The following is a 206,296-nucleotide window of genomic DNA, read 5'->3' as shown; positions in this document are numbered from 1 at the left end:
CTTACTCGGATTGGACTTTCACCAACTAGCAATTAACGGCTTGCTGGGCACGCAACAAAAAAAGGCAACGCCCCGGAGGGGTAGTTGCCTTTCTTTAAAATGTCTTCTGAAATAGTCGATAAGAATTCAACAATTAGCGGGGAGTGACAGGCACTGGCCATCATATATTATGAGAGACGTTCTTGGTACCTTGTTTTACTAATTCTTGAGGATTTCTAACCACTTTCCCTTCAGAGCCCTCATATTCGCGGCCCCATCCCGTTATGACCGAGGACAATAGAACCAAAAACAGTACCATACAATAAATCATACCGCTTGAGACCTGTGTTAGTAAAAGCGGTTCAACAAAATCATACCCTTTCGACAGCAACGCGCCGAGGAATACAAAAACACTTAAAAAAGGTATAACCAGCACAATAGCATTAGCAAAACCATCCAGTAGATAGGCACGTCGGTATGGATGCAATCCTACACGTTTGCCAATCTCATTCTGTACTTTTCCAAATGTTGTCATCGAAGCACTGGTTACACCACCGAAGAGCAAAGTTGTAAACGAAATACCTAACATCATCGCGATTTCAGCACCGCGGACTGTCTTACCCATTTTGCTGTTAAGGATGCCATTTGTCACTTTTTCTAGCACTCCCGCACCGTTAAGCACACCCATTATGCCATAGACAGAAATAACCAGCGTGACCGTTGCCATCATACTGCTGATGCCGCCCGTTAGGAAACCTTTCGGAGCACCATCCTTAACTGAGATTACATTGTCGAACGTTAGAAGGTGAAACGCCAGACCTGTTATTGTTCCTAAAATGATCCCTATCGTTATCGCTTTATAGATATTGCGGGTTTTGATTGCGATAATTAACATGACGACTACCGGAACCAGCATAACCAGTGAGTTTGGATTCATGTTCTTGACAAGGATATCCGAAGCGCCATCACCTGCCGTGCCGCCGCCGCCGAAGATCCAGAACAGAACAAAAGAGATCGTACCTGCGACCAAGGAATATTTCAACCGGCTGGCAACACAGCCGCCCACTTCAGCAAAACCTTTTTTCTTTGTATATTCTTGAGTACCTGCAGAGATGATGGTGGTATCTGATATCGGTGCTAAGTTATCACCAAAAATAGAAGCACTGACGAGTGCACCCGCAAGAATGGCAGGATCACTGCCCAGCAATACCCCAGCCGGGTAGAAAATTGGGAAACAGGTAAACATTGTTCCAATCGATGACCCGGTGGCAGTCGAAATCACACAAACTGCCAGGAATGTAAACGCCGTGAATAATCCCCCATCTACGCCCAAGAGGTTGGCAAGCCATACGAATCCTGACGAAATGTTAGTAGATTTAATCAATTCCGAGAACATCCCAATGACGAACAGAAGGACTAAAATTGGGACGGCTTCCTTTACACCTGCATAGACTGAATCCCAGTACCAATCGTAGTTGCCCTTTTTGACAAAAATAGCACCCACCATAAGAGCTACAAAAGCGCCCATTGCAAGAGCATACATTTCAAATGCTTTAAAAACGATAAAAAACAATACACAGAAGAACAGAAAAACTACGACTGGAATAAACGCAACCCCCCAGCCACCTCTAAATTCAAGTTTTTTATCCATATAAAAACCCCCTTTTTATAAGTAAACTTTTACTCTGGTAATTTAGGAAAGCTGGAATATTTATTCTTCATTTAAATTCATTTTCATAATATTACGATATTTAGAGCCAATTGTCCGCTCTAACTCAAAAGGTTCACCCTCTATTATTGGATACTTGTCTAAGAATTGTTTGATCTCATCCATATCAGACTTGTCGAGTTCGAATGTAAATATTTGAGAATTTGACTCAACGTGCCTGCTATTTCGAACTCCAATAATGGAAGCCCCGACACCTTGCTGATTTAATATATATTTTGTTGCAATTTGAGAAACCTTGACAGAATGCTTATTAGCGATTCTTTGCAGCAATAACAATAATTCCTGATAGTCATCCCAACCTAAGGTATCTTCAATCACCTGAAAATATTTAACATGCGAGCGCGTTTCTGGTTGAATTGAAGCTTGTCCAAGCCATTTTTCTGATAACAAACCTCCTGATAATGTACCATAGCACAGCAAGGAAATTCCTTTGCTTTTACAGTAATCTAATAACTCTTTTTCTGGACGTCTATCAAAAACCGAGTATTGACTTTGACAGGACACAACAGGGATACCGGCATCAACGAGTTCAGATAAATGCTTCGTATCAAAGTTGGTAACGCCGATATTACGGATCTTTCCTTTTTCTTTAAGTTTCAACAGATCTCCTGCTGTCTCAACAAAGCCAGGCACATTGTAATCCCACCAATGAAACTGTACGAGATCCAATACATCACGTTTTTGACGTTTAAGGCTTCTGTCTATTATTTTTTCGGTGTAACTGTAATCGACCTCACGAAGCAAATTGATATCCGGTACATACTTGGTATGAATTTGAATATCATGCGGTGAAAGGGTACTCCCTGTTTTTAGTTCCGTTAAAAATTCCCCTAGAAATTCTTCAGTGCCTGTATAGATATCTGCACAATCAAATGTCGTAAATCCTTTATCAGCAAGCATATAGAAGGCCTTCATGACATCGTTCATGTCTAATTTAGATTCTAAACTATGACCTTCCGATAATTGCCAACAGCCGTTGATCACTCTATTGATTGTATAATCTTTTGCTAATTCAAATCGTTCTGCCATTATTGTTGATCTCCTTTTTGAATGGGTTCTATTGTGCATTCAGCATGACTAAATTCCTGAGTTCCGATACGAGTTATTTTAAATCTGGCACCACAGTTTGGATCTGGGCAGGCAATGAGACTATCAGATAACATCCAGTCATTAGCGTGTAATGGCCGCTGCTTTGCAGGCAGTAGCGGCAAAATAGCGCTTAATGCATACATGGAAAATGTATTAGTTTCCGGAAAAACCAGGTTTTCCCCTATAACCAAGAAATAGTCACCTTCCTTATGACTGCACACCATTGGTTGATCAGCAGCCACCACCTCTACTTTTAAGTTAAATAGCGTAAATCTATCATCCATCACACCTTCTCCTTTACAGTTGTTTGGGCTTATAAAATAAAAAACACCTATCCTTAAATATAATTCAAGGACAAGTGTTAACTTGCGGTACCACCTTGTTTGATATGTATAATACATACCCACTCTGCAGGGTGTTTTCACACCCTTAGCCCCATAACGCTGGCTATACGTCTAAGCTACTAAAAAATTCTTTCACTTCGCCCTCTGAGGCCCACTTGCTGTGACTGCATCTGTCCGGCTTACACCATCCCGGATTCGCTAAGAGACCGTTTAACAGTTTAACTCCCTCGTCTTTGGTTTATAAGAATGTTAGCACCCTATTTTTCTATTGTCAATAATATTTTTAATATTGTGATAACTCAAAACGCTACGCCTTAGATTACGAGCTAATTTACCATGCCATCAAATTCATATATCCTTTCCCAGAACTCAGTGACAATTTTTTCGTCTTTAGCTAAGTTATCAGCTTTTGGCTTTTTTTTTGTGGAAGAGCATTTATGAAAATTCTATTAAAAAACGTCTTCGAAGGTTTATCCATTATTGATAGGGTTACTAGATATATAAAACCAAATTAATAGGAAGGCGGGAGGGAATGAACAGGTTACATAATATTTTTAACAGTATTATGGAAGACTCTGACAAGATTATAAAGGAAAGTCAGTATGCAGAAAATCCATTGGCAATTCTATTTAGAACGGTATTGGAAGAACAAAAGGATACTTGCGGGAACCTAATTGAAATTTTACAAAGGAAGGAACAGGATTTTAAAACGTATAAAAAGGATCTCTCTATTTTATACCATGACGATTCGGTTGCCGATTCAACCTTTCGGGCTTGGGGAAGAGCGATCACATGGCAGGATGAAAACAATGCGCAACATGTTAATGATTTGGATTTACTATTCCAGAGGATTAAAAAAAGCCTCAAAGAAGGTGCCAAAGAGCTGGAAGTTCAATTCGGTCCTGAGAAAATTAAATATGTTGTACCAGAGTTGTATTTGCCTAAGACACAAAGAGAGGGTGGAAAATAATGGCTTGGGATACGGAGCGGACAGATATAAATGTATATAGTCAGGGAGAGGTCGATAAATGGGTATACAGTACTTGTAATATCTGTTCTGTCGGCTGCGGATGCCACATAGCCGTTAAAGATAAGAAGGTTGTGGGGATAAAGGGCAATTCGAAGCATCCTATAAACAGAGGAAGATTAGGGCCAAAAGGTGAAAACCAATGGCATGCAAACAACAGTCCGGACAGGCTTTTGACCCCAATGGTCCGGGATGCGTTTGGACAGCTTGTTCCATCCACCTGGGACGTGGCGATGGAACTAATTGTTAAAAAGGCACAGGAAACCATAAAAAATAAGGGCAGAAATGGAATCGCTATCTATTCAACGGGACAAGGATTTCTAGAAGACTATTATACGATAGCTAAAATTGGCAGAGCGGGAATAGGAACTCATTTGTTAGATGCCAATACAAGGCTTTGTACAGCTACTACTGAATTTTGCCTGCTTCAGTCCTTCGGTGCAGATGGTGTTCCTGCATCATTTGACGATGTTGATGAAGCAGATACACTTTTCTTGTTCGGTCATAATCCTGCGGAAACGGGAACTGTTTTATTTGAAAGAATTATGGAAAGAAAAAAGAGAACAGGAAAGCCGTATATTATCGTTGTAGACCCAAGGAAAACAGCTACGGCCCGTATGGCCGATATGCATCTTCAATTATATCCGGGAACGAACGTTGCATTATTAAATGGACTGCAGCGCCTTATAATAGAGGAAGGAAGACTGGATGAGCAATTCATAGAAAACAATACTGTTGGTTTTGAAAAAATGGCAGAAGCTCTTGGTGAGTGGGATGTAGAACACACCAGTGAAGTTACCGGAATACCAGCAGGATTGATTAAAGAAGCTGCAGAAATTCTAGGGTATACTGAGTCTCTTGTAACCACTACTCTCCAAGGTACGTACCAAAGTGCGGATGCAACAACAGCATGCGTTGCTATTAATAATATTCACTTAATTAGAGGGCTGATTGGCAAGCCTGGCTGCGGTCCGCTCCATATGGCTGGCCAGCCTAGTTCATCAGCTAACCGTACAGCTGGCGGTGTTGGAACTTATCCGGCAAATAGAAATCCAAATAATCCAGACCACATTCGTGAAATGGCAGAGCTATGGAACGTGGAAGAAAAGGACCTTCCAGTAGGTCCAGAAAAAGGGATAGAAGAACAGATTGATATGATCGAAAATGGAGAAATCAGCTTTTTTTGGAACATTGGAACAAATCCTATGGTATCTCTTCCTAATCGGGCAAGAGCCAGGAAGGCTCTGGAAGAGGTTTTTGTAGTAGTGCAGGACCCATTTTTAACAGAAACAGCAGTGGTTGCAGATGTTGTCCTTCCAGCAGCTTTATGGGGAGAAAAAGAAGGGACTATGGAAAATGCCGACAGAACCATTAATTTATTAATAAAGGCAGTAGACCCTCCTGAGGGAGTTAAATCTGACTTAGAGATACTGCTCGATTTTGCAAAAAGGATGGATTTTCGTGACAAGGATGGAAATCCATTGATTCAATATTCAACTCCAGAAGAATGTTTTGAGGAATGGAAAAAAGTATCAAAAGGAAGACCTTCTGACATGACCGGCATTACTTATGAAAAACTTGAAAAATATAATGGGTTAAGATGGCCGGTCAATGATACATCACCGGAAGGGACTACCCGGCTTTATTCGAATGGCCGTTTTGCAACAGAAACAAACTATACTCAATCGTTTATGAAGGACCAGTTTACTGGAAGACCGCTATCTAAGGAAGAGTTTGAAGAATTAAATTTAAATGGGAGAGCGATGCTCCATCCAACAAGATATCTGCCACCTGTGGAACAGCCAAACAAGGAATATCCTTTATGGGTTACTACTGGAAGACTGGTTTGGCATTGGCATACAAGGACCAAAACCGCACGTTCGCCATACCTTCAGGCGGCTGCTCCTAATGGGTATGCGGAAATAAATACCTCAGATGCATTGGAACTAGGGCTGATAGAGGGCGAGAAGGTGAGAATTATTTCGGCAAGAGGGGAAATTGAAGTCCCAGTGAGAATTGGTGAATCCGTACAAAAAGGATTAATTTTTGTGCCATTTCATTATGGAAGCTGGCATAAAAAGGAGGCTGCAAATGATTTGACTGCAGATTTTACCGATCCTTTATCCAAGCAGCCAACCTTTAAGCAGTCCGCATGCAGAATCGAGAAATTGAGAAAAACCCATATAGTAGGAGAGATGGATACACTCGGTACAATTGCTGAACAATTTGGTACAAGTATCGAGGCCCTTCAAAAAGTGAATGGGCTTGTATCTCCTTATGACCTTCAAATGGGAATCAAGCTGGAAATACCTCTTTCGGTAACCAATGTACCGCTGCCAGAATATCTGCCATATAAATAAAAATCAAATGCAAGAAACTGTTAGTCTTTACAAATACAAGATCCCTTTCCTGTAATAGAAAAGGGGTCTTGTATTTTAACCTTTTAAATAGGGAGTCAATTTAACAAACTTTGCTGCGTTTCTCTACACCAAGTCAAATAACCCTTAAAGAAAATAATAAGTCTCCCTGAAAATCAGAGAGACTTTTTTACACACGGCCACATTCATTATTTGTCTTTCAATACTAGTAGTGAACAGCACTCGACATGTGCGGTATGCGGGAACATGTCTACAGGTTGAATATATTTTACATCATATTTTGAACCTAAGGTTTGAATGTCTTTTGCCAAGGTAGAAGGATTACAAGACACATAAATAAGCTTTTCTGGTTCCACCTGCAAAATGGTTTGAAGTAACTGGTTGTCTAGCCCCGTCCTTGGTGGATCAACGACGATTACATCCGGCTTCCAGCCTTTTTTCACCCATTTTGGCAATACCTCTTCCGCTTTACCCGGAACATATTTTGTATTAGTAAACCCGTGACGTTTGGCATTTTTCTTGGCATCATCAATGGATTCAGGGATAACGTCCATACCGCGAACCTCTGCTGCTTTGTCAGCAAGCCATAATCCAATCGTCCCTACCCCACAGTAAGCATCAAGGACCTTCTCTTTTCCTGTCAGGTCAGCCGCTTTTTTCACCTCATCATAAAGCTTGACGGTTTGAATCGGATTCAGCTGAAAGAACGTTCGTGCTGAAAGTTCAAATTGAAGATCTCCTAGTGTTTCCTGAATGAATTCTTCACCGGCCATCGCGAGAGTTTCCTCTCCAAAAATTAATGAGGTTTTTTCACCATTTATGTTTTGAACAATAGATTTCACTTTAGGGAGCCTTTTTTGTATTTCCTCAATAATAGAATCCTTTTTAGGCAATTCTTTTTGGGTAGTAATCAGGACTACCTGCAGCTCGCCTGTTTCCACACCTACACGTGCAACAATGGTTCTAACGATCCCTTTTCTAGTTTTTTCATTATATATAGGGATTTGCAGGTCCTGAAGTATTGATTTTACAGTTGTTACGGCTTCATTTGTTTGTGAATGCTGGACCGCACAATGTTCGATATCAATAAGCTGGTGTGAATTCATGCCATATAATCCAGCTAAGACCTTGCCATTTTTCTGTTCTACCTGGAAGCTGCTTTTATTCCGGTAACCCCAAGGATTTTCCATTCCAATCGTTTCGCGAATATCAAGTTTATCCACATTCTGCTTCGTGTGCCGTTCAAGCGATTGAATAATGATATCGCGCTTTTCTTTTAACTGCTGTCCGTATTGCAAATGCTGAAGCTGACAGCCGCCGCATTGCTCGTAAAACGGACAAGGCGGCTGGACACGATGCGGTGATTTTACACGAATTTTTTTAATTTGTGCCTCGGCAAATTTGGGATTAATTTTGGTTGCCTCTACGACCACTTCTTCACCAGGAAGAGCCCCAGGTACGAAGACGACTTGCCTTTTAAAATAACCCACGCCCTCTCCATTGATCCCGAGCCTTTTGATGGTTAAAGGAAAGGTTTGTTTTAATTGTATTTTAATACCTTGATCGGTTTTCATTTTTCTCACTCCAAATTTTAAAAAAAGCTTGAGTTGTATTATAGCATGTTTTATATTGAAAAGCCGAATTCTGGGGAATCCGGCTTGGTAGTGTTTAATAAGGTATAAATAACATAAAAGGCAACGCCCAAAGGGGTGTTGCCTTTCTTTAATCTTTACAAGATATTCCTTTATCTTCCAATCACTTTATTCAGAAATTGAACCAATCTTGGGTTTTCATTACTTGTAAATACTTCTTCAGGTGTCCCTTTTTCTACAACGACCCCTTGGTCCATAAAAATGACCTGATCCGCAACATTTTTGGCAAATGACATCTCATGTGTTACCACAACCATCGTCATGCCCTCATCAGCTAGGTCCTTCATTACCTTTAGCACCTCACCAACCAATTCAGGATCAAGTGCAGAGGTAGGTTCATCAAATAACAACACAGCCGGATCCAGCCCCATTGCACGGGCAATCCCCACCCGTTGTTGTTGTCCACCCGATAATTGATGCGGATACATATCAGCTTTATCCCGTAAACCAACCCTGTCCAGTAAAGTCAAAGCTTTCTCACGGGCTGCTGTTTTTTCCCGATTTAAGACATGAACCTGCCCTTCCATTACGTTCTCTATCGCAGTTAAATGAGGAAAAAGATTATAATTTTGAAATACCATTCCTGTTTGCTGGCGAAATGACGTGATCGTAGAAGATGACAATTTTGTTTTCCCTGTAAAATCAATGGATTTTTCGCCTAAAGTTATTCTTCCTGACTCAGGCATTTCTAGTAAATTTAAGCAGCGCAAAAATGTAGTCTTGCCTGAACCGGAAGGACCGATAATAACGGCTGTCTTACCTTTCTCGATGGATAAATCAATGCCCCGAAGAACCTCCAATTCTCCAAATCGCTTAGACACTTTTTCAACTGAAATCATATTTCTCCCTCCATTATCTAGCAACGCCTTTTTCATATCGCAGTTCAAGCTTCGATTGCAGATGGGATAGGAAGGTACAAAAAATTAAATAAATGATAGCTACTTCAATATATAACCATAGAGGTTCATACGTAACTGAAGCAATTTGTTGACCTTTTTGAAACATTTCTGTGACCGTAATCGTCGCTGCTAAGGAAGTATCTTTTACAAGACTGATAAAGGAATTTCCAAGCGGCGGGAGAGATACTCTTACTGCTTGCGGCAGGATAATTCTCCTCATCGCCTTCGACTTTGTCATTCCTATTGAATAGGCAGCCTCCCATTGTCCCTTTGGAATGGATTGGATGGCGGCACGAATAATTTCAGAGCTATACGCACCTACATTTAAGGTAAAGCCAATCACTGCTGCTGGAAAAGGATTTAATGTAATTCCCATGCTCGGTAATCCATAAAAGAGTATAAAAAGCTGCACTAATAATGGTGTGCCGCGAAAAATCCACAAATAAAATCTCGCAATAGCATTCAACTGCTTTATACTCGATAGGCGTGCTAAAGCGGTCAAGAAAGCAAGAATAATTCCCAGTGCAAAAGAAATCAATGTTAAAGGGATTGTAAAATACAATCCCGCTTTTAAAAGTGGAAAAAAGGAATCACTTAGGATTCCTATTATCCGATGTAAACGATCATCTGCCATCAATTTAAATCAATCCTTTACTTAGAAACATCTTCCCCAAAGTATTTCTTGGAGATTTTCAAGTAGGTTCCGTCTTTTTGCATATCTGCCAATGCCTTATTTACAGCCTTAACTAATTCAGGGTTGTCTTTACGGAAAAGAAAAGCATTTTGTGTTGCATTTGGCTCTGTATAAACAACCTTAATTGGTAAATCAGGACGTTGTTTCTTTAGGTCTAAATAAGAAAGACTATCATTAATGGTTGCATCAATTCGTTTAGAAGTAATCAAATCAATTGCTTGGTTAAAACCTTCGACCACTGTATTGGTTGCCCCATGTTTTTCAGCAACAACACGGTAATTACTATCTAATGACTGTCCCACTTTTTTACCTTTCAAATCATCAAGCGATTTAATGGTATTATTATCTGACCCAACGATTAATACTGCCTTTGAAGTGATATAAGAATCTGACATATCATATTTTTCAAGGCGCTCAGGGCGAACCGCAACCTCGTTCGCAACCATATCATAACGTTTCGCATCAAGGCCGGCGATCATTCCGTCCCATTTGGTTTCAATAAATTTAGGCTTAATGTTTAGACGCTTAAATACTTCTGTCGCAATTTCAATATCAAAACCGGTTAATTTATCATTATCATCATGATAGGTAAACGGAGCATAAGTACCTTCAGTACCTATCGTTATTTCACCTTTAGCTTTAATTTGATCATAAAGTGATTTATTAGCATTTGATGCTGAATCATTCTTTTTGTCTGTATTGTTACAAGCAGCTAGTGCAAACAATAAAAGTATGCTTAAAAAAGATAGTAAATATTTCCTCATGATTAATCCCCCATATTCTTATCGGTATTATTTCATTTTTTTACATTAATCCATAATATTTATTATGTCAATAAAAATAATTTAGCTATATTAAAAAACTATTGTTCAGAAGATTAAGGCCGAATATGGTAAATTCGGCCTCTCTGCTTTATTTCGGTTTTGGAAAATCATCCAGGCTTTTGAATTTATAGCCCCTCTTTTTCAAATCTTTAATTGCTTGTTCTAATGCATCAGCATTGTCCTTTGAAACAGAATGAAGCAGGAGAACACAGCCTGGATGAATTTGCTTCATAATATTATCGTAAGAATACTGCCAGCCTCTTTGCTGATTGATATTCCAGTCCACAAAAGCTAGTGACCAAAAGACATGTGTGTATCCCTCTTCTTTTGCAATTTTCATGGTCCGCTCACTAAAAACGCCACGCGGCGGGCGAAGATACTTCATTCCCTTTTGTCCTGTTACTTCCTGTGTTTTGACCTTAACCTTTTTTAGTTCTTCACGAATTCTTTCATCACTAACGGCTGTAAAGTCAGGATGACTAAAGGAATGGTTGCCGATAATATGTCCTTCCTTCACCATTTGTTTGGCCAAATCCGGTTGAGAGTTTAAAAAGTGGCCGGTTACAAAGAAGGTGGCAGGGACTTTTTCTTTTTTCAAGACTTCGAGTATTTTGGGCATATAGCCATTTTCGTAGCCGCTGTCAAAGGTAAGATATAAAAACTTTGAGTTAGGATCGCCTTTGTAAAAAGCCCCGTATTTGGCAAGTAGCTGATCGTATTGGGCTCCAGCTTCCGGCGGAATCTCGTTTACAGCTTTTTTAAATCCCCAGTTAATCGGCTGATTGGATACTGCTGCATATGTACTTGTTGGAAGAAATAAGCAGATAACAGCAAGGATAGTAATAATTCGTTTCATCCGTAATCCCCCTAGTTTATTTTTATTAGTGTTTGTTGAAAACGGGGAAAGGATAATTAGCATTTATAGGAAATCCTTAGGTTGGTTATAAACACGGCGTTTTTTTGTTCCTGTGGAGGGTAAATTTAATAATTCTAATTGATAAGAGGCGGCCCTTCTTGTGGGTAATCGAAGAAATTCTCGTAGTTCAGAATTGGTTATTGAGGTGTTAATAAGAAGAAAGAAATCATTAATTGCTTCATGGCAACCTTCTTTTGAACTTTGACAAACGGGGCAAATCCACTTGTTTCTTTGGTATTCCATCGGCATGGAGAAACAATTTGAACAGCAAACACCTGGTAAAATATCACTTTTATTTATACCTAATGTGTTTAAGAAATCAGATCTATATGGAGTGTGTTTACTCAAAAGCAGTCTTTTTATCTTTCCAATTGTTTTTTGATCTACTCTATCTTTAGCGTAGTATTTCTCAAGTTCTTCAATTTTCTTCAAAAGGTTGCTGGCTTTACAGATTTTTTTGTCTGCCTCATGATACCCTTGCACAATTTTGACTTCTGCTGATGAATTTGTGAAAACTACTACTGTTTCAATTGGGATAGGTGGGATTTGATATTTTTGAAAAAAATACTGTAAAAGGATTTTATGCCTATTTACTTGTGAAATTGGATTATCATAGATCATTTTCGTATTATTGACCTCTTGAATTAACTGATGTTTTTCTAATGTAATTGTTCCGGAATAGTTTTTTGACTCTAAGAGGATGATTAATTTTGGAGAAAGAAGGTGAGCATCCATTTGAAAGAAGGAATTCCTTACTGGAAGCCTTAGGCCATGAAAAATATGATAGTTTCTTTCCGGGAGTAATCCAAGAAAATAGGTTAACGTCTTCTCTCCTTTATACCCTGAAGCTAAAATTCTGATTTTCAACTGTAATTCAGCCATCATGGGATGGTTACTAGGTAGTCTTCTTTGTGCAGCTTCTGCCTGTTGTAATGTAATGGGCTTAATAAGGGGTAAATTGAACAAATTCTTCCCTCCTTTAGCTAATTTATTATCTATTTCGACATCCTTTTGAGAATTCCTCCTTATAATTTTATGCTTTACTTTAGCGCTTTAAAGCTTTATTAACAAATTTTGGGGTGTTATTAACAAAAATTAGAGGCGTATTAACAAATTTCTTATAGATATTAACAAAATGAGCGGCGTTATTAACAAATTTCCGGATTTATTAACAAATCCCCCACAAACACCAAAAAAAGGATAGGCGCACTACCACTCACGCCTATCCTCAAACCCCATTCAATTACTTAAAAACCGGCTCCTTAAACTGAGCTAACTTTTCCAAAGAAGACTTATCAACATCCGCATGCAAACTGTTGCCATGTGAATCCATCGTAACAACAGCAGTAAAACCTTCAACGCGCAAATGCCACATCGCTTCCGGAATGCCAAACTGCATTAAATCAACGCCTTCAACGCCCTTAATGCAATCCGCATAATATTGAGCAGCACCGCCGATGGCATTCAGATAAACGCCGCCATGTTCCTCCAACGCCGCCAAAGTTTTTGGCCCCATACCGCCCTTACCGATCACAGCACGGATACCGAACTTCTTCATAATATCACCCTGATAAGGCTCCTCACGAATACTAGTCGTCGGGCCGGCAGCCTTCACATGCCATTCGCCCTTCTCATCCTTCAACATAACCGGACCGCAATGATAAATGATCTGGCCATTCAAATCAACTGGTGCCTCATGGTCACTTAAATATTTATGAATCGCATCACGGCCAGTGTACATTAATCCATTAATTTTAACAACGTCGCCAACCTTCAAGGAACGAATCTTTTCCTCGGTAATTGGCGCTTCAAGAACAATCACATCGTCAGAAGAAGCAGCCGCCGTCTCCTTCTCCGCCTGACTTTCCTCAGCAAAATCAATGAACTCGCCATCCTGGTACGCCCACTCGTTAATTTCACCAGTCACAGCATCGACACTCACACCTAAGCGGCGGAAGGCCCAGCAATTATAGGCAACAGATACATAAAAGCTCGCTGGAATACGGTTCATGACGCCAATTTTACAACCTAAAAGGGTTGCTTCCCCGCCAAAGCCCATTGTTCCGATACCTAATTTATTTGCATTTTCCACTACATACTCTTCAAGCGCACGAAGATCCTCATTTGGATTCACATCTTCAACAGAGCGGAATAATTGCTCTTTGGCTAAATCATAGCCGGAAGAACGGTCGCCGCCGATACCAACGCCGATAAATCCGGCGCTGCAGCCTTGTCCTTGTGCCTGATACACCGAATGCATGATACATTTGCGGATACCATCTAGGTCACGGCCGGCACGGCCCAATCCTTCTAACTCACACGGAAGACTGTATTGGATATTCTTATTCTCACAGCCGCCGCCTTTTAAAATTAAACGTACATCAATATAGTCTTTTTCCCATTGATCAAACTTAATAACTGGGAGACCCGCCCCAAGGTTGTCACCGCTGTTTTTACCAGTTAAAGAATCAACCGAGTTCGGACGCAGCTTCCCTTCTTTCGTAGCAAGAACAATGGCATTACGGATTGCCTCTTTCAGCTCCAGCTGATTTACGCCTACAGGTGTCTTAATTTTAAAAGTTGGCAGACCAGTATCCTGACAAATTGGTGAAACTTGTTCGTCGGCCATTTTAATATTTTCCGTAATAGTGGCAAGACTCAATGCAGCTCTTGTGCCCGCATTTTCCTTTTGCTTAGCAGCTAGCACAGCGCGGCGAACATCTTTCGGAAGCTTGGTGGATGTTTCGACGATCAGTTCATACATGCTTTCTTGAAATTTATCAATATTCAATTCGAGTACCCCTTTCCCTTTGTTCCCCAATTTTATCTATTTTCAATTTTACAACTATTTTGCACGCTTACATTATACTCCTGTCATCACTAGAATTAAAGGAAAAGCAGCAATATGAAAATTTTTCATATTGGCTGTGTTACAATCATGTGTTGATTTCCGCTCCAGGCGGCTTCGCTCCAATCGACATGCTAAATATCAACAATTCCCTTTAACACAGCCTTCATAAAAAAAAGAGTCTGCATTATACAGACTCGCTTCCTTCACGATTATTAAATTCACGACACTTTGATTCCATCTCATCCAGCATCGCGATCAAACGATCAATATCCTCTAAATCAGTATCCTCGGGTTCAATAGCATCTAAAACATCGATAAACATGTTTAATCGGTGTTTCAGGAAATCTACTTGTGTATTTTTATTTTGAATGGGGCTGCCCAAATAAAACACTCCTTTCATTACCGTTTCATCCTATCGAAATATAGGTACTTTGGCAATGGGTTAGTCCTATTTTGCCCATTTTTCTAAAAAAAAGAACCCCCTAAGCAACGAGGGAGCCCTAAAATAATCATTATCTTGGCCGTTCAGAGGCAGCAAAGCCAAATGAAACATAATCCTGAACAGGGATCCAAGCACCGATACCTTGGGAAGTTACGTTCTTAATCACAATAAACTTTTTACTTCCTTTAAGCATTAAGTAAACTTCCCCGTAAGTGACCTTCCCTTTTTCATTTACGCCTGGTGCATAGGCATATAAGTAACCTAAACGATTCGGCGGGATATTATAGATATGGTCATTTTTTGTACCTGCACCTATGATGGTCTCAAAGGCAAGCGGCAGGTTGGTCTTTTCCATTGCCTTTAAAAGCATCATCTTTTTAACTTCTTCGGCATTCTGTATTTTTGACGTCAGTCCGCCTCTGATCATTTTTTGTGCTTCTTGTACATATTTTATTCGATACGGAACCTTTCCGCCGCGATTGTCGAAATAATTGGTGTTTATCTTTTGATACTCCCAATTAGGGGAGGTTTCGGATGATTCGTAGTTTAATGGCCACTGTCCGAGATAGACAATTGCCCTATATCCAATCGCAAATGGAGTGCTATTGATGCTTGTCTCATTAAGCATCCGGATAAGATCAGGGTTTTCGATTTTCACCTTTGAAGAATTAATGAGCTTCTTGGTTAAATCACTTGGCTGCAGGAATGGTAAATCCTGTGTTGAATTCGGATACGTATTTTCTTTTGAAATATTTCGTACCGATGATGGAACTTGATATTTTACTGCAGATTGTTTTACCGGAGCTTTTTGAGCCAAAGCAGACGGTATAAAGGATAACATTAATAGCAGGGTCATAAGTAAAGAAATATTTTTCTTCACGGCTGGTACTCCTTTCACTAGAACATTAAATCAGTCTGCTAGTAGTTTTTTCGGAGTGCCTCCATATTATCCGTTTCACCCTATGAATATTTCCTTTGTAATCGCTGCATAAATTTCTCAAAGTAGGGAAAGAACAGTTGAATGGCTGGCCCTACTGTAAACGTGATAATCAATGTTCCATAGGAAATCGGTCCATGAAGGAAATAGGCAGGAATCAACGCAGTAATTTCCCCGATTGTTTTTGCAGCCATAAGGTTCAAAGAAAAACGTTCACTTATCGCCAGCATAAAATTATCAATCGGACTTTGCGGGAACTTTGCCTGCAAATAGATAGACGCACCAAATCCTATAATTAAAATTCCTACTACTAACATCACCAGCTTCGCCAGCAGCCCTTCTACCGTAAATAAATCGAAAACCATATCCAGCCAAAAGTCAACGAGAGAACCAATGACAATAATCGTTAGAAGGGATAAAAGGTCAGGCCGCCTTTTAACAAGCAAGGCATTGACAAGGACTAAAATGGCCCCGTCAATCATGACCCATTTTCCTACGGATAGGCCAATCTTTTCTGTCAATGCAACATTCAAGGCATCCCATGCTCCTACTCCAATCTCAGCAACCTTGATCGTCATACACACGCCAAAGGTCATGATTGCCAGCCCGAAAATAAAAAACAATAATCGTATAGTAAATCTCATTTTTCGCTCCTTATGTATTGGTACATTAGTAACAAATTTGTAATAATCTGATTATTTACAAAGTTCAAACTAGCGATTATAATTAACTTAACTTAAAAAAAGGAGGGAAGTAATCAATCGGCTCACGTATTACTTTATACTTAAGGAGGTTGGGAATTCCGTCTTATATGAAATTCAACACTCGTGTTTTTCTAGTAGTCTTAACTAAACATGAAGGTTGGTGATTGATGGTACCCAAAATTGAAAACGATTGATTTTAAACCCTAAACGTTTGATGTTCCATTATAGCACACTTAAAAGATTTACCTCGTACATTGAAAAAAGTTAAATGAAAAAAGAAAAGACTCTATACCATTATGGCATAGAGTCTTTTCTTTTTATAATAGATAAAAACCAATCCCCATAATGACATAGGAAGCTAGTAAGGTCAATCCCTCAAACCAGTTAGTTTCTCCATCGTTTGAAATAACCACCATTAATAAAACGGACGATACCATGGCAATCAGCTCTGGCCAGCTAAAAATGAGCGGCATCGACGTTTCAAAGAAAAGCGAGATAAGTACTAGTACAGGTAATACAAACATAGCTATTTGCAATGTAGAACCGATCGCAATTTCAACCGCAATATCCATCTTATTTTTATAAGCCATTAAGACGGCAGATGCATGCTCGGCAGCATTTCCGACAATGGCAACAATGATGACCCCTATAAATAATTCTGACCAGCCAAACGTCTCTCCAACATATTCAAAAGTATGAACCAAATGTTCGGATATGTAAGCGACGGCAATTGTTGCTAATAGGAGTACTGCGACAGCCTTCCCCTTGCCCCATTCAGGAGTCTCTTCCTCATGCGCCTCTTTCTGAGTAGCCGATTGATAAACACCGCGATGGGTAACCAGTTTGAAAAATAGAGCAGCAAGATAAAGGAGAATTAGAATAACAGAGATCCCAATGCTTAACGTAAACGTACGGGTCTCATCCATATTCATTGAAAACACTTCTGGGATAACAAAGGCAATAATCACAGCAAACATCAATAAGCCTGAATTATGCCTTGCATCATATACATTGAACTCTTGGCGCTTGAATTTCAGTCCGCCCACAAAAAAAGACAGCCCCGCAACAAGCAGCAGGTTCCCTAAAACAGAACCCGTTAAGGAAGCAAGAACCACTCCGACAAGCCCAGCCTTTAAGGAAAAGATCGAGATGATTAGCTCAACTGCATTTCCGAAGGTGGCATTTAATAAGCCTCCAATCCTCGGTCCGGCAACAATTGCCAGGCTTTCTGTCGCTCTTCCCATAAAACTTGATAGGGCAACAATGGTTAAACAATATAAGATAAATAAAACTATATTTGACCAATGCATCATCGTTCCAATGACAGAGAGAGGAACCCCAATGAATGTCATTAGCATAAAAACTTTATTCGCCAATACATTCCCTCCAATTTTTATAAATTTTCCACTTGACCCTTAATTTACCTAAAAATAAGTCAAATGTCTAGGCGCCAATTTTCTTGCATCCACCTCATTTTCTAGATACCATCATTGAGGGGCTATTAAACATAATAACAATCGTAAGGATAATTTATGAATAAAACTAATTTCCGCTTTTGGACCCCCATCCTAATGACTGTCTGCTTAACTATTTTTACGTTGGGAAAGTAAACGGCAGTAAGCAAAATCATATCTTATAGCATAAGATGTATGGTAAAATAAAGAAAACAATGATTATAAGATTTGCGCTGTCATCACTTGGTGACAGCTTTCGTGTTTTTTAAGGGTAATGAATATGATTATTTTTCTCATTTAGACTCAAGAAGAGGGCAGGTCTGAAACTTAAAGTAATAAAAAGGGAAGTAAATAAGGGGGGGATACGATGAGTTCCGAAGCAAAAGTTCTTTCTAAAGGGATGCAAGATGTTAGTTTTTTTAAAAAAATAAAACCATATGTCGAATTGATTGCTGCTGGGTTAAGCGGGGTCTTAATTTTGGCAGGCTGGCTGTTCGATAAGTATGATTATGGAGCCGAATCCATCATATCTTATCTATTAGCTTTTGTGATTGGCGGCTTTGCCAAAGCAAAAGAAGGTATTGAAGCCACTTACGAAAATAAGGAACTAAACGTGGAGATGCTCATGATTTTTGCGGCAGTTGGTTCAGCCATCATTGGCTACTGGACAGAAGGTGCCATATTAATCTTTATCTTTGCTGTCAGCGGTGCATTGGAAACATACACGATGAATAAAAGCCATAAGGAAATTTCCTCCTTAATGGAACTTCAGCCGCAGGAGGCCTTGCGGGTAACCAACGGGTATGAAAAGCGAGTGGCTGTTTCCGAACTTATTGTCGGAGATCATATCCTAATTAAACCGGGTGAACGGGTTCCTTCAGATGGGCTTATCATCAAGGGGCACACAAATATTGACGAAGCCGCGATCACTGGGGAGTCGATGCCTGTTTCAAAGAGTGAAAAAGCAGAGGTTTTTGCTGGAACAGTTAATATGACGGGTGCTATTACGGTACAAGTAACGAAGGAAAGCTCAGATACTCTCTTTCAAAAGATTATCCTGCTTGTTCAATCTGCACAAAGCGAAAAATCACCTTCACAGTTATTTATTGAACGTTTTGAAGGAACCTATGTGAAAGTCGTTTTACTTGTTGTAATCAGTATGTTCTTTTTACCATATTTCCTGCTCGGTTGGAGCTGGCATGAATCTTTTTACCGCGCGATGATTTTACTGGTTGTCGCATCACCTTGTGCTCTCGTAGCTTCCATCATGCCTGCTACCCTTTCAGCAATCTCCAACGGAGCTAAGCATGGAATCCTAGTTAAAGGTGGTGTCCACCTGGAAAATTTAGGACACCTGGAAGCCATTGCCTTTGATAAGACCGGTACACTGACAAAAGGAAAACCTGAAGTTACAGAGGTATTTGTGAAAGAAGGGCTGAATAAACAAGAAGTGCTCCTTAAAGCCGCTTCGATTGAGAACCATTCGAATCATCCGCTGGCACAAGCAATCGTCAAATATGCGAAACAAACGTTAGAAAAAGAACTAATTCAGCCTGACAATTTAGAAGATATTCCTGGCTGGGGTGTAAAAGCCTCTATTAATGGGGGACAATGGAAAATTGGTAAGGCGTCGTTTGTTGGATTAGAGAAATCCGAGCAGTTTGCTGAAGGTAAAGCCAAAAAACTAGCCAGTCTAGGTAATACAATTGTTTATATTGAAATTGACGGCAATCTAAGTGCCATGATCGCCATGAAAGACGTCGTTCGAGAAGAAACCAAGCATGCGATTGAAGATTTAAAGAAACAAAAGATAAAGACGATTATGCTGACAGGCGATAGTGAAAAAACGGCCCGTACTATTGCTGCTGAGAGCCATGTAGACGAATTTTATGCAGAATGTCTTCCAGAAGAAAAGGTCAACCAATTGAAACAGCTCAAAGAGAAATATAAAACGGTGGCGATGGTTGGGGACGGTATAAATGATGCTCCCGCATTAGCGATTGCAAACGTAGGGATTGCCATGGGCGAAGGAACAGATGTTGCCCTTGAGACCGCGGATATTGTCCTTATGAAGAATGATCTTCCTAAGATTGCTGAAGCCGTCCGTCTTTCTCAGCGGATGAACAAAATTATCAAGCAAAATGTTGTATTTTCCATATCGGTCATTATGTTGTTAATTTGCTCCAACTTCTTTCAAATACTTGATCTGCCATTTGGAGTTATCGGACATGAGGGAAGCACAATTCTTGTTATTTTAAACAGCCTGCGGTTATTGAAATCATAATGTAAAGAAGGACCGGGTGATAGTATCACCTGGTCCTTTTATATTATTGATTAGTGATAGCCATTAGATCCATTCGCAGAACCTGAAGTCTTGTTGCCTTTGCTGCCTTTGCCCTTTTGTTTGGTGCTGCCATCTTTTTTCGTATGCTTTGTCATTCTTGTCATCCTCCCTAGATCATTCGGGGACTAATGCCCTCGCTATTAGTTTGGACGAAATCGTTATTTTAAAGTAAGGTAAGTGTTAGCAATTTGATTTATATTTCTCACTATAGAAGGCATTTACTTCGCCTCCAAGTATGATGATAAAAGCAGATAGGTATAACCAAATCATTAAGACAATAATGGCACCGATTCCTCCGTAAGTAAGGGAATAGTTACTAATATTTCCAACGTAAAATGATAACCCAAACGATGCAATAACCCAGCCTATGGTAGCAAAGAGTGCCCCTGGAAAAGCACTTCTGCATTTTATCTTTACATTCGGAGCAATCCAATATAAGCCAGTAAAAATTAAGAATAAAATAATCCCGCTAACCAGCCAGCTTAGTGCATTCCACACTTTAATAAATTCAGAGGTATAACCAAATTGGGAAAATAAAAAAAGCCCTATCTCCTTTCCAAAAATCGGGACGATCATAGCGAGCAAAAAGACAAAAATCATCCCAAAGGTTAATAAGACCGCCATTCCCCTTGCAACAATGAAGGAGCGGCTCTCTTTCACATTATAGGCCTTATTAAAAGCCCTGACGATGGCATTGATTCCGTTTGAGGCGGACCAAATGGTACCGATAATCCCAAATGAGAGTAGGCCGCCCTTATGGTGACTCATGATTTCCTCAACATTTTTTTCAATCAGTTCCATTGCCTCATCAGGTGCGAAATCACGAATCATCCCGAGCATATCTTGGTGGGGAATCGGGATATACGGAAGTAGTGAAAATAACACAATAAGGAGTGGAAATAAAGATAGAAGAAAGAAATAGGCTAATTGCGCACTTAAGCCGGGAAGGTCATCTTCTTCAATCCGGTGCCAAAGTAATCTGAGCAATGATGAGCGTACATTTACTCCCTTGTCCATTTTTATCCCCCCTTTTAATTGTAATTCTTTACTTCCTTTCCCAAAACATCATCCACCAAAGCATCTTCTTCATTAAGTACAAAGGTCTCCTTTGTTTCTTTGAGCATTTCGGTTACTTGCGGTGTAAGCTCCCTCAACTCTTCCACTTTCTCTGTTATGTAGGAAATATCTTCACTTACTGTTTCAAAAGTGGATTTAAACCTTTCGACAGTGTCCTTTACTCTGTCAGTTACCTCCCCAGGGTGACGAACGATATAACGCACCTTACTAGAGGTCTTTATGGCATTTTCTTTCATTGCCTCACGTGTATCTTTATCTAATAAACTTAGCAGTCCCCCTGCTGCTGCCCCTAAAAGCACGCCCTTCCAAAACTGATTGTTCTTAGTCATCTTAACCTCTCCTTCCTATTTCATAATTATCTATGACTCATCCTAAAAGAAAATAATACCATTGTATATCTTACCATTTATTTTGCGATATCAAACCTTTCTGTGCAAATCTAGGCTTTGCCCATTTTGACTTTCTTGGATAAACTACTAGTAAGGTTTGTATTGACAGAAGCTTTTTAACATGAAAAGATGAGATTAAAAATTAGCGTAAAGGATGACCCTAATGAACTTATCAGAAAAGTCAGTTGAGAACGTTGAATTTATGATTGAACAAATAAAAGAAAAATTAAAGGTACTTAATCTAGGCGCAATTAAGCCCTCCCACTTTGATGAAGAAATGTACGAAGAGTTAAAAGAAATTTATGAAATGGTCCTTAAAAAGAAATCCTTCAGCCCCAATGAAATGCAGGCGTTAGTTGAGGAACTAGGGAACCTAAGAAAGAAATAAGAATCACGTACAGTGCATTAACGGTGACAGGCACCATGTGAAATTTTCACATGGTGCCTGTCACTGTTTTTACTATTTTTACTATTTCTGTTCAGTTAATATGATTGGGCCGTCTTTTGTGACCGCCAAGGTGTGTTCGTATTGGGCAGAATATTTCCCATCTATGGTCCTAGCTGTCCAGCCGTTCAGATCCATTTTTGTTTGGTAGCGGCCAATGTTGACCATGGGCTCAATGGTGAATACCATCCCCTCTTTAATTCTTGCACCTTTACCTGGGAGTCCGTAGTGTGGAACATCCGGTTTTTCATGTATGACCGTTCCGATACCGTGACCAATAAAGTCACGTACAACAGAAAAACCTTCACTCTCTACATAGGTTTGAATGGCATGGCCGATATCTCCGATTCGATTACCAACTACTGCCTGCTCTATCCCTTTGTACAAAGCTTCTTTGGTCACGTGTAATAAACGAGTGGTTTCCTCTGAAAGCTGACCAACTCCGTATGACCATGCTGAATCGGCTAAGGCCCCATTATAATTAACCACCATATCAATAGTCACAATATCACCATCTTTTAGTGGTTCTTTCCTAGGGAATCCGTGGCATATCTCATCATTGATACTTGCACAGGTTGCATACTCGTACCCTTTATACCCTTTTTGTTCAGGTGCAGCACCATTTTTCCGGAGAAATTGGTCGACAAATTCTTCTATTTCCCACGTAGTGATACCCGGCTTAATAAGTTTAGCAATTTCCTTATGACAGGCTGCAAGTATTTCTCCTGCCATTTTCATTGCTTCGATTTCCCGTTGTGATTTTAGTACAATCATCTGTTTCCCTGCCTTTTTGATTATATTTATGTCCATTTATTTATAGTGTTCGTAATAGTGTGATTAAAATAATTATACTTGAGTAATTTAGGCTGCTACACTTTAATATTAACTCTAACCACTCTTTTTTTCAAAATATACTTCCCCGTTAATGAATTTAGGAACAATTTCTCATTGTTCATGATATCGTAATAATAGTTCGTTCTTAATATGGTACTTCCTCATGCTTTTTGATAGAATGTATTTATAAAGAAATCGTCCGATTTCGACATTTGCTAAAATAAATATTTAGGTGTGTGAATTCAATGATTGGTGACCGCGTTAAAAAATATCGTCTTGAAAAGAAAATGTCACTATCCGAGCTTGCTGAACAAGCGGGAGTTGCAAAATCTTATTTAAGTTCATTAGAAAGAAATTTGCAAAAGAATCCTTCCATACAATTCCTTGAAAAAATCGCAGGAGTATTAAATCTTCCTGTCGAACATTTAATTCACGAACAAATTAATAAGGATGAATTAGACACTGACTGGATGAATCTCGTAAAAGAAGCGATGAATTCAGGGGTATCAAAAGAGCAATTCAAGGATTTTCTCGAGTTTAACAAGTGGCGGATAAATCAAAAATAAGCTTTAAAAAAGGCATTCGGTAAAAATGTCATCCATTTTTACCGAATGCCTTTTTTATTATGTACCCGTAATTCTAACCATTTTGACTAAGAAAAGCTCGTACTTCCTCTATAGAAAGTCCAAGATTTCTTGCCTCAAAAATAAGTGCCTGCCATTCCTGATCTAGTACATCCACATTTTTTTCTGTTATCACCACAATACTCACTCCCAAAATACATCTGTATTTCAGGCAGCCCGGCCATCATAGCAATTTGTATTTCACCTTAGACCCTCGGCTTTGCGTCCCTGCTTTTCAACAGGTTTGCCCTTTTCTGATCTCCCTGCACTTTCGTCTGCCTTCCTTTTACCTACTACCTTCTATCTAGGTCTTTTTACTTAATTGTTTTTGATATGTTCATTATATCGATTACAAAATTTGTAATGTGTTGAATTTTGTCTAATTTAACTAATTTTCTTAACACTTTTTTTAACAATTTGTTCCAAATTTCTACAATAATCTACCTTTATTTTACAAATCTTCCCCCATACTTTGTATGACTAAAAAGTTTGTCTATAATGTGACAAATAGCATATAATATAAACAACATATAAATAGTATAAATATTCAAAAAGGGATGTGTCATTTAAAATTGTCTATAATCCATATTTTGAATTTTTCTATACCGATTGCCTTTATCGTATTCGCTGGATTTTTAATGGATCGGATATGCAAACCAGTTGAACAGGAGAAAAAGGCTGATGATGAATAACCTTCCCGTACCACCACCAGCTTTATTTGTTCATTTTACGTTGTACTTTTAGTTCATAGTTTTTAAAAACAGATGAATTCGTTCTAACTCCTCGTTTTGACATTAACTGATTAAACCTTAACAGTTTTTCGTTTAATTTTCTCTGAAGGTTTTCCCTTTCGTTGTCATCACATTTTTTTAGTAAATCTTCAATGCCCACCATTTCCTGACGCAATTGCCCTTCTTCTTCGGTATAACCCGCATTTTTCATTATTTTATAAGCCATCCGCAGCTCTTCAGGTATTTCGGATAAATCTTCAAGCGGCATCGGTTTTCCAAAACCGGGCAAGGCATCAAATTCTCCATCTTCATATGCCTTTTTAATTCGTTCCTCGGAGAGAATTTGAAAAAAATCCATGGTGCTTCCTCCTTTTTACTGACTATTTTAATGTAATTATACCAATCGCTGGACTATAGATAAATTGGAAAAATCATTCCAATTTATTTTCACGATTGTTCGGAGAAACTACAAGTGAAGATGAAAGGAGTGGTGTTACTTTGGCACGTGGAGAACATTTTGAACACAAAAAGAAGAATCATCCTGGTGAATTCCCAAACGATAGCCTAACAGAAAAGCATGTAAAGGAAGCCATTGGAGATGAAGAATTGATTGTTACCCAGGAAGCTTTTAAAAATAGAGTGGAGGATGATGAAGAACGCCGCCCTGATACAGGCCGCTGGCTTCCAAATCATATGAAGTAGTAAGAGGCGTGAGCATTTCACGCCTTTTTTGAATGCTTTCTAATAAATGACTGAAATTCGAACGTCTTTAACCAGTCTGCAGCCTTTTCAATGTCCTTTGAAAATATTCGATCAGCCTTTATGGAAGGAATAAGTTCTCTCCCTTTTTGAAATAAAGCATGAGTACAGGTAGACATTTTGTCAATTCCGCGGATTTCGACGGCCTGCATAGCACAGATCAATTCAATGGCAAGGACTCTTCTTACATTTTGAATAATCTGATAGGCATGTCTGGATGCAATGGTGCCCATACTGACATGGTCTTCTTGGTTGGCGGAGGATGGAATGGAATCCACACTCGCAGGATGAGCTAGTGTTTTATTTTCAGATACGAGTGCCGCGGCTGTATATTGCATGATCATGGCCCCGGATTCAAGACCTGGGGCAGGACTTAAGAATGGTGGTAAATCATTTAATTGTGGATTAACCAGCCGTTCAATGCGTCTTTCAGAAATATTAGCCAGTTCAGCAGCTGCTATTTTCATGAAATCCATGGCAAAGGCTATTGGCTGCCCGTGAAAGTTTCCACCGGAGATTACCTTACCTCCTTCCTCAAAAATTAATGGGTTGTCGGTTGCTGCATTCATCTCAATTTCTAATTTTTCTTTTACATAATCGAGCGCCTGCCATGTGGCACCATGTACCTGAGGGATACATCGAAGTGAATAGGCATCCTGCACTCTTAACTCTCCCTGCTTTGTGGTTAAAAGGCTGTCATTTAAATACTGACGTATTCTGGCGGCAGTTTCTATTTGCTGTTTGTAGCCTCTAGCCATGTGAACTTCTTCAGCAAAGGCATCGATAATACCATTCAAACCTTCGATTGTCATCGAAGCAATCAGTTCACTTCCATAGGCAAGCTGCTCTGCCTCTAAATAACCAACCACTCCCATGGCTGTCATTGCTTGAGTACCATTTATAAGAGCCAAACCTTCTTTCGCTTCCAGGGTGATGGGAAACAATCCGGTTTGCTGAAGAGCTTCTATTGAATTCATCTGTTTACCTTTATAAAAAACCTCACCCTCACCGATTAACACAAGGGCAAGATGTGCAAGCGGAGCAAGATCACCACTGGCCCCAAGGGAACCTTGCTGCGGGATAATAGGTATAATGCCGGCATTTACTAAAGCTAATAATCTTTCAATTACAAGCGGTCTAATACCCGAATACCCTTTTAACAGGGCGTTGGCCCGAAGTATGACCATGGCCTTGGCGACCACTTCCGGGAAGGGTTCGCCTACTCCGCATGCATGTGAACGGATTAAATTTAACTGGAGATCTTGAACATGTGCTTTCTCAATTAGTACATCACTAAATTTCCCAAAGCCTGTTGTGATTCCATAAACGATTCTAGATTCTGAAACAATTTTTTCGACTGCCTCCCTGCTTTTTTGGGCAGCTTCCAAACTCTTTGTTGAGGCGGTCACCTTTTGATTACAATATAAGACCTCTTTTATTTGCTCTAAGTTAAGATCGTTACCCGTTAACATAATCATATGTCTCTCTCCTCTACCAATTTAGTAGAATAAAGAAAGAGGCTGGATTCCTCACCGTTTTAGATTAGGGATCCAGCCTCTCTTATTATTAAAAGTTTATCTTTTAGGGAATGCCGCATCATTTATCATTCCATTCTATAACTACTCTGATAATTTTATTGTATGAGAGGAAAACCTAAGCTGTCAACGAAGGCAGAAAAGAGATTATCGACGAAATTAGGGTTAAATTTCAGCTAGATGCCTTTTTTGGCGATGGAGTTCTATGTACTGAACGGGCTTTTCTGCAAATTCGGGTGAGAATTCTACAAAATCCAATCGAATTCAACCAAATTCAGTGGCTTTTCTACAAATCCAATAAACAATTCTACAAACATCTAACTATTACTAAAAACATGTAAGATTTAACCAAAAGATTATTCAGGCTGTTCCAAATTACAAAATCCTTTCGTTTTCCGCTATACTATATAAAGGCAAAATTCTGCCAGCGTTGAAAGGAGTAACTATGAAATCACTTGTACTTGCAGAAAAGCCGAGTGTTGCGCGCGAAATAGCACGTGTCCTAGGCTGCAATCAAAAACATAAAAGCTATATCGAAGGTAATCAATATATTGTTACATGGGCACTTGGACACTTAATCGAACTAAAAATGCCTGAGCATTATGATACCAAATATAAACAATGGAACCTGGAGGATTTACCGATTATTCCTCAAAAAATGGGACTTAAGGTAATGAAACAAACCAACCACCAATTCCGGGCCATCGAAGCTCTAGCCAAGCGGAAAGACATTAAAGAATGTATTATCGCTACCGATGCCGGCCGAGAGGGAGAACTCGTTGCCCGCTGGATTTTAGAAAAACTTCATTGGAACAAACCATTAAAAAGACTGTGGATTTCCTCGCAAACAGACAAAGCCATAAAAGATGGCTTTAAGCAATTGCGGCCAGGCAGCCAGTTTGATGACCTATACCATTCTGCGGTTTGCCGGGCGGAAGCCGATTGGCTCATCGGTCTAAATGTCACACGTGCCTTGACCACGAAATACAAAGATCCCCTTTCAGCGGGACGTGTCCAAACGCCTACATTAGCGTTGATTTTGGAACGCGAGCAGCAGATTCAAAAATTTATTCCAAAAGAATACTGGACCATTCGTGCGGAAATAGGTCCGCTCACAACCGATTGGGAAAAAACAAATGAAAAGCGCATCTTTGATAAACCGAAAGCCGACGCAATCCTATCCAAGATTGAGGGCAAAAAAGCCACGTTAGAAAAAATAGAACGCAAGAAAAAGTCAGACCAACAGCCGCTGCCATACGATCTGACCGAGCTTCAGCGGGATGCCAATAAGCGCTTTGGTTTTTCTGCGAAAAAAACATTAACCGTCCTGCAGCGGCTTTACGAGCAATACAAATTAGTTACCTATCCAAGAACGGATTCGCGGTACTTAACCACGGACATGATTGGTACCATGGCTGACCGGCTTCATGGCATGTCCTCAGGTTACAAGGAAGAAGTCCGGCCGCTGCTTGCCAACAAAGGCAAAGTACTTGCCAAACGAGTCTTTAATAATGAAAAGGTAACTGACCACCACGCGATTATCCCTACCGAGCAGAGGCTTAATCTTGGTGAACTCGACAATGATGAGCGAAAACTTTATGACCTCATTGCCCGCCGATTCCTTGCCTTATTTTTACCGGCTTATGAATATGAAACTATACATGCCGTTTTCAAGGTTGAAGGAGAAACTTTTACAGCAAAAGAAACAAATGTCCTCGATTTGGGATATAAAAAAGTATTAGGTAAAGATGACAATGACACATCCACTGCCGGTGTCCAAAACATGGTACAAGGAAAAGAGTACACCGTTAAAAATAGCAGTTTAAACCAGAAGTGGACAGAGCCGCCGTTAAGATTTTCTGAAGCCGATGTCCTAGCCCACATGGAGAAATTTGGATTAGGTACACCTGCGACACGAGCGGAAATAATCGAAAGACTCGTCGAAACAGAGGTGGTTGAACGGCAAAACGGCCGCTTCACTCAAACGAAAAAAGGTCGTCAGCTCATTGACCTTGTGAATAATGAACTTAAATCACCTGAATTAACGGCAAAATGGGAAAAAGAACTAGAAATGATTTCGAAAGGCAAAGCCGACCCGAAAGCATTTTTACAAAAAATCCGCCGGCAGACAGAACAGCTGGTTGCTGAGATAAAGGCAAGCGACAAATCCTATCGTGCCCACAACTTAACCGGATCGAGATGTCCGGAATGTAATGAGTTCTTAAAGGAAAGAAACACGAAGGAAGGAAAAATCCTTGTTTGTTCCAGCCCGGACTGTTCATTCAGAAAACGGAAGGATCCGAAACTATCTAACCGCCGCTGCCCGCAATGCCATAAGAAAATGGAACTCCATGAAGGCAAAGCAGGTGTATATTTCCAATGCAGGCGCTGTAATGTGGTCGAAAAAGCAGAGGAGCGGAAAAAGGCAGTTAATAAGCGCGAAGAACGTAAATTAGTCCAAAAATATTCCCAGAAAGATGATTTTGGAACCAGCCTTGGCGATTTGCTAAAACAAGCATTACAAAATGACGAATAATTTCCCAAAGCAGGTACGTCCTTGTACCTGCTTTTTTTCTTGAAATCCCTTCCATCGGGAAGTATGATGGAGTGGCACAACAAAAGAGAAATGAGGATTTTTTCATCATGAGAATTAGGGATTGGGATGCCAATTTAAAGGTGAGATTATTTGCAGAATCCATGGTAAATATCACCTATTGGATGTTTTTTCCGTTTTTATCCATCTATTTTTCCGAGGAATTCGGGAAAAATAAGGCGGGTTTATTATTAGTATTTTCACAGATTTTTTCAGTAGCAGCTAACCTAATGGGCGGATATTGTGCCGACAGGTTTGGCCGGAAACGGATGATGGTCATAGCCTCTATCGGACAGGGTCTTTCTTTTCTATGTTTTGCCTTAGCAAGTTCCCCCTGGCTTCAGTCTCCATGGTTAGGTTTTGCTGCTTTTACGGTGGCAGGTGTGTTTGGTTCCTTCTACTGGCCAGCCAGTCAGGCAATGGTTGCAGATGTGGTGAAGGAAAAAGACCGCAGCGATGTATTTGCTATTTTTTATACCTCTATTAATATAGCAGTTGTAGTCGGTCCCATTTTAGGATCTATTTTTTATGTTTCCTACCGCTTCGAACTGCTGCTTATTGCCGGGTTTGTATGTATATTGGTAGGATTTATCTTAGCAAAATGGACCAGAGAAACCGTGCCGAAAAATTTAAAGACTTCCCTGCCCGAAGGAGGCAAATGGTATTATTTTTTACAAAACCAAATCAGGGACTATGCACTGATTGTAAAGGACAAAGCCTTCCTCTTATTCATTATTGCCGGGGTCTTGGCAGGCCAGACTTTTATGCAATTAGATTTATTAATCCCTGTCTATATTAAAGATTTTGTTACCGATCAGGACCTGCTGTCGATTGGAGATTGGACAGTTGGTGTCAAGGGTGAGCAGGCTTTTGGTATCGTCCTTGCTGAGAATGGACTTCTCGTTGCCCTATTGACGGTTTATGTTACAAGATGGATGGGCAGTTATTCTGAAAGAAATGTCTTTGTTCTTTCTTCCATTGTCTATGCCTTATCGATTGTGATTTTCAGCCAGACCAGCTGGATTTGGGGATTAATCGCGGCGATGGCTGTATTTACGTTCGCCGAATTAATGGGCGCCGGCCTGCAGCAAAGTTTTGTTTCCAAACTGGCACCGGATCATATGAGAGGCCAATATTTCGCAGCGGCAAGTCTGCGCTTTACCATCAGCCGCACCATTGCCCCTCTAGCGATACCGATGACTGTATGGCTGGGTTATGGCTGGACCTTTTTTATTCTTTGCCTGCTTGCACTAGCTAGTGCGGGATTTTATTGGCTAATGTTTTTTGTGTTTGAAAAGCAGAGAACGCGGCTTACCACTTAACCTTATATTTTAGCATACGGTTTATTTTTCCAATTAAACACGCTACAATAAAAGAAGAATCTGATAAAAGGAGCTACATAACATGAGTGAATTCCTGAAGAATCTAGAAAAATATGCAGAGCTTGCCGTCAAGGTGGGAGTAAATATTCAGAAGGGCCAAACCTTGGTGGTTAACGCTACTTTAGATGCAGCAGAATTTGTTCGTCTTGTTGCTAAAAAAGCGTACGAAACGGGAGCTTTTAATGTGGTCGTGAACTGGAACGATGACATCATTTCAAGGACAAAATATGATTTAGCACCTGGCGAGGCCTTCTTAGAGTACCCAGAGTGGCGTGCCAAAGAAGTGGAGGATCTTGCAGAAAAAGGGGCTGCTTTTATGTCAGTCATTTCCTCAAGCCCTGACCTGTTAAAAGGGGTCAATCCGGAACGAATTGCTAATTTCCAAAAATCAGCTGGTAAGGCACTATCCCAGTATCGAAAGGCAATCCAATCTGATAAGGTCAGCTGGACAGTCGTTGCTGCAGCATCTAAGGATTGGGCTGCAAAAGTATTCCCTAATGAGCCTGCCGACAATCAGGTGAATAAGCTGTGGGAAGCCATTTTCAAATCTGTCCGTGTTGATGCGGAAAATCCAGTTGAGGCTTGGAAAAAACATGACGAAACTCTTCATGAGAAGGTTCATTATTTAAATGAAAAAAGATACAAAAAACTTCATTATACCGCTCCGGGAACGGATTTAACGATTGAACTTCCAGAAAAACACCTATGGGTAGGTGCGGGAAGTGTAAACGAAAAAGGATTTGAGTTCATGGCCAATATGCCGACCGAAGAGGTATTCACTGTACCTTTGAAAACGGGTGTCAACGGCACCGTTGCCAGCACGAAGCCTTTAAGCTACGGAGGCAATATTATTGACCGCTTCTCAGTGACATTTGAAAATGGAAGAATTGTTGGCGTCAAGGCGGAAGAGGGCGAAGAAATCTTAAAGCATCTTGTTGAGACAGATGAAGGTTCCCATTATCTTGGAGAAGTTGCACTCGTCCCTTATAACTCTCCTATTTCACAATCTAATGTTCTATTCTTTAATACGCTATTTGATGAAAATGCATCCAATCATTTAGCAATCGGCAGCGCTTATGCTTTCTGTATCGAAGGCGGAAAGAAAATGTCTTCTGAAGAGTTAGCACAGAACGGACTTAATGAGAGTATTACCCATGTTGATTTCATGATTGGCTCAGCGGAAATGGACATTGATGGAATTACAGCAGATGGAAAAGCAGAACCTGTCTTTAGAGCGGGTAACTGGGCATTTTAATTATCGTGAAAAAGAGCAGATAATCTGCTCTTTTTTTTCGCTGACTAAAAATAGATGATTATGTATGAGGGTTCTGAATTCGGCCAATATCTACCATAAATAATATTGTTGCCTTTCCTTACAGTTAAAGATAAAATGAACAATTAAAGAAAAAATAAGGGGAGGTGTCTTTTATGTGGAATGAATTTAAGCAATTTGCCATGAAAGGCAATGTCATGGATTTAGCGGTTGGGGTGATCATTGGCGGAGCGTTTGGAAAAATTGTTTCATCACTGGTTGCCGATATCATCATGCCATTAGTTGGATTATTAACTGGGAAAGTAAATTCTTTTGCAGAACTTTCCTATCACAGCTTAGCCTATGGAAAATTCATTCAAGCTGTAATTGATTTCTTTATTATTTCATTTTCGGTTTTCTTATTTGTAAAATTTATTAACCGTTTCAAAAGGAAAGAAGCACCTCCAGAGGTTGTCGTAAAAGTAGAGACCCAGGAAGAGCTATTAACACAAATTCGTGATTTATTAAAAGAAAATCAAGATTTTTCAAGAAAAAATGAAACATCTTGACCACTTTTACGTATATCTTAATAAGAAAGTCATAGTACATGGGGCTTTCTATTAAAATTCATTATGAGGTGAAGAGTTTTGTATACACAAACATCGACTGAATTGATGCCTTCCGTTTTAAGGACATTTGCTCTCTCATTAGCAATCGCCTTCTTAGGAACAATGGCAGGGGCATTCGTCGTACCGCCCGGATTGTTTATGCCATTAATGATTTTAGAATTTGTCATGTTAATTTCCGCCTTTTTCTTTAGAAGAAGAAAAGCTGTTTCATATGCCTTTTTATACATTTTTACTTTTATCTCAGGGATCACCCTTTATCCAATCGTAGCTTACTATTTATCAACAGCTGGTGCGAATGTGGTTGGAATGGCGTTTGCCAGCACAACCGTGGTCTTTACTGGGATTGCCATTTACGCTGCAAAATCCAAACGTAATTTCTCTTTCCTCGGCGGATTTTTGCTAGCAGCGATTTTAGCCTTAGTAGCAATTTATATTTATAATATCTTCCTTCCATTAAGCTCAACAGGAATGCTTGCTTATTCCTTTATTGGTGTCTTAGTCTTCAGTGGTTATGTTCTATTCGATATCAGCCGCATGAAGCATTATGGTGTAAGACCAGAAGATGTACCTTTAATGGCCTTAAACTTGTATCTCGATTTTGTTAACTTATTTATCAGTATCCTTCGTATCCTCGGAATTCTTTCTAGCAAAGACTAATAAAACAGGAGCTTGGCTTATGTCAGGCTCCTTTCTTTATGACCCTCACTGTTCGTTAGTCACTAATCCTTTCATAAATATAGACACGCCAATCTTCTTACATATGGTTAAGTAGTGCATCAAAGCTAAAAGAACAGCCCCTGTATTCATGCCGATAATGACACCGTTCATCTGCCACTCGTGGGAGGAGCCGAGCCAAAGGATAATCCCGAATGAGATGATCGTCGACCAAATAATATGAAAAAATAATTCTTTTAACATATCGAGACCAATTAAAAAAGCCTGCATTGGCATAATAAAGTAATGAAACAGGAAGAACGGCCAAAGTAACTGCAGATAAACAGCAGACGTATCGGATTTAAAAAATAAAGAGGTTAATTCTGGTGCAAAAAAGTAAAAAATAGCTACTGCTGGAATCCCATATAATAATGTAATGGTCATCACCTGCTGAAGCATTTTTTGTAAGGTTGCGTAATCCTTCTGTGCATTCGTCTTTGAAACAGCCGGAATCAGGACAATCATTAATGAATGAGCAATGAAGGCCGGGAAAAATCCGATGGAAGCAGCGACCCCCATCAGCATGCCAAAATGCTGAGTTGCCATCGTACTCGATAATCCTGAGTAAACTAACGCTCCCTTTATAGCAAATGGCTGCACGGCATTCATGATCGCGGAAAACAGCCTCAGTCCTGTCGTAGGAATCGAGACGGCAATTAAGTTTCTCCTTACCCCTTTCCGATTCATATTAGAAAAAGGCTTCCGTTTTAATTGCTGAAACTGAATCACAAACAAGTAAAACAGGTATAAAAAAACAACGACTTCACTGCCAATTAAAGCGCAGATGGCAATAAGCAAGGCTGCCTCTGCATCATATTCGAAAAAGCGGAACAGGAAAAACAGTCCGATGAGTTGAACCGTCTTACGCAGAAAATTGGAGACGGCTATTTTCCCCATTTCCTGCACACCCATAAAATAGCCTCTAGCTACCGAGGTCAAGGAAATCACAGGGACGAGAATGAGAATAAGCCACCTGACATATGGATGGTAATTATTAAATACAGGAATAAATGGAAGGAGGGCGGCGGCGGCTATAAAAAGAATACTAGTAAATGTGATCGTAATTGTCATGGCATGATAAAGGATATTGCGGTGAAACCTCTGCTCTCGTTCGGCAATGAACTTGGAAATCGATACCTGTAATTCAAAGCTTGATAATAAGACTAGTAAAAAAATCGATGGAAGAATCGTCATATAAAGTCCCAGCCCGTGAGACCCCAGTTCTCGTGCCAAAATCATATTGATCAGAACCTCAATCATTTCACCTAAGAAAGCCGAAGCAGCTAGAAAAAAGATCCCTTTATAGTAGATGTTCAATTTGCAAATCTCCCTTACTTTCGTCTCTTTTAATAACTTATGAGACAAGTCCCATGAATAGTAGGAGAAATTTTCAAAAAAAAAAGGACTGATCGTCAGCCCTTTTACACATTTGTTGATATGATTTGTTTACTGTCACCTTTTTTAACTAAGTAAGAGGTGATGAAAATGATGACTAATAATAGCAGTTGAGTCAAAGTAGTTTCATACGTTGGGTATAGTCCCAGCCAATCAATAAACGGCAGCCTTTCCACTGTGGTTGTAGAAAGTATGTTAGAAATCTGCAAAGCATGAATGCTGATTCCAAGAATTTTAAACGCCAAAAAGTAAATTAAGATGGTCGCTGTTCTAAAGAACAAGCGGACTGGAATTTTCACACTGTAATGAATGATGGCAAATCCAGCGATTACCAACAGGACCAGTGCCAAACAGATTCCGATTACCAACTCTGCTAAACTGATATAAGGGGTAATTCCCGTATAAAAAATAATGGTCTCTGCCCCTTCACGGAAGACTGATAGAAAACTTATTAAGGCAAATGAGATCAAGCTGCCTTTGGCAATTGCCTGCTGCATTTGCTGATTGATATATTTATTCCAGTTTCCGATGCTTGACTTATTATGCAGCCATGCACCAACTGTCAGCATCATGACTACAGCAACCACACCTGTTATTCCTTCAATATATTCCCTGCTTGAGGCAGCAACAAATTTGGAGAAAACAATATTAATAATTACAGCTAAGATGGCACTGGCTAAAATACCTGCAACCACTCCAGACCAAATCCACTTTTGCTTGGCTGATTGCCCCATTTTTTTCAAAAAGGCTATAAGTGTAGCAACAACTAATAATCCTTCTAACCCTTCACGGAGTAAAATGAGGGCTGCATCCCATAGTGAGTAACTTGTTTTACTTAATAACGGTTCAAGGCGATTTTCTAAGTCTTTCACGATTTCAGAAGCTTTATCGGCCTTTACATGTTGTGAATTTAATTGACTAATAGCGGTAGGGATCTTCGTTTCAATATCACTGTATAATCCGCTGTCCCTTGTTTGGACGTCTCCTTCGACCATTGGCCATATCGTCAGGATTTCATTTAAATGCTCACTGGCACCTTTGTAGTCCTTTTCCGAAATTGCCTTTTCTGCATCACTTAACAATCCAGCTAAATCAGTTAAAGAATAGTCCCCTTCTACCTGCTTTGAGCCTTTACCTGCAAGGAAGTTTTCTACTTCCACCTTTAATTCATCCAAGTTATGCTTGGCTTTGTTTAAATCGGCCGGTTCCTGTGTGATGGCAATTCGTACAAGTGCTGTGTATTTTTCAATATTTCCATATGATGCAATACTCTCATCATGGACAATCTTTTCCGAAGCAGTCCAGCCATTCATTATTTTCTGATATTGCGCTTTTAATTGAGCGGTATCCCCTTTTTCAATCGATTCCTTCATACTAGCAATCAATGGGAGTAACTGTTTCACCTTTTCTTTGCCCTTTTCATTGTCCTGTGGATTTTGCTCCTGGTCATATTGGACTAACGCACTTGAGAGGGCTGAAAGATTGGTCGAAAGTATCTCTTGACCATCACTATCATTTGCTAGTAAGCTTTGAATCTCTTTTAATTCTTGGTCAACCTTTTTCGCCTGCTTGCTGTCGGCTATTTTAATGGAATTCCACTCAGCTGCAAATTGCTTCATGTTTTTTTCAACAACTGCCTGTTCCCCATCTTTTGCCTTCATTAGACTATCACCTATCAGCACAAACAAATCATCATGATTTTCTGCCGCAATAACGGGAAGGCCTATTTGAAAAAGACTGAACAGCAAAATTACTATTAATAACGTCTTCCTTTTTAAATGCTGCATCCTATCCGCTCCTCTGTAAAAAAAGAACCACTAATTAAATAGTGTTTCTCCAATAAAACCACCCTGTTTGGCTCCCGGTAAACAAGCAAAAATGGCACTTCCACGATGGGAGGTATATTCGTTTAATTTATCCATCTTTGCTAACCTGTTTTGAATCGGAATAAACTGTTTACTTGGTGTACGCTGAAAACATAGAAACAACAAACCTGCATCAAAGCTTCCTGTTTTCAAATCCATCCCATCTGCATAGGAATAGGCCCGGCGGAGAATTTGCTCGGAGCCATCCCCGCGGGACAAGCGTACATGGGAATTGACAGGGATATAATCATCACCATTTTCTTTCTTTTGAGTAAAATCCGGTTCATCAAATTCATCTTTTTGACCTAACGGGGCACCGCTGTCCCGATAGCGGCCAAATGTATTTTCTTGTTCACGTAAATTGGTACGGTCCCAAACCTCTATAAACATTTGAATCCTGCGAACCACTAGATAGCTTCCGTTCACGAGCCAATCCGGACCATCCCCAGGCTGAACCCAGATATGATTCTTCATCTGTTTGTCACTTTCAACATCCGGGTTTACCGTACCATCCTTAAAGCCAAACAGGTTTCTAGGTGTTTCATTTTTCGGATCTGCTTGCTTAGTTCTCTGAAATCCTGTTTGAGCCCATCGTAGGGCTGCTTTTCCTCTTGCAATCCGAATTAAATTTCTAACCGCATGGAAGGCCACTTGAAGGTCATCGGCACAGGCCTGGATACAAAGATCTCCGCCAGTCCATTCCTCTTCTAAGGCATCGAGCGGGAAGGCGGGAAGATCCACTAATTCCTTCGGCTGTTTTGTCTTTAATCCGAATCTGTCTTCACTGTCTTTGACAAACAGACTCGGACCAACCCCAAACGTTATTGTTAAATTGGATGGCGAAAGCCCTGCCGCTTCCCCTGTATCTTTTGGAGGTAAAAATTCATTACTCGATAATTCACCGACTGACTTTCCTTCTGTCATCAGCGCAGCCGCCTTGGTCCAATCCTTGAATAGTTTCACCAAGTTTTGTTTGTTAGAAGTGGTTACATCTAAGGAAACAAAATAGACATGATTTTGTGTTTTAGTGGTAATCCCACTCTGGTGTTCACCGTAGAAAGGTACGATTTCTTTACTCGCTTCCGGGCCTGCGGCTTTGCTTTCCTTCAGCGAAAGGACACCTCCAAGACCGGATGCTCCTAAAATAACTCCAACGCCTCCGATTCCGGCCGTTTTCAGAATATCCCGCCTTGAAACCTTTTTTTCAGTTAAGGCTTCTAGAGAGTTTGGATTTTTAGTCAATTAAGACGCCTCCGTTATGATACCAATTTGAGAAAGTGGTTCGGCCAGAGCATCAATCGCTTGGCTGAGTTCTTTCACTTGTGCTTCCGTCAACTCTGTATATAACTTGTATCCATCACCGTTTTTATGCTGGTTAAGCAGGGTATATACATCATTAAAGCGAGCTTGGATTTCTTCTGATACTTCCGTGTCCTTCTCCTCTAATGCAGGCTGAAGGAGCTTATAAATTTTCTCTGCGCCTTCAACGTTCGCTGCAAAGTCGTATAAATCGGTATGAGAGTAGCGATCTTCTTCCCCGGTCACCTTTGATGTCGATACTTCATTTAAAAGGTCAACAGCCCCAGTAATTAATAAATCAGGCGTCACTTCAACGGTATCTGCCTTTGCACGTAATAGATTCACATCTTTCATCAGCTGGTCAGCCATTTGTTCATAGCCTTTTGTTGTGTTTTCAATCCATAATCCCTTCTCAATCCGATGGTAGCCTCCCCACTCAGCCTCCGGGACATCTCCTTCACGAGCATCAATTTTAGGGTCGAGATCACCAAAGCTTTCTGCGATTGGCTCGGCACGTTCATAGTGCATGCGTGCTGGTCCATAAAGCTGTTTCGCTTTCTCGATATCACCGTTTTTCACGGCCGTAGTAAATGCCTCTGTGGCCTTAACAAATTCTTCAATCTCAGTGATGGCATATTTTCTATATTCAGCCGTTACCCCACTTAACGTGTCAGACGAAGTGGTTTTTGTTTCCTTTTCTTTTTCTGAAGCAGTGGTTTGTTCGAAATTAGAACAGCCAAATAAAAGACTGCTAGATAGTAAAAAAACCCCAGAAAGTTTAACTAGTTTCATATTTAAAATTCCCCCACGAATATTTTAGTAGTGATAATGATTTTCATTATTATTATAATACCAGTAAATGAGAAGAGTTTTCAATTATTATTTTTTTCTAATAAAGAAACCTCCCAAAATAAATTGGAAGGCTTCTTTGGTTATTTTATTAAAGAATGCTTAAAAGCATAGATAACTGCTTGGGTGCGGTCCTGTACGTTAAGCTTACTTAAAATATTACTAACATGGGTTTTTACTGTTTTTAGGGCAATAAACAATTCATCCGCAATATCTTGATTGGCTTTTCCTTCAGCCATTAATAGTAAGATCTCCAGTTCCCTGCTTGTAAGATCTTCGTGTAGAAAATGTGTAGGTTTTTGCCGCATTTTAACCATCATTTTTCCGGTTACTTCCGGTTCGAGAATAGATTGGCCTTGATAGGTAGCACGAACGGCCCCTGCGATTTCACTGGCTTTTGAAGTCTTCAGCATATAGCTTGTAGCACCGGCTTCAAGCGCAGGATACACCTTTTCATCATCTAAAAAGCTTGTTACGATTATGATCTTTGCTTCAGGCCATTGCTCAATAATTTGCCGGGTCGCTTCGATTCCGTCCATTTCCTTCATCACTAAGTCCATTAAAATAATGTCAGGACGCAGCGATAAGGCGAGTTCCACTCCTTTTTTTCCATTATCGGCTTCACCGACCACCTCAATGTCCGGCTGAGCTGAAAGGTAAGAGGATACCCCGATTCTTACCATTTCGTGATCATCGACAAACACTACTCTAATCATTCACACCATCTCCATTTATCATTACCGGAACCTTTACTTCAAGCCGTGTTCCCTTATTTTTAACACTTACTACCTTTAAAGAACCGCCAATCTCTACGGCTCGTTCGTGCATATTTTGCATTCCATAGGAGCCCGCCTTCATTTCGTTCACTTCAAAGCCGATTCCGTCATCGACAATCCGAAGAATAACAAGGTCATCCCGTTTCACCAATAACACCTCAAATTTTCCAGCCTTTGAATGCCTGAGGGTATTCGAGATCGATTCCTGGAGAATTCGGAACAGGTGGTCCTCTATCCCTTTATCTAATGGAAACTCCTCTATCTTCCATTTAATATCCATTGTCACTTTTTGAGATAATTCGATCAGCAGCTCCTCAATTCCTTCTTGGAGCGATTTATTCTTTAAGGCCACCGGGCGCAAATGTAAAAGGAGGGCCCGCATTTCTAACTGTGATTGATGAATCATTTCTTCAACGAGTTTTAATTGTTTGGATTCACGATCATCCTCCATCTGGACTTTCGTTTCATTGATAGCAGACATCATCATCGAAGCAGCAAATAATTGCTGGCTCACCGAATCATGCAATTCCCTTGCCAGACGATTCCGTTCTTGCTCAATGATTTGTTGAATCCTTTCCTCTTGATCTTCTACCTTTTCAGTAGCCAGACGCTGTGATAATTTAGCCTGTTCTGACATTTGCCTGCCGATATTCTCAATCCGTTTAGCAATGGTCTGTATTTCACTAACAGCAGGTTTCTCCTTCTCTTCCACTTGTCTGCCTTCCTCTAGCTGATGCAAAGACTGTTCAATGGACATCAGCTGGTTTCGCCAAAAAAGGCCGGAAACTCCACCTAACACTATTCCCATTGCAATACTAAAAACAGGAACAAAAATCACAACCGGAATATTCATGAAATGCCTTGTCCATAATTCAGACCAGTTTCCTAATGGAAAGACATAGATTAATATTGCTCCAATGCCTATTGCTAAAATAAAAGAAAGGGAAAGATTCCAGATGATTTGCCGCTGGGTTGAACTCATATCCGGCTCACCTCTATATTCCCGGCCACTAGCGATGTGACAATTTTCACCTTTGTTTCCGAGGCATCATAGCCAGGGGTTTTCAGATGAAATACTTGATTAAAGATTTTTCCGCCGTGATTTCCAAATACCTTGGCCGAACCCATGAAACCTGAATGATGGATACTTACTTCCGTTTCATAAGGGATCAGGATATGGATATTCCCGACGATATTCCGAATAAATATCACTGCTTCCCCTTTTGGAAGCATGGTATAGCTAAGGTCGATCACGGTATCCCCTATTCCGGTCTGAATGTTTACATCATTCCACTCATAAATTCCTTGAGGTGTTTTTTGTTGTCCAATAAGAACATTACTAAACAATGGTTCAATACTAACCACTGTTTCTTCTGATTGTGTTGATTCAGCTGAGACAATCTCAGGAATAATTTTCGCAGGCTGTTTTTTTGACTGGATAAACTGAATGAAAAAATGCAAGATAATCGCTAATAATAAAAATTTAAAGGTCATCATATTAAGGATACTTAAGACAAAAAAGATGGTCCCAGCAATTAACAGGACTTTACCCAGCTTTTTCCCGGATTTCTTTCTGCCTAGATAAATCATACCGCCCGCTATAAAAAGAGAGAAAATGAGCCCTCTGTTAAAAAATAATATCTCTAAGAGCAGGATTACCACTACAAAAATAACCAGCCAGCTTAGATAATCATTTTTGGTATATTTAAACATTAGCCACCCTCCCTTTTTTTTTGTTTCCTTCATCATACCCTTTTTCCCACGCTCCCGTCACCTGCGCCTTAGCTTGATTTTCTTATCAGTCTTAAGACGTAGAAAGGGTCAGCCCCCATGAGAACTGACCCTGATCATTCTTATTTAGATATAAACATTTGGACCCAGTAATGACCGTATGAGCCGCCCTTAGCGTAGCCAACCCCAATTCTTGTGTTGGAGCTCAGGATATTGGCACGGTGGCCTGAGCTATTCATCCATGACTGTACGACCGATTGTGGTGTGGTTTGGCCGGCAGCAATGTTCTCTGCAGCGGAACGATAGCTAATACCAAAGTTCTTCATCATGGTAAATGGGCTGCCATACGTGGGACTAGTATGGCTAAAGTAGTTTTTGTCTCTCATGTCCATCGCTTTATATCTGGCCACACGTGAAAGTTCCCAATCTGCCGTCATTGGTTGTAATCCATTTTTTGCACGCTCCTGATTGGTCAGCTGAATCACTTGATTTTCAATGGATTTTACTCCGCCTAAATCAGGAATGGTGACCTTTTGGCCAGGATAGATTAAGCTAGGATTTTTAAACTGTGGGTTTGCTGAAATCAGCTCACTAATCCCTACTTGATACCTGACAGCAATTTTCCAAAGAGAGTCTCCCGGCTGAACCGTGTATATCTGCTGGGCAAAAGAGACACTTGGAATACAGAATAGAGATAGGAAGAACAGCAAACTAAACCAAAAAGATTTTTTCATTTTATTCGCCTCCTCGATATATAATCTTGATTTCCAGTTCAAAATATACAGGCAACGATAAAAATTTTGATCCACTTTCACACTAAATTTGGAGGACTTTACGTGGCAGACATTTCCTGGATGACTTATATCATGTTAATTTTAGCGAGTTACCGATTAACCCATTTAATCGTTTTTGATAAGATCACTGAATTTATCCGCAGACCGTTTGTTAAGAAGGTCAAGGTGGAAACGGCTGAAGGAATTACAACAAAGGAAGTTCCTACCTCAATGTTTGGTTACCTGTTGAAATGCTACTGGTGTGCCGGGGTTTGGAGTGCCATTCTCTTAGGCGGAGGCTACCTGCTTTTTCCTAAAGCTATCTTTGTGATTATATTAATTCTCTCTATTGCTGGGGGCCAATCCATTATCGAGACCTTTGTCGGAGTAAATATAAAAAAGGTCGATTATTATGCAGAACTTCAAAAGAAGGAAACACACAAACTTAAGACAAAGTGGAAAAATTGACCTCCCCTTCGCATATAGTTAGATAGGCTTTAGAGTTAGAGCCTATCTAAAGGGGGATTGCCAATGACGATTTGGTGGGTTACAACCATCGCTTTTGTTCTCTGTCTTGGTTTTGCAGGTGGGACTTTTATTCATTTCTTACGTCAAGGGCTGGATGAAGAAGACGCGTATCAGATTGATAAAGTCGAAACTGAGCAAGAATCTATGTAACATCCCTCTTGCCAATTATTTATCTAATTCTCCAAACTCGCTGTTTTGGCGAGTTTTCTTTATTTTTTCTCTAAAATATGTTCCCCCTTTATCACATGATTTTTGTAATTTAGGAAAAATTAAACATGTGGTAATTTCAAAGTGGAGGAATACATATGAGTACACCTGATAACGAAAAAAAATACCCTCGAACGTACTGGCGTGAAATCGAATTGCCTGCATTTAAGTCATTAGATCAGGATATTAGCGTAGATGTGGCCATTGTTGGAGCTGGAATTACCGGGATTACTGCTGCCTACCTGCTTACAAAAGAAGGTCTAAAAGTGGCCCTCCTTGAAGCTGGAGGGATTCTGAACGGTACGACCGGACACACAACAGCAAAATTAACTGCGCAGCATGGGTTGATTTACGATGAGTTTATTAATCATTTTGGTAAAGAAAAGGCAAGAATGTATTATGACTCTATGATGACGGCCGTTCAGTTTGTAGAAAATACAACAAAAGAAAAAGGAATCGATTGTGATTTTAGCAAGCAGGATGCTTACGTGTATGCGACAACGGAAGAGTATGCGGACAAGCTGCAAACCGAATGGGAAGCTTACAAATCTCTCGGGATTGACGGAGCCCTAAAAGACAGTATTCCGTTTAATATTCCAGCAAAAAAGGCATTAATGATGAGTAATCAAGCTCAGTTTCACCCGTTAAAGTTTTTAAGAGCGCTGTTGGATGAGGCTGTTCAAGCAGGCTGTGCCGTTTACGAGAATACGGTTGCTGAGGATATTGAAGATGACTATCATGATCCGATTGTAGTTACAAGGGATGGAAAAAGAATCAACACCAAGCATGTGATTATTGCTTCTCATTTTCCTTTTTATGATAAACCAGGTCTTTATTTTGCGAGAATGTATGCCGATCGATCTTACGCCATTGGCGTGCAAACCAACCAGGAATACCCAGGAGGCATGTATATAAGTGCCGACAGCCCGTCACGTTCCATACGCTACACGCCGCTTGAAAATGGGGAAAACTTACTGATTATTGGCGGAGAAAACCATAAAACAGGTCAGGGTGTTGACACGTTAAAGCACTATGAAGAACTTCAAGCCTTTACAGCAGAGGTATTTGGCATAAATGAATACCAATATCGCTGGTCTGCCCAGGATAATGTTACCTTAGATAAAATGCCTTATATCGGTCCATACACTTCAGAGCGAAAGAATGTCTTAGTGGCGACCGGCTATAAAAAGTGGGGGATGTCCACCGGTATTTTGGCAGGTCATATTTTAAAGGAATATATTGTCAGAGGCACGAGTCGTTATGCAGAGTTATATTCGCCATCGCGTTTTCAGGCGGATCCTGATTTAAAAGAAGTCATTTCAACTAATGCGGATGTGGCCAAACACTTACTAAAGGGCAAACTTGAATTGGTTGAAAAGGTTCCGGGTGACCTGCAGGATGGGGAAGGCTCTGTTGTCATGTACCATGGTAAGCGAGCCGGTGCCTATAAGGACGAAAATGGCAAGCTCTATGTCGTTGATACGACCTGTACCCATCTGGGTTGTGAATGTGAATGGAATCGTGCGGAAAAGTCCTGGGACTGCCCTTGCCACGGCTCACGGTATTCTTATGCAGGGGAAGTAATTGAGGGGCCAACTAATAAGCCGCTGAAATTACTGCAGGAAGAATAGTTGTATGTGAAGAGTTGAAGTTAAAGATAACGATTGTTAGTAATAAAAACGCCTCCTTCCATGGGAAGGAGGCTGTCATATATTTATTTGCTATTCGGCCGGTTTAGTTTTAATTCTTCACCAGTTGTGAATTCCACTAATTCCGCACTGTCTTTCATGCCCTTTTTACGATTATTATTACGCTGCGCATTGGCATTACCTAGTTTCTGTTTACCCACACTACCATCTCCTTTTCAAGAAAATCATTTATAGTATGGATGAAACAGATGTCCCCTATTCCTTAACAGTAACCAAGTACTTTTCACGAAACCCCTCGTGAAATAGACCCAAAGAAATTATCGTTTTAGCTTTTGACTTCTTTCTTCTTCAGCCACAATTTCCCCTTGATAGAAGACCCGTTTATGGAGCGGGATTTGTAATTCACGGCAAAAACGTTTGAGTTCTCTTTCTTCCCGTTCAGTTACCAATGAAATTATGGTACCGTCAGCACCCATTCTCCCTGTTCTGCCGGCTCTATGCACGTATTGGCTAATATCCTTTGGAAAGTCGATCTGAACGACATGGCTTACTCCCTGAATATCTAGCCCTCGCGCAGCAATATCCGTAGCAATCAGCATTTTCATTTTTCCATCACGAAAATCTTTCAAGGCTGCTTGACGCTCTAACTTTTTCATATCACTATGGAGGATACCAATCGATAACTCTTTAAACAATAACTTTTCTTTAAACACTTGAATCTCACCAATATCATTAATAAAAGCAAGCGATTTACTTTTCTCTAGACGAACAATTTTCTCTAATAGCTTAATTTTATCTCTTTGTTCTGCTAAGAAATAAATATGTTCCACTTCTCCGGAGGAAGCAATTTCGTCTTTTTCAACTTTTAAGATTTCAGGTTCTTTGGCTATGTCTTTAGCCAGCTTTTCTGTTGCCTGCTTCATGGTAGCCGAAAATAAGACAACTTGGCGGTCGCCCATGGTCGATTTTACAATCTGCTGTACAGTCTGCAGATGCTCAGGAATCAACAACTGATCTCCCTCATCCAGTACGACCATTTTAACTTCATGCATTTTTACTTTTTTTTGTTTAATTAATTCCAATAAACGGCCAGGTGTAGCAAAAATAACATGAGGCCGCTTCTTTAATTTTTCAAGCTGCCTTTTTACGTTTGCACCACCAATAATAGATGTGCCTCTAATGCCGCTTCCTTCCGACCACTTTTGGAATTCTTGATACACCTGCATGACAAGCTCTTGTGAAGATGCTAAGACAACTGCCTGTAAGGATGGTGTATTAGTTTCGATTTTATTTAATAAAGGGAGTAAGTAAGCTAGTGTTTTTCCAGTACCGGTTGGGGATTCCGCAATGACGTCCCTTCCATTAAGAATAAGCGGAATAGCTGTTTCTTGGATGGTTGTTGGTTCTTGAAACCCAGCCTTATTCCATGCTTCCTGTAAAAAAGGTTGTAAAGTGTTTAACATTTTATACTCCTTCTATATCTACATCATTTTTTCCTTATTATTTGTTAATCGATATCGTATTGATACTATCTGATTTTTGTTAAGGTGTCTAGTTTGGATTAGGTAATGTATAGAATCATCCAAAACATGTGGTAGACAAGGACTGATAAATAGAGGATGCAGGTCGAAATAAGCAGCGTTCGGATCCTTCCCTTAAAGGGTCTTAGATAAAATAACCCTAGCAGCACAAGCGGGAGAACTATCTTAATTACATAAAAATAAGACCAGCCTTTGTCAATGACCTCTCTCATGAGCGGGTTCGCTTCTTCAATCGCACCCGATGAGATTCCAAAGTGTGTTAATACAGCATCTAATAATCCAGCAGTAAACAAAAAAATACAGGGGTTCATAGGGCTCCTTTCCATAAGACCAATTGGTTTGTATACATATCTATCGGTGTATTCTTAATTAAGAACAAATATCCCCAAAAACAGCTGCTTAGGAAAAGCAGCCTAAAGAATGAACTTAATTTACATATTCCCCACTTTCAGGTTTTGCAATCTCATCAAAATGATCGACTAAGTAGCGAAGATTCTCAGTGAGTTCGTCTCCGCTCATCGGGATCCCATGCCCTGTTACAGCTGCTTGCGGCTTCAATGCCTCTAACTTTTTCACTGACTCAAAGGCCGCATCCCAATCAGTTGTATAATATCTAGGAGGTCCGCTGATTTCCTGGGCCTGTGTCATAACTTTATAAAGAGATTCCTGTTTCACAGTAACAAAGGCATCACCAGCGATTAGTGTTCTGTCTTGTTCGCGGAATAAAGAAATATGGCCTGGTGTATGACCGGGAGTATGTATCCATTTCCACCCATTCATATTAGGAACCGTTCCATCACTCGGAAGTGCCTGGATATGCTTACTAATATCAATTCCATGGTTAGGAAACATTGGCGACATTTTAGCCACAAGACCGCTGTCCACATTTGGATCGCCTGGTGGATAATCTTTTTTCCCTGTTAAATAAGGGAGTTCTTTTTCATGTGCATAAACAGGTGTATTCCAATCCTCTAATAAAGCAGCGATTGAACCTACGTGATCGAAATGTCCGTGTGTTAAAATAATTGCCTTTGGAATGGCATTTTCCCCAAACCTCTCTTTTATCATATCTTGTATTTGATCTGCGGACTTAGGCATACCTGTATCGATCAATACAAATTCATTTGTTTCACTAGGATTTCCAGCTACGACAAGATTGACGATTTGATCGGTATAACAATAAACATCTGATCTTACTGCAACACCCATCCCGTTCCCAATAGAAGTCATCGGCAGGAATGTTTCTTCAAATTTGTTATCTTGAGTCTGATCCATCATATCCCCCCTTTTCTGATTTATTATTTAACCCAGAAAGTAAATTTATGTCAGCAAGAACACAAACACATTATAACAGATTTTATCCTTCTTAATAAAGAACTAAACGGCTGGCTGGATCCAAACAAACCCCTTCACATACAAGTGGTTTAAATTCGAAAGGTTTGTGAACATTGCTGGTGATTCGATTTAATTAAAGGCAATTGATGATAGAATGAATCCTAGATAAACAATATATTGGAGTTGAATATGATGTTTAGCAAGATTGCAATGTTTGCTTCAACCTTGTTCTTCTTTTTTGGAACAAGTTGCTTCGCTTACTCAAACCCGGTAACTTCTACTCCTAAATTTACATCTAATCAGATTGAAAATTTTCATAATAATTCAACAACATTAACTTTAGTGTCGGCCTCAAATAATCATACAAATTTACAAGCAGCCGACACAAGAAACACCAATCATGAGACAGAAAATGCTGCATTGCTTATGAAAAAAGACCAGAGTATGGAACCATCATTTAAAAATTATGTTGTTCCGATTACAGTATGTCTTTTCCTCCTTATCGGTCTTAGCAGCTACTGGTTTGTGTTTAGGAAGAAGCATGTTTAGATTTTATATCTGCAAAAAAAGCGTGAATTCTCATTCATGCTTTTTTTGTAAAATAAAAACAGTACACGGAAAGTATACTGTTTTGTTCTATTATTATTAAAAAGGTTCTTTTATATTTACTCCTCCTTATTTTTAATGACCAATAGAATGAGCTTCCGGGATTAGTTGTTTCCATTCATCATAAGTAATAATGGTATCCCAATGCCCTGTCATTTTTGCGAAACCAACTACAATGAAAAATAAAACAAAGAATGTAACAGGAACCAACCATTTATTTACCTTCTTCTTTGCAACTGTCATGTTTAAAGTATCCTTAATCGGACAGGCCTCAACACAAGACATACAGGCCGAGCAATTCAAAGAGGTTACCTTTTCCATTTTATGAACCTTTAAACGCTGAGGACAGACCTTTGTACACATTTCGCAATCGGTACATGTATCGGTATTCCTCTCTACTTTTGTCATTCTAAGGATAGAACCCAGCCCTATCAATGCCCCGTATGGACAAAGAAACCGGCACCAGAAATTGCGGAAGAATAAAGATAGGAAGAAAATAACGATAATAAACTTCAATGTAAATCCACTAATGTTTAAGAATAAAAGCAGCATTTTAACATCTGAAACTTTATTATAATGATCAACTAGAAAGCTTTTGGCAGTAAAAATATCCATTTGGAGAACCATACCTATAAATAATAACATCAGGACATATTTTAATGGGGTTAACAGCCAAACCAGCCACTGTGGAAGATCAAAGTTCTTTTTAAATATCTTTCTGCCCAGCCAGGCAATTAACTCGTTTGCTGTACCAATTGGGCAAATCCAGCTGCAGAAAGATTTACGGAGAAGAATGCCTGCCCCAACAAAAAACGAGAGCAGAACGAGACCAGCTGGGTGAATGACATCAAAATCCCCACTCGTCAGCCAAACCTTAAGTGCAACAAGAGCACTTATTGGTAAAAATCCCTCTACCGCGGATGGACGTTCGACAAATGGGGTTTTACCATTCGTAAGAAAATGTTCATAAAACTTAAAAAAACGTAGACCTATGTATAGCGAAAATAGCAAAAACATAGCTTGTACGGCATATCTGGTGATTTGTACAGGCTTACGTTTCAACTGTTTTCTATACCAAGCTTTTGACTTCATAAAGGTTCCTCCATTCATTGTTAACCTAACTATAATGAACGCCCAAAAGCTGGTAAGTGACTAAAATCATCGGCAGATTTTATTTCAAAAAAACTTCACAAGTATATTCTTAAATTTGTCAAAAAGTTAATTGTAAAAGTAAAGAAACCAGCGGAATACTGTTCCGCTGGTTTCTTCCTATTATTTCTCCACCGCAAAGACAATGTTATTTTGCTGCCTTGCTTCTTCAGTGATACGAAGCACGATTCTGCTCCAATCCTTCAATTGCTCATATTCTACTCTATTATTGGTTTCAATAATATCCGCGATATTGATACATTCATAAACCATGTTTTGATCTTCTAGGTTCACACTTAGGATTTGGCTTTCCTTGGTCCGTGTATCATGGAACTTAATTTCTGAGATAGGGGCAGCATCTTCAAGGATAAATGTCCCCTTCTCCCCGTGTATTTCACATGGAATAATGGAGTCTACTATTTTAGAACATAGAACCGTGCAAACAAAGCCCTCATAATCTAACAGTAATGTGCCGCCTCCATCAACACCGCTTCGCAAAACAACTGGGTGATAAGAGACCTTCTTAGGTTTTCCAAATAGACAGACAGCCAGATATAGTGGATAGACTCCCAAATCCACCAGCGCCCCGCCAGAATAGGCTGCGGAAAATATATTTGGCTCCTCCCCTTCTAAAAATAAATCATAGCGGGAGGAATATTTCATATAAGGAAGAATGGCACTTCTCAGAGTGCCCGCCATCTTCAGCTTTTCCTTAAGAATTTTAAAATTAGGAGTGTGGATATTACGGATGGCCTCAAATAAATAGACGCCATGTTCTTCAGCCGTTTTATAGGCTGTTTCCAATTCAGCTAAATTAGAAAAAATCGGTTTCTCGCAGATCACATGTTTTCTATTTTTTAAAAACGTAAGTGTTTGCTCAAAGTGAAGCGAATTGGGTGATGCAATGTAAACGGCTTGAATTTCTTCACTTCTAGCCATTTCTTCTAAATCCGTGTAATAGTGAGGTGCGTTATGTTGACTGGCAAGCTTCATCGCATTTTCCTCAGTCCGTGAATGCACCCCAACTAATTGGTATTGTTTACTTAGCTTGGCCGCTTGGATAAAAGATTCGGTAATCCATCCGGTACCTACTGTGGCAAAGTTGATCATTGAGTTACCCTCTTCCTGTTTAATTCTCTAAGATAGATACCATTTTATCCTTTTTAAACCTTGCATGCCATTTAAAACAAGTATTTTTTCATATTCTTCCTGTTTTGAACATGAATTGTTGGGAAGAATGGAAAAATATCAGATTTTATGTTATTTATATGTAATAGATATTTAGAAAAGTGTAGAGCTTTAATCCGAATAGGAGCAAGACACTAAAGAGAAAGAGGGTTGAAAAGGTGGAAAATCATAATTCAAATTTCATAAAAGATATTATGATAAAAGATTTGGAATCCGGTAAACACCAAAAGGTTATCACACGATTCCCACCAGAGCCAAACGGTTATTTGCATATTGGTCATGCTAAATCAATTATCATCAACTTCGGATTAGCTGATGATTTTAATGGACAAACCAACTTACGTTTTGATGATACTAATCCATTAAAGGAAGATATTGAATTTGTAAACTCGATTAAAGAGGATGTTAAATGGCTTGGCTTCGAATGGGATAACTTATACTTTGCATCCGATTATTTCGAGGAAATGTACAACCGCGCTGTTCTTCTAATAGAAAAAGGTCTCGCCTATGTTGATGATCTATCAGCAGAAGAAATCCGTGAATACCGTGGTACATTGACCGAACCCGGAAAGAATAGTCCTTACCGTGACCGTTCCATTGAAGAGAATCTTGATTTATTTAAAAGGATGCGTGCCGGTGAATTTGAAAATGGTCAAAAAGTTCTCCGTGCAAAAATTGATATGAGTTCACCTAACATTAATCTGCGTGATCCGGTTATTTACCGAATCGCCCATGCAACACACCATAATACAGGGGATAAATGGTGCATCTATCCAATGTACGCTTTCGCTCATCCGCTCGAGGATGCAATCGAAGGGGTAACCCATTCGATCTGTACAATTGAATTCGAAGATCAACGGCCATTATATAATTGGATTGTCGAACAATGTGAAATGCAGAGCACACCGCAGCAAATCGAATTTGGCCGTTTAAATGTGACCAATACCGTAATGAGTAAGCGGAAGCTTAAACAATTAGTGGAAGAAGGATTTGTGGATGGCTGGGATGACCCGCGCATGCCGACGATTTCCGGTATGAGAAGAAGAGGCTTTACTCCGGAATCCATTCGTGCCTTCGTAAAAGAAACAGGCGTTCATAAGGGTTCTGGTGCCGTTGATTCACAAATGCTCGAACACTATGTCCGTGAGGATTTAAAATTAAAAGTACCGCGGACCATGGGGGTCATTAACCCGTTAAAAGTGGTGATTACCAATTATCCTGAAGGACAAATAGAATTATTGGATGCCGAAATTAATCCGGAAAATCCTGATATGGGTATGAGGAAGATTCCTTTTTCCCGCGAACTATATATTGAAAAAGATGATTTCATGGAGGATCCGCCAAAGAAATATTTCCGTCTCTTCCCTGGCAACGAAGTTCGCTTAAAACATGCGTACTTCATTAAGTGTGAAGAGGTTGTCAAGGATGCAAATGGTGAAGTCGTAGAACTTCGTTGTACCTATGATCCTGAGACAAAAAGCGGCACAGGCTTTACCGGAAGAAAGGTCAAAGGAACGATTCATTGGGTAGAAGCAACCCATGCGGTTCCAGCTGAGTTCCGTCTATATGAGCCGCTTATTTTGGATGAGACAGAAGACAACGATTCGGAAGAAAAAACGTCTTTCCTTGATCATGTGAATCCAAACTCATTAGAAATATTGCAAGGCTTTGTTGAGCCAAATATGAGGGAAAGCAGACCACAGGATAAATTTCAATTCTTCCGCCATGGCTATTTCAATGTGGACCCGAAAGATACAACAGTCGATAAGCTTGTCTTTAACCGAATTGTATCCTTAAAGAGTTCTTTTAAATTATAATCAAAAAAATGCTCAGGAATAAAACCCTGAGCATTTTTCTATTTATTTGGCGTTTTGACCAAAAAAGCACCGTTTGTTTAATAAATTTCTCCTTTCAAACGAACAATAATAAAACTAAATGTCAAAAGTAAACTGGTGTAAAGAATGGGAAAAAAGATAAAGCCTTTCAATAAAAACACAGCTCCTTTTTTGGCGCTAGCATTCATTCACTTAGGTTTGTTTTTGTTATTGTTAAAACGTAAAAGACAGAAGGATATTTGGATATTACTATTATCAAACATTGGTTTTGCTTATTTATTTGAATATCCGACCCTCAATTTATTTAATGGTTATAAATACAAACCGTCAATTATGAAAAAGCGTGTTTTTGATTCCATTTTAGGAGCCATCTTCTCTCAAGCATTTTATGTGCCAATTGCAGCTACTTTTCTAACTCTGCTTAACAAAAACTGGAAGTGGAAAATTAATTTCAGCATTTTCTATTATTTTATTGAGAAATTATTTTTACGATTACATATTTACAAAGTGAATTGGTGGAAGCCTATATACACTCTGGTTTTATTGAATGTATATTTTTATATCAGTGATGGATTTTATAAGGCACTTTCAACACAAAAAAAATGGGCAATGGCAATTGCCCATTACTTTTCTATTGAAGTAGTGTGGGTTACTTTAATGTATATTTCTGCAATGAAACGTTATATTCGTTTCGGGCGGGGATCTTTCCATACGTGGACGGAACATTTTAAAATAATACCTTTATACAGTTTGATACTCTCTTTTATTGCTGCCTTTACTTCTTCAAAGACTGGGTTGTTTTATAGGAGCCTGCCGACATTAAGCCAGATTATCATTGATATAATTTTGGTGAAGATGAATATTTTAAAAGTGAATACCAAACCATTTTTAGTTACTTGTTTTCGATACTTAGTAATGACATTTATCTCAAGATTTTTTTATAAAACCATTTACAAAAAGTAAGGTAACCATTTTCTTGAATGGTTACTTTTTTTTCTCAACTAATCCCAAGGGTATTTTAGTGAAGGCTTGGTTCATTATGATCAGATATTGGTATTTCTAAAATTACTTTTGTCCCTTTTCCAGGTAAAGAGATAATAGACAGCTCACCACCAACAGACCGTGCCCGTTCATCCATACTAAATAAGCCAACTCCCAGGGTCTGCCTCCCTATATCAAAGCCTACTCCCTTATCTTCCACCATGACCCTTACCAGATCATCCATTTCCCTAATCGTAACGGCTGCTTCGGTAATTCCGGCATATTTTCGTATATTGGTTAAGGCTTCTTGAATAATACGATAAATCGTCAATTCAATACTGATCGATAGACGCTGGTTTAATACACAATCAAAAAAGACATCTATATTGTAATGGTCTGAATAACGGGATAGAAAGGATCGAATGGCTGGGACTAAACCAAGATCATCTAGAACGGATGGACGCAGTTCCCACGAGATTTCCCGTATCTCTTCAATCAATTGTGCTGCTTCCTCATGCATTTGCTGTAATAATGGATGGTCGAGTTCTGACATCAACCGATTAATTGTGATCAAATGACTATAAAGATTTTGGCCAATCCCATCATGTAAATTACGTGATAAACGTTTCCGTTCTTCTTCCTGAACATCAATAATGGAGCCCATCATTTTTTGAAGCTCCTGTTCCACACGCTTTCTTTCTGTAATTTCATAACGAATCGCGACATATTGATAGGGCTTACCTTTTTCATTTAAAAACGGAACGATGGTTGTATCAACCCAATAGTATGTACCATCTTTTGCTTTGTTTAGAATCTCGCCCTTCCACACCTTCCCACCACCAATTGTTCTCCACATCTCTTTGAAAAAACCCCGGGTATGGTAACTTGAATTGACAATTCGATGGTCATTGCCAATTAGCTCTTCTCGGGAATATTTCGAGATATGGCAGAATTGGTCATTTACATATGTAATCGTTCCTTTCGAATCAGTTATCGCGACAATGGAAGATTCATCAAGGGCAAACTTATAATCCATCAGTTCATTTCTCGTTTGCTTACTATCCATGATTCATTAACCCCCTGATCTAATCCATATAATCCTTTACTATTACTTCTAAAGCCTGGGCCGATTCTTTCACACATTCTTGATCCGTATCGCGAAAAATACGTGAATCACGGTTTCCAACCAGTAATACTCCCTTTGGTACACCATTAAAAAATAAAGGAACGGCATAGCATGTATTCAGCTTTTCGGCAAGAGCGATTGGATAGTCTGTCACTTTTCCTGTAACTTGCTCAGGAAAATTAACCATTTCCATCGGTGATCCTGTTGAAATGATCTTTCCAGCTATCCCCTTCCCAAAACGGACGGAAATTCGTTTATACTTATCGTTTAAATTGCCAACAGCATAATGCCATCTTACGTCTGGACCTAGTTTATTTTGGATGGCAAGGCTGACAAAATCACAAGACACCTGAATCTTTAATTGATCACAAATCTTAATAACCTCTGGTAATTCCTTGATTTCCGTCATTTAAGGGCACTCCTTATATCCCATAACCTAAGAGCCCTTTTTTGACCGCATACTCCACCAGCTCAGGACGGGTTTTCATTTGCAGCTTCTCCATCACTTTTCCCTTATGAGATTCAACCGTTTTTACACTGATCACTAACTGCTCTGCTATTTCCTTGTTTGAATACCCTTTTGCAATAAGGGTAAGTACTTCTTGTTCTCTGTCTGATAACAGATGATATGAATCATTACTATCCTGCTTAGCTCCAGCCAAATACTCTTCCATTAATCGTCTTTGCGCTGCAGGATGAAGATAAGCATCCCCTTTTGCCACTGATTCAATTGCAGACATTAACTCAGAGTGCGGTGCACTTTTTAGAATACATCCAGACGCTCCGCCTTCAATCGCACGGAATAAATATTCCTCATCATCATGCATAGTTAATATTAGTATATTTACCTCAGGCATTTGTTTTTTGAGCTCTGTTGTTGCTGTAAGGCCGTCTTTTCCATGCGGCATGCTTAAATCCATAACTACAACATTCGGCTTCAACTTTAAGGCCTTTTTAATTCCTTCATTTCCTTCTGACGCTTCCCCGACAACTTCCATTTCAGGATTGGTGTTTAATAACATCTTTAGACCGCTTCTGACTACTGCATGATCATCAACTAATAGAATTTTTATCAATGATTCAATCTCCTTTATTTCTTTAAGGGCACTATTAATTCTATTGATGTCCCTTCTCCTATTTTAGAAGATATCGAACACTTGCCGCCAGTTAGATGCATCCTCTCTTTCATTATAGCTATTCCTGATGATTGAGGAGACTCTTCATGTTCATCCAGTTGAAATCCTTTACCATAGTCATGGATAGTAATTTTTAATTCTGCTTGTGTCCATAGGATGTTGATTTTGATTTGCGATGTATCCGCATACTTCGCAATATTCGCCAGCGCTTCTTGACATACGCGAAAAACAGCAATATTGGAGCGCTCTGGCAGGGAGACCTCTTTTCCAACTGACTCTACATCCACCAAAATTCCAAACGTCGATGTATATAACTTCAGATAACTTTTTATTGCCGGAAGTAAACCAAAAGTAGTCAGGGTTGGCGGATGTAATTCCACAGATAAAAGCCGAATCTCCTGGATTGTCTTTTCGATGAGCTGAGACATCTCCCGCACATAGCTTTTCATATTCTGCTCGGTTACTCCTGATTCAATAAACTGCAATCCTGTCAAAATACTATATAAATTTTGGCCGACACCTTCATGCAGCTCCATAGCGATCCGTTTAATCTCTTCTTCCTGTGAATCAATAATATAAGAATTGATCTTTTGTTGGATTCCATCCATTAAGGTTCCCCCTTTCTCTTTATATATTAAATACGTAGGCTCTGTTAAACTTGGCTGTTGATTTCCGCTCCAGGCGTTCGCTTTCCGCGGGCGTGCCGGGGAGCCTCCTCGACGCTGAAAGCGTCTACGGGGTCTCCCCAGCCCCGTACTCCCGCAGGAGTCGAGCGCCTTCCGCTCCAATCAACAGTGTTAAAGTACAACAATGTCGTTTAACAGATCCAATAAGCAAAAAAGTCAGGTTCTTATTAAAAGACCTGAACCCTTTTTATCTTATAGGTTAACCCGCTGTCCGCATCAATTGCGGACCACCATTCGTCAGACTCATTGACTTTACTTGTAAGCGGCACGGCAAGAAAGTAAAAATCATCAAAATAAAAACGGATATGTGTTTGATCAGGACAATATTCTACCTTTTTGATGGTTTTATTTACACTAGCAGCCTGATCGCCGCCTTGTTCATCTTGGATGACAATTTCTACAGGATCCCCTGCAAACTTTTTTACTTCTTCAAGATTAATGAGTTCCACAGCTATTACATCCTTTCAGAACAGGATAGATAAACATTTTGTATCCCTGCAGATACTCCCAGAATTTCTCATCTGCATGATCTTCGATAAATTCAATCGTTTCTTCTTCTGACTGCCAATTGCTCATCCCTTTAATCTCTGCTACAACCATTTCAATGCCATCACTCGTTTTTTCTTCTAAAAACCAATTTAAACGCTTCTTTGCAAAGGTTTGTTTTAATAGTTCATCGATTTCCACTGAAAAACCGCCTGATGCGGCTCTTACAAAACAAAAATCAATATATGTTTCACTAGTCATGGATATTCACACCTTTTTTGTAGATAAGAAAGGCAGCCGCAAACAAAACGACGTTAATGACAGCAGCAATAATGGTGTTCGTATAGTTTTGATAGAAATATTGATGAACCATCCATTGTGTAAAAATAATATTTAGCATAAGCACAACTAAAAGGAGCCCTACCGGTACGTAACTACGCTTCATAACGTTTCACCCCCACGGCATACACCGCGCCGTTTTCTACTTTGACATAGATTTCTGGAAGCGGACGTCTTGGCGGTCCCGCAATCGGCTCACCTGTTTTTACATCGAATTTCCCATGGTGGCATGGGCACAACATTTCACCCTCATCTTTTTTCCAAAAAACAGGGCAGCGGAGATGGGTACAGGCATTTTGATAGGCCACATATTTATTTTCAGACAGCCTGATCAAAATCGCACTGTCATGTTCACCTGGAAAGGCGAAGTCAACCGCATCACCAACGGGAATTTTACTTACATCGGTAATTTTGTGCTTTGGATATTTTTTATCACTAAGTCCAGATAGCTCCTTCGCCGCCAAGGCTCCCCATGGAAGAGAGGAAACCGCGAATACCCCGGCTGCACCTACCAGGGTTTTCATGAAACCGCGGCGGTCCAGCTTTCGTTCATTATTTCGATTGATATTGTGTGTATAGTTATCTTCATTGAACGGGATTTTATTATTTTTCTCTGTCATAGCCACTCCCTCCTAAAACAATTTAGTGACGCCCTGAAGGATACCAGGAAGATTCACTTTCACATTCGTTTCGCCTTCTAAGAAAGGCATACTTGTAACCCACTTGCCATTATCAAGATTAAATTGTTTTTGCTTTGCTTCGATTTCCTCATCAGTCAGCCATTGTAAGGTATTAGATGGGCAAACACTCGCACACATTGGCGGTATGCCATCCTTTGAACGGTCAATGCACAAATCGCACTTATACATTAGATTTTGCTCCGTATCAAACTTCGGTATTCCATATGGACAGGCGATCGTACAGTTTTGGCAGCCGATACACTTTTCAACAAGAGCTGATAAAACAGCTCCTGTTTCGTGAATTTGGATGGCTTGTGCCGGACAGCTTCTTGCACATGCCGGATTCACACAGTGAAGGCACATTAAAGGCATGGTTTGGCGGTTAACAAGCGGATTCACATCATACACATAGTTACGATTGCGCTCTTCGTGCCCGCCGCATTGCGTACAGGCAGCCAAACAAGAACGGCACCCAATACAGTTTTCAAGTTCCAAATATAATCTCTTTTTCATTACTGAACCGCCTTTCTTGCAAGTTTTTCTATCTGCGCTGCACAAGCTTTGAATTCCGGCATTCTTGACATTGGATCAAGTGCGGCAATCGTTAATAGATTAATAGATTGATCGTGACCAAAATGGTAAGGAACAAATACAGTATCCTTCCGGATGGCTTCGGTAATTTTAACTTTATATTCCGCTTCGCCTCTGCGAGTATATAGGCGGACATATTCTTCATGTTCAATGTTGTATTTAGCTGCTGTTTCAGGATGCACCTCTACGTAAGGCTCAGGGCACATATCACGTAAAAACTGAATACGTCTAGTTTGGTTACCAGATAGGTAATGGAAAACCACACGTCCAGTTGTTAATCGTAATGGATATTTTTCATCTGGTTCCTCCGCTGGCGGACGGTATGGAAGTGCACAAATTTTTGCCTTTCCATCTGGATGATAAAATTGTTTATCTAAGAACATATGTGGTGTTCCTGGATCATTTTCGTCACGGCAAGGCCAGAAGACGCCGTCTTGCTTGTCAATTTTATCCCATGTTGCACCATAGTAGTCAGCATAACCGCCCTTAGATGCTAAACGGAATTCATCCGCCACATCTCTAGCTGTTTTTAAGTGAGAGAAGTATTTCCCTCTTCCTAAACGTTCAGAAAGCTCCACTTGGATCTGCCAGTCTGGCTTTGATTCACCTATCGGCTCTTGAGCTTTATTGATTTTAATAATACGGCCTTCAAGGTTTGTAACCGTTCCTTCGTCCTCAGACCATGTAACAGTTGGAAGGATAACATCAGCGAACTCTGCAGATTCGGATAGATAGAAATCAGCACAAACCATAAAGTCTAAGCCTTTTAAAGCTTTACGAACAAAGTTTAAGTTTGGTGCAGATACCGCTGGGTTTGAGCAAAGTAAATATAAACCGCGAATTGTTTTCTGCTCCATTAGTTCAAACATCTCATAAGCAGATACGCCCGGCTGCGGCATTTCTTCGGGAGTAATTCCCCAAACCTTGCAGACTTCTTCTACATGCTTAGGATTGGTGATTTTACGGTAGCCTGGCAGTAAGTCTGATTTCTGACCATGCTCACGGCCGCCTTGACCATTTCCTTGCCCAGTGAATGTTGCTACGCCTGATTTAGGGCGTCCAATTTTTCCTGTTACTAAGGCCATGTTCGTGTATCCAGAAACATTATCAACACCCTTGTGCTGCTGCTCAATTCCACGTGCAAACATAACAATTGCATTTGGGGCCTTACCATAAATTTCTGCCGCACGGATAATTTTTTCTGGGGCAACCCCAGTTAGTTCACTTGTATATTCCGGAGTAAATTGCTCTACTAATTCCTTTGTTTCTTCAAAACCATTTGTATGATTATTTACAAAATCCTCATCAGCATAACCGTTCTGGATTAATAAGTTTAGAATTCCGTTCGCAAGGGCAAGGTCTGTTCCTGGACGTAAATCTAAATGAACATCTGCTCTTCTAGCGATTGGCGTTTCACGCGGGTCAGCTACAATTAAGTAACCGCCTCTTTCTTGGACATTCCATATACGGAACATCGAAGTTGGATGACATTCTGCCGTATTGCTTCCTGCAATAAATAAGCAATCTGTTTCATGAATATCTGTCCAAGGTAATGTTGATCCGCGGTCGACTCCAAAAGAACGCAGGAAGCCGCCGGCAGCACTTGACATACAGAAGCGTCCATTATAGTCAATATAGCGTGTTTGTAATGCTACACGGGCAAATTTGCCTGTTAAATAACACTTCTCATTCGTCATGGAAACACCGCTAAAAACAGATAAGGTATCTTTTCCATAATTCGTTTGTAATTCGGTAAATTTCTTTGCTATTAAATCAAATGCTTCATCCCATGTCGCTTCACGGAAGCCCTCTTTCGTTCCCTTTAATGAAGCATCATCACGGATTAGCGGTTTTAAGATACGATCGGTGTGGTTGGTTTGCTGGTAAGCCGTAACCCCTTTAGGGCACATTTTTCCGACGTTTACTGGCCAATCATAGCGTGGTTCAACACCAATGATTTTATTGCTTCTTGTATCAACACGCAAGTTCATGCCGCACTGCATACCGCAATAGGCGCAATGGGTTTTAACAAGCGTTTCATTTGGGTGGCGCAGATTTTCGATTTCTTTAAAAAATTTGTCTCTTGGACCTTTTTCATTAACCCTTTGCATTCTGGTTTGCCTCCTTGACCTTTACTTGGTGTGTCGGGAATCCTGAGAATTGTGCGATGCGATATTTTCTGCGGCATGGCAGGCATAATTCAGCAAGATTAAAACCGTCTTTCATATTAAATTCCATCTGGTTTACACCTAAAACATTGATAACATCGTTAGATTGTTCGACAGATACAAAGTGATCTCCGCACACTTTACATTTTTTCATTTCTTGTTCACCGTAGTGTTCACGGTAGTTTCTAGCAAACACACTCATTGGACGGAATGGGATATGTGCTAACTTTCCGAATGGAAGATAAATTAAAGTGATGATGACGGAAAATTGGTGGATCAACGACATTTGCGGCTGCATCCATCCATGTAAAAACACGTTTTGGACAGTTAATAAAAGTCCTGTAACAGAAATAAACAGTAATAGATATAGCGGTAAAAAGTCGTACATAAATTTTTGCTCTGCTCTGGCTTGCATATTTTTTAAGCGGCGGCGCAATGCCATACATACCCCGGCAGTAACCATAATGGCTGCGATATTTAAGGCATTATAGGACATCCAGGCAATGATTCCATCTGCTTTTACATGCATGATGTTCAAGCCGAATAGTACGATGGTATAATATCCGTTCTCTTCCATCGTAAAGTACATCCAGCTGAATACGAGCGGAAAGGTAACTGCACATGCTAAAAGGCAGCCCCAGCCGATTAAGATGTGCTGAACCCATCGGTAAATTCCCCGATTTCGGATAAAATCGTAAATTGCTAAGTGATTGACCGCTATCTTAGGGGTGCTTTTTCTAAATAACAGCTTTATGCCCTTTTTGATAATAATTTTGGTTGGCGGTCTTTCTCCCCATGCGATGAAACGGTAGAAGAACCCGCCGATAAAGACGATCGTTCCGACCATATATCCGTATAGGTTCAAGTCAATATGTGTAAACATTCTTGTTCCGATAAATGTTAAAATAGCAAGGCCGACAATGGATAAAAACATGGATTTAGCAAAGTGGGAAGCAAAGGCATTATTTAAAGACTTTCCCTCTTTTGGCGTTGCAATAGTAGTAGATTGCATTTTCTTGATCCTCCTCAAAAAAAATAACACTTCCGTTTTTCTTATCCTTATTGTAAGAAAAACGGAAGTGTTATCTATATAGGGGAACTCCCCTATTGTGCGGGGGAAAAACCCTTAAAAAAGTTATTTTAGACAAATCTTTGTCACATTATCTTTGTACGTACTTTTTCCGCCAAGAGTATAGAAGAAGGGCTAATCCAATTATGATTTGTAATGAAAAAGCAAATGCATCCCAAAATGCATACGAACTTATCTCATAAGTAAACCCTGGGAGAACCTTTTTCCAAGCAAACAAAATTTGGGGGATATAAAAAGTAAAATAAAGAGCCACCGTTAGTACCACTCCAATACTATAGAATATAGAATAGAGGATTACGATTTTTCTTTCCCCTGCAAAAAATGGATCTTTATTTATATTTTTATGGACAAAAGGAAGTTTTGTACTTATGAGGTGTTGGGCATTTTCCATTAAATTATAACAGCCTGAAACATTTTCAAACACATAATATAAATCGGTTTTCATGTAAATACATAGTTGATAGACTATGCGAATAAAGGTGTCTAATACAATCATTTTCATAATACTATTGGAAATTCCCGCTCCATCACCCAAAACAAGTTGAGTAATCAAAGCACCAGAGAGGATTACAGTATCAAAACAAATACCAGAGAAGTATAAAATATTCCGATCTTTAGATGGTAATTTCCATACAGAAGACATGTCGGTTTCTAAGACAACTAAAAATAGTCGGTGCCCTACTTCTAACTTAGCAGGCAGATTGTATGCCCTCATAGCTAGTACATGTCCGAATTCATGGATTAAAACTAAAAAGAAAGTTAAAAAAAGCCATACAGGAATATTTATGGTCATGTATTCGGTTAGAAATAGATCTTTATAGTGGGGAAATAAGGCAGGTTTTTTAATACAAAGGGTAACGCTAATAACAAATAAAGCTATATATACGAAAAAAGAGAGATTATTAAAAAAGAATTGTCCCAGTTGAGGTGTAATCCATGTAAAGCCTTGTAGTTTATTAATTGGTTTTAGTTTTGGTTTTGGTTTTTGCTTTTGTTCAAAAGGTATACCATCTATATTTGCAATAAGTTTCATGTCTAATAGCTGTTCTGCAAAATCAAGTATGTCAACATCCTCTTCAGGATATTTTGAGGTTAGTTTAATCTGAATTTTCCCTAATGGTAATCCATCACAAATCAGATTAAGGGCATCAATACAAATTTTAGGCATCTCATAAAATTCCCCATAGATTTTATCTTCAACAATATAATTTTTTGTATCTTTGCGGATTTCTAAAGGAACTAACGATACTTTTGAATTTAGTGTAAGGTTCATATTAACACCCTTTTAAATTAATAAAAAAGAGAGATGCCTAATCTTTGCAGCATCCCTACTTTCTTCTGTTACTTTCCTAAAAAAGGACACCACCAGCAAGTTGTTTTAATCTTTTTTAACTTACGAATTTTCATATCTCCATCTCCTTAGGTAATTCCCATTGTTTAGTCCATTGATAGTTACTATGAAATTTAACCCAAGCAGGAAAAACTTTTTGAAATTCCTCCACTAATCCCGGATCAAATTGAGAACCTTTACCATTTAAAATACGGTTATATGCTTCTTCAACCGGTAATGCTGCCCGATACGATCTAGAAGAGGTCATAGCATCAAAGGCATCAGCTATAGATGTAATCCTTGCAAGCAACGGAATATCCTCGCCTTTTAATTGGTCAGGGTACCCTCTACCATCCCAACGTTCATGATGGGAACGAATTACACAAATACTGCCCTGTATTCCCTCAACATCTTTAACAGCTTCAGCACCTACACTTGGATGTGATTTTATAATTTCAAATTCTTCATCTGTTAACTTCCCGGGTTTCATTAAAATATGATCAGGTATATGAACTTTCCCAATATCATGTAATAAACTCGCGTAGTAAAATGACTTTAATTCGTCTCCTGAGAATTTACCTATCTTTTGTGCTAGTAACAATCCATAGCTTGCAACTCGTTCACTATGTCCTCTTGTATATGGATCTTTCAACTCTAAGGTAGCAATTACACCCTTGACGATTCCTTCCAACTGCTTATCGTAGGATACCTTAACAGCTCGAACATAACCTTGAAAGCGAACTAATAAGAAAAATGACAGTATAGATAGAGTAGCAAATATTATTACTACAAAGGCAAGGTAGGAAGCATCTAGTATTATTGCAGTTAGAATGTATTTCCCAATAATCCCTAAACTCACCAACCAAAAATACCGTGTACTTAGGAAAATTGGTAATGAAAAAACCAGAAACACTTCTACCATATTCCCACTGTTATATTCTTTTCCACTAATAGAATAGGATACAATATCAACAATAAAAACAGTTATAAGGTAACTTATAAAAAATACGTATTTAATTAAAGATTGTTTGTTTTTTTTATACAGATACACCATAATCGGAATCAATAATGTAAGTACTATATAGTTTAAGTACCAAAAGTTGCTAGGAAATCCACCTTTCACATGATCAATATGGACAGGTTGTATATAGTAGTAGAAAATGTCATATCCCAACATAATAATATAGAAAAATATTAGAAACCATTTGATGGTACGCTGTTCTTCATGTGGCAACATATCGATCCCCCAAGTATGTCTTTACACACTGTTTTGTTTAATAAATATAAATTATTCAGAGTGACGTAATACTTACAAAAACATTTATAGTATCCTATTACTCTACATTATATAACACTTAAAAATTTCATAGCATACATTATTTTGCGATTTTTTGTAGAATTAATAACTATTTTTTTGCATTATTGGTAGGCTAACCTTTACTTTTGTACCCTTACCTAATTCACTCTCAATTTTAATCTCTCCATTATGATCCTTAATGATTTGGCTAGTAACCATTAACCCCAGCCCTGTTCCATCGCTTTTGGTAGTAAAAAAAGGTTCACCTATATTAAGAATGTTACTATCAGCAATTCCACATCCCTCATCTAAAATGGAGATAAACATTTTTTGTGACTCGATTATTTTTACATTAATTTTTATCTTTCCACCTTCAGTCATCGATTCAATTGCATTTTTAACCAAATTAAGAAATACTTGCTTCAATTGAGTTCCATTACATTCAATAGGCGGCAGGGGACCTTCCATAAATATTTCACTCTTAATTCCCTGACTCTCAGCTTGTTGTTGAGTAATGGATAGCGTATAGGCAATAATTTCCTCAATTCGTTCTTTTTTAAAATTCTTTTCTTTCGGTTTTCCTAAGTACATTAAGTCATTGACGATCGAGTTAATTCGGTCGATTTCTTGAATCATTATTGAATAATGATCATTGGTATTTGGATACCGTTCTTGTTGCAATTGAGTAAAACCTTTTAATGATGAAAGGGGATTACGAATTTCATGGGCTATTCCAGTAGCCATTTGACCAATAACAGCTAACTTTTCTTTATGGCGCAATTCTTCATGAACATCTGTTAAAGATTTGATAAAGGAATTAAAACGAATAAGCAAAGTATAAGCAATTAGGGAAAGGATAATATAAATAATTATCGGCATAAATACATGCATACTCTGTAAAATCAGGCCAAGTATCAATTCTTTGCCGATTAGACCCAGCGAAATCACCAAAAAATATTTCATATTCACAAAAATAGGGCTGAAAAGAATGAATAATACCTCTACAATATTGCCTGATGTATATGGTTCATTAATTCCCCAATAACTCACAATGGAATCAACAGTATCAATACCTAGATAAGCAAAGATATAGATATATTTCACAATAAAAGGATTACCCTTTTTTAAAAAATAAACTCCAAAAGTCAAGATCCCTAAAATCAAAACGTAACTTCCAAAATTCGATGAGATTAGGTTTTTATCCTTATATATGGTTGATTTACTCAATTGATAAAAAGCCTCAAAGGAGAAATACACTATATAAAACAACCACATAAATAATACAACTGCCTTCTTTTCTTCGAATACCAACTTGGGATTTATATTTCCCTCTTTCATATCTTCTTCTCCTAAAACACTATTAATGAATAATTAGTTACAACTACCCACTTCTATTCTATCATCAATCACGATTAAATTAATGACATATATTTACGTAAACCTTATTTTTTCGACATTATTCGATATAATCTTATCAAAAAAAAGAACTTGCTTAAAGCAAGTTCTTTTTCCAATTGACTAGCTGACCTTTTCCATCTGCTCAGCCTTATTATTAAGTGTGGAGTGCCTCCGGCCATAACCGAAGTAAACGAATAATCCGATGACTAACCAAACACCAAAGCTTAACCATGATACAACCGGAAGCTGCAATGCAAGATATCCACAGAACAAGAACGCTAAAATCGGGATATACGGTACAAATGGTACACGGAAGCCTGTTTTTGGTGCCTGCTTATTTTTACGTAGATATAAAATTCCGACTGACACTGTCATAAAGGCGAATAATGTACCGATATTAACCAATTCTGCAAGCCGGCCCAATGGAACTAAACCTGCAAAGATTGATACTAATATACAAGTGATCCATGAGTTAACCATCGGTGTCTGCTTCTCCTTATCAATTTTGGAGAACACTTTCGGCAGTAATCCATCACGGCTGATTGCGTAGAATAAACGTGTTTGTCCATAAATCATAACTAGCAAAACCGTTGTAATACCAGCAATAGCGCCTAGCGATATGAAACCTGCAACCCAGTCCTGGTGAATATAGTTCAGCGCAAACGCTACAGGGTTTTTAACATCAAGCTGCTGATAAGGAACAATCCCTGTCAAAATGGCTGAAACAATAATATATAAAACCGTACAAACTAGAAGCGATGCTATAATTCCGATAGGCATATTCTTCTGCGGGTTTTTCACTTCTTCAGCAGCTGTAGATACAGCATCAAATCCGATATAGGCAAAAAATACAGTAGCCGCACCAGTTGCCACACCAGAGAAACCAAACGGCATAAACGGAGTCCAATTTCCTGGTTTTACATACCAAGCACCTACAGCGATAAACAATACAACAACTGCCAGCTTAATAATAACCATAATTGTATTTAATCGAGCCGACTTCTTAACACCTTGTGTAAGTAACATGGTGATTATAAAAACGATTAAGATTGCCGGTAAATCAATAAAAGTTCCATTTGCAGGATTGTAAGCACTTGTCAGAGCTTTAGGAAAATGAATTCCAAACCCTGCTAATAATCCTTGGAAATAACCAGACCATCCGCTTGCAACCGCTGATGAAGCAAGCCCATATTCAAGGATTAAATCCCAGCCAAGTATCCAGGCTACGATTTCACCAAAAGTAGCATAGCTATACGTATAAGCACTTCCGGAAACCGGAACAGTCGAGGCAAACTCTGCATAACAAAGGGCAGCAAAGACACAAGCTAATCCTGATAACACAAAGGAAAGAATTAAAGCTGGGCCTGCATGTTCTGCAGCGGCAACACCGGTTAGGACAAAGATACCTGTTCCGATGATTGCCCCAATTCCAAGCATTGATAAATCAAACGCTCCTAACTCTTTCTTCAATCTTACATCTTTTTGACCCGCATCTTGGATCAGTTGTTGTATTGACTTCTTTCTAAATAAATTCATATCGAAATCCCCCTAGGGTTAACTTTTCTAAAATTTCTGAATAAGATTAAAAACTTATATTTTGAATAATATAATCATTTTTCAGAAAAAGCAATATTTTTTCAAAAAATAAATTATTTCAAAATAGTTCCAAGGGACAAATTCCCATAACCCCCTCTATATGAACCTTATTTTTCCCCATAACAAACATTCATACGTAATAAACTTATTATCTTGAGAAAGTATTGCATCACTCTCTAGATAATAAAAATGACTAACCACCAAAGAATTTCCCCCAATTCACTTGACATAAATAAAAAAACAACGTAATATTAACGTTTGTGCTTCATTTATATAGTAACTTGTAATAAATAAGAATATGCAATGTAAAGATTTTTCTGGCATTCTGCTTATGTTTAATATAAAAACTTATTCACACTGGATCGGCTTCGGAGCCGTTAGGATGTAAGAGAGGTAGGGCTTACGTCGTTTAGGTATAACCATCAGGTGGGAGAATAACCGCGGCAAACTTGTTTTTATTAACAATTACAATAAATTAAATTTTTACCTTGCAATGGCTAAAGAGTAGGACAACAACCATTCACAAGTTACAATAGATTCTGTTTATGAATCAGCTTCAAAGAAGGCAGAGGGATCATCCCTCTGCCTTCGTCCAATTTTAGGGCATAAAAAAATCCTGTATGAGATCATACAGGACCAATTATTTTTTTATAACAATAGCTTGCTTTCCCATTTGTTCCCATGCCTTAATGAAACTGTCTCGATTTAGTTTCTGATTTTTACCGCCATATGGGTTATTAATATAGATATAATCCTTATCATATCCTGTTATTGCTACACTGTGTTCGCTAAAAGTAATTTTAATTTTCCCTTGTGGAGTATCCCAAGTTTGAAAAACGGAGATGGGAGCAAAGCTGGACGTGGTAATAATCCATACAGGATTGCCCTGGCCTACCTCTTTTAGAATCTCAGAAAATGGCTTTCCAGTAAGATTAACGGCCCGATCACCAACATATTTTTTGGTTAATTCAAAAACAGGTCCATTATAAACACCCAGTCCCGGCCCATGTGCCATATCCCCTACAAACCCAACATTAGGATTCCCTTTCTTACCGTTACTATATGTTAATGGAACGGTTTTAATATTGTCAGCTAATTCGTTCTTTGTTACCTTAACTCCTTGATAATTAAGAATCATTGCAAGGCTGGTTACCTCGCAGCCATTATAAAGCAAAGGCTGGTCCATTTGCCGGATTAACGGCACATCTAGTACGATGCTGTCTGGCAGGCTTGGTGCTTTTTTCGCTTGCAGTTCCAATTTTCTTGTACTTAGGGGAAGTGCTTTACTCACCTTTACAGCAGCCTGACGGTCAGACATAACGGCGAAGATTGTTTTCGTGCTAAAAAATGAGAACAAGAGCAAAACAATTATGATTAGGAACTTTTTCATATAATATAACCATTCCTTGTTAGTTTCTATGATGTACTATTAAATTACTATAATACTACTTTATAACAATAACAAAATCTAATTAAGGTAGAAAGATAAAGAATCACCAATTTTAAGAATATTTACCTTTTCTTAATTTTTCTTAAAAAAATCCCTCATTCGGAAAAGGGAAATAGGGATTTTAAGCATTCATTTTTGAGTGTTTGATTTTTTTAACGATCTGGTTGATCACCTCAGAAAAAACTAAACCAAAGGCAATGGAACCAGCAAGCATAAGCACTTCCGCAGCCAAAGCAATAGCCGCATTATAATCATTTTCTACAATATTTCTCATCGCATCATATGCCAGACCACCGGGAACAAGCGGAATAATACCAGCGACACTAAAGATAATGATTGGCATTTTATAAATTTTTGCCATCTCCTGACTAAGTAATGCAATAAAGATAGCTGCCGTCACTGTTGCAAGGATGGCATTATCTGAATAATCTTCGAGCAAGAAATAAATTAACCAGCCTCCCATTCCAATTAAACCGCATTTTATTAAAGATTCTTTAGGAGCATTAAACAATATCCCAAAAGCTGCGGTTGCTAAAAAGCTGGTTATTGCTTGTGAAAAGATCACCATTCCTATTCACCTCACTTAATTTAAGAATGATAAAACAAAGGCAATACCGGCACCGATGGCAAAAGCCGTTAAAAAGGCCTCAGCACCTTTTGACAATCCTGAAACCAAATGGCCAGCCATTAAATCACGGATGGCGTTCGTCACTAAAAGTCCTGGAACGAGCGTCATAACAGAGCCAATAATAATGGTATCTAATTTGTTTCCTAAGCCTGTTTTAACAAAGAATAAGGAAATTAACCCGATAATGAAGGAGGCTAAAAACTCCGAAAAAAACTTTATAGGCACAAAGCGATGGAATGTAATAAAGCTTATATATCCGGCTCCCCCAGAGATCATTGCTGGGATGAAATCATTCCAGCCTCCGTTAAACATAATCATAAAACAGCCGCTGGCTAATGAAGCTGCTGCAACTTGGCAGGCGACTGGAAAAGATTCATTTAATTCTTCAAGCTCTCTTAACTTGATTAGCGCTTCCGTTAGATCCAATTCCCCGCTGCTAATACTGCGCGAGATGCTATTCACCATGGCGACCTTTTTTAAATCAGTCGACCGTTCAGAGATACGGATTAATTTTGTTTTCGTTGGTTCCGAGCCCTCCGCAGAGAAAATGATCCCTGTTGGAGTAACATAACTATGTGATTTTTCTATCCCAAAGGAAGCAGCCATTCGCATCATTGTATCCTCTACACGGTAAGTCTCACCGCCGCTTTGCAGCATAATTTTACCTGCCAGTAAGCACACTTCCATTATTTCATACGTCTTCTCAATCATTTTATCCATTAAGATATCTCCACATGTTTTAACTTTTAATACTTAGTTTAAATCAAATGCAGGGATTGAAGCAATTAGGCTAACCCTTTTTAACGGTATGACTTTCTTCTTTATCTATTAATGCTATATATCATAAAACACCAAATGAAAAATTACTAACAGCCCACCCGGGGTAAGGAGTGTTGAATTTTCGGGCGAAAAGCTGCTTTCTACATATAATATCACTTTCAAACAAAAAATGATGAGTGTGGGTGAATGAAGCTGTATCGTATAATTTTTTTGCAAAATAGTTTTAAATAAGTGATCATTTCAGGTACAATTATTATATAAGAAATATTTTTTCATATCATATAATATTAGAAGAATTTTTTTTCGCCTCACTAAAAAGTCTTCTAATCCAAATTGAAGGAGATTTGTCTAATGGATAACGTATCTTACTATCTTGGCGTTGATATCGGAACAACAAGTACAAAAGCAGTCCTTTTTAAAGACAAGGGAACAGTCATTAGTATGCATCATGTGGAATATCCACTCTATAGTCCAACCCCATCGATCGCTGAACAAGACCCTGAAGAAATTTTCCGTGCAGTGCTTGAAACGATCAAAACTGCGATTACCAAGGGAGAAATCGATACTAGTAAGATTAAATTAGTTTCTTTCAGCTCCGCTATGCATAGTGTAATCGCAATGAGCGCCCAAGATAAACCGCTTACTCGCTGTATAACTTGGGCTGACAGCCGTGCCACTTCATGGGCTGAAACCATAAAAAATGAACTAAATGGGCTTGCGATTTATAGAAGAACGGGAACTCCTGTGCATCCCATGTCACCCCTTTGTAAAATTGCCTGGCTGCAGCACGACGAACCGGAACTCTTTAATATGACCAGTAAATTTATCGGGATAAAAGAGTACATCTTCTTCAAATTATTTGGAGAATATGTGATTGACTACTCAATTGCGTCCGCCACTGGTATGTTTAACCTTGAGCAGCTCACTTGGGATGCAGAAGCCTTACAAGTTGCTGGAATTACTGGTGATAAACTGTCCGAACCGGTTCCGACTACACATTATTTAACAGGCTTAAAAGAAGAATATATCACAGAGCTTGGTTTATCTGCTGAAACACCATTTGTCGTTGGGGCAAGTGATGGAGTTCTTTCCAATTTAGGCGTGAATGCTATTGACCCTGGTGTAGTTGCTGTAACCATTGGGACAAGTGGTGCGATTCGGACCGTCACAGACCGGCCGGTTACAGATCCTAAAGGAAGAATCTTTTGCTATGCACTGACGGAGAATCATTGGGTAGTTGGCGGCCCTGTTAACAATGGCGGTATGACTTTCCGCTGGGTTCGTGATCAATTGGCCTCCTCTGAGGTGGAAACTGCCAAGCGTCTAGGGATTGATCCATATGAAGTATTAACCAAGATTGCCTCAAGAGTAAAACCAGGTGCGGATGGCCTTATTTTCCACCCTTATCTGGCCGGCGAACGGGCGCCGCTTTGGAATGCCCATGCAAGAGGCTCCTTCTTTGGTCTTGGACTTCATCACAAAAAAGAACATATGATTCGGGCCGTTCTTGAAGGGGTAATTCTCAATTTATATTCCGTCTTACTAGCCCTTCAGGAAGTTATTGGTGTTCCAACAAAGATTCAAGCTACCGGCGGTTTCGCCCGTTCTGAATTATGGCGTCAAATGATGGCTGATATTTTCAACCAGGAGGTTGTAGTCCCGGAAAGCTTTGAAAGCTCTTGTTTGGGTGCAATTGTACTTGGGATGTATGCCTTAGGGGAAATTGAGGATTTCTCAATCATGTCAGAATTGGTTGGTTCTACACATGCCCATCAGCCGATAGAAGAAAATGTAAAAATATATGAGGATCTAACACCAATCTACATCCGCGTCTCACGCCGATTAGAGGAAGAATATACGTTTATTACGCAGTTCCAGGAAAAATGGGTTAAATAATGAGAGAAAAAAGCATCCGCAATCTATCGGATGCTTTTTCTCATTATTATTTACCTTCTACTGCATGCCCGCCGAATTCATTTCTTAACGCAGCAACTACCTTACCTGTGAATGTATCTTCTTCAAGTGAGCGATATCGCATCATAAGAGATAAAGCTGTTACAGGCATCGCTGTTTGAAGTTCGAGTGCTGTTTCCACCGTCCATTTACCTTCTCCGGAAGAATGCATAATGCCTTTAATCGAATCCAGTTTAGGATCCTTCGAAAAGGCGTTTTCTGTCAATTCCATCAGCCAAGAGCGGATAACAGAACCATTATTCCAAACCCGGGCAACTTTTTCATAATCAAAATCAAAATGACTTTTTTCTAGCACTTCAAATCCTTCAGCGATTGCCTGCATCATCCCATACTCTATTCCATTGTGGATCATTTTCAAGAAATGGCCGCTGCCGATCTGACCTGTATACAGATAACCTTTTTCCACATTTATATCACAAAAAATGGGTTCTATCGTTTGGAAAGCTTCTGGATCGCCGCCAACCATCATGCAGGCACCTTCCCTTGCACCAGCCATACCACCGCTCGTACCAGCATCAAAGAAATAAATTCCCTTCTCAGCAAGTTCCTTACCTCTTCGAATGGAGTCTTTATAGTGTGAATTTCCTCCATCAATAACAATATCGCCCTCTGACAACAGCTCCTTGAGATCCTCAACTACTTGTTCAGTGATAGGTCCTGATGGAACCATGACCCACACGACTTTGGGAGCTGATAGCCTGTTAACAAGTTCTGAAATGGATCCCGCGCCAACTGCCCCTTCCCCACTAATTTTATTAACAGCTTCTTTATTTACATCAAACGCAATTACATTATGTTTATTATCCATTAAGTTCAGTGCTAGATTATACCCCATTTTACCTAATCCAATTAAGCCGATTTCCATGAGAAAAAACCTCCGAAATAAATTTTATTGCTTATGTATATTATATGAAAAATTTTTTCTTAAATCAAATAATCTTTGAAAAAATATTTTTTCAGATAATTTCGTGTTATACTAAAGATGGATATTTTATAGAGAGGACATCATTCATATGGCGCAAAACTGTTTAGGAAAAATCCGATCTTATTATGCACGGCTTAGCGAAAAAGAAAGAAAAGTCGCGGATTATATATTGAAGAATCCTGAAAAAATTATTCATAACACCATTAATGAAGTAGCAGAGGATCTGCAAGTAGCAGATGCAACTGTTTTTCGCTTTTGTAAGCGGATTGGCTTTAAAGGCTATCAAGCGATGAAAATTGCCTTGGCTTCGGAGATTATTGAACCCATTCAACAGATTCATGAGGAAATTAGTGTAAATGATAATGAAAAAACTGTTGCCGACAAGATTTTTCATTCAAATATCAGAACCTTAGAAAACACCTTGCAAATACTTGATGGCGCTTCCATTGAAAAAGCGGTAGGATTACTAATGAAGGCCAATCGAGTAGAGTTTTATGGAACAGGCGGCTCTAGTGTGGTAGCTATGGATGCTTTCCATAAATTTGTACGCACAGGAATTAAAGCGTTTGCATTTATTGACTCCCATTTTCAGCTAATGTCGGCTTCACAATTAGGAGAAAATGATGTTGCCATTGTTATTTCTCATTCTGGGACGAATAAAGACACAATTAATATTTTAAAAACGGCTAAGAAAAATGGGGCGAAAACAATTGGAATCACCAGCTATCCAAAATCTCCAATCTGTCAACACTCTGATGTAGCGCTATATACAAGTTCAGAAGAGACGGAATACCGTTCCGAGGCTCTTTCTTCTAGAATTGCACAATTAAGCATAATTGACGCACTTTATGTCAATATAATGGTCCTTAATAACGAGAAAGCAAAACGCTCACTTGGTAAAGTGAGAGAAGCAATCGCACAAACAAGAATATAACTTGTTGGTAATTTCTTAAACGACAAAAAGGGGATGACCTATAGATTTAGGCCATCCCTTTTTTTATACAAAAATATTAAGAATAAGTGCACCTGCAAACGCAACGAAGGAAAGAATCGTTTCTAGTACAGTCCATGTTTTAAATGTTTCCTGAATGGACAATCCTAAATATTCTTTTACCATCCAGAAACCGGCATCGTTAACATGGGAGAACATTAATGAACCTGCTCCAGTAGCAATAACAAGTAACTCTAAGTTTACCCCCGACATATTAGCCACGATTGGCGCAACAATACCAGCGGCAGTCGTTAAAGCTACAGTTGCTGAACCAGTTGCAATACGGATTAAGCCAGCAATCAAGAAAGCTAGTACTAATGGAGATAAAGACATCCCTTCAGACATAGACGCAATGACCTTCGCCACCCCGCTATCAATCAGGATCTGCTTAAATCCACCGCCTGCACCGATAATTAAAAGAATAGATCCAACCGGTAAAATACATTCCTCTGTAAACTTCTTAATTTTGTTCTTATCAATCCCTTGACGGAATCCTAAGAAATAAAAGGCAAAGAAACAAGAAATTAATAATGCAATGATCGGACTGCCAATAAACACTAGAAGCTTTTCAAATCCTGCTGGAACAGGTAAATATGGTGCCGCTGTCCCTAAGACCATTAAAATGACTGGCATTAAGATCGTTAGGAATGAGATTCCTGCTCCTGGCAATGACTTATTTTTCATTTCGTCATCAATTCGTACTAGTTCTGGTTCGCCAACTGGTACGACACGCTTGTTAATAAATTTGGCAAATAACGGTCCGCCAAGAATACCGGCAGGAATGGCAATGATTAAAGAATAAAGTAAAACCTTTCCAAGATTAGCGCCATAAAGTCCAATCGCAGCGATTGCACCTGGATGCGGGGGAACTAATCCGTGAACAATGGATAAACCTGCAATCCCCGGCAGACCAATTAGTAAAATATTTTGTTTAGAAGCTTTTTGAATCGAAATAACCAGTGGTAATAAAATTAGGATTCCAACTTCAAAGAAGACTGGGATTCCAATAACAAACCCTGATAAGAACATAGCCCAAGGCAGTCCCTTTTCTCCAATGACTTTGATAAAGAAATTAGCGATCTGTAACCCTGCACCTGATTCAGATAGCATTTTCCCTAAAATGGTCCCTAATGCTAAAATACCGACTAAGTGTCCTAATGTACCGCCGACACCCGTTTCGTAAGCGGAAACAATTTTATCTAAACTTAATCCTGACATAACAGCCAAGAACAAACCGGCAACTGTTAAACTAATAAACGCATGCCACTTAAACAATGAAACTCCTAATATAACAATAACAATAGAAACAAGTGTAACTAGTAATAAATAGGCATCCATTAAACTGCCACCCCTCTGTGTAGTAAACATTTTTTGAAATTACTATGAAAGCACTTCCAACAAATATGATTATACGAAAAAATATTTCTTTTTTCAATATCTTTGTTTAAAAAATTTTTATTTTTTAATAGCTAGTGAAAATTTATTTCAAATTTTAGGGATCTTTAAAGATATAAGCCATGACAATGTTCCAAAATGATAGACGGGCGCGAGGCCCCGTCTATCTATTCTCCAATATTGTTTTCAAACCATTCCTGAAGTTCCTGCAAAGAGGTAAAGGTAAAGATCTCTTCACCATTCTGCCCATTGTCGATTCCTGCATTTCCTCTTAAAGTAATTTGTCCCTCATCCTCGGATACAAGGATTGCATAGGGATGATTGACATTGATATATCTTGAATCAAAATCCGTATCGAGCCAGTTTTTACTTTTTAAAAAGGTATCAATATAATCCATTTCTTTCCCTCCTGTCTTCTTTATTGTTCCAATCTGCAAAAAAAAGAGACATATGATTGCCTCTTAAAATTTTTTATTAATCCTATTTTTAAGTGTGCTAAAATCTACTTCTTGATAATAACTGTTTTTTACTAATATATTTGGACCTAAACATGACACTGCCGGGCAATGACAACTTAATTCTTTTGCTAAAGAGGAAGAACTCCATGTTTCATAGGCAGTTGATAAGTCGGTCGTTTGGATATTACCTAACGGCGGCGTATCCCCAAAGTCCGTTACGATAATGTCTCCAGTAAATATGTTTACATTTAAGCGGGAACGGCCATCAGGATCGTTTCTAACGGTCACATTTTTACTATCATATAATCTTTGTAAGAGATCTAGATCCTCCCGGTGACTGTTGCAGGCATAAAAAGGTAAAGTCCCAAACAGCATCCACACCTTTTCATCACGAATATCCAATAAACGATGAATCGCTTTTCTTAACTCATCTAGGGAAAGTGTCTCCAGATTGCTTGCGAAATCACTCGGGTACATAGGATGTACCTCATGCCGCTGACATAACATTTCATCAACAATTTGGCGATGGATGGTTTCTAAGTGCGGCAGTGTCCGCTTGTTTAACATGGTTTCCGCCGAAACCATAATTCCTGCTTTCACCAGTTCACGGCTGTTTTCTATCATTCTCGTAAAATAGGCTTCCCGTTGTTGGACATCAGGCTTTTTTTCCATCCTCGCAAATCCGCCCTCGACGAAATCATCCACAGTGCCCCAGTTATGTGAAATATGTAAGACATCTAAATAAGGGACAATTAATTCATAACGTCCTAATTCTAAGGTTAAATTAGAATTAATTTGGGTGCGGACCCCGCGCTCGTGTGCGTACTTTAAAAGCGGAATAACATAATTTTTCACAGAGGATAAGGAAAGCATTGGTTCCCCGCCTGTAATACTTAATGAACGAAGGGATGGAATTTCATCTAATCTCTTTAATAACAGCTCAAGCGGCAGTCCTGCCGGATCCTTTGTCTGTAGTGTATATCCCACCGCACAGTGTTCACAGCGCATATTACAAAGCGTAGTGGTAGTGAATTCAATATTTGATAGCAGCGGTTTCCCATACTCCTCGATGTCTAAATAAGCTTCCCATGGATCGTATTGGGGGGTGATTCTTTTTCTAGTTATCATAAAAACTCCTTAATAAATCAGTCTTTAAACCTTTTTATTATAGCTGATTTTTAGACAAATGGGTTGTTTTAACTGTTACAAAAGTTTATGTAGGGCAATATGTGTATATTCAAGGAATATAGTCCAAAATTATACATATCTCGACCCTTTTCGTTTACAATATACAGATAATATTAAACGTGAGAATGGTGGTTATTTTTATGGAGATGCAACCTTTAAGAGAGGCGGAAAAGCTCGCTTTAAAAAAAATTAAGATTTTTCGCCAAAGTATCCTTCGCTATCTGCTTCGGGCCATGCTGGCAAGTATGTTTATCGGCTTTGGTGTTATTGTAGCCTTTAAGACTGGAAATTTCTTCTACGCTGAAGAATCACCGTTTACCTATCCAATGGCAGCTCTTACTTTTGGTGCAGCGATTATTTTAATCGCATATGGCGGGGGCGACTTATTTACTGGAAATACATTCTATTATACCTATGCTGCAATACGTAAGAAAATGGCCTGGATAGATGTGGTAAAACTATGGATTTGCAGCTATTTCGGTAATATCCTCGGAGCAGCCGTGTTTGCATTTATTATCTTTACTACTGGGCTATTCGAATCCTCGACTGTTAACGGCTTTCTACTGCATGTTGTAGAATTAAAAATGCAGGTTCCGACAACGCAATTATTTTTCCGTGCCATCCTTTGTAACTGGCTTGTTTGTATGGCCTTTTTCCTCCCAATGGGGTTAAAAGGGGACGGACCAAAAATGTTTGCAATGATGCTATTTGTATTTTGTTTCTTCATTTCCGGATATGAACATAGTATCGCAAATATGTGTACGTTTGCTATCGCCTTGGTATTAAACCATCCGGGCACCATTTCATGGGGCGGGGTCATCCATAATTTAGTTCCTGTCACGATTGGAAACTTAATTGGCGGTGCTGTTTTTATGGCAATGATGTATTACTACGCTAATAAGCCATTCTTAGCCGAGTATGATCAAGAACAAGGGGAATAATAAGTCTCCTGTTTGACGTTCGACAAATTCCCGGGAAATATCGCAAGAAAAGTTGGCTATCGACAATTGAATCAATTTCCAATTAAAAAGGCTGGCAGCAGGAGAAATTTCCTTTGCCAGCCTTTCTTTTATTTATTTTTACTCAAAAAATAAACGTACGCCTTAATCATAAAATAGCTTACCTCTTCTGGTAAAAGTTCCTTAATCGGTTTTAATCGGCTTCTTCCCGCTTCTGCTACAGCTTGTTCTAATAAAGACAGATATTCTTCTTGAATCAATTCGGTAAACTTCACCTCTAACCCTTGCTGTGCACATTGGATGATATGTTCCTCCACTGTATTAAGAGATAGCTCCCGTTTTTCAGCGATGTCCTCTAGCGAATGATTCTGTTTATAAAGTGCATATGTTTCTAAATGGGAATCACGTAACGCCTTTTTGGCTGCCTTTTTTGGTGGTTCCGATACGGGTGTAACTTCACTCTTGTATTCTGGATGTTCCACAAGAAATGCCCGAATGGCTTGGATAAACTCCAAGCCATATTTTTGAAGTTTGTGCTCGCCTACTCCGCTCACCTGGATAAATTCTTCATTTGATTTCGGTTGTTTGGCACACATATCTTTTAGGGCAGCATCTGAAAAAATGACAAATGGCGGCACCTGTTCCGATTCTGCAATCCGCCTGCGAACTTCCCGCAAAGCTTCAAACATCGGGTCGTTTTTCGATACCTGTTTGACTTGGACCCCTTCTCTTCGATACACCTGCTGTTTCCCTAGGAGGACATCTTTGCCCTTCGGTGCAACAAAAATGGTCGGAAATTGTCCCTGCTCAATCGCTATTAATTCTTGTGAGATGAGGAATTCTATAAAATCCCCTACTTCTTTTACGCTCTGATTTTTCAAGATTCCATACGTGGACAGCTGATCAAAGTGCAGCTCTGTGACTTTTTTATTCCTTGATCCAGTTAGAACTTGAGCGGTCAAATTTTTCCCAAATCGCTGACCCATTCGAATGATACAAGACATCACCATTTGTGCCTCTTGGGTCACATCGATTCTAGTCCTCGAATCGAGGCAGTTCCCGCATCTCCCACAATTCTCTGTTTCGGTTTCACCAAAATATCTTAAGGTGAATTCCTGAAGACAGCTCTCCGTATGACAATAATCCGCCATTTGCTGCAGCTTTTCTAACTCTTGAGTCATTCTGCTTCGATCACTGGATTGATCAATAAGGAAACGCTGAACTTGGACATCATGCGGGGAGTATAGCAAAATACATTCGCTTTTTAATCCATCCCGTCCGGCACGCCCTGCTTCTTGATAATAGCTTTCCATATTTTTTGGCATTTGAAAGTGAACAACATAGCGGATATTGGATTTATCGATACCCATGCCAAACGCGGAGGTTGCAACCATCACAGATGCCTTATCTTCTAAAAACCGTTCCTGTTCCCGGGCACGGTCAACATCACCCATTCCGGCATGATAACGGGCCACGTTAATTTTTTCCTTGCGGAGTCTTTCGTAAAGCTGATCGACATTTTTTCTTGTCGCCGCGTAAATAATTCCTGCTTCTTGGTCATTCTCTTTAAGATAATGAAGAAGAAATTTAAGACGGTCCTGGCCTTTTATCACAGAAAAGGAGAGGTTTTCACGTTCAAATCCAGTAATGATACTATTCGTTTCGTCAATTTGAAGAGAAAGACAAATGTCCTCACGAACCCTTGGTGTGGCTGTTGCGGTCAAGGCAAGCACAATCGGCTTCTTTGTCAGACTATTAACCATCTGCCGAATATGACGATAGCTTGGGCGAAAATCATGTCCCCACTGGGAAATACAATGCGCTTCATCTACCGCCACTAATGGAATTTCCATCTGTTTTAGGTCCTCAATAAACTCAAACGATTCCAGCCTTTCAGGCGCTATGTACAATAGCTTGTATTTCCCCTCTTTAGCTTCGTTGATTCTCTTATTTGCTTCTGAGTAAGTCAATGAGCTATTTATGAATGCAGCTGGGATTCCTGCTTGGATGAGGGTGTCTACTTGGTCCTTCATTAAGGAAATCAATGGGGATATAACAATCGTGGTACCTGGAAGAACGAGGGCTGGAATCTGATAACAAATTGATTTACCACCGCCTGTTGGCATGACACAAATAGTATTCTGGCTGGATAATACAGACCGGATGGCCTGTTCCTGCCCATTTCTGAAGGAACTGTAGCCGAAATGGATTTTTAACAGGGAAAGTGCTTGTTCAAACAAAATAAAACTTCCTCTCTATTAATTAGTTTGGGTACTGATTATATTATACTGCTTAAAGTTGAGTATCGCTTTATCTATTTAATTGCCAGAGAATGAATTTAATAGGTTCCCTGGCAATTAAATACAGAACAGTAAAAAAGCATATTTGTCAACCTATAGTTGACAAATATGCTTTCTTTAGGCACCTCTCCTTTGGGGTTCTACTAGCTTATGTTCTTTTATTTCCTTATTCAGCTCTTTAACCAAACTTATTGTCATTAATGCCATTATGAATGAAAATGGAAGGGCAGCAATAATCATTGTGTTTTGCAGAGCTTGTAGTCCACCTGAATATAATAGGACGAGAGCTATGGCTGTAAGCAGCACACCCCAAATTATTTTTATGCGGCTGCTTGGGTTTGGGGATCCATTGGTTGTCATCATCCCCAGGACATACGTACCTGAATCAGCTGATGTAATAAAGAAAGTACCAATAAGAATGATTGCTAGAATCGAAACAAACGTACTCATTGGATAATTTTCAAACACACCAAAAAGTGATTCTTCGGTCGCTAACTTCGAAATAGTGGCAATCCCTTCGTGTTCAAGCCACATGGCGGAGCCTCCAAAAACGGAGAACCAGATAAATCCGATGAGGGAAGGAGCGAGTAAAACATATGTCACAAATTCGCGGATGGTTCGGCCTTTTGATACTCGGGCAATAAAAATTCCTACAAATGGAGACCAGGCAATCCACCATGCCCAATAAAATATGGTCCATCCATTGATCCAGCTACGATTTGCTTCACTAAGTGGAGCAATGCGGAAACTCATTCTAACTAGGTTTTGTAGATAAGTTCCCAGTGTATCTGTAAATAAATTTAACGTAAACAGTGTTGGACCAAATAGGAACATTAATAGAAAAAGTACAAAAGCAAGAATCATGTTAGCATTGCTAAGGATTTTGATCCCTTTTCCTAATCCTGATAATGCTGAAATCATAAATAAGACCGTAACAACAAGTATAATAAGGAATTGACTGATAATATTGGAAGGTATATCAAATAAATATGATAATCCCCCATTAATTTGTACCGCACCAAATCCTAGTGTAGTCGCGACACCAATAACAGTTGCAATAACAGCAATTACATCAATGGCTTTCCCAACAAGCCCATTTGCCTTTTTTCCAATTATCGGCTTTAATGTCGCACTAATTAATCCCCTCTCACCTTTTCTAAAGGTAAAGTATGCTAAACATAGAGCTACGATTCCATAGATTGCCCATGCGTGAATGCCCCAATGAAAGAAGGTAAATCTCATTGCATCCTTTATCCCTTGATCCGTACCCGTTTCACCTGTTGGCGAACTGATTACATAGTGGCTTATTGGTTCAGCCGTACCATAGAACACCAGTCCGATTCCCATTCCCGCACTAAAGAGCATCGCAAGCCAGGTTGGTCGTGAAAACTCAGGCTTGTCCTCCTGTTTCCCAAGTTTTATTCGACCAATCGGGCTTACTAATAAATACAAACAAACACCAACAAACATCGTCACAACAATTAAGTAGTACCAGCCAAATGTATCTGTAATATAAGCTTGCAAACTACTAGTCACACTTTCAAGTTTTGTAGGTATAACAATTCCTACAAGAACAAGAAGTAGTAGTATAGCTAAAGAAACGTAAAAAACACCTGAATTCTTTCTCATAATAAATTTAAAACTCCCATCTTTGAATTATTCGCAGAGGGCTTTTACTTCGATTGGAGAACATATTAGAACATGCAAAACCAATTAAATGGAGTATTTTTTTTCTGAAGTAATAGTAACTAACCCTTAAAGAATCGCGTTAATAAAATACCTTAACTAAAATTATTATCACTTAGTTATTATTCCTCATCAAAACTAAGCAGATTTGAACTATCTTCCTCTGCTGACCTAACAAAGGAAGGTTTATGTATAGTTCTTTTCAAGCTTTTGTGGGATATTGTTGTTTGTGTTCATTGTCTATTTTGTTGTGTTGACGTGCTTTACAGATGCATACTTATAGCGGATTTTATTAGAGGGTACTATATATAGTATATCTAAATATGTATTCACTGTAAAATCATACACCTATTTAAAGTGGTGTTACATAAGATTGATTATTAGAAAAAAGTTCGGTTTGGTTGTTCCGAACTTTTTTCCCCGCTAACTAGATTAATTATTAAGATACTTAGAATTTATTTTCTGATCCTAATTCTGTTAGAGTCGTTCAATGATGGTCGCATTGGCCATTCCATGTCCTTCACACATAGTTTGCAGTCCGTATCTTCCGCCTGTCCGCTCAAGCTCGTGCATCATCGTCACCATTAATCTCGCTCCGCTCGCTCCTAGTGGATGGCCTAGCGCAATCGCACCGCCATTCGGATTTAGCTTGGCTGGATCCGCTCCTGTTTCCTTCAGCCACGCTAGTGTTACCGAAGCAAAAGCCTCATTAACCTCGAATACATCAATATCTTCGATGGAGAGACCAGATTTTTCTAAGGCCTTTGCAGTTGCAGGAATTGGTCCTGTAAGCATCAAGGTTGGATCCGACCCGACGACTACACGTGTATGGACTCGAAAGCGCGGTTTCAAACCAAGCTCCTCCGCTTTTTCCCGAGCCATCAGTAAAACGGCCGCAGCGCCGTCACTTATCTGGCTGGAATTCCCGGCATGAATGACGCCATCCTCCTTAAAAGAAGGACGGAGACCGGCCAATGTTTGGAGAGTTGATCCTTTTCTAGGGCCAGAATCATCATTCATCACTGCTTTTGATCCGTCTGGCAGGGTGACTTCAATCGAAAAAATCTCTCTTGCAAAATATCCTTCTCCCTGCGCTTTTAGAGCTTTTTGATGGCTCTCTAAAGAAAATTGGTCAAGCTCAGTGCGGGTAAATCCATATTTTTCAGCAATCCGCTCTGCAGAAAGTCCCTGATGAATCATTTCATACTTTGACCGTAAAGCCGCACTAAATGGCTCTTCAGCGCCTTTGTAGTTAGACCCCATTGGCACGCGTGACATGCTTTCAACTCCCCCGGCAATCACCACATCCATGTCGCCGGAAAGGATTGCTTGGGACGCAAAATGAACAGCTTGCTGACTGGAACCACATTGCCGGTCGATGGTTGTTCCTGGTACCTCGATTGGAAATCCAGCGATTAATGCAGCTACCCGCGCTATATCGCCAGCCTGTTCTCCTGATTGTGTCACACATCCCAAAATGACATCATCAATTATAGCTGGGTTGATACCCGCCCTGTTAACGAGCTCTTTTAGGGTCAGCCCTGCCAAATCATCCGGCCTGATATCCTTTAACACCCCATTTTTCCTTCCTACAGGTGTACGAACGCCTTCTACAATGACAACTTCACGCATCAGCAATTCCCCCAGATCCTAAAATTTTAACAAGAATTATTGGTAAATGACTTCCAACCTTCTCCAAATTATTTATCTGTGAATTCAAGATTTACTAGTGGAATTTTATTACAGATTTTATACATTCATTTTATCAAAGAAACCAATAATTCAGAATACTTTAACGGTTTTTATATAACTTTATTCATTTGAACACCTAGATACGTTATGATTACTTTATATCAACTAAAAGGCGGGAGAGTTATATGAGCAATCGAAAAATAGTTATTACACAAAACCTTAAGCAAGAATACATAGAAAAAATTAAAAATATTGTCCCTGAGTGGGATGTCATCGCCAGCAAAGATCAGGCCGTCTGGCAGAAGCACGCTAAAGATGCTGAAATCGTCGCCGGGTGGAAATCACTTCTAGAAGATTATTGCCTTGGTGATGAGTCCAGCCTTAAATGGCTGCAAACCTGGAGTGCCGGAGTAGATTCACTCCCGCTGGAGCGATTACAAGCTAAAGGGACGATTTTAACAAGCGCCAATGGAGTACATGCCTACCCGATCTCTGAAACTATTTTCGCATTAATGCTGGGACTAACAAGAAAAATTCATACCTATGTAAAAAATCAACAAACAAAGACATGGGACCATGCCCACCTCAGCCTAGAGATCCACGAAAAGACCATCGGAGTGATTGGCGTTGGAGAAATCGGTAAAGAAACAGCTAAGATTGCCAAGGCATTTGGTATGACGGTTCTTGGGGTCAGACACTCTGGAAGAACTACTGAATTTGTCGACGAGATGTATACCCCAGATCAGTTAGACCAGGTCCTCCCTAAATGTGATTATGTCGTGGTAACACTGCCGCATACAAAAGATACGCACCACTTATTTGGTAAAGAACAATTTAAATTAATGAAGACAACCGCCTTTTTTATTAATATTGGCCGGGGAGAAGTGGTTGTGGAAGAAGAACTTATTAAAGCTCTGCAAGAAGGCACAATTGCCGGTGCAGGTCTGGACGTCTTCGAAATAGAACCGCTCAGCAGCGAGAGTCCCCTGTGGGAAATGGAAAATGTCATTATTACCCCGCACACCTCAGGAGCAACCGAGCAATATAATAAACGGGTGATTGAAAACATCCTAATCCCTAATTTAAAGACATATACAGCAGGAAAGACACCGGACATTAATCTAGTTAATTATGAAAAAGGATATTAATGGATGGCTCCTCTTCAACTAGCAAGAATTTGCAGATTAGACCCAATGAACTTGTGTCAAAACTTTGAAACTATATTCCACGTTCATTAATTCTTCACACCGGTTTTCTCCTTATAGTTAAGTTATTTATTATATTTAACTTAACCCTATACTAGGAGGAAGACGTATGAAGAAGTTATGGACAGCTTTTCTCTTGACGGCCTTAATTACGAGTGGATGCGCTTCAAACGCCGCCAAAGAAAAGGAAAATACAAAGGCTGAAAAAATAGAGACTGCAGCAAGTTTTGACGAAAAACTCGCTGGAGGACAGCTAGGCAGTGAAACCATTGCCTTTGTTGGTGCCGGAACAGCAAACAAATTATGGGTTATTGATGGTAAATTCCATAAACTTGTTTCAACTATTGATGCAGGCGGCCCCTTTAACGAAAGAACCAATAAAGATTATTATCCAAATTTAAATGACACCCATGCAATTGCTTTTACCAAAGATTTTAAAACTCTCTTCACTGGTGATTGGTATAATTACGATGAACCATCTTATGTAATTGCCCTTGACCCGATTACAATGAGAGAGAAATGGAGACTTCCTGCAGGAAAAGGTGCACACCATATTGCCCTTTCGCCTGATGACAAGTATCTATATGTCGCAAACCAGCATGATGGGACTCTTTCGATCATTGATATAGCTGCTAGAAAGAAAATCAAAGACCTGCAAACAGGAAAAGGTACCTGCTACTTGAGCCCTACCATGTATTGGGATGGCAAAGCAATTGATACCCAATATATGTTTCTAAGTATCGAGAGCGAAAACAAGATTGAAGCAATAGATATGAAGACAAATGAAATTGTGAAAAACATTCCGGTTGGCGGCATGGTGCATGGAACCAACCTGACTCCAGATGGCAAATATGTTTGGGCTGCAGTAATGGGCGCTAAAAAAGTAGCCGTTATTGATCCGAAGACTCTTGAAGTTACCGGCGAAATTAAATTTAAGGAGGGCCCTATTCATATCGCTTTTAGCCCGGACAGCAAATATGGTTACGTAACAACAGGCGGAAATCAAATTTATAAAATTAATGTAAAAACTCATAAAATCGAATGGAGTTCAACAGGTACAACCGTTCCTGCGCATGTGGGAGTAACTCCTGATGGGAAAGAGCTTTGGACGCTAAACCATGGTATGGATGAGCGTTATCCATATACACTTGGCGGCGCAGCTGTTAGCGGCGTTCAGGTCTGGGATGCAGAAACAGGCAAATTAATTACAGAAATTGTGGCCGATGGTGTTCCACATGAAATTCAATTTGTTCCTTACAGCGTGTTCACACCAGAAAGTTCAGCAACAGAAGATTCATCACATGGAAATCATGATACCATATCAGCGGCAGAAGAGATTTTCAACAATACATGTATGAGCTGCCATGGCAGTGACCTAAAAGGTGGAGCGGGTCCAGATATTTCAGCTGTTGGCAGTAAATACAGTGAGGAAGACATTCTTAAGATTGTGAAAGACGGCAAAGGTATGATGCCAAGTAATCTGCTTTCTGAAGAAGATTCAGAGAAAATCGCCAAATGGCTATCTGAGAAGAAGTAATATCTTAACAAAAAAACATTCCGGTTCAAAAGACCGGAATGTTTTTTTGTACCTATTTAATAGACAGTTTCCATCCCTTTTCCTGCTACGGTCATCCATTCAAATTGACGGAGTCTTACCCCGAATAATGTTAATGGGTCGCGGAACATTTCCGGATTGGTATTCATCTTGTTAAGCAGTTCCTGATTTGACTCAATTCCTGACTTAGCCTCATCAACTGCAGTGGTTAAATTCCTTAATGGACTCTTGAAGAATAAGGTTACATCCCGCTCTAGAGATTTTTCAAACAACTCAAACGGCTGGAAAAATTGCTTACTAACTTCTTCAATCGTTTCAGCGTAATCCTCATTCTCTACAAAAGCTTTATACTTGTTATAAAGCATTGCTTTATTTTGTGATATGGCGCCAAACAGTTTTCCGGCGCTCTTTAATAAAAATTGCGACGGAGTCCGGCGAAGCAGAATATTGACATTTTCCAGCTGGAATCTAGTCGTCATCCGGTCTATATCACGAAGCCAATCATCGAGCACCTTGAAATCACAAACAAGTGCAAGATGTTCTTCCCCATACATTTGGTTAAAACCGTCACCCATTTCAGTTAAAAATTCCTGTGCCTGGTCAAACTCTTCTTTGCTATAACCTATCCACTCCTGCAGTGAACTATAAAACTTAGGCAAAACCGTTTGTTCCAAGTAATCTTGTAATTTCCGATTCATTGCATCGTTGAGTTCAAGATGAATTTTACTAAAATCACTATTTTCATTGATAAGCGCGGAGCATTCTTTTAACATGGCAGGAACCTTTTCATTGATATCCTTTTGGATGGTTCCCCTAATTGCTCGGTAGGATTTAAGAATGGCTTTTGTCTTTTGTACTTCTGTATCCTTTAGCTGATTTACAGCACCATTTAGTTTCGTATGCATTTCTTCATTCCAGCGGATCGATTCTACCAATTGGTTTTCCACATCAATCCGTTTTTGCAGAAGGCTTGCAATCGTTGTTCTAATAAAGTACAACAACTTAGCCAGCCGTTTATCCTCTAGGTTTCTCTTAATTTTTATGGATTGGATGAGCTCCTCTATCTCTTTCAACTGTTGACCGCTCTCGTATTGAGATGAGAAGGCAAATACGTTTGCATCCGGTAATAGATCATGGATTCTGGATTTAGTTTCCTGATATATTCTAACCGCTTCCTGCTCACCGGCAATTGTATCCATTTTGCTCAACAGAAAATGTACAGGCATATCAGGTGCTAACTCCTGAAGTTGTACTAAAATTCCTCGTTCTTTATCTGTAAACGGAGCATTCCCATCAAGCACAAAAAGAACAGCGTCGGCAACTTGAAGGTTTTTCAACACTTCATAACGGTCATTGTGATTTCCCTTTAACCCAGGAGTGTCAATAAAGGCCACTTTATTTTTTTGCAGGAACCCGTTTGGCAAACGGTATTCAATAATGGTTTCTAACGCATGACGGCGTCGGTCCATCCGCTCCTGAAACTCAGAAAACCCATCTAAACTAGTGATTTCTCGATCATTGATTTCAGTAATTTCCTCTTCTTCCGCGTCTTTAAACATAACGATTGAAGAAGTTGGGCTGTCCTGGAGTTCTTCGCCAAGAAGCGTGTTGACAAAAGTAGATTTTCCACTTCCAGTTAAACCAGTAATTAGCAGGTTCTGTCTATCAAAATCCACTAATTGTTCTACCAGCCATTTATAGCGGTTGCTCGATCCCATATCATGATCTTCTGCCCATTCGATAATGGTGTCAAATAATGCCAAGCTCTCCTCGAGTTCGTCCATGTCAGTCCCTGTGAAACTAATCAACTTTTCCGCATCAGATACGATGGATTGACTCATGGTTGCCGGAAACAGTTCGTTCCAAGAAAGTACAGCAGCAGATGCCAACACGACGTTTCGGTTATCCGCAAGGCAAAGCCAATTGGTCAACAAGTCCGGGATAAATTCTTGCAGCATCTTAATAAAATATCTGCCTTCAATTAAACTAAAATAGGCATTTTTATGTAGCCTTGAAAGCTCCTGCCAATCGTCTTCTCTCTCCAATTCTAGGTGTAATAAGAGATGATTGATTTCTCTTATCCAAGTAAAATAGGATTCCTCATGTTCGTAACTTTTCCACAAGGATGAAACAAGCTGCTCAAACCTTTTCTTGTCTAAGGTAAACAATAAGGTTAAAGCATTGGTAAAATAACTTGGTGAATGGCCCTTGGTAACTCCCTTGTCTATATACGTGTTCAGCACCTCAAACCAGTTTAAATCCTCAGACCTTATAGCTTCAGAAACAGCTAATTCAACTGCATGATTCCAATCTTGTTCCTCTTCAAAAAAGGTGCGAGCGATTTGAGTAACATTCGGATATTCTGGATTAATCGCGATTGTTTTTTTAATTGTAGAAATGGCTGCATCCTTTTTACCGCGCTCAATATACAATGAGAATAATCTTAAAGCAACTTCCGTATTTAATGTGGAGTTATCAGTTAAGATAGCGGTATAAATATCCTCTGCTGTTGACAGCAGACCTAGTTCATAATAGGCATCGGCTGTATTTTTCTTTGCCCAAGGCTCAAGTTCATCGGTGATGTTTTCCCATTTAAAGATGGCCGCCTCATAATCTTTATGATGGAAATAAACTTCCCCTTGAGAAAAGCGTATGGATGATAGGTTTGGGAGATCCTTGTTTGCCTCTTCCTGAAACGCTTCGCCGAGAACGCGAATCGGATGAATATTTTCATGCTCATTGATGAACATTTTATAATACGTCTTTTCTTTTAGCTGTTCTTCCAGCGTCATATTCTTCCCCTCCAATTACAGCACTCTATGTCATAGATATGGAAAAAGATCATAATTATTCCATATACTATTCGACGGTTGTATGGATTTTAAGTCCCAATTATATCGATTCTAACAAAGGAACTTTTTAAAATGATGTCAGTTGTATTTCATTTTGGAGACAAAAGCCTACTTATTATTCAGAATTGTTTACAGACAAATTATAGCACCATTCCAACCAGTAAAGAATAGATATGAACCATCTTACTCCCTTCTCAGAATAATAAAGTATAATGGACTATAAAAAGCCTAAAGGGGAAAGTAGATTTGGATAAGGATCAATCCGATTTTTTAATAGGTAAAATAGAACAAGCTACTTCCATTGCCTATGAGATCCATAAACTAGACATCGTAGATGGTATGCTTCCCAAATTCCATCAATGGACTAATGGCAAACGAACGTTGGCCGCTTATGAGGTGTTCCGTCCAGACAGTGAAACTGGTTATTTTTTTATATTTATTGACTGGCATCGTAATGACAACTTTTATTTAGTTATTTATGCACATAATAAGTCTACGACCTGCGCGGAAATACGACAAATAGAAGAGCTAGAGGATGGACCACATTTTGTCTGGTCATACAAACCATTAAAGCGCGACGGGAAAAATGATCAAAGAAAGGCTTATTTTAAGCAGATATTTGGGTCTAACACTATTCATATTAAACTGCCTTCAGCTCCAGCAGAAGTGGAACGCTTTCTTACACAGTTGTTTAAGTTATGCCAAAACCGGATTAGAGCAGATAAAATTACGGAAGTTTTTGATTTTCAAAATGGAAGAGAGGTATAGTTATGAGAACCTAAAAAGCTGTCAAAGCTGTGGAATGCCTTTAGCCAAAGATGAATTGGGCGGGGGAACAGAAAAGAATGGGACAAAAAGCATTACATATTGCAGTCATTGTTACAAAGATGGTGAGTTTACTCTTCCCGAATTAACTATGGAAGAAATGAAGGATAGAGTAAAAGAGAAAATAGTTGAATTTGGAATGCTTAAATTTATTGCTGGAATGTTTACAAGAAATATTCATAAGCTCGAAAGATGGAAGAGATGACTTTATATCGCTCTTCCTATCTTTTAAATTTGATGTTTTTCCGAAAACCTCATCATTTGACAAAAAAATAGGAGGCCCTTTGTCAGCCCCCCCCATTCTTACCTATAACACTTTACTTAAAAACGCCTTCGTCCGTTCCTCTTGTGGGTTATCAAACAGTTCACTTGGTACCTTCTCTTCCACAACCAAGCCGCCGTCCATAAAAATGACCCGGTCGCCTACCTCTCTTGCAAATCCCATCTCATGGGTAACGACCACCATCGTCATGCCCTCTTTAGCAAGCTCCTTCATAACTTCTAAAACCTCGCCAACCATTTCTGGATCAAGGGCGGAGGTTGGCTCATCAAAAAGCATGATTTTTGGTTCCATTGCCAATGCCCTCGCGATGGCTACCCGCTGCTTTTGCCCGCCTGACAAAGAATCCGGATAAGCATCTGCTTTATCAGCTAATCCTACTTTTCTTAAAAGCTCCAGTCCTTTTGCTTTTGCCTTTTCAGCAGGAATTTTCCTTACCTTCATTGGTGCCATTACGATATTCTCAATCACCGTTTTGTGTGGAAAAAGGTTGAATTGTTGGAACACCATGCCTACTTCCGTACGAATTTTATTAATATCCGTCTTTTTATCCGTTAGATCAACGCCTTCGATCAGAATATGGCCGCCTGTGATGGTTTCCAGCATATTAATGCAGCGAAGAAACGTTGACTTTCCAGACCCGGAAGGCCCAATTACAACTACCACCTCTTGTGGTTTTACCGTTACATTAATGTCCTTAAGGACCTCATTTGTTCCAAATGACTTTTTTAAATTCTTTACCTCGATCATTCAGTTGCAAACCTCCTTTCAAGCTTTCCTAATAGGAAGTTAAGAGTTAAAGTCAATACAAGATAGATAGCTGCTGCAGATAGATATGGTTCCCATGGACGCATATATTCGCCCTGCATAGCTCGTCCCCAATACATTAACTCTGGTGCGGCGACCAAGGCTGCAAGAGAGGAATCTTTAATTAAGACGATAAATTCATTCCCTAATGGCGGAATCATTCGCTTAAAGGCTTGGGGCAGAATGACAAATCGCATAGCTTGACCATGCGTCATCCCCAGTGAGCGAGCAGCTTCCATTTGCCCCTTATCAATCGACTGAATCCCGGCACGGAAGATTTCTGCGACATAGGCTGCGGAGTTTAAAGATAAAGCTAAGATCGCAGCAACAATTGCATTGGTTGTCCCAAGAAATGCTGGTACAACAGCAAAGTGTATTAATAAGATTTGCACCATTAATGGTGTACCGCGGAAAAAGTTAATATACCATCTAAACGGCAGAGAATACAGCTTGTTACGCATCATTTTTCCTAATCCAATGAATAAACCAAGGATGGTACCAAGTATAATACTTGCCAGTGAAAAGCCTATTGTTAATAACGTCCCTTTTAAAAGGAGCGGTGCATACTGTATAATAATATCCCACCTAAAATCCATTCCGATCCCCCGCCTAGTATGTGAGTTGTATAAAACTAAAAATTGCGTAACTGCCTATTATTATAGAAGTTACGCAATTTAAATCGTGATTATTGTTGGTCTTTTAATGTTTGAATGTCAGGTTCAGCACCAAACCACTTCTTATAGATCTTTGCATATGTTCCATTGTCAATAACTGCCTTAACTGCCTTGTCTAGGTCACCTTTTAACTTACTGCCTTTTGGTAACAATAAACCATAAAATTCACTTTCAAATGCGCCATCGTCTTCGATGAATTCAAAATTGTCTTTTGGATTATTCTTAACATACAATTCAACAACAGAGTTGTCCGCTACAACTGCGTCTACTCCTCCATTTTTTAATTCAAGGATTGCTAGGTTGTTATTTTCAAATTTTTTAAGGTTTGGATTATTTTTTCCAAATAACTTTTCTACTGCGGCCTGACCTGTCGTGCCATTCTGTACAGCAATCTTTTTACCTTCTAAATCTTTTGCACTCTTAATCGTGCTGCCTTTTGGTACTAGAATTTCATTTTGTGATTTGAAATAAGGTACGGTAAAGTCATAAGATTCTTGACGTTCTGGTGTGATGGTAATGGAAGATACTGCGAAATCAGCCGTCTTCTTTTCAATCTCAACAAAAATCGGATCCCAGCCAACATGCTCAATGTTTACATTGTAACCAGCTTCCTCGGCCACTGCGTTAACAAAATCCACATCGAAACCAACAATTTTACCTTTCTCTTGGTATTCGAATGGTGCATAGGCTGCATCGGTCACGACTCTAAGTGTTTTCTTCCCGCTGCCTTCCGTACTAGACTTACTACTTCCACAAGCTGATAGCAGAAGGAGTAACCCTACAACCATAAGGGTTGTAACTAGTTTAAATTTTTTCATGTTTCAGACCTCCTATTATTTATATATATAAGATAATTTTACAAGATTTATAATTTTTAAACTATAAATGATTATAACTTGTTTTGTGTTTTTATTCAATATTTTATTTTCTTACTATATTAATACGTTAATAGACTAAAATAAACTATATAATATAGATGTTTTATCTTTAATAACCAGATAAATAGGGCTTTATTTAATAATAATCACTAGAACATCCTTCCAGCTCTAATAGGATAAAAGCAAGTGGAAACGTTATTTTTACGCCCACATAATTTCCAATATTATGTAAAGTATAAGTTTTTTATAGATGTTTCTAAGACAGACACAGATCATTTTTCCCAGGCACACTCTCCTCAATAGGCATTCGCCGTTACACGCCATATGAGTCTACATATTCTATAGCGTACTATCACATAAGGAGAGATGCCTAAATGAATCCCTACGGTTATTATCAAGTTCCACAAGTTCCTGTGGAGTATTCTGCCCAAGTTCCACAAATTCCAACGGAGTATCATACCTATGCTCCAGTAGATGAATATCATTCATATGTTCCAACAGAACCAGTTCATTCCCATGGACTGTATGACCAATACGACCCATATGACCCGGACAGACAACCACAGCAGCTAGAACGCCGAGTGAATCAGCTTGAAAGGCAAAATGAGCGGCAAGAAAGAGAAATCAACCAGCTCCAGCGGGATGTAAACCAATTGCAACGACGGCTCCAACGAGTGAATCAACGGCTTAGAGCAGTTGAAAATCGTTTTAACTTTCCATTTACACCATTTGATGGTGGATACTAAATCTCGAATTCAAGAACCGGTCTTTGGCCGGTTTTTTTCATTGGTTAGAAATTCTTTCAAACACAATCCCCGCTTAAGAAAATATCCTGTCAGCCTTTCTAACAACTTCACTGACAAGAACAGAAAAATCAGTTAATTTTTGTATATAAACTTATTATCGAAGGGGAGAAGTCAAATGAATCAAAAATACGAAATTAAATTAGCGATGCAAATCTTACAATTAGATAAATTACGTGATGAATTATATGAAGAACTCATGAAAACAATGGGTTCTAAAGGTCACGAGTTATTGAGAAAATTACAAAATACCTAGATTTTAAAGGAGGGAAAGACGTTGACAACCCACTTACGAAGAGGTCTGGAACGACTTAGACTATTTTATATTAATAAATTAGAAAAGTCTGATTTTAATTATTCCTCTGCGGAGCTTCAATCACTCACAATCAGCGATTTGGAGATTCTTTATAAGAAGTCAATGCCCTCTAAAAAATAATATCCTTCTACTCCACAAACTTTAATTCATTAAATTAGTTAAGCATAATAGTTCAATTATCCATTTTCATGTGAGAAAATATAACGTACAATATTTATAATATTCTAACTCTTGGCAATAATGGGGTGTGGTGAGCGACTAAAATGGCAAAAGATCTGTCTTATAAAGATAAAAAGGTTATTACCATTGGGATAGTGAGAGATTTAACAGGACTCTCCGAGCGGCAAATCCGCTATTACGAAGAAAGAAAACTAATATTCCCTGAGAGATCGGCTGGCGGAAGCCGAAAATTTTCTTTTTCTGATGTTGAATTATTAATGGATATCGCCAATAAAATTGAAGATGGAATCCAAACACATGAAATCAGAAAGGAAATGCTGCGTGAACAAAAGAAACAAAATCAAGAAGAAATCCGCCGGAAAATGATCCAGGGACAACTCAATGCACAGTTTGGTATACGGAGAAATTCATAAAAGATAAAGCCTTGTTTCTTAAAAGAAACGAGGCTTTATCTTTTTTACAATGAACATAAGGAAGATTTCTTCCCAGTTTCTAAAAACCATGTTAGAAAATCTCCCACGATTATAGATACAATTACTTAATTAATGTAAAGTTACAACTACAGAGGATGTTATATAAATTAACATCATTTAAAAAGGGGGAGAATAAATGGATACTACATTCTTAATGAACAGTATTTGGGTTATGTTAGGAGCAGTACTAGTTATTTTAATGATCGGTGGCTTCATCCTTTTAGAAACAGGATCAACCCGTATGAAAAACGCCGGACATATCGCTGGAAAAACCATATTAACATTTAGTATCAGTTCTATTATCTTTTGGGCGGTTGGTTTTGGATTAATTTTTGGGGAAGGCAACCCGTTGATTGGGTTCTCCAATTTCTTTTATTCAGGTTATGACATCGATAGTTTATCACTTTCTGGCGCAGTATTCTTCTTATTCCAATTAGCTTTTGCTGGTATATCTCTAACCATTGCGTTTGGCGGGTTTGCTGAACGTGCTAAATTAAGTGCCTATCTTGTATTTGCAGTCCTTTTCTCAGTCATTGTTTACCCTCCTATCGCTCACTGGATTTGGGGCGGCGGCTGGTTAGCCGAGCATGGGAAACAAGACTTCGCAGGCTCTACGGTTGTTCACTTAACAGGTGCAATGGCAGCACTGGCAGCTACTATTCTATTAAAACCCCGAATTGGGAAATATAACAAAGACGGCTCAGCTAATAATCTTGCAGGGCATAACCAAGTATTCACAGCTTTAAGTGTTTTACTATTATGGGTCGGCTGGTTTGGATTCAATGCAGGTTCTACATTATCCGTTGACAAAGGATTCTTTGGTTTTGTTGCAGTAAATACTAACCTTGCAGCAGCTGCCGGTACTGTCGCAGCAATGATTATCTCGTGGATGGTTTTAGGCAAGGCAGATGTACCAATGATGTTAAATGGTGCACTGGCAGGTCTTGTAGCTATTACCGCATCTTGTGCCTTCGTTGAGACCTGGGCAGCTGTACTAATTGGCTTTATTGCCGGAATATTAGTGTTTTACAGTATTCGATTCTTTGAGAAAGTTAAAATTGATGATCCAATCGCTGCCCTATCCGTTCATGGAGCAGCTGGGATTTGGGGAACTTTATCGACTGGATTCTTCGCTACAAAAGAATTAGCCACAGTTGGTAAACCGGGGCTGTTCTACGGCGGCGGCTTCCATCAGCTAGGTGTTCAAGCATTAGGAGTTTTCACTTGTGCAGCTTTCGCTTTTATTGTTTCCTTCATCCTTCTAGCTGTGATGAAAAAAGTAATGAATGGATTACGTGTGACTGAAGAGGAAGAAATCATCGGTCTTGATATCAGCGAACACGGCAGCTATGGCTATCCTGAATTAGTTAAGGCAGAGCAGCAATTTAAAGTACAATCATAGTAATCATTCGGCGGTCAAACTCTTTAATAAGTGTTTGACTGCTATTTCACTTTAGGGGGGTTACATGTGAGTCATGACCCATATTTAGAAATCATTCAGTATCGAAAGGATCACCTGAAAAGTGCAAGCTTAGATCATTTTAAACTTAACGAACTGCATGACGAAATGATTAAGAGAACTGCAGCCATCGCCCTGACTCAAGTTTCCAGCCATATCGGACCTCCTCCCTCCCCATTTACCTTCTTCGTCATGGGAAGTGCAGGCAGAATGGAACAATCGATATGGAGTGACCAGGATCATGGAATCATTTATCTCGATTCCACCGACGAAGCCAAATCGTACTTTTTAACATTAGGCAAGGAGATCTCAAAAGGACTCTACCAAGCTGGTTATCGATATTGCGACGGGGGCGTAATGGCCAGTAATCCTTTCTGGTGTAAATCCCTTTTAGAATGGGAACAGCAAATATCAAATTGGATGATTAGTTCGACATGGGAATCCATCCGCTACCTGCTGATCTTCCTGGATGGTAGAGGAATTTATGGTGAGGATGCCTATATTAAAAAATTAAAAGACAAGATTTATCAAAACATGCTAAAGCATCACATTCTTGCGAAATCATTAAGCAATACCCTGCACCTAAAAAAAGGAATCAATGTATTAGGTCAGCTTTTGGTAGAAACTCATGGTCCGCATGCAGGAAAACTTAATATCAAAGAAATCGGCTTGTTCCCATATGTAAATGCCATTCGTCTTCTATCGATAAAAGAGAAATTGCACGAGACCCCTTCCCTTTCACGTATCGAAAAAATACCAGAGATATGGTTTCCTGCGCGAGACAAATCTTTTTTCAAGCAGCAATTCTTAAAGCTGCTAAACTATCGGTTACGATATTCCGACCAAAGCGACTATGATTCAGGGCACTATTTAACCATTAACCAGCTGACCAAAGAACAGATAAAGGAAGTAAAAGACATCATAAGGAACGGAGCAATTCTCTTTCATAATGTAAAAAGGTTACTAGAAAAGGATGGTTTAGATGAGGATGAATGAAATGATCCAATTTTTCCGGCAATTATCCGGTAAAGTAAACTCAAATCTATATGCAAGCCTGCCAAATCAATCCTCCATGCAGCAAATGGCTTTCCTCAGAGAAATTCAAAGAGAAATGAAACAAAAGAACAGCTTAGACGTTCCATTAAAAGAATTAAAGGTAGTTGTTTTTGATTTAGAAACGACTGGCTTTTATCCCGAAAAGGGTGATCAAATCATTTCAATTGGCGCAGTCAAAATGACAGGAGACCAGCTCTTGGAACAAGAAACGTTTTATACATTAGTCCAATCAAATCTTCCATTATCACAAGAAATTTCTGCATTAACGAATATTACTGATGAAGACCTAATAAATGCCCCAACGGCAGCGGAAGCGCTAATGAAATTTTTCCAATTTACAAAGAGCGATCTTCTGGTTGCACACCATGCCAGCCATGAGCAAGCCTTTATGAAAAAAATCACCAGCGACGTATTACGTTCAAGATTTGACCACCGTATTGTAGATACATCTTTTCTCATCCGTCTATCTAATCCTTATATGAAATCAGCCCCGCTCGAAGAAGTGTGTGAGGAATGCGGCATAGTTATTAAGGACCGCCACCACGCTCTAAGTGATGCTATTATGACAGCAAAGATATGGAGTCACTATTTGCAGTTAGCAGAAGAAAAAGGGTTTATCTATTTAAGGCAGGTTTATGAGTATTTAGCAAAAATTGGTTGATAAACTACTATACTAATCTAACATTTTCCACTATCAACCTAGTAGTTTTTAAAGGGACATGAATCCTCTTCTACCCTAGTTACTACTGAAAATTCTCCGAATAATCTGTCCACCTCTTAAAAGAATAAAAAATTTTTTAAAAATTTTTTATTTAAAAATTCCTTATTAGACCAATGATGAAAACGCTATCAGTTTTTCCGATTTGTTTGAATTGTCAGATTTTTATGTTGACCATGTTCCCGATTGGTTGTATGATAATCGAAAATAAATCATTAATCTTTACCAATGGCTTTATTCCTACTTTTGGGGATGGAGTGATTGGAAAAGAATTGTCATAATCGACGGTATGGCTTGTTACCCAAAAAGGGCAAACCATCCCATTGTCAGTAAGGAGCTAATAAAATGCGAAGCGATATGATTAAAAAGGGAATTGATCGTGCTCCCCACCGTAGTCTTTTATATGCAACAGGGGTAAAAACGAGTGACTTAGAGAAGCCATTTATCGGGGTTTGCAACTCGTATATAGACATTATCCCAGGACATAAACACCTTAATCGTTTCGGTGAAATCGTGAAAGAAGCGATCCGGGAAGCCGGAGGTATTCCATTTGAATTTAATACAATCGGTGTTGATGACGGTATTGCCATGGGGCATATTGGCATGCGTTACTCCCTTCCAAGCCGTGAAATTATTGCCGACAGTGCTGAAACAGTAATTAACGCACACTGGTTTGATGGAGTTTTTTACATTCCAAACTGTGACAAAATCACACCAGGGATGTTAATGGCTGCCGCAAGAACCAATGTACCATCCGTATTTGTATCAGGCGGTCCAATGGAGGCAGGTGTTTCACCAACGACAGGAAAAAATCTTTCCCTGACTTCAGTTTTTGAAGGTGTTGGTGCATACCACAACGGTACCATCAGCCAACAGCAGCTGCTTGAAATCGAAACCAATGCCTGCCCTACCTGCGGCTCATGTTCAGGAATGTTCACAGCAAACTCAATGAACTGTTTAATGGAAGTTTTGGGAATGACCGTTCCTGGCAACGGTACAATGGTTGCTACTTCTGAAGAGAGACATGAACTAATTAGGCAAGCAGCAAGACATTTAATTGATTTAATCAAAAAAGATATTAAACCTCGCGACATCATTACCAGAGAAGCGATTGATAATGCTTTTGCACTCGATATGGCAATGGGCGGTTCCACTAATACTGTGTTACACACATTAGCGATTGCCCATGAAGCAGGTATCGATTATGATCTTCGTGAAGTCAATAAAATTGCTGAAAGAGTTCCTTACCTTTCTAAGATTATGCCAGCATCTGATTATTCGATGGACGATGTTCATCGCGCTGGCGGTGTAAGTGCCATCATCAATGAACTTTATAAAGTAGAAGGTGCCTTACACGATAACCGCCTAACGATTACGGGAAAAACTCTTCGAGAGAATGTGAAGGACGCAACAATCACAAATGAAGCAGTCATCCGGACAAAAGACAATCCATATAGCCCAGTTGGTGGACTATCCATCCTATATGGAAACATTGCTCCAGATGGTGCAGTAATTAAAGTTGGTGCTGTAGATCCTTCCATTAAAACATTCTTAGGTGAAGCAATTGTTTTTGAATCTCAGGATGAGGCACTAGAAAGCATTAATAACGGAACGGTTAAAGCCGGCCATGTAGTCGTTATTCGCTACGAAGGTCCTAAAGGCGGTCCCGGAATGCCAGAAATGCTAGCTCCTACCTCCGCTATTATGGGCCGAGGTTTAGGAAAAGAAGTTGCCCTGATCACTGACGGCCGTTTCTCAGGTGCAAGCCGCGGAATTTCCATCGGTCATATCTCACCTGAAGCAGCAGAAGGCGGACCAATCGGTCTCGTTGAAAATGGTGACAAAATCGTAATTGACCTCGAAGCACGTTCCATTGAACTGATTGTGGATGATGAAGTGTTAGCTGAACGACGTCAGAACTGGGTAAAACCAGAGCCAAAAATTAAATCAGGTTATCTTGCAAAGTATGCAAAACTTGTAACTTCTGCCAATACTGGCGGGGTAATGAAAATATAGATTTATCTAAAATGGGAATTCCTAGTACTCCTCCCCTTCCCTAAGGAAGCTAAGGTACTAAAATTTGTTTTTGATCATTTGACAAAGAAATATATAAAATCGAAGACGGGAATAAAGGAATAAGACATTGTATTTTCAGAGAGCTGGGGTTGCTGGAAGCCCAGTAATACAACTTATTCTGACATCATCCCTGAGTGTTGGGCTGAAATTGTTTGCGAAAGTAGGCTCAATCAGGTGTTTCTTTTAAGCACCTGTTATCAAAAGAAGCGCATCTTTTAAGTTTCGCTTCATAAGGCAGTATTTGTAAGGATACTGTAAAAAACGGGTGGTACCGAGAAAATGAAAAGGCCTTTTCTCCCCGATTATTCTGCTTATTTTGTGATTGCAGTTAATTCGTGGAGATTAGGCCTTTTTGACTGCGTATAAAGATTTATTGTCAAATTTCGACGTTTTTCCAAAAAAATATTCTGTATATTTACAAATTTCTATATTATAATACAAAAATAACAAATCACTATTTTCCGACATCTACATTCAATTATTACCCTTAAGGAGGGATTACGACGTGAAAGTAGAAGCAAAAAACCTTGAGGTCCAAACAACTACAGAACCGAGAACCGGTGCAGACCTTCTCATCGACTTACTGAAAAAAGAAGGTGTAGAAACACTGTTTGGATATCCTGGTGGTGCTGTTCTGCCAATATACGATGCGATTTATCGGGCCCAGGGTACCATCGAGCATGTTCTCTTCCGACATGAACAAGGAATGATCCATGCAGCTGAAGGATATGCCCGTGTCACTGGCAAACCTGGCGTTGTTATTGCAACCTCAGGACCCGGCGCAACCAACCTTGTTACTGGTATCACTGATGCTATGATGGATTCCCTGCCGCTTGTCGTTTTCACAGGACAGGTTGCAAGAAACATCATCGGAACAGACGCATTCCAAGAAGCGGATATTATGGCGATCACAACACCGATTACCAAACATAACTATCAGGTACAGTCCATTGAGGATCTGCCAAGAATCGTCAAGGAAGCTTTCCACATTGCTTCTACCGGACGACCGGGACCAGTCTTAGTCGATATCCCTAAAGATATCTCCGCAGGAGTATTAACCGAAGAGCCTGAAGAAGCGAGCATTAATTTACCTGGATACCAGCCAACTCTAAAGCCAAATCCATTACAAATTAAAAAACTCGCTGAATCCATTTCAAAGGCAGCGAAGCCTCTTATTCTTTCAGGTGCCGGTGTTCTTCATGGAAAGGCATCAGCCGAGTTAACTGCATTTGCGGAAAAATACCAAATCCCTGTAGTCACCACTTTACTTGGACTTGGAACATTTCCTGCAGATAATCCCCTTTCATTAGGAATGGGTGGAATGCATGGAACCTATGCAGCAAACATGGCCATTTATGAATGTGATTTGCTTATCAACTTTGGTGCCCGTTTCGATGACAGGCTGACAGGAAACCTGAAACACTTCGCACCTTTTGCGAAAGTTGCCCATATTGACATCGACCCAGCAGAAATTGGTAAAAATGTTCCAACACATATTCCAATTGTTTCTGATTCTAAAGAAGCATTAACTCAACTGCTAGAGCAGGAAATCACTTCACCTGAAGCTGCTGAGTGGCGCCAAAAACTGACTGATAACAAGCAGGAATATCCGCTTTGGTATAAACATGATCCAAATGGTATGTGTCCTCAATGGGTGATTGAAGCAGTTCACAAAGTAACAAACGGTGACGCCATCGTCTCCACTGATGTAGGTCAGCATCAAATGTGGGCAGCACAGTATTACACCTTTAAACAGCCGCACCGCTGGATTACTTCTGGTGGACTTGGCACCATGGGCTTTGGCTTCCCTGCTGCAATTGGCGCTCAAATTGCTGAACCTGAAAGTACAGTAGTCGCGATTGTTGGCGATGGCGGCTTCCAGATGACACTTCAGGAATTAGGGATTATTTATGAAAGAAATCTTCCAGTGAAGATCATCATTGTCAACAATGGCGCTCTAGGTATGGTTCGACAATGGCAGGAACTCTTACACGGAAACCGGATTTCAGAATCGATCCTTCATACACAGCCTGATTTTGTCAAACTGGCTGACAGCTATTCAATCAAGGGCTATCAGGTTAACAATCAGGAAGAACTAATCACGGTATTACCGGAAGTATTTGCTCATAACGGTCCAGTACTAGTTGATTGCCGTGTACTTCAACAAGAGAAAGTATTCCCGATGATTGCCCCTGGTAAAGGAATTCATGAAATGTTAGGGGTGAAACCATGAAACGGATCATAACAGCAACTGTACAAGACCGAAGCGGTGTTCTAAACCGAGTCACAGGTCTCTTGCAAAGACGCCAATTCAATATTGAAAGTATCTCCGTCGGTCCATCCGAAACGGAAGGTATTTCAAAAATGACCCTGGTAGTTGAAGTGGAAGACGAACAGCGTCTTGAACAGGTAACAAAACAATTAAACAAGCAGATTGATGTATTAAAAGTTTCCGATATTACTGATAAAGCAATTGTTGCCCGCGAACTAGCCTTAATTAAAGTAGCTTCTAACAGCCAATTGCGCAGTGAAATCAACGGAATTATTGATCCGTTCCGTGCCTTAATTATTGATGTAAGTAAAGATAGTCTCGCCGTCCAAATTACAGGACGTCCTGATAAAATTGATGCTTTGATCGAAATGCTCCGGCCTTACGGCATTAAAGAAATTGCCAGAACCGGTCTGACTGCCCTCCAGCGCGGGCACCAGCCACAAGTAAACGATCTAGCAACCTATTCACTATTAAAATAACAATATATTTGAAGGGATGATTCATAATGGTAAAAGTACTTTATAACGGAGATATTCAAGAGGAAGTTTTACAAGGAAAGAAAATCGCAGTAATCGGATATGGCTCTCAAGGTCATGCTCATGCTTTAAACTTAAAAGAAAGCGGCTTTGATGTAGTTGTTGGTTTACGTGAAGGGAAATCATGGGATAAGGCAGTTGAAGATGGTTTAGAAGTTACTTCTGTTGCAGAAGCAACTGCAGCTGCTGAAGTAGTTATGGTTCTTCTTCCAGATGAAATGCAGCCAAAAGTATATGAAGAAAGCATCAAAGATAACCTTGAAGCAGGTAATGCTTTAGTATTTGCACATGGTTTTAATGTTCACTTCAGCCAAATCGTTCCTCCTGCTGATGTTGACGTATTCTTAGTAGCACCAAAAGGCCCAGGACATTTAGTTCGCCGTACTTATACTGAAGGTGCCGGAGTACCTGCTCTATATGCGGTATACCAAGACTACACTGGTCAAGCACGTGATGTTGCACTTGCTTATGCAAAAGGAATCGGCTCTGCTCGTGCCGGAGTATTAGAAACTTCTTTCCAAGAAGAAACAGAAACAGATTTATTCGGAGAGCAAGCAGTTCTTTGCGGTGGTGCTACTGCCCTTATCAAAGCAGGCTTCGAAACATTAGTTGAAGCTGGTTATCAGCCTGAAGTTGCTTACTTCGAGTGTTTACACGAATTAAAATTAATCGTTGACCTTTTATATGAAGGTGGATTAGAAAACATGCGTTATTCTATCTCTGACACTGCTCAATGGGGAGATTTCGTATCTGGACCACGCGTTGTCAACGAAGATACAAAAGCACGCATGAAAGAAGTTTTAAAAGATATCCAAACTGGTAAGTTTGCTCAAGGCTGGATCTTAGAGAACCAAACGAACCGCCCGCAATTCAACGCGATTAACCGTGCTGAAAACAATCACCAAATCGAGGTTGTCGGCCGCGAGCTTCGTGCGTTAATGCCGTTTATAAAGAACAAGCCAGTAAACGCTAAGAAAGAAGTGGTGGTAAATGGTTCACGTTAACATCTTTGATACAACCTTACGTGATGGTGAACAGTCCCCTGGTGTAAATTTAAACCAGCTTGAGAAATTAGAGATTGCCAGACAGCTAGAACGGTTTGGAGTTAATATTATGGAGGCCGGCTTTCCGGCTTCCTCTCAAGGTGATTTTGAAGCAGTAAGAGCCATTGCCCGGACGATAAAAAACTCCTCCGTTACTGGTCTTGCACGTGCAACTAAATCGGACATCGACATTGCGTGGGATGCTTTAAAAGATGCAGCAGAACCAAGATTGCATGTATTCATTGCTACCTCCCCTATTCATATGAAATATAAGTTAATGAAAACTCCTGAGGAGGTCATTAACACTGCAGTAGATATGGTTCGATATGCGAAACAGAGATTTCCGCATATCGAATGGTCTGCAGAAGATGCATCGCGATCAGATTTAGATTTTCTAGTAAAAATCATTACAAAAGTCATTGATGCAGGTGCAACTGTCATCAATCTTCCGGATACCGTCGGCTATACAACTCCTGAAGAATATGGCCGGATGTTCCGTTACATTCGAGATAATGTTCCGAATATCCATAAAGCTGCTCTCTCTTGTCATTGTCACGATGATTTAGGAATGGCTGTTGCCAATACATTAGCTGCAATCGAAAATGGGGTCACTCAAGTCGAAGGTACCATTAACGGGATTGGTGAACGTGCCGGCAATGCCTCTTTGGAAGAAGTTGCCGTTGCCCTGAATATTCGTAAAGATAAGTATCCTTATACGACGAATCTAGTTTTAAAAGAAATTAAACGCACCAGTGATTTGGTCAGCCGTTTAACTGGTATGATTGTTCCTCCTAATAAAGCGGTGGTTGGAAGAAATGCCTTCGCTCATGAATCTGGTATCCATCAGGACGGCGTTTTAAAGAATGCACAAACCTATGAGATCATCACACCAGAATTGGTTGGAGTTACGTCCAATGACTTAGTTCTTGGGAAACATTCCGGCCGTCATGCCTTTAAGGATAAAATCGATCAATTGGGTTATACCCTCTCGCCTGAAAAACTTGCTGAAGCTTTTACTGCATTTAAACTTTTAACCGATCGTAAAAAAGAAGTAACCGATGAAGACTTATATACCATCCTAACGGATATTCAAACAGCAACAATTGATGTAAAAAAATACGAATTGGTTGCTTTCCAAGTACAGTATGGTTCAGCAAACCTTCCTACTGCGACTGTAGCATTGACCACTCCAGAAGGTAACAAGGTTGAAACAGCACGTACGGGCTCAGGAAGCGTCGAAGCACTGATGAATACCCTTGAAGCACTAATTGAAGAAGAGATTCATTTGACTGATTTTAGATTGAGTTCTGTCGGTCAAGGGCGCGATGCACTTGCTGAGGCCCATGTAAAAATGACTGTGAATGGAAGCTCCTTCAGCGGCCGCGCATCTGCTCAAGACGTTTTAGAAGCTTCAGCAAAATCATTCTTAAATGCAGTCAATCGAGTATATTACAACCAAAAAGCAGTGGTTCAAGAACCAGCGCTTTAATAATGTTCTTTTAGATCGGGCTCTGTTGATTGGAGCGGAAGGCACTCGACTCCTGCGGGAGTGAGGGGCTGGGGAGACCCCACAGGCGCTTTGCGCCGAGGAGGCTCCCCGGCACGCCCGCGGAAAGCGAGTGCCTGGAGCGGAAATCAGCAGCCTAATCTAAAAGGACTTTTTAAAAAACAAGAAAATGAGGAGGTTGCTTCTAGTGAAAAAACATATTGTCTTACTTCCCGGGGATGGGATCGGCAAGGAAGTTATTAATTCCGCAAAAGATGTGTTACAAGCAATTGCGGAAGAATTTAACCATAGTTTTAACTTTGAAACCCATGAAATCGGAGGAGCAGCCATTGATCAGTATGGCACTCCCCTTCCAGATTCAACAGTGGAGGCCTGTAAACAAGCAGACGCTGTCTTACTTGGTGCTGTAGGCGGGCCAAAATGGGATCAAAACCCTTCCCACCTTCGCCCAGAGCGCGGCTTGCTTGGTATCCGAAAAGCATTGGATTTATATGCAAATTTAAGGCCGATTAAGGGATTTAAAAACCTGCTCCATGCCTCCCCGCTAAAGGAAGAAGTAGTTGCAGGAAGCGACCTCCTCATTGTACGTGAATTAACGGGCGGACTTTACTTTGGTACACCAAGTGAACGGCGTGATGATGGAAACTCTGTAGTCGATACACTTACTTATACTCGTAAGGAAATTGAGAGAATTGTAGATAAAGGCTTCCAGGCTGCTCAGCAGCGTTCGGGGCACCTTACTTCCGTTGACAAAGCCAATGTCCTTGAATCTAGCAAGATGTGGCGTGAAGTTGTGGAAGAGAAAAAAGCTCAATATCCAGATGTTGTCGTTGAACATGTATTGGTTGATGCGGCAGCTATGAAGTTAATTACAAATCCTACACAGTTTGATGTTGTTGTTACCGAAAACCTCTTTGGCGATATTTTAAGTGATGAAGCATCCGTTTTAACAGGCTCGATCGGCATGCTCCCTTCTGCAAGCTTGCGTGAAGACGGCGTAGGCCTTTACGAACCAGTACACGGTTCCGCGCCGGACATTGCCGGCAAAGGAATCGCCAACCCATGCGCAATGATTTTATCTGCAGCGATGATGCTCAGATATTCATTTGATTTTAATAACGAAGCAAAAGTAATTGAAGATGCCGTGCAATCAGTCCTTGATGCCGGATACCATACGGGCGACCTTCAAATCAAAGAAGGACGTCAAGTTGGAACATCTGAAATGACAAAATTAATCGTCGACTATATTAAGTCTCAGCATGCATCTAAATGCATTGCCAGCTGTTATTATTAATTCATTTGCAGGGTAAACCGTTTGGTTAAATGGTTTACCCGCAATTTTTCTATCCATAAAAACTATAAATCTCTTATAGTGAGGAAGTGTACTATGAAAACACCAAAAACGATTATTGAAAAAATTTGGGAACAACATATTGTCCATCAAGAAGAAGGAAAACCAGATTTACTATATATTGATTTACACCTTGTTCATGAAGTAACCTCTCCTCAAGCATTCGAAGGCCTACGAATGAACGGGCGCAAAGTACGCCGCCCTGATTTGACTTTTGCAACCATGGATCATAATGTGCCGACCCGCCAGAGGCTGACTATTGACGATCCTGTTTCGAAGAATCAAATCGATACCTTACAGAAGAACTGTCAAGAATTCGGGGTAACTCTTGCCGACATTCATCATCCAGACAACGGAATCGTCCACGTCATTGGTCCTGAGCTAGGGCTTACCCAGCCTGGTAAAACAATTGTCTGCGGTGACAGCCATACTTCTACACATGGTGCATTTGGTGCCCTTGCCTTTGGTATTGGTACAAGTGAAGTAGAACACGTTCTTGCTACTCAAACACTTTGGCAGGCAAAACCAAAGACCCTTAATGTCAAAGTAAATGGCAAACTTGGGACAGGCGTTACTGCGAAAGATTTAATCCTTGCGATTATTGGTAAATTCGGTGTTCAATTTGGTACTGGTTACGTTATTGAATACACTGGTGAAGCCATCCGTGCCCTTTCTATGGATGAGCGCATGACTGTCTGCAACATGTCGATTGAGGCTGGTGCCAGAGCTGGATTAATTACTCCTGATGAAACGACTTTTGAATACTTACGCGGCCGAAGACATGCTCCTCAAGGGGAAGAGTTTGAAAAAGCTGTAGAAAAATGGCGTGCTCTTGCAACGGATGAAGGTGCAGTCTATGATACAGTCGTTGAAATTGAGGCAGCAGAAGTTGAACCGCAGGTAACATGGGGAACAAACCCTGGTATGTGTATCCCTGTCACTGCAAACGTGCCAAGCCCTGATCATACGGACAAGGCTAGTGAAAAAGACGAAATCAAGCGTGCCCTTGAATATATGGGACTTGAAGCTGGACAGCCTCTTTCAAGTGTGGCAATTGATCATGTATTTATTGGTTCTTGTACAAACTCAAGATTGAGCGATTTACGTAATGCTGCTGAAGTGGTTCGCGGCCGCAAAGTAAATCCTGGTGTCAAAGCGATTGTCGTTCCAGGTTCTTTCAGCATTAAACTTGCCGCTGAAAAAGAAGGAATTGATCAAGTGTTTATCGATGCTGGATTTGAATGGCGTGAAGCAGGCTGCAGTATGTGTCTTGCGATGAATGATGATATTGTTCCTCCAGGCGGACGCTGTGCTTCTACATCTAACCGTAACTTTGAAGGACGCCAAGGCAATGGTGCCCGTACACATCTAGTAAGCCCTGAAATGGCTGCAGCGGCAGCAGTAGCCGGCCATTTTGTGGATGTCCGTCAATTTACGGCACAGGAGGTAATTTAATATGGAACCATTACGCGTACACCAAGGCCTTGTTTATCCAATAAACCGGACGAATATTGATACTGACCAAATTATCCCTAAGCAATTTTTGAAGCGGATTGAACGCAGTGGATTCGGCCAATTCCTATTTTATAACTGGCGGTTTGATGATAACGGAAATCCCCGCCCTGATTTTTCACTTAATGATGCAAAGTATCAAGGGGCATCGATCTTAGTTGCCGGTGAAAACTTCGGATGCGGATCGTCCCGTGAGCATGCTCCATGGGCGGTTCAGGATTATGGATTCAAAATCATCATCGCTCCAAGCTATGCCGATATTTTTAAAAACAACTGTGTGAAAAATGGGATTCTTGCGATTGTAGCAAGTGAGGAACAAGTTCAGACGATTATTAAAAAGGCTGAAACCACTGAATACACATTAACAGTTGACCTTGAGGCACAAAAAGTATACGACAATGAAGGCTTTGAACTTACATTCGATATTGCCCCATACCCTAAACAAATGCTGTTAAATGGCTGGGATGAAATTGGCGTAACGTTAACTTACGAAGATAAAATCGAGCAATATGAAGCATTGAGCAAATAAAATGCGCAGGGCCACGCCCTAGCGCATTTTTTCTTTTAAAATTCAGGCAGCTGCCCAAGATTGTTCTCCTTGATGCCGTCAGGCTCACTGCGGATAATATCTCGTCCATATTTATGAAAGACATCAACATGTGCAAGCTTCCCTGCCTTTGCATCACTTAACGCAGTTAAATAATCTAACTCCCTGCCCGTACTTGTTTTAAAAGCAATGATATCACCGTCATCATTTTTTCTAACAGCAACAAATTCCTCTTTACCAGTGCTATTTTCATGGGCACCTTCCAATTGTGCCTGCTGCTCACTTTGAGCTTTGTACTCTTCGTAAATTTTTTCATAATCCTTCTGTTCCATCACTTCCACCTCCGAACATTTGTTAGTATTTTTCTTTTAGTTGTAATTTATCCTTTTCCTTAAATTCTGTCTTTCATAAAGGTAATAAATTCTCTTACTACGGAAAGCTCTACCGTAGATTCCCGGTAATTCATCCAGCTCTCCATCCTATATTCTTCTTTTGAGATATCGGAAAGTTCGAGGATATGTAAGGGATCATTCGGTTCTAAACTAAAAGCAGGTACAAAGGCAACACCTAATCCATTGATCACCATACGTTTACAGGTCTCCACATAATCTGTTTCCATCGTAATACTTGGGACCCTCTTAAACATACTTGGCCACCAGTTTGTGAATACTTTTTTAATCGAGGGGGTCGCAATAGAGATCATGTTTTGCGACGGCAGATCGTTCCAAGTGATTTTCTCCTTTGAAATTAGGCAAATTTTACTCCTATCTATCAGCACCTTCTTCTCTGACCATTTATGGCCGGCACTTTCGATACCAATATGTATCTCCCCTTCTTCCAATAGCTTCATAATTTCAATTCCCAGCCCCGTTTTTAGTTGAATTTTAACCTTGGGAAAGGCTTTGTTAAAACTTGCTATGATCGGTGGAAACTTGGAGATCGCGAAATTATTTGAAACTCCAAGTCTTAAAGTTCCTTGGACATCATCGGCCATATTTTGAACCTGCTCAATCATCGTGTCCCTCTCGTCTAAGAGCCTCTTTGTACTCTCTACTAAAAATTCACCTTGCAGCGTAAATTGAACTCCCTTATTCCCCCTAATCAGGATCGGTATGTCTAAATCCTTTTCCAATTGGTGAATGCGATATGTTACCGCCGGCTGCGAAAGAAATAACCGATCGGCCGCTTTTTTTATATTTTTTTCCTCAAATAAAACTTGCAGGATTTCAAAATCTCGAAAATCCATACTAGCACCCACTTTGTTATAAAAATCTTTTTGTATTTTTAATAAAAAACCAATATTTTCCTTGATAGCGATTTCACATTAAAATGATTGTATAACAAACAGTTTGTTAATCAACCGTTTTAGATGTATTTTTATAAATTTGTAAAATTTCAGAAGGAGCGTGGCCGCAATGATGAAGATTTCAATGACTTCTTATACGACAGACCTAACAGATGGAGATTTACGCCAGTTATGTCAGTTAGGGGTCGACTGCATTGATTTTGGTAAAGGTTCGGCTTTTGCCGGGGTAAAGGAACAAGGCTATCCAGATTTGGACGAGCTATTGAAATTGAAACGGAGAATTCGTTCTTTTGGCATGGATATTAACCGGGTAACACTTCCTGATTTCACCAGCCGCTTTGTACATAACCAGGCTGGCAGTGAGAAAGAATTAGAAAACTCGATTAATGCCATTAAGACCTTTGGTGAGGCAGGCATTACATTGGTCAGGCAGCGGTTTGAAGGCGATACCTTTCCACATTTAACAACGAAATATCGATCCATCCAACGAGGCGGTATGGTTGCCCGCGGAGAAAGCCTTGGTTTTACAACAGAAACCTTCCCACACCCCACTGTAGATGAACATGCAGGATTATGGCAGCGTTTCTGTGATGCCTACAGTGAAATGGTTCCGGTGGCCGAAGATGCGAATGTGCTGTTAGGGATGCACCCTTCTGATGCACCACATCCAGAAACATTGTTTGGCGGGCTTGGTTACCATCGATTAATGGATGCTTTTCCAAGCAAAAACGTTGGTTATATTTACTGCATTGGCACACGTGCAGAAGAAGGCGGCAGTCCGCTAGTACTTAATGAAATCAATCATTATGGAAGAAAGGGCAAAATTTTCTTAGTGCATTTCCGCAATGTGAGGGGCAGTCTCCCTACAACGAAGGCATTTGAAGAAGCATTACTGGATGATGGCGATTTAAATATGTTTAAGATTTTGCTTGAGTTAGATAAAGTCGGTTATGACGGCTGTTTAAATCCAGACCATGTTCCGATCTTAGAAGGAGTTCAAATCAACGAGAACCTAAGCTGGCCTAACACTTGCATCAAATGGAACTATAACAACATCGGTTACGCCTACTCTGTCGGCTACATCAAAGCACTCCTTGCTGCTCTTGTTGAATTTAAAGGGTAAGGCAGGATTGCTAGAGATCTAAGTTAATTGAATGATAGCTAGATACTAGAGGAGGAAAAAATGATGAGTAATAAGGGACCATCCGTAAATTCTTTTCCTGGTAAAACCAATATTCGTTATATCATGCTTGGAATGTTATTTATTGTTACAGCAGTCAATTATATTGATCGTTCCGCACTGGGTGTAGCAGCACCAGTCATGAAAGAAGATTTATATTTGGATGCAGTAAAACTCGGACTAGCCTTTTCAGCCTTTAACTGGGCCTATACAATGTTTAACATTCCAGGCGGCTGGCTGCTCGACCGTTTTGGCGCACGTAAAGTATATGGTACCGCCTTATTATTATGGTCTACCTTTACTTTATTTCAAGGTTTTATCAGCACTCTATTAGCGTTATTCATTCTACGATTCTTAGTGGGGATTATGGAGGCACCATCCTTCCCTGGCAACAGCCGGTTAACAACGATGTGGTTTCCACAGCATGAACGCGGCCGGGCCGTATCCATTTATAACTCTGCTCAGTATTTTGGTCTTGCCCTTTTCACACCAGTAATGGCTTGGATCTTACAAACATTTGGATGGAATCATGTGTTTATTGTTGCCGGTTCAGCTGGAATCTTCATGGCAATTCTATGGTTTATTGTTGTCCGTGAACCTTCTAACCATCCTCGTGTGAATCAGGCCGAACTCGATTATATTAATTCTGGCGGCGGCTTAGCAAATATAGAGACTCATAAAACAAAAGTAAAGTGGTCCCATGTCCGCCTTCTATTAACTAATAGACAAATGATTGGAATATATATTGGTCAATATGCTTTAAACACGATTGTTTGGTTTTTCCTAACCTGGTTTCCTAGTTATCTAGTAGATGAAAAAGGCTTGACCCTTATGGAGACTGGCTTTGCTGCATCAATCCCATACATTGGGGCTTTCTTTGGATGCATTTTAGGTGGATTCCTTTCCGATACCCTCTTGAAGAGAGGAAAATCACTGGCTGTGGCCCGTAAAACGCCGATTATTGCCGGGTTCCTTTTATCAAGTACGATCGTTCTAGCAAACTATACTCAGTCTACCTTTGCTATCATTCTAATCATGTCGATTGCCTTCTTTGCAAAAGGAATGGCTGGTCTAACTTGGACACTTGTAGGAGATATGGCACCAAAAGAATTAGTTGGATTAAGTGCAGGTATTTTTAATACGATCGGAAATACAGCAGGGATTGTTACACCACTTGTTATCGGCTTTATATTAAACAAAACCAACTCCTTTAGCGGTGCCTTAGTCTTTGTAGCCAGCATTCTCTTTATCGGGGCATTATCATACATCTTTATCGTAAATAAACCCCAGCGTATCGAGATCCCAACCGACAACACACCACACAGAAAAGCAGTTTAATAAGCAAAAAGCCAAGTTACAATATTACTAACTTGGCTTTTTACTATTTTAATTGGTGCCTGTCACCTCTTTTACGTTTTTCAAGATGAGTACCATGGTATAGAGAAAAATGAGGTTGATGAGGAGGATGATAGGGATGGTGATTAGGCTGATTCTCACTCCGGCAAGGACCTGCATGATGGCCATGGCGGAAAGGGCCGTTACTAAGGTGACTTCTTTGAAGGTAATTACTGCTGCAAGCAGGAAGCCAAATGGTTTCCGTTTAATCAGCAGGGTTGCGGCCAAGAATCCAACTGGGATTACAAATCCAAGATCTAGTGCCTGGATGGTAAGTGTTGTGTAATGTCCCAAACCATCTGGCGGGGTATGCTGAATCATTGGAGGTACGACCTTCCCAAGCCACATAACCCCAAACATAAATGACACAACAAATAAAAAACCACTAATGAATTTTACAGGGAGCTCTTTCCTGAATAAGTTTGGCATCTCTGAAATATCAAAGGACATCATCGCAAGGGTAAAAGCAAAGAAGCTCGCTGACATGATGATGACATACACAAGGAACATGGAGCTGTACATGGATAGAAAGGAATAAGAGGTGTAGGTGTATAGGAAATATCCCAGCGCTCCAGTAAGAAGAAGCCTCCCCTTGACTAACCCTTTTTTGGTTAACGTAAGTGAAATAATGAGCAAGGGTATCCCTATAAATAAGGTCACGTAATCTTGGGCTATGGCCTGCAAGGCAATGGAGACAGAATCATGCTGATAGAGACCTTTTCCATAGATTGCTACGTTTTCACCAAATATTGACTTGTAATCATATCGGCCCTGACCATGATTTGAAAGAATCGCATAGACAGTTGCAATAAAAGACATGATAGAAATTAATGCTGTCAAAAAGCTAATCGTTCTTTGATTCCTCATGTTTTTTCCTCTCCCTTCTTAAAACATATTAGTATCCCTCTTCATCGTAAACCAAATAAATTGAATTACCAAAAAATCGCTAAAATTTCACAAAAGATTTAGAAATCAGATAACGATTATGTGAAACTACGCACTTTTTCACATTACCTGAAAAGGGTATACTACTTTTAATATGCCATTACGGAGTGATGATAATGCCGAATTTTGATAAGAACCATGATCCGCGCCAGAATAAAGTTCTGCTGAATCAAATCACCGGAAACAAACTACATATCAAAGAACTAATCCGAGAAACAGAATCCTTATTTCAACAAACACTTGGATTTACAAGTGTACCGCAGCCCACGTCTGCCACATCATTGTCTATTATAAAAAAACTAGAAGGCTCTATTTTTCATCTTACCGCTAGGAAGTCTCAAATTATAAAACCTGATAGAATTTTACTGGACCATGATGGAAATATCGTTCCCGATTGGAAAGACCTGCTAGATAACGAATACAAGCGATTACTAGATAACATCACTAAAGAAATAAATGTCGTAGATTTTGGTGCTGTTGGGGATGGAAAAACCGATTGTACCACTGCTTTTAGAAAGGCTTTCGGAAGCGGCAGGGTGAAAGTAATTGTTCCACCTGGTATTTATGTGACGAAGGGAATCACGATGCCGTCTTGGTCATGGCTTGCTGGTTCAGGCGTGGGTACGACAACAATTAAGCTTCATGATGAGTCCCCAAAGGGCACCCGATTAATCACAAACGCCAACCATTGGAGAGGTAATCATCACCTTTTTGTCGAGGGCTTAAGTTTGGACTGGAATGTTGAAAGACTTGGCAGTGTTCCAAAAACCAGTACATGGGGTAACCATTCAAGCTGTTTAACCTATGCCAATGTTACTTACGGCTGGGTGAAAAACGTCGAAGGAATTAATCCTGGTCTTCATTGTTTTGATGTCTCTTCTACCCTGTACAATTATGCCGGTGACGGCTACCGGGCACGCGGGGGCAGCAAATATGTCTGGCTTGATCAGTTGACAGGTTACGGGTTTGGTGATGACGGAATTACAACCCACCACAGTGATTATATTTTTATCTCGAATTCCCATATGTGTGACCCAAGCGGCCGTGCCCATCAAAAGGGTTACTCCAATTCAAATGGAATTGAAATTGATGATGGTTCAAGGAATATTTTATTAGTGAATAATTCAAGTGCAAGATGTTTTGGCGGGGTCGAAATAAAAGCGCATCAAAATTCTTCTGCCGCTTCCAACGTGCAAATTTATGGCCATATTTCCGTTAACGATAACCGTGCCTATAACTTCCGCCATATCGGTCACCATAAACTGACAGATGCAGAATCCAAATCTGCTTATAATATTATTGCTGCTAATCTCGCTGCCATTGGACCTGTCTATAGTAATTTATATAAGGATTCGGCACCAAGAGCCATGGTTATCTCTGCCTATAAAAATGTAGTGATTAATCGGTTCACTGTGATAGGCGATCCTGATTATGACTTTAAACACAACCCAGTGATTGCCGTTCAATATCGGGCAAGGAATGTGATTATGAACAGAATAACAGTAAGGGATTTTACTAATCGCGGGGCATGTATAAAAGTTTACGGGGGAGATAATCATGCAGACTCTATAAAAATTAAAGATTGCTCTCCGGATGAAATTGAGGTCGGGTCTGGCGTGCTTGATGTGAAAATAGAAACTAAAGCTGGTACTTATTGACCTGATTAGAACTATATGAAAAAAGCGTCAAACATTATTTTTGACGCTTTCCTTCTTTTTCAACAACGATTTCATCTACTAGCTTTTCAGCTGCTTTTCGATATAAATTACTCATATGAACAAGTGAAGAAATCATCATAACCTTCTCTAAATATGAAGCATCTTCCTGTGTGTCCTCATGAATTTCTTCTTTTACATCCTTCACTCTCTCATCAATGGCTGTTTTAAAATCTGCTGTATTCTGTCGTGTAAGATGCAGATAGCTCTTATAAAACGAATCTAAATCGATATCCCCTAGAATGATCTTTTTATTTATTCCGTTAAGGGTCACCTTAATATCATTAATAGAGAGTGCCCCCTTTAACTGGTAAATTAAGCTTATTAAGATCAGGTGCTCTTTTGAATACTTTTTATTCTGAATCGGGAAAATCAATTTCCCTTTTGCATAGTTATTAATCATTGTTTTTGTAAGAATCTTATCCTCTTCATTCCGCTTCGATTCACTAAACTTATTTTCAAATAATTGGATGACTTGGTCCATATATAAATCAATCTTGGGAATCTCTTCCAAATTTAAACTTGTTTCGATTCCTAATGAATCAATGATTTGTTTAATATTCTCCATATAAAAAAACCCCACTTATTTAAAAAGCACTGAAAAAGTCAATTTTATTAAAATTTAGCCTGTGTAAAAGAACACTGTTGATTGAAGTGGAAGGCGGCGAAGACTCCTGCGGGAGTACGGGGCAGGGGAGACCCCACAGGCGCCAAAGCGCCGAGGAGGCTCCCCGGCACGCCCGTGGAAAGCGAAGCCGCCTGGAGCGGAAATCAACAGCCCAATTTAGACACACACCCTAAGATAAGGGACCTTTTCAGTGCCCTCCATATTTAATAGATAATATTTATTATACATAAAGAGATATCAATTGACTAGTTGTTGTTTTATGAGTATTATTATAAGTAGTTATTAAAACTACATGACGTGTTAGGAGGCAATAAAATGCAAAATTACATTCGGGAACCCATTAATGGTTTAACTCATTTAGCGGGCGCGATTTTATCGTTTGTTGGATTGCTGGCAATGGTCATTAAGGCGTCCATGACTACCCCGACCCCGCTTGCTATTACCGCGGTTATTATTTTTGGCGTCAGTATGATTCTGCTCTATGCTGCATCAGCAACTTACCATATGGTCATTGCACGGGATAAGGTGATTGCTTTCCTACGACGGCTCGACCATTCAATGATTTTTATTCTAATTGCTGGCACATATACGCCTTTTTGTTTTATTAGTCTAAGCGGAAAAACCGGCGCCCTTTTATTTTCGATAATTTCAGCTGTTGCGATTAGCGGAGTTGTTTTTAAAATGGTCTGGTTTACATGTCCACGCTGGATTTCAACGGCCTTGTATATTGCAATGGGCTGGATGATTGTATTTGTCTTCTCACCATTGACCGGAAGTTTAAATCCTGCTGGGTTGTTCTTGCTCATTCTTGGAGGAGTCTTCTACACGATTGGCGGAGTGATTTACGGGGCAAAACCGAAGTTTCTTGAATCAAAGTATTTAGGGTTTCACGAGATTTTTCATATTTTTATTTTATTGGGGACCTTGGCACATTTCTTATCGGTATATTTATATGTGATTTAAACGCCTTATAATTTAAGGCGTTTTTTTGTTTAGTGGTAGTTAGTGCTGGATTGTTATTATACGGTCCCGATGTATATTGAAGACTGATTTCTTCGTTCGATTCTGAGTTTTATCCTTAAGCACATTCTATTGAAGATACTTTTCTGTGGTCACCTTTGAATTTTGTCCTCAAGCACGTCTATTGAAGACACTTTCTGTGGTCACCTTTGAAATTTTGTCCTTAAACACACCTATTGAGGACACTTTTCTGTGGCCACCTTTGAATTTTGTCCTCAAGCATGCCTATTGAAGACACTACTCCGAGTTCATCTCTGAGTTTTGTCTTCAAGAAGGCTGATAATTAATCACGTTGGTTGTCCTCATGAGGACAGATTAGCTCTCCGCCCCCGATTCACATCTTCTAAGCTCTTCCATTAACACTTGCGCATGATTATAAACAGGCTCCTTTGCACCATATAAAAGAGTTACCCGATCTTCCTCAGCAAGCTCCAATATCTGCCGGATCAAATCACGTTTTACCTCATCACTGTCAAGTTCCTCAAGATACTTAACACGAAACTCTTCAAAAAGCTCAGGCACATGACAAAACGACTTCCGCAGCTCATTACTGGGCGCAACCTCTTTAAACCAAAAAGACAATTTAGCGGCATCCTTCGAAATCCCCCGAGGCCATAACCGGTCCACTAATATCCTTATGCCATCCATCTCATCACAAGGTTCATAGATCCTTTTAAGAAAAAGATTAGACATATTAATCACCTCACTGCAGCTGTGTTGCAAATGGTGACAGGCACCATTTACAACACCAGCAGCATTTAATCCTCGTCCTTTACGTCGATACTTTCTGGGATTGGTTCATTCAGGTATTCTTCGATGAGTTCTTTGTATTTTTCCACTTGTTTAAGATGGGTGGCAAATTGTTCTTTATAGATGAGGTATTGTTCCCCGTCAAACAACGCACGAATTTTCTTTTGCTGGATGAGGCTCTTAACGGTCTCCTCTGGAACTGACAAATATTCTGCTGTCTCTTTAATAGTTAAATACACTGAAATAACTCCTTTTCATACGAATTAACACGGACGTCCAAGCCCTGGCCGGTGGTTAAGGAAGTTTTCGCTGGCAAAGCCTCTTACTTCTTCCTCTTTAAAATGTTTAAGTAATTCATTGATGAGGTTTTGACTTTTAGAGGAATCCTCCAAATCTTTAACAAAGGTAGTGATCCCATCAAAATCTGAACCAAGCCCAATTTGCTTCACGCCGCCTAAACCACAAAAATGGTCAATATGCCTCACTAAATCTGATATCGACGCTTCCCCACGCTCCTTAATGAACGGAGGATGATAAACGACATGAATCAAGCCGCCTTTTGCAAACATCCCTCTCGCCTGTTCATCGGTTAAATTGCGGGGATGGTTACAGAGGGCTCTGGCATTCGAATGACTTGCAATCGGGTACTTTGCTAATTCTAAGACATCCCAAACTCCTTTATCACTCAAATGTGAAACATCCGTCAGGACCTGATGCTCATTATTAAACGCCACAATCTCTTTACCGAATAAAGTCAGCCCGCCGCCGCGCGGTTCTCCTGCACCATCGGCAGCAAGATTTGCTTGATTCCATGTCAGCCCCACCGAGCGAACTCCTAGCTGATAGAGAATATGCAGCTTCGCTAAATCATTGCCAATCGCATCTACACCCTCAAGCGTTAACAATGCTCCAATCTGTCCTAGCTTCAGACGGTCAAAATCCGACCATTCTTTGATATGGACCATGTCTGGATTTTTCCCGAGTACTTCCTTGTAAAAATAATCGATTTGCTCTAGAGCCACTTGGAACTTCTGATCTCCTTTAACCTCTGGCTCGATAAATATGGCAAAACACTGTACCCTGACACCGCCTGCCTGTAAACGTTTCTTATTGGCATGGAGTTCCTTCGCATCAGCAAACCGTAATGCGCCATTAGCTTCTTGGAGTTTCATTAAGGCATCACAATGCAGATCGATAATATTCATATTCTCCAAAACTCCTTTTTTATAAAATTTTACCACAACCAAAAAAGGCCAGATATAAAAATATCTAACCTGGTTCCTCCGCATTAAAGGCAGACTCCGATTCTTTCATTAATTACGCCCTCTTGACGATCATAAATAACCTTGCCGCGCAGCATGGTCTTCTTAACCTGAGTGGAAAAAACCCTGCCTTCATATGGTGAAAAGGCATTTCGAAAACCAAACGTCTCTTTCCCGGCAACCGTAGTTTCATCTAAACGAATAAAGACTAAATCCGCATCTAATCCTGGGCTGATTCTTCCTTTTCTGCTCCCTATCCCAAATCGGTCTGCAACATTGGACGTCCCTAACGGGAGAATCTGTTTAAGCGGTATGCCGCGCTTTAAAGCCTCATCCATCATTGCCAGCCATGTAAATTGAACCCCCTGGATACCGCCCCATGCATCCCAAATCGAATCCGTTAATTTCATTGAAAGAAGGCATGGGGAATGATCAGAACCGATCGTGTCAATCAGACCGTTGGCAATACACTCCCATAATCCCTCTACCTCCTCGCGCGGCCTTAACGGCGGGGCACATTTAAGGATCGCTCCCTCACGAAGAAAATCTTCTTCATCAAAAATTAAATAATGCGGACAAGTCTCCACCGTTACGTTTACACCACTTTTTTTCGCTTGTTCAATCAAACCAACCACTTTTGGTGAACTGATATGAACAAAATGAACAGCAGTGCCATATTTTGCAGCTTGCTCTAATGCAAAGCTAACAGCCTTCTCTTCTGCAGAAATGGGCCTGCTTGCCAAAAACGCTCTCCGTTCATTCATTGAAGGATGGTTTTTATTAATATCTGTAAATCTAACGATATCTTTTTCCCATTCAGCGTGCAGGGCAAGTATTTGATCATGCTCCTTGGCTGCCTGCATCGCTTGCTTCACCTCTTGAGGTGATAGATACTTAAAATCATCAATCCCGCTTTCACTCATAAAGGACTTCCAGCCAATGACCTCCTGGCTCATTTGGGCCAATTCCTGTTTATTGTTGAGATTCGTTCCTGTCATCCCGCCCCAGAGAGCATAATCAATATAAGATAAAGAAGTTAAATAATCCCGCTTTTTACGTAAATTTTGTGAATTGATAATCGATGGGGAACAATTCAGCGGCATATCAAAAATAGTGGTCGTCCCTCCCATTGCCGCCGCACGGCTGCCTGTCTCCATTCCTTCCCAATCCGTTCTCCCCGGATCATTAAAATGAACATGAGCATCAATAAAACCTGGAACGACAAGACATCCACTAGCATCAATCATATTTTCTGAGGTTTCCATATTCGGACCGACAACATTAACGTCAATAGAAACAATCTTCTCACCAACAATTTTTATTGTCGCATCTTGAAACCCTTCCTCGGTAAAAACAAGCCCATTCGTCACTAATAACTCTGTTGTCTTTGTCCCTTCCTTCACTCCTTGGGTCAGTACGTCAGCCATTTGGTACGTCACTCCTCGATGTTAGTAAACTCTTTAACTTTTAAACTTGCGATTACACTCTCAACGGCACGAATAATTCCGCCATAGCCGGTACAACGGCATAAATTCCCAGCGAGTGCCTCCTGTATTTGTTGTTTGTCCGGGTCCGGATTAGACTCCATCAGTGATTTAACAGCCATGATCATCCCTGGGGTACAATACCCGCATTGAAACCCTCCCTCTTCCAAGAACGCCCTTTGAATCGGATCGAATTCGGCATTGTTCAATCCTTCTATCGTTTGTACAGAGGTATCAATTGCCTGGTAAGCCATCACCAAACATGAATTAACTAATCTGCCATCCAAATGAACCGCACACGCTCCGCACCGGCCAATCTCACAGGACACTTTTGTCCCCGGTAAACCCAAGTCCTCTCGTAAAATATCTAACAATCTTGCAGATGGTGCCGTACTTAGGTGATGAACAACACCATTTACGGTCAAGGTAAGATCCATTTTAGGAAATTCTACCTGATTATCGCTTTGTGTGGTATGTTTCATATCCATTGTTTCCTCTCCCCTAAATGAATAGAGTTTAATAAAAATTCAGGAGAAACAGGCAATTTATTCACCCAGCAGCCCGTCGCATCATAAATCGCCCGTACAATTGCAGGAGCGACGGCTACCGTTCCAATTTCCCCTACCCCTCTCGGCCCAAATGGGTCATCTTCTACCAGTGTTTCTATTGCCTCAACATTCGTCTTATAGGGAACATCACAAATGGTAGGAATAAAATACGTATCAAAATTGTCAGTCAGATAGATTCCCTTCTCCATGATGGCATCCTCCATCAAGGTAAACCCTAAGGCCATCACGCCCCCGCCTTCAATTTGACCTAGATACCCTAAAGAGCTCACTACAGGGCCGGCTGCTACCGACTGGTCGATGGCATCCACCTTCACCCTGCCCGTTAATAAATCTACTTCCACCTGAGCCATCACAGCTGCAAAGGCATAGAGAAAATGACTTCCTCCTACTGTTGCATCAGGACTCGCCGGAAAGTTAAAGGAGGTATGAACATTAATCGCACGGCCGCTTGGCATTTGGTCTGCCAAATCGGAAAAAGTAATTAAAGGCTCCAAGGAATCCTTGTCTTGCCCCATCCATATTCCGCCAGGTCCCATATGAAGCTGCTCTGCAGAAATCCCTGTAATCAGCTCTGCTAGTTCTAGAATTTGCTTCCGAAATGAATCCTTCATTCGCTGCAAGGCCTGCCATACCATACTCGTTGATCTAGAGGCGGTCGATGAACCGCTGACAGGCACCAAAGCGGTATCTCCGATAACAATGCGGATATCTTCTTCAGTACAATCGAATTCCTCAATTAATAACGTTTCAATTACTGCCAAAAGACCTTGGCCACACTCTTCAAAGCCAAAAGCAGCTTCAATTTTTCCTGCCTTAGTAAAAGACAGCCTGCCTCCCGAAGCATCCATACGGTCGATACCCAGTCCGCCTCCATGCATGGTAAGGGCAATGCCCGTCCCTCTTGCCTTCCATTTATCGGCCTTCTCCTGCTTCCACTCCTTACCTTTTTCGTTATAAGAACGTTCAATTGCTCGAAGTACCTCAAATGCCCCATTTGTCGGTGCTATTTTTTGACCTAATGGACCAGGGTCCTCGGTTTTTCTTAAATTTTTCAAACGGAATTCGACTGGATCCATTTGCAGTTTCTCTGCCAAACGGTCCATCTGCCCTTCTAAGGCAAAGGTAATCTGATTGCCGCCAAAGCCCCGAAATTCACCTGCCACTCCGTTATTAGTAAAAACAGATAATCCCTCTATTTCCAAATGAGGGATGATATAAGGACCTGGTGCATGTTCAACGGCAAAATCCAACACAGCCGGGCCCAATGTGGCATAGGCCCCCGTATCAGCGATAATTCTCACTTGGTGTGCAACAAGGTTCCCCTCCGTATCCACTCCCGTTTTCATTGTAATTTTCATAGGATGGCGTTTGAGACCCGCTCTTACCGACTCCTGTCTGCTGTTATGAATCTTTACTGGGCAGTTCGTGGCTAAAGCAAGCAGCCCCCCGTAAGGCTGGACATTCAATTCATCCTTCCCGCCAAATGACCCGCCCATAGGACTGGAAACCACTCGGATATCTGTCTCTGCCATATCCAGGATTCTTGCTAATTGATAACGGTCTTTAAAACCATGCTGGGTACCTGCATAAATCGTTAATTTCCCATCTGGTTCTGGGACAATCACACCACCCTCGGTTTCCATATAGGCGTGCATTTGTCTTGGAGATTCATAGGTTTCCTCGACAACTGTCGTGCAAAACCGAAAAGCCGTGTCCACATTTCCTCTTTTAAAATGGGGATGATGAAGAATGTTTCCTCCTGGATGCAGGAGCGGGGCATCTGGCTGCAGGGCTTTTTCAGGACTATCCACCACGGGAAGCTTCTTGTATTCCACCTGAATTAATCGTAAAGCCTTTTCGGCGATCTCTTCTGTCTCTGCGGCGACAGCAGCAAGAGCATCCCCTACATACCGGACTCGGTCTTCACAAAGGACTGGCTGGTCGGGAAATATAAGCCCAAAACCGTTCAAACCGGGGACATCCTTGTAAGTCACAACAGCCCTTACACCTGGAAGACTTTTCGCTTCATCAACCGAAATAGAGACAATTTCAGCATGAGGCTCTTTGCTTCTTAACACTTTTCCGTATAGCATGTTAGGAAAAGATAAATCAGTAAGGTATTTCATTCGGCCGGTCACTTTATCGGGACCATCAGGACGCACCCTCCTTTTCATCTCTGAAAGGTTAGTTTTTATTTCCATAAGATCCCCTCCTTTTCTAACCAGCAAGACCGGCAATCTTTGAAACAATCATATTGGCAGCGATCGTTTTTTTATAATCTGCTGATGTAAATGCATCATCCGCGGTTGTAAATTCTTCTCTTATCGCATGAAAAAGATCTTCTAATAATTGATTGGATAAAGTAAAACCTTCTAGTAATTTTTCGCACCCCGACAGTCGTTGGTATGGTGTTGTACTGCCTCCTGCAGCAAGTCGAGTTATTAAAACTTCCTTTTGGGAATTTAGCTGACAACAGCCGGAGATTGTTACAATACTGGGGGTAAATGCCTCTCTGAATCCTAGCTTTTTATAAAAAAAGCTCTTTTGGTCAAGATACTGATTTTCAGGAATAAAAATGGCGGTAAGAATAGATCGGTTTATTTCGCCTGACCAAGCTAATAATCTTTTAAGTTTTAGATGGTCCCCATCATAAAATGAAAGATACGCATCCAGCGCCATAAGGGCAGGAATTAAATCACCAAATTTGCCCATCAGATTGCCGCCTACCGTTGCCCGATTGCGAACAGCCGGTGCCGCGACTTGTTTCACTGCCTCTTGCAAAAGGGGAATATTACTAAAAAGTGAAGGTTCCTCCTTGCATGCAGCCAGGGTGGTTAAAGCACCAATACGGATGCCAGCTTCTCCGTTAACATTAGTCTTCTCATAGCCTGTCATTTCTTTAATCTTTTCCAAGCTGATTAAATGGCGTGGACACTCCACACTTTTTTGCCACTGTGTCTGAAGGAGAGTACCTCCTGCGATATAACAAGACTCAGAACCCAGCTGTTGTTTTAATTCCCAAGCTGCATCAAGCTTATCTGGAAGCCACACCGTTGGTGAGTTCAACCGTTCTGTTCCCTGCTTAATCATCACTCGGGTCAGCTCCCTTCCATTACAAATACTTTTTCAGGCTTCTTTTGACGCTGCAGCTGGATTAATTCCGCTGCAATACTAACAGCAATCTCCATCGGACCTTCCGCCCCGATTGGCAATCCAACTGGGCTCGAGATCTCTGGTGGAACTTCTCTGCCATCAAGCAGCCGCTGTGTCCTTGCTCTTGATCCAAGCACACCTAGATACCTTAACGTTTTTCCTTTTAAAAGCTGTAACCATTCCCGATCCCTTTGAAAATGATGGGTAAGAATGATCACAGAGTCTAAGCTGGTAAGATTCAGCAGAGGCATCACCTCATTTGGAAAGCCCACGATAAACTGGTCAGCATTCGGGAAAAATTCCTCCCTGCATAATGCCGGCCGCCAATCAGATACAAGAACAAAAAAGCCTGCTTTAGAGGCGATTTTAACCAATGGAACGGCATCGCTGCCAGCTCCAAGCACTAATAAACGCGGCTTTGGCTCAAAACAATGAATATATAAATCAGCCGATAATTCTAAGGAATTAGTAATCCCGCTTTTTGGAGAGATTTGCTGCAGATTCATTAAATATCTTTTTAATTGCGAGGGTACTTTACCGTGCCATTTCCCAAACAGCTGTTGATCATCAGATAAAAATAAATACTCAGAAACCGAGTAATCCTTTGGTAATTTCTTGATCATCAATACTCGGCTCCCGCTATCAAGAAGAAACTTTAATTTACAGAGATGCTCTCGAAGGCAAGCATCAATCGGTTCTAAAAGCACAGTGATTACACCATTGCAGCCTGCCCCTTGCCCCCATGAACTATCATCTTCGTCCCTTAAATCATAAATGACGGTTTTTGCTCTTCTTTGGTTGATCACTTCTTGTGCTTGGCAGGACAAATCTGTCTCAAGGCACCCGGCACTTAATAGACCAATCTGGGTTCCATCTCCTCGAAACAGCATCGAAGTTCCCTCTTTTCGATAAGCTGACCCTCTCACACGAATGATGGTGGCAAGAACATCATCCTTAACAGACCCATCAATAGCATTCAAAATCTCATGTATCCCGTCCATGCAGCGCCCCCCTTTATGTTTTACCTGTATTTATTGATAGACCTCCCTAAAAAAACATCCATATACTCTCTCTCTACATTTGGGCCCTGCTGGCTCGGTCGAGAATATGCACGAAGGATCATGTTAAAGTTTCTATCATCAGCTTTTCACTAATAATATCCAAAAGGAGAAATAGGTTCTACATTGGTGTCATAAAATCTAACAAAGAAATTTATCCTTACTTATCAAAGGGAAGAACCTCTTTAGATGGCTGGGATATAACAAAGAACCCATATAAAAAAGTTTGTTAGAAATACTCACAATAAAGGAGAAATTAAAAGTGAGTTATAGAATAATTAACTTCAAGTTCATGAGGTAAGATTGTTACAAAAATTCACACCCAGCCATAAAAACAAACATTTAATATAGAACAGATTGGAGAGAATAAGATGTCAACAGAGAAATTCATGAAAGAAGCGATTGAGGAAGCACTAACAAATGTAATGACCAGTCATGGAGGTCCATTCGGGGCCATTGTGGTAAAAAATGGCCAGATTATCGGCAGAGGACGGAATGAAGTCACTGCCTCAAATGACCCCACCGCCCATGCCGAAGTACAGGCCATCCGGGAAGCCTGCCAAACCCTAAAAAGCTTTCAGCTGGAGGACTGTGACATCTATACAAGCTGCGAGCCTTGCCCCATGTGTATTGGTGCCATCTATTGGGCTCGCCCAAAAGCTGTTTATTATGCCTGTACCAAAAAAGATGCTGCAAAAATTGGTTTTGATGATCAATTTATCTATGATCAACTCGAGCTGCCAATGGAATATCGTAAAATCCCCATGAAGCAAATATTTCCTGAACATGCCGATCTTCCGTTTAGAACTTGGGAGAAATCCAATAATAAAGTTGAATATTAATCTGATTAAAGAGGATGTTGAAGATGGAGAGAAATCAATTAGAAAGAAGAATCTCTGTTGCATCTAAAAAAGAACCAGCAGATACGGTCATTAAAAATGGCAAAATTATCGATGTCTTTAACGGCGAAATAATGCAAGGTGACATCGCCATTGTAGATGGATATTTTGCCGGAATAGGAGAATATGAAGGAAAAAACAATATTGATGTAAACGGCCAATATGTATGCCCTGCTTTTATTGATGGCCATGTTCATATTGAATCATCTACAGTAACAGCGAAGGAATTCGCCAAGGTCAGTCTTTTGCATGGGGTCACGTCGGTGATTGCGGATCCCCACGAAATTGCCAATGTATCAGGGGCGGCCGGCATACAATATATGCTCGATTCCACAGAAAACCTCCCCTTTGACTTTTACTTTATGCTCCCCTCGTGCGTGCCGGCAACAGCATTTGAACATGCGGGTGCCATTCTTTTAGCTGAAGATTTAAAGCCCTTTTATCAACATCCAAGAGTGCTGGGATTAGCTGAGGTCATGAATTTCCCTGCCGTTTTAAATGCTGAAAAAGACATGCTGAATAAATTAATCGATAGCAAATCTGCAGGTAAAAGAATTGATGGACATGCGGCAGGTCTCAAAGCTGACGATTTAAACGTGTATATGAGTGCCGGCATCCGAACAGACCATGAGAGTACAACGGCGGCAGAAGCAAAAGAGCGGCTTCGTAAAGGGATGTACTTGATGATTCGGCAAGGAACGGTTGCTAAAGATTTACACCAGCTGCTTCCTGTCGTTAACGACCGCAACTCACGCCGCTGCCTATTTGTTACCGATGATAAGCATTTGGATGACCTAGTGCATGAAGGAAGCATTGATCATAATGTTCGTCTGGCGATCGCCGCTGGGCTTTCCCCTTTTACAGCCATTCAAATGGCATCGATAAACACTGCGGAATGCTTTGGTTTAGAAACTAAAGGGGCCATTGCCCCAGGCTACAAGGCAGATTTTATTCTCTTTGATAACATGGAAACCATTCAGGTCACAGATGTTTTTAAAGATGGGCTGGCTGTTGTCAAGAAGGGGGAGCTTTTGAAGGATGAACAATGGAACCAGGAACCCAGTATCTTAGAATCCATTAAAGACTCTGTCCGCTTTCATGAGCTTGAAGAAGATAGTTTTCAGATCCTTTTAGAGGAAACAAAAGCAAATATTATTGAAATTATCCCCAACAGTCTTGTAACCATCCATCAAATGGAACAGGTGGATACATGTGAATTAGGATTATTCCGACCATCTATTGCAGCTGATCAGCTAATCTTATCAGTGATTGAACGTCATCATATGACAGGTTCGATCGGCTTAGGGATTGTGAAAGGCTTAGGTCTAAAATCCGGGGCGATTGCGACCACCATTGCCCATGATTCTCACAACTTAATTATTGCAGGCACTAATAATCATGATATGGTGGCTGCGGCAAATGCGATAAAAGAGATAAAGGGTGGTATGGTTGTCGTTAATCAAGGGGAAGTAATTGCCTCCTTGGAGCTTTCCATAGGAGGTTTAATGTCTGATCGTCCTTATCTGGAGGTATATAACAAGCTAAATGAGATAAATCTCGCTCTTAAAATTCTTGGAGCAAATGACCACTTTAATCCATTTTTAACCTTATCATTTTTATCCCTGCCGGTCATTCCGGAATTGAAACTGACGGACCAAGGCTTATTTCAGGTTTCCACGTTTAAACATATCAAGATTGATGCATAGGGAAAATAGAAAAAACCAGTTTGTTATTTCAAACTGGCTTTTTTCTCTATAAGGCAATTGATTTCTGATGATCGACTTCATTTTTACTGTAATAGCGCTCAACAAAATGTCCATTTAACGAAGCAAGTACCTGCTGGAATAACATGGCAACGACAACAGGGACAGCCACTGCTGCTGGAAAAAAGGAAACGGCTAAAACAGCACCGGCACTGATATTTCTCATCCCGCCTGTAAATGTCAGCGTGATGACGGTGCCTTGCTCCCGTTTCATCAATCGGCCAATGAAGAAGGAAAACAAATAACCGGTTAACGAAATAAAAAAGACAATGAGGATAATACTAACAAGTTTAAGGTTAAAATTCTTCAAATACGGCGCGACAACCGCCCCATTCAACATCACAACAATCCCTAAACAAATTTTTGAAAAAGGAGCAAGGTTTGGCCCCCATTGCTGTTTCACTTTCCCCTTTGTGAGCTGGTTTAAGGTCATTCCAATCAATGAAGGGATAACAACCATCCCTAACAGACCATGCATGATCCCCCATATATCCATCTGGACTTTTTGACCAATAAACAATGAAAGTGTCAAGGGAACAATGAACGGGGACAAAAGAGTGTCTATTAATATAATCGATAATACTAATGGGATATTCCCTTTATAAATTGATACCCAAATGAAGCTCGTCACACCGGTAGGAATGAGCATACCCAACACAAGTCCAGTGATGGTGAAGGGATCATTCGAAAAAGCAGCATGTCCAATCCCCCAAGCCCACAGCGGCATAAGAACGTGTAAAATCAGCATCGCCAGGAATATAGGAAACGGATGTGTGATGACATCCTTTAATGAACGGAAATTTGAACTTAAACTGCCTTCAAATGTCATAAAGGCAAAGAACCATGGAATTAAATAAGAAAAATCCTTTACATAAGTGCTTAACAAAACGCCTAATATGACACTAACTGGAGTGATAAGCGGCATAATCTTAACAAGTCGTTTATTTAAACTTTGCAGCATGTAAAACTCTCCTTCCTTAAAAAGCATACCACAATTTCTTTGCAGGGAATAAGAAAACTTCGTTAATCGAAAAAATAGTGAAGTCCTAGATAAATCACCAAAGCCCTTCTTTATTCATACCGTATAATGCCTTGTGTTTTTTGATTATGGAAGGAGAGAAAGTATGTACTACAACCCTTTTCAACAACCATTTATTCCTCCCTATCCGTATTATCTAACCCATACGATCACCACCCCAGCTATCCGCGCCTATCCGCCTGTCGATATAAATATTTTTGAAAAGTCCGTTAAGACCTTTCGGCAATTAATGAGTCAAGGGAGCAGATTATTAGATCGCCTCGGGGATGCCCAATTTGCCCGCAGAGTGATGAGTGCTGCGCAGCAAGGAAAGCAGACAGAAGTAAACCAATTAATTCATTCGATTGGCTTAAGTGTCCCGGTTGTCACCAAGTTTACCCCCAGCGGTGTCATCTTCACCCTTGCCACCCATCCTCCCCAGTTACAAGCCATAGACTGCTGCACATTAACCATTGCAATGAAGTGGGGTCATTAACCATCACTCTCCAATAAGATTTTCAAAACCAGCTGACACATTAGTAGAGTCAGCTATTTTTTCTCAGCGACTTAGACAAGCCTAAGCTGAATATCCTAAAGATACGCCTATAGTTTCCTACTATTTTTTTCTTACCTTCAGGTGTACAATGAAAGTTATGTTTTAATAAGTATGAAAAAAGGAGTTTAAAAGTTTGGAAGAAAAATCTTATCAATATCAAGAACAATCACTGTTCAGTATCTCATGGCCGCTTTTTATTGAGCTCTTGCTTCATATGGGAATCGGGATCATTGCCACTTTCATGTTGGGGCATTACTCAGATTCAGCGGCTGCCGGTGTAGGAGTTGCTAATCAGTTACTGAATATATTTATTTTGGTGTTTAACGTGACTGCAATTGGAGGAACCGTTTTAATCAGTCAAAATCTCGGTGCCGGCCGTTTGAAACAAGCTAGACAGTTATCGCGGACAGTCTTTGGGTTAAATGTGTGGTGCGGCATATTCGTGTCAGCCATTGTCTTCTTCTTCGGCGGACAGCTTCTGCAACTATTTGATATTTATGGAAAGGTCTTTGAATACGGATTAACCTTTCTCCGGATTTGCGGAATTTCCCTCTTCTTTGAATCCATCTCCCTTGCGCTGAGCGCTGTTTTGCGGAGCCATGGGTATACAAAGGAATCCATGCTTGTTACAATGATGACCGACTTTATCAGTATTTTTGGAAATATTATTGCGATCATGGGGATATTTGGTTTACCGATTACAGGTGTTACAGGGGTAGCTTGGGCAATTGTCATTGCACGGGCCTTTGCAGTTATCGCCTTAATTTACCTGGTCTATAACCGTTTGGCTTTAAATCTATCAATAAAGGATATTATTAGTGCTAAAAAAGAGGATATTAAGGGACTGATGGGAATTGGGATTCCTTCTGCAGGTGAAAATCTGTCCTATCAATTCTCCCAGTTGATCATTACCAGCTTTGTTGTCTCGATGGGTACAGAATCCCTTGCAGCACGTGTGTATGTTTTAAATATAAACTATATCTGTTTTCTATTTACGGTTGCAATTGCCCAAGGAACACAGTTGCTAGTCGCCCGCTATATCGGCGGCAGGCAGTATGACAGAGCGTTAAAGCGCGGGATCCAAACGTTAAAAATAGCCATGGCTGCTTCTGCCTTAACATCCCTTGTGATTGCATTGATTGGATCACCAATTCTAGAAGCCTTTACAAAAAATCCGGAAATTATTGCAGTGGGGCTGCCTGTCTTATGGGCCATTGTCTTTGTGGAGCCAGGCAGGGCCATGAATATCGTATTAATGGGTTCTCTTAAATCGGCTGGAGATGTTCGTTTTCCAGTGATCATTGGTATCCTGTCGATGTGGGGCATTGCCGTTTCACTAAGCTACCTTCTTGGAGTCCATTATGGCTTAGGACTATTAGGAGTTTGGCTTGCCCAAGGTGCAGACGAATGGCTGCGCGGCTGTTTTGCTTTAAAGCGCTGGCTGATTAAACCATGGGAGCGCCGGCAATCAGCAAAGGCAGAGATATCTATATAAAAAGTGGCAGTCAGTTAAACTGGCTGTCACTTTTTTTATTACCTGCCAGAATGGGCTCGGATCCGTAACATAAACATTCATTATCTCTAAAGGTTTGAGTTGTTCAAATTTCTGTAAAAACATTTCGAACAAAATTTGAACTTATCCCTATTGCCATGTTTTTTAAGTAGAAAAGGAATATAGTAGAACCATAAAGAGAAAACAAAATTTGAAAGGCGGAGTCAATTATGTTTAACAATTTTTTAAGAGAAAATAAAATCGCTTCTTATATTCTAACGGTCTTACGTTTATATCTTGGTTACTCTTGGTTTACTGCAGGTTTAGGGAAATTAACCAGCGGAGGATTTGATGCTTCTGGATTTTTAAATGGAGCAATCGCTAATCCTGTAAAAGGGCCAGACGGGGCAGTCGTATTTGGCTGGTACGTTGATTTCTTAAAGCACATTGCCTTACCAAACGTTGATGTATTCAATACAATTGTTCCTTGGGGTGAAACATTAATCGGTTTAGGTTTACTCCTTGGCTGCTTAACAACTACTGCGATGTTCTTTGGTCTAGTAATGAACTTCTCTTTCTTCCTAGCTGGGACAGTATCTCACAACCCTAGAGACATTTTCTTAGGTTTTATCATCTTAACTGCCGGCTATAACGCTGGTAGAATTGGTTTAGACCATTGGGTGGTTCCTTTCTTCAGAAAACTAGGAAACAAAAATACTGAAGTGGAAAAAGCAAAAGCACGGGCCTAATAATAGACAGCAAAAAGACGATTCGATTAGGAATCGTCTTTTTTTCTTCATTATTTTAAGAAATATACCCTTGTTTCATAAGGCTTTAGGGTAAATTCTCTTCTTAATTTCTTATCTGCTTGATCATAGTTATTTAAAACAAGTTCAGAAGCAGTATATGTGACATTTGTTGGAACTTTGAATCGAGTCGATTTCTCACTGAAATTATTAATCACAATAACTCTGCGGCCGGCAAGGCGGCGCGTATAAACGAATAAACGCTTATGATTCGGTAATAGTAAGTCATACGTTCCGTATACAAACAACGGATTATCCTTCCTTAACCGAATCAACTTTTTATAAAAAGATAGGATTGAGTCGGGATCATTGATTTGTGACTCGACATTAATTTCTTTGAAATTTGGATTTACCCCTAACCATGTTCGATTAGCTGCGGTGAATCCGCCCTTATTTGAGGCATCCCACTGCATTGGAGTCCGAGCATTGTCCCGGCACTGTTTCCAAATAATCTCCATAATCTCATCATGGGAACGTCCTTTTTCCGTTTCGACTCTGTAATAGTTAACCATTCCAACATCATCGTAATCATCAATAGAATGGAACTTGACATTTGTCATCCCAATTTCCTGGCCTTGGTAAATAAATGGTGTTCCCTGCATGAGGAAATAGAGCGCGCCCAGCATTTTGGCACTTTCTTTCCATAATTCACGGTCATTTCCCCAGCTGGAAACCCGGCGGGGCTGGTCATGGTTTTCAATAAATAAAGCGTTCCAGCCCCTGCCTTCTAATCCTTTTTGCCATTTTGTCAGATTCTTCTTTAATGCACGTACATCCACACGATCATCTGCATCCTTATCCCAGAGACCTAAAAATTCAAATTGGAAGATCATATTAAAATAGCCGTTATCTTCACCGACCCATTTATCGGCATCATCCAGCCCGACACCATTTGCTTCTCCGACGGTCATAATGTCGTAGTTTTTAATTGTTTTTTGCGAGAAATCAGTTAGGAATTCATCAATTCCGTCCACGTTCATCATTTTTGGAAAGCAAGGCACATAATCCAGATTCTCAGGGTTTGGCATGTCAGGGAATCCTGGTTCTTTTTTGATATGCGAAATTGCATCAACACGGAATCCATCGATTCCCTTATCAAGCCACCAATTCACCATATCGTAAAGGGCATCCCTCACCTCTGGGTTTTCCCAGTTTAAATCAGGCTGGCGGGTTGAGAATATATGCATGAAATATTGGTCTGTCGACTCGTCATATTTCCAAGCAGGGCCGCTGAAAATGGACTCCCAGTTATTTGGTTCTTTTCCATCCTTTCCGTCGCTCCAAATGTACCAATCCCGTTTCGGGTTATCTTTTGAGGAGCGCGATTCGATGAACCAAGGATGAGCGTCACTTGTGTGGTTAATAACCAAATCCAATATCAATTTCATTCCGCGTTGATGAACGCCCTCAAGAAGCTCATCAAAATCAGCCATTGTGCCAAACTCGGTCATAATATCCTGATAATCGGAAATATCATAGCCATTATCATCGTTGGGAGATTTAAACATGGGTGATAACCAAATAACGTCAATTCCGAGGTCTTTTAAGTAATCCAATTTGGAAGTAACACCTTTTAGATCCCCTATTCCGTCGCCATTGCTATCCATAAAGCTTCTTGGATACACCTGATAGGCAATACTTTCTTTCCACCACTTTTTATTCATATGGCACCTCTGATTCTTAGATGTTGTTCTTAGTTGTTATACCCACCACATTTGAGAGACAGGCTGCTGAATTAAGACAGATTTTAAATTGGCCACCGCTCTTGAGAAACCTTCATCAATCGACATGATTGGATCTTCATGCTCAATGCTTACCACATAATCATATCCATATGTGCGAAGGGCGCTCATCATGTCAGACCATTCTTTTAACCCATGTCCACATCCAACTGAACGGAAGGTCCATGCCCGTGTCTGTACTTCTCCGTATGGCTGCATGTCTGTTAATCCATACATATTCACATTTTCTTGATCAATGTATGTGTCTTTTGCATGGAAATGGTGGATCGCATTTTCTTTTGCTAGGATTTTTATCGCAGCGACCGGATCAATCCCCTGCCACCATAAGTGACTTGGATCTAGATTGGCTCCAATTGCATCACAGGTTTCTTCACGTAATTTCAACAAGGTATATGGGGTATGAACTAAAAAGCCGCCATGAAGTTCCAGACCGATTTTTACATTATTGTCTTTTGCAAATTGGCCGACTTCCTTCCAATAAGGAATCAGCTTTTCTTCCCATTGCCACTTTAATACATCGCCATATTCATTTGGCCAAGGGGTAACAGGCCAGTTAGGATACTTTGCCTCTTCATGGTCGCCAGCTGTACCTGAAAAGCAGTTAACAACTGGTACATTCAGTAACGATGCCAATTTAATCGTTTTAATAAGAGTTTCATGTGAGTTTTGGGCAAATTCTTTTTCGGGAGAAATCGGATTTCCATGACAGCTGAATGCACTGATCGTTAATCCGCGTTCTTCCACTTTTTGTGCATATTCTCTTCTTGCAGCTTCATCTTCCAACAATAAATCTAAATCGCAGTGACTGTTTCCAGGGTAGCAGCCGGTTCCGATTTCAACTGCATTTAATCCCGCCTTTTGAACAGTATCTAACATTTCCTCGAATGTTTTTTCAGCAAATAATACAGTAAAGACTCCTAGTTTCATATCATAATCTCCTCACTTTTATAAACTGCTAAACAGCACAGAGTTGACCGCTAATATGCTGCCAACTCTATTATTTAAAAATTAATTATCTTACTTTAACAATTTGTTTCGTTTCGTTTGATTTAAGGGCAGCAAGAATGACATCTAGTGATTTCATTCCTTCTTCACCAGGTACGACAGGCTCTTGATCTAGAATGATGGCATTAACGAAATGCTCGATCACGTGGGTGTTGTTTTGCCCTCCGGACTCATTCGATTGAATTTTTCCTAATTCATACTTAACCACTTCACCATTGCTGTATTGAACAACCAGTGAATTAACTGGATCATCTTCTAAACGAAGGATGGCCTTCTCTCCGTAAATAATGGTAGAGTTATCTTCCTTACTGGTATAAGCCCAGCTGGCAGCCAGTGTACCAATGATGCCGCTTTCTGTTTTTAATACACAAACGGCATTGTCATCCACATCAGCAAAGTCTTTTGCATTCGTTTCAACAAAAGCCCCCACTTCAACAATTTCTTCGCCTAATACATATCGCATTAAATCTGTCTTATGGACACCTAAGTCACCCATCGCACCGACAAACGCTTTTTCCTTTTCGAAAAACCAGCTTTCTTTTCCGTCTGCGCTCCAGCCTTCTGGACCGCCATGGCCAAACGCTGTCCGGAAGCTGTAAATCTTGCCAACTTCTCCGTTTGCAATTAACTGGCGGGCCTTTTGGTGAGAAGGAACGAAGCGCTGATTATGGCCAATCATTAATTTCTTTCCGTTTTTCTCGGCTGCTGCAATCATTGCTTCGGCTTCTTCTTTAGAGGTTGCCATTGGTTTCTCGCAAAGGACATGCAGACCTGCCTCTAAGGCATCAATAGTGATCGGGGCATGGAGATAGTTTGGTGTACAAACACTTACTGCATCCACCTTCCCACTTTTCAGCAGCTCTTTATAATCTGTATAGAAAAGAACTCCATATTTTTCAGCTGTTTCGATTGCCCGCTCTTGATTGATATCGCAAACGGCTGTAAGTTCTACATTTGGATTTACTTGATATTCAGGTAAATGACGATATTTGGCGATACTTCCGCAGCCGATAACGCCTACTCTGATTTTTGTCATATTAGTTTCCTCCCTTAAGTACTTCAAGTGGTTTAGAATTCCCGTAAACCGGGCGCTCTCGTTTAACAGGCTCGGCCCATTTCACTGCGTTCGTAATGACACGCTGAATCTGCTTGTTATGATAAGTTGGATAGGTTTCATGGCCAGGTCTGAAATAAAATACTTTTCCGTTTCCGCGCTTGTATGTACAGCCGCTGCGGAAAACTTCGCCGCCCTCAAACCAGCTGGTGAATATCAGTTCATCTGGCTGCGGGATATCAAAATGTTCCCCATACATTTCCTCATGTTCTAATTCGATATATTCAGGGAGCCCTTCTGTAATTGGATGGCTTGGGCTTACGACCCAAAGCCGTTCCTTTTCACCGGCTTCGCGCCATTTTAAATCACAGCTTGTTCCCATTAAGGTCTTAAAGATTTTTGAAAAATGACCGGAGTGAAGAACAATTAGCCCCATTCCTTGAAGAACTCGGTCTCTAACCTTTAGCACAATTTCATCATTTACTTCATGATGAGCAACGTGCCCCCACCAAATTAAGACATCGGTGCTGCTTAGAACTTCATCTGTCAGACCATGCTCTGGTTCTTCAAGAGTAGCCGTTCTTGTATCAAATCCTTCCGATTGAAGGAATTCTGAAATGGCACCATGGATTCCATTAGGATAGATATCCCTTACGACTGGATCTGTCTGCTCATGACGATTTTCATTCCATACCGTTACCTTTACCATATTGGGTCACTCCTTTTCGTTGTCACCTATTATTTTAAAGAATACTAGAATAATTGAAACTGCTTACATTGACAAATAGGGTGAAAAATATTGAACTATTTTATTTATCTATTAGATGCGGGAGCTTTGTTTTTAAATAATTGATACTCATTTCAATACTTTCAAGAGGTGTACGCCTGCTTGCATCCTGCTCTACGACCCACCACTGAATATTGGCTTGATCCCCCATCTCAAGTACAGCTTCAAGGTCAACACCGCCAGTGCCAAGTTCTGCAAAGAATTTTTCCTCATCTGTTGTCATGTCTTTCAAATGAACGAGCGGTGTCCGATTTTGATATCGTTCAATCCACTCTGCCGGTTTCTGACCTGCTTTAGTCAGCCAGTAAATATCAAGCTCTGCCTTGACCACGTCTGGGCTTGTTCCATCAAAGATCGCTTCAAGTGCCATCTTGCCGTCAGATAAGCGTTCAAGTTCAAAATCGTGATTATGGTAGCAAAGAGAAATTCCTTCCTGACGGCAGCTTTCTCCAATTTGTTCTAATAACGATATTATTGCTATGTAATCACTTTCACTGCGTCGGTCTGGCATTAAGTAGGGACAGACAAGATATTTACTTCCTAATATTTTCTGATCCTCTATTACTTGAGCCAGATTCGTTTCCAACTGTTCAAGCGGCACATGACAGGCGGCTGTTTTTAGACCATATTCGTCCAATAATGCTTTTACCTCTATAGCCGATAATCCATGAAATCCAGCAAGCTCAACACCATCAAAGCCAAGCTCTGCTACCCTTTTTAGGGTACCTGCAAAGTCTTGTGCACTCTCTTCTCGTAAGGTAAACATTTGTACTGCAACAGGAATGTTTCTCATCTTAACCCCTCCACTTAGACAAAAGCTTATTTGGTAATATCTTATATTTTATTTCTGATAATAAACATAGATGATATAATTAAAACATCTACTATTCTGCTACTTTTTTATAACGAGGAAAAATTATGAACACCAACATACTTTTTTGCGGCTATTCCTATCATACAAAAGGATATCACTCCCAGCATAAAGCCGGTTATCCCTCCTATCTTTTCCGTCTGCAAACAGAAGGGAGTTGCGAGGTAGTCGTTAAAGGAACAAAACTAGAACAAGAGAAAGGTGATCTCCTTCTTATTAAACCTGGCGATCATTATGAAATACTAGTCAAAGAAGGACAAATCAGCGGCGACTATCACATCGGCTGTGAGGGAGCCTGGCTCGACGAATGGTGGAATCGTTCCACTAAACCTCCCATTTCTCGGATTGACATGGATGAAAAACTGCTTCTCTTATGGCGTCAGATTATTATTGAAAAAAGGCGTCCTGATTCAAGCCAAAATGAGGAACTTGCCGACTATTTAGTCCGAGCCCTTTGTTTAACGCTCGAACGTGCTGTCAGTGAAACGGTCCCCTCATACCATTATCCGTATCCAGTAACACGGATGATGCGGTACATTGAAGAACATGCAACAATAGTATTTAAAGTGGAGGATGTGGCTCGTCATGCCGGGCTTAGTGTCTCGAGGTCTGTTCATCTTTTTAAAAGCAGTGTAGGGAAAACCATCATGGAATACACGCAGGAGATCCGCTTATCCGCTGCCCTTGAACGGATGAAGTACACTACGCATACACTTGAGCAGATCGCTGAAGACTGCGGGTTTGGCACCTATCCTTATTTCCATAGAGTGTTCAAAAAGAAGTATGGTGTGGCCCCGGGTATGTACCGCCGGCTTGAATGATGAACCTCTAATAGATAGAGCTAGAAAAGCATTGACGACCGGCTTCCATGAATATCAACCATCTGGGTCGTCAATGGAGCTTATTGGCGACCCGCTTCCATTATAATAATCCATCTCGGTCGTCTATAGAGCTTATTGGCGACCCGCTTCCATTAAAATAATCCACCTCGGTCTTCAATAGACCTTATTGTCGACCCACTTCCATCAAAATAATCCATCTCGGTCGGCAATAGACCTTATTGTCGATCCACATCCATTAAAATAATCCATCTCGGTCGGCAATAGACCTTATTGTCGACCCGCTTACATCAAAATAATCCATCTCGGTCGGCAATAGAGCTTGATATGCAGTAAAAATGACTATCAAGCTATATTAATAGTCATTTTTTTGTTTGTGATATTTAACCGACCCTGCTCTTCTAGCTTTTTCTTAATTTACGTTGGATGGAACCAAATCAAAGTCCTTAATAACCTCATTGATTTCAGCTGACTTAAAAATCGTTTCCATTAAGCGCAGAACTCGCAACACTTCCCCATTCTTAACAATTGGTTCTGCCTTGCCCTCCACTACCGAAATGACATTTTCATAAAAGCTTTCCTCTAATTTTACTGCTGCAGGCAAACTTGAAGTGCTAATGGCTTTTTCAGATGGTGGAGCCATCGTTTTCGTTAATCCCTGACCTGCTTTAATTGGCTTAGGTGCTTCTACTTCGCCAAAATTCTGTGTTACGATTTTACCGTTTAGTTCCCAATCATGAACAACGGCAGTGCCTTTTGTCCCTTTTACATACCAGCGCGGTAATTGAACAAAGTTTGTGGTTCCAACTTCGATTAACGAGGTAATCCCGTTTTCAAAGGTGATAAATACCTGAAATCCATCGTCAACATCGTCTCCTAAAATATAGCTTAGGTTAGCATAGACACTCGTAATCTTGCTATCAACCATAAATAATAACTGATCTAATAAATGAACGCCCCAGTCAAGCAGCATTCCCCCGCCATACTCTTTCAGGTGGCGCCAATCCCCAGGGATTCCATTTGCTCCTTGAACTCTTGATTCGATATGAAAGACTTCTCCGATAATCTGGTCATCGTAAACCTTTTTCATCGTTAGGAAGTCTTCATCCCACCTGCGGTTTTGATGCACAATAAAGGCACGGTCATTGATTTTCGCTGCTTCCATAATCTCAAGCAGCTCTTGACTATAAATGGTCACTGGCTTTTCGCAAATCACATGCTTTTTTGCATTTAAGGCAGCAATTGCTAATTCTTTATGAACATCATTCGGAGTAGCAATCAGAACAATATCAACCGCTTCATCTAATAAGACAGCTTCTAAGCTTTCATACACTGCGTATCCATCAGCAAGGGATGCTGTTTTTCTTTCTTCTAAAAGATCATAGGTTCCTGCTACATCTATGTTTTTGCTGTCTTTTATTAGCTTGGCATGGTAACTTCCCATTCCTCCATAACCAACAATCACTAATTGATAGTTTCGGCTTGCCATAATTATTCTCTCCTTTATTACTTATTAAAATAAATCGCTTCACCTGTTTGCGCTGATTTATAAATGGCCTCCAGAATTTCTGTAACCACTAAGGCTTCCTCTGGTTTCACGACCGGCTCTGTATCATTTAAGATGCTTTCAATCCACAATCTTGCCTCTAATTCGGCTGCATCTTCCGTTTCTCCGTCATAAAAATCAACACCTTTGGCATCCAAATTGATGTGATTTGTGTATAACTTACTGAAATCTTCACCATTGATGCGAAGACCATCCCACATATCCGCTCCGCCTTCTGTCCCGCACAGCGTACATTTGGCTTCTCCTGTCTGCAGCATATTAATCGCCCAGCTGGATTCAAGCATAATGGTTGCACCATTTTCCATCGTGATATAACCGAAAGCTGAATCTTCGACCTTAAATTTGTCTGGATCCCATGATCCCCAAGCATTGGCCGCATTCTTCTTTTGCCCCAGCTTATGGAATGTACTTCCTAACACCGCTTTTGGCTTGTAATTGTTCATCATCCAAAGGGTTAAATCCAGCGCATGTGTTCCAATATCAATTAACGGACCTCCGCCTTGCTTCTCTTCATCTAGGAATACACCCCAAGTTGGAACCGCTCGGCGGCGAATCGCATGAGCTTTCGCATAATAGATCTCTCCTAGATCTCCTCGTTCGCATACCTTTTGCAGATACTGACTGTCCGTCCGGAAGCGATTTTGGTAACCAATCGTTAATTTCTTCCCAGTCCGCTTGGCTACCTCAACCATTCTTCTGGCATCTGCTGCTGTTTTGGCCATCGGCTTTTCACACATGACATGTTTTTCCGCTTCCAATGCCGCAACAGTGATATCGGCATGAGAATCATTAGGCGTACATACATGGACGACATCGATGGTCTTGTCCTTTAATAGTTCTTGATAATCCACATAAATTGCGGCATCTTCTGTGCCATATTTTGAAGCAGCTTCCACAGCACGCTCTTCTTCAATATCACAAAAAGCCACCATTTCGATTTGTGAAAGTTTTGAAAGACTTGGCATGTGCTTTCCCTTCGCAATTCCACCGCATCCGATGATGGCTACACGTAATTTTGTCATAATCTATTCCTCCCAACCTCATACATATCCCTATTTAGTAAGCGCTTAAAATTATAAATTTATCTTATATTGAATAAAGAAAATAAAACATAGACCATCTAATGAAAACATATACTATTTTGCTATTTTTCCATTATGCATGAAGAAAATATAATATATAAAAACACAGTCAGCTTACATACTATGTAAGCCAACTGTCACTTCAATCAAGATTTTAAAAGGATATTTGAGATTTATTTAGCATTTTTGAGATTTTTTTGGTATCTATCAAAAGCTTTTTTCTGGATTTTCAAATAATCATCCAAACCCATTTGTTTTAATTGAGAAATATAGGAATCCCATTCTTTTGTAGCTCCACCCTCAACAACCCATTTGGATTGCATAGAGTTTACATAAGAAGTAAGGTCTGTATTTAATGCACTTAAACGGTTCATCTCTTCTTCTGTATAAGAAACATTTGGGAATTGTTCCCTGACATACTGATTAATTTGTTTATCCAATTGAAGCTTCAACCCATCGCCGCCATTAGATGGAAGGCTAACCTTTTCATTAAATCCTTCACCGATAAATTTAGGACCAAAATCACGGAATGAGTTTGTCCATGCAAATATATCCGCTGATTGACCTTCAGGAGCATCTAACACTTTGTATGTTCCGTCATTTTTCTTTTCAACCCCAATGCCGAAAGAACCGTAGAAAGTTTGAATACTTGCATCTTCAGTGTAGAATTGATCTGCCCATTTCAATAATTTAGCAGGGTCCTTTGCTTTTGTAGTGATCATGAACTCATCTCTTGAATAAATTGGTGCATCTGTCATAACATATCTTTCTCCATCTGGACCTTTAAGTGCAGGTAATTGCACATAATCACTTGCATTTGGTCCAAAAGTGGCGTCCGGAGTCCAGCCAGAAGATACTCCTACCAAGGAGCCTTTTTCATCTTTTCGTTTTGCTTCAGCCATTGATGTATCCTGTGTAAATAACTCTTTATCAATTAGCCCGTCCTTATACGCTTTATGCATCCATTCAATTCCTTCTTTATATGCGTCTTCAGTTGGCATGAAGATTGGCTCTCCATCTTTCACTGTCATGGATGTTGAATAACTTCCTTTAGGCAATCCAAATGGTAAAATAAAACCTAAAACATCACCCTGATATCCGATTTCATCATTAGGATCTCCATTCCCATTTGCATCTTTTTCTTTGAAAGCTTTTAAAACGTTATAAAATTCTTCATACGTTTCAGGCATTTTCAAGCCCAAATTATCCAACCATTTTTTATTGATAAACAAGGAATTTCCTGCAATTGGTCTTAATGGAAGTTTCTTGGGTAAACTGTAAATGTGTCCATCAGGAGATGTTGCCATAGCACGTAATGTAGGATCTTCTTTAAATGCCGCAGTTAAATTTGGCATGTTTTTTTCAATCAAATCCTCTAAGGGAATAAACATACTTTTGTTATTGGTTATATCTGAATCTGTCAGTGTAATAGAACCCCAAAATGCATCAGGTAAATCTCCTCCAGCCAATAATACCGATTTTTTGTCTCCCCAATCAGAATTCAAATATGTGTCCCAATCCACTGATATCCCGGCCTTTTTTTCTGATTCCTCAACAAACCCTTTTAAAAAGTCTTCTCCCCAATCGGCCCAACGAACTGTCGCAATTTTATACGATCCATCTTCATTAGATTTCGAACTTGATTTTGAACTGGATGAAGTGTTACTGCAGCCAACAATTAAACTAGCTGCTAACGTTAAATTCATTACGATCCCCAAATTTCTCTTAAGCATCATTATTTCCCCCAATATACTATTCTTTAACTGAACCAACCATAACACCTTGATTGAAATACTTTTGTAAAAATGGATATAAACACATAATGGGAACAGTGGAAACGACAATTGCTGCGTATTTCATCATTTCTGATAATCTCCTTAATTCCGAAGCTAGTTCTCCTGTAGTAGTACCAAGCAGTGACTGATTGGATATCAAAATTCTTCGAAGTATCAGTTGAAGCGGTTGCAAATTTTCATTGTTAAGATAAATTAATGCATTAAACCAAGAATTCCATATCCCAACTGCCGTCCAAAGACCAATAACAGCAAGTATCGCTTTAGACAAAGGCAGCACCATAGTTAGAAAGTATCGAATCGTCCCACACCCATCAATCTGTGCGGCCTCCCAAAGGGTCTCAGGTATACTCTCTTTAAAGAACGTTCTAGCAATAATAATATTGAATGATGACACAGCAAACGGTAACACCATTACCCAAAAGGTATCCAATAAACCAAATGCTTTAACGACTAAATATGTGGGTACTAAACCTCCACTAATGAACATCGGAATAATAATAAATATAGATATCCATTTTCTTCCGAATAAATCTTTTCTTGATAAGGCATAGCCTGCCGGAATATTTACCACTAATGCAATTAACGTACCGACAGCGGTGTAGATGATTGTATTTAGATATCCTCTCCAGATGATATCTTGTTTAAGTAATTCTATATACCCGTCCAACTTCCACTCTTTGGGCCAAAACCAAACATTTCCGTTTGCCACATCAGCAGGATTACTAAATGAAGCAATGATAATAAACCAAAGCGGGTAGACAATACTCAATATCATTAGGATTGCTATCCCATATACTGCAACATCAAATACTCGATCTTTCCAACTCTTTTGAGCTCTAGTCTTTTGAATAAACTTATTTTTAATTGATAGCTCCATGCCCTTACCTCCTTTCTATAGTAAGCTTGTTTTGGTAAGTTTCTTTGACATATAATTCACTAAAAGTAAGACAATGATATTGACTACTGTGTTGAATAACCCAATGGCTGTCGATAAACTGTATTGGAAATTCTGTATCCCTACCTTATAAACATACGTGGATATGATTTCACTTCCAGGCAAGTTTAATTGATTTTGTAGTAAAAAGACTTTTTCAAACCCTACTCCCAATAAACTCCCTGCACGTAATATCAATAAGATCATTGCGGTAGGCAAAAGCAAAGGTAAATCAATATGAAGAATTTTTTGCATTTTGCTTGCTCCATCCATAGTAGCAGCTTCATAGTAAGTGGGATCAATGGCAGATAGAGCTGCCAAGAAAATAATACTGTCCCAGCCTAAATGCTGCCATACATCACTCCAGACATAGACACTGGCAAATAATGATGGATCTGATAATACATTGGGCATTTCAATTCCAATTAACCCTAACAAATTAACAATCAACCCATGGCTTGGTGACAAGAAAATCAAAATCATTCCACACATAACCATCGTAGATATGAAATGCGGTAAATAAGTTGTTACCTGGAACACCTTTTTAAACATACCTATACGTATTTGATTACATAGTATAGCTAACGCAATTGGTAATGGAAACCCTACTAAAATGCTGTATAAACTAATATACAATGTATTTTTTAACGTCAGGTCAAATTGGTAGGAATTAAAATATTGAATAAAGTGTTTGAATCCTACCCACGGGCTTTCCCATATCCCTAAAGCTGGTGAATAATCTTTAAATGCCATTACGATTCCGTACATGGGAATATACGTAAAACAAATTAGTAAAATGATTGAAGGTAATAGCAAAACATATAAAGGGCCGCTTTTCTTAAACTGCTTCATTCTTTTGGATGTTTTGCTTTCTTTCAAAAGAACTGCGGGATTCGTAACCTTTTGTGAAGCAATTGTACTTTTCACATTTTCCCCTCCTTAAGCTGCTGATATATCTCATTATAGGAAAGCGCATTCAAGACAAATAGATTAAACCGGACCATAAATAATACTATTTAGTGGAAGATGTACTATTTTTCAAAAACTAAATTTAAAAAAATAGCACTATTCAGTCCTTATTCGGTTATCCAACCGCTTTCTTACGTTTTTTTGCTAGAAACTGCAAGTTTATCCTATATATAATGAAAATAAGTATTGGAGGTGACATAAATTGCGTTTACCAATTAAAAATAATCCTTCACATTCTATTAATTATTATTCGAAAGTGCTATTTATCATTTTAATCATTATATTTCTAATCAATATCTTTGTTAGCTTTCTAACTATTTCTATTACTAGACAACAAAGTATCGATTCCATTACGAATACAGTTAATCTCTACTTAAAAGACACACAAAAAAGATTTAATGCGATTGACCATTTTATGATTTGGACTGTAATGCATGAACCATTAATTAAGAACATTGAGGAAGCTCAAGACATGGCTGAATTACCCAAAAGTTTAGAGGACTTCAGAACAAGAGTGAACGATTTTCAATACTCAAATGGGAAAAAATATCAATTTTTCTTAGCATTAAAAAAAGAGAACTACTTTTTTAATAGCTCTCCCATTCAAATGGAATATTCGGATTACCTTTATATTAAAAATTATTTCATGTCAGGAACAAAAACGTTAAATAACTATGAGAATATCAATACATGGCAATCACTTAAGCTAAATAATAAATACTATTTATATCATTTAATCGCATACCAAAATAGAGTATTTATTTGTTTAGTTTCTGTTGATGCTATTCTTGCGCCCTTACAGGACATCAACTTAGGCAAAAATGGAAAGTTAATGATGGAGAATGATCAACATGTTTTTCTTTCCAGTTCAGAACAAGTAAATTTATTTAAACAAGGAGAAACCAATTCCCTTTTCAGTAATCACTTGATCTTTGAAGGAAAAAACACTTCTCTGCCATTTTCCCTGCATGTTTCTTTAGATCATTTTGGTGCATTTGAAAAGGTTATTATCGCTCAATTTTCTCTTATATTGGCAACTATAATCATTAGCTTGATTTTATTACTAATGCTGCTTTTTATAAAAAATAAAGTGATATCCCCGATTCAAATGTTTTCTAAGAACCTTTCTGATCTAAATAAAAATAATGAAACCATTGATTTTGAGACTAGTCGTATTATAGAGCTTGAACAAGCAAATGAACAATTCAGAGAAATGATTGGTGAAATAAAAAAGCTAAAAGTAAATATTTACGAGCAAGAACTTGAAAAGAAAAAAACACAAATGAATTTTATGAAATTACAGATTAAACCTCATTTTTACCTAAATTGTTTAACAACTATATATAGCATGGCACAAATGAATATGTTTAAAGAAATACAAGAAATGGCATTATCCACATCCAAATATTTCAGATACTTATTTCAAACCAATCAAAACTTTGTAAAATTAGAAAAGGAATTAAATCATATTAAGGATTACCTGGCCATTCAAAAAATTGTTCATGGACCTGCTTTTCTTTTTGATAGTTTTATTGAACCAGATATTGAAAAAGCTAAAATTCCACCTTTAGTCATCCAAACATTTATTGAAAATACAGTTAAATATTCCGTTTCTTTAGATGATCAAATGAGAATTTTATTAAGTATTTACTCTTTTAATATGGAAAATCAAAAATACATAAAAATCACGATAAAAGATACTGGCCCTGGATTTCCGCCTGATATATTGGATCAACTTCAAAACAATATTCCATTGACGGATAAAGAGGGAAACCATATCGGAATCCACAATGTCGTTCAAAGACTTCGACTATTGTATGGCGATGAATTTTCAATAGTATTTTCAAATGGTTCTGATAGTGGCGCGGCCATTGTGCTAATGATACCTTACCTTGTTTTCTAGGAGTGAATAGTATGAATGTGTTAATAGTTGACGATGATCGATTTGTCGTTTCTGCATTAGAACAAAAAATGGATTGGACTTCTTTAGGCATTGAACAAATTTATACTGCCTCCAATATTCGGCAGGCAAGGAAGATATTCGAGAATAACTCAATCCATATCCTAATAAGCGATATAGAAATGCCACAAGGCAGTGGTCTTGAGTTATTGGCGTGGATACGATCAGAGGGATTCAATGTACAAGCGATTTTTTTAACTAATTTTGCGGACTTTAATTATGCCCAAAAAGCAATTGAACTTCAAAGTTTTGATTATTATTTAAAACCTATCGAATTTGATAAACTTGAATTAATCATAAAAAAAGCTGTCAAAAAAGTGAATTCAGGTCAAATCAATGAAGATGCGATTCGAGTTGGGCATTACTGGAATAATAATAAAGAAAAACTGATTGAACACTTTTGGTTCACCTATTTAAAAGACAATCACTCCTTATCAAGCGAAGAACTGCTGGAACAACTGAAAATTAATAAGATAGATTATTCGATGGAAGATTGTTTTTTACCACTGTTACTTGACTTTTTTCCATATCGGTTAGTTGAGAATAAGGAAATAATTTCAGTATTTGGTAACGATATTGATCTTAAAATAAGGTTGAAAACGATAATTAATGAAACATTCAAGGACTTTCCGATCCATTTGGAAGGTTTTTTGGAAGTAAGCACAAATAATGATGAGTATCTTGCCATTTTTAAAATAGTAGAGAGTACTTCAGAAACATATTTAAGGGACATTATTTCTTCCTGTAAAAAGTTTATTACAGCCGTTAATACTCAATTACATTGTGATGTTCAATGTAGTTTAGGTACTTTAAGCCCTTTATACCAAATTCAATCTTTAATTAAAGAACTTCAAGTGATGAGTGAAGAAACGATAGATTGTAGAAACAAAGTTTTTTGTCTGGATACGTACGAGATAGGTGATAAAAAATATGTTGAACCAAATTTGCCACTTTTAGAGCATTATCTTCAAACAGGCAACCGATTAAGCTTTATTAATAAATGCCATCAATATCTCACAAATTTGGCAGGTAAAAATGCTATAAATCATAATGTGTTATTTAGTTTTAGAATTGATATTACACAGTTAATCTATACTCATCTAAAGAAAAATGAGATTCTTGCTCATAAATTATTTCAAGGGAAGAGTAGTGAATTTTTACTAGAGCAATCCTCGAAATCCATAGAAGATATAATGAATTACATTACTTTTTTAATTGATGTTTCGCTGGACTATATGGCATTTACTAACTCACAGAAATCTGTCGTCAATACTATTCGTAATTATATCGATCAAAATTATCATGAAAATATCACGAGAACCAGTTTAGCCCAGATTGTCTATCTTAGCCCGGATTATATTGCGAGATTTTTTAAAAAGGAAACTGGAGTATCGCTTGTAAATTACATTATTAAAAAAAGAGTTGATATTGCGAAAGATTTACTTACAAATACAGATCTTCCCGTTCATACTATTTCAGATAAAGTTGGTTATGATAATTATTCATATTTTACGAAACTTTTTAAGAAAGCAACCAATTATACTCCTGTGGATTATCGTAAAATAGCAAATTCAAAAGCAAAGACATTTTAAAACCATTATTAAATAAAGAAAGCAACCTGTTATGGTTGCTTTTACTTCACTTATACATCATCGGGTTCCACACAATTTATTATTTTTACAAATTATATTTTATTTGTTTACCATCGTTATTAATATACTCAATTACCGCTTTATTCGTATTAAGATCAATAAACAGCTTACAGTATATATTATTTTTCTCCCAAGATAGTCGAACTTCATTATTAGTGGAATCTAAAACTTTAAACTCTCCGTTAAAAGCATCATATTCATTTCTAAAACGAATCAACTTTATCAGTCGCTCGACGACTTCTTTTCCAAGAGACTGTTCGATTTCCTCAACGCTGTAATTATGACGATTTTCAGCATCATCTTCAGAAGGTTTAACTATATCAACTTTACTGATAATAGATTTGACCTCCAAGTATGGTCTTATTACTAAAAAAAAACTGGTCCATACAGAAAAGCGATGAACAACAAATACTGTTGTTCATCACTTTTATCTTAATTACTCCACTCTTTTAGGTGCCAAACGTAACTTTGGAAATCGCCATGAATGTTAGCAGGTATACTTAGACCTACATAGGACAGCTCATCCCCGCCAAATACTTTGTCTGTTCCGATAACTTGGTATTGTTTCGTATCATCAATTCCCTTTAACCTTAATACAGTTGTTGGTGCAGCTGGTTCTGCTAATACCCGGAAATAGTAGACGATAGCTTCAGACTTATCCGTAGTTGTAAAGAGCCAGGCTGTTTCATTTCCCTCGAATGGGCTCTGCAGCCGGTAAAAATCACCAAATTGGATTAGTTTACGAATTTCTTTATAGTGGGCAACCTGCTGTTTAACGATTTCTTTTTCTTCGTCAGATAGCTTTGTTAAGTCTAGTTCATATCCCAAATTACCTGACATGGCGACATCACCGCGCATCTCCATGGAAGTGCTCCGATGCACCTGATGATTAGGCACTGCTGATACATGGGAACCCATGGAAACAATCGGGTAAACAAGACTCGTACCATATTGAATTTTCAAACGTGAAACTGCTTCGGTATTATCCGAAGTCCACACCTGTGGCATATAGTAGAGCATGCCTGGATCAAATCTGCCTCCGCCGCCAGAGCAGCTTTCAAATAGAATATGCGGGAACGAAGTCGTGATCCTTTCCATCACTTTATACAAACCGAGCATATATCGATGCGCTGTTTCCCTTTGTCTGTCGGCAGGCAGGGCTGCTGAGCCAATTTCCGTCATGTGGCGGTTCATGTCCCATTTCACATAAGAAATAGGTACAGTTGCTAAAATATCGATAACCCGTTTGGTAATTTCATTGCAGACATCTTCTCTTGAAAAATCGAGAATAAGCTGGTTACGGCTTTCTGAACGAAGGCGTTCAGGAACATGTAAGCACCAATCTGGATGCTCCCGATAAAGGTCACTATCAGCCGAAACCATTTCCGGTTCAAACCAGATGCCAAACTCCATTCCCATATCCTTCACATTTAACGCAAGATTATCTAACCCTTCAGGGAGCTTTTTCCGATTAACGAACCAATCCCCTAATGAAGAATTATCATTATCTCGTTTTCCAAACCATCCATCATCCAAGACGAATAATTCAATCCCTAATTCGCTTCCTGTTTTGGCAATCTCGAGGATCTTATCCGCATTGAAATTAAAATACGTTGCTTCCCAGTTGTTCACTAAAATCGGCCGCTCTTGATCGCGGTATGTTCCTCGTACCAAACGTGTACGATAAAGCTCATGGAATGTCCTTGACATACTGCCGAGACCTTCTGAGGAATAGACCATCACTACTTCCGGTGTTTGGAATACCTCACCCGCTTCCAGCTTCCAGCTGAAATCAAATGGATTAATTCCCATCGTGACACGGGTATTACTAAACTGATCTACCTCCGCTTGTGCCAAGAAATTACCGCTATAAACAAAGTTGAAGGCATAAACTTCACCAGTATCTTCAGTGGTACCTTTTCTTAACAATGCAATAAACGGATTATGCTGATGAGAGCTTGCTCCCCGCGTACTTTCAATTGACTGAACTCCATGGCGAAGCGGCTGGCGCTCGATATGTCTTTCCTTAACATGTGCACCATGAAGATGTAAAAATTCAAAATCCGCATCTCGGAAATCGACGCACACACTTAATGCACTTAACAGCTTTAAAGTTTGTTCTCCATCATTTACGAAACGGACTGAACGGGTAATCGCATTTAATTTTTCGAATACAGTATAACTTAAGATAACTTTTAAGCCGATAAGCGAATCAAAGAGAGTAATTTCGAGCGTTTCTGCCTCATCATCGCTTTCCACATACGTTGCAGGGAGCCCTTCCAAAGGAGCTTTTCCTTTAAATATGGTATGAGATTGGTACCTCAAGTCTGTAATCGTTGAACCATTTTCGAGCTGAATTTGATAGGCAGGCTTCCGAAAATCCGTATTTCCGTACTGTGGATACTCTTGCGGAAGGGTATCCAGGGAGAATGTCCGATCCTCTTTATGCTGATAAGGATTTCCAGAAAAGCCACGGTCTAGAGATTGCAGAAAATTGGAATGACGGTACTCCCTTATTTTTCTGCCCCAATAATGGTGGACTAGATAGCCATCACGGACAATTTCCATGACATAACTAGTACCTTTTGTTTGTAAATGAAAGGTTTTATTTTTTGAATCAAATTGAATTCCCACGAACACGTCAACTCCTAATACTATTTAATTGCCCCTTTTACAACCCCGCCAATGATCCACTTTTGGGCAAAGATATACACAATAACCATTGGTGATAAGGCGAGCAAGTAAGACGCAAATGCTAAGTTAAAGTCAGTACCAAACTGAGATTGGAAGATATACTGAGCTAATGGTAAGGTAGCGGATGATGGGTCATTTAAGATAATTAACGGAAGCATAAAGTCATTCCAAGCCCATAAGCATGTTAAAATTCCAACTGTTGCATTTATGGGAGTCAACAACGGAAAAATCACCTTCCAAAATACTCCCCACGTACTGCACCCATCCACAATCGCTGCTTCTTCCAATTCTTTTGGAATGGAGCGTATATAGCCTGTATAAATGAAAATATTTAAAGCTGCACCATAAACAATATACAAGAAAATAAGTCCACCTTGATTATCCATACCAAAAGCAGAAGTTTGTTTTACAAGTGGTAACATGATAATCGGAAATGGGATAAACATAGCACTAACAAAATAGTAGTATAATCCTTTAAAGAATTTACGGTGTAAATTCCTTGCTATTGCGTAAGCAACCATCGAATTCGTCAAGATCGTAAAAACAACGGTTACAACTGTAATAATTGCACTGTTTTTAAATGCCGAAAAAAAGTTCGTGGCCTCAATAGCCTTTGTGAAGTTTTCAAAATGCAGGCTGGTCGGTAGAGACAAAACCGATTCAGCTAACTCGGATGGTGATTTTAAAGCTATTGAGACAGTAATATACAAAGGGAAAAGTATAAATAATGAACCTAACGCCACTAAAATAGTAATGGTCCAATTTGTCTTCTGTCTTAACATTACATATCCAACTCCCTTTTTTGTAGTACTTTAATTTGGAATACCGAGATTACAACAATCACGATAAAATAAATAACTGAGTTCGCAGATTGATAAGCAAATTCTCCACCTGCGAATCCACTTTTAAAGATTAATAGCGAAATCGATTCAGTAGCCCGCCCGGGTCCACCATTTGTGAGGGCCACGACTTGGTCAAAAACCATTAGGAAGTTTTTCATTGAAAGAACCATATTAATGGTAAAGAAAGGAGCAATCATCGGAAATGTAATCTTCCAAAATTCTTGCCATTTATTCGCTCCATCAAGACTTGACGCTTCATATAATTCAGTCGGAACAGTCTGCAAACCTGATAGGTACAAAATGACATTGAAGGCACATGCCTGCCAAACAGCCACAATGACAATTCCCAACCAGGCAAATTCTTCACTGCCCAAAATATTCGCTGAAAGAAAACCAATATCTAGTTTTGTCCCTAATTGTGGAATGACATTAGAAAAAATAAAATTAAAGATAAATCCAACAATTAATACGCCGAGGACATTGGGCAAGAAATATACAGCACGGAAGAAGTTCTTTCCTTTAATCTTGGCGTTTAATCCCATTGCAATAATTAGACTTAATACATTTACGATGATGGTGGAGATAATAGCAAATTTAAAAGTAAAGAGATATGAGTTTAATATATTTCCATCTTTAAATAAATTAAGATAATTTTTTAATCCAACAAAATTGTAGTCTAAACTTAATCCGTCCCAGTTTGTAAAAGAATAAAAAATGCCTTGTAATGCCGGGTATGTGTGGAAAACAAGAAAAAGAAGAAAAGCAGGCACTGTCATCAGATAGAATGGGAGGTTTTTACTCTTCATTTTTTTCCTCTTTTCACCCGATTCAACAGAAGTATTTTTAGCAACCTTTTTTAAGGCAAGTTCGTTTTTACTCATCTTTACACTCCCTTATTGAAAACGGAGAAACTGGGATTCCCCAATTTCCCCCTCAAAATTATTTTCTGTTTGCTACCTTTTCCCATTCCTGATCTAGCGTTGATAAATATTTCTTTTTATCTTTGTTTTGTACTAATGTTTGTAATTGTTTATCAAGAGCAACTGCTGACGGTACATAGTGATCTGGGAAATCAACTAGAGCACCACTTGCAATACTTTCTTTTAACCCTTCTAACTCAGGCGCTTCTTGTACAATTCCTTTCTTTGCTGCAAAAGCATTTTGCTCGCTAAGGTATTGTTTCATATTATCGTCGCGTAAAAGGAATTCAATAAACTTTTTAGCTTCCTTTGGATGCTTCGTTTGTGATGATTGTGTAAGGACTACATCAACCCCAGATACAACTTTGGAATCACCTACAGGATATGGGAATACACCTAGGTCAATGTTTGGATTCGCCTTTTTAATTTCCGGAATCGCCCAAATCCCTTGAAGATACATAGCTGATTCACCTTTTGCAAAAGCGACGTTTCCGTCATTGTAGGCTTTACCTGTTTGATCTTTATTACCATACTTAATTAGTTCTACAAACTTATCAACAGCCTCTGAATGACCTTTCACAAATGTGGTTTTCTTATTATCCAACTTTTTGAAAAAGTCATTTCCTTGTGTGTTAGCAGCTAATACATTATAGGCAGGCAGTGCAGTCCATGCATCCTTAAATGTAAAGTAGAATGGATTTTTACCAGCAGCTTTTACTTTTTCTGCGACCGCAATAAAGTCATCCCAGGTTTTTGGGACTTCCAAGCCTAACTCTTTAAAAATAGCTTTATTGTAGATAACAGCATCCGCATTTGCTGCATAAGGAATTCCGTAAACTTTATCCTGTTTTGAGATATCCTTTAACATATCCACATAAGCCGGCTGTATGTCATTTAATAATTTGTCGTTTGTAACTTCCTTAAAGGCACCCGCCTTTGCAATGTCAGAATAGGAAATGTCTCCGCCTGTTCCCATTACGTCAGGAATGTCACGTTTTGCTACACGTGTTTTTAAAACGGTTGTTGCATCAGGTGGATTGGATTGAACGACATCAATTTTTGGATTTTCTTTTTCAAACTTTTTTATCAGCTCATCATAAGTGGCTCTTGCTTCTGTTTTATATTGCAGGAACTCAATCTTTACTTTACCATTTGCTGAAGCCTCGTCCTTACTTCCGCAGCCTGCTAGAACAGAAAGCGCGATCATACCAGTGGCTACTAACGAAATTGATTTTTTCATAGAGAACCCTCCATTTTTAAATAGTTTAATAGTTTAATATTTAAAACTAACAAAAGGATTGGCGAGCGGTTCAACAACCGCCCGCGAGCACTTTTATTATTTTTTAACGCTTACACTTTCTCGTAAAACAAGGTCCGTTGGAATGGTCACCTTCAATGGAATCGTTCTTCCTTTCAAACGATCATAAAGCAGTTTTACTGCCGTTTTCCCCATTTCATCCCCATAAACTTTTACGGTTGAAAGGGGGGGATTCATAAAGGCTGCTGCTTCGATATCATCAAAGCTGAAAACTGATACATCCTCCGGTACTTTTATGTTGGCTTCATGCAAAGCGCGAAGTACACCTAATGCCATCGGATCACTTCCGACCACAATTGCACTAGGCATCTGGCCGTTATCTATTAATTGTCTTGTTAAAGCGTATCCGCTTGTTGGTCCCCATTCGTCTAATAAGACATTGACGGGGTTGTACAATCCCTTTTCTTTCATAACCTTTTCAAAGGTAATTTTTCTTGTGTCTTCTTTTTCCTTTGTCTTTTGACGACTTACCCCAAACACCATTCCTCTTCCGCCTAAATAAGCGATGTCAGTATGACCTAGCTCAACCAAATGCTCGAGAACTTGTTGTGTTGCTCCTTCAAAATCTGAAGTGACAACATCCACTTGTGAATCCTGGGGTAAATAATCTACTGCAACAATATTATTATTTTCGTAGTAGATTTCTTTTAAATCTCCAATATCGACATCTCCAAGAACAATTAGTCCATCTAGTCCGCTCAAGGCTTCTGCAGTAATGCTGCTCCTGCCAACCATTAAGGTCGTGGCGATATTTAAAGAATATTGACTGCAGGTACTCTCTACTCCAAGTCGAATGGATTGGAAATATGGGTCAATCGTTTCATCATTTAACATGATGAGACCAATATTATAAATTTCATTCAATTTTTCTGTTTTCAAGCTCTTTTTTCGCAATGGTTTATAATTTAACTCATTGACGATTTCAATAACCCGCTTTCTCGTTTCCTCAGTTACGGAAAGTGTAGGATCATTGTTTAGAATTCTAGAAACTGTTGCTGTCGATACACTCGCCTGATCGGCAATATCTTTTATCGTTGCCATTCTATCACCATCAATCGTTTAGTTAACTTAACTAAATTTTATATTTTCAATATATCAGAGGATACGCTTTCACACAACCTTTTTTTATAAATTCATTTAATTTCATTCAATACTCTTCAATTTTTTAATGTTTTTTGCTTATTATTTATATTTATGTTAATTACTTCGTAAAAAAACAGAGTAAACATAACTAAATCATTAGTTATGTTTACTCTGTTTTACTAGTTGTTACCTGCTCATTTCTGAATAATATGTAACTCTCGATACTCATTAGGTGTTACACCTTCTACCTTTTTAAATACCTTTCGGAAATACTTGTCATCCTGATAACCGACCATATTGGCGATTTCGTAAATTTTCAATTCACTGTTTTTCAATAGTGCTTTCGCACGTTCTATTCGGACTTTGACAATGTAATCAGATATATTAACATTAAACTCCTGCTTAAATTTCCGCGAAATATATTCCCTGCTTAGATAAAAATGATCTGATATCTCCTGCAGTTTTACATCCCGATCATAATTTGCCTGCAGAAATTTCTCTATATCATATAAAACATTACTGCTCTTCTGCGCAGTCTTTCGCTTCACTTTTCTTAAAAAGATAGAAATTTCACGGATCGTTCGTCCAAGATAATACTGTAATTGGAACGTACCGCTTTGATTGAAAAATTGATCCACTCTGTATTCAATTTGATCTGAAATCTTACCTGTGATTTGAAAATGTTCAAACCAATGATTACTAATAACCAGATATTCATTTTCAAGCTGTAGCAGCTGACCCCATGATAAGTAATCGCCTTCTGTGTAATCTTTTGCAATTTTACTAATCAAATCTTCAAAAGCCTTAATTCCCCCCGTTTGAATAGCTAATTCAATTTCAGAAGAATACACGAATAGATTTTTTAATACCTGTGACTGAAAAACATCTTGATGGTATACCTTGTTTTTTGCATCATCTAATATATTACTGTTTAATAGAACTTCCTTTGCATGCTGATAAGAATTCATTAACTTGTTTCTTTTATCTACCTTTACTCCAACGGCGATATGACAAGAAACATTAATGACGTTCAAAATCGTTTGATAGATGCTGCCCAGCAGTTCTTCAATTTGGGCAAACTGATTCCAAAACACAATCACGATTTCACCTTTATTCGCAAGGTTGCGAAAGGCTATTCCACATTCCTTTTCTTGTAAAATCTCATTAATAACGTTTAAGAGTGTAAAATAGGTTAAATCCCGGTCTCCTTGAAAAGCCTCAATTGCCTTTCTATTGATCCGAACTAGTGCAGCAAGGTATGTTTGTGAGCGATGAAAGCCGAATTCCTCATACAATTCTTCCTTCAGATTATCATTATTCAATAATTGGGTTAGTTTCCGGTCCCGGTAAATGGGCTTCATTTCATTAATTAATTGATAGCTGGTTGTTTTACTGTTCCTCTCATTTTCGTCTCTCTTCCACTCTTTTACCACTTTATCCAAGGTCTGATTCAATATCTCCGGGTCAACTGGTTTTAATAAATAATCCGAACTTCCGGAATGAATCGCTTTACGCATATAGTGATAATCATCATACCCAGTCACTACTATTGTTTTGCTAAGCGGCTGATTTTCTTTGATCCACTCTAACAGCTGTGTACCATCCATTTTAGGCATTTTCATATCTGAAAAGATAATTTCCGGACGAAGAGTCTGTATTAGCTGAATCGCTTCTTCACCATTACACGCTTCATAAATTTCAGTTATTCCATTCTGTTCCCATTCACCTAAGAGTTTAATTCCCTCTCGAACGTGTTTTTCATCATCGACAATTAAGACTTTCATGGATGTATCACCTCATTTTGAATATCTCTAGGAATGATGATTGTTACAGTAAATCCGCCTTCTTTCCCGCTCGAAACATCCATTTCTACCTGATTACTATAATAAATTTTTAAACGGTCATAAATATTTTTCAGACCAATACCTGCTTTTTTCTGATAGTCGTCATCCCTATCAGACAATTCACGGCGAAGTTGTACAAGGGCCTCTTCGGAAACACCCATTCCATTATCTTTAATAGAGATGTATAAATAATGGTCATGCTCACCTTTAGCTGTAATCGTAATCATTGCTTTTTCTAACTGCTGATCAAAGCCATGCTTAAAGCAATTTTCAACAATGGGCTGAAGGATCATTTTAGGAACAAGTATTTCTTCTATACCAGTTTCAATCTCTAGTTCAAACTCAAACATCTCATCAAATCTTTGTTTTTGTAAATTCAAATAAGATTTCACATGGTTTACTTCTGCTAAAAATGGAACGATATCGTCTTTCATATTCATGCTGTAACGCATGATATTAGATAATGAATTCAATAACGAGTAAACAGGTACCGCTTTTAATTTCAAGGCAAGTGTACCTATCGATTGAAAAGCGTTATAAAGGAAATGAGGATTTATTTGTGACTGAAGAACCCTTAACTGAGAAGATTTATTTTCAATCTCCAATTTATACTCCCGTTCAATTAATTCATTTATTTTCGCAATCATGAGTTTAAAATGCCTGCCGAGCATACCAATTTCATCATTTCCTAATGACTCAAAGTCTGCTTCAAACACACCTTTTTCTACTTTTTTCATATTGGCTATTAATACTTTGATTGGAGCTGTCAGCCGGAAAGATATGAACATAGTAGCAAATAATACTATAACTAGTGTAATCATGACGATGATAATATTAGTGAAAACTGTCTGCCTCGCACCTTGGTAAAGGACATCATAAGGGATCCTTTTAACAATGTACCAATCCTTAAAAGAATTAGAAAACTTTTGATAGACAATTACCCCAGAAAATTGTTTATCCTTCCATTCTAGACTTACATGGGAACTTGGTTCCTTCTTGATTTCCTGATACCATTCTTCTTTATTTTCCGTCCCAATTACCCCGTTATCAGAAGAGTAGATGACATTGCCTCTTTCATCCATAATATATAAGTCTTCTACCCCCTCAGTATATAAACGTGCGGCAATATCACTAATTTTGGAAAGATTGATATCAATAGATACGAATCCTAAAATTGTTTCTAACGGTACATCTCTTATAATCGTATGGAAACTTAAAACCTCATTTTTCTCAGAGCTAGGAATGACAGACAAGTTATTGTAACTATAAATCTCATGCGGCGCTTCAATAACCGAAAAATGATCAGACCTACTTAAGCGTGCATAGAAGGGATTGGACAAGATATTCTCGTATTTCCTTCTGCCGCTAATGCGTGAATGATAATTGGTAAACGAATCTTTTCCTTTATCTATGTATAGATGCATTTGTTCTACTTCTGGCCGTGAATTGAATGTATAGGCCAGCATTCGCCTTACTTCCTCTTGATTGCCGCTTAAATTTGCAGATATCCCGACCCTCATCACCGACATAAAGGGAGTATACCGATATAAAACAGTCGACATTTGAGCGACATCATCTAAATAAGTAGTAAGCTCTTCTTCCCCTTTAGTAATTAATTCATGATTCGTAGAAACAAATCGGTCACTAATTGATTTTGTCGTTTGATAATAGGTGATTGTGATCGCGATTCCAAAAGGGAGTAAGATAACTGCCATTAATGTGATAATTAATTTTTTTCTAATCCCCCATTCCATAAGCTCCTCGGCTAGTCCCTAAACCATGGACCAGCCTTCCCCCTTTGCTGATTTTATACTGAATTCCACCTCATTTTAGCATAAGAAAGGGTGGTGTCTAAATTAATAATACAAGATGCTGTTCAATATCTTCCACCCTACTGGTCAATGTAAGCCGTTTCATAATTTTTAAAAATCCCTAAAATGAAGATATAGGAGGTGCAGTCGTGAATAATCAAAGTGAGTTAGAAAGTTCAGCATTACATGGCAAAGCTAGTATTAAAATTTCAGAGTCATCTTCTTTAAATAAAAAGAAGAAGCTAAAAGATGCAGGGTTATTCGCCCTATTTGTCGGTCCAGTATTCTTAGCATTTACTATCATTGTCCTTATTCCCTTCTTTACGGGTATTTATTACGCATTTACCGATTGGAACGGAATTACAGGTGATATTAAATGGGTCGGACTTGATAACTTTAAGTACCTATTTACTGAGGACAAGCAATTTCAAGATTCCTTTATCCTTACAACTAAATATACCGTTGTAGCGATTATTTTAACAAATATGCTTGGTTTTGGATTAGCCATTCTAGTGACACAAATGTTAAAAACCAGGAATATATTGCGGACTGTTTTCTTCATGCCAAATATGGTTGGCGGTCTTCTACTAGGATTTATCTGGCAGTTTATTTTTGTAAAAGGATTTGCTTCCCTGGGACAATTAACACATATTCCATTTTTTGAGTTACCTTGGCTAGGAGATGCTAGTACAGCATTCTGGGGAATTGTGATTGTCAGTGTATGGCAGGGAGCAGGCTACATTATGATTATCTATATAGCCGCATTGCAAAATGTACCACAAGAATTAATTGAAGCAGCGAAAATTGATGGTGCGAATAGATTTCAAATTCTTCGCCACATCACCATGCCTCTGGTAGCACCAGCTGTGACAATTTGTTTATTTTTAACAACTGCTTCATCATTTAAAATCTTTGATGCAAACCTGTCGTTAACCGGCGGTGGCCCATTTAAATCAACTGAGATGTTAGCTTTAAACATTTATAAAGAAGCTTTCGTCAATAACCGTTATGGTATTGGGGAAGCAAAAGCATTAATTTTCTTCATCGTTGTTGCTGCAATCACCGTACTTCAAGTGACAATCTCGAAGAAAAGGGAGGTTGAATCATAATGGGCAACAGATATACAAGCAAAACATTTGTGTTTGAGATATTTGCTATCCTGCTTGGTCTTATCTTTTTAGTTCCGTTTTATTATTTGATATCAAACTCCTTAAAACCGTTTGCCGAGATTCTTTCGAATACATCAGCATTGCCAAAAGTGTTAATGTTCGACAACTATGTGAACGCTTTTGAAAAATTAAACTACCTAAAGGTATTTACAAATTCACTTTTTATTACAGTCATTAGTAATATTGTGCTGGTAGTCTTTTGTTCAATGGCAGCGTACATGCTGGTTAGAACGAAAAAGAAAATCAGCAATATCATTTTCATGACCTTCGTTGCAGCCATGATCATTCCGTTTCAATCTATTATGATTCCGCTTATTAAAACGGCCAGTAACTTTGGATTGCTTAACAGTGTATGGGGTCTTGTTATCATGTACTTAGGATTTGGATCTGGAATGACGATCTTCCTCTATCACGGGTTTATCAAAGGAATCCCGGTAGAACTTGAAGAAGCAGCGATTATCGATGGATGTACAAGATTTGGTGTGTTTTGGAGAATTGTTTTCCCATTACTAAAACCAATCACCGTAACCATCGTAATCCTAAACAGCCTTTGGATCTGGAATGACTACTTATTACCATCCCTGGTCCTACAGGATCCTGAATTAAAAACCATTCCATTAGCGACATTCTCCTTCTTTGGTCAGTACACCAAGCAATGGGATTTAGCTTTGGCAGGACTTGTTCTTGGAGTCATACCTTTGTTAATCTTCTTCTTTGCAATGCAAAAACACATTATCAAAGGGATTACAAGTGGCTCAATCAAGTAATTTTTATCTCGGGGGAAATCTCCCAAGTCTCGTCAATGACAGACCTGGGAGAAAAATATAAGATTAGATATAACAATTCAGGAGGGAAAACAAAATGGCATTAAAAAAGTATTCAATCGCAGCGGGAATTTTATCAGCTTCACTTCTATTAGGTGCTTGCGGTAACAGTGACAGTGCATCTGGAACAAAAAAGGACAGTGGCAGTAAAGATGGCAAAGTAGTAGTTGATATCTTCAACGGCAAGGTTGAAATTGCAGACCAATTGAAAGCGCTAACTGACAAATATACAGAAGAGCACCCTGAAGTTACATTTAATATTGAATCAGTCGGCGGCGGCGCTGATGGTGCTGCAGCACTTAAAGCAAAATTCGCTTCAAATAAAGCACCTGATATTTTTGGAAATGGCGGTTACCAAGAAGCAATCACTTGGAAAGATAAATTTGAAGATCTATCCGATCAGCCTTGGGTAAAAGATGCTTATGAAGACGCGTTAAAACCAATGACTATTGACGGAAAAATTTACGGTCAGCCGGTTAACATGGAAGGTTACGGCTTCGCTTATAACAAAAAATTATTTGAAAAGGCTGGCATTAAAGAGCTGCCAAAAACTTACTCAGAGTTAGAAGCGGCAGCGAAGAAGCTTAAAGGTGCCGGTATCACTCCTTTCTCTGTTGGCTATGCGGAATGGTGGGTTTTAGCAAACCATGGTTTAAACGTTCCTTTTGCTTACCAACAAGCGGATGACGAAAACTTTATCCCTGGTTTAAATGAAGGCAAGTCAAAAATCGCAGGCAACAAATATTTTGAAGACTACTTTAAGCTTGTTGATTTAACTGTTAAATATGGTAACAAAAATCCATTAACTACGGATTACAATACGGAAGTAACTCAGTTTGCTAACGGTGAGACTGCTATGATTCAACAAGGCAACTGGATTCAGCCGATGCTTGATAAATTAAATCCTGGTATGGAAGTTGGCTTTATTCCATTGGCACTTACAGACGATGCTGCACAAGCGGATAAATTAATGGTCGACGTACCAACTAACTGGGCCGTTTATAACAAAGCACCTAATGCAGACAAAAAGGCTGCTAAAGATTTCTTAAACTGGATGGTTTCCTCTGAAGAAGGTAAGACGGCTTTAGTTAAAGAATTCAAATATCTTCCTGCCTTCAAAACAATTGAAGCAAAAGCAGAAGACATTGGACCACTTGGAGCTGACCTTCAGAAGTACTCTCAAGAAGGAAAGACTTATTCTTGGCAGTTCATGAAGTATCCTGATGGTGCAGGACAAGAATTTGGTGCAACATTACAAGCATATGTTGGCGGCCAAGCGTCTAAAGCTGAAGCGATGAAAGCGTTCGATGAAACTTGGGCAAAGTTAAAGAAATAATTTGAATACAGTCAAAGGCCCCTCTCATGTTGAGAAGGGCCTTCTTTTTTATTTATTCACTGTCCGGAGTGTTTACCATGATTCCGGCCACTTGTGTTAATCGTTCATAAAAGGCTGGTCCTGCCGGGTTCTGATCAAGCCCGATTTCATGAAAGGCTTCTTTCATGCATTGCAGCCAGTGCTTGGCCCGTAATGGAGTCACTTCAAATGGAAGATGCCTGGCTCTCATAGCTGGCGGGCCAAATTCTTGACTATAAAGGGCTGGCCCCCCTAAAAATTGCGGCAGGAACATCCGCTGTTTTCTTTTGATCTCTTCCATATCCCCTTGGAACAATGGCGCTAATACAGGGTCTGCATAAACACGCGGATAAAAGGCGTTTACGAGCTCATCAATCGTTTCTTGACCGCCTATTTCACTGTAAAGTGATTTAAAATTATAGTCCATTAATCTCACCATCCACTTTTAAATTTCCCCTATTTAAATAATAATAAAGAAAAAAGCTGTGCAGTTTAGTGATTTGAATCACATTAAGTCTTACTAAATTTTTTGCTATTCTATTTTTTAGATGCGCAACTCCTAAGAGGTGCAAACGATGGATAAATCTTGGTTTTATGTTGCTTTAACTTGTTTGTTTGAATGGATTTGGGTATATGGCTTTAATACTGCTCACAATTGGTGGCAGTGGGCGTTGGTTATTGCCGTCATTTTTTGGGATTATCACATACTTCCTAAAGCCTGTGAAACCCTTCCAACAGGGACGGTTTATGCAATATTTGCGGGTGCCGGTACGATTGGTACGGTTTTAATGGATGTGTTCCTTTTCGGAGGAAAGATTGGTTTATGGGAAGTATTCTTTATTGTCTTCATAGTAATAGGCGTTATTGGCTTAAACCTTTCTGACAATAAGGCTGCAAAAATGGCTATGAAAGGTGCTGCATGAGATGGGCTGGTTGTTAGTATTATTGGCAGCTGTAAGTGAAGTTACAGGTGCTGTTGGTTTAAAATTATATAGTCAGCAGAAAAACATTCGGAATGGAATCCTATATATTGGCGGTTTTGGGGCTTCCCTTGTATTTTTATATGGTTCGTTTCAATTTCTGCAGCTTAGTATCGCTTATGCGGTTTGGGTTGGGATTGGGACTGCCGGTGCTGTTTTTCTCAATATGTTTTTCTTAGGAGAGTCAAAAGGCTGGGGCCGCATTTTTAGTGTGGTATTAATTATTATTGGGGTCATCGGGTTAAATGCCCTATCGTAAAAAATCTGCCAGCGGGGAGCTGGCAGATTTTATTTTTAGCTTTTTAGGATATCGTCAATTCTAGCAAGTTCTTCGCTAGTAAATTCAAGGTTGTTAAGGGCAGCAATGTTTTCTTCAATCTGGCTCACTTTGCTCGCTCCGATCAGAACGGATGTTACTTTTTCGCCGCGTAATACCCATGAAAGAGCCATTTGTGATAAGTTTTGGCCGCGTTCAACAGCTATCTCATTTAATTTAGAGATTCGTTCCACAACCTGCGTTGTGATCTGTTCCTTCCGCAAGAATTGAGATGCACCGGCAGCACGCGAGTCTGCTGGGATTCCTGTTAGATATTTATTTGTCAACAAACCTTGGGCTAACGGGCTAAAGGCAATCGATCCAACCCCATTTTCCTGTAAGACGTCTTGCAGCCCGTCTTCAATCCATCTGTTAAACATGGAATAGCTTGGCTGATGGATAAGAAGCGGTGTACCAAGTTCGTTCAGTATCTTTACTGCCTCTGCTGTTTGCTCTGCACTGTAGTTGGAAATTCCTACATAAAGCGCTTTTCCTTGACGGACAATGGAATCTAAGGCCAGCATCGTTTCTTCTAATGGAGTGTTAGGGTCAGGACGATGCGAGTAGAAAATATCTACGTAATCGAGTCCCATTCGTTTGAGGCTCTGATTCAAACTTGAAATTAGATACTTTCTAGAGCCCCATTCTCCATATGGACCAGGCCACATATAATAGCCCGCTTTTGTTGAAATCACCATTTCATCGCGATATGGTGCAAAATCTGTTTTTAGCATGCGGCCAAACATTTCTTCCGCAGAGCCTGCTGGGGGACCATAGTTATTAGCTAAGTCAAAATGGGTAATCCCTAAATCAAAGGATCTTCTAAGCATCGCTCGTCCATTTTCATATGTATCGCCGCCTCCGAAATTATGCCAAAGTCCTAAGGAAACAGCCGGAAGCAATAATCCAGAACGTCCAGTTCGGTTGTATTTCATTGTTTCATAACGATTTTCTGCAGCTTGATAAACCATAGTATCCCTCTCCTTATCAAATGTAAACCCTTCCAATATTATAATAGATTTAGAGTTTTTTCTAAAGGATTAGAACTTGGACAAAGGTATAAAATTATGGGACCTTTGATGAAGGACACTCTCATCATTCTCCGGGAAACCATTGGCCTTCATCCCCCTTATGAAGGTCACTTTCACCATTCTCCGGATAACCGTTGGCCCTCATTGTATTCAAAATAATTTTTCATAACAAAAGTACGTCCCATGTCCAACGGTTTTTCAGCCGCAAGTGTTATTTGAGCATCTAACATTTTTCCCCCTACCTTATCCTTTCTAATTCTTCCAAAAATGCCGGTCTGCGTTTATGCTTTTCTCTTAACTCGGTAATAAGATGATGGGATTGAATGGTCCCACAGGCCTTTTTATAAGTTTTAATTAAGGCACAGACTTTTCGATATTTTTTACGATCTGTGGCTTCATCGGCTGATTGATGTATATATTGGATAAAGACATCGTTTACCTCATTTAGATAATCCTTAATTAAATAAGGGTAATATTCTGTAATGACCATCTTATTGTTCTGACAATAACGTAATAGTTCAGATTTCAAATCTTCCTGAATTAAAATCGACACATAAGCGGAAGGCGGATATTTCTGTTTGCCAAATTCCTCAACAATATTTCGTAAAACCTTCTCCCATTCACTTGCAGCATATAACTCTTTTAACTTTTGATAGTATTTGAATTCATTTGTAAATAAAAGTTCCATTGCCAGGTGTTTCTGTGCCTCAGTATCACCAATCAATTCATATGCTTGATAGCGGTATTCTTTCCAATCATGAACAAGCCCGCGATACTCTTTATCCGCGATTTCCCCATCTGAACATAACTGAATTACTTTTTTATAGTCTTTTAATTCAATCTCCAAAGCAATAGCTCGTTTTCTGAATTCACTATAACGGATATTTTCATAAATAAACTTCTTAGTTGCATCCAATCCATCACACTTTTGAATGATTTCAAGCTGCAACAACTTAACTTCTTTTAAGTCATACTTAGCATTCCAGGAAGTTCCTGACTTATCTAAGAGGATATCCAATTGTTTTTCTAATTTTTTTCTTAATTCATGAAGATGAGTATAATAAGTACAAATCCTCAAAAGGTCATAGCGCCAATCACTCCAGTCGTCATATACGGCTTTCTGCGATTCTTTTAAGATGACTTCAAAAAGCTTCTTTGATTCTTTATCAGATAAAAGCTTTAAACTTGCTGAAACTGCTTTCCCTGTGATAGCTAGTGCCCAATTGATTACACTGCCAGCGGATCCATCAGAATCATCCGCATGCTGGAGCATTTTTACAACAGGAGATAAGACTGTTAGGGACAATAACACCGCATTCTGTGTATCCCCTGCATTAAGTTTCTCCTGAGCTTTTTGCAGTGTTAAGTCTGCCCCTTTTAGTGCCTGGCCAATATGACGCCAATCAATAAATCCTTTTCTTTTTGCACTAGTAATATATTCTTGAACTAACTTTTTAGCAGCGGGTATCTCGTCTTTATCTGGACTAAACTTAAAGAGCAATCTTTTTTCTAAATCTGGGAACTCCTCAGTTAATTCAAGAATCATGTTAATCAAGTCTTCTTTGTTTTGATTTACTAGGACTGAATTTACAACGCTTTTTTCTTGTTCCTCCACCATCGCTGCAGGCCTTTTGTCTCTTAATGCATAAAGAACAGCTGCCTTATGCTTACAATATTCGTTCAAGTCATACGGACAATCACAATAAGCATTGACGACGACATCACCATTTAGACAATATGAACATGGTAAACATCCGAACCATCTACTAGGGCTTTAAAATGAATGTCATCTGAAGTAGAAAGATTACGGACTTTTCCCTTTTTTAGATATGCCTCGCCTCGTTCGAGAATTTTATCCTCAATCCATTGCTCGAAATTATTCAGTTGCATACCTGTCCCTCCCAGAATAAATTATCTTTTATTCTACCATTTTCTCAACCCTGATGCCTTCTCTTAAAAGAAAAGAGCTTGTCCCAATTGGGACAAGCTCTTCATACTTTACTATAAATTTTCACCATTAGTAGCAATCAGTTCTTTATACCAATAAAAACTTTGCTTGCGAATCCGGCGTAAATCTTTTAAATCAAATTCATCACGGTTTACATAGATAAAACCGTATCGCTTAGAGCAGCCTTGGTGTGTACTGATTAAGTCAATCGCGGACCATGGGCAGAATCCAAATACCTCAACTCCATCCGTAATCGCTAATTGCATTTGCTCGATATGCTTTCCTAAGAAGTCAATACGGTAAGGGTCCTTAACTACATCGCCCTCTTCTAACTTATCGAATGCACCTAAACCATTCTCAGTTATAATTAACGGAAGGTTATAGCGGTCATAGATTTCTCTTAGAGTATTTCTGAAACCAACCGGGTCAATTTCCCAGCCAAACTCATTCTTTTTCAAGTTCGGATTGGTTGCACCTTTATAGACCCCAGGTTCGCCAACTGTAATATGCTGGTCTCCGGTATTACCTAAATCTGAGCCGTCTCCCTCACTTGCCGCCACTGTTTGTGAAGTATAGTAGTTAAAAGCAATAAAGTCAGGCTTCGCGCTCGCTAAAACTTCCATGTCGCCATCAAGAATGGTTGGAACATAGCCTTTTTCTTCAAAGTAATTCCATGCAGTTGTATTATAGCGGCCAAAAGCAGCCATATCTAGATATAGCCAGTTGCGGATAGCTGAATAAGTTTGAGCAGCCATAATATCCTCCGGCTTAGAGCTGGCTGGATAGATGGATACAATGTTCGGTGCCGGACCAATTTTTGCTTTTGGCAGCATTTGATGGCACAAGTTCATTGCCTTAGCCTGTGCGACAAGCATGTGATGGTTTTGTTGATATAATTCTTTCTTAGGGTTTTCTAGATTAGGATCAACCGTTCCAATCGCATCACCATGAAGGATCATCATATTTTGCTCGTTGATGGTCAACCAATAGTTCACGCGGTCACCGAAGTTTTCGAATAGGGTTTGAGCATAGACCTCAAACGCATCAATTGTTTCCCGGTTCGACCAGCCGCCTTTTTGCTGAAGAGCATATGGCAGGTCAAAATGGTACATCGTCACAATCGGTTCGATTCCATGTGAGACGATTTCATTGATTAAATTATTGTAAAACTCAATTCCCTTTTGGTTCAATTCACCAGAGCCGTTTGGATAGATTCTGGTCCAAGCAATCGAGAAGCGATAGGCTTTGAATCCCATTTCCGCCAATAGTGCAATATCCTCTTTGTAATGATGGTAATGGTCGCTGGCTACTTTAAAGTCAGTTGTACCTTCTGGATATTTGGCCATATCAATAACAGACGGGCCTTTTCCATCTTCATTCCAAGCTCCTTCGATTTGATATGCTGATGTCGAACCGCCCCAGAAGAAATCTTTTGGGAAAGGTTTAAGTTTATTGTGTTTCATATTCAGAACCTCCACTTAAATTTATTTTTAAAAAAGGAAAAGCCGGAAGCCAAATAAGGCTTACCGGCAAGCAGTAGTATTAAAGTTGTTCACCATTAGTGGCAATAACATCTTTATACCAGTAGAAAGACTTTTTCTTGCTGCGCTCTAATGTTCCGCTGCCGTCGTCGTGTCGATCAACATAAATAAATCCATAACGTTTAGACATTTCACCAGTTGAAGCACTCACAAGGTCGATACAACCCCAAGGAGTATATCCCATTAGGTTAACACCATCTTCGATTGCTTCACCCATTGCTTTAATATGGTCTCTTAAATAATCAATACGATAGTCATCATTGATGGAGCCATCTGCTTCTACTTCATCCTTTGCTCCAAGTCCATTTTCTACAATGAATAATGGTACTTGATAGCGGTCATAAAGTTTGTTTAACGAGATTCGAAGACCCTCTGGGTCAATCTCCCAGCCCCAGTCACTTGCCTTAAGGAATGGGTTTTTCACACCCCCGATAATGTTACCAGATGCACCTTCTTCGTTCTCTTTTGTTTTCTTTTCAGTACGGGACATGTAATAACTAAATCCGATGTAATCAACCGTACCTTCTTTGATGATTTCCAAATCGCCTTCTTGGATGTCTAATGTAATGCCATTTTCCTTGAAGTAACGTTTGGCAAACTCAGGATATTCCCCACGTACTTGGACATCTCCACAATAGTAGTTAAAGATTTGCTCTTCTCTTAACGCATACATCACATTTTCAGGATTGCTATCGTAAGCATACACTGGGGCATAAACAAGCATACATCCGATTTGCGAACCAGGGATGATTTCGTGTCCGATTTTAACAGCTAACGCACTAGCTACAAATTGATGGTGTAGTCCTTGGAAGCTTTCTTGCAGGCGCGCTTCTTCGCTTGAAGCAGAGAACCCTAAGCCAAACAGCGGGAAGTGTGTCGCACCATTAATTTCGTTAAAAGTCATCCAATACTTTACTTTATTTTTATAACGATCAAAAATGGTTCTAACGTAACGCTCAAAGAAACCAATCAGCTTGCGATTTTTCCAAGCACCATATTCTTTTATAAGGTGTAATGGTGTTTCATAGTGAGAAATCGTTACAACTGGTTCAATTCCATGTTTGTGCAATTCATCAAATACACGGTCATAAAAAGCTAAACCTTCTTCATTTGGAGTTTCTTCATCCCCATTTGGAAAAATACGTGACCACGCAATTGACAGACGGAATACTTTAAAGCCCATTTCCGCAAAAAGAGCAATGTCGTCTTTATAGCGGTGGTAAAAATCGATTCCTTCGTGGTTTGGATAGTGGTATTTATCTGCTTCTATCTCATAATTGAAACCAGGTTTCATAAGAAGTTCTAAACGAACTTTCCCGCCAGGGAGTACGTCGGCCAGGTTTAAACCTTTGCCCCCTTCTTGATATGCTCCTTCTAATTGGTTTGCAGCGGTTGCTCCGCCCCATAAAAAGCCTTCTGGAAATTTGCGATTCATAATAAGTCACCTCATAGTTTTTTATAAAGTCCATTAGTTAGGGTTAGTAAACAAACGAAATAATATGTAGAATGTCAGGGGAAAATGGATTCCCCTAACTAAGTTTACTGCAATGCTAGGAATGCTTCTCGTGTATTGATTTTTCCTTGTTTAACTGGCTCAATTACCTGGTAACGGTCAGGATTTGTAATGATGACTGGAGTAATTAAGTCATATCCTTCTGCCTTAATGGCATCCATATCGAAAGTTACAAGCGTTTGGCCCACTTCAACAAAGTCGCCGTCTTTTACATGTGCTGTGAAATGTTTTCCTTCAAGTCTTACAGTTTCTAAACCAACATGGATTAAGATTTCTGCTCCATTATCACTTGTAATACCGATGGCGTGCTTTGTTTTAAATATAGTTGTGATTCTTCCAGTAACAGGAGAGACAACTTTACCTTCCTGCGGCTGGATCGCTAAACCTTGACCCATAATTCCTGTTGAAAACGTTGGGTCATTAACTTCGCTTAATGGTTTTACTTCACCTTTTAACGGGCTGAATACTTTTTCTGCTGCTACAACTAATTCAGGCTTAGTGTCAACTTCAGAAGTTTCTGTCTCTGTTGTAGTTTCTTGCTCTTCTTCACCTTCAACGTCCTCAAATCCCATAAGGTATGCTGCAACTGCACCAGCTGCGAAGGCGATTGGGAATCCTAAAGCTGCCAAGACAAATGTGTCACCGACAAAAGATGCTAATCCTGGTAAACCAGCGTTACCGCCAAGGATAAAGTATTTTACACCAAGAGCACTGTAGTATGCTCCACCAACGGCTCCACCGATAAGACCACCAATAAATGGTTTCTTAAGGCGCATGTTGACACCGTACATAGCCGGCTCGGTAACACCCATAACAGCAGTTAAGCTAGTAGTCATTGCTAAAGATTTAAAAGATTTGTTTTTAGAACGTAAGGATACAGCAAATGTTGCTCCAGCCTGTCCCATGTTTGCCATAAACATTGAAGGCATAATAACATCATAACCTTTAGTTGCAATATTGTTCATGGCAATTGGTAAAAATGCATAGTGCATACCTGTCATAATGATTAATGACCATGTACCGCCTAAAATCGCTCCTGCTAATATACCTGCGTGATCAAATAATGCTCCTACTCCTGCAGATAACCAGTTTCCGATAATCGAACCTAATGGACCTACGGCAATTAAAGTAACTGGAACAACAATCAATAATGTTAATGTTGGGACGAAGATCAGTTTAAACATGCTAGGAATAATACGGTCAACCCATTTTTCTACGTATGCTGCAATCCAGATGGCAAGCAATATCGGAATAACAGTTGAAGAATAAGTAACAGCAGTTACTGGAAGACCTAGGAAGTGAACCGGCTTACCTGCAGCTAATAATGCTGTTATCGTCGGATGTAACAACGCTGCTCCAATTGCTGCTGCCACATAAACGTTACTTCCAAATTTTCTAGCTGCACTTACTGCTAGTATGATTGGCAAGAAATAAAAGGCACCATCGCCAATCGCATTTAAGATTGTGTAAACCTGACTCGTATTTGTTAACCAACCGAAAGTAAGAGCAATCGCTAAAATCCCTTTGATCATACCAGCACCAGCAATTGCTGGGAGAATTGGTGTGAACGTTCCTGAGATTACATCGAATATTGCATTGATTGGATTTTGTTTCTTCCCAGATTGCTGCTTTGACTTGCTATCCATCTTAATCGCACTGTTTTCTAAAATAGCGTTATATACTTTCGGAACATCATTTCCGATAATAATCTGGAACTGGTCACCGCTTATATTCGTACCCATGATTCCAGGAACTTTTTCTAATGTCTTACGGTCTACCTTACTTTGATCATGTAAATTGAAACGTAATCTGGTCATACAGTGAATAACATTTTGAACGTTGCCTTCACCGCCGACTAATTCAACGATGCTTATTGCAGTTTTTTTGTAGTCCATGCTGTGTTTCCTCCTGATTTTTTGTAAAAAAATAACCTGAGTAACAAGAGATAGATTTGACTCCAATGGTCACTACTCATGTTCCTCAGGTTTTGCCTGCATTACCAGTAACAATCCTGTTTTAACTATTAAACTTGTAAATTTTCTCGAAGCCATTTGTAAGTTCTGGCCAGTTCCTACAACTGATGTACTTCGACTTAGGAATAAAAAAAACCTAAATTGTACACCACACCTATAAAAGATATGGCTCTACAATTTAGGTTTTGCCTGCGTTATCAGTAACAATCCTAATAAATTAATATTAATTTGTGAATTCATAATAGCACACGCTTTCAATAGAAGTCAACGCTTTCTTTCAAAAAAAAATTTTAGGATCTATTTACAACTCGTTCAATATGGATCGTAAGATAGGCCATTTCTTCTTTTGTCAGCTGATGGTTATGTGTTTTTTCAATAAAATCACGGATTTTCTCTACACATGCAAAGGCTTCTTTTTGCTTTTCTTTAACCATCTCATAGAGAAAGTCATCCTCGTTATTATAAGGAGCATCCGTATATAAACGCTGCGCAAAAAATTTGAGATGAGTAAGAAAGCGGAAGTAGTTCAATGATTCCTCAGCAAGCTCAATTTTAAAATGATATTTAACAATATTTAAAATGTCTTGGATGAGTTTAGTCATATTAACGACGTTCGGCATTTCCTCGTTTAACTCAGCGTTAACTATATGCATAGCGATGAATCCGGCTTCATCTTCGGGAAGGGTAATCCCGAGCTGGTCTTTTATCTTTGTTAATGCCTTTAAACCGACCGCATATTCATCAGCATAAATTCGTTTGATTTCCCAAAGGAGCGGGTTGGAAATCTGTAACCCTTTTTTCTCTCTCTCAATGGCAAAATTAATATGATCGGTTAAAGATACATAGATGCTATCATTCAATTTTTCCCCCAGCTTTTCTTTCGCATAGGAAATGATCCGTTCAGATATATCCATGTATTCCATCGGGACATCATACAAAAGTGTTTTGAATTTTTCAGAGACATCCTTATTATCTAATTTAAAGGTCTTCTCGATCTTTGATTCGTCCACAAGGTCACCTGGTCTTTTTTGAAACGCAATTCCCCTTCCCATAATCACAAGTTCTTTATTATGGGAATCAATGACGCTTATGACATTGTTATTAATTACTTTTGCGATTTTCATGTCAATCACCTCTAAAAAATAAAAACCTAAAACTAACAAAGTTGAAATTAGTCTTAGGTTTTGCCTGATTTAACAGTAACAATCCTATAATATAAAAATTAAATTAATAAAATCTTAACATCAAATAAAAAGACAAGCAATAATTAAACGAATCGCAGATAGGAAAATCTGCTCTTGTTTTAAGGAAGAATTCTTTGGATTAATGATTTAGGCTTCTTACGAATTTTTTCAACCATGAACTGAAAAACGTACATGAGGACGGATTTTGCCATAAATAAGATTCCCATTTGGTAATGCTTCATTCGGATAAGAGAGATAATCCCCATCCTCTTTAAGGCAAACATTCCAGGATAAACAAACAATACGTCCGTAACTAAGTTCACGATAAGATAGCGAAAAAAATTTCCAAAAGTAAATTTGAGAATCCAAATCGAACCAATCAGAAATGGACCTATAAGGAAAGGTAATTCACCCATGACATTAGGAATCAGCTTATCGTAAAATTTCCACCAGACTCGTTTTTTTGCTAATATGCTTTCCACAGAAATCCAAACCGTTATAAAAAAGGCAGCAGGCAAAAAACGCTTAAAGTTCTTTTTCCCTAACATAGGTACTGATAACCACGGCACCAGCATGATTACAAACAGAAACATTTTATTATATTTCATATTAGCCATTCCTTTTTTATTCTTAATATGCACCAACTTTGATGGTATTATTTACTATTTCGCCAATTCAATTGAGTCGGTATAGCAAAATAATGTCATTGACCGATGATTTTTTTTATAATATTATATTAATTTGCAAGTATTATAAATAAACGTGGTTCGAAAACCTCCCACGTAAAAAAACTAAGGAGAAATGAATATGGAGAAAATTGTGCAGCCGGCAAGTTCGAATGCCTCACCTGAGAAAGTGCACAACAGCGTGCAGGGAATTGTCGTTAATGGGATTATTGCAGCATTGTACATTGCAGTTTCTGCCTTAATTCAACCGTTTGGGTTTACCCAAGTACAGTTCCGTGTCTCAGAGATGTTTAATCACTTAGTCGTTTTTAATAAAAAATATGTTTACGGGATTGTATTAGGTGTTTTGTTAACAAATTTATTCTTTTCACCCATGAAAGCTTATGATCTCGTATTTGGGGTCGGCCAGTCGGTGATTGCTTTAGTAATTACGATTGTTTGTTCAAGGTTCATCAAGGGAATCTGGGCTAGAATGATGATTAATACACTTGTTTTCACATTCACTATGTTTTTAATTGCACTAGAACTTCATTTAGCATTTGATCTGCCCTTTCTATTTACATGGCTTACCACAGCTGTAGGTGAATTGGTTGTTATGGCAGTTGGTATGCCGGTGATGTATGCCCTAAATAAACGAATCCATTTTGAAAAAATGGTTAAATAGTTGAAGAGTTGCTGCTATTAGCGGCAGCTCTTTTCTTTTAGATTTATTAATAACAGTGGCAGTCTTATTATTATATAAGTAGGCAGATGGGTGGCTTTCTAATAGTTGAAAAATTATAATAAATCCGTAGAAAAACGTTATAGACTAAGGGGGAAAAGAGATGGTTCAGCGTCCAGAGGCGAAAGAATTCCCAAAATATTATGTTCCATATGTAAATTTAGTACCTGATGGGGATTTGCTGGAGATTTTGAAAGAAAATTTGTTGAAAACCACTGCATTATTTGAACGCTTATCCGAAGAAAACGGACTGCACCGCTATGCAGCTGGGAAGTGGAGTTTAAAAGAAGTTCTTGGACATATGACGGATACAGAAAGGATTATGAGCTATCGTCTTTTACGGGTTGCCCGTGGTGACAAAACACCATTACCCGGTTTTAACGAGAACGACTATATAGCCGAATCAAACTTTAATGAGCTTCCCATTCAGCAGCTCATCCAAGACTTTACAGCCGTTCGTCAGGCTGCAATGACACTGATTACCAATTTACCAAAAAACACTTGGAAGAAAACAGGATTCGCCAACAACACAGAAATCTCCGCCCAAGCCATTGCCTACATCATCGCCGGACACGCACTCCACCATCTAAAAATAATAAACGAACGGTACCTATAGTAATAATGGTGACAGGCACCATTATTACTGTGAACGAATGTCTTTTGTTTTATAATTGAAATATCGGTAATAATAGGAAGTGGAATTAATGGGCTTGAGGGTCAATGATTGATCATCATTCCTAATTTTCTTACTCTTACTTATCGATGGATAAGATTTCATTATAGCCTAAGGAGCTGAAAATTTTTATGACTTTACGTTTGATTCCCTATTTAGTGATGGATGGAAATGCAAAAGAAGCCATCGAATTCTATCAGAATGCTTTGGATGCCCAGGTTTTATTCAGCCAATCTTTCGGAGAAATGCCAGAGAATCCTGAATTTCCTATGCCGGCAGAGGCAAAAAATCGTGTGAGTCATGCAACAATCAAAGTGGGTGAAACGGAAGTAATGCTGTCCGACACATTCCCTGGCACACCACATCAGAGCGGTAATCAGGTAACGATCTGTATTTCAACTAATGATGCCGACCAGGCACACAAGTTCTTTGATGCTTTAAAGGAAGGCGGCCATGTAGGGATGCCGCTGCAAGAAACCTTCTTTAGTCCTGCTTATGGCAGTGTTACCGATAAGTTCGGGATCAATTTCCAAATATTCACTGAGGGCAGACAATAATCCATTTGTGGGCACGGCCTTAAAGAAATAAAACATCCAGCTTAGGTATTTATACATAATAGAAATACAAAAAAACCGGCTTAGCGTGCAGTTTAATAGGCAGCGCGGCCGGTTTTTGCTATTTGAAAGAATTAATTTTTTAAATGCAAGGGTTTGAGTCAGCTTATAAGTTAACTTTTGCCTCTACTCCAAAGTGATCAGATACAACCATTTTATTCTTATTGTTAAAAATTACGTTAGAATACTCTACCTTAACTGGTTTATTGGATAGGATTAAATCGATTCTCAGATCTTGCTTATTGTTGCTCCAGCCGGCGATCTTTCCTTTTACAGTGATGCCATCATCCTTTTCCTCTGCAAGATGGTACGTATCATAAAGACCATGATCTAACAAATACTCATACCCCTCTCCTTTTAAGGAAACATCATTGTTAAAATCCCCCATCAAAAAGAAATGCTCATCCCAATTCAAATTCTTGAACATCTTGTCAGCTTGTGCCTTAAAAGGTTCAACTTCATCATGCCACCAACCCATATGGCAAGAATAAAAAGTATAAGGTTTGTCCTTGTACTTAATTGTTGCACCTAAAATTCTTCTTGTTTTCCAGTTTGTTTCATACTCCTCACTTTGCGATACAAAGAAGGATTGGTGCTGAATGATTGGGTGTTTGGTGAGGACAGCTACCCCTTCTTCATAGGTTCCTTTTTTGATATAATGAGTCAAATCCCACACCATTGAATATTCGTCATTACCACGCTTCTTAAGTTCCTGTAACAAAACGTAAACGTAATTATTTTTCTTTACTTTCCCATCCACATACTCATCAGCTATTGCTTGGCTCACCTCTTGCAAGGCAATAACATCATAAGAATGTTCGATTATAGTTTCTGCTAAATGCGCAATCTTATCATATTGATGTTCCTCATGCCAAGAATGACAGTTTAATGTTAAGAGTTTCATATTCACCCTACCCCGATGTAATTTTACATAGTGAATATTCTAACATATAAGTTGGACGTATTAAATCAAAGAGCCTCCACATATTGGCATTGTGTTTATATCACTAATGGTGACAGGCACCATTAACCAAGTTTGGTTCGGGCTGTGGCTGGCTGATATTTTCTCATTGGTCCTTTTTCGAGGACTTCTTGGAGATAAAGGTTTCCTTTTGGGCTTGTTTGCTTTAGCAGGTCCATTAGGTATGTAATATCATCAAGTGCTCTATGTGTTTGATAATCTGTGATATTATGGGCCTGTAATAGTGTCAGTAGTTTTCCGTTTGGAAATCCATAGTTCTTCCATGGAATATTTCTCATCGTGCAATACCACTTTAAATCATTTACTTCAGGATACATTTGGTACAGAAAACTGCGGTCAAATGATGCATTATGGGCGAACACCGAATCGGCCCGATGGAAATACGTCTTGATTTTTACATCATAAAAGCTTTTGCCTATCACTGATTCAAATGGAATCCCATGAACTCTAAAAGCAGTATCATAATTATTCCGGGCTGTCCTGGATAAGGGTTCGCGCAGGAAGGAGTCTTCCTCGATAATCTCGAGGATTTCACCTGTTTCCTTCCGGTAGGTGAATAATTTAAGGGCTAGTTCAATAACTTCGTCTTTTGTCGGCCCCAATCCGGTTGTCTCTACGTCCAAAACTAATCCATACTGTTCCGTTCGTTTCATAATGATCATTCCTTTATTCCTTAATATAAGTTATAAACATTATAACAAAGCCCCAGCTATTAAAACACATCCATTCTTTGGATAAAAAAAGGGACATTCCTCTACAGAAGAATGCCTTTCATGTGTTACAAACTGTTTCAACTTAAACATCCGTTACCTTTCAAATATCCCTTCAGCGGCTGCCTTAACCTTATCTACCGCTTTCCAGTCCATTAAAAATGCCTGGATGATCAGTGTCAGACTATCATCTATATCTACATCCAATTTATATCATCCTTTAGCCAATTCTCCGTTTGAACTCATTTACCGCTTGTTCCATCATACTCATAGGGTGTTCCACCATTTCACCGTGGCCTACTGCTAGTAGTTTTGGTTCGAAACTTAGCAGTTTTTTTGCACTAGCTAAAGCTGTTTTCTTACTCCATGTACCGAACGCCGGAAATGGGAACCATGGTTTTAAATCCCCGGCAACCGCCATTCCTCCTCTCGTTTGAAAGGCATCGCCTGCAATAAGAGCGTCTGTCCGCTTATCAAGAAATGACATCGATCCAGGGGTATGACCCGGTGTTTCAATTGCCGTTAATGAACCAACTAAATCTCCTTCCTTGAGTAAGAGAGCAGCCCGGGTTTTTAATGTTTTCGGTACGCCTCCTTTAATTGGAGTTTGATCCTCATGAGAATCAAGTGAACGGTCATTGTTCATTAGTCTATAATCACGGGATGAGATATAAACAGGAACCTCAGGGCAGGATTCTTTTATCGAATCAAGTGCACCTACATGGTCTTCATGGGCATGTGTCAAAACAATTTTTGTAATTGGTTTCCCGATGGTGTCAGTTGCCTTCAAAATACCTTTGGCACAAAAACCAAGTGCGGCATCAATTAACGTTAACCCATCGTCTTCTTCCACCAAATAACAATTTACCGGAAAAATTTTCGCCATAAATGTTACTTGATAAACATAACCTTTTTTAATCAGCCTCATTAATACCATCTCCTTAAAACTAATAATATTAGTTAAATCAACAGTTATTTTCATTCTATACAAAAAAAGCGCCTCCTTTCTTTTTAAAGAGGGAGACGCTTGTATAATCCGTTTAATAGCTATTTTCTTCATTTAGCTCTTGTTTATTTACATACCAGTTTGTAACTTGCGTAAGAATGGCATAGATAAAAAAGAAATTCATAGCCCAGACATTAATGAATGGTGTAATACCGCCATATTCAATAGTTTCATAGCCTTTTAATTTCATTACGATCATCGATTCGATAAAAATTAAAACAAAACCAACTACACCCGCAACACCTGCTTTTACCATCAGCCAATCCCTCCGATTTTCCTTCAACATTTTTTATCTTAATTAAAAACCAACAAAATGAATTTTCGACAATTTTGTGAACGCTTATAATTCTATTATATGTAATTATTCAATAAACACAACTATTTAAAAGTAAAAAAGGTGCCTGACACCCTACGGGTGTCAGGCATGTTTTTTACCTTGGGAAAATGTTAATTAGTGTGGGTTATCTATGGCCTGGGTTGTACGTGCCATGACCGTGGTGGTAACCATGTCCTGGATAATAGGTGCCATGACCATGATGGTAACCGTGGCCAGGGTAATAACCTCCATGGCCATGATGGTAGCCGTGGCCAGGATAATAGCCCCCATGGCCTTGATGATAGCCATGACCTGGATATCCTGGATAATAGCCGCCGTGACCATGATGATAACCTTGACCCGGATAATAACCCCCTTGGCCATGATGATAGCTTTGACCCGGACTTCCATATTGTCTTTCCATTTGCAATCCCTCCTTAGACTAGATGTAAACAGTGTATGTCTATATTTTGAATTTGGAACAGATACACGCCTAGAACAGCAGGGAACATGTTAAAGTACATTTATCAGGATGCTTTTTTAATCGAGGTTAAATACTTGAAGAAAAGTCACTTTATTGACGTTAGCCCCTATATTAAGAAACGTTTCCATCAATATGTTGGCGGTATTTTAGCGGAGGAATCTAAGCGGTATAGTATTCACCGTTTATGGCCGAAGTTGTATTAAAGTGCCAAAAACCATCTAATCCATAATCTTCACAACTTCCACATAAGTTCTGCATAACTTCTACATATGTTTTTCTTATGATATAAGTAACTTAATTAAGAAATAGTTCGGTAGAACTTATTTCTTAAACTTCCCATAATTTGATTGGTGAATTTCACCAGTCTATTTTTTTGCTTTCAAAATCAAATCTTCACAACTTCCACACAACTTCCTCGTATTTTCCACACAAGTTTTCACTATCATAAAGATAACTTAATTAGGAAATAAGTTCGAAGAGCTCATTTCTTAAAACTTCCCATTTGATAGATTGGTGCCGACACCAATCTATTTTTTTGGTGCCTGTCACCATTTCTACTATACGCATGATAGAAAAAAGAGTCAGTCATTACAGTTTGTAATGCTGACTCTCATACAAATATTTAGTTAACTCCTACTTGATTCCAGGCTGAGGCCACGGCGTTGTACTGGGTGCTGCCTGTTCCGTATAGGTCTGCAGCGGCTGCGAGCAGGGAGGCGCGGGCATCGCTGAAGTTACTTTGTGGGTTTAGATACACGGTAAGGGCACGATAGTAGATTTTCTCTGCAACCGCTGTCCCTAAACTAGAAATGGTTAAATAAGCGGCTTTGTTTGGAATACCACTATTCGTATGCACCCCGCCATTATCAGAAGTGGTATTCACATATTTGCTCATATGATCAGGCTGTCCATAAAGAGTTGGGTTGGATAAGCTGCGAAGGGCATCTCCCGACTTACTTGGAGTATAGACATCTTCTCCTACTAAATAATCTCCTTTATCTAAAAACACCCCAAACGTATCAGAAATAGACTCATTTAAAGCCCCTGACTGATTCACATAATCTAAACCTGCTGTTCTTTCCGTGACAGCATGTGTTAATTCATGGGCAACAACATCTAAAGCGCCTGATAATGGTCTAAAAGTGACTCCGTCTCCATCCCCATAAACCATTTGCGAACCATTCCAGAAAGCATTATTGTAATTTCTGCTATAGTGCACGGTCGAACGAATCGTTGCCCCATTGTTATCGAAGCTATTTCGATTAAATGTATTTTTATAATAGTCATAGACTTTACCGGCGTAATAGTTTGCGTCAACATCGGCTCCTTGGGATGCAGCATAGAATTTATTATCCGCATCCACTGAGTAGCTGCCTGGTAAGATCGATCTGCTTTGTGCGGTCCTAGTTTCAATTACTCCTGCCATCGGTTTCGTTACATCATATAAATAATAAGTACTGCTTGAGTAATAGGTATTGAGAGTTTTATAGTCTCCTAATACACCATATCCAGAACCTGTAGTACCTGCATCTGCTACCGCATTATAAGAATTTAACACATTCCCATTCACTGCATCGACATAAATCACCCAGTTAGCTCCGTAAGGCTGGATGAATTGCAGGTTCGTTTTATAAGCCAGATAGAAATTGTTTTCTTTTTTATATACAACCAATTCTGCCTTCTCTACAGTATCCTCAAATTTCGTACCGGTTGGACCAGCTTCTGCGTTTGTTAAAGTTTCCTCTTTTGTTAGATTTATAGAATCCCACGCCTTAGATAAAGCAGCATCCTTAGTAAGCTGCGCTTTCAAATTCCCCTTAAAATAAGCAGATGCAGCTGGGAAAACATCGCCGTTAATCGCTGTAATGACCCCATTTTTATCGGTATGCACCTTAAATTTCGCCCCATCTACAGGAATTCCCTGGACAGATTGAACAAAATCATAGTGTTTGCTGCCAAGCTCATCCGTTTGTACATCCAATAGGGTTAAATCTTTATCTGCATCTAGTTGATATAGTTGTTTGTTTTCTTTTAAAAATTGCTTTACGGCTGCTTGATCTTTATAAGCTTTAGTAGATAGCTTACCGTGGACGAAAGAAGGAACGGTTTGCCCCTTTTTCCAAGTTACCTTTGCATCTTTGCCAAACTGGTTCGCATCTTTAGTAACCGTCACATTATACGGAATAGTATTGGCGGCAGCCGTAATCGGCAGTACTGATCCAACCGTTAATCCTAATGCAAGCATGATAGATGTTCTCTTCTTCATCATTCCTCAAGCCTCCTAATGATCTCTTTTTTTGTTGCAAAAATATCATATCACGCTGACACACCGAGCATAATTGGGAAAAAAAACGGCTGAAAAATGGGAAGGCACCTATCTTTTTAAAAAAACTAGTAAAAATCCCAAGGCTGGTATTTACTAGCCTTGGGAAAAAAATAAAAACTCCATTAGAGTTAATGAAGTTTTTGGTTCTTTTTTGATAGTAAGATCTTTTCCATCCCTTTATTAATTAGATAATTTCCCACTAAAAAGATAGCAATACAAATAAACACTGACCACAAACCCAGCTTGCTTAAATAAATATTGCCCATAAAAATAATGAGCAAGAGCCATCCGCATTTAGCCAGCCAATAGAGGAAGTACATGAACTCCATCCTTTCGGTAAAATCTTATCTCTATATTCTCTGAAATTACTTAAATTTACAATTATATGGTTTCCACTACTTCCCCTGTTATTTCAAATCACAGCCAATTTTTCCTTCCACATGTAAATGAGGTCTTTATTTTCATAAAATCATACATGAGCGCCGCTTTCCTGCCCTTTTCCGTATGACGATTTATCTTAGGCCGGAGACACTCCATAAATTCTTTATCACATTCACAAGATGAGCCGCCTCTACTCAAACAATGATCATGTTTCTGGCAGCAGCTATCTACATCATTAATGGGATCATCGGGTCCGCTGCAACCCGGTCCACACCAATTATACCCAGGAAAAATACACCAAGAACAAGATTTTCTTTTCCTCTTATTTTGCATCCTAACACCTCCCTGACCTCTCTTAATTAGGGTATGAAAAGATGATTTGGATGTGCTAGCCAAAATTCCTAATTTAATAGAGAGAAAAAGAAAATTTTCTATTTTCATATAATAATTTATTTGATATAACTAACTTGACAACTATCACATTTATTAAAAAATGACAAAGTACCAAGAAAAACATTAAATTTTTTTCCAAAGTCCGTTCGATGCTGTATCAAAAGAACCAATATATGGAAAAATAGCACTATACATAGAGGAGTAGATCCATTTGGTACTTATTCGCTTGCTTAAATCCCTTATACATAAAAGAGCATTTATTTATCTATTGATTGCTCTCATTCCATCCTTAGCAGTTAGTATGATCCTAGCCCACCACACAGTGAAAGTGGTAGAGAGCGAATATAAACTCAAGGCACAAGAATATGCGAACTTCCATGCCATGAGTATCGAAAATTTTGTTGGAGAAACAGTTGGCCGCCTAGAAATGCTGTCGACTGCAATTAATATCCAGCCTAATAATTTAAGTGATGTGAACAAGATCCTGCGAGAAACCAAGAGTAAAGATTCAAGGTTTTCCGGATTTTATTGGGCGAATCCCAGTGGAGACGTGATTTTAAGCACCAACCAGATGACCGGAAAAGTCAATGTGAGTGACCGTCCTTATTTCCAGCATTCTTTACATACAGCTCAAACAAGTATCTCAGAACCTCATTACGGCAGAGTATCTGGAAGGTTCGTTATCTCGATTGCCAACCCAATCGTTACGAATGATCACAAGGTAAAGGGTGTGTTTGTTGCCAGTCTGCAGATTAACGAAATTAAGGAAAAATTATCAAGGCTAGTGGACGAGGAGCAAATTGTTGTTAAGGACGACACCGGGAAAACTATAATCCAAACCGGGCCTATACCGGGGAATTATAATGTAAAATCTAGCATGAAGGTTTCTAGGGTCCCCTGGACAATTACGGCGTTTGTAGATCCAAATCACAAGAAAGTATTTTGGAAAAGTTTTTTGACCAATCTTATCATTTCCTTAACTATACTGAGTATTTTATTTTTATTAGGGCAATACATCCTTTTAAAAAGAAAGCTAAAAAGGGAAAAAGAGCAAACAGAACTGCACAAACTAGAGTTAATTGGCAATCTTGCTGCCAGTACAGCCCACGAAATAAGAAACCCTCTTACAGGTATCAAGGGGTTGATAAAACTATTAAGTGAGGAAGACAAGGACGAGAAGGCACAATCGTATTTTAAGGTCATCCAATCGGAGATTGATCGCATCAATTCGATAGTCAGTGAACTTCTTATCCTCGGCAAGCCAACTGCTTACACCTTTCAGACCTGTGATGTGAATGAGATCGTATCAGATATTGAACCGATTATTTCATCAGAGGCCAATTATTCAAATGTGAACATTACTTTCAGCTATCATCCGGAAGTTCTGCTGGTATCTTGCATGAAAGACCAATTAAAGCAAGTCATTCTAAACCTTGCGAAAAATGCCTTACAAGCGATGCCTTATGGCGGGGAATTATCCATCCATTTAGATAAACATTTAGAAAAATGCAGAATTACAGTAACCGATAACGGCATCGGTATGAGCAAAGTCCAAATTTCCCAAGCCTTTAATCCGTTTTATTCCCTGAAAAAAGGCGGTTCTGGTCTGGGACTTACCGTTTGCAAGCGGATCATTGATTCCTACGGGGGAGAAATTATTATTAATAGCAGCCCAAACCAAGGAACACAAGTCGAAATTATCCTGCCATTAGACTCACACCAATCTGTTTCACAGGACCCTGCTTGAAAATGAACAACGCTCAGAGATAAAGCTCTGAGCGTTGTTTCCATGTTTTATTTTGGTCTCTCAATGTCAAAAATTTCTCCGATTTTTGCATAACTATTACCAGCTAACCGGCTCACGGCACCGAGCCCTTGTGGATCGATTCTTCCACTTTCATAGATATCATTTTCAATATGATATTGAACTATCCTCCCAATTACCAAATCACACGCTGGGGAATCCGAACCGCCTAATTCTAAGGAATGTTCTAAGCTGCACTCCATTCGAATTTTGGCTTCTTTGATACCAGGCGTAGAGATCTTTATGCTTTCTACAGGAGTTAATTGTGCCAATTCTACTTCACTTTGCTCGGGCGGCAGGCTGGCAGCCGTTTGATTGACTTGGTCAACATTTTTTTCATCTACAATATGAACAACAAATTCTTTCGAATGAATAATGTTTCTAGCCGTATCCTTTTGCTTTCCTCCCGACCGTTGAATCGCTAGGGATATCATCGGCGGATTGGCTGATACAATATTAAAGTAACTAAACGGAGCCCCGTTCAAAACCCCCTCTTTCGACAAGGATGTCACGAAAGCGATGGGCCTGGGTATAATACTTCCGATTAAAAATTTATAATTATCTCGCTCGGTATTATTAGATGGGTCTATGGACAACATTTCAATCCTCTCCTCGCTATATGGTACAGAATAAACCAACTTATATTACAGTATTACCACATTACAGATTTAATTAGTAAGAGCAAGATGAGTTCTTTCCCTCTTTATTTTTCTTCCTTATTATACATTGGTAAATTCCCGTTTATATAAAGATATTGTCATTAATGTAAAATATAAATCTTCATTTTGAATTAATCGATAAAGCGGAACACGCTTATCCATTCTTTCGAGAAAGGGTACCATCAATGCTAGCGTCTCTTTACTTTGACCTATAAAACTCACTCTCTTTTAAATATGATGTCTTGTCCTTAACCGAGTAACCAGCAAAAGTAAAATAAACGGAGATTTTTCGGTTAGATGTGGAATGGAGCGCGTTTTGGGATAAATAAGGGGAGGTTTTCCGGTTATGCAAAGAAAAATCTACCATTTTCAAACTTTTCGATCCAATAGGCGGAATCTCTCCGTCTATTTAAACCTTTTTTAATAATAATTACCAATTAAGCGGAATTTTTCCGTCTATTTATCAGCTCGGGTGCTTAACCTGATCCCCCAACCGATAAGTGCGGATCCTCTTGAACCTAGACGCTGGAATTAGCAATAAAGAAAAGACGAATGCCGATTCATTCGTCTTTTCTTGTGCCTTTTTATTCTTAGATCGAATAATCGTCTGGAATGAACACCTTTAATTGCTTGGGTTTGACATAGACTTCTTCACCTGTTTGAAGGTCGAGGCTTCGGAGATATTCTTTGGTTATTTCAGCTTCTAAAAAGTCACCTGTATCCTTGCGAATCAGTTCAATCTGAACCACCGCTCCAATTTGATGGATATAACTGACTTTAGCGGCCGCGTAATCCTGACTGTAATCTCGTTTAATACTTATATCATGCGGCCTCGCATACCCGACGGCTTCCGCACTTACAGACTGGTCAAATTCAGGTGCATCCACCTGGAACTCCCCATGTTGTAATTTACCATTGTGCAAACGGCCCTTAAATAAGTTCACATTCCCTAAAAAGTGATAGACAAACGGGCTGTTCGGATGTTCATAAACTTCCTCCGGTGTTCCAATCTGTTCAATCTTCCCTTCATTCATCACAACAATCCGGTCGGCTACATCCAGCGCCTCCTCCTGGTCATGGGTCACAAAGATACTCGTAATCTGGTAATCATTATGAAGCCTTCTAAGCCAGCGGCGGAGATCTTTTCTTACCTTCGCATCCAAAGCCCCGAATGGCTCATCCAATAAAAGGACTTTTGGCTCCACAGCTAAAGCTCGTGCCAGCGCCACCCGCTGCCGTTGTCCGCCGGATAAATGGGAAGGATACCGATTAGCAAATGCCTCAAGTTTCACTAGCTTTAATAATTCAGTCACCTTTTCCTTAATCTCGCTTTTAGAGGGACGATCTTTTCGCGGGCGGACCTTTAAGCCATAGGCAATGTTGTCAAAAACGGTCATATGTCGAAATAACGCATAATGTTGAAAAACAAAGCCCACCTTACGTTCCTTTGCGCTCAACAGAGTGATATCCTCATCCCCAAACAAAATCACTCCCTGACTCGCATCTTCAAGTCCTGCAATGATCCGTAATAAAGAAGTTTTCCCAGAACCTGAAGGGCCCAGGAGGGCAACCAGTTCACCTGTTTGTATATTCAGATCAATCTGTTCAAGGGCCTGAAAGTTCCCGAACGATTTAGAGATGTTTTTAATTTGAATGCTCATATTAGGCCTCCCCCTCTTCAGGTACCATGGATTTGTTTGCTTTCCATTCAATGATATTTTTTACGATCAAGGTAATAATAGCGAACAATGACATTAACGATGCGACCGCAAAAGCCGCTGAGAATTGATATTCATTATATAAAATTTCAATATGAAGCGGCATCGTATTAGTCATCCCGCGTATATGTCCGGAAACAACAGATACCGCACCGAATTCTCCAATGGCACGGGCCGTGCAGAGAATCACTCCATATAATAGTCCCCACTTTATATTAGGTAATGTTACCAGCCAAAATGTTTTCCAGCCGCTTGCACCAAGCGTCATGGAGGCCTCTTCATCGGATGTCCCCTGCGTCTGCATCAACGGAATTAACTCTCTTGCCACAAATGGCAGGGTAATTAATAAAGTAGCCATCACAATCCCAGGAACCGCAAAGATAATTTTAATATCATGCGCCTGCAGCCATGGTCCAAATAACCCGTGACTGCTGAATAACAAAACAAACACAAGTCCTGCAATAACTGGGGAGATCGCAAACGGCAGATCAATAATCGTAATCAGCAAACTTTTTCCTTTAAACTGAAACTTAGTGATGGCCCATGCTGCCGCAACACCAAACATCGCATTAAGGGGAACAGCTATAAGGGCTACAATCATCGTTAATTTTATAGCTGCTAAAGCATCCGGATTAGTGATTGCTTCAAAAAACACGGCACTCCCCTTGTCAAAGGCTTTGATAAAAATAGCAGCGAGCGGCAAAACCAGAAATAACCCTAAAAAGCCAACCGCTAATGTAATTAACAAATAACGAACCCAGCGCGGCTCACTTTCTTTTTTGGATTTCTGTATCTGTGGATTTGAGTACTGCAATGAAACATGTCCCGACATGATCTACACCCCATTCATCTAAATAAATTTCCGATTGGTCCACCATTGTAATAAATTAATGACTAGAAGCATCAAAAAGGAAAAGATCAGCATAACAGCAGCGATGGCGGTCGCTCCCGAATAATCGTATTGTTCCAGCTTCGTCATAATTAACAGCGGGGTAATTTCTGTTTTCATCGGCATGTTTCCGGCAATAAACACCACAGAGCCATATTCACCAAGTGACCTGGCAAAAGCTAAGGCAAAACCCGTTAGTGCGGCAGGAAGCAATTCAGGAAAGACCACTTTCACAAAGGCCTGAAGACGATTTGCCCCTAAACTGGCGGATGCCTCTTCCACTTCTTTATCCACGTTCTGTAAGACAGGCTGTACCGTTCGAACAACAAAAGGCAGGCCGATAAACATTAAAGCGACAGTAATGCCAAGGGATGTAAAAGCTACTTTGAAGCTTAAGAATTGTCCTACCCAGCCATTTTCTGTATACAAAGTGGTTAAGGCAATCCCTGCTATTGCTGTTGGCAAGGCAAACGGCAGGTCTACGAGCCCATCAATAATGCGTTTGCCTGGAAATCGATAGCGGACTAGGACCCAAGCGATTAAGACCCCAACAATAACATTAATCGCTGCCGCCATTAGCGAGGCACCGATACTTAATTTATAAGACGCAACGACCCTTGGCTCCGAAATGGTCTGCCAAATTTTTTCCCAAGGCGCGGACGCTGAATTTATAAAAATCATTGATAATGGTAAGATTACCAGAATACTAATATAGGTCATTGTAAATCCCAGCGATAAGCCGAAACCCGGCAGTACGCCATTTCTCTTTTTTAAAAGACCCATGAGGTTGACCCCTTCCAATTTAGATACATAGGGAGCACGAATGCTCCCTATTCATAAAGATAAATAGTATAAAATTTGCATTGAATAAATGTCCGGCTCCAGGCGCCTTCCGCTTTTCTTATTTTGGCTGATAGATTTCGTCGAATGTCCCGCCATCATTAAAATGTGTTTCCTGCGCCTTTTTCCAGCCGCCGAAATAATCATCAATGGTGACCATTTTAATTTCCGGGAAGACATCTGCATATTTTTTCAAGATTTCTTCGTTACGCGGGCGATAGTAGTTCTTTGCAATAATTTCCTGTCCTACATCAGAATATAAATATTCAAGATAAGCCTTAGCTACCTCTGCCGTAGCTTTCTTATCTACTACCTTATCAACAACTGCTACAGGCGGTTCGGCAAGAATACTAAGTGATGGATTTACCACCTCAAACTTGTCTTTTCCTAGTTCATTCAATGTTAGATAGGCTTCATTCTCCCAAGCTATTAAAACATCACCAATACCGCGCTCTACAAAGGTTGTCGTAGCTCCGCGTGCACCTGAATCTAATACTTCAACGTTTTTATATAGTTTGCTCATAAAGTCTTTGGTTTTCGTTTCATCGTTATTGTACTTTTCCTGTGCATAGGCCCAAGCGGCTAAGTAATTCCATCTCGCTCCGCCGGATGTTTTTGGATTCGGAGTAATGACCGACACTCCTTTTTTCGTTAAATCATCCCAATCTTTGATCCCTTTTGGATTCCCTTTCCTTACTAAGAAAACAATAGTAGAAGTATAAGGAGTGGAATTATCATCTAATTTCTTCTGCCAATCGGTAGAAAGCAACTGACCTTTTTCAGCAATTTCGTCAATATCATAAGCCAATGCCAGCGTCACAACATCGGCTTCCAGGCCATCAATAACGGCACGCCCTTGTTTGCCTGAACCGCCATGTGACTGTTGAATGGTTACCTGCTGGCCTTCTTTCTCTTCCCAGTACTTTGCGAATTCCTTATTATACTCTTCATAAAGTTCTCTTGTCGGATCATATGATACGTTTAATAACTGAACCGGATCTTTCTTTTTCGTTGTGTCTTCACTTGTGGTATCCGCTTTTTTCGTTGTTTGTGTGCTGGATTTTTCCGTGCTGCTGCAACCGGCTAAAATCAGTGCCATTAACGTAAGTACCAATGTAAATTTGTATAAATGTTTCATTTTGATTCCCCCTTTTAGGTATAAAAAAAGCTGCCTAATTTTTTTCATACCTAAGAACGAATATGCGGCTTCATTCTTTAAGCTATGTAAAATTAAGCAGCCTTCAGTGGTCTGATCGGCTGATCTTATGCTCTTTGACTTTTTATAGTATTTCGTCTTGATTCGAATCGGTTTTTTTCCGTCTTATCTATTTGTGTGACTGCCCCATCATGAATCGTTATGGTTACGGATCCATACTCAATATTCTTTAATGCCTCTAAAATCACTCTTGTTCTCTCTTGATCTAACGCTGCCATCAGGCCACTCCCTTTTTTAAATTATCGATATCACATCAGAATACTTGGTTTTATAATTAAAAAATTTTATGGTGTCAACTGAACGGCAACAATGTGGACTACACTTACTAATTGGATACGTCATTTACTGATCTCTCCTCTCTTTTGACAAAAAAAGGCTTATACTCTCATGCGAGGGAGTATAAGCCTTTGGTTGACCAATCAGCTTTACCTTTTTTGTTATTTTTTGGGCTTGAATTATCTTCATTTTATTCTGACTTTTCCGAGGTGTCAAGTGGGTTTTAAAACATTTCTTACAAAATTATTAAAATATTTAATTTTATTATAGATTTTCTCTATCAAAGCTTAGACAATACGCTTTGACAATGATGCCGTCATTAGCAGGTTCAAAGTCGTACTGAGGTATGCGTTCAAATCCAAAATGTTCGTACAATTTCATTGCCCGTTTCATAAATTCTCCTGTATGCAAGCCGATTGACCGACAGCCTTTTGCTTTGGCCCTGGTAATACATTCAGAGATCAGTGCACTTGCAATCCCTTTACCTTGTGCTTTAGGGGCAACAGCAAGCATACGAATCTCAGGAAAATCTAATGCTGCTACATTTCCTTCATAGGCATCCGTCATTGGCGGATATAAAACCACACTGCCTACAATCTCCCCATCCAATTCCACTACAATTCTTTCAATCTCAGAAGTTTTATCTCTATCTGAAGTGATCGCTTGTTTCAATGCCTCCCAATGGCCTTGCGGGATTTTTTCAGCATGAATTTCATAGGCTTGAAGCCTTAGTTCCTGAATAAGCGGTATTTCCTCCGCAACAGCATCGCGTATGATCATATGCCCCATATCTCCTATTCCTCTTTCCCTCATTTTATTAAAAACTTTTCTGTCTTATTACTTAAAATCTGCCGGTTATGCGGGGATTGTAGTCCTGAAAGGTCAGGGCCCTTCGGAAGGATATGGTAACTCTTCTGATCATTACTAGCTATATGGTTTGATAGGTGATAATGCCTTTTAATGGCATCAAAATCCGTAGTATCCCCAAAGCCTGGCGTTTGATATAAATCTTGCAGATAACCCCATAGATTAGGAAAATCAACGATTCGATTCCGATTGGCCTTGAAAGCGGAGTAATAAGCAGCGTCAAAGCGAATGAGTGTCACGTACAGTCTAACATCTGCATCTGTAATATAATCACCAAATAAGAAGCGCTGGTTAGAAAGCCTTCTTTCTAATTCATCTAATCTAGAAAATAACGTATCATATGCTTGCTCATAAGCTTCTTGCGACTGGGCAAAACCGCACTGATAAACTCCGTTGTTCACCTCATGGAAAATAATATCATTCAGGAGGTCAATCTCCGCCCGCAAATGATCAGGATATAAATCGGGGGCATTCTCCCGATGAAACGGCGCCCAAACTGTTTCCAGATAGTTGGTTAGCCTAAAATAATCATTATTGACGACTTTCTGTTCCTTAACATCTACGATAACAGGAACTGTGGGCCTCCCCTGGTAATCAGGGTCAGTTTTCAAATAAATTTCACTCATATAGCGAATACCCAATACAGGATCGACACCCTCCTTGTCTAACGAGAATTCCCAATCCACGTGCGGCAATTTCGGTCTCATCGGGCTTGCCGTCCCTAAACTGATAACCTCCTCCAGTCCGAGCAGACTTCGAACAATAACAGACCGGTGGGCCCAAGGGCAAACTTCAGACCATAACAGCCTGTATCTCCCTGCCTCAATCGGCAATTCTCCCTCATTACAGCCAAAGGGAGTTGTAAATCTGTTTCTTTGCCGGTTAAATGAACCATCAGCCTTTATTTCTTGAACTTTTTCTGTCATCTATAACACCCTCTCCTACTGACTTAATTCATTTTAGGAGCTTCAACTTTTACTAGTCAATAAAAATAACTGACAGTAGAAAATTTTCAGAAATTATATACATCTTACCAAAATTCATATTATAACTTTCCTATTAAGATATATTACAGATTCTTTACAATTAAATTACGATATTCGACAAATTATAGCAATTTTTGTAAATGGTATGTAAAATCAATAGAGAAAAATATTAACCAAGGGGATATAAATGAAAAAGAAAATAATAGCATTCGTTACAGCTTCAGTATTCGGGACATCCTTATATAGTACGACAGCGATGGCTGCTACAATAAAAGTTAAAAGTGGGGATACTCTATCTAAGTATTCTAAACAATATAATATATCAGTTTCAGAGATTAAGACTGCTAATAAATTATCAAATGATAGAATCTATATAGGCCAGAATTTATACATACCTGAGAAAGGCCAGGTCGCGGCTAAAACTAGCACAAGTCCATCTTCAGTAGTATATACGGTAAAATCTGGTGATAGCTTATCATCAATCGCCAAAAAATATAAAACAACTGTGGCACAATTAAAAGCGTGGAATGGTTTGAAATCGGACCTGATTAAAATAGGCCAGAAATTAAAAGTTGGCAGTGGTACAGTAACATCAACTGTTGCGCCAGCTCCTAAGACTGCAAAAGCTGCCGTGTCCACCATTAATAAAAACAAGTTAGTTCAAGACGCTAAAGCAGTGATTGGCAGCCCCTACAAATGGGGAGGTACTACTCCAAGCGGATTTGATTGCAGTGGATATATTTATTATGTGGTTAACAAACAAAAATCCGTATCCCGTCTGACAGTTGCTGGGTACTGGAATATGATGAAACCTGTGTCTACCTTATCCGTTGGGGACTTTGTCTATTACGAGACATATAAAGAAGGTCCATCACATATGGGAATCTACGTCGGCAATGGTAAGTTCATTCATGCTGGATCCTCGGGAGTCCAAATCTCAGAAATGAATCTCTCTTACTGGAAATCTCGTTATCTTGGTGCAAGACAATTCTAGGTTTTACAGTCCTTATCATCGATAAGCCATTCTCTTTTGGAATACCCTATAGGAACTCAGATGCAATAAAAACAGCGACAAGTTTTATTTCACTTGTCGCTGTTTTTATTTAGCTAAATTACTCTAAAGTTTTAGAACATTCCTTTAACCTTTTTCTGACCCCAGCGTTTTTTTTTAAAATTGTGCCTTTTCAACGGCACTAGTATAATACAATTAATATTAGCATATTGATTTTAGAGTTCTGTAGAAGTGAGGTGAATTCAAATTGAATCGAAAAATTATCAATTTAGCTATCGGAAAACCGAAGGAATATAATTGGAATAATAAAAAGGAATTCTCTGGAATAGGAAAATCGGCAGTACAAGCCTTTAAGACAGAAAAATCCTGCATTGTTGGTGATGATGTTGCAAATCACAAATTTCACGGGGGACCTGACCGTGTAGTATGTTTATATCCTTTCGAGCATTACTCTTATTGGGAAGAGGTATTTCAAAGGAAGCTTATCCTGCCTGCTTTTGGGGAAAATATTACGGCAACAGGGATGACGGAAGAACAGGTTTGTATTGGTGACATATACAAAATAGGGGATAGTATTCTTCAAATCACACAAGGGCGGGTACCTTGTGTAACGATCTCCAATTATAACGAGGAAAAACAACTTTTAAAGAATGTGATTGAAACGACTCTAACTGGTTATTTTTTTAGGGTTTTGGAAGAAGGAACGATTATGTCCGATTCGGAAATAACTCTTTTGGAAAAACACTCAAAAGAAATATCCGTATCTTTTGCTACTCAAATTCTTTTTCATCAAAAACAAGATAAAGCATCAATCGAAAAAATATTGACAGTTGATGCCCTTGCAGAAGATTGGAGAAATAGATTTTTAAAATTGTTATAATTCCTCTGTCGTGTCGGAAATAGTGGATAACGCTATGCCAAGCCTAGATTAGTCATAAAATAGGATTTTTCATTACCACTTCGCTCTACATGTTTCTTTAAACTAAAAAGAGATTGCTGTGCAACCCCTTTAACTCTGATTTTATTTGATGCTGCATCTAAAATGGTTTTACGATCATAAGAGCAATGATGATAATGAAGATTATATTTTCTAGGTATTCATATCGAAATAAGATTTTTGATAGCTGCCAATACTCAGCGGGTATTTCCTCCCCTTTATGAGACGACAGTAATTCTTTTACAGGTTTCGATCTTGGCGATAACACAAGCGGCCCAATGGCTAGAGCGGCCAAAAATAAAACAAGACTTACCACATACCAGCCCATTCGAAAAAGACTGGGATTTAAAAATCCCATTGTTAATCCCGTAACCAGAAGCAGCGTTCCGCCTGCCATTACATAAATATGAAGCTTATGTCTAAGCTTATATGAATGTCTCAACTCAGTCATATTACTGCCTGATTTAACCACTGTTGTTAAAATAAAGCCCGGTCCCATTCCGATGATTGCGGATAAAATATGAATGCAGACAACAACCTTATAGAATGTCATCACTACGTAAACCTCCATTAACAGTTCCAATGCTCCTATTTTACCATATTTATGATTAGAGCCTTTACTGCTAGGTTTATAGAGGAGGCATTATTTCTTAAATAAGTTTTGTACCGCTACTTCTAATTCCTCTATCAGAGGAAAGGAGTCCTGACACCGTAAACTATTAACAATATTGGTATAATACCATTCCTGCTTTTCTTTGCCGGCATTAAATCTGCTCCAGATTTCCTCCCCCATCCGTCCATAATCGTTCGTAATGGAACGAACATTATGGAGTTTGTCTGCACAAGCGACTGCCCTTATTTCTATTGGAGCAGTTTTTAAGTATTCAATCGTATGAGCCTTCCTCTGATCCCATGAAAGTGATTTATCCGGTTCAGAGCAGCCCTCCACGATTTTAGTGATTTCAGTTCCAAATTCCTTTTCAATGTCATTAAGCGTAAGGCCGGTATCTTCAACCGTATCATGGAGGATACCAGCTGCCACTAAGGAATCGTTAAACCCTGCCTTCATCAGCATCATCCCAACAGCCACAGGATGTACAATATAGGGGATATCGCTCCCTTTCCTTCGCTGCTTATCATGTGCTTTTGCTGCCACTTGTAATGATTTTTCAATAACATCCATTTTTGGAATGCCCCCATTATTTTTTTACTTAATTGAATAAAGCCTTAAAAGGAGCTTGGGTCCCCAAGCTCCTAATTAAAAACAATCTTTATACTTCCTGACCTTTTTCCAAAACGGATCTCCCTTTAAAAAGTGGAACGAGGAAAAGGATCCCAATCACAAAAATCAGTGCAGTTGTTTCATACATCGCTACAAGGGAAAAGGTCTTTTTCAACCATCCACTTGATGTCATCGTAATCACCATGCACCCCATGAAAATCGGATTCAATATTCCATTAACCCGGCCAATAAAAGCGGCTTCGGTATTCTTTAGGATCATGGTGTTAATACCGATATGAACACAAGGCTGAAATAATCCACTCATAAATTGAGCTGCCATCGTCAACCAGAACATATCAGAAAGCCCCATGACCATAAAGCCCAAGGCACTTACTCCCATGCCAATCGCGAGCAAAATCTGAGGCGGTATTTTTTTAGCAAAACCAACTGTAAGGCCGCCGCCTAAGATCATTCCAATTCCAAATGCCGCCATTAACCATTGCAGCTGCTCCTTCGGCAAACCAAGCTGTTCAGTCACAATAAAAACAGCTAACGGCTGCGTAAGTCCCAGGGCTAATCCTGCCGCAGCAAAACATCCGCCAAGCAGTGTTAACGCCCGGCTTTGCCATACGTATTTAAATCCTGCCTTCATCTCTTGAACTAACGTCGTATCATCGGCGTTCTTTTCTAATTCATAGTCGGCCGGAAGAAAGAATAGAATACCGGCTGAAAGGAAAAAGGCTACCCCCATAATCGCAATCGCTGCATTAATCCCATACTGCTGGTATACAAACGTTCCAAGCACCGGACCAATAATCATAAACAAAGCGAAAATGGTTTGATAAATGGACATCCCCATTTGGATGAGCTCTTCTTTTACATGAAGTTTAAAAAGCTTCATACCCGCTGGCTGTGAAAACTGCGATAAAATAGATGATGCAAGGGTGGCAAAAAAGATGACTTTCCAGCCTCCATAGAAAAGAGCGAGAAGCACCACAAAAATGGACACCGCACTTAATAAATCACACCAAACCATTGTCAATTTCGGTCTCCAGCGGTCAGCAAAAGTACCGCCAATAAAAGAAAAGAGAAAGATCGGCGCAAACTCTGCTACCGAAATAAGCGAGACAGCCACAGGGTCCTCATTTGTTTTTTCTACCACAAATAACAAAATAGAATAATTCCGAACCCAAATCCCAATTTGCAGGAAAAACGTGGAGAGCAGCAAAGTTTGAATAACTTTATTTCGAAACAAATCGCCCATTGTGACCTTAGTATTTACATTTGCTTGTTCCATTAAAAAACCTCCTTATCCAATAATCTGGACAGGAGGCACTATAGGACACAAAACGGCAATTAAACTCCGTTAACTTCACCATATGATAAAAAAGCCCGCACTAATCCTATCCAGAATTTATTCGTATTATCTGAATTTTTCCCAAAATCAGGACTAGGCAAACATGAGACTTAAAGCACCCTTTCTTTTTGAACGTAGTACTATCTTACTTTATTTCAGTTAGTGATACAAGGAAATTTTGTAACTATGTGGAAATCCTTTCCCTACTCTTGCCCGAGCTCATCTGTCAGACGCTTGGAATTTAGGTTATATTCTGTATAGTTATTAAGATTTGGTATATTATTCAAGAGCTGATGTGCGTCCCACTGTGCATTTAAAGGCTGAATATAATGTTCTGGTACAACTACCCCTCTTTTTTTCAAAAGTGAATAAATGCTTTCCGTCATACTCGAACGACCCCTTCCCTGTTCATTCAGTTGTGACATACGGCCCCTCTGGATAATTATACCACATATCCAGTTGATTTGATAGCGCTTTCATAAATTAAAATTAAAGGAAAAACGTTCAATCTAAACTGAATGAACGTTTAGATTCTTACTCTTCATCACGAACTATCTTATCCTTTTTTAGATGTAAAACCATATATATGTCATCATAATAAACACCATCTACTTTAAGAGCTTTCTCCTCATATCCAAAATCTTTAAAGCCGAGCTTGGTATAGAGCCGTTTAGCCCTTTGATTATTGGCCATTACGTTTAGATTGATTTGCTCGACATCTTGAATGTCCCTTGCTTTATTTATCGCTGCAATCATCAATTTCTTTCCCACACCTAATCCCCTTTTGTGTGGAGCCACATACATGGCGTATATGTTTGCACGATGTTTAATTTTCATTCGTTCTTCTTGACAGAGTGTCACAACTCCGACTAGGTCAGCCTGATCGATTGCACCAAAGGTGTAGTTTCCTTTTGATGCAAGGTTTTGCGCTGTGCGTTCTATTGCATTTCCCCCGTTAATTGCTTCCTCATAACTGGTTAAAAAAGCCTCCGGGTGGTTTTTTAATGCCTCCAGCCTTAATGTCCAGTATCTTTCCGCATCCGCAGGAGTTAATAAACGAATATCCATATATCCACTTGCCCCCTATTTATCTTTAAGATTGCACCCTCGGTGTTCCTCTCAGGCATTTATTTCCTACATAAGTTAAGGCTTAATTCGAAAAGCTAAAAAAACAACTCATAAGCAAATGGGGGTAATAATGTGAAAAAACTTTTATTCATGATAATCATAACATTCGTCAGTTTGAATATCGGTCAATTACAGTCCCCTCATGAAGCAGCTGCACAGCAGAAACCTGTTCCTCCCTATGCCAAGTGGGGTACAATGGCGATGGAAAAAACGAAAGAAAGATATCCAAAAGCCAAGATCATCGATTATCTCCATGTTGGCCGAGTGACTGGGCCGCACTCCACCACCGAAAAGTTCAAGCTTTGGTTAAAAGGCGACAAGGGGGAGTTTGGGGTATTTGTAGATATTGAATTTAATCCTGTAACCAATCAGGTCATTCATATTTCTTTTAGAGAAACACCACGATAACCATGGAGGGCATGTATATGCCCCCTATTCAATCACAAGATTTGCGCGATCCTGCGGACGATGTTTTTCCAAATAATAATCCTCTGCAATCATCCAATTATTCTCCCACATGTCCCGTGCCTCTTCCCCATCACGGGCAAGCCCCCTATCCAGCCGGGTTTCACGCAGGCAGTCAATCCAAATGGTAAAATCATAATAATTGGCCAGTTCCATCCTGGTTGAATAGACGCCCTCAATTATAACGATTTCTCCAGCTGGTACATCATGCCACTCGGCTAATTGGTCCGTATTCCAATCGTAGCGCTGATAACGGGCCTGTTTTCCTTTACTAATCGGTTCAATGACTTGTGCTAGGACACGCTTCCAATCACAATCTGCACCTATCGGCTTTTGGGCCGGCGGTTTGTTTATCTTTTGCTTACTTGGAAAATAAAAATCATCCATATGGACAACAGTGACATTTGGCCATTTCTCGGATAAAACTTTAGCTAGCGTACTTTTACCAGCACCCCCGCAGCCATCGATTCCAATTAAGAGAGTCGAGTACTTTTTTGGCAGTTGATGGACGGAATCTATCCACTGTTCCAATGTTGGGTAATCCCCTTTTTTTATCTTGAACTTCATGGTTATGATGATCCCCCTATCGGTCAATCATTTGGATCAAACACTCGGCCTCGAATGTCTGGTAATTCTTGCTTTATTGCCACACTCTAGAAGGGCTCCCCTAATGCCTTTTTTAGCCTAACAATCGCGTTTAATACTTCTTCCAAGTGCTCTTTGTCATTCATTTCATTTCTGGCATGGCGCAGAACCGGTCTGAGGGACTCAACCGAACGTCCAAACTCATTCATCCAGTCATAGCGGGGAACCATCCAAGTGTGAAAATGGTGGGAAGTATCCTCATTATAAAAATAGTATACATGCTCGATTCCTAGAACCTCTCGCTGCGCCTTCCTTATTTTTGTCAAAAGGTTAATATAATCTATTTTCTCGTCTTCTGTTAATTCATCAAAACCATAAATATGCCGCTTGGAAGCTAAAATAACCAGTCCCTTTATAGGATAGGCTGCGTCCTGATGCGCATGGAAGTGGTCTGTCTCGACAATTACTCCTCCATCAGGTTCTATCATACCGCTCGTCAGGGCACAGCTTAAGCATTCCACTTCCACCGTTTTACCGTTAGATAATGTGATTTGGCGCATGAGATTTCCCCTTTAGTGAAAGATGTCTTTTTTTAGCATAAAGTAATTGGATTAATTAACCCTGGGTCCTTGTTGATTATTTGTCTGTCCAGTCGGCTGGATGTGAAAGCAGCGGGGGCAGTTTGGTTTTTATGTCTCCCTTGGCGGCATTGATTTGTGCCTGGGTAAGAAAAATACTTCCTGTCAGATTGGCGGGGGAGGAGTTTTCAACTTTGTGAGACTCGGTTGAATCTGTTCTCTTTCGATTACAAATGAAGGACGCTTTCCCTCTACTGAAATCGATGTTTGTCCCTCATACCCCCGATGAAGGACACTTTTCATTTATCAATACCAATTGTTGTCCTTCATAACCCTGATGAAGGACAGTTCCCTCCTTCCGAATCAATTATTGTTCTTCATGCCCCCGATGAAGTACACTTTTCTTCTTCTGCCATCAATAACCGACCTTCATTACTGCAATAAAGGAAATCCCTTCTGTTAAAAGGATATTCCCAACAGCAGCTATTGCAAAAAAATACACAAGCTAAAAAAGCTTGTGTATTTACTCTTGTTTCTTTTCTTGATTCCTTACAACTAAAGGTTCAGAGCCCAACATACTCCTAAAAGCCTTCCTCCAGACCAAATACCCATATTCCATTGTCGACAGCGTTAACCCCATCCAGGCAAATAAAACAGAACCTGGATAATAATCATATGTACCTTGTTTAGCAGACTCCTCTTCCTTTTGCTCTGCTATAGATCTGTCTGGTGCTTTTTCAGGTACTTCCCTTTCAAGACGATCCCGGGACTCAGTCTCCATTTTGACTGGAACCTCAAGGGACTCCTCAACTATCTTACCGTCTTCACTCGCTTCATTCCCCAGCTTTTCTTCTTCCCCAGCCTCTGGAAGGATGGCCTCAACAGGACCGCCAGACATGGATGTTATTGCCTCCGTTATTACCTTAGCAATCTCTTCCTTCGAAAAAACCTTAATGGAGATCCAACCGCGCGGATCTACCTGATAACCATTCCTCCTTATCGTATCCTCTGACATATACTTACCGATCACGTAGCCATTTCCACTTGGATGTAATTGGGTGGCCAGCACCTGCCCCTTTTGAACACTTTCAGGATAAACAAAGCTCACCTTTCCATTACCATATTGCTTTTCCTTCAACTTAAATGATTGAAAAATAGCCTTTTTTTCCTCAAAAGATAACACTCCAATGACTCCTTTCCAAATACCCAAATTTTTATCATGCTAATAGGCAAAACTAGTAAAGAAACAGCCATCAAGCTCCAAGTAAAATTTCCCAATACTATACCTTATTATAGCAGATTAATAACAACGGCAACGTAACAATCTTCATTTTCCTACAATAATATACCCAAAAAATATGAATGCCTGGTGAACGTTTATGATTGGTAAAGAATGTTTTTGATTGTTTTTGGTTGATTTTTATCAAAAAAGTAAGTATGATATAACCATCAGATAGAATATGAAAGCGTTTTTAGGAGGTGAGTTCGATGTTAGAGCCCGAACGCCATCAAATGATTTTAGAAGCATTAAAGATAAAGAGCACCGTTAAGCTTCATGAACTAGTGGAATTAACCCAGTCATCTGAGTCAACGATCCGCCGTGATCTTACCCAGCTTGAAGAAGGAAAGTTTTTAAAAAGAGTCCATGGCGGTGCGGCCAGACTTCAAGGAAAGCTGCAAGAGCCAAGCATGACTGAAAAATCATCCAGAAACCTTCAGGCCAAGCGGGAAATCGCTCAATATGCTGGAAACTTAGTAGAAGAAGGTGATTGCATTTATTTGGATGCAGGGTCCACCATCTTTGAAATGATTGCTTTCCTTCCCACTAATATCGTGGTTGTAACAAACGGTCTCATGCACACAAACGAACTCCTTGAAAAAAACATAAAAACATATTTAATTGGAGGCTATATCAAGCCAACTACCAAAGCCATGATTGGCCGTGGTGCACTTGAAAGCCTTGAACAATATCGTTTTGATAAATGCTTTTTGGGTATAAATGGAATACACTCCCAGCTAGGGTTTACTACTCCAGATCAAGAAGAAGCCATGATTAAACAAAAGGCGATTAATCTATCTCGTGAAGTCTATGTTCTAGCAGATGAGTCCAAATTCTCAGAAATTGCTTTTGCTAAAATTGCTGACCTTCACGAAGCGGTTATTCTAACAAATGAGCTGGACGTTGATATGAAGGAATTGTATTCCAGTAAGACAAAAATAAAGGTGGTTACTTCATGATATACACTTTAACCCTAAATCCATCAGTTGATTATATTGTTGAACTAGAACAAGTCACTTTAGGTGGATTAAACAGAACGAAAAAAGAAACAAAATTACCAGGAGGCAAAGGGATTAACGTATCCCAAGTCCTTAAAAGATTAGATATAACCAACAAAGCCCTTGGATTTATCGGCGGCTTTACGGGCGATTATCTTGACAACTATTTAAAATCTCTTGAAATTGACACTGATTTTGTCAGGGTCGATGGTGATACAAGAATCAATGTAAAGGTAAAGTCCGATTCAGAAACGGAAATTAATGCATCCGGTCCCAGCCTTACAGAAGAAAACTTCGAAGAGTTGAAACAAAAAATTAATCTACTAACAAGCGATGATACCCTTGTTTTGGCAGGAAGCATTCCTTCCACGATGCCAACAAACACCTACGAACAGCTTGCTGAGATTTGTAAGGAAAAAGGAATTAAATTTGTCGTTGATGCCGAAGGAGACTTGTTAAAAAAGGTCATTCCACTGCAGCCTTTCTTAATTAAGCCCAACCATCATGAACTAGGCGAGCTTTTTGATACGAAATTATCTACTTGTGAAGAAGTCATCCCGTACGGAAGACAACTGATTAAGCAAGGGGCACAAAATGTCATCGTTTCTCTTGCAGGTGAAGGTGCGGTCCTTATCAATGAAGAAAAGGCCATCATTGCCTCGGTTCCAAAAGGAGAAGTCAAAAGCTCTGTTGGTGCGGGCGATTCCATGGTAGCTGGTTTTCTAGCAACCTATGCAAAAACGAATTCGATTGAAGAGGCATTCCGCTTCAGTGTTGCTTCAGGAAGCGCAACAGCTTTTTCCATTGGGTTATGTACACCTGAAAAAATTGAAAGTTTACTTCCGCAAGTAAAGCTCGAAACGAAATTATTCTAAAGGAGAAAGTCTATGAAGATTACAGAGCTTTTAACCAAAAACACTATAAACTTAAACATAAAAGGTACACAAAAATTAGATGTGGTTGAAGAGTTAGTTACTGTATTAGATAATGCCGGTAAATTAGCTGATAAAGCTGAATATAAAAAGGCAATTATCGCAAGAGAAGAGCAAAGCACAACTGGTATCGGTGAGGGAATTGCCATTCCCCATGCAAAAACAAAAGCGGTTAAGCAGGCTGCGATTGCTTTTGGCCGGTCAACTGGCGGCGTAAACTATGAATCTCTTGACGGCCAGCCTGCTCACCTTTTCTTTATGATTGCAGCAACAGAGGGTGCGAACAACACTCACTTAGAAGCGTTGTCACGATTATCAACAATTCTATTAAATGAAGAAGTTCGCAAGCAGCTTCTCGCAGCAAAAACAGAAGATGAAGTATTAGCCATCATCAACAAGAATGATCAAGAAGAGGAAGAAGAAACACAGTCAATGACTGGAAAAAGTCAGTTTATTGTGGCCGTTACTGCGTGCCCAACTGGAATTGCTCACACGTATATGGCTGCTGATTCCTTAAAAGCAAAAGCGAAGGAAATGGGTGTCGACATTAAAGTCGAAACTAATGGTTCAGGCGGAGCGAAAAACGTTCTGACAGCGGAAGAAATTGAAAACGCTGTGGCTGTTATCGTCGCTGCAGATAAAACCGTCGAAATGACCCGATTCAATGGCAAGCACGTAATTGAAACAGCGGTAGCGAACGGAATTCGCAAACCGAAGGAACTAATTGAAAAAGCATTAAATCAGGATGCTCCTGTTTACCAAGCCGCTGGCGGTGCAGGATCTGCTAATAAAGAAGCTGGCTCACAAGGCGGACGTGGAGTGGGTGCAACCATCTATCGTCACTTAATGAACGGTGTATCCAACATGCTTCCATTCGTTGTTGGCGGTGGTATCTTAATCGCCATCTGTTTCATGTTTGGCTTTAATGCCTTCAAGCCGGATGATCCAACTTATAGCCCAATCGCTGAGGCCCTAATGACAATCGGCGGCGGTAATGCCTTTGCTCTTATGGTTCCTGTTCTTGCCGGGTTCATTGCGATGAGTATTGCAGACCGTCCTGGATTCGCAGCAGGTATGGTTGGCGGTATGCTTGCAAACACTGGCGGCGCTGGTTTCCTAGGCGGATTAATCGCAGGTTTCCTGGCTGGTTATTTAGTAATTGGTTTGAAAAAAGTATTAACCTTTATGCCAGCATCTCTAGAAGGTATTAAAACAATCCTTTTATACCCGTTATTAGGTATCGCTTTAACTGGATTTATCATGTTATTTGTTGTTAATAAACCTGTCGGTGCTCTAAACCAAGGAATTTCTCACTGGTTATCCAATCTTGGAACTGGAAATGCGGTTTTACTTGGAATTATCCTTGGAGCAATGATGTCCTTTGATATGGGAGGACCAATCAATAAGGCAGCATACGTATTCGGTACTGGATTGTTAGCAAATGGTGTGTATGAGCCAATGGCTGCCATTATGGCTGCTGGTATGGTTCCTCCACTAGGTATCGCCATCGCAACGACTATATTCAAGAAGAAATTCAGCCAGCAAGATCGTGAAGCTGGTAAAGTAAACTACATTATGGGATTATCTTTTATCACTGAAGGTGCGATTCCGTTTGCAGCTGCAGACCCGCTTCGCGTAATCCCTTCTGTAATGGCTGGTTCAGCTGTTGCTGGTGCATTATCCATGATGTTCCATATCGGACTTCGCGCTCCTCACGGCGGCGTGTTCGTAATGCCTCTTGTCAGCGGCAACTGGTTATTATACCTGTTATCGGTTGTCATTGGAGCAATTGTTTCAGCCGTTCTACTGGGTATTTTGAAAAAGCCAGTAACTGAATAATTCATTAAAAAGCTCGATTTCCGCATAGGAAATCGGGCTTTTTTCATGCTCCTTCTCTGTCCAATTTATGAACTTTTTCAACCCAGTTGACCATATTCCTTTTGTGGCTTTATAATAAAAGTGAGTAATCACTCATTTTTATTCCCATAAGGGGGCTTATCAATGTCAGCATCTATCATCTTAAAAGATGTAAGTAAAAGTTTTGAGAAAAAAGAAGTTTTGCGTAATGTCAATCTTTCTGTTGAACCTGGACAGATCTATGGCTTAATCGGGCCCTCAGGTTCCGGCAAAACGACCATGGTAAAAATCATCGTGGGTATGGACCGCCCCACTACAGGTAATGTAGAGGTCTTAAATACGAAGGTCCCTAACTTAAAGCTTTTGCAAAAAATCGGTTATATGGCCCAAGCAGATGCCCTTTACACCGATTTGACCGGTGAGGAAAACTTAGCCTTCTTCGCCTCCCTCTTTAAACTCAAAAAGGAAATCCAAAAAGAACGAATCAACTATGCAGCCAATTTAGTCAACCTAACCTCTGATTTAAAAAAGAAAGTCCAAGACTATTCTGGCGGAATGAAACGAAGACTGTCATTAGCCGTCGCCCTTATCAATGACCCGCAAGTCCTTGTGCTGGATGAACCTACCGTCGGAATCGACCCTGAGCTTCGGTTATCAATCTGGGCTGAAATACAGCGCTTAAAGCAAGAAGGCAAAACTATTTTAGTAACGACACACGTGATGGACGAGGCGGAGAAATGCGATTTTCTTGCCATGGTCCGGGATGGGGAAATGATCACGAGCGGCTCGCCGCAGGAACTAAAGAAACAGTACGGCATAGCCACATTGGAAGAGGTATTTTTAAAGGCAGGGGGCGGTAATAAATGAGGATTGTTGCCTTAGTGAAACGGATTATCCATCAAATGCTCCGCGATAAACGAGCATTAGCCCTGATGATGGTGGCACCATTATTAATTCTCACCCTGCTTCATTATTTGCTCGGAAGTAATACGGTCGACCCCAAAATGGCGGTTACCGGAGCAGAAGCTTCGCTTATGAAACAACTTAAAAGTAAAGATATTATTGTAAAAGAATATCATGCCCAATCCGATTGGAATAAAATTATTGACGATGATGATTTAGATGCAATTCTTGAAGTAAAAGAAAATGATATCAATTTAACACTAGTAAATGACCAGCCTTCCGCCACAAAGGCCCTGTTAATCAAGGTCCAACAGGCAGTAGCTGCGGAAAACGCGAAAGAACAATCCGCGGAAATGAACCAATTCATCCAAGAGATTCAAAGTAAGCTGCAAGGGGCACCCTTAACTCTAGAGCAAGCCAATGCACCAAAAATCAAAATGACCTACGTTTACGGTGATAAAGATACTACCTTTTTTGATCAGTTAAGTCCAATCCTAGTCGGTTTCTTTGTATTCTTCTTTGTTTTTCTGATTTCCGGTATTGCTTTACTGCGCGAACGGACAACAGGTACACTCGACCGTTTGCTGGCTACACCGATTCAGAGAAGGGACATCGTTTTTGGTTACCTTTCAGGATATGGTTTATTCGCCATCATTCAAACTCTAATTGTTGTGGTCTATGCAGTAAAAGTATTAGATATTATGCTCGTTGGCTCGTTTTGGAATGTGGTCATTATTAATCTTTGCTTGGCGCTCGTTGCCCTTTCGCTGGGAATATTGCTCTCCGCTTTTGCCAATTCCGAATTCCAAATGATGCAATTTATTCCGATTGCGATTGTACCTCAGGTCTTTTTTGCAGGGATTTTCCCATTCGAAGGAATGGCACACTGGATGCAAATTATTGCCAAAATTATGCCTCTCTATTATGGCGGTGATGCATTGGTTGCAATTATGTATAAAGGTTTAGGTTTCAGCGATATTATCAATGACCTGCTTGTCTTGTTAGGCTTTGCGCTTGTTTTTATTATCCTGAATATAGCAGCATTGAAGAAGTACCGAAAAATCTAAAGGAGCAGACCATGTTTGAACAAGAAGAAATGCTGATTCAGCAGCTGTTTGATGAGGAAAAATTAACTGAAAAGCAAAGGAAAATACTCCTTGCAGCAATAGAATCCTTTTCCGAGAAAGGGTTTGCCTCCACCTCCACGAGTGAGATCGCTAAAAAAGCCGGTGTAGCGGAAGGAACCATTTTCCGTCACTATAAGACCAAAAAGGAATTATTAATGGCAATCGTTGTTCCCATCATGGCAAAAGTGGTCGGCCCCTATATTGTAAATGACTTTGATAAGGTCTTAAACAAGCAGTATGAACGTATCGAAGATTTTCTCAGAGCGGCAATCGAGAACCGCAGGGTTGTCATACAGAAACTGCTCCCTGTGGTAAAAATCATGCTGCAGGAAATTCCCTTTCAACCCGAATTAAAAGAACAATTTATTGACTTGGTTGCCAAAAACTTATTTGGCCGTGTTTCACATATTATTGAAGGGTATCAGCAAAAGGGGCAAATAATCGAAATGCCTGTATTAAGTGTAGCACGTCTTGTCATTACCAATATAATGGGCTATTTGTTTTCACGCTATATCCTGTTCCCGGATGCCCCGTGGGATGATGAATTAGAAACAGAGCGTACAGTTCAATTTATTATGAATGGGCTCGGAAAAAGAGTCTGAAGGGAGCAGAACTGATGAACTATCGAATTGTTGAACGAGGCAGTTTTCAAGTTGCTGGAGTGAAGCGAGAGTTTTCCTGCGAAAATGGCGAGAATCTTCGGGAAATCCCTAAAATGTGGGATGACGTTCATGCCGATGGCACAAATGACTTGTTATTTAAACTAAATAATGGGGAAATTAACGGAGTTGTGGGTGTCTGTGTAGATAAACGGACGGAGCATCCTGGTTTAATGTATTATTGGATTGCGGCGGAGTATAAGGGTCCCCAGCCGGAAGGTTTAGAAATCTTTGATATTCCTGCAGCCAAGTGGGGAGTATTTGAAGTTCACGGGGCAATGCCAGATTCTATGCAGAATGCCTGGAAACAGATCTTTTCGGAATGGTTTCCATCTAGTCAATATGAACATGCCGTAGGTCCTGAATTAGAAGTCTATTCTGCAGGCGACCCTTGGAGCCCGGATTATTACTCTGAAATATGGATACCATTAAAATAACAAATTAGAAAAAGCGATGCGTCTCATGCATCGCTTTTTCTAATTTTACGAGCTCTTCATTCGTATTTATATCTGCTCATTTCTTTCTAATTTGCGTTGCTGCTCAGCGATAATCTCGTCATCCTCTGTATTGTCTCTAATCACTTTTTGCGTAAGGATTGATCTCACAATAATTAACAGCATCACCGCAATATAATAACCCTTTTCATTTAGTTCCAGTTCCGCATTATAAAGGCCGATCGTAAACAAAATAATCCCGGCAAAGAGCGTAAAATACGATAAGAAAGTAAACGCCACTGTATTTCTCCGTTTGTGCTTTGATTGATACACTTTGAATCCCCCTGTTTTTCTAATTTAGTATTTTTCTAGAAAAAATTCCATTTTAATTATATGGAGAAACAGGATGGTAACTGAATCCTCTCCCTATTGAAATAGGGAGGTTCTAATAGATTAGACCTTCTTTA

General features: G+C 39.5%; 195 protein-coding genes, 2 pseudogenes and 2 riboswitches. Of the genes and pseudogenes, 70 read left to right on the top strand and 127 right to left on the bottom strand.

The features are described 5' to 3' along the window. Nucleotides 1–160: 160 nt before the first annotated feature. From GXK58_RS14910 to GXK58_RS14900, 3 genes are read right to left on the bottom strand one after another with little or no spacing between them, the layout of a single operon-like run. Nucleotides 161–1,630: a Na+/H+ antiporter NhaC family protein gene (locus tag GXK58_RS14910; RefSeq protein WP_160723940.1), complete on the bottom strand. Its 1,470-nt coding sequence runs from the start codon at nucleotides 1,628–1,630 to the stop codon at nucleotides 161–163. Between the two features lie 60 nt (nucleotides 1,631–1,690). Continuing rightward, entirely contained in the window at nucleotides 1,691–2,737 is a 1,047-nt protein-coding gene (locus GXK58_RS14905) for an aldo/keto reductase (protein ID WP_160723939.1), read from the bottom strand. Further along, nucleotides 2,737–3,081 (bottom strand): TIGR04076 family protein, encoded by a 345-nt coding sequence (locus GXK58_RS14900; RefSeq protein ID WP_202171370.1) that lies wholly within the window; start codon nucleotides 3,079–3,081, stop codon nucleotides 2,737–2,739. The genes GXK58_RS14905 and GXK58_RS14900 overlap by 1 nt, the downstream gene beginning before the upstream one ends. Nucleotides 3,082–3,673: 592 nt before the next feature. Here GXK58_RS14900 and GXK58_RS14895 point away from each other — a divergent pair. Together GXK58_RS14895 and GXK58_RS14890 are read left to right on the top strand one after the other, a co-directional pair. Next, nucleotides 3,674–4,111: a hypothetical protein gene (locus tag GXK58_RS14895; RefSeq protein ID WP_160723937.1), complete on the top strand. Its 438-nt coding sequence runs from the start codon at nucleotides 3,674–3,676 to the stop codon at nucleotides 4,109–4,111. After that, nucleotides 4,111–6,528 carry a molybdopterin-dependent oxidoreductase gene (locus GXK58_RS14890; RefSeq protein ID WP_160723936.1) on the top strand — a complete coding sequence of 806 codons (2,418 nt, stop codon included), beginning with the start codon at nucleotides 4,111–4,113 and terminating at the stop codon, nucleotides 6,526–6,528. The genes GXK58_RS14895 and GXK58_RS14890 overlap by 1 nt, the downstream gene beginning before the upstream one ends. Before the next feature lie 206 nt (nucleotides 6,529–6,734). Here the strand turns inward: GXK58_RS14890 and rlmD are convergent, their stop codons facing one another. From rlmD to cax, 11 genes are all read right to left on the bottom strand, one after another. Then, on the bottom strand, nucleotides 6,735–8,120 hold the full coding sequence (gene rlmD, locus GXK58_RS14885; protein WP_160723935.1) for a 23S rRNA (uracil(1939)-C(5))-methyltransferase RlmD: 1,386 nt from the start codon (nucleotides 8,118–8,120) through the stop codon (nucleotides 6,735–6,737). A 170-nt stretch (nucleotides 8,121–8,290) separates the two neighbouring features. Further along, nucleotides 8,291–9,037, bottom strand: coding sequence for an amino acid ABC transporter ATP-binding protein (locus tag GXK58_RS14880; RefSeq protein ID WP_160723934.1), 747 nt, complete (start codon nucleotides 9,035–9,037; stop codon nucleotides 8,291–8,293). 13 nt (nucleotides 9,038–9,050) lie between these two features. Continuing rightward, nucleotides 9,051–9,731, bottom strand: a complete 681-nt coding sequence (locus tag GXK58_RS14875; RefSeq protein WP_160723933.1) for an amino acid ABC transporter permease — start codon at nucleotides 9,729–9,731, stop codon at nucleotides 9,051–9,053. 17 nt (nucleotides 9,732–9,748) lie between these two features. After that, nucleotides 9,749–10,555: an amino acid ABC transporter substrate-binding protein gene (locus tag GXK58_RS14870; RefSeq protein WP_160723932.1), complete on the bottom strand. Its 807-nt coding sequence runs from the start codon at nucleotides 10,553–10,555 to the stop codon at nucleotides 9,749–9,751. A 148-nt stretch (nucleotides 10,556–10,703) separates the two neighbouring features. Continuing rightward, complete coding sequence (gene pdaA, locus GXK58_RS14865; RefSeq protein ID WP_160723931.1) at nucleotides 10,704–11,471, bottom strand: delta-lactam-biosynthetic de-N-acetylase; 768 nt, start codon at nucleotides 11,469–11,471, stop codon at nucleotides 10,704–10,706. Nucleotides 11,472–11,534: 63 nt separating this feature from the next. Further along, nucleotides 11,535–12,497 (bottom strand): nuclease-related domain-containing protein, encoded by a 963-nt coding sequence (locus tag GXK58_RS14860; RefSeq protein ID WP_160723930.1) that lies wholly within the window; start codon nucleotides 12,495–12,497, stop codon nucleotides 11,535–11,537. A 277-nt stretch (nucleotides 12,498–12,774) separates the two neighbouring features. After that, nucleotides 12,775–14,322 carry a fumarate hydratase gene (locus GXK58_RS14855; protein WP_160723929.1) on the bottom strand — a complete coding sequence of 516 codons (1,548 nt, stop codon included), beginning with the start codon at nucleotides 14,320–14,322 and terminating at the stop codon, nucleotides 12,775–12,777. A gap of 244 nt (nucleotides 14,323–14,566) precedes the next feature. Then, nucleotides 14,567–14,764, bottom strand: a complete 198-nt coding sequence (locus GXK58_RS14850) for an SE1561 family protein (protein WP_160723956.1) — start codon at nucleotides 14,762–14,764, stop codon at nucleotides 14,567–14,569. Between the two features lie 130 nt (nucleotides 14,765–14,894). Further along, on the bottom strand, nucleotides 14,895–15,665 hold the full coding sequence (locus GXK58_RS14845) for a YfkD family protein (RefSeq protein ID WP_442862482.1): 771 nt from the start codon (nucleotides 15,663–15,665) through the stop codon (nucleotides 14,895–14,897). 119 nt (nucleotides 15,666–15,784) lie between these two features. Beyond that, a complete protein-coding gene (locus GXK58_RS14840; protein ID WP_160723927.1) occupies nucleotides 15,785–16,405 on the bottom strand; it encodes a YczE/YyaS/YitT family protein in 621 nt (206 codons plus the stop codon). Between the two features lie 377 nt (nucleotides 16,406–16,782). Further along, nucleotides 16,783–17,841, bottom strand: coding sequence for a calcium/proton exchanger (cax, locus tag GXK58_RS14835; protein ID WP_160723926.1), 1,059 nt, complete (start codon nucleotides 17,839–17,841; stop codon nucleotides 16,783–16,785). A 445-nt stretch (nucleotides 17,842–18,286) separates the two neighbouring features. Between cax and GXK58_RS14830 the strand changes: the two genes are divergently transcribed. Continuing rightward, the gene (locus tag GXK58_RS14830; RefSeq protein ID WP_160723925.1) at nucleotides 18,287–20,203 is read left to right on the top strand and encodes a heavy metal translocating P-type ATPase; all 1,917 of its coding nucleotides are present in this window, start codon (nucleotides 18,287–18,289) and stop codon (nucleotides 20,201–20,203) included. Nucleotides 20,204–20,443: 240 nt separating this feature from the next. Here the strand turns inward: GXK58_RS14830 and GXK58_RS14825 are convergent, their stop codons facing one another. After that, the gene (locus GXK58_RS14825) at nucleotides 20,444–21,280 is read right to left on the bottom strand and encodes a YihY/virulence factor BrkB family protein (RefSeq protein ID WP_160723924.1); all 837 of its coding nucleotides are present in this window, start codon (nucleotides 21,278–21,280) and stop codon (nucleotides 20,444–20,446) included. Between the two features lie 14 nt (nucleotides 21,281–21,294). Beyond that, nucleotides 21,295–21,669, bottom strand: a complete 375-nt coding sequence (locus GXK58_RS14820) for a YtxH domain-containing protein (protein WP_160723923.1) — start codon at nucleotides 21,667–21,669, stop codon at nucleotides 21,295–21,297. A 223-nt stretch (nucleotides 21,670–21,892) separates the two neighbouring features. Here GXK58_RS14820 and GXK58_RS14815 point away from each other — a divergent pair, with 223 nt between their 5' ends. After that, nucleotides 21,893–22,117 (top strand): DUF1128 domain-containing protein, encoded by a 225-nt coding sequence (locus GXK58_RS14815; protein ID WP_160723922.1) that lies wholly within the window; start codon nucleotides 21,893–21,895, stop codon nucleotides 22,115–22,117. Nucleotides 22,118–22,198: 81 nt separating this feature from the next. Here GXK58_RS14815 and map read toward each other — a convergent pair whose 3' ends face one another. Beyond that, on the bottom strand, nucleotides 22,199–22,948 hold the full coding sequence (gene map / locus GXK58_RS14810; protein ID WP_160723921.1) for a type I methionyl aminopeptidase: 750 nt from the start codon (nucleotides 22,946–22,948) through the stop codon (nucleotides 22,199–22,201). 305 nt (nucleotides 22,949–23,253) lie between these two features. Here map and GXK58_RS14805 point away from each other — a divergent pair, with 305 nt between their 5' ends. Then, a complete protein-coding gene (locus GXK58_RS14805) occupies nucleotides 23,254–23,574 on the top strand; it encodes a helix-turn-helix domain-containing protein (RefSeq protein ID WP_160723920.1) in 321 nt (106 codons plus the stop codon). Nucleotides 23,575–23,647: 73 nt separating this feature from the next. Here GXK58_RS14805 and GXK58_RS14800 read toward each other — a convergent pair whose 3' ends face one another. After that, the gene (locus GXK58_RS14800; protein ID WP_442862479.1) at nucleotides 23,648–23,770 is read right to left on the bottom strand and encodes an anti-repressor SinI family protein; all 123 of its coding nucleotides are present in this window, start codon (nucleotides 23,768–23,770) and stop codon (nucleotides 23,648–23,650) included. A gap of 29 nt (nucleotides 23,771–23,799) precedes the next feature. Further along, nucleotides 23,800–23,890: riboswitch (cyclic di-GMP riboswitch) on the bottom strand. A 455-nt stretch (nucleotides 23,891–24,345) separates the two neighbouring features. Then, nucleotides 24,346–24,720: a DnaJ family domain-containing protein gene (locus GXK58_RS14795; protein WP_160723919.1), complete on the bottom strand. Its 375-nt coding sequence runs from the start codon at nucleotides 24,718–24,720 to the stop codon at nucleotides 24,346–24,348. A 140-nt stretch (nucleotides 24,721–24,860) separates the two neighbouring features. On the opposite strand from GXK58_RS14795, the gene GXK58_RS14790 reads away from it, so the two are divergent. Then, the gene (locus GXK58_RS14790) at nucleotides 24,861–25,064 is read left to right on the top strand and encodes a hypothetical protein (RefSeq protein WP_160723918.1); all 204 of its coding nucleotides are present in this window, start codon (nucleotides 24,861–24,863) and stop codon (nucleotides 25,062–25,064) included. Between the two features lie 17 nt (nucleotides 25,065–25,081). Here GXK58_RS14790 and hutH read toward each other — a convergent pair whose 3' ends face one another. Then, entirely contained in the window at nucleotides 25,082–26,599 is a 1,518-nt protein-coding gene (hutH, locus tag GXK58_RS14785; RefSeq protein WP_160723917.1) for a histidine ammonia-lyase, read from the bottom strand. A 502-nt stretch (nucleotides 26,600–27,101) separates the two neighbouring features. Here hutH and GXK58_RS14780 point away from each other — a divergent pair. The 5 genes from GXK58_RS14780 to GXK58_RS14760 all read left to right on the top strand — a co-directional run bounded on the left by GXK58_RS14780 (nucleotide 27,102) and on the right by GXK58_RS14760 (nucleotide 33,169). Then, nucleotides 27,102–29,192, top strand: coding sequence for a DNA topoisomerase III (locus GXK58_RS14780; protein WP_160723916.1), 2,091 nt, complete (start codon nucleotides 27,102–27,104; stop codon nucleotides 29,190–29,192). A gap of 107 nt (nucleotides 29,193–29,299) precedes the next feature. Further along, on the top strand, nucleotides 29,300–30,571 hold the full coding sequence (locus GXK58_RS14775; RefSeq protein WP_160723954.1) for an MDR family MFS transporter: 1,272 nt from the start codon (nucleotides 29,300–29,302) through the stop codon (nucleotides 30,569–30,571). 82 nt (nucleotides 30,572–30,653) lie between these two features. Continuing rightward, nucleotides 30,654–31,886 (top strand): aminopeptidase, encoded by a 1,233-nt coding sequence (locus tag GXK58_RS14770; protein ID WP_160723915.1) that lies wholly within the window; start codon nucleotides 30,654–30,656, stop codon nucleotides 31,884–31,886. Between the two features lie 173 nt (nucleotides 31,887–32,059). Next, nucleotides 32,060–32,452 (top strand): large-conductance mechanosensitive channel protein MscL, encoded by a 393-nt coding sequence (gene mscL, locus GXK58_RS14765; RefSeq protein WP_160723914.1) that lies wholly within the window; start codon nucleotides 32,060–32,062, stop codon nucleotides 32,450–32,452. 78 nt (nucleotides 32,453–32,530) lie between these two features. After that, nucleotides 32,531–33,169, top strand: a complete 639-nt coding sequence (locus GXK58_RS14760) for a Bax inhibitor-1/YccA family protein (RefSeq protein ID WP_237389680.1) — start codon at nucleotides 32,531–32,533, stop codon at nucleotides 33,167–33,169. 45 nt (nucleotides 33,170–33,214) lie between these two features. On the opposite strand, the gene GXK58_RS14755 is transcribed toward GXK58_RS14760, so the two are convergent. The 8 genes from GXK58_RS14755 to safA all read right to left on the bottom strand — a co-directional run bounded on the left by GXK58_RS14755 (nucleotide 33,215) and on the right by safA (nucleotide 41,875). Next, entirely contained in the window at nucleotides 33,215–34,543 is a 1,329-nt protein-coding gene (locus GXK58_RS14755) for a polysaccharide biosynthesis protein (protein ID WP_160723913.1), read from the bottom strand. A 104-nt stretch (nucleotides 34,544–34,647) separates the two neighbouring features. Continuing rightward, nucleotides 34,648–36,408, bottom strand: a complete 1,761-nt coding sequence (locus tag GXK58_RS14750; protein WP_160723912.1) for an FTR1 family iron permease — start codon at nucleotides 36,406–36,408, stop codon at nucleotides 34,648–34,650. 30 nt (nucleotides 36,409–36,438) lie between these two features. Next, complete coding sequence (efeB, locus tag GXK58_RS14745) at nucleotides 36,439–37,728, bottom strand: iron uptake transporter deferrochelatase/peroxidase subunit (RefSeq protein ID WP_160723911.1); 1,290 nt, start codon at nucleotides 37,726–37,728, stop codon at nucleotides 36,439–36,441. Beyond that, nucleotides 37,729–38,577, bottom strand: a complete 849-nt coding sequence (gene efeO / locus GXK58_RS14740) for an iron uptake system protein EfeO (protein ID WP_160723910.1) — start codon at nucleotides 38,575–38,577, stop codon at nucleotides 37,729–37,731. It abuts the gene before it with no gap. A 140-nt stretch (nucleotides 38,578–38,717) separates the two neighbouring features. Further along, entirely contained in the window at nucleotides 38,718–39,350 is a 633-nt protein-coding gene (locus tag GXK58_RS14735; protein ID WP_160723909.1) for a response regulator, read from the bottom strand. Continuing rightward, nucleotides 39,343–40,392, bottom strand: a complete 1,050-nt coding sequence (locus tag GXK58_RS14730; protein ID WP_160723908.1) for a sensor histidine kinase — start codon at nucleotides 40,390–40,392, stop codon at nucleotides 39,343–39,345. Before GXK58_RS14730 ends, GXK58_RS14735 begins: the two co-directional genes overlap by 8 nt. Next, nucleotides 40,389–41,123, bottom strand: a complete 735-nt coding sequence (gene liaF / locus GXK58_RS14725; RefSeq protein ID WP_160723907.1) for a cell wall-active antibiotics response protein LiaF — start codon at nucleotides 41,121–41,123, stop codon at nucleotides 40,389–40,391. The genes GXK58_RS14730 and liaF overlap by 4 nt, the downstream gene beginning before the upstream one ends. Before the next feature lie 140 nt (nucleotides 41,124–41,263). Further along, nucleotides 41,264–41,875, bottom strand: coding sequence for a SafA/ExsA family spore coat assembly protein (safA, locus tag GXK58_RS14720; protein ID WP_160723906.1), 612 nt, complete (start codon nucleotides 41,873–41,875; stop codon nucleotides 41,264–41,266). Nucleotides 41,876–41,995: 120 nt separating this feature from the next. Here safA and GXK58_RS14715 point away from each other — a divergent pair, with 120 nt between their 5' ends. The 3 genes from GXK58_RS14715 to GXK58_RS14710 all read left to right on the top strand — a co-directional run bounded on the left by GXK58_RS14715 (nucleotide 41,996) and on the right by GXK58_RS14710 (nucleotide 44,280). Then, nucleotides 41,996–42,382, top strand: coding sequence for a DUF1360 domain-containing protein (locus GXK58_RS14715; RefSeq protein WP_442862481.1), 387 nt, complete (start codon nucleotides 41,996–41,998; stop codon nucleotides 42,380–42,382). Nucleotides 42,383–42,445: 63 nt separating this feature from the next. Then, a complete protein-coding gene (locus GXK58_RS27030; RefSeq protein ID WP_202171369.1) occupies nucleotides 42,446–42,592 on the top strand; it encodes a hypothetical protein in 147 nt (48 codons plus the stop codon). A gap of 155 nt (nucleotides 42,593–42,747) precedes the next feature. Next, nucleotides 42,748–44,280, top strand: coding sequence for an FAD-dependent oxidoreductase (locus GXK58_RS14710; protein ID WP_160723904.1), 1,533 nt, complete (start codon nucleotides 42,748–42,750; stop codon nucleotides 44,278–44,280). Nucleotides 44,281–44,363: 83 nt separating this feature from the next. Here GXK58_RS14710 and GXK58_RS27565 read toward each other — a convergent pair whose 3' ends face one another. The 4 genes from GXK58_RS27565 to GXK58_RS14695 all read right to left on the bottom strand — a co-directional run bounded on the left by GXK58_RS27565 (nucleotide 44,364) and on the right by GXK58_RS14695 (nucleotide 47,114). Then, the gene (locus GXK58_RS27565; RefSeq protein WP_255286495.1) at nucleotides 44,364–44,498 is read right to left on the bottom strand and encodes a hypothetical protein; all 135 of its coding nucleotides are present in this window, start codon (nucleotides 44,496–44,498) and stop codon (nucleotides 44,364–44,366) included. A gap of 117 nt (nucleotides 44,499–44,615) precedes the next feature. Continuing rightward, a complete protein-coding gene (locus GXK58_RS14705; protein ID WP_160723903.1) occupies nucleotides 44,616–45,761 on the bottom strand; it encodes a DEAD/DEAH box helicase in 1,146 nt (381 codons plus the stop codon). A 98-nt stretch (nucleotides 45,762–45,859) separates the two neighbouring features. Then, nucleotides 45,860–46,150 carry a DUF5658 family protein gene (locus GXK58_RS14700; RefSeq protein WP_160723902.1) on the bottom strand — a complete coding sequence of 97 codons (291 nt, stop codon included), beginning with the start codon at nucleotides 46,148–46,150 and terminating at the stop codon, nucleotides 45,860–45,862. A 115-nt stretch (nucleotides 46,151–46,265) separates the two neighbouring features. Further along, nucleotides 46,266–47,114, bottom strand: coding sequence for an MBL fold metallo-hydrolase (locus GXK58_RS14695; RefSeq protein WP_160723901.1), 849 nt, complete (start codon nucleotides 47,112–47,114; stop codon nucleotides 46,266–46,268). A gap of 249 nt (nucleotides 47,115–47,363) precedes the next feature. Between GXK58_RS14695 and GXK58_RS14690 the strand changes: the two genes are divergently transcribed. Further along, nucleotides 47,364–47,723, top strand: a complete 360-nt coding sequence (locus GXK58_RS14690; RefSeq protein WP_160723900.1) for a hypothetical protein — start codon at nucleotides 47,364–47,366, stop codon at nucleotides 47,721–47,723. Nucleotides 47,724–47,855: 132 nt separating this feature from the next. On the opposite strand, the gene GXK58_RS14685 is transcribed toward GXK58_RS14690, so the two are convergent. Further along, nucleotides 47,856–48,872 (bottom strand): 4Fe-4S binding protein, encoded by a 1,017-nt coding sequence (locus tag GXK58_RS14685; protein ID WP_160723899.1) that lies wholly within the window; start codon nucleotides 48,870–48,872, stop codon nucleotides 47,856–47,858. A gap of 180 nt (nucleotides 48,873–49,052) precedes the next feature. Further along, nucleotides 49,053–50,039 (bottom strand): Gfo/Idh/MocA family protein, encoded by a 987-nt coding sequence (locus GXK58_RS14680; protein ID WP_337248186.1) that lies wholly within the window; start codon nucleotides 50,037–50,039, stop codon nucleotides 49,053–49,055. A gap of 236 nt (nucleotides 50,040–50,275) precedes the next feature. Between GXK58_RS14680 and GXK58_RS14675 the strand changes: the two genes are divergently transcribed. Then, on the top strand, nucleotides 50,276–51,934 hold the full coding sequence (locus GXK58_RS14675) for a glutamine--tRNA ligase/YqeY domain fusion protein (RefSeq protein ID WP_160723898.1): 1,659 nt from the start codon (nucleotides 50,276–50,278) through the stop codon (nucleotides 51,932–51,934). Between the two features lie 144 nt (nucleotides 51,935–52,078). Beyond that, the gene (locus tag GXK58_RS14670) at nucleotides 52,079–52,915 is read left to right on the top strand and encodes a hypothetical protein (protein ID WP_160723897.1); all 837 of its coding nucleotides are present in this window, start codon (nucleotides 52,079–52,081) and stop codon (nucleotides 52,913–52,915) included. Nucleotides 52,916–52,970: 55 nt separating this feature from the next. Here the strand turns inward: GXK58_RS14670 and GXK58_RS14665 are convergent, their stop codons facing one another. From GXK58_RS14665 to GXK58_RS14580, 18 genes are all read right to left on the bottom strand, one after another. Continuing rightward, nucleotides 52,971–53,999: a sensor histidine kinase gene (locus GXK58_RS14665; protein WP_160723896.1), complete on the bottom strand. Its 1,029-nt coding sequence runs from the start codon at nucleotides 53,997–53,999 to the stop codon at nucleotides 52,971–52,973. A gap of 19 nt (nucleotides 54,000–54,018) precedes the next feature. Next, on the bottom strand, nucleotides 54,019–54,468 hold the full coding sequence (locus tag GXK58_RS14660) for a GAF domain-containing protein (protein WP_160723895.1): 450 nt from the start codon (nucleotides 54,466–54,468) through the stop codon (nucleotides 54,019–54,021). A 13-nt stretch (nucleotides 54,469–54,481) separates the two neighbouring features. Then, entirely contained in the window at nucleotides 54,482–55,135 is a 654-nt protein-coding gene (locus tag GXK58_RS14655) for a response regulator (RefSeq protein WP_160723894.1), read from the bottom strand. 14 nt (nucleotides 55,136–55,149) lie between these two features. Then, nucleotides 55,150–55,803, bottom strand: a complete 654-nt coding sequence (locus tag GXK58_RS14650) for a sensor histidine kinase (RefSeq protein ID WP_160723893.1) — start codon at nucleotides 55,801–55,803, stop codon at nucleotides 55,150–55,152. A 245-nt stretch (nucleotides 55,804–56,048) separates the two neighbouring features. Beyond that, nucleotides 56,049–56,330, bottom strand: a complete 282-nt coding sequence (locus tag GXK58_RS14645; protein ID WP_160723892.1) for a hypothetical protein — start codon at nucleotides 56,328–56,330, stop codon at nucleotides 56,049–56,051. Then, nucleotides 56,317–56,628, bottom strand: coding sequence for a hypothetical protein (locus tag GXK58_RS14640; RefSeq protein ID WP_160723891.1), 312 nt, complete (start codon nucleotides 56,626–56,628; stop codon nucleotides 56,317–56,319). The genes GXK58_RS14645 and GXK58_RS14640 overlap by 14 nt, the downstream gene beginning before the upstream one ends. Continuing rightward, on the bottom strand, nucleotides 56,621–56,812 hold the full coding sequence (locus tag GXK58_RS14635; protein ID WP_160723890.1) for a hypothetical protein: 192 nt from the start codon (nucleotides 56,810–56,812) through the stop codon (nucleotides 56,621–56,623). Before GXK58_RS14635 ends, GXK58_RS14640 begins: the two co-directional genes overlap by 8 nt. Next, nucleotides 56,802–57,326 (bottom strand): QcrA and Rieske domain-containing protein, encoded by a 525-nt coding sequence (locus tag GXK58_RS14630; protein WP_160723889.1) that lies wholly within the window; start codon nucleotides 57,324–57,326, stop codon nucleotides 56,802–56,804. Before GXK58_RS14630 ends, GXK58_RS14635 begins: the two co-directional genes overlap by 11 nt. A 12-nt stretch (nucleotides 57,327–57,338) precedes the next feature. Beyond that, nucleotides 57,339–57,899, bottom strand: a complete 561-nt coding sequence (locus tag GXK58_RS14625; protein ID WP_160723888.1) for a 4Fe-4S dicluster domain-containing protein — start codon at nucleotides 57,897–57,899, stop codon at nucleotides 57,339–57,341. Beyond that, nucleotides 57,899–60,088, bottom strand: coding sequence for a molybdopterin oxidoreductase family protein (locus GXK58_RS14620; RefSeq protein WP_160723887.1), 2,190 nt, complete (start codon nucleotides 60,086–60,088; stop codon nucleotides 57,899–57,901). The genes GXK58_RS14625 and GXK58_RS14620 overlap by 1 nt, the downstream gene beginning before the upstream one ends. Continuing rightward, nucleotides 60,075–61,157 (bottom strand): respiratory nitrate reductase subunit gamma, encoded by a 1,083-nt coding sequence (locus GXK58_RS14615; protein ID WP_160723886.1) that lies wholly within the window; start codon nucleotides 61,155–61,157, stop codon nucleotides 60,075–60,077. The genes GXK58_RS14620 and GXK58_RS14615 overlap by 14 nt, the downstream gene beginning before the upstream one ends. Nucleotides 61,158–61,305: 148 nt before the next feature. Next, on the bottom strand, nucleotides 61,306–62,508 hold the full coding sequence (locus GXK58_RS14610) for a hypothetical protein (RefSeq protein ID WP_160723885.1): 1,203 nt from the start codon (nucleotides 62,506–62,508) through the stop codon (nucleotides 61,306–61,308). Between the two features lie 130 nt (nucleotides 62,509–62,638). Continuing rightward, complete coding sequence (locus GXK58_RS14605) at nucleotides 62,639–63,802, bottom strand: HD-GYP domain-containing protein (RefSeq protein WP_160723884.1); 1,164 nt, start codon at nucleotides 63,800–63,802, stop codon at nucleotides 62,639–62,641. Between the two features lie 162 nt (nucleotides 63,803–63,964). Then, nucleotides 63,965–65,200, bottom strand: coding sequence for an ATP-binding protein (locus tag GXK58_RS14600; protein ID WP_160723883.1), 1,236 nt, complete (start codon nucleotides 65,198–65,200; stop codon nucleotides 63,965–63,967). Nucleotides 65,201–65,380: 180 nt separating this feature from the next. Further along, the gene (locus GXK58_RS14595; RefSeq protein ID WP_160723882.1) at nucleotides 65,381–66,796 is read right to left on the bottom strand and encodes an amino acid permease; all 1,416 of its coding nucleotides are present in this window, start codon (nucleotides 66,794–66,796) and stop codon (nucleotides 65,381–65,383) included. A gap of 700 nt (nucleotides 66,797–67,496) precedes the next feature. Next, the gene (locus tag GXK58_RS14590) at nucleotides 67,497–68,246 is read right to left on the bottom strand and encodes a C39 family peptidase (protein ID WP_237389679.1); all 750 of its coding nucleotides are present in this window, start codon (nucleotides 68,244–68,246) and stop codon (nucleotides 67,497–67,499) included. 181 nt (nucleotides 68,247–68,427) lie between these two features. Beyond that, entirely contained in the window at nucleotides 68,428–68,874 is a 447-nt protein-coding gene (locus GXK58_RS14585; RefSeq protein ID WP_160723881.1) for a threonine/serine exporter family protein, read from the bottom strand. A gap of 15 nt (nucleotides 68,875–68,889) precedes the next feature. Then, on the bottom strand, nucleotides 68,890–69,654 hold the full coding sequence (locus GXK58_RS14580; protein WP_160723880.1) for a threonine/serine exporter family protein: 765 nt from the start codon (nucleotides 69,652–69,654) through the stop codon (nucleotides 68,890–68,892). Between the two features lie 411 nt (nucleotides 69,655–70,065). Here GXK58_RS14580 and gntK point away from each other — a divergent pair, with 411 nt between their 5' ends. Next, nucleotides 70,066–71,610, top strand: coding sequence for a gluconokinase (gene gntK, locus GXK58_RS14575; RefSeq protein WP_160723879.1), 1,545 nt, complete (start codon nucleotides 70,066–70,068; stop codon nucleotides 71,608–71,610). A 46-nt stretch (nucleotides 71,611–71,656) separates the two neighbouring features. Here gntK and gnd read toward each other — a convergent pair whose 3' ends face one another. After that, a complete protein-coding gene (gnd, locus tag GXK58_RS14570; RefSeq protein ID WP_160723878.1) occupies nucleotides 71,657–72,553 on the bottom strand; it encodes a phosphogluconate dehydrogenase (NAD(+)-dependent, decarboxylating) in 897 nt (298 codons plus the stop codon). Nucleotides 72,554–72,701: 148 nt separating this feature from the next. Here gnd and GXK58_RS14565 point away from each other — a divergent pair, with 148 nt between their 5' ends. Continuing rightward, nucleotides 72,702–73,547: a MurR/RpiR family transcriptional regulator gene (locus GXK58_RS14565; protein WP_160723877.1), complete on the top strand. Its 846-nt coding sequence runs from the start codon at nucleotides 72,702–72,704 to the stop codon at nucleotides 73,545–73,547. A gap of 63 nt (nucleotides 73,548–73,610) precedes the next feature. On the opposite strand, the gene GXK58_RS14560 is transcribed toward GXK58_RS14565, so the two are convergent. The 3 genes from GXK58_RS14560 to yfkAB form a co-directional block, all read right to left on the bottom strand. Then, nucleotides 73,611–74,942: a GntT/GntP/DsdX family permease gene (locus GXK58_RS14560; RefSeq protein ID WP_160723876.1), complete on the bottom strand. Its 1,332-nt coding sequence runs from the start codon at nucleotides 74,940–74,942 to the stop codon at nucleotides 73,611–73,613. Nucleotides 74,943–75,166: 224 nt separating this feature from the next. Then, complete coding sequence (locus tag GXK58_RS14555) at nucleotides 75,167–75,397, bottom strand: hypothetical protein (RefSeq protein WP_160723875.1); 231 nt, start codon at nucleotides 75,395–75,397, stop codon at nucleotides 75,167–75,169. 63 nt (nucleotides 75,398–75,460) lie between these two features. Continuing rightward, entirely contained in the window at nucleotides 75,461–76,585 is a 1,125-nt protein-coding gene (yfkAB, locus tag GXK58_RS14550) for a radical SAM/CxCxxxxC motif protein YfkAB (RefSeq protein WP_160723874.1), read from the bottom strand. 200 nt (nucleotides 76,586–76,785) lie between these two features. Here yfkAB and GXK58_RS14545 point away from each other — a divergent pair, with 200 nt between their 5' ends. Next, entirely contained in the window at nucleotides 76,786–77,586 is an 801-nt protein-coding gene (locus GXK58_RS14545; protein ID WP_160723873.1) for a formate/nitrite transporter family protein, read from the top strand. A gap of 128 nt (nucleotides 77,587–77,714) precedes the next feature. On the opposite strand, the gene recQ is transcribed toward GXK58_RS14545, so the two are convergent. From recQ to GXK58_RS14530, 3 genes are all read right to left on the bottom strand, one after another. After that, the gene (recQ, locus tag GXK58_RS14540) at nucleotides 77,715–79,844 is read right to left on the bottom strand and encodes a DNA helicase RecQ (protein WP_160723872.1); all 2,130 of its coding nucleotides are present in this window, start codon (nucleotides 79,842–79,844) and stop codon (nucleotides 77,715–77,717) included. A 177-nt stretch (nucleotides 79,845–80,021) separates the two neighbouring features. Next, nucleotides 80,022–81,533 (bottom strand): glycine betaine uptake BCCT transporter, encoded by a 1,512-nt coding sequence (locus GXK58_RS14535; RefSeq protein WP_160723871.1) that lies wholly within the window; start codon nucleotides 81,531–81,533, stop codon nucleotides 80,022–80,024. Nucleotides 81,534–82,067: 534 nt separating this feature from the next. Then, a complete protein-coding gene (locus GXK58_RS14530; RefSeq protein ID WP_160723870.1) occupies nucleotides 82,068–83,222 on the bottom strand; it encodes a thiolase family protein in 1,155 nt (384 codons plus the stop codon). Between the two features lie 245 nt (nucleotides 83,223–83,467). Between GXK58_RS14530 and GXK58_RS14525 the strand changes: the two genes are divergently transcribed. Both GXK58_RS14525 and GXK58_RS14520 read left to right on the top strand, forming a co-directional pair. Next, nucleotides 83,468–84,430: a D-2-hydroxyacid dehydrogenase gene (locus GXK58_RS14525; RefSeq protein ID WP_160723869.1), complete on the top strand. Its 963-nt coding sequence runs from the start codon at nucleotides 83,468–83,470 to the stop codon at nucleotides 84,428–84,430. A gap of 166 nt (nucleotides 84,431–84,596) precedes the next feature. After that, on the top strand, nucleotides 84,597–86,024 hold the full coding sequence (locus tag GXK58_RS14520) for a c-type cytochrome (RefSeq protein ID WP_160723868.1): 1,428 nt from the start codon (nucleotides 84,597–84,599) through the stop codon (nucleotides 86,022–86,024). A 56-nt stretch (nucleotides 86,025–86,080) separates the two neighbouring features. On the opposite strand, the gene GXK58_RS14515 is transcribed toward GXK58_RS14520, so the two are convergent. Then, nucleotides 86,081–88,834 carry a dynamin family protein gene (locus tag GXK58_RS14515; protein WP_160723867.1) on the bottom strand — a complete coding sequence of 918 codons (2,754 nt, stop codon included), beginning with the start codon at nucleotides 88,832–88,834 and terminating at the stop codon, nucleotides 86,081–86,083. Nucleotides 88,835–89,140: 306 nt separating this feature from the next. Here GXK58_RS14515 and GXK58_RS14510 point away from each other — a divergent pair, with 306 nt between their 5' ends. Together GXK58_RS14510 and GXK58_RS14505 are read left to right on the top strand one after the other, a co-directional pair. Then, entirely contained in the window at nucleotides 89,141–89,662 is a 522-nt protein-coding gene (locus GXK58_RS14510) for a hypothetical protein (RefSeq protein WP_160723866.1), read from the top strand. After that, entirely contained in the window at nucleotides 89,646–89,924 is a 279-nt protein-coding gene (locus tag GXK58_RS14505; protein ID WP_237389678.1) for a zinc ribbon domain-containing protein, read from the top strand. The genes GXK58_RS14510 and GXK58_RS14505 overlap by 17 nt, the downstream gene beginning before the upstream one ends. Nucleotides 89,925–90,026: 102 nt before the next feature. Here the strand turns inward: GXK58_RS14505 and GXK58_RS14500 are convergent, their stop codons facing one another. From GXK58_RS14500 to GXK58_RS14490, 3 genes are all read right to left on the bottom strand, one after another. After that, on the bottom strand, nucleotides 90,027–90,749 hold the full coding sequence (locus tag GXK58_RS14500) for an amino acid ABC transporter ATP-binding protein (protein ID WP_160723865.1): 723 nt from the start codon (nucleotides 90,747–90,749) through the stop codon (nucleotides 90,027–90,029). Next, nucleotides 90,746–91,402, bottom strand: coding sequence for an amino acid ABC transporter permease (locus GXK58_RS14495; RefSeq protein WP_160723864.1), 657 nt, complete (start codon nucleotides 91,400–91,402; stop codon nucleotides 90,746–90,748). Before GXK58_RS14495 ends, GXK58_RS14500 begins: the two co-directional genes overlap by 4 nt. A gap of 89 nt (nucleotides 91,403–91,491) precedes the next feature. Continuing rightward, nucleotides 91,492–92,298: a basic amino acid ABC transporter substrate-binding protein gene (locus GXK58_RS14490; RefSeq protein WP_160723863.1), complete on the bottom strand. Its 807-nt coding sequence runs from the start codon at nucleotides 92,296–92,298 to the stop codon at nucleotides 91,492–91,494. Nucleotides 92,299–92,732: 434 nt separating this feature from the next. Here GXK58_RS14490 and GXK58_RS27560 point away from each other — a divergent pair, with 434 nt between their 5' ends. The 14 genes from GXK58_RS27560 to leuD all read left to right on the top strand — a co-directional run bounded on the left by GXK58_RS27560 (nucleotide 92,733) and on the right by leuD (nucleotide 108,189). After that, nucleotides 92,733–93,104 carry a PspA/IM30 family protein gene (locus tag GXK58_RS27560; protein ID WP_160723862.1) on the top strand — a complete coding sequence of 124 codons (372 nt, stop codon included), beginning with the start codon at nucleotides 92,733–92,735 and terminating at the stop codon, nucleotides 93,102–93,104. Between the two features lie 175 nt (nucleotides 93,105–93,279). Next, nucleotides 93,280–93,417 (top strand): hypothetical protein, encoded by a 138-nt coding sequence (locus tag GXK58_RS27025; protein ID WP_202171368.1) that lies wholly within the window; start codon nucleotides 93,280–93,282, stop codon nucleotides 93,415–93,417. A 323-nt stretch (nucleotides 93,418–93,740) separates the two neighbouring features. Next, entirely contained in the window at nucleotides 93,741–94,070 is a 330-nt protein-coding gene (locus GXK58_RS14480) for a MerR family transcriptional regulator (protein WP_160723861.1), read from the top strand. A gap of 196 nt (nucleotides 94,071–94,266) precedes the next feature. After that, on the top strand, nucleotides 94,267–95,532 hold the full coding sequence (locus tag GXK58_RS14475) for an ammonium transporter (RefSeq protein ID WP_160723860.1): 1,266 nt from the start codon (nucleotides 94,267–94,269) through the stop codon (nucleotides 95,530–95,532). Between the two features lie 66 nt (nucleotides 95,533–95,598). Then, nucleotides 95,599–96,585: a DUF294 nucleotidyltransferase-like domain-containing protein gene (locus GXK58_RS14470; protein ID WP_237389677.1), complete on the top strand. Its 987-nt coding sequence runs from the start codon at nucleotides 95,599–95,601 to the stop codon at nucleotides 96,583–96,585. Further along, on the top strand, nucleotides 96,572–97,306 hold the full coding sequence (locus GXK58_RS14465) for an exonuclease domain-containing protein (RefSeq protein WP_160723859.1): 735 nt from the start codon (nucleotides 96,572–96,574) through the stop codon (nucleotides 97,304–97,306). The genes GXK58_RS14470 and GXK58_RS14465 overlap by 14 nt, the downstream gene beginning before the upstream one ends. A gap of 402 nt (nucleotides 97,307–97,708) precedes the next feature. Next, nucleotides 97,709–99,379, top strand: coding sequence for a dihydroxy-acid dehydratase (gene ilvD, locus GXK58_RS14460; RefSeq protein WP_160723858.1), 1,671 nt, complete (start codon nucleotides 97,709–97,711; stop codon nucleotides 99,377–99,379). Nucleotides 99,380–99,944: 565 nt separating this feature from the next. Continuing rightward, nucleotides 99,945–101,672 carry an acetolactate synthase large subunit gene (gene ilvB / locus GXK58_RS14455; protein ID WP_160723857.1) on the top strand — a complete coding sequence of 576 codons (1,728 nt, stop codon included), beginning with the start codon at nucleotides 99,945–99,947 and terminating at the stop codon, nucleotides 101,670–101,672. Next, complete coding sequence (ilvN, locus tag GXK58_RS14450; protein WP_098527357.1) at nucleotides 101,669–102,190, top strand: acetolactate synthase small subunit; 522 nt, start codon at nucleotides 101,669–101,671, stop codon at nucleotides 102,188–102,190. Before ilvB ends, ilvN begins: the two co-directional genes overlap by 4 nt. Before the next feature lie 26 nt (nucleotides 102,191–102,216). Further along, on the top strand, nucleotides 102,217–103,251 hold the full coding sequence (gene ilvC / locus GXK58_RS14445) for a ketol-acid reductoisomerase (RefSeq protein WP_160723856.1): 1,035 nt from the start codon (nucleotides 102,217–102,219) through the stop codon (nucleotides 103,249–103,251). After that, nucleotides 103,238–104,779, top strand: a complete 1,542-nt coding sequence (locus GXK58_RS14440) for a 2-isopropylmalate synthase (protein ID WP_160723855.1) — start codon at nucleotides 103,238–103,240, stop codon at nucleotides 104,777–104,779. Before ilvC ends, GXK58_RS14440 begins: the two co-directional genes overlap by 14 nt. Before the next feature lie 205 nt (nucleotides 104,780–104,984). Next, entirely contained in the window at nucleotides 104,985–106,091 is a 1,107-nt protein-coding gene (gene leuB, locus GXK58_RS14435) for a 3-isopropylmalate dehydrogenase (protein WP_160723854.1), read from the top strand. A 93-nt stretch (nucleotides 106,092–106,184) separates the two neighbouring features. Then, entirely contained in the window at nucleotides 106,185–107,603 is a 1,419-nt protein-coding gene (gene leuC / locus GXK58_RS14430; RefSeq protein WP_160723853.1) for a 3-isopropylmalate dehydratase large subunit, read from the top strand. A 1-nt stretch (nucleotide 107,604) separates the two neighbouring features. Then, the gene (gene leuD / locus GXK58_RS14425; RefSeq protein ID WP_160723852.1) at nucleotides 107,605–108,189 is read left to right on the top strand and encodes a 3-isopropylmalate dehydratase small subunit; all 585 of its coding nucleotides are present in this window, start codon (nucleotides 107,605–107,607) and stop codon (nucleotides 108,187–108,189) included. Nucleotides 108,190–108,224: 35 nt separating this feature from the next. On the opposite strand, the gene GXK58_RS14420 is transcribed toward leuD, so the two are convergent. Together GXK58_RS14420 and GXK58_RS14415 are read right to left on the bottom strand one after the other, a co-directional pair. After that, nucleotides 108,225–108,539 (bottom strand): DUF3892 domain-containing protein, encoded by a 315-nt coding sequence (locus tag GXK58_RS14420; RefSeq protein WP_160723851.1) that lies wholly within the window; start codon nucleotides 108,537–108,539, stop codon nucleotides 108,225–108,227. Between the two features lie 59 nt (nucleotides 108,540–108,598). After that, nucleotides 108,599–109,453: a LysR family transcriptional regulator gene (locus GXK58_RS14415; RefSeq protein WP_160723850.1), complete on the bottom strand. Its 855-nt coding sequence runs from the start codon at nucleotides 109,451–109,453 to the stop codon at nucleotides 108,599–108,601. A 169-nt stretch (nucleotides 109,454–109,622) separates the two neighbouring features. On the opposite strand from GXK58_RS14415, the gene GXK58_RS14410 reads away from it, so the two are divergent. Then, entirely contained in the window at nucleotides 109,623–110,636 is a 1,014-nt protein-coding gene (locus tag GXK58_RS14410; RefSeq protein WP_160723849.1) for a mannonate dehydratase, read from the top strand. 63 nt (nucleotides 110,637–110,699) lie between these two features. Next, a complete protein-coding gene (locus GXK58_RS14405; protein ID WP_160723948.1) occupies nucleotides 110,700–112,031 on the top strand; it encodes an MFS transporter in 1,332 nt (443 codons plus the stop codon). Between the two features lie 48 nt (nucleotides 112,032–112,079). On the opposite strand, the gene GXK58_RS14400 is transcribed toward GXK58_RS14405, so the two are convergent. After that, entirely contained in the window at nucleotides 112,080–112,955 is an 876-nt protein-coding gene (locus GXK58_RS14400) for a hypothetical protein (protein WP_160723848.1), read from the bottom strand. Nucleotides 112,956–113,149: 194 nt separating this feature from the next. Between GXK58_RS14400 and GXK58_RS14395 the strand changes: the two genes are divergently transcribed. Next, on the top strand, nucleotides 113,150–114,691 hold the full coding sequence (locus GXK58_RS14395) for a glycosyl hydrolase family 28-related protein (protein WP_160723847.1): 1,542 nt from the start codon (nucleotides 113,150–113,152) through the stop codon (nucleotides 114,689–114,691). A gap of 34 nt (nucleotides 114,692–114,725) precedes the next feature. On the opposite strand, the gene GXK58_RS14390 is transcribed toward GXK58_RS14395, so the two are convergent. Further along, nucleotides 114,726–115,316, bottom strand: coding sequence for a DUF1836 domain-containing protein (locus tag GXK58_RS14390; RefSeq protein ID WP_160723846.1), 591 nt, complete (start codon nucleotides 115,314–115,316; stop codon nucleotides 114,726–114,728). A 375-nt stretch (nucleotides 115,317–115,691) separates the two neighbouring features. On the opposite strand from GXK58_RS14390, the gene trhA reads away from it, so the two are divergent. Further along, nucleotides 115,692–116,339, top strand: a complete 648-nt coding sequence (gene trhA / locus GXK58_RS14385) for a PAQR family membrane homeostasis protein TrhA (RefSeq protein WP_160723845.1) — start codon at nucleotides 115,692–115,694, stop codon at nucleotides 116,337–116,339. A 372-nt stretch (nucleotides 116,340–116,711) separates the two neighbouring features. Here trhA and GXK58_RS14380 read toward each other — a convergent pair whose 3' ends face one another. The 8 genes from GXK58_RS14380 to GXK58_RS14345 form a co-directional block, all read right to left on the bottom strand. After that, entirely contained in the window at nucleotides 116,712–117,089 is a 378-nt protein-coding gene (locus GXK58_RS14380; RefSeq protein ID WP_160723844.1) for a DUF488 domain-containing protein, read from the bottom strand. A gap of 65 nt (nucleotides 117,090–117,154) precedes the next feature. Then, a complete protein-coding gene (locus GXK58_RS14375; protein ID WP_160723843.1) occupies nucleotides 117,155–117,385 on the bottom strand; it encodes an excisionase family DNA-binding protein in 231 nt (76 codons plus the stop codon). Nucleotides 117,386–117,409: 24 nt separating this feature from the next. Then, nucleotides 117,410–118,351, bottom strand: coding sequence for a dipeptidase (locus GXK58_RS14370; protein ID WP_160723842.1), 942 nt, complete (start codon nucleotides 118,349–118,351; stop codon nucleotides 117,410–117,412). Between the two features lie 83 nt (nucleotides 118,352–118,434). Next, the gene (gene allB, locus GXK58_RS14365) at nucleotides 118,435–119,835 is read right to left on the bottom strand and encodes an allantoinase AllB (protein WP_160723841.1); all 1,401 of its coding nucleotides are present in this window, start codon (nucleotides 119,833–119,835) and stop codon (nucleotides 118,435–118,437) included. 8 nt (nucleotides 119,836–119,843) lie between these two features. After that, entirely contained in the window at nucleotides 119,844–120,374 is a 531-nt protein-coding gene (locus GXK58_RS14360; protein WP_442862480.1) for a (2Fe-2S)-binding protein, read from the bottom strand. Next, complete coding sequence (gene pucD, locus GXK58_RS14355) at nucleotides 120,371–122,662, bottom strand: xanthine dehydrogenase subunit D (RefSeq protein WP_160723839.1); 2,292 nt, start codon at nucleotides 122,660–122,662, stop codon at nucleotides 120,371–120,373. The genes GXK58_RS14360 and pucD overlap by 4 nt, the downstream gene beginning before the upstream one ends. A gap of 16 nt (nucleotides 122,663–122,678) precedes the next feature. After that, the gene (locus tag GXK58_RS14350) at nucleotides 122,679–123,551 is read right to left on the bottom strand and encodes an FAD binding domain-containing protein (protein ID WP_237389681.1); all 873 of its coding nucleotides are present in this window, start codon (nucleotides 123,549–123,551) and stop codon (nucleotides 122,679–122,681) included. An 8-nt stretch (nucleotides 123,552–123,559) separates the two neighbouring features. Further along, nucleotides 123,560–124,615: an XdhC family protein gene (locus tag GXK58_RS14345; RefSeq protein WP_160723837.1), complete on the bottom strand. Its 1,056-nt coding sequence runs from the start codon at nucleotides 124,613–124,615 to the stop codon at nucleotides 123,560–123,562. Between the two features lie 428 nt (nucleotides 124,616–125,043). Between GXK58_RS14345 and GXK58_RS14340 the strand changes: the two genes are divergently transcribed. Further along, nucleotides 125,044–125,514: a nucleoside deaminase gene (locus GXK58_RS14340; RefSeq protein WP_160723836.1), complete on the top strand. Its 471-nt coding sequence runs from the start codon at nucleotides 125,044–125,046 to the stop codon at nucleotides 125,512–125,514. 23 nt (nucleotides 125,515–125,537) lie between these two features. Beyond that, nucleotides 125,538–127,277, top strand: coding sequence for an adenine deaminase (ade, locus tag GXK58_RS14335; RefSeq protein WP_202171367.1), 1,740 nt, complete (start codon nucleotides 125,538–125,540; stop codon nucleotides 127,275–127,277). A 46-nt stretch (nucleotides 127,278–127,323) separates the two neighbouring features. Here ade and GXK58_RS14330 read toward each other — a convergent pair whose 3' ends face one another. Next, the gene (locus GXK58_RS14330) at nucleotides 127,324–128,295 is read right to left on the bottom strand and encodes a bile acid:sodium symporter family protein (RefSeq protein ID WP_160723835.1); all 972 of its coding nucleotides are present in this window, start codon (nucleotides 128,293–128,295) and stop codon (nucleotides 127,324–127,326) included. Between the two features lie 163 nt (nucleotides 128,296–128,458). Here GXK58_RS14330 and GXK58_RS14325 point away from each other — a divergent pair, with 163 nt between their 5' ends. The 3 genes from GXK58_RS14325 (at nucleotide 128,459) to GXK58_RS14315 (ending at nucleotide 131,149) form a co-directional block, all read left to right on the top strand. Next, entirely contained in the window at nucleotides 128,459–128,848 is a 390-nt protein-coding gene (locus tag GXK58_RS14325; protein ID WP_160723834.1) for a hypothetical protein, read from the top strand. Nucleotides 128,849–129,041: 193 nt separating this feature from the next. Beyond that, the gene (locus GXK58_RS14320) at nucleotides 129,042–130,403 is read left to right on the top strand and encodes an MATE family efflux transporter (protein WP_160723833.1); all 1,362 of its coding nucleotides are present in this window, start codon (nucleotides 129,042–129,044) and stop codon (nucleotides 130,401–130,403) included. Nucleotides 130,404–130,630: 227 nt separating this feature from the next. Continuing rightward, nucleotides 130,631–131,149: a DoxX family membrane protein gene (locus GXK58_RS14315; RefSeq protein WP_160723832.1), complete on the top strand. Its 519-nt coding sequence runs from the start codon at nucleotides 130,631–130,633 to the stop codon at nucleotides 131,147–131,149. 50 nt (nucleotides 131,150–131,199) lie between these two features. On the opposite strand, the gene GXK58_RS14310 is transcribed toward GXK58_RS14315, so the two are convergent. The 5 genes from GXK58_RS14310 to GXK58_RS14290 form a co-directional block, all read right to left on the bottom strand. Further along, nucleotides 131,200–132,870 (bottom strand): glycoside hydrolase family 13 protein, encoded by a 1,671-nt coding sequence (locus GXK58_RS14310; protein WP_160723831.1) that lies wholly within the window; start codon nucleotides 132,868–132,870, stop codon nucleotides 131,200–131,202. A 36-nt stretch (nucleotides 132,871–132,906) separates the two neighbouring features. Continuing rightward, the gene (locus tag GXK58_RS14305) at nucleotides 132,907–133,875 is read right to left on the bottom strand and encodes a sugar phosphate isomerase/epimerase family protein (protein ID WP_160723830.1); all 969 of its coding nucleotides are present in this window, start codon (nucleotides 133,873–133,875) and stop codon (nucleotides 132,907–132,909) included. Between the two features lie 85 nt (nucleotides 133,876–133,960). After that, nucleotides 133,961–134,989 (bottom strand): Gfo/Idh/MocA family protein, encoded by a 1,029-nt coding sequence (locus GXK58_RS14300; protein ID WP_160723829.1) that lies wholly within the window; start codon nucleotides 134,987–134,989, stop codon nucleotides 133,961–133,963. Between the two features lies 1 nt (nucleotide 134,990). After that, nucleotides 134,991–135,716: a ThuA domain-containing protein gene (locus tag GXK58_RS14295; RefSeq protein ID WP_160723828.1), complete on the bottom strand. Its 726-nt coding sequence runs from the start codon at nucleotides 135,714–135,716 to the stop codon at nucleotides 134,991–134,993. A 100-nt stretch (nucleotides 135,717–135,816) separates the two neighbouring features. After that, nucleotides 135,817–136,587 carry a sugar phosphate isomerase/epimerase family protein gene (locus GXK58_RS14290; RefSeq protein ID WP_160723827.1) on the bottom strand — a complete coding sequence of 257 codons (771 nt, stop codon included), beginning with the start codon at nucleotides 136,585–136,587 and terminating at the stop codon, nucleotides 135,817–135,819. A gap of 125 nt (nucleotides 136,588–136,712) precedes the next feature. Here GXK58_RS14290 and GXK58_RS14285 point away from each other — a divergent pair, with 125 nt between their 5' ends. After that, nucleotides 136,713–137,486: an AraC family transcriptional regulator gene (locus GXK58_RS14285; RefSeq protein ID WP_160723826.1), complete on the top strand. Its 774-nt coding sequence runs from the start codon at nucleotides 136,713–136,715 to the stop codon at nucleotides 137,484–137,486. A gap of 430 nt (nucleotides 137,487–137,916) precedes the next feature. Here GXK58_RS14285 and GXK58_RS14280 read toward each other — a convergent pair whose 3' ends face one another. The 5 genes from GXK58_RS14280 to GXK58_RS14260 form a co-directional block, all read right to left on the bottom strand. Then, on the bottom strand, nucleotides 137,917–138,993 hold the full coding sequence (locus GXK58_RS14280) for a Gfo/Idh/MocA family protein (RefSeq protein WP_160723825.1): 1,077 nt from the start codon (nucleotides 138,991–138,993) through the stop codon (nucleotides 137,917–137,919). 17 nt (nucleotides 138,994–139,010) lie between these two features. After that, a complete protein-coding gene (locus GXK58_RS14275; protein ID WP_160723824.1) occupies nucleotides 139,011–140,093 on the bottom strand; it encodes a Gfo/Idh/MocA family protein in 1,083 nt (360 codons plus the stop codon). Between the two features lie 233 nt (nucleotides 140,094–140,326). After that, nucleotides 140,327–141,889 carry an extracellular solute-binding protein gene (locus GXK58_RS14270; protein WP_237389676.1) on the bottom strand — a complete coding sequence of 521 codons (1,563 nt, stop codon included), beginning with the start codon at nucleotides 141,887–141,889 and terminating at the stop codon, nucleotides 140,327–140,329. A gap of 16 nt (nucleotides 141,890–141,905) precedes the next feature. After that, complete coding sequence (locus GXK58_RS14265; protein ID WP_160723823.1) at nucleotides 141,906–142,826, bottom strand: carbohydrate ABC transporter permease; 921 nt, start codon at nucleotides 142,824–142,826, stop codon at nucleotides 141,906–141,908. A 15-nt stretch (nucleotides 142,827–142,841) separates the two neighbouring features. Then, nucleotides 142,842–143,810, bottom strand: coding sequence for an ABC transporter permease (locus GXK58_RS14260; protein WP_442862478.1), 969 nt, complete (start codon nucleotides 143,808–143,810; stop codon nucleotides 142,842–142,844). Nucleotides 143,811–144,054: 244 nt separating this feature from the next. Between GXK58_RS14260 and GXK58_RS14255 the strand changes: the two genes are divergently transcribed. Together GXK58_RS14255 and GXK58_RS14250 are read left to right on the top strand one after the other, a co-directional pair. Next, nucleotides 144,055–145,755 (top strand): sensor histidine kinase, encoded by a 1,701-nt coding sequence (locus tag GXK58_RS14255; protein ID WP_160723822.1) that lies wholly within the window; start codon nucleotides 144,055–144,057, stop codon nucleotides 145,753–145,755. A gap of 11 nt (nucleotides 145,756–145,766) precedes the next feature. Further along, nucleotides 145,767–147,404 carry a response regulator transcription factor gene (locus tag GXK58_RS14250; protein WP_160723821.1) on the top strand — a complete coding sequence of 546 codons (1,638 nt, stop codon included), beginning with the start codon at nucleotides 145,767–145,769 and terminating at the stop codon, nucleotides 147,402–147,404. An 85-nt stretch (nucleotides 147,405–147,489) separates the two neighbouring features. Here GXK58_RS14250 and GXK58_RS14245 read toward each other — a convergent pair whose 3' ends face one another. The 8 genes from GXK58_RS14245 to GXK58_RS14210 form a co-directional block, all read right to left on the bottom strand. Then, complete coding sequence (locus GXK58_RS14245) at nucleotides 147,490–147,816, bottom strand: hypothetical protein (protein ID WP_160723820.1); 327 nt, start codon at nucleotides 147,814–147,816, stop codon at nucleotides 147,490–147,492. Nucleotides 147,817–147,896: 80 nt separating this feature from the next. Further along, nucleotides 147,897–150,098 carry an alpha-galactosidase gene (locus GXK58_RS14240; protein WP_160723819.1) on the bottom strand — a complete coding sequence of 734 codons (2,202 nt, stop codon included), beginning with the start codon at nucleotides 150,096–150,098 and terminating at the stop codon, nucleotides 147,897–147,899. Between the two features lie 20 nt (nucleotides 150,099–150,118). Continuing rightward, nucleotides 150,119–150,940: a carbohydrate ABC transporter permease gene (locus GXK58_RS14235; protein WP_160723818.1), complete on the bottom strand. Its 822-nt coding sequence runs from the start codon at nucleotides 150,938–150,940 to the stop codon at nucleotides 150,119–150,121. Beyond that, entirely contained in the window at nucleotides 150,940–151,806 is an 867-nt protein-coding gene (locus GXK58_RS14230) for a carbohydrate ABC transporter permease (protein ID WP_160723944.1), read from the bottom strand. Before GXK58_RS14230 ends, GXK58_RS14235 begins: the two co-directional genes overlap by 1 nt. 133 nt (nucleotides 151,807–151,939) lie before the next feature. After that, nucleotides 151,940–153,160, bottom strand: a complete 1,221-nt coding sequence (locus GXK58_RS14225) for an ABC transporter substrate-binding protein (protein ID WP_160723817.1) — start codon at nucleotides 153,158–153,160, stop codon at nucleotides 151,940–151,942. A gap of 96 nt (nucleotides 153,161–153,256) precedes the next feature. Further along, entirely contained in the window at nucleotides 153,257–154,279 is a 1,023-nt protein-coding gene (locus GXK58_RS14220; protein WP_160723816.1) for a LacI family DNA-binding transcriptional regulator, read from the bottom strand. 236 nt (nucleotides 154,280–154,515) lie between these two features. Next, on the bottom strand, nucleotides 154,516–156,105 hold the full coding sequence (locus GXK58_RS14215) for a response regulator (RefSeq protein WP_160723815.1): 1,590 nt from the start codon (nucleotides 156,103–156,105) through the stop codon (nucleotides 154,516–154,518). Then, on the bottom strand, nucleotides 156,102–157,919 hold the full coding sequence (locus tag GXK58_RS14210; RefSeq protein WP_160723814.1) for a sensor histidine kinase: 1,818 nt from the start codon (nucleotides 157,917–157,919) through the stop codon (nucleotides 156,102–156,104). Before GXK58_RS14210 ends, GXK58_RS14215 begins: the two co-directional genes overlap by 4 nt. A gap of 206 nt (nucleotides 157,920–158,125) precedes the next feature. On the opposite strand from GXK58_RS14210, the gene GXK58_RS14205 reads away from it, so the two are divergent. The 3 genes from GXK58_RS14205 to GXK58_RS14195 all read left to right on the top strand — a co-directional run bounded on the left by GXK58_RS14205 (nucleotide 158,126) and on the right by GXK58_RS14195 (nucleotide 161,305). Beyond that, nucleotides 158,126–159,085, top strand: a complete 960-nt coding sequence (locus GXK58_RS14205; RefSeq protein WP_160723813.1) for a carbohydrate ABC transporter permease — start codon at nucleotides 158,126–158,128, stop codon at nucleotides 159,083–159,085. Then, nucleotides 159,085–159,912, top strand: coding sequence for a carbohydrate ABC transporter permease (locus GXK58_RS14200; protein ID WP_160723812.1), 828 nt, complete (start codon nucleotides 159,085–159,087; stop codon nucleotides 159,910–159,912). The genes GXK58_RS14205 and GXK58_RS14200 overlap by 1 nt, the downstream gene beginning before the upstream one ends. Nucleotides 159,913–160,006: 94 nt before the next feature. Beyond that, the gene (locus tag GXK58_RS14195) at nucleotides 160,007–161,305 is read left to right on the top strand and encodes an ABC transporter substrate-binding protein (protein WP_160723811.1); all 1,299 of its coding nucleotides are present in this window, start codon (nucleotides 160,007–160,009) and stop codon (nucleotides 161,303–161,305) included. A gap of 52 nt (nucleotides 161,306–161,357) precedes the next feature. On the opposite strand, the gene GXK58_RS14190 is transcribed toward GXK58_RS14195, so the two are convergent. Then, nucleotides 161,358–161,762, bottom strand: coding sequence for a globin domain-containing protein (locus GXK58_RS14190; protein ID WP_237389675.1), 405 nt, complete (start codon nucleotides 161,760–161,762; stop codon nucleotides 161,358–161,360). 136 nt (nucleotides 161,763–161,898) lie between these two features. Here GXK58_RS14190 and GXK58_RS14185 point away from each other — a divergent pair, with 136 nt between their 5' ends. Together GXK58_RS14185 and GXK58_RS14180 are read left to right on the top strand one after the other, a co-directional pair. Beyond that, nucleotides 161,899–162,246, top strand: a complete 348-nt coding sequence (locus GXK58_RS14185) for a DMT family transporter (protein ID WP_160723809.1) — start codon at nucleotides 161,899–161,901, stop codon at nucleotides 162,244–162,246. A 1-nt stretch (nucleotide 162,247) separates the two neighbouring features. Beyond that, a complete protein-coding gene (locus GXK58_RS14180; RefSeq protein ID WP_160723808.1) occupies nucleotides 162,248–162,562 on the top strand; it encodes a DMT family transporter in 315 nt (104 codons plus the stop codon). 35 nt (nucleotides 162,563–162,597) lie between these two features. Here the strand turns inward: GXK58_RS14180 and mgrA are convergent, their stop codons facing one another. The 8 genes and pseudogenes from mgrA to GXK58_RS14140 form a co-directional block, all read right to left on the bottom strand. Further along, a complete protein-coding gene (mgrA, locus tag GXK58_RS14175; RefSeq protein WP_160723807.1) occupies nucleotides 162,598–163,590 on the bottom strand; it encodes an L-glyceraldehyde 3-phosphate reductase in 993 nt (330 codons plus the stop codon). Between the two features lie 298 nt (nucleotides 163,591–163,888). Then, nucleotides 163,889–165,358 (bottom strand): annotated as a pseudogene (locus GXK58_RS14170) (SWIM zinc finger family protein); the annotation flags it as partial. 20 nt (nucleotides 165,359–165,378) lie between these two features. Beyond that, entirely contained in the window at nucleotides 165,379–165,540 is a 162-nt protein-coding gene (locus GXK58_RS14165; protein WP_160723805.1) for an SWIM zinc finger family protein, read from the bottom strand. Between the two features lie 111 nt (nucleotides 165,541–165,651). Further along, nucleotides 165,652–167,061 carry a glycoside hydrolase family 1 protein gene (locus GXK58_RS14160; protein ID WP_160723804.1) on the bottom strand — a complete coding sequence of 470 codons (1,410 nt, stop codon included), beginning with the start codon at nucleotides 167,059–167,061 and terminating at the stop codon, nucleotides 165,652–165,654. Nucleotides 167,062–167,140: 79 nt separating this feature from the next. Beyond that, nucleotides 167,141–168,574 carry a glycoside hydrolase family 1 protein gene (locus tag GXK58_RS14155; protein WP_160723803.1) on the bottom strand — a complete coding sequence of 478 codons (1,434 nt, stop codon included), beginning with the start codon at nucleotides 168,572–168,574 and terminating at the stop codon, nucleotides 167,141–167,143. 104 nt (nucleotides 168,575–168,678) lie between these two features. Further along, complete coding sequence (locus GXK58_RS14150; RefSeq protein WP_160723802.1) at nucleotides 168,679–170,547, bottom strand: beta-glucoside-specific PTS transporter subunit IIABC; 1,869 nt, start codon at nucleotides 170,545–170,547, stop codon at nucleotides 168,679–168,681. A 368-nt stretch (nucleotides 170,548–170,915) separates the two neighbouring features. Next, nucleotides 170,916–171,749, bottom strand: coding sequence for a BglG family transcription antiterminator LicT (gene licT / locus GXK58_RS14145; RefSeq protein WP_160723801.1), 834 nt, complete (start codon nucleotides 171,747–171,749; stop codon nucleotides 170,916–170,918). Between the two features lie 179 nt (nucleotides 171,750–171,928). Next, nucleotides 171,929–172,417 (bottom strand): hypothetical protein, encoded by a 489-nt coding sequence (locus tag GXK58_RS14140; protein ID WP_160723800.1) that lies wholly within the window; start codon nucleotides 172,415–172,417, stop codon nucleotides 171,929–171,931. 148 nt (nucleotides 172,418–172,565) lie between these two features. Then, nucleotides 172,566–172,610, top strand: a riboswitch (PreQ1 riboswitch). Between the two features lie 6 nt (nucleotides 172,611–172,616). On the opposite strand from GXK58_RS14140, the gene GXK58_RS14135 reads away from it, so the two are divergent. From GXK58_RS14135 to GXK58_RS14125, 3 genes are all read left to right on the top strand, one after another. Further along, nucleotides 172,617–173,159, top strand: a complete 543-nt coding sequence (locus tag GXK58_RS14135; RefSeq protein ID WP_160723799.1) for a QueT transporter family protein — start codon at nucleotides 172,617–172,619, stop codon at nucleotides 173,157–173,159. 160 nt (nucleotides 173,160–173,319) lie between these two features. Next, nucleotides 173,320–173,832: a DinB family protein gene (locus GXK58_RS14130; protein ID WP_160723798.1), complete on the top strand. Its 513-nt coding sequence runs from the start codon at nucleotides 173,320–173,322 to the stop codon at nucleotides 173,830–173,832. 188 nt (nucleotides 173,833–174,020) lie between these two features. Next, complete coding sequence (locus GXK58_RS14125; protein ID WP_160723797.1) at nucleotides 174,021–174,446, top strand: VOC family protein; 426 nt, start codon at nucleotides 174,021–174,023, stop codon at nucleotides 174,444–174,446. Nucleotides 174,447–174,609: 163 nt separating this feature from the next. Here the strand turns inward: GXK58_RS14125 and GXK58_RS14120 are convergent, their stop codons facing one another. The 5 genes from GXK58_RS14120 to GXK58_RS14100 all read right to left on the bottom strand — a co-directional run bounded on the left by GXK58_RS14120 (nucleotide 174,610) and on the right by GXK58_RS14100 (nucleotide 177,941). Beyond that, on the bottom strand, nucleotides 174,610–175,407 hold the full coding sequence (locus GXK58_RS14120) for an endonuclease/exonuclease/phosphatase family protein (RefSeq protein WP_160723796.1): 798 nt from the start codon (nucleotides 175,405–175,407) through the stop codon (nucleotides 174,610–174,612). A gap of 122 nt (nucleotides 175,408–175,529) precedes the next feature. Continuing rightward, nucleotides 175,530–176,138: an exonuclease domain-containing protein gene (locus tag GXK58_RS14115; RefSeq protein ID WP_160723795.1), complete on the bottom strand. Its 609-nt coding sequence runs from the start codon at nucleotides 176,136–176,138 to the stop codon at nucleotides 175,530–175,532. Between the two features lie 277 nt (nucleotides 176,139–176,415). Further along, nucleotides 176,416–177,123: an MBL fold metallo-hydrolase gene (locus GXK58_RS14110; protein WP_160723943.1), complete on the bottom strand. Its 708-nt coding sequence runs from the start codon at nucleotides 177,121–177,123 to the stop codon at nucleotides 176,416–176,418. Nucleotides 177,124–177,235: 112 nt separating this feature from the next. Beyond that, a complete protein-coding gene (locus GXK58_RS14105; protein WP_160723794.1) occupies nucleotides 177,236–177,457 on the bottom strand; it encodes a hypothetical protein in 222 nt (73 codons plus the stop codon). A 205-nt stretch (nucleotides 177,458–177,662) separates the two neighbouring features. Then, the gene (locus GXK58_RS14100) at nucleotides 177,663–177,941 is read right to left on the bottom strand and encodes a hypothetical protein (RefSeq protein ID WP_160723793.1); all 279 of its coding nucleotides are present in this window, start codon (nucleotides 177,939–177,941) and stop codon (nucleotides 177,663–177,665) included. A gap of 86 nt (nucleotides 177,942–178,027) precedes the next feature. Here GXK58_RS14100 and GXK58_RS14095 point away from each other — a divergent pair, with 86 nt between their 5' ends. After that, complete coding sequence (locus tag GXK58_RS14095) at nucleotides 178,028–178,204, top strand: hypothetical protein (protein WP_160723792.1); 177 nt, start codon at nucleotides 178,028–178,030, stop codon at nucleotides 178,202–178,204. 419 nt (nucleotides 178,205–178,623) lie between these two features. Here the strand turns inward: GXK58_RS14095 and GXK58_RS14090 are convergent, their stop codons facing one another. Continuing rightward, nucleotides 178,624–180,267 (bottom strand): M4 family metallopeptidase, encoded by a 1,644-nt coding sequence (locus GXK58_RS14090; RefSeq protein WP_160723942.1) that lies wholly within the window; start codon nucleotides 180,265–180,267, stop codon nucleotides 178,624–178,626. A 1,045-nt stretch (nucleotides 180,268–181,312) separates the two neighbouring features. Between GXK58_RS14090 and GXK58_RS14085 the strand changes: the two genes are divergently transcribed. Then, a complete protein-coding gene (locus tag GXK58_RS14085) occupies nucleotides 181,313–182,848 on the top strand; it encodes an ATP-binding protein (protein WP_160723791.1) in 1,536 nt (511 codons plus the stop codon). A gap of 47 nt (nucleotides 182,849–182,895) precedes the next feature. Here the strand turns inward: GXK58_RS14085 and GXK58_RS14080 are convergent, their stop codons facing one another. The 8 genes from GXK58_RS14080 to GXK58_RS14045 form a co-directional block, all read right to left on the bottom strand. Further along, nucleotides 182,896–183,504, bottom strand: coding sequence for a flavin reductase family protein (locus GXK58_RS14080; protein WP_160723790.1), 609 nt, complete (start codon nucleotides 183,502–183,504; stop codon nucleotides 182,896–182,898). Nucleotides 183,505–184,154: 650 nt separating this feature from the next. Continuing rightward, nucleotides 184,155–185,225, bottom strand: a complete 1,071-nt coding sequence (locus GXK58_RS14075) for a sulfate/molybdate ABC transporter ATP-binding protein (RefSeq protein ID WP_160723789.1) — start codon at nucleotides 185,223–185,225, stop codon at nucleotides 184,155–184,157. 1 nt (nucleotide 185,226) lies between these two features. Continuing rightward, a complete protein-coding gene (cysW, locus tag GXK58_RS14070) occupies nucleotides 185,227–186,114 on the bottom strand; it encodes a sulfate ABC transporter permease subunit CysW (RefSeq protein ID WP_160723788.1) in 888 nt (295 codons plus the stop codon). Nucleotides 186,115–186,132: 18 nt separating this feature from the next. Continuing rightward, entirely contained in the window at nucleotides 186,133–186,954 is an 822-nt protein-coding gene (gene cysT, locus GXK58_RS14065; RefSeq protein ID WP_160723787.1) for a sulfate ABC transporter permease subunit CysT, read from the bottom strand. Nucleotides 186,955–187,072: 118 nt separating this feature from the next. Continuing rightward, nucleotides 187,073–188,149, bottom strand: a complete 1,077-nt coding sequence (locus GXK58_RS14060; RefSeq protein ID WP_160723786.1) for a sulfate ABC transporter substrate-binding protein — start codon at nucleotides 188,147–188,149, stop codon at nucleotides 187,073–187,075. A gap of 125 nt (nucleotides 188,150–188,274) precedes the next feature. Then, nucleotides 188,275–188,445, bottom strand: coding sequence for a YezD family protein (locus GXK58_RS14055; protein WP_160723785.1), 171 nt, complete (start codon nucleotides 188,443–188,445; stop codon nucleotides 188,275–188,277). A 322-nt stretch (nucleotides 188,446–188,767) separates the two neighbouring features. Further along, on the bottom strand, nucleotides 188,768–189,283 hold the full coding sequence (locus tag GXK58_RS14050; RefSeq protein ID WP_160723784.1) for a GNAT family N-acetyltransferase: 516 nt from the start codon (nucleotides 189,281–189,283) through the stop codon (nucleotides 188,768–188,770). Between the two features lie 29 nt (nucleotides 189,284–189,312). Further along, nucleotides 189,313–190,296: a glutathione S-transferase family protein gene (locus tag GXK58_RS14045; protein WP_160723783.1), complete on the bottom strand. Its 984-nt coding sequence runs from the start codon at nucleotides 190,294–190,296 to the stop codon at nucleotides 189,313–189,315. A gap of 247 nt (nucleotides 190,297–190,543) precedes the next feature. Between GXK58_RS14045 and GXK58_RS14040 the strand changes: the two genes are divergently transcribed. Continuing rightward, on the top strand, nucleotides 190,544–191,350 hold the full coding sequence (locus GXK58_RS14040; RefSeq protein WP_160723782.1) for a C40 family peptidase: 807 nt from the start codon (nucleotides 190,544–190,546) through the stop codon (nucleotides 191,348–191,350). 265 nt (nucleotides 191,351–191,615) lie between these two features. Then, nucleotides 191,616–192,248, top strand: coding sequence for an MOSC domain-containing protein (locus GXK58_RS14035; RefSeq protein ID WP_160723781.1), 633 nt, complete (start codon nucleotides 191,616–191,618; stop codon nucleotides 192,246–192,248). Nucleotides 192,249–192,405: 157 nt separating this feature from the next. Here the strand turns inward: GXK58_RS14035 and GXK58_RS14030 are convergent, their stop codons facing one another. The 5 genes from GXK58_RS14030 to GXK58_RS14010 all read right to left on the bottom strand — a co-directional run bounded on the left by GXK58_RS14030 (nucleotide 192,406) and on the right by GXK58_RS14010 (nucleotide 195,952). After that, nucleotides 192,406–192,858 (bottom strand): DUF2269 family protein, encoded by a 453-nt coding sequence (locus tag GXK58_RS14030; protein ID WP_202171371.1) that lies wholly within the window; start codon nucleotides 192,856–192,858, stop codon nucleotides 192,406–192,408. A 90-nt stretch (nucleotides 192,859–192,948) separates the two neighbouring features. Next, nucleotides 192,949–193,488: an HD domain-containing protein gene (locus GXK58_RS14025; protein ID WP_160723779.1), complete on the bottom strand. Its 540-nt coding sequence runs from the start codon at nucleotides 193,486–193,488 to the stop codon at nucleotides 192,949–192,951. An 88-nt stretch (nucleotides 193,489–193,576) separates the two neighbouring features. Then, nucleotides 193,577–194,824 carry an MFS transporter gene (locus GXK58_RS14020; protein ID WP_160723778.1) on the bottom strand — a complete coding sequence of 416 codons (1,248 nt, stop codon included), beginning with the start codon at nucleotides 194,822–194,824 and terminating at the stop codon, nucleotides 193,577–193,579. Nucleotides 194,825–195,087: 263 nt separating this feature from the next. Continuing rightward, nucleotides 195,088–195,270 carry a hypothetical protein gene (locus GXK58_RS14015; RefSeq protein ID WP_160723777.1) on the bottom strand — a complete coding sequence of 61 codons (183 nt, stop codon included), beginning with the start codon at nucleotides 195,268–195,270 and terminating at the stop codon, nucleotides 195,088–195,090. A gap of 148 nt (nucleotides 195,271–195,418) precedes the next feature. After that, nucleotides 195,419–195,952 carry a GNAT family N-acetyltransferase gene (locus tag GXK58_RS14010; RefSeq protein WP_160723776.1) on the bottom strand — a complete coding sequence of 178 codons (534 nt, stop codon included), beginning with the start codon at nucleotides 195,950–195,952 and terminating at the stop codon, nucleotides 195,419–195,421. Nucleotides 195,953–196,084: 132 nt separating this feature from the next. Between GXK58_RS14010 and GXK58_RS14005 the strand changes: the two genes are divergently transcribed. Then, complete coding sequence (locus GXK58_RS14005; RefSeq protein ID WP_237389673.1) at nucleotides 196,085–196,420, top strand: YqzG/YhdC family protein; 336 nt, start codon at nucleotides 196,085–196,087, stop codon at nucleotides 196,418–196,420. 24 nt (nucleotides 196,421–196,444) lie between these two features. Here the strand turns inward: GXK58_RS14005 and GXK58_RS14000 are convergent, their stop codons facing one another. The 4 genes and pseudogenes from GXK58_RS14000 to GXK58_RS13985 form a co-directional block, all read right to left on the bottom strand. After that, nucleotides 196,445–197,044 (bottom strand): uridine kinase family protein, encoded by a 600-nt coding sequence (locus GXK58_RS14000; RefSeq protein WP_160723775.1) that lies wholly within the window; start codon nucleotides 197,042–197,044, stop codon nucleotides 196,445–196,447. A gap of 86 nt (nucleotides 197,045–197,130) precedes the next feature. Beyond that, a complete protein-coding gene (locus GXK58_RS13995; RefSeq protein ID WP_160723774.1) occupies nucleotides 197,131–197,622 on the bottom strand; it encodes an HIT family protein in 492 nt (163 codons plus the stop codon). A gap of 76 nt (nucleotides 197,623–197,698) precedes the next feature. Further along, nucleotides 197,699–197,821, bottom strand: a pseudogene (locus GXK58_RS27280) (pentapeptide repeat-containing protein); the annotation flags it as partial. Between the two features lie 342 nt (nucleotides 197,822–198,163). Beyond that, on the bottom strand, nucleotides 198,164–198,823 hold the full coding sequence (locus GXK58_RS13985; protein WP_160723773.1) for a hypothetical protein: 660 nt from the start codon (nucleotides 198,821–198,823) through the stop codon (nucleotides 198,164–198,166). 305 nt (nucleotides 198,824–199,128) lie between these two features. On the opposite strand from GXK58_RS13985, the gene GXK58_RS13980 reads away from it, so the two are divergent. From GXK58_RS13980 to GXK58_RS13950, 7 genes are all read left to right on the top strand, one after another. Continuing rightward, the gene (locus GXK58_RS13980) at nucleotides 199,129–199,878 is read left to right on the top strand and encodes a DeoR/GlpR family DNA-binding transcription regulator (RefSeq protein WP_160723772.1); all 750 of its coding nucleotides are present in this window, start codon (nucleotides 199,129–199,131) and stop codon (nucleotides 199,876–199,878) included. Further along, nucleotides 199,875–200,792, top strand: a complete 918-nt coding sequence (gene pfkB / locus GXK58_RS13975; protein WP_160723771.1) for a 1-phosphofructokinase — start codon at nucleotides 199,875–199,877, stop codon at nucleotides 200,790–200,792. Before GXK58_RS13980 ends, pfkB begins: the two co-directional genes overlap by 4 nt. 12 nt (nucleotides 200,793–200,804) lie before the next feature. Then, nucleotides 200,805–202,688 (top strand): PTS fructose transporter subunit IIABC, encoded by a 1,884-nt coding sequence (locus GXK58_RS13970; protein ID WP_160723770.1) that lies wholly within the window; start codon nucleotides 200,805–200,807, stop codon nucleotides 202,686–202,688. Nucleotides 202,689–202,850: 162 nt separating this feature from the next. Beyond that, nucleotides 202,851–203,573, top strand: a complete 723-nt coding sequence (locus GXK58_RS13965) for an ABC transporter ATP-binding protein (protein ID WP_160723769.1) — start codon at nucleotides 202,851–202,853, stop codon at nucleotides 203,571–203,573. Further along, the gene (locus GXK58_RS13960) at nucleotides 203,570–204,676 is read left to right on the top strand and encodes an ABC transporter permease (RefSeq protein ID WP_160723768.1); all 1,107 of its coding nucleotides are present in this window, start codon (nucleotides 203,570–203,572) and stop codon (nucleotides 204,674–204,676) included. The genes GXK58_RS13965 and GXK58_RS13960 overlap by 4 nt, the downstream gene beginning before the upstream one ends. 11 nt (nucleotides 204,677–204,687) lie before the next feature. After that, nucleotides 204,688–205,338: a TetR/AcrR family transcriptional regulator gene (locus tag GXK58_RS13955; RefSeq protein ID WP_160723767.1), complete on the top strand. Its 651-nt coding sequence runs from the start codon at nucleotides 204,688–204,690 to the stop codon at nucleotides 205,336–205,338. A 14-nt stretch (nucleotides 205,339–205,352) separates the two neighbouring features. Then, nucleotides 205,353–205,832, top strand: a complete 480-nt coding sequence (locus GXK58_RS13950; protein WP_160723766.1) for a GyrI-like domain-containing protein — start codon at nucleotides 205,353–205,355, stop codon at nucleotides 205,830–205,832. A 66-nt stretch (nucleotides 205,833–205,898) separates the two neighbouring features. On the opposite strand, the gene GXK58_RS13945 is transcribed toward GXK58_RS13950, so the two are convergent. Then, complete coding sequence (locus tag GXK58_RS13945; protein WP_160723765.1) at nucleotides 205,899–206,162, bottom strand: YiaA/YiaB family inner membrane protein; 264 nt, start codon at nucleotides 206,160–206,162, stop codon at nucleotides 205,899–205,901. Between the last annotated feature and the right edge of the window lie 134 nt (nucleotides 206,163–206,296).

Origin of the sequence: Bacillus sp. USDA818B3_A, from assembly GCF_009928415.1 — a bacterium.
Taxonomy (GTDB): domain Bacteria; phylum Bacillota; class Bacilli; order Bacillales; family Cytobacillaceae; genus Neobacillus.
This window is presented reverse-complemented; position numbering and strand designations above follow the sequence as displayed.

Excerpts from the sequence above, each read along its gene's own strand:
- GXK58_RS14150 (WP_160723802.1), bottom strand. The coding sequence starts at position 170,547 with ATGGACTACAAAAAAACTGCAATAAGCATCGTTGAATTAGTCGGCGGT.
- GXK58_RS14590 (WP_237389679.1), bottom strand. The coding sequence starts at position 68,246 with ATGAAAAAGTTCCTAATCATAATTGTTTTGCTCTTGTTCTCATTTTTT.
- GXK58_RS14120 (WP_160723796.1), bottom strand. The coding sequence starts at position 175,407 with ATGAAACTCTTAACATTAAACTGTCATTCTTGGCATGAGGAACATCAA.
- GXK58_RS14525 (WP_160723869.1), top strand. The coding sequence starts at position 83,468 with ATGAGCAATCGAAAAATAGTTATTACACAAAACCTTAAGCAAGAATAC.
- GXK58_RS14670 (WP_160723897.1), top strand. The coding sequence starts at position 52,079 with ATGGGAAAAAAGATAAAGCCTTTCAATAAAAACACAGCTCCTTTTTTG.
- GXK58_RS14220 (WP_160723816.1), bottom strand. The coding sequence starts at position 154,279 with ATGGCAACGATAAAAGATATTGCCGATCAGGCGAGTGTATCGACAGCA.
- GXK58_RS14870 (WP_160723932.1), bottom strand. The coding sequence starts at position 10,555 with ATGAGGAAATATTTACTATCTTTTTTAAGCATACTTTTATTGTTTGCA.
- GXK58_RS14650 (WP_160723893.1), bottom strand. The coding sequence starts at position 55,803 with ATGGATGGAATCCAACAAAAGATCAATTCTTATATTATTGATTCACAG.
- GXK58_RS27025 (WP_202171368.1), top strand. The coding sequence starts at position 93,280 with ATGAATCAAAAATACGAAATTAAATTAGCGATGCAAATCTTACAATTA.
- GXK58_RS14080 (WP_160723790.1), bottom strand. The coding sequence starts at position 183,504 with ATGTTGTCCATAGACCCATCTAATAATACCGAGCGAGATAATTATAAA.
- GXK58_RS14555 (WP_160723875.1), bottom strand. The coding sequence starts at position 75,397 with ATGGATTATATTGATACCTTTTTAAAAAGTAAAAACTGGCTCGATACG.
- gnd (WP_160723878.1), bottom strand. The coding sequence starts at position 72,553 with ATGGAAATCGGCTTAATTGGATTAGGTAAAATGGGGTATAATCTAGCA.
- GXK58_RS14415 (WP_160723850.1), bottom strand. The coding sequence starts at position 109,453 with ATGGATTTTCGAGATTTTGAAATCCTGCAAGTTTTATTTGAGGAAAAA.
- GXK58_RS14610 (WP_160723885.1), bottom strand. The coding sequence starts at position 62,508 with ATGAACCTTACACTAAATTCAAAAGTATCGTTAGTTCCTTTAGAAATC.
- GXK58_RS14500 (WP_160723865.1), bottom strand. The coding sequence starts at position 90,749 with ATGATCGAGGTAAAGAATTTAAAAAAGTCATTTGGAACAAATGAGGTC.
- GXK58_RS14135 (WP_160723799.1), top strand. The coding sequence starts at position 172,617 with ATGGAGAAAATTGTGCAGCCGGCAAGTTCGAATGCCTCACCTGAGAAA.
- GXK58_RS14045 (WP_160723783.1), bottom strand. The coding sequence starts at position 190,296 with ATGACAGAAAAAGTTCAAGAAATAAAGGCTGATGGTTCATTTAACCGG.
- GXK58_RS14310 (WP_160723831.1), bottom strand. The coding sequence starts at position 132,870 with ATGAATAAAAAGTGGTGGAAAGAAAGTATTGCCTATCAGGTGTATCCA.
- GXK58_RS14100 (WP_160723793.1), bottom strand. The coding sequence starts at position 177,941 with ATGGAAAGACAATATGGAAGTCCGGGTCAAAGCTATCATCATGGCCAA.
- GXK58_RS14900 (WP_202171370.1), bottom strand. The coding sequence starts at position 3,081 with ATGGATGATAGATTTACGCTATTTAACTTAAAAGTAGAGGTGGTGGCT.
- GXK58_RS14380 (WP_160723844.1), bottom strand. The coding sequence starts at position 117,089 with ATGTCTAATCTTTTTCTTAAAAGGATCTATGAACCTTGTGATGAGATG.
- pdaA (WP_160723931.1), bottom strand. The coding sequence starts at position 11,471 with ATGAAACGAATTATTACTATCCTTGCTGTTATCTGCTTATTTCTTCCA.
- GXK58_RS13960 (WP_160723768.1), top strand. The coding sequence starts at position 203,570 with ATGAGGATTGTTGCCTTAGTGAAACGGATTATCCATCAAATGCTCCGC.
- ade (WP_202171367.1), top strand. The coding sequence starts at position 125,538 with ATGGAGAGAAATCAATTAGAAAGAAGAATCTCTGTTGCATCTAAAAAA.
- GXK58_RS14140 (WP_160723800.1), bottom strand. The coding sequence starts at position 172,417 with ATGAAATATAATAAAATGTTTCTGTTTGTAATCATGCTGGTGCCGTGG.
- GXK58_RS14825 (WP_160723924.1), bottom strand. The coding sequence starts at position 21,280 with ATGGACAAGGGAGTAAATGTACGCTCATCATTGCTCAGATTACTTTGG.
- GXK58_RS14000 (WP_160723775.1), bottom strand. The coding sequence starts at position 197,044 with ATGAAGTTCAAGATAAAAAAAGGGGATTACCCAACATTGGAACAGTGG.
- GXK58_RS14060 (WP_160723786.1), bottom strand. The coding sequence starts at position 188,149 with ATGAAACATTTATACAAATTTACATTGGTACTTACGTTAATGGCACTG.
- pfkB (WP_160723771.1), top strand. The coding sequence starts at position 199,875 with ATGATATACACTTTAACCCTAAATCCATCAGTTGATTATATTGTTGAA.
- GXK58_RS14125 (WP_160723797.1), top strand. The coding sequence starts at position 174,021 with ATGACTTTACGTTTGATTCCCTATTTAGTGATGGATGGAAATGCAAAA.
- GXK58_RS14280 (WP_160723825.1), bottom strand. The coding sequence starts at position 138,993 with ATGGCAAGCCGAAACTATCAATTAGTGATTGTTGGTTATGGAGGAATG.
- GXK58_RS14325 (WP_160723834.1), top strand. The coding sequence starts at position 128,459 with ATGTACTACAACCCTTTTCAACAACCATTTATTCCTCCCTATCCGTAT.
- GXK58_RS14730 (WP_160723908.1), bottom strand. The coding sequence starts at position 40,392 with ATGAGTTCAACCCAGCGGCAAATCATCTGGAATCTTTCCCTTTCTTTT.
- GXK58_RS14225 (WP_160723817.1), bottom strand. The coding sequence starts at position 153,160 with ATGAAAAAATCAATTTCGTTAGTAGCCACTGGTATGATCGCGCTTTCT.
- GXK58_RS14390 (WP_160723846.1), bottom strand. The coding sequence starts at position 115,316 with ATGGAGAATATTAAACAAATCATTGATTCATTAGGAATCGAAACAAGT.
- GXK58_RS14090 (WP_160723942.1), bottom strand. The coding sequence starts at position 180,267 with ATGAAGAAGAGAACATCTATCATGCTTGCATTAGGATTAACGGTTGGA.
- GXK58_RS14595 (WP_160723882.1), bottom strand. The coding sequence starts at position 66,796 with ATGAATTTATTTAGAAAGAAGTCAATACAACAACTGATCCAAGATGCG.
- allB (WP_160723841.1), bottom strand. The coding sequence starts at position 119,835 with ATGGCTGACGTACTGACCCAAGGAGTGAAGGAAGGGACAAAGACAACA.
- GXK58_RS14465 (WP_160723859.1), top strand. The coding sequence starts at position 96,572 with ATGAGGATGAATGAAATGATCCAATTTTTCCGGCAATTATCCGGTAAA.
- GXK58_RS14905 (WP_160723939.1), bottom strand. The coding sequence starts at position 2,737 with ATGGCAGAACGATTTGAATTAGCAAAAGATTATACAATCAATAGAGTG.
- GXK58_RS14215 (WP_160723815.1), bottom strand. The coding sequence starts at position 156,105 with ATGAAAGTCTTAATTGTCGATGATGAAAAACACGTTCGAGAGGGAATT.
- GXK58_RS14520 (WP_160723868.1), top strand. The coding sequence starts at position 84,597 with ATGAAGAAGTTATGGACAGCTTTTCTCTTGACGGCCTTAATTACGAGT.
- GXK58_RS14200 (WP_160723812.1), top strand. The coding sequence starts at position 159,085 with ATGGGCAACAGATATACAAGCAAAACATTTGTGTTTGAGATATTTGCT.
- cysT (WP_160723787.1), bottom strand. The coding sequence starts at position 186,954 with ATGGGTCTTTTAAAAAAGAGAAATGGCGTACTGCCGGGTTTCGGCTTA.
- GXK58_RS14370 (WP_160723842.1), bottom strand. The coding sequence starts at position 118,351 with ATGAATATTATCGATCTGCATTGTGATGCCTTAATGAAACTCCAAGAA.
- ilvD (WP_160723858.1), top strand. The coding sequence starts at position 97,709 with ATGCGAAGCGATATGATTAAAAAGGGAATTGATCGTGCTCCCCACCGT.
- GXK58_RS14410 (WP_160723849.1), top strand. The coding sequence starts at position 109,623 with ATGATGAAGATTTCAATGACTTCTTATACGACAGACCTAACAGATGGA.
- GXK58_RS14845 (WP_442862482.1), bottom strand. The coding sequence starts at position 15,665 with ATGTTATCCTTTATACCGTCTGCTTTGGCTCAAAAAGCTCCGGTAAAA.
- GXK58_RS14110 (WP_160723943.1), bottom strand. The coding sequence starts at position 177,123 with ATGAGGCTGATTAAAAAAGGTTATGTTTATCAAGTAACATTTATGGCG.
- GXK58_RS14185 (WP_160723809.1), top strand. The coding sequence starts at position 161,899 with ATGGATAAATCTTGGTTTTATGTTGCTTTAACTTGTTTGTTTGAATGG.
- liaF (WP_160723907.1), bottom strand. The coding sequence starts at position 41,123 with ATGTTTAAATATACCAAAAATGATTATCTAAGCTGGCTGGTTATTTTT.
- GXK58_RS14695 (WP_160723901.1), bottom strand. The coding sequence starts at position 47,114 with ATGGATCAGACTCAAGATAACAAATTTGAAGAAACATTCCTGCCGATG.
- GXK58_RS14535 (WP_160723871.1), bottom strand. The coding sequence starts at position 81,533 with ATGAGAAAGAATTCAGGTGTTTTTTACGTTTCTTTAGCTATACTACTA.
- GXK58_RS14515 (WP_160723867.1), bottom strand. The coding sequence starts at position 88,834 with ATGACGCTGGAAGAACAGCTAAAAGAAAAGACGTATTATAAAATGTTC.
- GXK58_RS14250 (WP_160723821.1), top strand. The coding sequence starts at position 145,767 with ATGAATGTGTTAATAGTTGACGATGATCGATTTGTCGTTTCTGCATTA.
- GXK58_RS14265 (WP_160723823.1), bottom strand. The coding sequence starts at position 142,826 with ATGGAGCTATCAATTAAAAATAAGTTTATTCAAAAGACTAGAGCTCAA.
- GXK58_RS14095 (WP_160723792.1), top strand. The coding sequence starts at position 178,028 with ATGTTAAAGTACATTTATCAGGATGCTTTTTTAATCGAGGTTAAATAC.
- GXK58_RS14565 (WP_160723877.1), top strand. The coding sequence starts at position 72,702 with ATGGCGCAAAACTGTTTAGGAAAAATCCGATCTTATTATGCACGGCTT.
- GXK58_RS14190 (WP_237389675.1), bottom strand. The coding sequence starts at position 161,762 with ATGGTGAGATTAATGGACTATAATTTTAAATCACTTTACAGTGAAATA.
- GXK58_RS14710 (WP_160723904.1), top strand. The coding sequence starts at position 42,748 with ATGAGTACACCTGATAACGAAAAAAAATACCCTCGAACGTACTGGCGT.
- GXK58_RS14040 (WP_160723782.1), top strand. The coding sequence starts at position 190,544 with ATGAAAAAGAAAATAATAGCATTCGTTACAGCTTCAGTATTCGGGACA.
- GXK58_RS14490 (WP_160723863.1), bottom strand. The coding sequence starts at position 92,298 with ATGAAAAAATTTAAACTAGTTACAACCCTTATGGTTGTAGGGTTACTC.
- GXK58_RS27030 (WP_202171369.1), top strand. The coding sequence starts at position 42,446 with ATGACGATTTGGTGGGTTACAACCATCGCTTTTGTTCTCTGTCTTGGT.
- GXK58_RS14580 (WP_160723880.1), bottom strand. The coding sequence starts at position 69,654 with ATGGATAAAATGATTGAGAAGACGTATGAAATAATGGAAGTGTGCTTA.
- GXK58_RS14420 (WP_160723851.1), bottom strand. The coding sequence starts at position 108,539 with ATGGAACAGAAGGATTATGAAAAAATTTACGAAGAGTACAAAGCTCAA.
- GXK58_RS14875 (WP_160723933.1), bottom strand. The coding sequence starts at position 9,731 with ATGGCAGATGATCGTTTACATCGGATAATAGGAATCCTAAGTGATTCC.
- GXK58_RS14350 (WP_237389681.1), bottom strand. The coding sequence starts at position 123,551 with ATGATTAAGCAGGGAACAGAACGGTTGAACTCACCAACGGTGTGGCTT.
- GXK58_RS14615 (WP_160723886.1), bottom strand. The coding sequence starts at position 61,157 with ATGCAATCTACTACTATTGCAACGCCAAAAGAGGGAAAGTCTTTAAAT.
- GXK58_RS14160 (WP_160723804.1), bottom strand. The coding sequence starts at position 167,061 with ATGAAACACAATAAACTTAAACCTTTCCCAAAAGATTTCTTCTGGGGC.
- GXK58_RS14405 (WP_160723948.1), top strand. The coding sequence starts at position 110,700 with ATGAGTAATAAGGGACCATCCGTAAATTCTTTTCCTGGTAAAACCAAT.
- GXK58_RS14830 (WP_160723925.1), top strand. The coding sequence starts at position 18,287 with ATGAGTTCCGAAGCAAAAGTTCTTTCTAAAGGGATGCAAGATGTTAGT.
- mscL (WP_160723914.1), top strand. The coding sequence starts at position 32,060 with ATGTGGAATGAATTTAAGCAATTTGCCATGAAAGGCAATGTCATGGAT.
- GXK58_RS14705 (WP_160723903.1), bottom strand. The coding sequence starts at position 45,761 with ATGTTAAACACTTTACAACCTTTTTTACAGGAAGCATGGAATAAGGCT.
- GXK58_RS14530 (WP_160723870.1), bottom strand. The coding sequence starts at position 83,222 with ATGCGTGAAGTTGTCATTGTAGAAGGCGTTCGTACACCTGTAGGAAGG.
- GXK58_RS14180 (WP_160723808.1), top strand. The coding sequence starts at position 162,248 with ATGGGCTGGTTGTTAGTATTATTGGCAGCTGTAAGTGAAGTTACAGGT.
- GXK58_RS14840 (WP_160723927.1), bottom strand. The coding sequence starts at position 16,405 with ATGAGATTTACTATACGATTATTGTTTTTTATTTTCGGGCTGGCAATC.
- GXK58_RS14440 (WP_160723855.1), top strand. The coding sequence starts at position 103,238 with ATGGTTCACGTTAACATCTTTGATACAACCTTACGTGATGGTGAACAG.
- GXK58_RS14700 (WP_160723902.1), bottom strand. The coding sequence starts at position 46,150 with ATGAACCCCTGTATTTTTTTGTTTACTGCTGGATTATTAGATGCTGTA.
- GXK58_RS14820 (WP_160723923.1), bottom strand. The coding sequence starts at position 21,669 with ATGACTAAGAACAATCAGTTTTGGAAGGGCGTGCTTTTAGGGGCAGCA.
- GXK58_RS14010 (WP_160723776.1), bottom strand. The coding sequence starts at position 195,952 with ATGGATATTCGTTTATTAACTCCTGCGGATGCGGAAAGATACTGGACA.
- GXK58_RS14270 (WP_237389676.1), bottom strand. The coding sequence starts at position 141,889 with ATGATGCTTAAGAGAAATTTGGGGATCGTAATGAATTTAACGTTAGCA.
- leuC (WP_160723853.1), top strand. The coding sequence starts at position 106,185 with ATGAAAACACCAAAAACGATTATTGAAAAAATTTGGGAACAACATATT.
- GXK58_RS14210 (WP_160723814.1), bottom strand. The coding sequence starts at position 157,919 with ATGGAATGGGGGATTAGAAAAAAATTAATTATCACATTAATGGCAGTT.
- mgrA (WP_160723807.1), bottom strand. The coding sequence starts at position 163,590 with ATGGTTTATCAAGCTGCAGAAAATCGTTATGAAACAATGAAATACAAC.
- GXK58_RS13995 (WP_160723774.1), bottom strand. The coding sequence starts at position 197,622 with ATGCGCCAAATCACATTATCTAACGGTAAAACGGTGGAAGTGGAATGC.
- ilvC (WP_160723856.1), top strand. The coding sequence starts at position 102,217 with ATGGTAAAAGTACTTTATAACGGAGATATTCAAGAGGAAGTTTTACAA.
- GXK58_RS14795 (WP_160723919.1), bottom strand. The coding sequence starts at position 24,720 with ATGGATTTTTTTCAAATTCTCTCCGAGGAACGAATTAAAAAGGCATAT.
- GXK58_RS14055 (WP_160723785.1), bottom strand. The coding sequence starts at position 188,445 with ATGGCAGCGTTAGATCAAGAGAGAACAAGAGTGATTTTAGAGGCATTA.
- GXK58_RS14620 (WP_160723887.1), bottom strand. The coding sequence starts at position 60,088 with ATGCAAAGGGTTAATGAAAAAGGTCCAAGAGACAAATTTTTTAAAGAA.
- GXK58_RS14155 (WP_160723803.1), bottom strand. The coding sequence starts at position 168,574 with ATGAATCGCAAATTTCCAGAAGGCTTTTTATGGGGCGGAGCAACCGCT.
- efeO (WP_160723910.1), bottom strand. The coding sequence starts at position 38,577 with ATGAAACTAGTTAAACTTTCTGGGGTTTTTTTACTATCTAGCAGTCTT.
- GXK58_RS14395 (WP_160723847.1), top strand. The coding sequence starts at position 113,150 with ATGCCGAATTTTGATAAGAACCATGATCCGCGCCAGAATAAAGTTCTG.
- gntK (WP_160723879.1), top strand. The coding sequence starts at position 70,066 with ATGGATAACGTATCTTACTATCTTGGCGTTGATATCGGAACAACAAGT.
- GXK58_RS14050 (WP_160723784.1), bottom strand. The coding sequence starts at position 189,283 with ATGATCATACGCGATGCTGTTGCGGAGGAAATACCGCTTATTCAGGAA.
- GXK58_RS14815 (WP_160723922.1), top strand. The coding sequence starts at position 21,893 with ATGAACTTATCAGAAAAGTCAGTTGAGAACGTTGAATTTATGATTGAA.
- GXK58_RS14030 (WP_202171371.1), bottom strand. The coding sequence starts at position 192,858 with ATGACATTCTATAAGGTTGTTGTCTGCATTCATATTTTATCCGCAATC.
- GXK58_RS14345 (WP_160723837.1), bottom strand. The coding sequence starts at position 124,615 with ATGGACGGGATACATGAGATTTTGAATGCTATTGATGGGTCTGTTAAG.
- GXK58_RS14235 (WP_160723818.1), bottom strand. The coding sequence starts at position 150,940 with ATGTTAAGACAGAAGACAAATTGGACCATTACTATTTTAGTGGCGTTA.
- GXK58_RS27560 (WP_160723862.1), top strand. The coding sequence starts at position 92,733 with ATGAATCCCTACGGTTATTATCAAGTTCCACAAGTTCCTGTGGAGTAT.
- GXK58_RS14295 (WP_160723828.1), bottom strand. The coding sequence starts at position 135,716 with ATGGTAAAGGTAACGGTATGGAATGAAAATCGTCATGAGCAGACAGAT.
- GXK58_RS14910 (WP_160723940.1), bottom strand. The coding sequence starts at position 1,630 with ATGGATAAAAAACTTGAATTTAGAGGTGGCTGGGGGGTTGCGTTTATT.
- GXK58_RS14775 (WP_160723954.1), top strand. The coding sequence starts at position 29,300 with ATGAGAATTAGGGATTGGGATGCCAATTTAAAGGTGAGATTATTTGCA.
- GXK58_RS14560 (WP_160723876.1), bottom strand. The coding sequence starts at position 74,942 with ATGGATGCCTATTTATTACTAGTTACACTTGTTTCTATTGTTATTGTT.
- GXK58_RS14330 (WP_160723835.1), bottom strand. The coding sequence starts at position 128,295 with ATGCTGCAAAGTTTAAATAAACGACTTGTTAAGATTATGCCGCTTATC.
- GXK58_RS14290 (WP_160723827.1), bottom strand. The coding sequence starts at position 136,587 with ATGAGAAACATTCCTGTTGCAGTACAAATGTTTACCTTACGAGAAGAG.
- GXK58_RS14495 (WP_160723864.1), bottom strand. The coding sequence starts at position 91,402 with ATGGATTTTAGGTGGGATATTATTATACAGTATGCACCGCTCCTTTTA.
- GXK58_RS14625 (WP_160723888.1), bottom strand. The coding sequence starts at position 57,899 with ATGAAAAAGAGATTATATTTGGAACTTGAAAACTGTATTGGGTGCCGT.
- GXK58_RS14300 (WP_160723829.1), bottom strand. The coding sequence starts at position 134,989 with ATGACAAAAATCAGAGTAGGCGTTATCGGCTGCGGAAGTATCGCCAAA.
- trhA (WP_160723845.1), top strand. The coding sequence starts at position 115,692 with ATGCAAAATTACATTCGGGAACCCATTAATGGTTTAACTCATTTAGCG.
- leuD (WP_160723852.1), top strand. The coding sequence starts at position 107,605 with ATGGAACCATTACGCGTACACCAAGGCCTTGTTTATCCAATAAACCGG.
- GXK58_RS14315 (WP_160723832.1), top strand. The coding sequence starts at position 130,631 with ATGTTTAACAATTTTTTAAGAGAAAATAAAATCGCTTCTTATATTCTA.
- GXK58_RS14680 (WP_337248186.1), bottom strand. The coding sequence starts at position 50,039 with ATGATCAACTTTGCCACAGTAGGTACCGGATGGATTACCGAATCTTTT.
- GXK58_RS14640 (WP_160723891.1), bottom strand. The coding sequence starts at position 56,628 with ATGACTAGTGAAACATATATTGATTTTTGTTTTGTAAGAGCCGCATCA.
- GXK58_RS14305 (WP_160723830.1), bottom strand. The coding sequence starts at position 133,875 with ATGAAACTAGGAGTCTTTACTGTATTATTTGCTGAAAAAACATTCGAG.
- ilvN (WP_098527357.1), top strand. The coding sequence starts at position 101,669 with ATGAAACGGATCATAACAGCAACTGTACAAGACCGAAGCGGTGTTCTA.
- pucD (WP_160723839.1), bottom strand. The coding sequence starts at position 122,662 with ATGGAAATAAAAACTAACCTTTCAGAGATGAAAAGGAGGGTGCGTCCT.
- GXK58_RS13970 (WP_160723770.1), top strand. The coding sequence starts at position 200,805 with ATGAAGATTACAGAGCTTTTAACCAAAAACACTATAAACTTAAACATA.
- licT (WP_160723801.1), bottom strand. The coding sequence starts at position 171,749 with ATGAAAATCGCAAAAGTAATTAATAACAATGTCATAAGCGTCATTGAT.
- GXK58_RS14805 (WP_160723920.1), top strand. The coding sequence starts at position 23,254 with ATGATTGGTGACCGCGTTAAAAAATATCGTCTTGAAAAGAAAATGTCA.
- hutH (WP_160723917.1), bottom strand. The coding sequence starts at position 26,599 with ATGATTATGTTAACGGGTAACGATCTTAACTTAGAGCAAATAAAAGAG.
- GXK58_RS14545 (WP_160723873.1), top strand. The coding sequence starts at position 76,786 with ATGGAGATGCAACCTTTAAGAGAGGCGGAAAAGCTCGCTTTAAAAAAA.
- GXK58_RS14605 (WP_160723884.1), bottom strand. The coding sequence starts at position 63,802 with ATGTTGCCACATGAAGAACAGCGTACCATCAAATGGTTTCTAATATTT.
- rlmD (WP_160723935.1), bottom strand. The coding sequence starts at position 8,120 with ATGAAAACCGATCAAGGTATTAAAATACAATTAAAACAAACCTTTCCT.
- GXK58_RS14400 (WP_160723848.1), bottom strand. The coding sequence starts at position 112,955 with ATGAGGAATCAAAGAACGATTAGCTTTTTGACAGCATTAATTTCTATC.
- GXK58_RS13950 (WP_160723766.1), top strand. The coding sequence starts at position 205,353 with ATGAACTATCGAATTGTTGAACGAGGCAGTTTTCAAGTTGCTGGAGTG.
- GXK58_RS14105 (WP_160723794.1), bottom strand. The coding sequence starts at position 177,457 with ATGGTAAAAGCAGGTGTTGCGGGTGTAGTTGGTTTTGTTTTAATTTTT.
- yfkAB (WP_160723874.1), bottom strand. The coding sequence starts at position 76,585 with ATGATAACTAGAAAAAGAATCACCCCCCAATACGATCCATGGGAAGCT.
- GXK58_RS14340 (WP_160723836.1), top strand. The coding sequence starts at position 125,044 with ATGTCAACAGAGAAATTCATGAAAGAAGCGATTGAGGAAGCACTAACA.
- GXK58_RS14735 (WP_160723909.1), bottom strand. The coding sequence starts at position 39,350 with ATGATTAGAGTAGTGTTTGTCGATGATCACGAAATGGTAAGAATCGGG.
- GXK58_RS14770 (WP_160723915.1), top strand. The coding sequence starts at position 30,654 with ATGAGTGAATTCCTGAAGAATCTAGAAAAATATGCAGAGCTTGCCGTC.
- GXK58_RS14285 (WP_160723826.1), top strand. The coding sequence starts at position 136,713 with ATGAACACCAACATACTTTTTTGCGGCTATTCCTATCATACAAAAGGA.
- GXK58_RS13965 (WP_160723769.1), top strand. The coding sequence starts at position 202,851 with ATGTCAGCATCTATCATCTTAAAAGATGTAAGTAAAAGTTTTGAGAAA.
- GXK58_RS14895 (WP_160723937.1), top strand. The coding sequence starts at position 3,674 with ATGAACAGGTTACATAATATTTTTAACAGTATTATGGAAGACTCTGAC.
- map (WP_160723921.1), bottom strand. The coding sequence starts at position 22,948 with ATGATTGTACTAAAATCACAACGGGAAATCGAAGCAATGAAAATGGCA.
- GXK58_RS14165 (WP_160723805.1), bottom strand. The coding sequence starts at position 165,540 with ATGCAACTGAATAATTTCGAGCAATGGATTGAGGATAAAATTCTCGAA.
- GXK58_RS14635 (WP_160723890.1), bottom strand. The coding sequence starts at position 56,812 with ATGAAGCGTAGTTACGTACCGGTAGGGCTCCTTTTAGTTGTGCTTATG.
- GXK58_RS14475 (WP_160723860.1), top strand. The coding sequence starts at position 94,267 with ATGGATACTACATTCTTAATGAACAGTATTTGGGTTATGTTAGGAGCA.
- GXK58_RS14015 (WP_160723777.1), bottom strand. The coding sequence starts at position 195,270 with ATGACGGAAAGCATTTATTCACTTTTGAAAAAAAGAGGGGTAGTTGTA.
- GXK58_RS14880 (WP_160723934.1), bottom strand. The coding sequence starts at position 9,037 with ATGATTTCAGTTGAAAAAGTGTCTAAGCGATTTGGAGAATTGGAGGTT.
- GXK58_RS14480 (WP_160723861.1), top strand. The coding sequence starts at position 93,741 with ATGGCAAAAGATCTGTCTTATAAAGATAAAAAGGTTATTACCATTGGG.
- cysW (WP_160723788.1), bottom strand. The coding sequence starts at position 186,114 with ATGTCGGGACATGTTTCATTGCAGTACTCAAATCCACAGATACAGAAA.
- GXK58_RS14690 (WP_160723900.1), top strand. The coding sequence starts at position 47,364 with ATGATGTTTAGCAAGATTGCAATGTTTGCTTCAACCTTGTTCTTCTTT.
- GXK58_RS14020 (WP_160723778.1), bottom strand. The coding sequence starts at position 194,824 with ATGGAACAAGCAAATGTAAATACTAAGGTCACAATGGGCGATTTGTTT.
- GXK58_RS14600 (WP_160723883.1), bottom strand. The coding sequence starts at position 65,200 with ATGAAAGAGGGAAATATAAATCCCAAGTTGGTATTCGAAGAAAAGAAG.
- GXK58_RS13955 (WP_160723767.1), top strand. The coding sequence starts at position 204,688 with ATGTTTGAACAAGAAGAAATGCTGATTCAGCAGCTGTTTGATGAGGAA.
- GXK58_RS14115 (WP_160723795.1), bottom strand. The coding sequence starts at position 176,138 with ATGAAACGAACGGAACAGTATGGATTAGTTTTGGACGTAGAGACAACC.
- GXK58_RS14025 (WP_160723779.1), bottom strand. The coding sequence starts at position 193,488 with ATGGATGTTATTGAAAAATCATTACAAGTGGCAGCAAAAGCACATGAT.
- GXK58_RS14715 (WP_442862481.1), top strand. The coding sequence starts at position 41,996 with ATGACTTATATCATGTTAATTTTAGCGAGTTACCGATTAACCCATTTA.
- GXK58_RS14630 (WP_160723889.1), bottom strand. The coding sequence starts at position 57,326 with ATGACAGAGAAAAATAATAAAATCCCGTTCAATGAAGATAACTATACA.
- GXK58_RS14780 (WP_160723916.1), top strand. The coding sequence starts at position 27,102 with ATGAAATCACTTGTACTTGCAGAAAAGCCGAGTGTTGCGCGCGAAATA.
- GXK58_RS14275 (WP_160723824.1), bottom strand. The coding sequence starts at position 140,093 with ATGACAAAATTACGTGTAGCCATCATCGGATGCGGTGGAATTGCGAAG.
- safA (WP_160723906.1), bottom strand. The coding sequence starts at position 41,875 with ATGAAAAAATCTTTTTGGTTTAGTTTGCTGTTCTTCCTATCTCTATTC.
- GXK58_RS14505 (WP_237389678.1), top strand. The coding sequence starts at position 89,646 with ATGGAAGAGAGGTATAGTTATGAGAACCTAAAAAGCTGTCAAAGCTGT.
- GXK58_RS14660 (WP_160723895.1), bottom strand. The coding sequence starts at position 54,468 with ATGACGGAAATCAAGGAATTACCAGAGGTTATTAAGATTTGTGATCAA.
- GXK58_RS14585 (WP_160723881.1), bottom strand. The coding sequence starts at position 68,874 with ATGGTGATCTTTTCACAAGCAATAACCAGCTTTTTAGCAACCGCAGCT.
- GXK58_RS14665 (WP_160723896.1), bottom strand. The coding sequence starts at position 53,999 with ATGGATAGTAAGCAAACGAGAAATGAACTGATGGATTATAAGTTTGCC.
- GXK58_RS14195 (WP_160723811.1), top strand. The coding sequence starts at position 160,007 with ATGGCATTAAAAAAGTATTCAATCGCAGCGGGAATTTTATCAGCTTCA.
- GXK58_RS14075 (WP_160723789.1), bottom strand. The coding sequence starts at position 185,225 with ATGAGCATTCAAATTAAAAACATCTCTAAATCGTTCGGGAACTTTCAG.
- GXK58_RS13980 (WP_160723772.1), top strand. The coding sequence starts at position 199,129 with ATGTTAGAGCCCGAACGCCATCAAATGATTTTAGAAGCATTAAAGATA.
- GXK58_RS14685 (WP_160723899.1), bottom strand. The coding sequence starts at position 48,872 with ATGAAGTCAAAAGCTTGGTATAGAAAACAGTTGAAACGTAAGCCTGTA.
- GXK58_RS14750 (WP_160723912.1), bottom strand. The coding sequence starts at position 36,408 with ATGCAGCATTTAAAAAGGAAGACGTTATTAATAGTAATTTTGCTGTTC.
- GXK58_RS14130 (WP_160723798.1), top strand. The coding sequence starts at position 173,320 with ATGGTTCAGCGTCCAGAGGCGAAAGAATTCCCAAAATATTATGTTCCA.
- GXK58_RS14890 (WP_160723936.1), top strand. The coding sequence starts at position 4,111 with ATGGCTTGGGATACGGAGCGGACAGATATAAATGTATATAGTCAGGGA.
- GXK58_RS14230 (WP_160723944.1), bottom strand. The coding sequence starts at position 151,806 with ATGAAGAGTAAAAACCTCCCATTCTATCTGATGACAGTGCCTGCTTTT.
- GXK58_RS14360 (WP_442862480.1), bottom strand. The coding sequence starts at position 120,374 with ATGAAACATACCACACAAAGCGATAATCAGGTAGAATTTCCTAAAATG.